At 71.3% G+C, this 227,480-nt stretch carries 200 protein-coding genes, 4 tRNA genes, 10 pseudogenes and 1 riboswitch (2 of these 215 cut by a window edge); of the genes and pseudogenes, 125 read left to right on the forward strand and 89 right to left on the reverse strand.

The genetic code is table 11. The annotated features are described in order from the left end of the window. Positions 1–541, reverse strand: partial view of an SDR family oxidoreductase gene (locus tag ACZ4UV_RS35400; RefSeq protein ID WP_467843573.1) — the 5' portion only. The gene continues 395 nt to the left of window position 1, outside the view; 541 of the gene's 936 nt are visible here — the first part of the coding sequence; its start codon is at positions 539–541; its stop codon lies beyond the left edge, outside the window. Positions 542–632: 91 nt separating this feature from the next. Further along, a complete protein-coding gene (locus ACZ4UV_RS35405; RefSeq protein WP_467843576.1) occupies positions 633–1,265 on the reverse strand; it encodes an NADPH-dependent F420 reductase in 633 nt (210 codons plus the stop codon). Between the two features lie 180 nt (positions 1,266–1,445). Between ACZ4UV_RS35405 and ACZ4UV_RS35410 the strand changes: the two genes are divergently transcribed. Beyond that, complete coding sequence (locus tag ACZ4UV_RS35410) at positions 1,446–2,357, forward strand: LysR family transcriptional regulator (protein WP_451021147.1); 912 nt, start codon at positions 1,446–1,448, stop codon at positions 2,355–2,357. A gap of 743 nt (positions 2,358–3,100) precedes the next feature. Here the strand turns inward: ACZ4UV_RS35410 and ACZ4UV_RS35415 are convergent. After that, on the reverse strand, positions 3,101–3,712 hold the full coding sequence (locus ACZ4UV_RS35415; RefSeq protein ID WP_467843580.1) for a TetR/AcrR family transcriptional regulator: 612 nt from the start codon (positions 3,710–3,712) through the stop codon (positions 3,101–3,103). Positions 3,713–3,857: 145 nt separating this feature from the next. Here ACZ4UV_RS35415 and ACZ4UV_RS35420 point away from each other — a divergent pair, with 145 nt between their 5' ends. From ACZ4UV_RS35420 to ACZ4UV_RS35430, 3 genes and pseudogenes are all read left to right on the forward strand, one after another. Further along, complete coding sequence (locus ACZ4UV_RS35420) at positions 3,858–4,592, forward strand: SDR family NAD(P)-dependent oxidoreductase (protein WP_451021606.1); 735 nt, start codon at positions 3,858–3,860, stop codon at positions 4,590–4,592. A gap of 33 nt (positions 4,593–4,625) precedes the next feature. Beyond that, complete coding sequence (locus ACZ4UV_RS35425; protein ID WP_451021607.1) at positions 4,626–5,249, forward strand: NADPH-dependent F420 reductase; 624 nt, start codon at positions 4,626–4,628, stop codon at positions 5,247–5,249. 139 nt (positions 5,250–5,388) lie between these two features. Then, positions 5,389–5,496: pseudogene (locus ACZ4UV_RS35430) on the forward strand (IS5/IS1182 family transposase); the annotation flags it as partial. Positions 5,497–5,788: 292 nt separating this feature from the next. Here ACZ4UV_RS35430 and fmdA read toward each other — a convergent pair. The 3 genes from fmdA to ACZ4UV_RS35445 all read right to left on the reverse strand — a co-directional run bounded on the left by fmdA (position 5,789) and on the right by ACZ4UV_RS35445 (position 8,166). Next, a complete protein-coding gene (fmdA, locus tag ACZ4UV_RS35435) occupies positions 5,789–7,039 on the reverse strand; it encodes a formamidase (RefSeq protein WP_451021608.1) in 1,251 nt (416 codons plus the stop codon). Between the two features lie 24 nt (positions 7,040–7,063). Next, entirely contained in the window at positions 7,064–7,702 is a 639-nt protein-coding gene (locus tag ACZ4UV_RS35440; RefSeq protein ID WP_390048983.1) for an AmiS/UreI family transporter, read from the reverse strand. Positions 7,703–7,893: 191 nt separating this feature from the next. Continuing rightward, the gene (locus tag ACZ4UV_RS35445; RefSeq protein ID WP_390048981.1) at positions 7,894–8,166 is read right to left on the reverse strand and encodes an FmdB family zinc ribbon protein; all 273 of its coding nucleotides are present in this window, start codon (positions 8,164–8,166) and stop codon (positions 7,894–7,896) included. Positions 8,167–8,531: 365 nt separating this feature from the next. Between ACZ4UV_RS35445 and ACZ4UV_RS35450 the strand changes: the two genes are divergently transcribed. The 4 genes and pseudogenes from ACZ4UV_RS35450 to ACZ4UV_RS35465 all read left to right on the forward strand — a co-directional run bounded on the left by ACZ4UV_RS35450 (position 8,532) and on the right by ACZ4UV_RS35465 (position 11,467). Then, positions 8,532–9,695, forward strand: a complete 1,164-nt coding sequence (locus ACZ4UV_RS35450; protein ID WP_451021609.1) for an NAD-dependent formate dehydrogenase — start codon at positions 8,532–8,534, stop codon at positions 9,693–9,695. Positions 9,696–9,918: 223 nt separating this feature from the next. Continuing rightward, entirely contained in the window at positions 9,919–10,341 is a 423-nt protein-coding gene (locus ACZ4UV_RS35455) for a hypothetical protein (protein WP_467843895.1), read from the forward strand. Between the two features lie 218 nt (positions 10,342–10,559). Then, a pseudogene (locus ACZ4UV_RS35460) lies at positions 10,560–11,101 on the forward strand (transposase); the annotation flags it as partial. Between the two features lie 33 nt (positions 11,102–11,134). Beyond that, a complete protein-coding gene (locus ACZ4UV_RS35465) occupies positions 11,135–11,467 on the forward strand; it encodes a transposase (RefSeq protein ID WP_451021614.1) in 333 nt (110 codons plus the stop codon). A 184-nt stretch (positions 11,468–11,651) separates the two neighbouring features. On the opposite strand, the gene ACZ4UV_RS35470 is transcribed toward ACZ4UV_RS35465, so the two are convergent. The 3 genes and pseudogenes from ACZ4UV_RS35470 to ACZ4UV_RS35480 form a co-directional block, all read right to left on the reverse strand. Then, positions 11,652–12,518 carry a peptidoglycan-binding domain-containing protein gene (locus tag ACZ4UV_RS35470; RefSeq protein WP_467843587.1) on the reverse strand — a complete coding sequence of 289 codons (867 nt, stop codon included), beginning with the start codon at positions 12,516–12,518 and terminating at the stop codon, positions 11,652–11,654. Between the two features lie 162 nt (positions 12,519–12,680). Next, the gene (locus ACZ4UV_RS35475) at positions 12,681–12,911 is read right to left on the reverse strand and encodes a hypothetical protein (RefSeq protein WP_467843590.1); all 231 of its coding nucleotides are present in this window, start codon (positions 12,909–12,911) and stop codon (positions 12,681–12,683) included. Positions 12,912–13,146: 235 nt separating this feature from the next. Then, positions 13,147–14,247: pseudogene (locus ACZ4UV_RS35480) on the reverse strand (IS630 family transposase). A 4-nt stretch (positions 14,248–14,251) separates the two neighbouring features. Here ACZ4UV_RS35480 and ACZ4UV_RS35485 point away from each other — a divergent pair. From ACZ4UV_RS35485 to ACZ4UV_RS35515, 7 genes and pseudogenes are all read left to right on the forward strand, one after another. Then, a complete protein-coding gene (locus ACZ4UV_RS35485) occupies positions 14,252–14,407 on the forward strand; it encodes a hypothetical protein (protein ID WP_467843593.1) in 156 nt (51 codons plus the stop codon). Positions 14,408–14,500: 93 nt separating this feature from the next. After that, complete coding sequence (locus ACZ4UV_RS35490; protein ID WP_451021613.1) at positions 14,501–14,674, forward strand: hypothetical protein; 174 nt, start codon at positions 14,501–14,503, stop codon at positions 14,672–14,674. Between the two features lie 1,171 nt (positions 14,675–15,845). Further along, positions 15,846–16,004: pseudogene (locus ACZ4UV_RS35495) on the forward strand (IS110 family transposase); the annotation flags it as partial. A 66-nt stretch (positions 16,005–16,070) separates the two neighbouring features. Next, positions 16,071–16,319, forward strand: coding sequence for a SpdD protein (locus ACZ4UV_RS35500; protein ID WP_451022723.1), 249 nt, complete (start codon positions 16,071–16,073; stop codon positions 16,317–16,319). A 353-nt stretch (positions 16,320–16,672) separates the two neighbouring features. Further along, positions 16,673–17,755: pseudogene (locus ACZ4UV_RS35505) on the forward strand (replication initiator). Then, on the forward strand, positions 17,748–17,930 hold the full coding sequence (locus ACZ4UV_RS35510; RefSeq protein ID WP_467843596.1) for a helix-turn-helix domain-containing protein: 183 nt from the start codon (positions 17,748–17,750) through the stop codon (positions 17,928–17,930). Before ACZ4UV_RS35505 ends, ACZ4UV_RS35510 begins: the two are co-directional and overlap by 8 nt. Then, positions 17,894–18,127, forward strand: a pseudogene (locus ACZ4UV_RS35515) (hypothetical protein); the annotation flags it as partial. The gene ACZ4UV_RS35510 and the pseudogene ACZ4UV_RS35515, both read left to right, overlap by 37 nt. Before the next feature lie 68 nt (positions 18,128–18,195). Here ACZ4UV_RS35515 and ACZ4UV_RS35520 read toward each other — a convergent pair. The 3 genes from ACZ4UV_RS35520 to ACZ4UV_RS35530 all read right to left on the reverse strand — a co-directional run bounded on the left by ACZ4UV_RS35520 (position 18,196) and on the right by ACZ4UV_RS35530 (position 19,874). Continuing rightward, positions 18,196–18,271: transfer RNA gene (locus ACZ4UV_RS35520), tRNA-Arg, on the reverse strand. A gap of 80 nt (positions 18,272–18,351) precedes the next feature. Then, complete coding sequence (locus ACZ4UV_RS35525; protein WP_451020538.1) at positions 18,352–19,224, reverse strand: LmeA family phospholipid-binding protein; 873 nt, start codon at positions 19,222–19,224, stop codon at positions 18,352–18,354. 32 nt (positions 19,225–19,256) lie between these two features. Further along, on the reverse strand, positions 19,257–19,874 hold the full coding sequence (locus tag ACZ4UV_RS35530; RefSeq protein ID WP_467843601.1) for a TetR/AcrR family transcriptional regulator: 618 nt from the start codon (positions 19,872–19,874) through the stop codon (positions 19,257–19,259). 128 nt (positions 19,875–20,002) lie between these two features. Between ACZ4UV_RS35530 and ACZ4UV_RS35535 the strand changes: the two genes are divergently transcribed. After that, positions 20,003–21,610: an MFS transporter gene (locus ACZ4UV_RS35535; RefSeq protein WP_467843604.1), complete on the forward strand. Its 1,608-nt coding sequence runs from the start codon at positions 20,003–20,005 to the stop codon at positions 21,608–21,610. A gap of 104 nt (positions 21,611–21,714) precedes the next feature. Here ACZ4UV_RS35535 and ACZ4UV_RS35540 read toward each other — a convergent pair whose 3' ends face one another. Beyond that, entirely contained in the window at positions 21,715–23,298 is a 1,584-nt protein-coding gene (locus tag ACZ4UV_RS35540) for an IclR family transcriptional regulator domain-containing protein (protein ID WP_467843607.1), read from the reverse strand. A 180-nt stretch (positions 23,299–23,478) separates the two neighbouring features. Next, on the reverse strand, positions 23,479–24,705 hold the full coding sequence (locus tag ACZ4UV_RS35545) for a M6 family metalloprotease domain-containing protein (RefSeq protein WP_451022091.1): 1,227 nt from the start codon (positions 24,703–24,705) through the stop codon (positions 23,479–23,481). 500 nt (positions 24,706–25,205) lie between these two features. Here ACZ4UV_RS35545 and ACZ4UV_RS35550 point away from each other — a divergent pair, with 500 nt between their 5' ends. Both ACZ4UV_RS35550 and ACZ4UV_RS35555 read left to right on the forward strand, forming a co-directional pair. Next, positions 25,206–25,856, forward strand: a complete 651-nt coding sequence (locus tag ACZ4UV_RS35550) for a TetR/AcrR family transcriptional regulator (protein ID WP_390046822.1) — start codon at positions 25,206–25,208, stop codon at positions 25,854–25,856. Between the two features lie 251 nt (positions 25,857–26,107). Further along, positions 26,108–27,646 (forward strand): MFS transporter, encoded by a 1,539-nt coding sequence (locus ACZ4UV_RS35555; protein WP_390046824.1) that lies wholly within the window; start codon positions 26,108–26,110, stop codon positions 27,644–27,646. 55 nt (positions 27,647–27,701) lie between these two features. Here the strand turns inward: ACZ4UV_RS35555 and ACZ4UV_RS35560 are convergent, their stop codons facing one another. After that, positions 27,702–28,214, reverse strand: a complete 513-nt coding sequence (locus tag ACZ4UV_RS35560) for a MarR family winged helix-turn-helix transcriptional regulator (RefSeq protein ID WP_351502629.1) — start codon at positions 28,212–28,214, stop codon at positions 27,702–27,704. A 151-nt stretch (positions 28,215–28,365) separates the two neighbouring features. Here ACZ4UV_RS35560 and ACZ4UV_RS35565 point away from each other — a divergent pair, with 151 nt between their 5' ends. Continuing rightward, on the forward strand, positions 28,366–29,157 hold the full coding sequence (locus tag ACZ4UV_RS35565) for a dioxygenase family protein (protein WP_467843613.1): 792 nt from the start codon (positions 28,366–28,368) through the stop codon (positions 29,155–29,157). Between the two features lie 19 nt (positions 29,158–29,176). Here ACZ4UV_RS35565 and ACZ4UV_RS35570 read toward each other — a convergent pair whose 3' ends face one another. Beyond that, entirely contained in the window at positions 29,177–29,695 is a 519-nt protein-coding gene (locus tag ACZ4UV_RS35570) for a GNAT family N-acetyltransferase (RefSeq protein ID WP_451022089.1), read from the reverse strand. Between the two features lie 238 nt (positions 29,696–29,933). Between ACZ4UV_RS35570 and ACZ4UV_RS35575 the strand changes: the two genes are divergently transcribed. Then, the gene (locus ACZ4UV_RS35575) at positions 29,934–30,950 is read left to right on the forward strand and encodes a sigma-70 family RNA polymerase sigma factor (protein WP_390046829.1); all 1,017 of its coding nucleotides are present in this window, start codon (positions 29,934–29,936) and stop codon (positions 30,948–30,950) included. Between the two features lie 663 nt (positions 30,951–31,613). Beyond that, on the forward strand, positions 31,614–32,213 hold the full coding sequence (locus ACZ4UV_RS35580; RefSeq protein ID WP_390047128.1) for a TetR/AcrR family transcriptional regulator: 600 nt from the start codon (positions 31,614–31,616) through the stop codon (positions 32,211–32,213). A gap of 96 nt (positions 32,214–32,309) precedes the next feature. Here ACZ4UV_RS35580 and ACZ4UV_RS35585 read toward each other — a convergent pair whose 3' ends face one another. Further along, complete coding sequence (locus ACZ4UV_RS35585) at positions 32,310–33,281, reverse strand: helix-turn-helix transcriptional regulator (protein WP_467843618.1); 972 nt, start codon at positions 33,279–33,281, stop codon at positions 32,310–32,312. 62 nt (positions 33,282–33,343) lie between these two features. Here ACZ4UV_RS35585 and ACZ4UV_RS35590 point away from each other — a divergent pair, with 62 nt between their 5' ends. The 5 genes from ACZ4UV_RS35590 to ACZ4UV_RS35610 all read left to right on the forward strand — a co-directional run bounded on the left by ACZ4UV_RS35590 (position 33,344) and on the right by ACZ4UV_RS35610 (position 39,654). Further along, positions 33,344–34,960, forward strand: coding sequence for an MFS transporter (locus ACZ4UV_RS35590; protein WP_451022850.1), 1,617 nt, complete (start codon positions 33,344–33,346; stop codon positions 34,958–34,960). A gap of 267 nt (positions 34,961–35,227) precedes the next feature. Continuing rightward, positions 35,228–35,989 (forward strand): DeoR/GlpR family DNA-binding transcription regulator, encoded by a 762-nt coding sequence (locus ACZ4UV_RS35595; protein WP_351488291.1) that lies wholly within the window; start codon positions 35,228–35,230, stop codon positions 35,987–35,989. Positions 35,990–36,018: 29 nt separating this feature from the next. After that, positions 36,019–36,966 (forward strand): 1-phosphofructokinase, encoded by a 948-nt coding sequence (gene pfkB / locus ACZ4UV_RS35600; RefSeq protein ID WP_467843899.1) that lies wholly within the window; start codon positions 36,019–36,021, stop codon positions 36,964–36,966. Between the two features lie 253 nt (positions 36,967–37,219). Continuing rightward, a complete protein-coding gene (locus ACZ4UV_RS35605) occupies positions 37,220–39,286 on the forward strand; it encodes a PTS fructose transporter subunit IIABC (RefSeq protein ID WP_467843621.1) in 2,067 nt (688 codons plus the stop codon). Positions 39,287–39,402: 116 nt separating this feature from the next. Next, positions 39,403–39,654 (forward strand): hypothetical protein, encoded by a 252-nt coding sequence (locus ACZ4UV_RS35610; RefSeq protein WP_451016258.1) that lies wholly within the window; start codon positions 39,403–39,405, stop codon positions 39,652–39,654. A gap of 21 nt (positions 39,655–39,675) precedes the next feature. Here the strand turns inward: ACZ4UV_RS35610 and ACZ4UV_RS35615 are convergent, their stop codons facing one another. From ACZ4UV_RS35615 to ACZ4UV_RS35630, 4 genes are all read right to left on the reverse strand, one after another. Further along, on the reverse strand, positions 39,676–40,422 hold the full coding sequence (locus tag ACZ4UV_RS35615; protein WP_467843624.1) for a DUF6227 family protein: 747 nt from the start codon (positions 40,420–40,422) through the stop codon (positions 39,676–39,678). 157 nt (positions 40,423–40,579) lie between these two features. Beyond that, positions 40,580–41,809: a L,D-transpeptidase gene (locus ACZ4UV_RS35620; protein ID WP_451016257.1), complete on the reverse strand. Its 1,230-nt coding sequence runs from the start codon at positions 41,807–41,809 to the stop codon at positions 40,580–40,582. A 175-nt stretch (positions 41,810–41,984) separates the two neighbouring features. Then, the gene (locus ACZ4UV_RS35625; RefSeq protein WP_451016256.1) at positions 41,985–43,010 is read right to left on the reverse strand and encodes a P1 family peptidase; all 1,026 of its coding nucleotides are present in this window, start codon (positions 43,008–43,010) and stop codon (positions 41,985–41,987) included. Positions 43,011–43,081: 71 nt separating this feature from the next. After that, positions 43,082–44,320 (reverse strand): low temperature requirement protein A, encoded by a 1,239-nt coding sequence (locus ACZ4UV_RS35630; RefSeq protein ID WP_467843629.1) that lies wholly within the window; start codon positions 44,318–44,320, stop codon positions 43,082–43,084. A 149-nt stretch (positions 44,321–44,469) separates the two neighbouring features. On the opposite strand from ACZ4UV_RS35630, the gene ACZ4UV_RS35635 reads away from it, so the two are divergent. Then, positions 44,470–44,646: a hypothetical protein gene (locus tag ACZ4UV_RS35635; RefSeq protein ID WP_390046844.1), complete on the forward strand. Its 177-nt coding sequence runs from the start codon at positions 44,470–44,472 to the stop codon at positions 44,644–44,646. A gap of 40 nt (positions 44,647–44,686) precedes the next feature. Here the strand turns inward: ACZ4UV_RS35635 and mscL are convergent, their stop codons facing one another. The 6 genes from mscL to ACZ4UV_RS35665 all read right to left on the reverse strand — a co-directional run bounded on the left by mscL (position 44,687) and on the right by ACZ4UV_RS35665 (position 50,528). After that, positions 44,687–45,163, reverse strand: coding sequence for a large conductance mechanosensitive channel protein MscL (gene mscL / locus ACZ4UV_RS35640; protein ID WP_390046846.1), 477 nt, complete (start codon positions 45,161–45,163; stop codon positions 44,687–44,689). 138 nt (positions 45,164–45,301) lie between these two features. After that, on the reverse strand, positions 45,302–45,880 hold the full coding sequence (locus tag ACZ4UV_RS35645) for a hypothetical protein (protein WP_467843631.1): 579 nt from the start codon (positions 45,878–45,880) through the stop codon (positions 45,302–45,304). Between the two features lie 169 nt (positions 45,881–46,049). Beyond that, positions 46,050–46,883 carry an S-methyl-5'-thioadenosine phosphorylase gene (locus ACZ4UV_RS35650; RefSeq protein WP_451016254.1) on the reverse strand — a complete coding sequence of 278 codons (834 nt, stop codon included), beginning with the start codon at positions 46,881–46,883 and terminating at the stop codon, positions 46,050–46,052. 109 nt (positions 46,884–46,992) lie between these two features. After that, positions 46,993–47,322: an FmdB family zinc ribbon protein gene (locus ACZ4UV_RS35655; protein ID WP_351488264.1), complete on the reverse strand. Its 330-nt coding sequence runs from the start codon at positions 47,320–47,322 to the stop codon at positions 46,993–46,995. 67 nt (positions 47,323–47,389) lie between these two features. Then, positions 47,390–48,682, reverse strand: a complete 1,293-nt coding sequence (locus tag ACZ4UV_RS35660) for an MFS transporter (protein WP_451016253.1) — start codon at positions 48,680–48,682, stop codon at positions 47,390–47,392. A gap of 268 nt (positions 48,683–48,950) precedes the next feature. After that, the gene (locus ACZ4UV_RS35665) at positions 48,951–50,528 is read right to left on the reverse strand and encodes a potassium/proton antiporter (RefSeq protein ID WP_451016252.1); all 1,578 of its coding nucleotides are present in this window, start codon (positions 50,526–50,528) and stop codon (positions 48,951–48,953) included. A gap of 186 nt (positions 50,529–50,714) precedes the next feature. Between ACZ4UV_RS35665 and ACZ4UV_RS35670 the strand changes: the two genes are divergently transcribed. Further along, positions 50,715–53,477 (forward strand): penicillin acylase family protein, encoded by a 2,763-nt coding sequence (locus ACZ4UV_RS35670; RefSeq protein WP_467843638.1) that lies wholly within the window; start codon positions 50,715–50,717, stop codon positions 53,475–53,477. A gap of 88 nt (positions 53,478–53,565) precedes the next feature. Here the strand turns inward: ACZ4UV_RS35670 and ACZ4UV_RS35675 are convergent, their stop codons facing one another. Further along, positions 53,566–54,111, reverse strand: a complete 546-nt coding sequence (locus ACZ4UV_RS35675; protein ID WP_451016250.1) for a 5-formyltetrahydrofolate cyclo-ligase — start codon at positions 54,109–54,111, stop codon at positions 53,566–53,568. A 170-nt stretch (positions 54,112–54,281) separates the two neighbouring features. On the opposite strand from ACZ4UV_RS35675, the gene galU reads away from it, so the two are divergent. The 7 genes from galU (at position 54,282) to ACZ4UV_RS35710 (ending at position 60,062) form a co-directional block, all read left to right on the forward strand. Beyond that, positions 54,282–55,193 carry a UTP--glucose-1-phosphate uridylyltransferase GalU gene (gene galU, locus ACZ4UV_RS35680; protein WP_351488252.1) on the forward strand — a complete coding sequence of 304 codons (912 nt, stop codon included), beginning with the start codon at positions 54,282–54,284 and terminating at the stop codon, positions 55,191–55,193. After that, the gene (gene glp, locus ACZ4UV_RS35685) at positions 55,190–56,512 is read left to right on the forward strand and encodes a molybdotransferase-like divisome protein Glp (protein ID WP_467843641.1); all 1,323 of its coding nucleotides are present in this window, start codon (positions 55,190–55,192) and stop codon (positions 56,510–56,512) included. Before galU ends, glp begins: the two co-directional genes overlap by 4 nt. 129 nt (positions 56,513–56,641) lie before the next feature. Next, positions 56,642–57,154 (forward strand): cyclic pyranopterin monophosphate synthase MoaC, encoded by a 513-nt coding sequence (gene moaC, locus ACZ4UV_RS35690; protein ID WP_366356731.1) that lies wholly within the window; start codon positions 56,642–56,644, stop codon positions 57,152–57,154. Next, entirely contained in the window at positions 57,151–57,687 is a 537-nt protein-coding gene (locus ACZ4UV_RS35695) for a MogA/MoaB family molybdenum cofactor biosynthesis protein (protein ID WP_351488245.1), read from the forward strand. The genes moaC and ACZ4UV_RS35695 overlap by 4 nt, the downstream gene beginning before the upstream one ends. A 20-nt stretch (positions 57,688–57,707) precedes the next feature. After that, a complete protein-coding gene (locus ACZ4UV_RS35700) occupies positions 57,708–58,388 on the forward strand; it encodes a GNAT family N-acetyltransferase (RefSeq protein WP_390046864.1) in 681 nt (226 codons plus the stop codon). A 185-nt stretch (positions 58,389–58,573) separates the two neighbouring features. Continuing rightward, positions 58,574–59,884, forward strand: coding sequence for a divisome protein SepX/GlpR (sepX, locus tag ACZ4UV_RS35705; protein ID WP_451016249.1), 1,311 nt, complete (start codon positions 58,574–58,576; stop codon positions 59,882–59,884). A 104-nt stretch (positions 59,885–59,988) separates the two neighbouring features. Then, a tRNA-Ala gene (locus ACZ4UV_RS35710) sits at positions 59,989–60,062 on the forward strand. Between the two features lie 100 nt (positions 60,063–60,162). On the opposite strand, the gene ACZ4UV_RS35715 is transcribed toward ACZ4UV_RS35710, so the two are convergent. Next, positions 60,163–61,149, reverse strand: a complete 987-nt coding sequence (locus ACZ4UV_RS35715; RefSeq protein ID WP_451016248.1) for a LysR family transcriptional regulator — start codon at positions 61,147–61,149, stop codon at positions 60,163–60,165. Between the two features lie 132 nt (positions 61,150–61,281). Between ACZ4UV_RS35715 and ACZ4UV_RS35720 the strand changes: the two are divergent. Next, positions 61,282–61,629 (forward strand): annotated as a pseudogene (locus tag ACZ4UV_RS35720) (nuclear transport factor 2 family protein); the annotation flags it as partial. A 14-nt stretch (positions 61,630–61,643) separates the two neighbouring features. On the opposite strand, the gene ACZ4UV_RS35725 reads toward ACZ4UV_RS35720, so the two are convergent. Beyond that, the gene (locus ACZ4UV_RS35725; RefSeq protein ID WP_451016247.1) at positions 61,644–62,144 is read right to left on the reverse strand and encodes a GNAT family N-acetyltransferase; all 501 of its coding nucleotides are present in this window, start codon (positions 62,142–62,144) and stop codon (positions 61,644–61,646) included. A 79-nt stretch (positions 62,145–62,223) separates the two neighbouring features. Between ACZ4UV_RS35725 and ACZ4UV_RS35730 the strand changes: the two genes are divergently transcribed. Continuing rightward, on the forward strand, positions 62,224–63,027 hold the full coding sequence (locus tag ACZ4UV_RS35730; RefSeq protein ID WP_451016246.1) for an exodeoxyribonuclease III: 804 nt from the start codon (positions 62,224–62,226) through the stop codon (positions 63,025–63,027). A gap of 10 nt (positions 63,028–63,037) precedes the next feature. Here the strand turns inward: ACZ4UV_RS35730 and ACZ4UV_RS35735 are convergent, their stop codons facing one another. Continuing rightward, a complete protein-coding gene (locus ACZ4UV_RS35735; protein WP_451016260.1) occupies positions 63,038–63,658 on the reverse strand; it encodes a MerR family transcriptional regulator in 621 nt (206 codons plus the stop codon). Positions 63,659–63,879: 221 nt separating this feature from the next. Between ACZ4UV_RS35735 and ACZ4UV_RS35740 the strand changes: the two genes are divergently transcribed. From ACZ4UV_RS35740 to ACZ4UV_RS35755, 4 genes are all read left to right on the forward strand, one after another. Next, on the forward strand, positions 63,880–65,412 hold the full coding sequence (locus ACZ4UV_RS35740) for a flavin-containing monooxygenase (protein ID WP_451016245.1): 1,533 nt from the start codon (positions 63,880–63,882) through the stop codon (positions 65,410–65,412). Next, a complete protein-coding gene (locus tag ACZ4UV_RS35745) occupies positions 65,409–66,365 on the forward strand; it encodes an alpha/beta fold hydrolase (protein ID WP_467843650.1) in 957 nt (318 codons plus the stop codon). Before ACZ4UV_RS35740 ends, ACZ4UV_RS35745 begins: the two co-directional genes overlap by 4 nt. Beyond that, entirely contained in the window at positions 66,362–67,246 is an 885-nt protein-coding gene (locus tag ACZ4UV_RS35750) for an SDR family oxidoreductase (protein ID WP_451016243.1), read from the forward strand. Before ACZ4UV_RS35745 ends, ACZ4UV_RS35750 begins: the two co-directional genes overlap by 4 nt. A gap of 88 nt (positions 67,247–67,334) precedes the next feature. Further along, entirely contained in the window at positions 67,335–67,562 is a 228-nt protein-coding gene (locus tag ACZ4UV_RS35755; protein WP_467843652.1) for a hypothetical protein, read from the forward strand. 161 nt (positions 67,563–67,723) lie between these two features. On the opposite strand, the gene ACZ4UV_RS35760 is transcribed toward ACZ4UV_RS35755, so the two are convergent. Then, the gene (locus ACZ4UV_RS35760; protein ID WP_467843654.1) at positions 67,724–71,161 is read right to left on the reverse strand and encodes a S41 family peptidase; all 3,438 of its coding nucleotides are present in this window, start codon (positions 71,159–71,161) and stop codon (positions 67,724–67,726) included. A 167-nt stretch (positions 71,162–71,328) separates the two neighbouring features. On the opposite strand from ACZ4UV_RS35760, the gene ACZ4UV_RS35765 reads away from it, so the two are divergent. From ACZ4UV_RS35765 to ACZ4UV_RS35805, 9 genes are all read left to right on the forward strand, one after another. Then, positions 71,329–71,931, forward strand: coding sequence for a TetR/AcrR family transcriptional regulator (locus ACZ4UV_RS35765; RefSeq protein ID WP_451016241.1), 603 nt, complete (start codon positions 71,329–71,331; stop codon positions 71,929–71,931). Positions 71,932–72,055: 124 nt separating this feature from the next. Continuing rightward, positions 72,056–74,275 carry an MMPL family transporter gene (locus tag ACZ4UV_RS35770; protein WP_451016240.1) on the forward strand — a complete coding sequence of 740 codons (2,220 nt, stop codon included), beginning with the start codon at positions 72,056–72,058 and terminating at the stop codon, positions 74,273–74,275. A 122-nt stretch (positions 74,276–74,397) separates the two neighbouring features. Further along, a complete protein-coding gene (locus ACZ4UV_RS35775; RefSeq protein ID WP_451016239.1) occupies positions 74,398–74,916 on the forward strand; it encodes a YbaK/EbsC family protein in 519 nt (172 codons plus the stop codon). Further along, positions 74,913–75,758: an EamA family transporter gene (locus ACZ4UV_RS35780; protein WP_451016238.1), complete on the forward strand. Its 846-nt coding sequence runs from the start codon at positions 74,913–74,915 to the stop codon at positions 75,756–75,758. The genes ACZ4UV_RS35775 and ACZ4UV_RS35780 overlap by 4 nt, the downstream gene beginning before the upstream one ends. 198 nt (positions 75,759–75,956) lie before the next feature. Then, positions 75,957–76,913, forward strand: a complete 957-nt coding sequence (locus ACZ4UV_RS35785; RefSeq protein ID WP_467843902.1) for an ABC transporter ATP-binding protein — start codon at positions 75,957–75,959, stop codon at positions 76,911–76,913. Continuing rightward, positions 76,910–78,283 carry an ABC transporter permease gene (locus ACZ4UV_RS35790; RefSeq protein WP_451016236.1) on the forward strand — a complete coding sequence of 458 codons (1,374 nt, stop codon included), beginning with the start codon at positions 76,910–76,912 and terminating at the stop codon, positions 78,281–78,283. The genes ACZ4UV_RS35785 and ACZ4UV_RS35790 overlap by 4 nt, the downstream gene beginning before the upstream one ends. 14 nt (positions 78,284–78,297) lie before the next feature. Beyond that, complete coding sequence (locus ACZ4UV_RS35795) at positions 78,298–81,051, forward strand: alkaline phosphatase family protein (protein WP_451016235.1); 2,754 nt, start codon at positions 78,298–78,300, stop codon at positions 81,049–81,051. A gap of 150 nt (positions 81,052–81,201) precedes the next feature. Next, positions 81,202–82,083, forward strand: a complete 882-nt coding sequence (locus ACZ4UV_RS35800; protein ID WP_467843661.1) for an NAD(P)-dependent oxidoreductase — start codon at positions 81,202–81,204, stop codon at positions 82,081–82,083. 105 nt (positions 82,084–82,188) lie between these two features. Further along, a complete protein-coding gene (locus ACZ4UV_RS35805; RefSeq protein WP_089102439.1) occupies positions 82,189–82,464 on the forward strand; it encodes a DUF1876 domain-containing protein in 276 nt (91 codons plus the stop codon). Between the two features lie 34 nt (positions 82,465–82,498). On the opposite strand, the gene ACZ4UV_RS35810 is transcribed toward ACZ4UV_RS35805, so the two are convergent. From ACZ4UV_RS35810 to ACZ4UV_RS35835, 6 genes are all read right to left on the reverse strand, one after another. After that, positions 82,499–83,668 carry a serine hydrolase domain-containing protein gene (locus ACZ4UV_RS35810; protein ID WP_451016233.1) on the reverse strand — a complete coding sequence of 390 codons (1,170 nt, stop codon included), beginning with the start codon at positions 83,666–83,668 and terminating at the stop codon, positions 82,499–82,501. A gap of 100 nt (positions 83,669–83,768) precedes the next feature. Beyond that, a complete protein-coding gene (locus ACZ4UV_RS35815; protein ID WP_293997707.1) occupies positions 83,769–84,173 on the reverse strand; it encodes an organic hydroperoxide resistance protein in 405 nt (134 codons plus the stop codon). A 175-nt stretch (positions 84,174–84,348) separates the two neighbouring features. Next, positions 84,349–84,822 (reverse strand): MarR family winged helix-turn-helix transcriptional regulator, encoded by a 474-nt coding sequence (locus tag ACZ4UV_RS35820; RefSeq protein WP_451016232.1) that lies wholly within the window; start codon positions 84,820–84,822, stop codon positions 84,349–84,351. A gap of 10 nt (positions 84,823–84,832) precedes the next feature. Next, positions 84,833–85,588 carry an energy-coupling factor ABC transporter ATP-binding protein gene (locus tag ACZ4UV_RS35825; RefSeq protein WP_451016231.1) on the reverse strand — a complete coding sequence of 252 codons (756 nt, stop codon included), beginning with the start codon at positions 85,586–85,588 and terminating at the stop codon, positions 84,833–84,835. Continuing rightward, positions 85,585–86,346, reverse strand: a complete 762-nt coding sequence (gene cbiQ / locus ACZ4UV_RS35830; protein WP_451016230.1) for a cobalt ECF transporter T component CbiQ — start codon at positions 86,344–86,346, stop codon at positions 85,585–85,587. The genes ACZ4UV_RS35825 and cbiQ overlap by 4 nt, the downstream gene beginning before the upstream one ends. A gap of 1 nt (position 86,347) precedes the next feature. Beyond that, positions 86,348–87,382 (reverse strand): energy-coupling factor ABC transporter permease, encoded by a 1,035-nt coding sequence (locus tag ACZ4UV_RS35835; RefSeq protein ID WP_451016229.1) that lies wholly within the window; start codon positions 87,380–87,382, stop codon positions 86,348–86,350. Positions 87,383–87,557: 175 nt separating this feature from the next. On the opposite strand from ACZ4UV_RS35835, the gene ACZ4UV_RS35840 reads away from it, so the two are divergent. After that, positions 87,558–87,905 carry an SsgA family sporulation/cell division regulator gene (locus ACZ4UV_RS35840; RefSeq protein WP_293997421.1) on the forward strand — a complete coding sequence of 116 codons (348 nt, stop codon included), beginning with the start codon at positions 87,558–87,560 and terminating at the stop codon, positions 87,903–87,905. Between the two features lie 152 nt (positions 87,906–88,057). Here the strand turns inward: ACZ4UV_RS35840 and ACZ4UV_RS35845 are convergent, their stop codons facing one another. The 3 genes from ACZ4UV_RS35845 to ACZ4UV_RS35855 all read right to left on the reverse strand — a co-directional run bounded on the left by ACZ4UV_RS35845 (position 88,058) and on the right by ACZ4UV_RS35855 (position 93,388). Then, the gene (locus tag ACZ4UV_RS35845) at positions 88,058–89,728 is read right to left on the reverse strand and encodes a penicillin-binding transpeptidase domain-containing protein (RefSeq protein ID WP_467843668.1); all 1,671 of its coding nucleotides are present in this window, start codon (positions 89,726–89,728) and stop codon (positions 88,058–88,060) included. A 102-nt stretch (positions 89,729–89,830) separates the two neighbouring features. Beyond that, positions 89,831–91,441, reverse strand: a complete 1,611-nt coding sequence (locus tag ACZ4UV_RS35850; RefSeq protein ID WP_451022697.1) for a penicillin-binding transpeptidase domain-containing protein — start codon at positions 91,439–91,441, stop codon at positions 89,831–89,833. A 156-nt stretch (positions 91,442–91,597) separates the two neighbouring features. Next, the gene (locus ACZ4UV_RS35855; RefSeq protein ID WP_451022698.1) at positions 91,598–93,388 is read right to left on the reverse strand and encodes a dolichyl-phosphate-mannose--protein mannosyltransferase; all 1,791 of its coding nucleotides are present in this window, start codon (positions 93,386–93,388) and stop codon (positions 91,598–91,600) included. A gap of 129 nt (positions 93,389–93,517) precedes the next feature. On the opposite strand from ACZ4UV_RS35855, the gene rsmI reads away from it, so the two are divergent. The 11 genes from rsmI to ACZ4UV_RS35910 all read left to right on the forward strand — a co-directional run bounded on the left by rsmI (position 93,518) and on the right by ACZ4UV_RS35910 (position 107,689). Next, positions 93,518–94,366: a 16S rRNA (cytidine(1402)-2'-O)-methyltransferase gene (gene rsmI, locus ACZ4UV_RS35860; protein WP_390046910.1), complete on the forward strand. Its 849-nt coding sequence runs from the start codon at positions 93,518–93,520 to the stop codon at positions 94,364–94,366. A gap of 462 nt (positions 94,367–94,828) precedes the next feature. Then, positions 94,829–95,263: a hypothetical protein gene (locus tag ACZ4UV_RS35865; protein ID WP_467843672.1), complete on the forward strand. Its 435-nt coding sequence runs from the start codon at positions 94,829–94,831 to the stop codon at positions 95,261–95,263. 53 nt (positions 95,264–95,316) lie between these two features. Then, positions 95,317–96,249, forward strand: coding sequence for a TatD family hydrolase (locus ACZ4UV_RS35870; RefSeq protein ID WP_467843675.1), 933 nt, complete (start codon positions 95,317–95,319; stop codon positions 96,247–96,249). 157 nt (positions 96,250–96,406) lie between these two features. Continuing rightward, on the forward strand, positions 96,407–97,816 hold the full coding sequence (locus ACZ4UV_RS35875) for a ubiquitin-like domain-containing protein (RefSeq protein WP_451023036.1): 1,410 nt from the start codon (positions 96,407–96,409) through the stop codon (positions 97,814–97,816). 64 nt (positions 97,817–97,880) lie between these two features. Beyond that, positions 97,881–98,750 (forward strand): 16S rRNA (adenine(1518)-N(6)/adenine(1519)-N(6))-dimethyltransferase RsmA, encoded by an 870-nt coding sequence (gene rsmA, locus ACZ4UV_RS35880; protein WP_467843679.1) that lies wholly within the window; start codon positions 97,881–97,883, stop codon positions 98,748–98,750. After that, complete coding sequence (locus ACZ4UV_RS35885) at positions 98,747–99,658, forward strand: 4-(cytidine 5'-diphospho)-2-C-methyl-D-erythritol kinase (protein ID WP_467843682.1); 912 nt, start codon at positions 98,747–98,749, stop codon at positions 99,656–99,658. Before rsmA ends, ACZ4UV_RS35885 begins: the two co-directional genes overlap by 4 nt. A gap of 220 nt (positions 99,659–99,878) precedes the next feature. Next, complete coding sequence (locus ACZ4UV_RS35890) at positions 99,879–101,177, forward strand: hypothetical protein (protein ID WP_467843685.1); 1,299 nt, start codon at positions 99,879–99,881, stop codon at positions 101,175–101,177. A gap of 49 nt (positions 101,178–101,226) precedes the next feature. Beyond that, positions 101,227–103,035 carry an ABC-F family ATP-binding cassette domain-containing protein gene (locus ACZ4UV_RS35895; protein ID WP_451021963.1) on the forward strand — a complete coding sequence of 603 codons (1,809 nt, stop codon included), beginning with the start codon at positions 101,227–101,229 and terminating at the stop codon, positions 103,033–103,035. 262 nt (positions 103,036–103,297) lie between these two features. Beyond that, the gene (locus ACZ4UV_RS35900) at positions 103,298–105,037 is read left to right on the forward strand and encodes an outer membrane protein assembly factor BamB family protein (RefSeq protein ID WP_467843688.1); all 1,740 of its coding nucleotides are present in this window, start codon (positions 103,298–103,300) and stop codon (positions 105,035–105,037) included. A gap of 88 nt (positions 105,038–105,125) precedes the next feature. Continuing rightward, positions 105,126–106,793, forward strand: a complete 1,668-nt coding sequence (locus ACZ4UV_RS35905) for an outer membrane protein assembly factor BamB family protein (protein ID WP_467843691.1) — start codon at positions 105,126–105,128, stop codon at positions 106,791–106,793. 203 nt (positions 106,794–106,996) lie between these two features. Then, positions 106,997–107,689 carry a helix-turn-helix transcriptional regulator gene (locus ACZ4UV_RS35910; protein ID WP_351488141.1) on the forward strand — a complete coding sequence of 231 codons (693 nt, stop codon included), beginning with the start codon at positions 106,997–106,999 and terminating at the stop codon, positions 107,687–107,689. Positions 107,690–107,774: 85 nt separating this feature from the next. Here ACZ4UV_RS35910 and ACZ4UV_RS35915 read toward each other — a convergent pair whose 3' ends face one another. Next, positions 107,775–108,098, reverse strand: coding sequence for a hypothetical protein (locus ACZ4UV_RS35915; protein ID WP_451022503.1), 324 nt, complete (start codon positions 108,096–108,098; stop codon positions 107,775–107,777). A 27-nt stretch (positions 108,099–108,125) separates the two neighbouring features. After that, positions 108,126–109,850: a sodium:solute symporter family protein gene (locus tag ACZ4UV_RS35920; protein WP_451022504.1), complete on the reverse strand. Its 1,725-nt coding sequence runs from the start codon at positions 109,848–109,850 to the stop codon at positions 108,126–108,128. Positions 109,851–109,975: 125 nt separating this feature from the next. Between ACZ4UV_RS35920 and galT the strand changes: the two genes are divergently transcribed. Genes galT through galK form a run of 3 tightly spaced genes read left to right on the forward strand, consistent with a single transcriptional unit; the run spans position 109,976 to position 113,160 of the window. Continuing rightward, the gene (galT, locus tag ACZ4UV_RS35925) at positions 109,976–111,034 is read left to right on the forward strand and encodes a galactose-1-phosphate uridylyltransferase (protein ID WP_451022505.1); all 1,059 of its coding nucleotides are present in this window, start codon (positions 109,976–109,978) and stop codon (positions 111,032–111,034) included. Continuing rightward, positions 111,034–112,002 carry a UDP-glucose 4-epimerase GalE gene (gene galE / locus ACZ4UV_RS35930; RefSeq protein WP_351488134.1) on the forward strand — a complete coding sequence of 323 codons (969 nt, stop codon included), beginning with the start codon at positions 111,034–111,036 and terminating at the stop codon, positions 112,000–112,002. Before galT ends, galE begins: the two co-directional genes overlap by 1 nt. Continuing rightward, positions 112,003–113,160 carry a galactokinase gene (gene galK, locus ACZ4UV_RS35935; RefSeq protein ID WP_467843697.1) on the forward strand — a complete coding sequence of 386 codons (1,158 nt, stop codon included), beginning with the start codon at positions 112,003–112,005 and terminating at the stop codon, positions 113,158–113,160. It begins immediately after the preceding gene. A gap of 3 nt (positions 113,161–113,163) precedes the next feature. Here galK and ACZ4UV_RS35940 read toward each other — a convergent pair whose 3' ends face one another. After that, a complete protein-coding gene (locus ACZ4UV_RS35940) occupies positions 113,164–113,622 on the reverse strand; it encodes a GNAT family N-acetyltransferase (protein ID WP_451022508.1) in 459 nt (152 codons plus the stop codon). 261 nt (positions 113,623–113,883) lie between these two features. On the opposite strand from ACZ4UV_RS35940, the gene ACZ4UV_RS35945 reads away from it, so the two are divergent. Beyond that, positions 113,884–114,657: a LuxR C-terminal-related transcriptional regulator gene (locus ACZ4UV_RS35945; RefSeq protein ID WP_388922806.1), complete on the forward strand. Its 774-nt coding sequence runs from the start codon at positions 113,884–113,886 to the stop codon at positions 114,655–114,657. Between the two features lie 134 nt (positions 114,658–114,791). Here ACZ4UV_RS35945 and ACZ4UV_RS35950 read toward each other — a convergent pair whose 3' ends face one another. Then, positions 114,792–115,289 (reverse strand): MarR family winged helix-turn-helix transcriptional regulator, encoded by a 498-nt coding sequence (locus ACZ4UV_RS35950; RefSeq protein WP_351957293.1) that lies wholly within the window; start codon positions 115,287–115,289, stop codon positions 114,792–114,794. Positions 115,290–115,378: 89 nt separating this feature from the next. Here ACZ4UV_RS35950 and ACZ4UV_RS35955 point away from each other — a divergent pair, with 89 nt between their 5' ends. The 3 genes from ACZ4UV_RS35955 to ACZ4UV_RS35965 all read left to right on the forward strand — a co-directional run bounded on the left by ACZ4UV_RS35955 (position 115,379) and on the right by ACZ4UV_RS35965 (position 116,809). Next, the gene (locus ACZ4UV_RS35955) at positions 115,379–116,194 is read left to right on the forward strand and encodes a trans-aconitate 2-methyltransferase (RefSeq protein WP_451021655.1); all 816 of its coding nucleotides are present in this window, start codon (positions 115,379–115,381) and stop codon (positions 116,192–116,194) included. Further along, the gene (locus ACZ4UV_RS35960; protein ID WP_351488121.1) at positions 116,194–116,556 is read left to right on the forward strand and encodes a VOC family protein; all 363 of its coding nucleotides are present in this window, start codon (positions 116,194–116,196) and stop codon (positions 116,554–116,556) included. Before ACZ4UV_RS35955 ends, ACZ4UV_RS35960 begins: the two co-directional genes overlap by 1 nt. Positions 116,557–116,635: 79 nt before the next feature. Further along, positions 116,636–116,809 (forward strand): CsbD family protein, encoded by a 174-nt coding sequence (locus ACZ4UV_RS35965; RefSeq protein ID WP_451021656.1) that lies wholly within the window; start codon positions 116,636–116,638, stop codon positions 116,807–116,809. 27 nt (positions 116,810–116,836) lie between these two features. On the opposite strand, the gene ACZ4UV_RS35970 is transcribed toward ACZ4UV_RS35965, so the two are convergent. Together ACZ4UV_RS35970 and ACZ4UV_RS35975 are read right to left on the reverse strand one after the other, a co-directional pair. Then, positions 116,837–117,511 (reverse strand): TetR/AcrR family transcriptional regulator, encoded by a 675-nt coding sequence (locus ACZ4UV_RS35970; protein ID WP_351488117.1) that lies wholly within the window; start codon positions 117,509–117,511, stop codon positions 116,837–116,839. After that, the gene (locus ACZ4UV_RS35975) at positions 117,508–118,518 is read right to left on the reverse strand and encodes an acyl-CoA desaturase (RefSeq protein WP_451021657.1); all 1,011 of its coding nucleotides are present in this window, start codon (positions 118,516–118,518) and stop codon (positions 117,508–117,510) included. Before ACZ4UV_RS35975 ends, ACZ4UV_RS35970 begins: the two co-directional genes overlap by 4 nt. 307 nt (positions 118,519–118,825) lie before the next feature. Here ACZ4UV_RS35975 and ppc point away from each other — a divergent pair, with 307 nt between their 5' ends. After that, a complete protein-coding gene (gene ppc, locus ACZ4UV_RS35980; RefSeq protein ID WP_451021658.1) occupies positions 118,826–121,558 on the forward strand; it encodes a phosphoenolpyruvate carboxylase in 2,733 nt (910 codons plus the stop codon). 66 nt (positions 121,559–121,624) lie between these two features. On the opposite strand, the gene ACZ4UV_RS35985 is transcribed toward ppc, so the two are convergent. From ACZ4UV_RS35985 to ACZ4UV_RS36010, 6 genes are all read right to left on the reverse strand, one after another. Continuing rightward, a complete protein-coding gene (locus tag ACZ4UV_RS35985; RefSeq protein ID WP_390046947.1) occupies positions 121,625–122,125 on the reverse strand; it encodes a hypothetical protein in 501 nt (166 codons plus the stop codon). A 42-nt stretch (positions 122,126–122,167) separates the two neighbouring features. After that, positions 122,168–122,770 carry an aminoacyl-tRNA hydrolase gene (gene pth, locus ACZ4UV_RS35990; protein WP_467843705.1) on the reverse strand — a complete coding sequence of 201 codons (603 nt, stop codon included), beginning with the start codon at positions 122,768–122,770 and terminating at the stop codon, positions 122,168–122,170. A 231-nt stretch (positions 122,771–123,001) separates the two neighbouring features. Beyond that, positions 123,002–123,595: a 50S ribosomal protein L25/general stress protein Ctc gene (locus ACZ4UV_RS35995; RefSeq protein WP_451021660.1), complete on the reverse strand. Its 594-nt coding sequence runs from the start codon at positions 123,593–123,595 to the stop codon at positions 123,002–123,004. A 196-nt stretch (positions 123,596–123,791) separates the two neighbouring features. After that, positions 123,792–124,772 carry a ribose-phosphate diphosphokinase gene (locus ACZ4UV_RS36000; RefSeq protein ID WP_451021661.1) on the reverse strand — a complete coding sequence of 327 codons (981 nt, stop codon included), beginning with the start codon at positions 124,770–124,772 and terminating at the stop codon, positions 123,792–123,794. 141 nt (positions 124,773–124,913) lie between these two features. Continuing rightward, positions 124,914–126,362, reverse strand: coding sequence for a bifunctional UDP-N-acetylglucosamine diphosphorylase/glucosamine-1-phosphate N-acetyltransferase GlmU (gene glmU / locus ACZ4UV_RS36005; RefSeq protein ID WP_467843709.1), 1,449 nt, complete (start codon positions 126,360–126,362; stop codon positions 124,914–124,916). Between the two features lie 115 nt (positions 126,363–126,477). Beyond that, a tRNA-Gln gene (locus ACZ4UV_RS36010) sits at positions 126,478–126,552 on the reverse strand. A gap of 287 nt (positions 126,553–126,839) precedes the next feature. Here ACZ4UV_RS36010 and ACZ4UV_RS36015 point away from each other — a divergent pair. Continuing rightward, a complete protein-coding gene (locus ACZ4UV_RS36015; RefSeq protein WP_467843712.1) occupies positions 126,840–128,174 on the forward strand; it encodes a sensor histidine kinase in 1,335 nt (444 codons plus the stop codon). Positions 128,175–128,184: 10 nt separating this feature from the next. Here ACZ4UV_RS36015 and ACZ4UV_RS36020 read toward each other — a convergent pair whose 3' ends face one another. Further along, a complete protein-coding gene (locus ACZ4UV_RS36020; RefSeq protein WP_451020290.1) occupies positions 128,185–128,682 on the reverse strand; it encodes an SUKH-3 domain-containing protein in 498 nt (165 codons plus the stop codon). A gap of 76 nt (positions 128,683–128,758) precedes the next feature. Further along, a complete protein-coding gene (locus ACZ4UV_RS36025) occupies positions 128,759–129,298 on the reverse strand; it encodes a YwqJ-related putative deaminase (RefSeq protein WP_451020291.1) in 540 nt (179 codons plus the stop codon). A 299-nt stretch (positions 129,299–129,597) separates the two neighbouring features. On the opposite strand from ACZ4UV_RS36025, the gene ACZ4UV_RS36030 reads away from it, so the two are divergent. Beyond that, a complete protein-coding gene (locus tag ACZ4UV_RS36030) occupies positions 129,598–130,593 on the forward strand; it encodes an SMI1/KNR4 family protein (protein ID WP_451020292.1) in 996 nt (331 codons plus the stop codon). 8 nt (positions 130,594–130,601) lie between these two features. Continuing rightward, a complete protein-coding gene (locus ACZ4UV_RS36035) occupies positions 130,602–133,265 on the forward strand; it encodes an SUKH-4 family immunity protein (RefSeq protein WP_467843716.1) in 2,664 nt (887 codons plus the stop codon). Between the two features lie 59 nt (positions 133,266–133,324). Here the strand turns inward: ACZ4UV_RS36035 and ACZ4UV_RS36040 are convergent. Next, a pseudogene (locus ACZ4UV_RS36040) lies at positions 133,325–134,545 on the reverse strand (RNA-guided endonuclease InsQ/TnpB family protein). Between the two features lie 364 nt (positions 134,546–134,909). Here ACZ4UV_RS36040 and ACZ4UV_RS36045 point away from each other — a divergent pair. Next, positions 134,910–135,797, forward strand: coding sequence for a coiled-coil domain-containing protein (locus tag ACZ4UV_RS36045; RefSeq protein WP_451020294.1), 888 nt, complete (start codon positions 134,910–134,912; stop codon positions 135,795–135,797). A gap of 28 nt (positions 135,798–135,825) precedes the next feature. Here the strand turns inward: ACZ4UV_RS36045 and ACZ4UV_RS36050 are convergent, their stop codons facing one another. After that, entirely contained in the window at positions 135,826–137,472 is a 1,647-nt protein-coding gene (locus tag ACZ4UV_RS36050) for a sodium/solute symporter (protein ID WP_467843719.1), read from the reverse strand. Continuing rightward, positions 137,469–137,879: a DUF485 domain-containing protein gene (locus ACZ4UV_RS36055; RefSeq protein WP_451020296.1), complete on the reverse strand. Its 411-nt coding sequence runs from the start codon at positions 137,877–137,879 to the stop codon at positions 137,469–137,471. Before ACZ4UV_RS36055 ends, ACZ4UV_RS36050 begins: the two co-directional genes overlap by 4 nt. A 334-nt stretch (positions 137,880–138,213) precedes the next feature. On the opposite strand from ACZ4UV_RS36055, the gene ACZ4UV_RS36060 reads away from it, so the two are divergent. Next, positions 138,214–139,353 carry a hypothetical protein gene (locus ACZ4UV_RS36060; RefSeq protein ID WP_467843723.1) on the forward strand — a complete coding sequence of 380 codons (1,140 nt, stop codon included), beginning with the start codon at positions 138,214–138,216 and terminating at the stop codon, positions 139,351–139,353. Positions 139,354–139,403: 50 nt separating this feature from the next. Here ACZ4UV_RS36060 and ACZ4UV_RS36065 read toward each other — a convergent pair whose 3' ends face one another. Then, on the reverse strand, positions 139,404–140,900 hold the full coding sequence (locus tag ACZ4UV_RS36065) for an MFS transporter (protein WP_451020298.1): 1,497 nt from the start codon (positions 140,898–140,900) through the stop codon (positions 139,404–139,406). A gap of 475 nt (positions 140,901–141,375) precedes the next feature. Between ACZ4UV_RS36065 and ACZ4UV_RS36070 the strand changes: the two genes are divergently transcribed. The 5 genes and pseudogenes from ACZ4UV_RS36070 to ACZ4UV_RS36090 all read left to right on the forward strand — a co-directional run bounded on the left by ACZ4UV_RS36070 (position 141,376) and on the right by ACZ4UV_RS36090 (position 150,256). Next, the gene (locus ACZ4UV_RS36070) at positions 141,376–142,164 is read left to right on the forward strand and encodes an ABC transporter ATP-binding protein (protein WP_451020299.1); all 789 of its coding nucleotides are present in this window, start codon (positions 141,376–141,378) and stop codon (positions 142,162–142,164) included. After that, positions 142,161–144,740 (forward strand): ABC transporter permease, encoded by a 2,580-nt coding sequence (locus tag ACZ4UV_RS36075; RefSeq protein WP_467843727.1) that lies wholly within the window; start codon positions 142,161–142,163, stop codon positions 144,738–144,740. Before ACZ4UV_RS36070 ends, ACZ4UV_RS36075 begins: the two co-directional genes overlap by 4 nt. 529 nt (positions 144,741–145,269) lie before the next feature. Next, positions 145,270–148,803 (forward strand): transcription-repair coupling factor, encoded by a 3,534-nt coding sequence (gene mfd, locus ACZ4UV_RS36080; protein WP_467843729.1) that lies wholly within the window; start codon positions 145,270–145,272, stop codon positions 148,801–148,803. A 378-nt stretch (positions 148,804–149,181) separates the two neighbouring features. After that, positions 149,182–149,391, forward strand: a pseudogene (locus ACZ4UV_RS36085) (hypothetical protein); the annotation flags it as partial. Positions 149,392–149,473: 82 nt separating this feature from the next. Then, the gene (locus ACZ4UV_RS36090) at positions 149,474–150,256 is read left to right on the forward strand and encodes an HNH endonuclease family protein (RefSeq protein ID WP_467843732.1); all 783 of its coding nucleotides are present in this window, start codon (positions 149,474–149,476) and stop codon (positions 150,254–150,256) included. A 21-nt stretch (positions 150,257–150,277) separates the two neighbouring features. Here the strand turns inward: ACZ4UV_RS36090 and ACZ4UV_RS36095 are convergent, their stop codons facing one another. Beyond that, on the reverse strand, positions 150,278–150,904 hold the full coding sequence (locus ACZ4UV_RS36095; RefSeq protein WP_451019004.1) for a nucleotidyltransferase family protein: 627 nt from the start codon (positions 150,902–150,904) through the stop codon (positions 150,278–150,280). Between the two features lie 153 nt (positions 150,905–151,057). Then, complete coding sequence (locus tag ACZ4UV_RS36100) at positions 151,058–151,324, reverse strand: hypothetical protein (protein WP_467843735.1); 267 nt, start codon at positions 151,322–151,324, stop codon at positions 151,058–151,060. A gap of 44 nt (positions 151,325–151,368) precedes the next feature. Here ACZ4UV_RS36100 and ACZ4UV_RS36105 point away from each other — a divergent pair. Then, a pseudogene (locus ACZ4UV_RS36105) lies at positions 151,369–151,638 on the forward strand (HNH endonuclease family protein); the annotation flags it as partial. Between the two features lie 24 nt (positions 151,639–151,662). On the opposite strand, the gene ACZ4UV_RS36110 reads toward ACZ4UV_RS36105, so the two are convergent. From ACZ4UV_RS36110 to ACZ4UV_RS36120, 3 genes are read right to left on the reverse strand one after another with little or no spacing between them, the layout of a single operon-like run. Further along, positions 151,663–152,787, reverse strand: coding sequence for a hypothetical protein (locus ACZ4UV_RS36110; RefSeq protein ID WP_451019006.1), 1,125 nt, complete (start codon positions 152,785–152,787; stop codon positions 151,663–151,665). After that, positions 152,784–154,727, reverse strand: a complete 1,944-nt coding sequence (locus ACZ4UV_RS36115) for a M48 family metalloprotease (protein WP_467843739.1) — start codon at positions 154,725–154,727, stop codon at positions 152,784–152,786. The genes ACZ4UV_RS36110 and ACZ4UV_RS36115 overlap by 4 nt, the downstream gene beginning before the upstream one ends. A 41-nt stretch (positions 154,728–154,768) precedes the next feature. Continuing rightward, entirely contained in the window at positions 154,769–155,479 is a 711-nt protein-coding gene (locus tag ACZ4UV_RS36120) for a hypothetical protein (RefSeq protein WP_451019008.1), read from the reverse strand. 164 nt (positions 155,480–155,643) lie between these two features. Between ACZ4UV_RS36120 and ACZ4UV_RS36125 the strand changes: the two genes are divergently transcribed. The 15 genes from ACZ4UV_RS36125 (at position 155,644) to ACZ4UV_RS36195 (ending at position 173,747) form a co-directional block, all read left to right on the forward strand. Continuing rightward, positions 155,644–157,845, forward strand: a complete 2,202-nt coding sequence (locus ACZ4UV_RS36125; RefSeq protein ID WP_451019009.1) for an N-6 DNA methylase — start codon at positions 155,644–155,646, stop codon at positions 157,843–157,845. Positions 157,846–158,031: 186 nt separating this feature from the next. After that, positions 158,032–158,643 carry a hypothetical protein gene (locus ACZ4UV_RS36130; RefSeq protein WP_451019010.1) on the forward strand — a complete coding sequence of 204 codons (612 nt, stop codon included), beginning with the start codon at positions 158,032–158,034 and terminating at the stop codon, positions 158,641–158,643. Positions 158,644–158,681: 38 nt separating this feature from the next. Continuing rightward, the gene (locus ACZ4UV_RS36135; protein ID WP_351489345.1) at positions 158,682–160,169 is read left to right on the forward strand and encodes a serine/threonine-protein kinase; all 1,488 of its coding nucleotides are present in this window, start codon (positions 158,682–158,684) and stop codon (positions 160,167–160,169) included. Positions 160,170–160,248: 79 nt separating this feature from the next. Further along, on the forward strand, positions 160,249–161,073 hold the full coding sequence (locus ACZ4UV_RS36140; RefSeq protein WP_451019011.1) for a glycoside hydrolase domain-containing protein: 825 nt from the start codon (positions 160,249–160,251) through the stop codon (positions 161,071–161,073). 170 nt (positions 161,074–161,243) lie between these two features. Further along, positions 161,244–161,891: a SurA N-terminal domain-containing protein gene (locus ACZ4UV_RS36145; protein ID WP_467843744.1), complete on the forward strand. Its 648-nt coding sequence runs from the start codon at positions 161,244–161,246 to the stop codon at positions 161,889–161,891. Between the two features lie 109 nt (positions 161,892–162,000). Next, positions 162,001–163,011, forward strand: coding sequence for a nucleoside triphosphate pyrophosphohydrolase (locus tag ACZ4UV_RS36150; RefSeq protein ID WP_451019013.1), 1,011 nt, complete (start codon positions 162,001–162,003; stop codon positions 163,009–163,011). Next, positions 163,008–164,264, forward strand: coding sequence for a cytochrome P450 family protein (locus tag ACZ4UV_RS36155; protein WP_451019014.1), 1,257 nt, complete (start codon positions 163,008–163,010; stop codon positions 164,262–164,264). Before ACZ4UV_RS36150 ends, ACZ4UV_RS36155 begins: the two co-directional genes overlap by 4 nt. A gap of 200 nt (positions 164,265–164,464) precedes the next feature. Beyond that, entirely contained in the window at positions 164,465–165,475 is a 1,011-nt protein-coding gene (locus ACZ4UV_RS36160; protein WP_451019015.1) for a transglycosylase family protein, read from the forward strand. Between the two features lie 182 nt (positions 165,476–165,657). Continuing rightward, positions 165,658–165,831: riboswitch (cyclic di-AMP (ydaO/yuaA leader) on the forward strand. Positions 165,832–165,835: 4 nt separating this feature from the next. Beyond that, positions 165,836–166,525 carry a transglycosylase family protein gene (locus ACZ4UV_RS36165; RefSeq protein ID WP_451019016.1) on the forward strand — a complete coding sequence of 230 codons (690 nt, stop codon included), beginning with the start codon at positions 165,836–165,838 and terminating at the stop codon, positions 166,523–166,525. A 403-nt stretch (positions 166,526–166,928) separates the two neighbouring features. Continuing rightward, positions 166,929–168,215 carry a phosphopyruvate hydratase gene (gene eno, locus ACZ4UV_RS36170; protein ID WP_351957329.1) on the forward strand — a complete coding sequence of 429 codons (1,287 nt, stop codon included), beginning with the start codon at positions 166,929–166,931 and terminating at the stop codon, positions 168,213–168,215. A 108-nt stretch (positions 168,216–168,323) separates the two neighbouring features. Further along, positions 168,324–168,800, forward strand: a complete 477-nt coding sequence (locus ACZ4UV_RS36175) for an FtsB family cell division protein (protein ID WP_351489216.1) — start codon at positions 168,324–168,326, stop codon at positions 168,798–168,800. A 29-nt stretch (positions 168,801–168,829) separates the two neighbouring features. Then, positions 168,830–169,348, forward strand: coding sequence for a DUF501 domain-containing protein (locus tag ACZ4UV_RS36180; protein ID WP_384489793.1), 519 nt, complete (start codon positions 168,830–168,832; stop codon positions 169,346–169,348). A 138-nt stretch (positions 169,349–169,486) separates the two neighbouring features. Next, on the forward strand, positions 169,487–170,428 hold the full coding sequence (locus ACZ4UV_RS36185; protein WP_467843750.1) for a Ppx/GppA phosphatase family protein: 942 nt from the start codon (positions 169,487–169,489) through the stop codon (positions 170,426–170,428). 441 nt (positions 170,429–170,869) lie between these two features. Further along, positions 170,870–172,249 carry an NAD(P)/FAD-dependent oxidoreductase gene (locus ACZ4UV_RS36190; RefSeq protein ID WP_093502015.1) on the forward strand — a complete coding sequence of 460 codons (1,380 nt, stop codon included), beginning with the start codon at positions 170,870–170,872 and terminating at the stop codon, positions 172,247–172,249. A gap of 208 nt (positions 172,250–172,457) precedes the next feature. Continuing rightward, positions 172,458–173,747, forward strand: a complete 1,290-nt coding sequence (locus tag ACZ4UV_RS36195) for a class I SAM-dependent methyltransferase (protein WP_451021925.1) — start codon at positions 172,458–172,460, stop codon at positions 173,745–173,747. A 100-nt stretch (positions 173,748–173,847) separates the two neighbouring features. Here the strand turns inward: ACZ4UV_RS36195 and ACZ4UV_RS36200 are convergent, their stop codons facing one another. Next, positions 173,848–176,376 (reverse strand): ABC transporter permease, encoded by a 2,529-nt coding sequence (locus tag ACZ4UV_RS36200; protein WP_451021924.1) that lies wholly within the window; start codon positions 176,374–176,376, stop codon positions 173,848–173,850. Further along, on the reverse strand, positions 176,376–177,140 hold the full coding sequence (locus ACZ4UV_RS36205) for an ABC transporter ATP-binding protein (protein ID WP_451021926.1): 765 nt from the start codon (positions 177,138–177,140) through the stop codon (positions 176,376–176,378). Before ACZ4UV_RS36205 ends, ACZ4UV_RS36200 begins: the two co-directional genes overlap by 1 nt. Before the next feature lie 447 nt (positions 177,141–177,587). Here ACZ4UV_RS36205 and ACZ4UV_RS36210 point away from each other — a divergent pair. After that, positions 177,588–177,670: transfer RNA gene (locus tag ACZ4UV_RS36210), tRNA-Leu, on the forward strand. Positions 177,671–177,750: 80 nt separating this feature from the next. Here the strand turns inward: ACZ4UV_RS36210 and ACZ4UV_RS36215 are convergent. Continuing rightward, positions 177,751–178,011: a hypothetical protein gene (locus tag ACZ4UV_RS36215; RefSeq protein WP_390047008.1), complete on the reverse strand. Its 261-nt coding sequence runs from the start codon at positions 178,009–178,011 to the stop codon at positions 177,751–177,753. A 146-nt stretch (positions 178,012–178,157) separates the two neighbouring features. Continuing rightward, complete coding sequence (locus ACZ4UV_RS36220; protein WP_390047010.1) at positions 178,158–178,559, reverse strand: helix-turn-helix domain-containing protein; 402 nt, start codon at positions 178,557–178,559, stop codon at positions 178,158–178,160. Between the two features lie 231 nt (positions 178,560–178,790). On the opposite strand from ACZ4UV_RS36220, the gene ACZ4UV_RS36225 reads away from it, so the two are divergent. The 6 genes from ACZ4UV_RS36225 (at position 178,791) to ACZ4UV_RS36250 (ending at position 184,599) form a co-directional block, all read left to right on the forward strand. Next, a complete protein-coding gene (locus tag ACZ4UV_RS36225; protein WP_351489231.1) occupies positions 178,791–179,006 on the forward strand; it encodes a hypothetical protein in 216 nt (71 codons plus the stop codon). Positions 179,007–179,081: 75 nt separating this feature from the next. Continuing rightward, a complete protein-coding gene (locus ACZ4UV_RS36230; protein ID WP_351489233.1) occupies positions 179,082–179,300 on the forward strand; it encodes a hypothetical protein in 219 nt (72 codons plus the stop codon). Between the two features lie 88 nt (positions 179,301–179,388). Continuing rightward, positions 179,389–181,299 (forward strand): zinc metalloprotease, encoded by a 1,911-nt coding sequence (locus tag ACZ4UV_RS36235; RefSeq protein ID WP_451021923.1) that lies wholly within the window; start codon positions 179,389–179,391, stop codon positions 181,297–181,299. 156 nt (positions 181,300–181,455) lie between these two features. Further along, entirely contained in the window at positions 181,456–182,130 is a 675-nt protein-coding gene (locus ACZ4UV_RS36240) for a glycoside hydrolase family 18 protein (protein WP_351489237.1), read from the forward strand. A gap of 213 nt (positions 182,131–182,343) precedes the next feature. Then, positions 182,344–183,522, forward strand: a complete 1,179-nt coding sequence (locus tag ACZ4UV_RS36245) for a 4-hydroxybenzoate 3-monooxygenase (RefSeq protein WP_451021505.1) — start codon at positions 182,344–182,346, stop codon at positions 183,520–183,522. Positions 183,523–183,717: 195 nt separating this feature from the next. Next, a complete protein-coding gene (locus tag ACZ4UV_RS36250) occupies positions 183,718–184,599 on the forward strand; it encodes a Bax inhibitor-1/YccA family protein (protein WP_467843759.1) in 882 nt (293 codons plus the stop codon). Between the two features lie 73 nt (positions 184,600–184,672). On the opposite strand, the gene ACZ4UV_RS36255 is transcribed toward ACZ4UV_RS36250, so the two are convergent. Next, positions 184,673–184,903, reverse strand: a complete 231-nt coding sequence (locus ACZ4UV_RS36255) for a DUF4287 domain-containing protein (RefSeq protein ID WP_093502087.1) — start codon at positions 184,901–184,903, stop codon at positions 184,673–184,675. Between the two features lie 137 nt (positions 184,904–185,040). Between ACZ4UV_RS36255 and ACZ4UV_RS36260 the strand changes: the two genes are divergently transcribed. Next, complete coding sequence (locus tag ACZ4UV_RS36260) at positions 185,041–185,352, forward strand: hypothetical protein (protein ID WP_293994137.1); 312 nt, start codon at positions 185,041–185,043, stop codon at positions 185,350–185,352. A 145-nt stretch (positions 185,353–185,497) separates the two neighbouring features. Here ACZ4UV_RS36260 and ACZ4UV_RS36265 read toward each other — a convergent pair whose 3' ends face one another. The 3 genes from ACZ4UV_RS36265 to ACZ4UV_RS36275 form a co-directional block, all read right to left on the reverse strand. Next, a complete protein-coding gene (locus ACZ4UV_RS36265; RefSeq protein WP_390047020.1) occupies positions 185,498–186,280 on the reverse strand; it encodes a hypothetical protein in 783 nt (260 codons plus the stop codon). Between the two features lie 296 nt (positions 186,281–186,576). Beyond that, positions 186,577–187,797 (reverse strand): acetyl-CoA C-acetyltransferase, encoded by a 1,221-nt coding sequence (locus ACZ4UV_RS36270; protein WP_390047022.1) that lies wholly within the window; start codon positions 187,795–187,797, stop codon positions 186,577–186,579. Between the two features lie 239 nt (positions 187,798–188,036). Next, positions 188,037–189,116 (reverse strand): SGNH/GDSL hydrolase family protein, encoded by a 1,080-nt coding sequence (locus tag ACZ4UV_RS36275; protein ID WP_467843765.1) that lies wholly within the window; start codon positions 189,114–189,116, stop codon positions 188,037–188,039. A 150-nt stretch (positions 189,117–189,266) separates the two neighbouring features. Between ACZ4UV_RS36275 and ACZ4UV_RS36280 the strand changes: the two genes are divergently transcribed. Then, positions 189,267–190,658 (forward strand): cystathionine beta-synthase, encoded by a 1,392-nt coding sequence (locus tag ACZ4UV_RS36280; protein ID WP_351489255.1) that lies wholly within the window; start codon positions 189,267–189,269, stop codon positions 190,656–190,658. Positions 190,659–191,001: 343 nt separating this feature from the next. Here ACZ4UV_RS36280 and ACZ4UV_RS36285 read toward each other — a convergent pair whose 3' ends face one another. Beyond that, complete coding sequence (locus ACZ4UV_RS36285) at positions 191,002–191,856, reverse strand: helix-turn-helix transcriptional regulator (RefSeq protein ID WP_467843768.1); 855 nt, start codon at positions 191,854–191,856, stop codon at positions 191,002–191,004. Positions 191,857–192,002: 146 nt separating this feature from the next. On the opposite strand from ACZ4UV_RS36285, the gene ACZ4UV_RS36290 reads away from it, so the two are divergent. Then, the gene (locus ACZ4UV_RS36290) at positions 192,003–192,764 is read left to right on the forward strand and encodes an SDR family oxidoreductase (protein WP_451016167.1); all 762 of its coding nucleotides are present in this window, start codon (positions 192,003–192,005) and stop codon (positions 192,762–192,764) included. Positions 192,765–192,817: 53 nt separating this feature from the next. Here ACZ4UV_RS36290 and ACZ4UV_RS36295 read toward each other — a convergent pair whose 3' ends face one another. The 6 genes from ACZ4UV_RS36295 to ACZ4UV_RS36320 all read right to left on the reverse strand — a co-directional run bounded on the left by ACZ4UV_RS36295 (position 192,818) and on the right by ACZ4UV_RS36320 (position 197,353). Beyond that, a complete protein-coding gene (locus ACZ4UV_RS36295; protein ID WP_351489262.1) occupies positions 192,818–193,231 on the reverse strand; it encodes a hypothetical protein in 414 nt (137 codons plus the stop codon). A gap of 72 nt (positions 193,232–193,303) precedes the next feature. After that, a complete protein-coding gene (locus ACZ4UV_RS36300) occupies positions 193,304–193,927 on the reverse strand; it encodes a carbonic anhydrase (protein ID WP_451016166.1) in 624 nt (207 codons plus the stop codon). Positions 193,928–194,072: 145 nt separating this feature from the next. After that, complete coding sequence (locus ACZ4UV_RS36305) at positions 194,073–195,002, reverse strand: ABC transporter substrate-binding protein (RefSeq protein ID WP_388922637.1); 930 nt, start codon at positions 195,000–195,002, stop codon at positions 194,073–194,075. 11 nt (positions 195,003–195,013) lie between these two features. Then, positions 195,014–195,676, reverse strand: a complete 663-nt coding sequence (locus tag ACZ4UV_RS36310; protein ID WP_390047031.1) for an ABC transporter permease — start codon at positions 195,674–195,676, stop codon at positions 195,014–195,016. Position 195,677: 1 nt separating this feature from the next. Continuing rightward, complete coding sequence (locus ACZ4UV_RS36315) at positions 195,678–196,319, reverse strand: ABC transporter permease (protein ID WP_351716871.1); 642 nt, start codon at positions 196,317–196,319, stop codon at positions 195,678–195,680. Beyond that, positions 196,316–197,353: an ABC transporter ATP-binding protein gene (locus tag ACZ4UV_RS36320; protein ID WP_451016165.1), complete on the reverse strand. Its 1,038-nt coding sequence runs from the start codon at positions 197,351–197,353 to the stop codon at positions 196,316–196,318. The genes ACZ4UV_RS36315 and ACZ4UV_RS36320 overlap by 4 nt, the downstream gene beginning before the upstream one ends. A 141-nt stretch (positions 197,354–197,494) precedes the next feature. Between ACZ4UV_RS36320 and ACZ4UV_RS36325 the strand changes: the two genes are divergently transcribed. From ACZ4UV_RS36325 to ACZ4UV_RS36335, 3 genes are all read left to right on the forward strand, one after another. Continuing rightward, positions 197,495–199,003 (forward strand): aromatic amino acid ammonia-lyase, encoded by a 1,509-nt coding sequence (locus tag ACZ4UV_RS36325; RefSeq protein ID WP_467843775.1) that lies wholly within the window; start codon positions 197,495–197,497, stop codon positions 199,001–199,003. Further along, positions 199,000–199,842, forward strand: a complete 843-nt coding sequence (locus ACZ4UV_RS36330) for a MurR/RpiR family transcriptional regulator (protein ID WP_451016163.1) — start codon at positions 199,000–199,002, stop codon at positions 199,840–199,842. The genes ACZ4UV_RS36325 and ACZ4UV_RS36330 overlap by 4 nt, the downstream gene beginning before the upstream one ends. Positions 199,843–199,937: 95 nt before the next feature. Further along, positions 199,938–200,540 (forward strand): hypothetical protein, encoded by a 603-nt coding sequence (locus ACZ4UV_RS36335; RefSeq protein ID WP_467843779.1) that lies wholly within the window; start codon positions 199,938–199,940, stop codon positions 200,538–200,540. A gap of 7 nt (positions 200,541–200,547) precedes the next feature. On the opposite strand, the gene ACZ4UV_RS36340 is transcribed toward ACZ4UV_RS36335, so the two are convergent. The 5 genes from ACZ4UV_RS36340 to ACZ4UV_RS36360 all read right to left on the reverse strand — a co-directional run bounded on the left by ACZ4UV_RS36340 (position 200,548) and on the right by ACZ4UV_RS36360 (position 204,199). Then, complete coding sequence (locus tag ACZ4UV_RS36340; protein WP_181802458.1) at positions 200,548–200,922, reverse strand: roadblock/LC7 domain-containing protein; 375 nt, start codon at positions 200,920–200,922, stop codon at positions 200,548–200,550. A 16-nt stretch (positions 200,923–200,938) separates the two neighbouring features. After that, positions 200,939–201,439, reverse strand: coding sequence for a roadblock/LC7 domain-containing protein (locus ACZ4UV_RS36345; RefSeq protein ID WP_351489283.1), 501 nt, complete (start codon positions 201,437–201,439; stop codon positions 200,939–200,941). Positions 201,440–201,470: 31 nt separating this feature from the next. Then, a complete protein-coding gene (locus ACZ4UV_RS36350) occupies positions 201,471–202,259 on the reverse strand; it encodes a transcriptional regulator (protein WP_451016162.1) in 789 nt (262 codons plus the stop codon). Next, complete coding sequence (locus ACZ4UV_RS36355; RefSeq protein WP_451016161.1) at positions 202,256–202,645, reverse strand: hypothetical protein; 390 nt, start codon at positions 202,643–202,645, stop codon at positions 202,256–202,258. Before ACZ4UV_RS36355 ends, ACZ4UV_RS36350 begins: the two co-directional genes overlap by 4 nt. 171 nt (positions 202,646–202,816) lie before the next feature. Beyond that, a complete protein-coding gene (locus tag ACZ4UV_RS36360; protein ID WP_467843784.1) occupies positions 202,817–204,199 on the reverse strand; it encodes a type III PLP-dependent enzyme domain-containing protein in 1,383 nt (460 codons plus the stop codon). A gap of 164 nt (positions 204,200–204,363) precedes the next feature. Between ACZ4UV_RS36360 and hutU the strand changes: the two genes are divergently transcribed. The 4 genes from hutU to hutI all read left to right on the forward strand — a co-directional run bounded on the left by hutU (position 204,364) and on the right by hutI (position 210,015). Continuing rightward, positions 204,364–206,028 carry a urocanate hydratase gene (hutU, locus tag ACZ4UV_RS36365; RefSeq protein WP_451016159.1) on the forward strand — a complete coding sequence of 555 codons (1,665 nt, stop codon included), beginning with the start codon at positions 204,364–204,366 and terminating at the stop codon, positions 206,026–206,028. A 233-nt stretch (positions 206,029–206,261) separates the two neighbouring features. Further along, complete coding sequence (locus ACZ4UV_RS36370; protein WP_467843908.1) at positions 206,262–207,464, forward strand: allantoate amidohydrolase; 1,203 nt, start codon at positions 206,262–206,264, stop codon at positions 207,462–207,464. Next, positions 207,461–208,801 carry a formimidoylglutamate deiminase gene (locus ACZ4UV_RS36375; protein WP_451016158.1) on the forward strand — a complete coding sequence of 447 codons (1,341 nt, stop codon included), beginning with the start codon at positions 207,461–207,463 and terminating at the stop codon, positions 208,799–208,801. The genes ACZ4UV_RS36370 and ACZ4UV_RS36375 overlap by 4 nt, the downstream gene beginning before the upstream one ends. A 35-nt stretch (positions 208,802–208,836) precedes the next feature. Then, the gene (gene hutI, locus ACZ4UV_RS36380; RefSeq protein ID WP_451016157.1) at positions 208,837–210,015 is read left to right on the forward strand and encodes an imidazolonepropionase; all 1,179 of its coding nucleotides are present in this window, start codon (positions 208,837–208,839) and stop codon (positions 210,013–210,015) included. Between the two features lies 1 nt (position 210,016). Here the strand turns inward: hutI and ACZ4UV_RS36385 are convergent, their stop codons facing one another. Continuing rightward, complete coding sequence (locus ACZ4UV_RS36385; protein ID WP_451016156.1) at positions 210,017–211,522, reverse strand: RICIN domain-containing protein; 1,506 nt, start codon at positions 211,520–211,522, stop codon at positions 210,017–210,019. A gap of 159 nt (positions 211,523–211,681) precedes the next feature. Further along, entirely contained in the window at positions 211,682–212,575 is an 894-nt protein-coding gene (locus ACZ4UV_RS36390; protein ID WP_390047049.1) for an RNA polymerase sigma factor SigF, read from the reverse strand. A gap of 305 nt (positions 212,576–212,880) precedes the next feature. Between ACZ4UV_RS36390 and ACZ4UV_RS36395 the strand changes: the two genes are divergently transcribed. The 6 genes from ACZ4UV_RS36395 (at position 212,881) to ACZ4UV_RS36420 (ending at position 218,196) form a co-directional block, all read left to right on the forward strand. After that, complete coding sequence (locus tag ACZ4UV_RS36395) at positions 212,881–213,294, forward strand: STAS domain-containing protein (RefSeq protein WP_451016155.1); 414 nt, start codon at positions 212,881–212,883, stop codon at positions 213,292–213,294. 184 nt (positions 213,295–213,478) lie between these two features. Then, positions 213,479–213,997, forward strand: a complete 519-nt coding sequence (locus tag ACZ4UV_RS36400; RefSeq protein ID WP_390047052.1) for an ATP-binding protein — start codon at positions 213,479–213,481, stop codon at positions 213,995–213,997. Positions 213,998–214,204: 207 nt separating this feature from the next. Then, positions 214,205–214,915 carry an LPXTG cell wall anchor domain-containing protein gene (locus ACZ4UV_RS36405; protein WP_451016154.1) on the forward strand — a complete coding sequence of 237 codons (711 nt, stop codon included), beginning with the start codon at positions 214,205–214,207 and terminating at the stop codon, positions 214,913–214,915. A 28-nt stretch (positions 214,916–214,943) separates the two neighbouring features. Beyond that, entirely contained in the window at positions 214,944–215,819 is an 876-nt protein-coding gene (locus tag ACZ4UV_RS36410; protein ID WP_467843791.1) for a hypothetical protein, read from the forward strand. A gap of 17 nt (positions 215,820–215,836) precedes the next feature. After that, the gene (locus ACZ4UV_RS36415) at positions 215,837–216,889 is read left to right on the forward strand and encodes a hypothetical protein (RefSeq protein WP_451016170.1); all 1,053 of its coding nucleotides are present in this window, start codon (positions 215,837–215,839) and stop codon (positions 216,887–216,889) included. 2 nt (positions 216,890–216,891) lie between these two features. Further along, a complete protein-coding gene (locus ACZ4UV_RS36420; protein ID WP_451016152.1) occupies positions 216,892–218,196 on the forward strand; it encodes a hypothetical protein in 1,305 nt (434 codons plus the stop codon). 135 nt (positions 218,197–218,331) lie between these two features. On the opposite strand, the gene ACZ4UV_RS36425 is transcribed toward ACZ4UV_RS36420, so the two are convergent. Continuing rightward, entirely contained in the window at positions 218,332–219,828 is a 1,497-nt protein-coding gene (locus tag ACZ4UV_RS36425; RefSeq protein WP_390047059.1) for an oligopeptide:H+ symporter, read from the reverse strand. Between the two features lie 491 nt (positions 219,829–220,319). On the opposite strand from ACZ4UV_RS36425, the gene ACZ4UV_RS36430 reads away from it, so the two are divergent. Together ACZ4UV_RS36430 and ACZ4UV_RS36435 are read left to right on the forward strand one after the other, a co-directional pair. Then, on the forward strand, positions 220,320–220,997 hold the full coding sequence (locus tag ACZ4UV_RS36430) for a response regulator transcription factor (protein WP_016436346.1): 678 nt from the start codon (positions 220,320–220,322) through the stop codon (positions 220,995–220,997). 152 nt (positions 220,998–221,149) lie between these two features. Next, positions 221,150–222,421: an ATP-binding protein gene (locus ACZ4UV_RS36435; RefSeq protein WP_451016151.1), complete on the forward strand. Its 1,272-nt coding sequence runs from the start codon at positions 221,150–221,152 to the stop codon at positions 222,419–222,421. A gap of 34 nt (positions 222,422–222,455) precedes the next feature. Here ACZ4UV_RS36435 and ACZ4UV_RS36440 read toward each other — a convergent pair whose 3' ends face one another. After that, on the reverse strand, positions 222,456–222,959 hold the full coding sequence (locus ACZ4UV_RS36440; RefSeq protein ID WP_451016150.1) for a GtrA family protein: 504 nt from the start codon (positions 222,957–222,959) through the stop codon (positions 222,456–222,458). 217 nt (positions 222,960–223,176) lie between these two features. Here ACZ4UV_RS36440 and ACZ4UV_RS36445 point away from each other — a divergent pair, with 217 nt between their 5' ends. The 4 genes from ACZ4UV_RS36445 (at position 223,177) to ACZ4UV_RS36460 (ending at position 227,272) form a co-directional block, all read left to right on the forward strand. Continuing rightward, positions 223,177–224,316, forward strand: coding sequence for a 5-(carboxyamino)imidazole ribonucleotide synthase (locus ACZ4UV_RS36445; RefSeq protein WP_390047067.1), 1,140 nt, complete (start codon positions 223,177–223,179; stop codon positions 224,314–224,316). Next, positions 224,313–224,834, forward strand: a complete 522-nt coding sequence (gene purE / locus ACZ4UV_RS36450) for a 5-(carboxyamino)imidazole ribonucleotide mutase (RefSeq protein ID WP_451016149.1) — start codon at positions 224,313–224,315, stop codon at positions 224,832–224,834. Before ACZ4UV_RS36445 ends, purE begins: the two co-directional genes overlap by 4 nt. A 21-nt stretch (positions 224,835–224,855) precedes the next feature. Further along, a complete protein-coding gene (locus ACZ4UV_RS36455; RefSeq protein WP_451016148.1) occupies positions 224,856–226,034 on the forward strand; it encodes a dipeptidase in 1,179 nt (392 codons plus the stop codon). Between the two features lie 134 nt (positions 226,035–226,168). Beyond that, entirely contained in the window at positions 226,169–227,272 is a 1,104-nt protein-coding gene (locus ACZ4UV_RS36460) for a dipeptidase (protein WP_390047072.1), read from the forward strand. A gap of 39 nt (positions 227,273–227,311) precedes the next feature. Here ACZ4UV_RS36460 and ACZ4UV_RS36465 read toward each other — a convergent pair whose 3' ends face one another. After that, positions 227,312–227,480, reverse strand: the 3' end of a protein-coding gene (locus ACZ4UV_RS36465; RefSeq protein ID WP_351489330.1) for a VOC family protein. The gene runs 221 nt beyond the window's last position; only the last 169 of its 390 coding nucleotides appear in the window; its start codon lies beyond the right edge, outside the window; the stop codon is at positions 227,312–227,314.

Here is a 227,480-nt window from a genome sequence, read left to right on the forward strand (position 1 = left end):
GGAGGAAGCCGGCACGATCGGTCGTGCTGTGCGCGATGTTGGCGATCCGCACAACCGAAGACCGCACCCCCTGCTCGGCGAGGTCGACAACGGCCCTTTCCACGACGTTGCGGACCCGCAGGGTGCCCTTGTGCTCCTCGCCGGCGGGGAGGGCCGGGTCCTCCTCGGTGGCCGGCCGCTCCAGGTTCCCGGGCGAGCCTATGCTTCCCGCCGTGACCAGCGGTTTTCCGGTTCCCGCGAGTGCCTCGCCGTACGCGAGCATGATTGGGAGCTCCGCGGCGGCCACGGCGTCGAGCCCGCCGGAGGGCAGCAGATCCTGCCTGTGGGCGACGTGGATGACGCCGTCGGAGTCCGCGGCTGCCTCCTTGAGCCCGTCGAGATCCTGGAGGTCGCCGCGACGCACCTTCGCGCCGAGCGCGGACAGGGCCGCCGCGGAAGCGTCCGACCGGGCCAGGCCGGTGACCTCGTGCCCGGCGGCGATGAGCTCGGGGATGATGTACGAACCGGAATGGCCGGTCCCTCCAGCGACGAATACGCGCATTTGACTGTCCTTGTGAGGGTAGGTGCAGGGTCTTTTCGTGCCGCAGGTGAACTGGCGTAATGCGGCACGAGAGGTAGTGGTAGGGGTGCGCTCAACCGAGAAGGGAAATGCCGAGGGAGAAATTGGCGTGCTTGACGGAGTGGTTCATGAGGCCCAGCTCCAGCAGGCCGACGTTCTCCAATGCCCGCGCCATGAACAGTTCCCCGGTGTCCCAGGGGCGCAGCCCCAGGCTCTCGACGAACGCCGCCACGCGTGCCTTCGCCTGCGCGTCGTCGCCGGCGATGAACACGTCCAGAGGGCGGTCCTGGGCCGGGCCGGCCGCCAGAACGTGGGAGAACACAGCGTTGAAAGCCTTGACGACATGCGCGTCGTCGGGAGCCGCCTTGGCGATCTCCTGTGCGCCGGAACTGTCCTGGGGGACGACGAAGCCCTGCAGGTCGGGGGCCACGGGGTTGGTGATGTCGACGATGATCCTGCCGCGCAGCGCGTCCCCGTACTCCCTCACCACCGCCGTCGCGCCGGCGTACGGCGCGGCGAGGATCACGATGTCCCCGGTCGGGGCGGCCCCGGCCGTCCCGACCGGGGCGCCGCCGAGCGTGGCGGCCAATTCCTTGGCCTTGGCCTGGTCGCGGCCGATGATCTCGACGGCGTTACCGCCGGCGAGCGCCCGGCCGGCCAGAGCCCGGGCCATGTTTCCCAGTCTGATAATACTGATGCTGCTCACCGGTGTTCCTGCTTTCCGGGCTTTGGTCCTGCCGTCACATTCGGTGTCGAATTCTTGTGTCGAATTCACTTCGACGCTCTTGAGTGCCTGTTTTTCATGCTGCCATCGGGTCTGAGTGGGTGTCCAAGACCTTTTGAAGTTGTGGTGATACCCTGGAGGTATCACCGGGCTGGGGGTTTTATGGATCTGGATCTGCGCAAACTGCGTTACTTCGTCACCGTGGCCGACCGACTGCATTTCGGCCGCGCCGCCGATGAGCTTCACATCGCACAGCCGGTGCTCAGCCGGCAGATCCGCGCGCTCGAGCAGGATCTCGGCGCCTCGCTGTTCACCAGGGATCGCCACGGCGTGGAGCTGACAGATGCGGGCCGGCAACTGCTGGCCGACGCCGGTCCGCTGCTGGCCTCAACCCACGCGGTCCGCCGCCGGGTGTCCGCGGCCGCCAGCGGCAAGCGGCGGCTGATGGTCGGTTTCCGGGCCGGTATTGCGGTCACCCCGGCGGCCCGTGCGTTTGAGGACCGGCATCCGGACGTGGTCGTGGACGTGCAGCGGATCGAAGGGGACGACCAGGCTGCGATGCTGCTCGACGGCCGCGTCGACGTCGGCTATGTGCGGCTGCCCATCGACGAGGCCGGACTGCGCGTCACCCCGCTGTACACCGAGCCGCGGGTAGCGGTACTGCCCGCCGGACACCGGCTTGCCGGCGAAGAGGAGGTCACCGAGGCCGACCTGGCCGGTGAACCGCTGGTCTGGCACGGTGACCCGAGCACGCAGCCCACCAAGCGCCCGCTTCGCAATGCCGGGTACCCCGTGCGCGGGGTGGACGAGACACTCGAGCATGTCGCGGCCGGACGGGGCATCTCCTTCCTGGCCCGTTCGGCGTCCGTGTTCTACTCGCATCCGGACGTCGTCTATGTGCCCATCCCGGATCTGGCGCCCGACCAGGTGTGCCTCGCGGTGGCGGCATCGCACACCTCGCCGGTAGTGGATGACTTCGTCACTGCGGCTCAGTCGACGGCCCAGATCACGGCAGAATGTGGGAACTATGAGATGTGGCAGCTTGGCGGCGATGTCGTCTCAAGGCACGCTTGAGTAGTTCGATTGCCCCCCGTACATCATGCGCTGGCGAGTGCAAGGGCCTGACGGAGTGGTGCTGTTGCGGCTGACCTCTGAGCCGGCTCCGCTTTTCGGCCAGCAGTTGCCTGAGGGGCCCCGAAGCACCTGAGACCGGCTGGAAGTACGTGCCGCGGACACGGCTCAAGTCGGCTGATCGCCGGCGGTCTGCCGTTCGTGGTGTCGGGAGTCGGCCCGTTCGTGGTGTCGGGAGTCGGCCCGTGGGATCCAGAACCTGACGGCGGGTTTCAGCCGGACGTGCCGGCTGCCCGCCTGTTGGCCTTCGTTTCGGGTTGGCGTGGCCCGGATGGGCCGCTCACTGATGATCAGCGTGAATAGTTCAGCCGGCTCGGTCCAGAAGTCAACGCCGTGCCGCCCCGCGAGGAGAGCGCCGCGGCGGAGTGGATGAGCGGGCCGGCAAGTCTCAACCTCCCAGCTGTGTACGAGTTCTTCATGCACCACCGCACACGGACTTATGCGATCAGCCGTCTGTTCGAACAGGCGGCGCGTCAGCGCCCTGGGCCGGGGAGACGGCCTCGAACTCCTGAAGCCTTCGGGGGCGCCGGTCTCCCCGGCGGCTTCTGCTGCAATCTTCAGCAGGCGGGCGGCCAGTTCCGTAAAAGCCGGCGGGTCCGGGCCGGCTGCCGGGCGGCTGGTGTCGCGTGCCGGCGGGTGCAGCCGCGCGACCGGCAGCGCGTACGGCCCGGCCGCGGAGTGCCGCGTCAGCTTGGCACTTCCTCCCGTCGCTGGTCGTCGCCGGCTGTGGCGGGGATGGCGTTGTCGATGAGGACGGCGGCGATGGCGGCGGCGGTGGGGAAGGCGTCGGCGTTGAGGACCCGGGTGCGGGCCGCGGCGCCGTCGATGAGCAGCGCGAGCTGTTCGCCGAGCTGTTCAGGGTCGGCGGCACCGGCTTCGCGGGCGGTGTCGGCGAGCCGCGCGGCGACGGCTTTCTTGTAGTCGCGCGCGTACTGGGATGCGGGGTGCTCGGGGTCGTTCAGTTCCACGGCGGCGCCGATGTAGGGGCACAGGGGGGTGGTGGGGGGGATGTCGAAGGCGGCGAGGAGCCGTTCGCGGGGCGTGAGGTCGGTGCGGTCGAACACGCCGGACAGCACGGAGGGGTCGAACCGGCGCAGGTACTCGGCGACGAGTTCGTCCTTGCCGGTGAAGTGCTGGTAGGCCGTGCGCTTGGACACCTCGGCCGCCGCGCAGAGCTGGTCCATGCCGGTGCGGTTGATGCCCTGCTCGCGGAACAGCTGCTGGGACGCGCTGAGGATGCGCTCGCGGGCGCCCCGGCCGCGGCGGCGGCCCGTGGGGCCCTTCTCCAACTCCGTCATGGGTCCATGGTAACCGAGCTGGGTAACGACCGGTGTACATAGTTTGCGTTCCCGCCCGCCCGCCCCGTAACGTAAGCACACAGGGCGGTGTACATAACGCCGTCACCCCAGGTGCACACGGCACCACCGACCCAAGGGAATGGCTATGGGAAAGCTCGACGGCAAGGTCGCGGTCATCACCGGCGGCACCACCGGCATGGCGCTGGCCGGCGCGAAGCTGTTCGTCGACGAGGGAGCGCACGTCTTCATCACCGGCCGCCGCCAGGACGCCCTGGACGAGGCCGTGAAGCAGATCGGCCGTAACGTCACCGGCGTCCAGGGCGACGCCGCCGACCTGGACGACCTGGACCGCCTGTACGACACCGTCAAGCGGGAGAAGGGCAGCCTCGACGTACTGTGGGCCAGCGCAGGCGGCGGCGAGCCCGCCCCGCTCGGCGAGATCACCGAGGCCCAGTTCGACACCTGGTTCGGGCTCAACGCCCGCGGCACCCTGTTCACCGTCCAGAAGGCCCTCCCGCTCCTCAACGACGGCGGCTCCATCCTCATGACCGGCTCCAACGCCTCCCTCGGCGCCTTCCCCGGCTGGAGCGTCTACGCCGGCAGCAAGGCCGTCCAGCAGGCATGGGCCCGCGTCTGGCTCAACGAGCTCAAGGACCGCCGCATCCGCGTCAACGTCCTGACCCCCGGCCAGGTCGCCACCGCCAAGCAGGAAGAACTCTTCGACGAGGCCACCAAGCGCCAGTTCGAGTCCCTCATCCCCCGCGGCCAGATGGGCCGCCCCGACGAAATCGCCACCGCCGCCCTCTTCCTCGCCTCCGACGACTCCAGCTACGTCAACGGCATGGAACTCGTCGCCGACGGCGGCACCACCGCCCTCTGAACCGGACAGCACACAACCAGGGCAGGACATCTCATGAGCAACATCAGCATCATCGGCACCGGCAACATGGCCCGCACCATCGGCGCGCGGGCGATAGCGGGCGGCAACACCGTCGAGGTCATGGGCCGTGATCGGTCCAAGGCCGCTGACCTTGCCAGGGTTCTCGGCGGCGGCACCACGACGGGTGAATGGGGCACCGCCCCGGCCGGGGACATCGTCATCGTGGCCCTGTTGTACGACGGTGTCGTGCCGACGGTCGCCCGGTACGGAGACGCCCTCGCGGGCAAGGTCATCGTCGACATCAGCAACCCCTTCAACTCCACGTTCGACGGGCTGGCCCACCGCGAGGAGACCTCGATCGCGCAGGAGGTCGCCAAGGCGGCCCCGGCCGGCGCCGGCGTGGTGAAGGCGTTCAACACCGTCTTCCGGCAGGTCCTGGAGAAGGGTCGGCCCGACGTCTTCATCGCCGGCGACAGCGCGCAGGCCAAGGCACGTGTGGAGGCGTTCATCGAGAGCCTCGGGATGCGCCCGCTGGACGTCGGCGGCCTGAAAATGGCGCACTGGCTGGAAGGAGCGGGCGTGGTCACGGTGGGCCTCGCCAACCACGGTGTGGGGAACCTGGACTTCGCCCTCGGCGTCACCGAACTTCCCGTCTGAGCAAGCGATTGACGGAGCCCTTCGGAGCGGCTATCGATCGGGGGCGGAGCCGGCGTGAGGGCGGGGTGCGCAACGGACAGGGCTCCCGTGCCGTTGAGGGAGGTGTTCGACGCCTCAACTCGCGGGCGCGGGAGCCTCGTTGGTTCCACATCCTGCCGCACTCGACCTTCCGCATGCGCTGGTCGAGTGGGTCACCATGCTCATCGTCACCCGTGAGGGCGACCGCAGCTGCAAGCTCCCGCCGCACGCAGGCGTCAATCGCCCGAGCCGTCCTCACCCTGGAACGGCACCGCTGAAAATGCTCACTCATGACGGGCCGAGCAGCGGCGGGTGGTGTACCGAACGTCCCCTCGTACGGACGAAGAGCCCGGCTTGGAGCGGTCGGCCGGCGGGCGAGAACGACGAGTTCATCTGCTCCCCGGACACGAGGCCGCACACGCCCGTCACACGGGAACTCGGCGAGTGGCTGCTGGACCGGCTGCCCGGCCGATGCTCCGCGACCCGTGCGCCGGGACCGCGGAGCCGCAGCCGGGATCGGGTCAGGCGGTGGCCACCGCGCACCGGCCTCGCTCGGCCTTCGCCGGTCCGGCGGCGCTGGGACGGACCTCGAAGTCGAACATGGCGGTAGGCACGTACAACGAGCAGCAGGCATTGGGGATGTCGACGATGCCGCTGATACGTCCCTCTATGGGGGAGGAGCCGAGCAGCAGGTAGGCCTGCTCTCCGCTGTAGCCGAACCTCTTGAAGTACTCGACGGCGTTGAGGCAGGCCCGGCGGTAGGCCAGCGTCGCGTCGAGGTAGTAGTTCGTGTCCGTGTCGTGGTCGACGGAGACCCCGATGAAGGTGAGGTACTCCGTGTACCTCGGCTCGACGTTGCCTGGAATGAACACGGGGTTGGTGGAGATGCCGTACGTCTCCATGCCGCCCTTGATCAGGTCGACGTGGAGGTCGACGAAGCCGCCCATCTCGATCGCACCGCAGAAGGTGATCTCTCCGTCGCCCTGGCTGAAGTGCAGGTCGCCTCCGGAGAGCTTGGCGTCCTTGACGTGCACGGGGAAGAAGACCCGCGAACCACGCGTGAAGTTCTTGATGTCCTGGTTGCCTCCGTTCTCGCGGGCCGGCACCGTGCGCGCGCCTTCCGCGGCGATGCGCTTGGCGAGGTCTCCGGTGGCCGTGCCCGCCAGTGCGTTGGTGGTGTCCGGCGGTACGGCGAGGGGCGGTACCCGGTTGGGGTCGGTGTCGATCAGCGCCTGCTCGCGAGCGTTCCAGCGGGCGAGCATCTCGGCGGACGGGGCGGTTCCGAACAGCCCGGGATGGGTGATCCCGGTGAAGCGGATCCCGGGAAGGTGGCGGGAGGTGGCCTGCTGTCCGTGGAAGTCCCATATCGCCTTGTAGGCGTCCGGGAAGTAGTCGGTCAGGAAGCCTCCGCCGTTGGCCTTGGCGAAGATGCCGGTGTAGCCCCAGCCCTGTCCCGCCGCGTCCCCGGTCTGCTGCGGCACGGGACCGAGGTCGAGGAGGTCGACGACGAGCAGGTCGCCGGGTTCGGCGCCCTCCACCCCTATCGGGCCGCTGAGCATGTGGGGGATGGTCAGGTCGATGTCGCGTACGTCGTTGGCGGTGTCGTTGTTGCCGACCTGGCAGTCGGTCCAGTCGCGGCACTCCATGCGGAACTCCGCTCCCGGCTTCACCATGGCGACGGTGGGGACGTCCGGGTGCCACCTGTTGTGGCCGGGCACGGCCTGGTCACGCATCGACTTGCTGTGGTCCACGCTGAAGAGAATTTCAGGCATGAGAACTCCTAGATTCTGGTCCGGTCACGTCGGCGCGCCCGCACCTCCGACCCGCGGAGCCGCGGAAGTCGGCCGGGGTGTTCTGTGGGTGCGCGGCCACAGCCCCGCGAACACCACGACGCCGAAGACCGCCAGTGCGATGGCGATCTCGGTGGGGTGCTTCCAGTACCCGGAAAGCAGCAGCCCGGCGGGGATCACACCGGTGACCCAGCCTTCGATCGCCGTGACCCAGCCGGTATAGATCTTGAGGTCGTCCTTCTTGAGGCCGAGCAGCAGGAAGAACAGGAACCACAAGTAGGCCCAGTAGAGCCAGATGACCCCGAAGGGGTAATCCTTCAAGAGCCGGAAATTGACGAACGAATACCCCAGGGCGACTATTGCCACAAACAGCGAGTAGTAGCCGACGCCGGTGCTGTCGAGATCGGCGAGCAGGCTGACACCTACATAGAGGTAGGTGAACCCGAAGAGGTAGATGCCGGATGCCGTCAGGATCTTCAAGGGGTCGTCGTTGGCGGTGAAGATGAGGTAAGTAGGCGTCAGTACCTGCAGTGCGCCTATGAAAAGGTTGAACACCGCTCCGGCTCGGGTATCGACCTTTCCGAGCAGTAGCAGTCCGTTCATGAAGAGCACCGCACCGACGAAGAGCAGTCCCACGTTTCCCACGGGGACGCACCTCCTCAGTTCGCGTGAGGAGTCGAATCGCGTGGTGCCGGAACCGCCGATGAGCTGCCGAGGACACGGCGCGGCTCCCGGCCCGCGTTGCGTGACTCCGCATTCCGCACACCGCTACGGGAACGACGTCGTGTTCCGATGCCGGACCCGCATGAGACGTTCTGCCTTGCTGACCACCGCCTTCAGGGACGCGGCAGCCGCGAGAGTGCGGGGTGCGGGCGCACCCTTCCGCGTGGCGGCGGTTCAGGGACCACTGCCGGGGCCTCACGCGCCTGCTCCTCCCGGACACGGAGGGCGGCGACCGCTTTCGAGGTCAGCGTGAGTCCGGGCGAGGAGTACACACGTCTCGCAGCGCCTGCACAGACAGGGCAGCCGTATGTCCTGGGCGCCGTCCCGATCGCCAACCTCACGTCGAACGGCCCGCATCGGCTGCACAGATATTCGTAGGCCGCCATCAGCAGCCTCCGGATGCCGGTGGACGCTGACAAACCCGAGTGCGTGCGCGCACCCGCGACGAGCGCACGCCGCAGCACATTTCCTACCTCCAAGGAGACGTCTCGTGAATCCCGGTGTCAAGTACCGGACGACCGGGCATGGGCCTTTTCGCGGGGACCTCATAGCGACGTACGGCAGGGTGATCACCGTACCCACCGGCCGTACAAGGCCGAGGAAGAGGCTCCCGAACTCCCGTCATGGGCCTCGTCGAATGAGCCACGTCGCTGTCCGCCGGAACGCCTCCCCGTTATTCCGGGGCATTGCAGTGGCGACGCGCACTCGACTAAAATTCAAGATCATCGGTGTTTCGCCGATGGAGGACGTCATGGCAAAAATCATTGCGGTGCTCTATCCGGATCCCGTGGGCGGTTATCCTCCCGACTACGCCCGCGACGAGATTCCCGTCATCAGCGGCTATCCGGGCGGTCAGACCGCACCGACCCCGCAGGCCGTCGATTTCACCCCGGGGCACCTCCTCGGCTGCGTCTCAGGGGAACTGGGACTGCGCCGGTTCCTGGAGGACCGGGGGCACACCCTTGTCGTCACGAGCGACAAAGAAGGGGAGGACTCCACCCTGGACCGCGAGCTTCCCGACGCCGACGTGGTCATCTCGCAGCCGTTCTGGCCCGCCTATCTCACCGCCGAACGCATCGCCGCGGCTCCCCGGCTCAGGCTCGCGATCACCGCGGGGATCGGGTCGGACCACGTCGACCTGACGAGCGCCATCGCCCACGGCATGACCGTGGCCGAGGTGACGTTCAGCAACAGCATCAGTGTGTCGGAGCACGCCGTGATGCAGATTCTCACCCTGGTGCACAACTACATGCCGGCTCACGAGTGGGTGACCGCCAGGAAGGGCTGGAACATCGCCGACAGCGTCTCGCGCGCCTACGACCTCGAAGGCATGGACGTCGGTGTCCTCGGCTCCGGCCGCATCGGCCAGGCGGTGCTGCGCCGCCTCAAGCCGTTCGACGTCAGGCTGCACTACTTCGACGTGCGCCGGCTGGCCAAGGAGGTCGAGGAGGAACTGGAGCTGACCTGGCACCCCGACGCCCGTTCGCTGGCCTCCTCGGTCGACGTGCTCTCGATCCACACCCCGCTGCATCCGCAGACGCAGAACCTCTTCGACGCCGAGCTGATCGGGGCCATGCGGCGCGGCTCGTACATCGTCAACACCGCACGGGCGCTCATCGTCGACCGGGACGCCGTGGTGCGGGCTCTCGACAGCGGCCGGCTGGCCGGTTACGCCGGGGACGTCTGGTATCCGCAGCCACCACCGCCCGACCACCCGTGGCGCACCATGCCCCACGAGGCGATGACGCCGCACGTGTCCGGGTCGACCCTCTCGGCGCAGGCACGCTACGCGGCCGGTACGCGGGAGATCCTGGAGTGCTGGCTCGACGGTCGCCCCATCCGCCCGGAGTATCTGATCGTCGAAGGGGGTGCGCTCGCGGGGACGGGGGCGAGTTCCTACACGGTCGCCGGATGACTGACACGGGCGAGCGACGTCCGGCGGACAAGAAAAAACTGCAGATTGAATAGAAGATCCACCACCCGGCTGTGAGCCGATTCACTCACGATTCACTGGACGGGCCCGGGTGAAACCCTTAGCGTCCGTAAATATATTGCTTTTCATTATGCGGAGACAGTGGCACCGCGCCTAATCTCTCATGAGAAAGCCAGGCGAACGCCGGGAAGGTGGATCAGTGAGCATGGACGCAGTGTGGGTCCGGGGTGTGACCGGCATCCAGATGCACCACGTGACCGACCTTCAGGACGCCGGCAGGTTTCTTGGCAACGCGGCGATGGCACTGCGGGCCGCGCACGTGAGAACCGGCGCCGACCGGTACTCCGGGATCGCCGCCGAGCTCAAGGCTCTGGTGGAGCGAGTGCGTGAGCTGGAGGACCAGGCACGGTCGAGCATGCACGAGCTGCACGCCACCGACCCCGAACGGTTCGTCCGCTGCCGGGACGGCCACGAGCCGTGGCCCGGCGAGATCCCGGCAGGATTCATCCCGCGCCACACCTGCAAGGACGAGTGCCTTTACCACGACCGCCAGGTCCTCGACGCCATCATGCAGTGCACCTGCGGGCGACCGCCCTGCCGTGCCTGCGAGATCGGCGGGAAGCTCTGACGAGCCCCGGCGCTTCCCTGGCACTTCCCTGACCGAACCGGATCGGGACACGCACCGGGGCCCTGGCCTCCGCGTTTCGCTTGCGGTGGCGTCCGGATTTTGAGCGGAAACGCGAAAGTGCCTTCTGAGCTGGGATGATGAGGCTTGTCTAGGGCTTCTGTCACCACAGCAGGAAGGCACTTTCTGCGTGCACTACCGGGTCGCGTCCCAAGCTCGTTGTGTCAGCCGACGGTCGCGGGGTGGTCAGTCATGCCGGGTCCCGGCTGCTGGCCGATCTCGCCGATGCCACTGGCCTGACCACGGCCTTCACGAGCGCGCTGCGCCATCTGCGACCGCGCGGCACCGGTCACGCTCCCGGCCGGATCGCCGTGGACTTGGCGGTGATGCCGGCCGACGGCGGGGAGGCGATCACCGACCTGGCCCTGCTGCGGGACCAGGTCGAGGTGTTCGGCCCGGTCGCGTCCGATCTCACCGCATGGCGACTGCTGGCGGGCATCGATCCGGCCGCACTCGGCGGTCTGCGCGCGGCCCGTGCCACCGCGCGCGAGGTCGCCTGGCTGCAAGCCGGCGAGAGGCGGGAGGCAATACCGGCCTCCGCGCAGGCGGCCGCGAACTGCCAGGTCTGGACCTGGACATCGACGCCACCCTGGTCACCTGCCACTCCGAGAAGGAGCACGCGGCGCCGACCTACAAACACGGCTTCGGCTACCACCCGCTGCTGCTGTGCTTCCTCGACAACACCGGCGAGGCCCTGGCCGGCCGTCGCGGCGGCCGGGTCAATATCGCCGGTGCGGTGTGCTTCAAGTCCGGCCACCGGCCACGGATGTTCTTCAAGCTGCACGTCCACCGCGGCCGCAAGGGTGAGCCGAAGACCTTCGCCTGGGGTGACTACCGGGACTTCATCCGCATGGTGCACCTGCAGCTCGGCACCCCCGTGGTGTGGGTCTGGGACAACCTCAGCGTGCACCTGCAGCAGGAACTCTTCGACTTCGAGGCGGAGCACAAGGACTGGCTGGTCATCTTCCACCTCCCGCCGTACGCACCGGAAATCAACCCGCAGGAGTCATCTGGAGCCTGCTCAAACGGGCCCTGGCCGACTTCGCCGCCGCCGACCTCGCACACCTGACCCGCGTCATCAAACGGAAGCTGAAGAAGATCCAGTACCGGCCGCACCTGATCACAGGCTGCCTGCCGCCCACCGGCCTGGACCTTCACGGCCTACTGTAAAATCGAAGACCCCGGAAAGCACCACATCACCACGCGCCCGACCAGACATACAACAAGTCTGAGCGAATTAACGATTCAGGACACTAACAGCCATTCCGCTGGAGGCAATCAACGACGTCTGCCTGCGCCGCGACGATCTGCTCCAGAAGACGGGCGAGTTGGAACTGCAACTGTTTCATCGCGTCGGGGTCATTGTCATTGGCAGGCATCCTGTCCAGCAGTTCGTTGATCTTCTGCTGCAGGTCCTTGACCTTGTTGATCTCGTTCGCACATAGCTCGGCACATCGCGTGCCGCCAATAACACCCTCGATGGCGTCGACTATTTCTTGAACGGCATCACGGATCTTCTGCGACAACAATCGCATGCGATCCTTGAGACCCTTCAGCGTCTCCCTGGCTGCTCGCTGCCAGATCGGGTTAGAGGTGATGATGATGAGCAACGCCAGGATGAAGATCAGAACAATGATCAAGGGAACCACTTGCACCGCCCCGAGCAGGGTCAAGCGGATGCGGTCGACCGGGGCGATGAGGTTCGGAACCGGGTTGACAAAGCGACTGGCGCCTGTAACGCGTTCAGCGGGAGCAAGTGCGGAGAAATCGCTGCGAATGTCATCGAAAACGGCAGCCACGTGGCTTGGCGTCCCAGGAGGCGTCGGCGCAGCCAGAATGGGGAAGCCCTGCTCCTGTGCGATCGTCGCGTAGAGACTGCTGCCGACTTCATCTAGCCGGGTGAAGGTCGGCCCTGTCGGGTCAATCCTGCCATCGACCGGGAGACCGGGATTCTGCTGCTGGAAGCCCGAGATTGCCGCGATGGTCTTGGGGCCGACCAGCCCGTCAACGTCAAGCGGAACGTGCCCTGCCGCGATCTGCAGATCGCTGAGCAGACGCTGGACCGCCATGACGTCGTCTGGACGGTTGTCACCGCCTTGTCCGACGGATCCACTGATCACAGCGACCTCCCGAGTGCGGGATGCAAGGAATTCCATTGTTGGCCGCGAAAGACCACTGGCTCGTACCTATCCGCTATCAAGATCCCGCCAGCACCGCGTCACGTCGACACGAGTTGGCGACCTTCCTTCGGGCCCAGGGAGTGGCCGGGCTCGCGACCTCCATCATTCGGGCTGCCATTGGCCAAGCGTGTCGCGCGCCGCGGCGACATCACCAGCGGCCAGTGCAGTTATTACGTCTCGTACCTCAGGCGGAATGCCGTGCCGGATGAACTCGTCGAGGAACCGCGGCAACGCACTTGGATCGAGACTGAAGTAGCTCATCGCTATCAGGGCGCACGCGAGCACCATGCCCAAGGCGTAGAAATCATCCTCAGGCGCGAGCGTTTCACGCATGTCGCGGGCCGGGTGCTTGAATCCTGACGTGGCCCACATTGCCGCGAACCGCTTCTGTTCAGAATAGCAAGGGCACGAGATCTCCTACGCCTGAGGTATATCGCACTGCGAAGTACCTACCAAACTCATTCTGCACTTACCCCACATCATTCGCATCTGGGGGGACGGCATCCCAACTCGGTCCTGTCTGAACCCCGTGTGCGCATCTCGGTGGAAGTTCTCAGGGCGGCTTTACTCAGGGTGAACTCGTGGAGTCCGGTGATCCGGTCGCGCCGTAGTCCATGATCAGGCCGGTCGGCGGGAGACAGCCGTCGATCAGGTGAGGCCGGTACTGGATCTTCTTCAGCTTCCGCCTGATCACACGGGTCAGGTGGGCGAGGTCGGCGGCGGCGAAGTCGGCCAGGTGCCGCTTGAGGAGCGACCAGATCCCCTCGGCCGGGTTCAACTCCGGAGCGTAGGAGGGCATCTGCAAGATGCGTAACCAGTCCTTGTGCTCCTCGGCGAAGTCGGCCAGCTCCTTGACCAGGTGCACGTTGAGATTGTCCCAGCACCACACCAACGGGATACCGAGCTGCACGTGGGTCATGACGATCAGGTCGCGGTACTGGCGCCAGGAGAACGCCTTCGGCTCGCCCCGGCGGCCGTGCCAGATGTGCAGCTTGAAGAAGAAACGCGGCCGGTGCCCGGCGCGGTGGCAGACCACCCCGGCGACGTTGACCCGTCCGCGGTTGCGGCCGCGCACCCGCACTACCGGCCGGGCTCCGCGCGGGGCCCAGGTGCGGCCCTTCGGCGGCCTCAGCCCCTGACCGGTCTCGTCCTCGAAGCAGATGTGGGCGCCCAGGTGGGCCGCGGTTCTTTTACCTGCGGCCGCATCTCCGTCTTCCACACCTCGATGGCCTCCTCATCGCGCTCCAGGGCCCGCCGCACGGGGACCTGGGCACTCCAGCCATGCCGGCGCAGCAGCTTCCACACACCCTGGAGGGTGTAGCCGACGTGGAACATTCGCCCGATCAGCAGCTTGACCCGCTTCAGCGTCCAGCCCTGGAACTCGTCGTCGAAGCCGTGCGCGAGCGGACCACGCCGTAACTCCCGTTCCAGCCGCTCCCACTGCGCAGGGCTCAGCCGTTCCACCGAGGCCGGCCCTGCCGAGCGCAACGCGTCCGCGCCGCCCTGCTCCCAAGCCCGCCGCCAGCGCCGCACCGACCGCGACGTCACCCGAAGCTCCCTCGCGACGGCCTCGGCCTTCATCCCCCGAGCGAACCGCTCGGCCGCCTGAAGCCGCACCCGCTCCCGCTTCTTCCCTGGGCGTCAGCCCGCCCCCATGCGCGTACCGCATGACGATGTCGTACCGCAACGATCAAGAGCCGTCACGGCTCGACGGACTCCACGAGTTCAACCTGAGTAAGTGCCGCCGCGACGAAGGCGTCGAGGTGATCATTCAGGCGGAAGCGGAACTGGGACCCAAATCGACGGGCGTCTCCCCGCCGGGCCTGTGAGACCCCGGCCGTCCGTTACCAACACATCCACAGAGGTTTTTCCCCTTTGTTCCGATGGGCACATAGTCAGTGAGACCCCACGGAGGTACCGAGATGAGCGCCGGAGAACGGGCCAAGGCAAAGGCCGAACAGATCGTCGGAAAGACCGTGCGGAAGGCGGCCCACGCGGCGCACAAAGAAACCCTCGCAGCAAAAGGCGCCGCTCTCGAAACACGGGGCAAGATGCGGGGCGCGAAAGAGCAGGCCAGGGGCTCCTTCAAGCGCTGAGCGCGCTACCCGTCCCCGGGACGACCGAAGGCCCAGGGAGAGGAAAACAACCTCTCACCTGGTCCTTCGCCGTTCAGAGCGGGCGGCGGGAATCGAACTCGCGTAGCTAAGGGCTGTCCCGTAATCCCCGGCGGGCGCACGACGACAGCTACGGCACCTCGCAGCGTTGTCGGGCTCGCCCGAATACGCCCAGTATGAGGACGACCCTCCGCCTTGCGATGCACCGCATCTGACGCCGCGCGCTGATCCACCAGGGATTACGGGACAGCCCTTAGTTCGGAAGATCGCGTAACCGGATCTGGGCCGACCTGGTGAGACGCTGACCTCGGCGTTCCCGGGTCGTTAGCCGACGTTCCCCGTTGGTCCCCGCCTAGTGCTGCTCGATCGGGCACGTAAGGGGCACGTGTGGCCCTCTCCCGCCCTTCTAGGGTGAGTCAGACCCGGCCCCGGGCCTAGTTGGCGGTCACGCGGCCGTGTGGGACTGCCTCGCTGATGCTGTGCTGACTGCGGAGCCGGAAACGAGGACCGCCGACAGTGCGATCAAGTTGGTCAGAACGTCTTGGACCTGCGTGGCGGGAAGATAGATGACCACGATGATGACGAGAACAGTGGCCCAGTCGCGAGGGCGGGTGATTGACAGTGGGTTGGTTGGGGTCACACTCATAGCAGTACCTCCTGGGTGCTCGCCTACCGATTGCTGCTCTCGCCGGGAAGCCTGTGCAGCAGTCGGTGGGCTTTTGCGTTAGTCCACTGTGATGTGGGTCTCCCCGGTGTGACAACGGTCGATAAGCGTGACCTAACCCAAAGCCGGTGCACGGGGGGCGCACGGAACGTGTGGTTCCGGCTGCTGCTTCCCGTGCGGGCGGCGGAGTCTCAATGATCGAGTCAAGCCGACGGGGTGCCGTTCATCGGTTGAGAACGGCGCCCCGTCCGGCGCTTGCCTTAGGTTGCCCATCCATGCGAACTACGGGCGGGGAGGTCGCTGAGGTCTCCTGGGCCGGTCAGCCGGTTGCGTAGACCCGGTGGCGGTCGGCCGTGGTCACAGTGGTTGCTGTACTTCGCTGCTGTACAGCCGATGATTCAGCTAACTGGATCTTCAGTTTCGCTGCGTGGATCTTCGCTGGGTTCCGACTGCGGGTTCCAACCAGCACTGTTGATCCTTCTGGTGACCCACTACCGCAGGCGGCGCGACGACCACGGAGACTGGCATGCCGCCGCACAGCGCAACCTTTTCAACCGCATGATCGGCCAGCTCTACCACTGCCTCCAGAACCACACACTGTTCGATGAGAGTACGGCCTTCCCCACCGAACTCCCGGTCGCCGCTTGACCTGCTAATCGCCTGAGGCGTCTATGCGGTCAGAGGACTAGACGAGTAGATAGGGAGATCCTGGTCGTGTTCCTGCCCAAGTACCCCGACAGCCCCACCCCGCCGCCCGCACACGCCCACACCCCGACCGACCCGGCCCCCGCCCGGCGTTCCGCGCTTCCGGCCGTCTCCGTCAGCACCGGCGCCGTCGTCGCCGTGCTCACGGGCGGTGTGGTCCTCACCGCGCTCCTGGCCGCCGTCGCCGTGTCGGTCATCACCGTGGCCGTCGCCGCCGTGGTCCTGCGCTCCCTGCTGCGCGACCACAACCGGCGCTGATCCACACCGACCCCTGGGGCGGCCGCGACACCGCCAAGCATCCGGCCGCCCCGGGGCCCGTCACTCCTGACCGAGCCAGCCAGAAGGAGCCAGCCATCTTCACCCGCACCACCCCGCTCCCGCTCCGCGAACTCATCAACCTCGCCGCAGGCGGCACCCTGCCCGGTATCCTCCGCCAACTCTCCGGCCTCGGCGGCTGCACGAACCCCATGCGCCTCGACGGCCAACGCACCGAATACGACCTCGACACCACGACGGGCGAGATCGGCCGCATCCTCCAGCACCTCGACTCCACCGGCCTGCCCGCCGACTAACTCATCGTCCGCTGCAACAACCGCCGCACCACCCGCTGCGTGGCCTGCGCCGAGGTCTACCGCCGCGGCACCTTCCACCTGATCACCGCCGGACTCCGGGGCGGCAAGGGCACCCCGGGACACGTCGCCACCCACCCTCGCGTCTTCGCCACCTTCACCACACCCGGCTTCGGCCCCGTCCACAACCGCCGCACCGACAAACGCCCCTGCCGCTGCGGCACCCATCACGACCAGACGACGACGCCCTCGGCACTCCGCTCGACCCGGATACATACGACTACGACGCGGCCGTGCTCTGGAACGCCCACGCTGGTGCCCTCTGGCGGCGCTTCTCGATCTATCTCCGCCGGGAGGTCGCCAAGCGCGCGGGCCTGTCACAGCGCCGCCTCCGCGACCACGCCCGCGTCTCCTTCGCCAAGGTCGCCGAGTACCAGAAGCGCGGTGCCGTCCACTTTCACGCGGTCATCCGCCTCGGCGGCCCCGCTGGCGGCGACTCCCCGCCCCCACCGTGGCACCGCCGAACTCCTCAACGACGCCATCCAAGCCGCCACCTCCAAGGTCCGGGTCGAGGGCCCGACCCTCGACGGCCGCACCCACACCTTCACCTTCGGTGGCCAACTCGACATCCGCACCATCCGATCCGCCGACTTCAACGACGGCCAGGAGCTGACCGAAAGGGCCGTTGCTTCGTACATCGCGAAGTACGCCACCAAGGGTGCCGAGACCGCCACGGGAGCTCTCGACCGGCCGCTGAAGTTCGCCGCCGAACTCGTCCAACTCGACCTCAGCGACCACGCCCGCCGCCTCATCCGAACTACCTGGACCCTCGGCGCCCGCAAGGACCTCGAACACCTCCGCCTGCGGGCCTGGGCCCACATGCTCGGCTTCCGCGGCCACTTCTCCACCAAATCCCGCCGCTACTCCACCACCCTCGGCGCCCTTCGCGACGCCCGCGCCGAGTGGCACCGTGCACAAGCAGTAGCCGCCAATCCTCAGCCGGACACGACGTACGTCCTCGCCCACTGGGTCTTCGCCGGCACCGGCCTCAGTGCCACCGAGACCTGGCTCGCCGCATCCCTCGAACCCGCCCCCGGAACGGAAGGAGAGCCCACACATGGCTGACGAAGAGCTGCTGACGGTCCCGGACGTCATGGCCCGGCTGAAGCTCGGCCGCTCCACGGTCTACGACCTGATCCGCTCCCGGCGCCTGCCGTCGCTCACCATCGGCCGGTGCCGCCGCATCCCGGCGCGAGCGGTTCGCGCCTACATCACCAACGAACTGGAGGCGGCCGCCTGATGGCCCAGCAGCGCAAGCGCAACCCGAACGGCGCCGGCACCATCGCGCCCCGCGTCGTGATGGAGATCCTCGGGCACTCCCAGATCAGCATCACCATGGACGTGTACACGCACGTCGTGCAGGACACCCAGCGGGAAGCCATGAGCCACATGGACCGGCTGCTGAGGAACAGGAAGAAGCGGCCCAGTCGCGGCTGACCGCCCCCGTTGATGTCAAAAGTAGATGTCAAAGGCCCCGGACCATGATCGGTCCGGGGCCTTTTGCCTGGTGCCCCCGGCAGGATTCGAACCTGCGACACCCGCTTTAGGAGAGCGGTGCTCTATCCCCTGAGCTACGAAGGCGGGGTGTGACCGTCATCGACGGCGGTCCATGACAGCCTAGCGGATCAGCGAACCGCGGTGGGGTGAGCCGGGTGCTCGCCTCATGTGGGCAGGCGGGATGAGTTGTCCTCTGTTGTTGTGTTCTGCGTGGTGTCGGCGGCGTGGAACGTGACCGATGTGCCCGAGAAGTGGGCGGTGAGGCCGTTCTCCGTGGCGGTGACGGAGCGCAGGTGCAGGCCGTCGGGGATGTTCTGGAGCTGGATCGGCTGGTCGAAGGCCTTGTCAAGGATGGTTTCCGCGGCCCCGGACAGGAGGCCGCCTGTGAGCTTGAAGTTTCTGAAGGCGATGCGGTTGTCAGAGGTTGCGGAGAAGGTGGTCGTCGTGGTGACGCTGTTGCCGAGGGGGAGGGCGATGGTCGCCTTGAGCTGGTCGGGTCGGCTGCCCTGGGAGATCTCCAGGCCGAGGGCGTGGGAGATGTCCGTATAGGTGAGGTGGGCGGTCGCCCGGGCCGAGCGGGCCTGGGCCTGTCGGTCGTCGTCGGACTTCGTCAATCCCGCAAGGTGCAGGGAGAGTTCGCTGACCGGCAGAAGGCTGGTCGTGTCGTCGGCGGGGATGTCGTGGGCGGTGATGTCCACGTCCCGCAGGGTGCCGGCCGCGATCTGGGTCAGGACCGGGAAGCCGTGCACGTGGACCTCTGGTGGCAGGGGGGTGTGCATGCCCTGCTGGAAGGCCTTGGCCGCGCGTGACTCCACCTGTGCGGCCATGAAGCGGTCGATGGCGACCGGGACCAGGACGAGGAGGAGCAGGGCGGCGGCGACGGCGATGACAACCGGGCGTCCTCGGTTCTTGTCGCGGGGGGTGGCGGGCGGCTCGTACGCGGTGCGCATCTCGTAGGGCTCATACGGCTCATACGGCTCATACGGCTCGTAGGGCTGGTACGGCTGGTACGGCTCGTACGGGTGGGGCTGTTGCATCGCGGTTCCTTCAGTGGGGGAGCGGGTCCGGTTCAGGTCGTTGTGTGCAGGCGGCGGACCGTGCTGGTGGCGCGGGCGTTGGTGACGCCGGCGGCGATCAGGGCGGTGGTGGCGGCGGTGGGGCCGTCGTCGGTCCAGGTGTTCGGGTCGGCGGTCTCCAGGAGGGACAGCAGGTAGGCCTCCAGGGCCCGGCTGAGCGGGCCGGGTGGGACGGTGGTGTGGAAGACGCCCTGTTGCTGGCCCTGAGTGAGGATCCCGGCGACCGCGGTGCGGGCCGGTGCGAGTACCTCGGCGACGCGGTGGGCGCCCAGGTCCTGGCGGGCGAGGTTCACGAGCGCGCGGTAGCGGTCGGCCGCAGGCCACAGTGTGAGGACGAAGCGGGCCAGGGCGGTCGCCGCATCGAGGGACGGGACGCGGGTGGCCTCGCTCGCGAGCCGGACCGCCTCGGCGGCGTCCGCGGCGAGCCCCTCGACGAGTGCGGCCCGGCCCGTGAAGTGGACGTAGACGGTCCGCCGGGCCACCCCCGCGGCCTCGGCGATGTCGGCGAGGGTGCAGTCGGGGTCGCGGCCCAGTTCGCGCCGGGCCGCTTCCAGGATGCGGGCGCGGGTGTGGGTACGGGGGCGAGTTCGGATGCGCGTGGGAGTGGTCACGTCGGTCGGTACCTCGGAGCCGGGCGGGCGGGCTCTCGATAGTTGCACACCAACGAGCAATAAACTAGCGTGCACATCGATGGGCAATTAAGTGGGCCCTCGCCCCCCACGTCCCCTGGGAGACTCCCGTGCCGTTTCTTGCCAACAGCCCCGTCGAGAAGATGAGCGAGCCGTATCCACGGCGCTGGTGGGCCCTGATCGTGCTGTGTCTGAGCCTGCTGATCGTCGTCATGGCGAACACGTCGCTGATCGTGGCGGCGCCGGACATGACCACGGACCTGGGCCTGAGCAGCAGCGATCTGCAGTGGGTGATCGACGGGTACACCGTCCCCTACGCCGCACTGATGCTCGTGCTCGGCTCGATCGGCGACAAGTACAGCCGCCGCGGCGCCCTGATCCTGGGCCTGCTGGTCTTCGCCGGCGGGTCGGTCATGGGCAGCCAGGTGCACCACACCGACCTGGTCGTCACCGCCCGCGCGATCATGGGCGTGGGGGCGGCTGTCGTCATGCCGGCCACGTTGTCGCTGCTCGTCGCGATCTTCCCGAGGCGTGAGCGGGCCAGGGCCATCACCGCGTGGACCGCGACGTCGGGGCTGGCCATCGCGGTCGGGCCGCTGGTCGCCGGGTGGCTGCTGGAGGACCACGCCTGGGGATCGACGTTCCTGATCAACGTTCCGATCGCCGTCGTCGCCGTCTTCGGCGCGCTCGCGCTCGTGCCGCCGTCCAGGGCGGAGAAGCTCGGCCGGATCGACTACGTCGGCGGGCTGCTGTCGATCGTGTCGGTGGGCAGTCTGGTCTACGCGACCATCGAGGGCCCGCACTTCGGCTGGGGGAAGGGCCCGGTCGCCGCGGCCGTCGTCGCCGGCCTGGGCCTGGTGGCGTTCGTGGGCTGGGAGCTGCGGCATCCGCACCCGATGCTGAACGTGCGGAAGTTCGGCCGGCGCCCGTTCTCCGGGTCGATGCTCGCGGTGCTGTTCTTCTTCTTCGGCACGTTCGGCGCAATCTATTACGCCACCCAGTTCCTGCAGTTCGTCCTCGGCTACACCGCGCTGGAGACCGGCGTACGGCTGCTGCCGCTGGCCGGGGCCGTCTTCGCCGGCGCCGCGATCACCGGGCGGCTCACGCCGAAGGTGGGCATGAAGCCGATGGTGGTGGCAGGGATGGTGATCGGCACGGTCGCCGTCTTCCTGCTCACGCGGGTCGACAAGGGCTCCGTCTACACCGACTTCCTGCCGACGATGATGATGCTCGGCTTCGCGATCGGCCTCAGCGTCTCCCCGGCGACCGACACCATCATGGGCTCCTTCCCCGAGTCGGAGCTGGGGGTGGGCGGCGGCGCCAACGACACCGCCCTCGAACTCGGCGGTTCGCTCGGCATCGCGATCCTGGGCTCGCTGCTCGGCACCGCCTACCGGGACAAGCTGACCGGCCTGGTCGGCGGCCACCTCCCGGCCACCGCGCTGGACACCGCCAAGGACTCGGTCGGCGGCGGGATCGCGGTGGCCCGGCAGGTGGCGCAGAACCCGACCGCCGGCGGACCCCAGCAGGCCCAGGCCCTGCTCGACGCCGTGCACGAGGCCTTCGCCCACGGCGTCGCCCGGACCAGTCTGATCGGCGGGATCATCATGGCCGCCGGGACGATGATCGTCCTCGCCGTACTGCCCGGAATCCGGGGCGAGGCCAGGCCCGAGCAGAACGCCGAACCGCAGGAGAAGGAGCGGGCGGGCGTCGCCTGAGCCGCGTACACCCGCGCGTCGCCTGAGCCGCGCACCCCCGGGCGTCGCCTGAGCCGCGCACCCCCGGGCGTCGCCTGAGCCGCGCGCCCCCGGGCTGAGGCGGCTCAGGCCGGCGGGACGTGCGTGAAGCGGGACGCGATGTGCAGGTCGTCCTGGACCTGGGCCGCCGTGGCGTGCAGGGCGGGCAGCACCTCGCTCACGCATTCCGCCAGGGTGCGGCGGGCCGCATGGGTGGCCACGTTCACGGCGGCGACCGGGCGGCCCGCCCGGTCCCGTACCGGTACCGCGATCGAGCGCAGGCCCGACTCCAGCTCCTCGTCCGCCAGGGCGTAGCCGCCCGGCTCGGCGAGGCCGAGCAGGGCCCGGCCGAGCGCCGTACGGCTCGCCGGCAGGCGGGTGCCCACGGTGATGTCCACCGTCAGGACCCGGCGGGCGGCCGCCACCGCGGTGTACTGGATCTCCGCCGGATCGGTCCCCGGGACCAGGACCGCCAGCGCCGTCGGCTCGTCGAGCCGGTCCGCGAGGGCGCGCAGCCGGGGGGCCGCGAGGCGGGAGAGGGTGGTGCGGGACAGCGGGGGGTAGCCCAGGGACAGCACCCGGGGGGTGAGGGCGAAATCGCGGCCGTCCGCGGTCACCAGGCCCAGGTGCTCGTACGTGATCAGGGCCCGCCGGGCCGTCGCCCGGGCCAGGCCCGTCGCCTTCGCCACGTCCGTCAGGGTCAGCGCCGAGCGGCCCTCGCCGAAGGCGGTGAGGACCGTCAGGCCCCGGGCCAGTGATTCCACGAAGTCGCGGCCGAGTTCGTGCTTCGAGGCGGTGGTCCAGACGGCGAGGCCGGAGGGTGGCGGCCCCGGCTCCGCGGGCCGGGCCCCGGCCTCGCGCAGCTCCGCCTCCATCGCCGTGACCGCCGTACGCAGCCGGGGGAGCAGGGTCTCGCGCAGGTCCGCCGCCGTGTGGCGGCTGGTGTGGCTGACGACGCTCGCCACGCACGCGATCCGCCCGGCGCCCGGCTCGCGCACAGGGACGGACACCGCGACCAGGCCCGGTTCGACCAGCTGGTCGTCCAGAGCCCAGCCGCTGTGCCGGGTCTCCTCGGTCCGCGCCTCGAAGTCGTCGGCGGCGGCCGGGTTCCGGGGCGGTACGGCGGGGAAGCCCGCGTCGGTCGGGTCCGCGGCGCGCCTCGCCCGCCAGTCCGCCCACTCCCGCTCCGTCCACTCGGCTGCGAACAGCGCGCCGGGGGCGGTGCGTTCGGCCGGCAGCAGGTCGCCGATGCGGAAGCTGACGGACATCGCGCGGCGCCGGGTCGCCTGGTGGATGAACCGGATGCCGTCCCGGTCGGCGACCGCCAGGGACACCGACTCGTCCAGTTCGTCGGCGACCGCGTCGGCGTGCCCGTCCAGCAGCGCGGGCAGGCGCAGGGCGGCCAGGTAGGCGTTGCCCAGCTCCATCACGCGGGGGGTGAGCACCGCGTCCCGGCCGTCCGGGCGGACGTACCCCATGCGGGAGAGGGTCGCGGTGATCCGGTCCACCGTGGAACGGGCGAGGCCGGTACGCCGTTCCAGCGCGCTCGCGCTCAGCGTCCCGCCCGCCTCGGTCAGCGCCGCCAGCACCGCCACCCCCCGGATCAACGGTGTCACCGCCTCGGCAGGCGGCTGCTCCGCCACGGACGACGAGGACAAGGGGGCGGTCATCGACTCTCCGGTTCCGATACGACGGGTTCCGCGATCTCTGTGATCTCTGCGATCTCCGCGATCTCCGCGATCACTGCGATCTCCGGTACGGCACGACCTTCGCACGGCGATCAGCGCGATCTCAGAGATCCGAGCAGCGCACGCCTACCGTAAACCGTGGCCGCTACCCCCACTTCCCCCTTACCCCCGAGTCACCCGCACCCGGTAGTTCCCCTCCCCGTCCACCCCCGTCACCAGCACCTCGATCCCGTGCGCGGGATCCTTGAAACTCTCGCCCGGGCCGAACGGGGCGTCGGAGAGTTCCGCCTGGACGTTGGGGCTGCGGGTGCAGCCGCCGGTGTCGCGGTGGGCGTCGTACACCTTGATCGGTCCGCGGCCGGTGTCGACGTTCGCGTCGACCTTGTAGATGAGGACGCCGGCGCGGCAGACCTCCTCGTCGTTGCCGCCCGTGGTGCGGACCTCGAGGGCGTAGCCGGTACGGGCGTCGACGGGGACGAAGACCAGTTTCCGGCCCCCGGGGCGGGAGAGGGGGGTCAGCGTGTACTCGGTGCCGCCGCGGGCCGCCGCGCAGCTGACCTGGTCGGGGTCCAGCCAGCCCAGCTTCCACTTGTGCCAGGCGAGGAGGTCGTTGTCGGCGCCCCAGTCCTCGCTCATGATGTCCCAGTGCCCGACCGCACCCCCGCCCTCCTGGGTGTAGAGGTCGGGCAGGCCGAAGACGTGGCCGTTCTCGTGGGGGAGGACCCGGTAGCCGGTGCGGGCGTACGAGCCGGAGCCGTCGTCCTGGCGGGAGTAGACGAAGGAGGCGTTGGCGACCGGCGTGCCGTCGGCGACCGGGGCGTCGCCGTTGCCGGCGAACGTCACCGACAGCACGGTGTCCAGGGCGGAGGGGCCGGCGTTCGGGGTGACCAGGACGTTGAGGAGGTCGTACGACCGGAAGTCCACGTCCGGGTCGGCGGCGGCCACGATGTCCTGGACCAGCTGCCGGTAGCCGGGGTCGAAGGGCGCGCCGCGCTCTATGCCGTACGCGCTGAACGGCTTCGGCATCCGCAGCCAGTGGTCGATCGGGGCCTCGGGCCGGTAGTCGAGCTTGCCGTAGGAGGCGGTGCGGAACCAGTCCTGGGTCTGCGGGAAGAACTCGTGGTAGCGGTCGAGCGCGCTGCCCTGGCCGGGCGCGTCGGGGAAGTCGACCATCAGGGTGAGGGCGTGCACGGTGCCGGTGGAGCGGGAGTAGCCGCCCGGGGTGGGGACGCCCTCGGTCATCTGGACGTCGCGGGCGCCGCTGATCATGCAGGGGCCGTAGACGGAGGAGCGGGCCAGCGCGATCGGACCGGCGCCGGCCGGTGCGGTGCCCGCCGTGAGGTGCCCGGTGCCCGCCGAGGTGCCGACCGCGAGGATCAGCGCGGCCACGGCGGCGAGGCAGATCGCACGGCGGGGGCGTATGCGGCGGCCCGGCGGTATCCCGCGACCGCGGGTCGGGGCCGAACGGCGGGACGACGGCGTACGACGGCGCGGCGAGGCGCGGCGGTGCGGGCGGTCCGTGAGGTCCGTGAGGTCCGTGAGGCTCGCGGGCTTGCGAAGTCGAGCGGGTATACGAAGGCGAGCGGCTGTACGAAGGCGAGCGGGTATACGGCGGCTGGGCTGCGGCTGCATGCACGGACCTTTCGCGCCACGGCAGCCGCCGGTCTCCGACTGCACCCTTTGGATCACCCTGTGTCGGCGGGGCGGCGGGCGCGCGCTGGAGGGGCCGATCGTGGGATTCGCCGGAGCGGGAGAGTGTGACTCAGGTCACGTGAAATTCGGAGAAGGCGTGGAAATAACCGGGGACCGTCTCCCCGTTTAGACCTGTGTCCGCGCGAAACGGGGAGCGCCTCCCCGGATCGCGGAAGCCAACAGACCAGGAGTACGCCGTGCAGACCGCGACCGCCCTCCCCGCCGTGCGCAAGGCACCCCGGCCCCGCGCCGACGCCCTGCGCAACCGGGAGCGGATCGTCACCGCCGCCCGCGAGATGTTCACCGAGTACGGCCCCGACGTGCCGCTCGACGACATCGCCCGCCGGGCCGGCGTCGGCAACGCCACGGTGTACCGCAACTTCCCCGACCGCGACGCGCTCGTCCGTGAGGTCGTCTGCTCCGTGATGGACCGGACGTCGGAGGCGGCCGAGCTGGCGCTCGCGGAGACCGGGGACGCCTTCGAGGCGCTGGAGCGCTTCGTGCACACCGCCGCCGACGAGCGGGTGAGCGCCCTGTGCCCGATGGTCTCCAGCACCTTCGACCAGAACCACTCCGACCTCGAAGCGGCGCGTGAGCGGTGCGAGCAGCTCATCGGGCAGCTCATGGACCGTGCCAAGGCGGCCGGACAGCTCCGTCCGGACGTGGGCGTCGGCGATGTGATGATCGTCGTGGCCCAGCTCAGCCGGCCCCCGTTCGGCACCGACTGCCTGGTCAGTGACCGCTTCGTCCACCGTCATCTGCAGCTGTTCCTGGACGGGCTGCGGGCCCCGGCCCGCTCAGCCCTGCCGGGCACGGCCGTGACCATGGAGGACCTGCGCCAGGCCTGAACGACCGAGAGCGACAGCACAGTCCCTTAGGGGCCGATCAGTTCCGGACCGAGTACCGGTCTGACTTCACACGGCCCCTGTTCCGCACCGAACACGCGGTCCTTGTCCCGCGCTGATCACGCGGCGCTGGTTCCGCACCGATCACGCGGTCCTTGTTCTCCGCGCCAACCACACCGCCTGCGCTTCACCGATCCGTTTTTCCGTCACGAACCATCGACTTTCCGTCACGAAGTCACGAAGTGGGTACCCCCATGTCTGAAACAGCCGCCAAGGCTCCCGGCGCACCGGCACAGTCCGGTGATGCCAACCGCTGGAAAGCGCTCGTCTTCATCGCGCTCGCCCAGCTGATGGTCGTCCTCGACGCCACCATCGTGAACATCGCGCTGCCCTCCGCCCAGTCCGACCTGGGCATCTCCGACGGCAACCGGCAGTGGGTCGTCACGGCCTACGCCCTCGCCTTCGGCGGTCTCCTCCTCTTCGGCGGCCGTATCGCCGACCTGTGGGGCCGCAAGCGGGCCTTCGTCATAGGCCTGACCGGCTTCGCCGCGGCCTCCGCGCTCGGCGGCGCCGCGACCAGCGGCGCGATGATGTTCGGCGCCCGTGCCCTCCAGGGCGTCTTCGGCGCCATGCTGGCCCCGGCCGCGCTCTCCCTGCTCGCCGTGATGTTCACGGACGCCAAGGAGCGCGCCAAGGCGTTCGGCATCTACGGTGCGATCGCCGGTGGCGGCGGCGCCGTCGGCTTCATCCTCGGCGGCGTGCTCACCGAGTACCTGGACTGGCGCTGGACGTTCTTCGTGAACATCCCGTTCGCCATCGTCGCCGCGCTCGGCGCGTACTTCGTCATCCGTGAGCCGGAGGGCGGCCGCAACCGCAACCCGCTCGACATCCCCGGCGTCCTCCTGTCCACCCTGGGCCTGGTCTCACTGGTGTACGGCTTCACCCGCGCCGAGTCCGACGGCTGGGGCGACGCCACCACCGTGGGCCTGTTCGTCGCCTCCGCGGTGCTGCTGATCGCGTTCGTCGTCACCGAGACCCGGGTCAAGGCCCCGCTGCTGCCGCTGCGCGTGGTCCTCGACCGCAATCGCGGCGGTATCTACCTCTCCCTCGGCGTCGCGATCATCGCGATGTTCGGCACCTTCCTCTTCCTGACCTACTACCTCCAGGTCATCAAGGGCTTCTCGCCGATCAAGACCGGCTTCGCCTTCCTGCCGATGATCGCGGGCATGATGGTCGGCTCGACCCAGATCGGCACCCGGCTGATGACCCGGGTTCCGGCCCGGGCGCTGATGGGCCCCGGCTTCCTGGTCGCCGCGGCCGGCATGCTGGTCATGACCCAGATCGAGATCGGTTCCTCGTACGCCTCGACGATCCTGCCCGCGATGGTGCTGCTCGGTCTCGGCATGGGTACGGCGTTCATGCCGGCCATGTCCCTGGCCACGCTCGGCGTCGAGCCCCGGGACGCCGGTGTCGCCTCCGCGATGGTCAACACCTCGCAGCAGGTGGGCGGCGCCATCGGTACGGCCCTGCTGAACACGATCGCCGCGTCCGCGACGACGTCGTACATCAAGGACCACATCGCGACCGCGACCTCCAAGTCCCAGCAGCAGCTGGTCCAGATGCAGGGCGCGGTGCACGGCTACGCCAACGCGATCTGGGTCGCCGTCGGCATGCTGGTGCTGGCCTCGGTGATCGTGGTCAGCCTCGTCAACGCCGGCAAGCCGGAAGCCACGCCGGTGGCCTCCGGAGACGGCGCCGAGGACGAGGTGGCGGTCCCGGTGATCGCCCACTGAGCCTCTGAGCGACCGACCGTAGGGGTACCCGCACGCGGACCTGTCCCTGAGCTCCTCAGCGGAGCCAGGGCAGGTCCGCGCCCGCTTCGTTGGGCTGCAGGCCCTCGGCGACGATCTCCATGATCTCGCCGAGGGCCTGCTGCTGTTCCGGCGTCAGCCGCTCGAACAGCGCCTGCCGTACGGCGGCCACGTGGCCGGGCGCGGTGCGCCGCAGCACCTCGGTGCCCTCGGCGGTCAGGACGGCGAACTGGCCCCGCTTGTCGGAGGGACAGTCCTCCCGCCGTACCCAGCCGTTCTTCTCCAGGCGGGCGATGGCGTGCGAGAGCCGGGACCTGGTGATCTTCGCCTGCATCGCCAGCTCGGTCATCCGCAGCCGCCCCCCGGGTGCCTCGGCGAGCCCGACGAGCAGGCCGTAGTAGATGTGCGGCATCCCCGCGTCACGCTGGAGCTGACGGTCCAGATGGTCCTCCAGCAGGGTCGTGGCGTGCAGGTACGAGCGCCAGACGCGCTGTTCGTGGTCGGTGAGCCAGCGGCTCTGCGTGGTGGCGGATCCGGATGCCGTATTCATGTATCCCACTGTACGAGGCCTCTCCTTGAAACTTAAACAAGTGGGGCGTAAGCTGATGCCCAGAAAGCTTGAGAGTTAAAACAGTCATAGCCTGGAGAGTCGAAGGATGGGAGCCGGGAAGGCAGCCCGGCGCCCGGAGGGAGCCGCCGCCATGTCCGCCGCCGCACCGGAGCGCATGCCCGCCCTCTATCTGAGTCACGGCGCGCCGCCGCTCGCCGACGACCCCGTCTGGCCCGGCGAACTCGCCGACTGGAGCGCCGGCCTCCCCCGTCCCAAGGCGATCCTGATGGTCTCCGCCCACTGGGAGGAGGCCCCCCTCGCCCTCGGTGCCGTACAGACCGTCCCCCTCGTCTACGACTTCTGGGGCTTCCCGGAGCACTACTACCAGGTGCGGTACCCGGCCCCCGGCGCGCCCGAGCTGGCCGAGTCCGTGCGCAAGCTGCTGCGCGCCGCCGGCACCCCCGTGCAGGACATCCCGGACCGCGGTCTCGACCACGGCGCCTACGTGCCCCTGGTGGAGATGTTCCCGGCCGCGGACATCCCTGTCCTGCAGATCTCCATGCCCACCCTCGACCCGGTCCGCCTGATGGAGATCGGCCGCCGGCTCGCCCCGCTGCGCGACGAGGGCGTGCTGATCGTCGGCTCCGGCTTCTTCACCCACAACCTGGCCGCCCTGCGCCACACCGGAGGCGGGGTGCCCACCTGGTCCTCCGAGTTCGACGACTGGGGACACCGGGCCCTGGAGAACCGCGACTGGGACGCCCTCCTCGACTTCCTCGACAAGGCCCCGGCCGGCCGCTACGCCCACCCGCGCACCGAGCACTTCGCCCCGCTCTTCGTCACCATGGGCGCGGCGGAGGCGGGCGGCGAGCTGGACGCGCAGAAGTCGGTGATCGACGGGTTCTGGATGGGAATGGCGAAGCGGTCCGTGCAGTTCGGGTGAGCGGGGCGGGAGGGCCCGGTCAGAGGTCCTTCTCGTACCAGGCCACGTCCCAGTAGCGGCCGAACTTGCGGCCCACTTCGCGGTACGTGCCGACGTACCGGAAGCCGAAGCGTTCGTGCAGCCGGGTGGAGGCCTCGTTCGGCTGCGCGATGCCCGCGTAGGCGCGGTGCACGTCCTCGCCCGCGAGCGCCTCGAAGAGGGCCTTGTAGAGGAGCGTGCCGATACGGCGACGCCCGGCGTCCGGGGCGACGTACACGGTGGTCTCCACCGACGTCGCGTAGGCCGGTTTCGCTCGGTAGGGGCTGGATGTGGCGTACCCGAGAATCTCCTGTGAGTCCGCTGACGTGGCAACCATCAGGCGGTACGGGCCGTCTTCCGGGTGGGAGAGCAGCCACGGACGACGCTCTTCCGGTGTGAAGGCCACCGTGTCGAATGTGATGGACGTCTCACGAACGTAGTGATTGTAGATCTCCGTGAGGGTTACGAGGTCCCCCTCGGCTCCCGGTCTGACCTGCACCTCTGTACGTTCTGACGGCACCGCGCCTCCTCACGTGGTCGCACAGGGTACTGCATGATCAGAAAAATCGGGGGGCAGCATGGGAATTCTGTCCGGATTCCAGTCGTTGTTTCCATCAGATGCCGGGCACTCGACGACAGTCCGAGGAGTTCCAGAAGTGGAGTTCCGGAGCGCTGGAGTCCGAGCACCGGGCATTCCGTGAAGGACCGAGAAGAACCGACAGGACCACCCGCCCGCCCACCATCGCAAGGGAGCACGCATGGCAACCCGTGCCGTCGCCCGTCGTCAGTCCGCCGCCACCGGCGAGACGGCCGACTCGGCAAGCAGTGTTCGCGCCCATGGCGTTCGCGGCCATGGCGGCGAGATCGCCGACCGCGATCTGGTCGGCATGTACCTCGACGAGATCGCGCGCACACCGCTCCTCGACGCCGCCAAGGAAGTCGAGCTGTCCCAGACCATAGAGGCGGGTGTGTTCGCACAGCAGGTCCTCGACGGCGAGGAGGAGTCCGCGTCCGACGCCACCCGCGAGGAGCTGGAGGCGCTCGTCGCCGCCGGTGAGCGGGCGAAGGACGTCTTCATCCGCTCCAACCTCCGCCTGGTCGTGGCCGTCGCCCGGCGCTACCCGCGCAGCGGTCTGCCTCTCCTGGACCTGATCCAGGAGGGCAACGCCGGCCTGGTGCGTGCCGTCGAGAAGTTCGACTACCGCAAGGGCTTCAAGTTCTCGACGTACGCCACCTGGTGGATCCGCCAGGCGATCACCCGATCCATCGCCGACCAGTCCCGGACCATCCGGCTCCCCGTCCACCTGGTGGAGGAGCTCGGCCGGATCCGCCGCGTCCAGCGCGAGTTCAACCGGGAGAACGGCCGCGACCCGGAGCCCGCGGAGATCGCCGCCGAGCTCGGCTCCACGCCGGAGCGTGTGGTCGACGTGCTGGACTGGGCCCGTGACCCGGTCTCGCTGAACATGTCGGTGGACGACGAGGGCGAGACCCAGTTCGGTGACCTCCTGGAGGACACGTCGGCGGTCAGCCCCGAGCAGTCCGTCCTGACCCTCCTGCGCAGCGAGGAACTGGACGACCTGATCGGCCGTCTGGACCAGCGCACGGCCTCGATCATCAAGATGCGGTACGGCATCGAGGACGGCCGCGAGCGCACGCTGACCGAGGTCGGCAAGGAGCACGGCCTGACCCGTGAGCGCATCCGCCAGATCGAGAAGCACGCGCTGCTCGAGCTGAAGAAGCTGGCCCGCTCGACCGGGTTCGAGCCGGCGGCGTAAGGGGGTTGCGCGGGGGCAGGGGGTTCGCAGGAGTGGGGCTCGCGTGACCAGTGCGCGCGAGTCTCCACTCACGCCGGGGCGCGTGCGCCGGGTGGCGCAAGACGGCGCAAACATGGCGCGGTACCGCCGCTTCGGGGCTTCGCCTGTAGGGAACAACCATCCAGGGCCGGGGAGTCGGGGTCCAGGGCGGACCAATTCCCGCGGGGCCGACGACTCCTGACGGGGCGGCAGGCGCCGAGGGGCCGCGACAACCCCGACGTCCGTCTCCACCCTGACGCCCGCCTCGTCCACAAGCCACGTCCCGACGCATCATCCCCCCGGCGCCGGGACTCTCCCAGAGCCGGGCTCCGGCGCCCATCCCCCCGGGTGCCGGAGCCCGGCTCCACCTCCGTTCGGGGCTTCCCGCAGGGGTTCTCGGCGGGGGCTCGTTGCGGGGGGCTCTCCGCCGGGCGGCGGGCCCGCGTTTGCCCTGACTTGGCGCTGCCGGGCATGCTGAAACGGTGGTTCACCCCGTACCTGAACCACGGGGTGAACCACCGGATGGCAGATTCTGTCACATGGGCATAGCCTGCCGAGGTGAGCACCCCCAGCACCGCCGGCAGCACCCCCACGCAGGACCCCGCCCACCTTTCCCTCATGGAACGGCGCAAGGCGGAGACCCGCATGGAGATCGCCCGGGCGGCCGCGGGCCTCTTCGTACGGCGGGGCCTGCGGGCCACGCGCGCCGAGGACATCGCACATGCCGCGGGCATCGCGCCCCGCACGTTCTACCGCTACTTCGCCACGAAGGAGGAGGCGGTGGCCCCGCTCTACGCGGCGGGTGCGCGCCGCTGGGCGGAGGCGGTACGGGCGGCCCCCGCCTCCCTCTCCGTCCCCGAGGCCCTCGAACACGCCGTCCAGCACACCCTGATCCCCGGCGCAGGGGTCTCCGCGGCCTCCTGGGAATGGGTCCGCACCCTGATCCACCTGGCCGACACGAGCCCGGCCCTGCGCAAGGTGTGGGCCGAGGTGTGCCAGTCCTCGGACCAGCTCCTGACGTCGATCCTGGCGGAACGCACGTCCACCTCCCTCGACAACGTTGCCCCGCCCGCTCATCTCCGCTTCGCCGCGGCGGTGGCCGGCGCGGCGGTGAGAGTGGCGGTCGAATCCTGGGCGGCGGGCACGGCCGCCGCCACCGGGCCGGAGGGCCCGGCGGCCCTGGCCATGCAGAACCTGGCGGCGCTGCGGGGGTTCGCGTGGGAGGGGCCGGGATCGCCCGGCTAGCCGGGGGGCCGGTCGTCGGCCGCGGGCCGGTGGGTGAGGCACCCGGCCGGCGCCGGTAAGCGCCCCCCGCCCCAGCCCCCACCCGCCCGCACCCCCTCACGCACCCCCGGCCCGGCTCAACCGGCCCCCCAACTCCCGTACGCACTGCACCAGTTCCGCAGGCTCCCGCACCACGAACTCGCACCCCACCATCGCCAACCGCACCGCCAGCCACTCCACCGGATCCCCGGTGTCCCCCCGCACCACGCACCAGCCGCCGCCCTCTTCCTCCTCCACCGGCGTCCCCAGCCACCCCGGCAGCCGGGCCCCCACCTCCGCCGCCGACCCGGCGAACGCGACGGCGAACCCGTACGTCTCCTGCCGCCGTTGGATGGACCGCCGCAGGTATTCCGCCGCACTCCCCGTCGGCATCTCCCGCGGAGCGAACCGCGCGCCGGTGGCGAACGGCTCGCTCACCCGGTCGACCCGGAAGGTCCGCCAGTCGTCGCGATCGAGGTCGTACGCCACGAGGTACCACCGCCGCCCCGTGGACACCAGCCGGTACGGCTCCGCCTGCCGCCGGGTCTCGCTCCCGTCCGCCGCCCGGTACGCGAACCGCAACCGCTCCCGCCCCGCGACCGCCGACGCCATCACGGTCAGTGTCTCGGGCGCGATACTCGCCCCGTCCCCGCTGGTCAGCAGCGTGGTTGCGGCCTGGAGCGTGGTCACCCGGTGCCGCAGCCGGGCCGGCAGCACCTGCTCCAGCTTCGCCAGCGCCCGCACCGACGCCTCGTCCACCCCCGCCACGGCATGCCCCGCACCGGCCCGCAGCCCGACCGCGATGGCGACGGCCTCCTCGTCGTCGAGCAGCAGCGGCGGCATCGCCTTCCCGGCGACCAGCCGGTACCCCCCGTCGGCCCCCTTGCTGGCCTCGACGGGGTACCCCAGCTCCCGCAGCCGGTCGATGTCGCGCCGCACGGTACGCCGCGACACCCCGAGCCGGTCGGCGAGCTCACCGCCGGGCCATTCGCGGGGCGTCTGGAGCAGAGACAGCAACTGGAGCAGCCGGGCCGGAGTGTCCGTCGTCATGCAGACGAGGATGCCGTACGACTAGGCCAGGATCTGACCTAGTGCGGCCCTACGGTACGAACATGACTTCCACGGCCACAGGCGCCCTGAAGGGGCGCGGGACTGTACCGATCAGCGGCTCCGCCGCGGCGCGCGATCAGCCACAACGAACCGGCACGGACACCGCCACACCGACACCGACGGCGCTCGAATCGTCGGCCTCCCCCGGTGCACCGCACCGCTGGCTGGCCCTGGCCATCGTCATGACCGCCGCTTTCATGGACCTCGTCGACGTCACGATCGTCAACATCGCCATCCCCTCCATCCAGCGGGACGCCGGTGCCTCCTTCAGCCAGATCCAGTGGATAACCGCCGGCTACGCACTCGCCTTCGCCGCCGGCCTGATCACCGGCGGCCGTCTCGGCGACATCCACGGCCGCAAACGGCTGTTCCTGATCGGCGTCGCGGGATTCACCCTCGCCTCGGCCCTCTGCGGCTTCGCCGCGAACCCGGAGATGCTGGTCGCCTCCCGCATCCTGCAGGGCGGCATGGCCGCGATGATGGTCCCGCAGGTCCTCTCGATCGTGCACGCCACCTTCCCGGCCCACGAACGCGGCAAGGTCTTCGGCCTGTTCGGCGCGATCGTCGGCCTGGGCGCGGTCTCCGGCCCGCTGCTCGGCGCGCTCCTCACCGAGTGGAACCTCCTCGGCCTCGAATGGCGCCCGATCTTCCTGATCAACCTCCCGGTCGGCGTCGCCGCCCTCCTCCTCGGCCGCCGTTACATCAGTGAATCCAGGGCCCCGCGCGCGCTGCGGCTGGACCTCGTCGGCGTCGCCCTGGTCACCGTCGGCCTGCTGATGCTGCTCTACCCGCTGACCCGCGGCCGCGAGCTGGGCTGGCCGCTGTGGGGGTACGTGTCGATGGCCGGCGCGCTCGTCGTCTTCGCCGTGCTGGTCGCGTACGAACGCCGCAAGGCGGCCCGCGACGGCTCTCCGCTCATCGAACCGTCCCTCTTCGCGGTGAAGAGCTTCGCCGCCGGCATCGCCGTGCAGACCGTCTTCGGTGTCGCGCTCGGCATCTTCTTCCTGGTCTGGACGCTGTACATGCAGGTCGGCCTCGGCTGGAGCCCGCTGCACGCCGGCCTGACCGGGGTGCCGTTCTCGATCTCCGTGTCGGTCGCGGCCGGCCTGTCCGTGCAGAAACTGGTCCCGCGCTTCGGCCGCAAGGTGCTCCAGGCCGGCGCCCTGCTGATGGGCCTCGGGGTCCTGCTCTACGTCTGGGAGTCGCACCGCTACGGCCTCGCCATCGCCTCCTGGCAGATGGCCCTGCCGCTGGTCGTGATGGGCGCGGGCATGGGCCTGATCGTCGCCCCGCTGACGGACGCGGTGCTCTCGGAGGTGCCGCGCGAGCACGCCGGTTCCGCCTCCGGCCTGATCAACACCGTGCAGCAGATGGGCAACGCGCTCGGCCTCGGCCTGGTCTCGGTGGTCTTCTACGGCGTCATCGACGACCGCGTGACCTCCTCCGGGGTCGGCCCGGCCTTCGCGGACGCCTTCCGGCACGCCCTGCTCTGGGTGGCCGCCGTCATGGCCGTGATCTTCCTGCTGATGTCCGCCCTGCCGAAGCGCCCGGCACAGCACCTGGAGGCCGGCGGCGAGGAGGAGGCACTCCCGGCGGCGGAGCGCGAGCTCGTCCACTGACCACCGTCAGGCACAGGGCCCGGCGCCGGAAGGCGCCGGGCCCTTCCGCATGGGCATACGGCCGCTTCTGAGCCGCCCTGAACAGGCCGAAAGCCCGATCATGTCCGTTTGTAGCCCGAACCTGTTTACTTTCCGGAAATCCCGGCGTAGCCTCCTCGCGAAACCACAAGTTCGGGCACGAGTCGGACACAGTCGGACACGAGCCAGGCGTGAGTCGGACATGAACCGGACGTCGGTGGGACGTATCTCGGAGCGGAGGCGCAGGGCATGTACGCACCGGAGCGGCAGCAGGAGATCCTCCGGCTCGCCCGTGACGGCGGCCGGGTGGACGTCGTGTCGCTCGCCGAGGAGTTCCAGGTCACGCAGGAGACGATCCGCCGCGACCTGAAGGCCCTCGACCGCGCAGGACTCGTCCGCCGGGTGCACGGCGGTGCCATCCCGGCCGGACGCCTCGACTTCGAGCCGGACCTCGCCGAACGCGAGTCCACCTCGGCCGACGAGAAGGACCGCATCGCCAAGGCCGCCGTACCGGAACTGCCCACCGAGGGCACCCTGATCCTCGACGCCGGTTCCACGGTCGCCCGCCTGGCCGCGGCCATCCCGCTGGAGGCGTCCCTCACCGTCGTCACCCACAGCCTCCCGATCGCGGCCCGCCTCGCCGACCACCCCGGCATCCAGCTCCACCTCGTCGGGGGGCGCGTACGGCACCGTACGCGCGCCGCCGTGGACGCCTGGGCGCTGCGCGCGTACGGCGAGATCCGGGCCGACGTCCTCTTCGTCGCCGCCAACGGCTTCTCCGCCGACCAGGGCCTGACCACCCCCGACCTCGCCGAGGCCGCGGTCAAGCGGGCGGCCGTCGCCGCGGCCCGCCGGGTGGTCCTGCTCGCCGACTCCGCCAAGCACGGCCAGGAGCACTTCGCCCGCTTCGGCGACATGGGCGACGTGGACCTGCTGATCACCGACAGCGGACTGAGCCCCGAGGACGCCGCCGCCATCGAGCGCGGCGGCACGGAAGTAGTACGAGCATGAGCACCACGAGCACCACGATCGGTACGGGCATGATCCTCACCGTCACCCCCAACCCCTCCCTCGACCGGACCTACGAGGTCCCCGCCCTGGAGCGCGGCGAGGTCAACCGCGCCTCCGGCGAGCGCATGGACCCCGGCGGCAAGGGCGTCAACGTCTCCCGCGCGGTCGCCGCCGCCGGCCGCCGCACGGTCGCCGTCCTGCCTCTGGGCGGAGCGCCGGGCGCCCTGATCGCCGACCTGCTCGACGCCCAGGGCATCGAGGTCGCGCCGGTCCCGGTCGCCGGAGCCACCCGCTCCAACGTCGCCCTCGCGGAGTCCGACGGGGTGCTCACCAAGATCAACGCGCCGGGCCCGGAACTCTCGGCCGAGGAGCAGGAACTGCTCCTGGAGACCGTGCGCGAGCAGTCCCGCGACGCCGACTGGATCGCCTGCTGCGGCAGCCTGCCGCGCGGGCTCGCGCCCTCCTGGTACGCCGATGTCGTCGCCCGGGCACACGCCGGGGGCGCACGCATCGCGCTCGACACCTCGGGGCGCGCGCTGCTCGAAGCGCTGCGCGCGCAGCCCGACGTGGTGAAGCCGAACGCGGAGGAGCTCGCGGAGGCCGTCGGGCGCCCCCTGGCGACGGTGGGCGACGCGCTGAAGGCGGCCGAGGAGCTGCGCGGCATGGGTGCCCGCGCCGTCCTCGCCAGCCTGGGCGCCGACGGCCAGCTGCTCGTGGAGGACGAGGGCGCCTGGTTCGCGAGCGCCCGCGTGGACGCCGTCCGCAGCAACGTCGGCGCCGGCGACTCCTCCCTCGCCGGTTTCCTCATCGCCGGCGGCAGCGGCCCCAAGGCCCTCGCCTCCGCCGTCGCGCACGGCGCCGCCGCCGTCCAGCTGCCCGGCAGCGTGATGCCCACCCCGGCCGATCTGGACCCGACGGCGGTCACCGTCACCGACGTCGTCCCCGTCGACCGCGAACTGACGGAGCCGGTGTCATGAAGACCCAGACCCGTACGACCGCTCACCCCGCCGCGCCCCTCCCCGGCGCCGGCCGCCGACAACCGGCCCAGGAGCGGCAAGGCGTCTCGTTACTCGCCACGCCGCCGGGCCGTCGGGGCACCCTGAGCCGCCCCGCCGTCCCCGGGAGGCGGGGCTTCCCCGGCCCCGCCTCCCGACCCGCCCCCCACGGCACCCCCGTCCCCACCCCCGCCCACCCCACACTCCGGGCGATACGCGTGCATAGGAGCCCGCGATGAGCGACATGATCACCGCGGACCTGGTCGATCTCGACCTGTCCGCCGACACGAAGGAAGCGGCGGCGCGCGCCCTCGCCGAGCGCATGGTGGCCCTGGGCCGGGTGACCGACCTGGAGGGCTTCCTCGCCGACGTGGCCGCCCGCGAGGCCCAGATGCCGACCGGCCTCGACGGCGGCATCGGCATCCCGCACTGCCGCAGCGCCCACGTCACCGAGCCGACGCTCGCCTTCGGGCGCAGCGCCGCCGGCATCGACTTCGGCGCCCTCGACGGACCGGCCGACCTGATCTTCCTGATCGCGGCCCCCGCCGGCGCCGACGACGCCCACCTCACGATCCTCTCCTCGCTGGCCCGCCAGCTGATGAACAGCGAGTTCACGGACGCGCTGCGGTCGGCGGGCGACGCGGAGACGGCGGCGGCGCTGATCCGCGGCGACGAGACGCCCGCGGCCACGGCGGGCGCCGCAGCGGCTGCGAGCGCCTCTCAGAACACCGCTGCGGCGCCGGTGGCGGCCTCCGCCGGCACCGCAGCGGCCACCAAGGACGCAGACCCGGCGGCCGACGAGCGCCCGTTCCGCATCGTCGCCGTCACCTCCTGCCCCACCGGCATCGCCCACACCTACATGGCGGCCGAGTCGCTGGAGAACGCGGGCCGCGAGGCGGGCGTCGAGCTCGTCGTCGAGACGCAGGGCTCGGCCGGCTTCACCCGGCTCGCCCCCGAGGTCATCGCGGCGGCGGACGGCGTGATCTTCGCGCACGACGTGCCCGTCCGCGACAAGGACCGCTTCGCCGGCAAGCCGACCGTCGACGTCGGCGTGAAGGCGGGCATCAACCGCCCCGCCGACCTGATCGGCGAGGTCCGCGCGAAGGCGGCCCGCGGCGAGGTCACGTCCGGCTCCGCACCGGCCACCCCGGTGGAGCGCGCGGGCGAGGCCGGCGAGGGCTACGGCACCAAGCTGCGCAAGTGGCTGATGTCCGGCGTGAGCTACATGGTCCCGTTCGTCGCGGCCGGCGGTCTGCTGATCGCCCTCGGCTTCGCGATCGGCGGCTACGAGATCAAGTCGGCGCCGTCGGTGCTCAACCACTTCGTGTGGACGCAGACCGACAGCTGGGCCGCCCTGATGTTCCAGATCGGCGCCGTCGCCTTCGGCTTCCTGGTGCCGGTCCTGGCCGGCTACATCGCCTACGGCATGGCCGACCGGCCCGGCCTGGTCCCCGGTTTCGTGGGCGGCATGATCGCCTCCACGATCAACGCCGGCTTCCTCGGCGGCCTCGTCGCCGGTCTGCTGGCCGGTGGCGTGGTGATGGCGATCCAGAAGATCGACATCCCGAAGGTGCTGCGCGGCATCATGCCGGTGGTGGTGATCCCGCTGATCTCCACGGCGATCGTCGGGTTCCTGATGTTCGTCGTGGTCGGCAAGCCCATCGCCTCCGCCCAGAAGGGCATGACCGACTGGCTGAACGGCCTCTCCGGCTCCAACGCCATCCTGCTCGGCGCCCTGCTCGGCCTGATGATGTGCTTCGACCTCGGCGGCCCCGTCAACAAGGTCGCGTACACCTTCGCCACCGCCGGTATCGCGGTCTCCAACCCCAGTGACTCCGCGATGAAGATCATGGCGGCGGTCATGGCGGCCGGCATGGTCCCGCCGCTGGCGATGGCCCTGGCCACCACCGTGCGCGGCAAGCTCTTCACCGAGACCGAGCGCGAGAACGGCAAGGCCGCCTGGGTCCTGGGCGCCTCCTTCATCTCCGAGGGCGCGATCCCGTTCGCGGCCGCCGACCCGCTGCGCGTCATCCCGTCCTCGATGGTGGGCGGCGCCATCACCGGCGCCCTGTCGATGGCCTTCGGCGCCACCCTGCGCGCTCCGCACGGCGGCATCTTCGTGGTCCCGCTGATCGGCAACCCGTTCCTCTACCTGATCGCCATCGCCGCCGGTGTCTGCGTCACCACGGCCCTGGTCGTCCTCCTCAAGGGCCTGCGCAAGCCGGCCCAGCAGGCCTCGGCGGGCGGCTCCGCCGGGACGGCCGCCACCGCGAAGGAGGCGAAGCAGCCGGTCGCGGCCTGATCCCCGCACCGCGTTGCCGTCTTGTCCCTTTGATTCGCTGTGAGTTGTTCACGGCACCTGCGAGATACGTCACGGTCCGGGACCAAAGTCCCGGACCGTGGTGTGTACTGGGGCCTATGCCCGCGCACGTCTCGACTCTCCAGCTGATCGGCATGGCCGCGCTCACCCTGGCGACCGTCGCCTGGGCGGCCGTCGTGACGCGCCTGCTGCGCCGCAACCGCCGCGAAGCCCTCGCCTGGCACGCCGCGCGCACCCTTCCCGCCTTCCCGCACCAGCACGAGGCCGCCCCGCCCCGCGAGGCCGTCGAACTGACCCCCGCCGAACAGGACGCCTTCGCCGGCCTGGTACGACGCCTCGGCGGCCGCTGAGCCTCCCGGGACGGGGGCGGGCTACCTCTGCCGCGCCGCCCGCCGCTCCATCGCGTCCCTGGCGGCGACCTCCGACGGGTACACCTCGCACATGTGCCGGCCGTCCGGTGTCGCCGTGTGCTCGACCTCCCACAGGGCCAGCTCCCGGCCGTCCCGCAGCAGGAACGCGTGCTCGTAGAGCGAGAAGGTCAGCCCCGGCCTGCCCGTCCGCCCGGGCCGTCCGAACGCCTGGGTGATCTGGTGCGCGAACGCCGCCGACAGCGCCTCCGCCGTCTCCGCGCCCGGCCGGTCCGGGTTCTCCGCACGGCGCAGCAGCCGGCGCGCGTGGTCCGCCGAGTCGTCCGGCACGTACACGTGCCGCGGCTCCGGGACCGGCGCCAGCGTCACCAGCACGGGCAGCTCGAAGTCCGGGGCGTCCGCCGGCAACGGCAGCCGCGCGGTCGCGGCCCGCAGCTCCTCCTCGTCGACGTACACCTCGTGCTGCGGGTCGCCGCCCGGCACGGTGTTGTGCACGAGCTCCCACAGCGTGACCGCGGAGCCGTCGGCCAGCAGCCAGGTGTGCCGGTACGTCTCCCGGTGCAGCCCCGCGCTGTGGTGCGCGGAGTGCAGCGAACTGTCGTGCGCCAGCGCGCAGTCCAGCTGCCTTATGGCCTCGTCCGGCAACTCGAAGGAGTTCAGGGCACGGCCGAGGAGCCGCGCGAGGTGCTCCTCCGGAGACTCGGGCGACTCGGCTGGTTCGTACGCTGCCGTCTCGTACGGAACGCTCAAGGTTTCTCCCGGCGTTGCTGCATGTCACCTTGTGGGTGCATACCGTAGCCCCTCGGTCGGACATCATGTCCGGGAACCGAGAAAACGTACGCCGGGAAAACGCGCGGGCCGCGCGAAAAGTTCCCGCGCGGCCCGGCGAACAGTCAAAAGGTGCCGGTCAGACGGCGCTTCCCGCGGTCCACTCGCTCCACGACAGGTTCCACCCGTTGAGCCCGTTGTCCGGCTGCACGGTCTTGTCGGGGGAATTCTTCACGATCACGACGTCCCCGATGAGCGAGTTGTCGTAGAACCACTTGGCCGTCGTGTCCCCCTGCGCGCCCTGGACGTCCGCGAGCCCCACGCAGCCGTGGCTGGTGCCCTGCTGCCCGAACGGCGGGTTGGACTTGTTGTACCAGTAGTTGCCGTGGATGAACGTCCCCGACGTCGTCAGCCGCATCGCGTGCGGCACGTCCGGGATGTCGTACTCCCCGCCGAGGCCCACCGTCTGGCTGTTCATCCGGGTCTGGGTGAACTTCTCGGAGATCACCATCTGCCCGTTGTACGTCGTGTGCTCGGGGCTGCCCGTGGACACCGGCACCGACTTGAGGACCTTGCCGTCCCGCACCACCGTCATGGTCTGCGTGTTCGCGTCCACCGTGGAGACCTGCGAACGGCCGACGGTGAACGACACCGTCTTCTTCTGCACGCCGTAGACGCCGTTCGCGCCCTCGACGCCGTCCAGGTCGATCTTCATCGTGACCTTGGAGCCGGCCTTCCAGTAGTCCTGCGGCCGGAAGTCCAGCCGCTGCGCCCCGAACCAGTGGCCCACCACCTGCTGGCCGCTGCTGGACGTGACCGTGATGTGCGACTGCACGGCCTTCTTGTCGGTGATGACCTTGTCGAAGTTGAACGACACCGGCATCCCCACGCCGACCGTCGTCCCGTTGTCCGGCGTGTACGTGCCGATGTAGCTGTTCGCCGAGTTGACGGTGGTGAAGATGGAGTTGGCCGCCGCCGTGAGCCCCTTGGAGTCCTTGGCGGTCGCCGATATCTCGTACTTCGTGCCGCGCTCCAGCTGCTCCTTCGGCTTCCAGCTGCCGCCGTCCGCCGAGAGGGTGCCGTCCACGGCCTGCCCCGACCCCGCCACGGTCATCTTGACGTCGGTCAGCTTCCCGTCGCTGACCTGCACGCCGGTCGTGTTGATGGACGCGCCGGTCGAACCGTCCTTCGCCGAGATCACGATCTTCGCGGTCGACGTCTTCGCGGCGGTGTCCTGCCCGCCCTTGGCGCCGTCGCTCTTGTCGTTGGCGTTGGCGTTGCCGCCGCAGGCGGTGAGGGTGAGGGCGCCGATCATCAGGGCGGCACAGGCCCCCAGTGCGCGCCGCGCTGCAATGTCCGGCGATGTCACGGGCTGCTCCAGGTTCATGTGAGTTCTTGTGATGTGCGTGATCCGCTCCAGTGCGTGGAGAAAGAGGCCGGAGGCCCCCCTCGGGGTTCCCTCCGGCGCCCGCGAACGCCATCACGTGACAGAACCAGGACAATCGACAGCTACGCGCAAGGTTCCGGACGCGCCCCGGCCGTGGTCAGCGCGCCCCGTACAACTCGCTGTACGACGGCCACACCCCGCCCGGCCCGTCCACCGACTCGGCGGCCTTTACCGCCCGCACGATCGCGCGGGTCACCAGGTCCGCGCCGGCCGCGAGGATCTCGTTGAGCGCGAGCGGGTGCTTGTCCAGCGGCCGCCCCCCCGTCGCCAGCGCGAACACCGTGTCCCCGTCATTGAGCAGGTGCACCGGCCGGACGGCGCGCGCGATCCCGTCGTGCGCCGTCCCGGCCAGCTTCTGCGCCTGCGCCTTGGAGAGTCCGGCATCGGTCGCGACCACCGCGAGCGTGGTGTTGAGCGGCGGCAGCCCGTTCCGGGCGGCGGTCTCGGCGAGCCGCCGGCGCGCGGCCTCGTGCACCCGCTCCTCGGGATACTCCACCCGCCCCTCGAACAACTCCCCGTACAACGCCCCCGTTTCCGGATCGAGGACCGCGCCGGCCGCGTTGGCCACCACCAGCGCGGCCACCGTGATCCCCGAGTCCAGCACGGTGCTCGCGCTGCCCACCCCGCCCTTCAGCGCCCCGGCCACGGCGCCCGTACCCGCGCCCACGCACCCCTGTGGCACCCGGGCTCCCGGCTCGCTCGCCGCGGCCGCCTCGACCGCCGCCCGCCCGGTCGCCGCGTCCGGCCGGGCCCGGAAGTCCCCGCCCCGACCCAGATCGAAGACACAGGCGGCGGGCACCACCGGCACCACATGCGCCGGATCCGGCCCCACCCGCATCCCGCGTCCCCGCTCCTCCAGCCAGGCCATCACCCCGGACGCCGCGTCGAGCCCGTACGCGCTGCCGCCCGTGAGCACGATCGCCTCCACCCGTTCCACCAGGTTGCGCGGATCGAGCGCGTCCGTCTCCTTGGTGCCCGGGCCCCCGCCCCGCACGTCCACGGCGGCCACCGCGCCGCCCTCGGGGGCCAGGACGACCGTGGTGCCGGTGAGCAGGCCCTCGCCGGTGCGGGTGGCGTGTCCCACCCGCAGCCCGGGCACGTCCGTCAATGCGTCAACTGTCATGACGGTCAGTCTGGCCCAGCCCAGCCCAGCCCAGCCCAGCCCAGCCCGCTCCCGGCCCGCTCCCGGACCGGTCAGGAGGCGGCCGTGGCGGCCTGCGCGGGGCGCTCGCGGCCGGCCGTGCGCGCCGTCAGGGTCGTGCCGGTCGCCACCGCCAGCGCGGAGACGACGCCCGCCGCCGGCACCGCCCAGTCGCCGAGGAACGTGCAGCAGACCACCAGCAGCGCCGTCACCGGCAGCACCAGCTGCTGGGCGAGACCCACCTTGAAGTGCCGCGAGTGCAGCGCCCACACGGTCAGCAGGTACAGCGCCGTCGGCACGGTCACGGCCGTCGACGCGGCCGTCGTGGAGATGTGCGCCTTGCCGACCGCCTCCTCGACGGCCACCTCGATGCCGGCGCCGATCGAGGCCGCCGACGCGAAGATCAGGTAGTGGCCGTAACCCCACAGGAAGGACTGTCTGTTGGAGCGCAGATGGCCGTGGATCGGCACCACGAAGTAGATCCACCACGCCGAGAAGACGATCAGCAGGCCGCCCGCCGCGATCGGCAGCAGCTCCGCGAGCGCGTCGTGCTCGGCCACGGCCGACTTCACGGCGACCGTCGCCGCCGAGATCGTCTCGCCGAGCACGATGATCGTGAACAGCCCGAAGCGCTCGGCGATGTGGTGCGGGTGCCAGGAGGTGCTGTGCTCCTTCTCGGCGTACACGGGCACGCACAGCTCGGCGATCGCCATCACCAGGAACACCCAGGGGCGCCCGTGCGGCGGCAGCACCACGAGACCGACCCAGCCGACCTGGCACAGCAGCACCCCGCCCGCGTACCGGAGCGCCATGGTCCGCTCCGCCCCCTCGGCCTCCCGCGCGGCCCGCAGCCACTGCGAGGCCAGCGCCAGCCGCATGATCACGTAGCCGATCAGGACCAGTGCGAAGTCGTGGTCCGCGAAGGCCCGCGAGACACCGGCCGCCAGCACCAGCACGCCCGCGATCTGGACCAGGGTGACGACCCGGTAGAGGGCGTCGTCGTTGTCGTAGGCCGAAGCGAACCAGGTGAAGTTCATCCAGGCCCACCAGATGGCGAAGAACAGCATCGCGTAGTTCAGGACGCCCTCGCCCGCGTGGCCCGTGGCGACCGAGTGCACCAGTCCCTCGCCCGCCTGGGCGATGGCCACCACGAAGCACAGGTCGAAGAAGAGCTCGAGTGGTGAGGAGACCCGGTGGGACTCCTCGCGTCCGCGCGCGGTGAGGCGGCGCAGCGGCCGGAGGGGCTGGGGTGCGTGCTGTGGGGCGGGAGCCTGAGGAGAACTCGACGTCATGCGTCCAGCACAGCAGAAAAGGGCACCGGCTTGCGAACGGAGCCGCAGGCGGGCGGGCGACCCGGTGGGCGGCAGGACCGCGGGCGGGGCCGCCGGGCGGCCCCGCCCGCCCGGGCGGACCCGAGCCGCGGGCGCCGTAGTCTTGGGACATGACCACCGCCCCCGAGCCCGCGCCGCGCGACCCGAAGCCCGCGCTGATCTTCGACGACCCGCTCGACCGGCAGTCCTCGGACGACACCGACCGCGGCTGGGGCGACCGCCCGGAGGGCGACTCCACGGCCGACCTCAGGCGTTTCCTCGACGAGAAGCCGCCCCACCACCTCTGAGCCCTCCGCGCGACCGCCCGGAGCCTCCGCGGCAGCGCCGCTAACGCTGGATGTGACCGTTTCCGCGCTGCGCCACCAGGGCGTCGCGTATCTCCTTCAGCACCTCCAGCTCGGTCACCTCGACCACCTCGTGCGTGCCCTCCCGCGCCTTCCGGCGGGCCTCCACACGGGCCAGGTACTTCGCCATCGGCAGCACCATCAGGAAGTACACGACCGCCGCGGTGATCACGAAGGAGAGCGTGGCGCCCAGGACCGAGCCCCACATGATCGGGATACCGCTCTTCACCGTGCCGTCGGCGTTGAGCACGCAGGGGTCCTTCAGGCACGAGCTGTAGCTGTCGAGGTTCTTCGTGCCGATCGCGCCGACCAGCGGGTTGATGAGCCCCTTCACCACCGAGTTGACGATGTTCGTGAAGGCGGCGCCGATGACCACCGCGACTGCCAGATCGACGACGTTGCCGCGCATCAGGAAGGCCTTGAAGCCCTGCCAGATACTCGGTTCCTTCTTCGCGCTCACCTCGGGGACTCTCCTCACATGCACAGGGTGTGGAACAAAACGCTCCGCAACCTACGGCACGGTGCGGCCATTGCGCCCAATCCCGGAGCTCGAACGAGCGACTTGACACAGAGCGTCCCGAAAATTGCCCCAGGCTGTTCAACACAGGGTCACCGCCAGCCGTGCCGTGGCGCTCGCGCCGACCAGTTGTGCGGCGGTGGTCCGCGGGACCGAGAGCACGACCAGCGCCCCGCTCTCCGCGGCCGCGTCGACCGGCTCCGGCAGCTTCGTCACGCGCGCCCCGCGTGCGATCACCCGGGCCTCCCCGCCGGCCGCGGGATCCCCGGCCGCGATCACGTCCACCCGGTCGCCGGGGCGCAGCAGCCGGACGGTGGCCGCGTCGGCGATCCGCACCGGTGCCGTCACCATGTCCACGGGCGGGGCGTGCCGTCGTACCGGCTGGGTGACGGCCGGGTGGCCCCGGGGCCGCTCGGCCCGCAGGGGGTCGAGGGCGGTACGCGGTCCCGCCGCGACGAGCGCCGCCGCCGTGACCGCGAGGCCCGCCGCGAGGGCCCGGCCGCGGTGCCGCAGCAGCCGGTCCAGCCGATACCGCCCGCCGCGCACCCGCACCGGTTCGAAGTACGGGACCTCGCAGGTGGCGGGGGCGTCCGTGCCCAGCGGGCGCGGGACGCGGAGGGGAGGGGGGAAGACGGGGGAAGGAGAGGGGGGAACGGACACGGAAATCACCACCTGCGACGAGGAACCGGCTTGCGAGACCACGATGAGGTCTCGTGCCGAAACCCGCCGGAGGCGGTGGGCTACCGACCGGTTGTGGACAACTCGGCCACCCGAACGAGGAGTTCCGCCCGTGTCCGCCCCGCGGAAAGCCCTCGCGTCACGGCCCGCGTCAGGGCAGCTCGAACCCCGGGTCCATGCCGCCGAGCGCGTTCGTGCACAGGCAGTCCCGTGCCGCGTTCTCCGGCAGGGCCGCCACCGCGTCGAACAGCACGCCGCGCAGCCGGTCCACGTTGGCCGCGAACACCTGCAGCACCTCGTCGTGCGAGACGCCCTCGCCGGTCTCGGCGCCCGCGTCCAGGTCCGTGACCAGCGTCAACGACGCGTAGCAGAGCTCCAGTTCACGGGCGAGCGCCGCCTCGGGATGACCGGTCATGCCCACCACCGACCAGCCCTGCGCCTGGTGCCACAGCGATTCGGCGCGGGTCGAGAAGCGCGGCCCCTCGACCACCACCAGCGTGCCCCCGTCCACCGGCTCCCACTCCCGGCCCCGCGCCGCCTTCAGGGCCGCCGCCCGGCCGGTGGGGCAGTAGGGGTCGGCCAGCGAGACGTGGACCACGTTCGGCACGGCGCCGTCGGGCAGCGGCAGTCCGTCGAAGTACGACTGCGCCCGGGACTTCGTACGGTCCACCAGCTGGTCCGGTACCAGCAGCGTGCCCGGGCCGTACTCGGGGCGCAGACCGCCCACCGCGCACGGGCCGAGCACCTGGCGCACGCCGACGGAGCGCAGCGCCCAGAGGTTGGCCCGGTAGTTGATGCGGTGCGGCGGCAGATGGTGGCCGCGTCCGTGGCGGGGCAGGAAGGCGACCCGGCGGCCGGCGATCTCGCCGAGGAAGAGGGAGTCGCTGGGCGGCCCGTAGGGCGTGTCGACCTGGATCTCGGTCACGTCGTCGAGGAACGAGTAGAAGCCGGAACCGCCGATTACGCCGATCTCTGCGTTCACCATGCGCAGCACACTAGCCGCCCGCCCGAACCGGCCGCCCGGGCAGGTGCCGGGGTCCGGGAACGCCTCGGATCCCGCTGTCGCACGACGGCGGGATCCGAGGGGTGAGGTCTCAGGCGGCGGAGCTGCTGGCCGAGCCCGTCGAGGAAGACGTCGAGGACGACGACTTCGAGTCGGAGGTCTTCGAGTCGGACGACTTCGACTCCGACGACGTGCTCGACGACGCCGAGCCCGACTTCGACGCGGGGCTGCTGCTCGACGAGGAGCCGCGGCTGTCGTTGCGGTAGAAGCCCGAGCCCTTGAAGACAATGCCTACCGCGGAGAACACCTTCTTCAGGCGGCCACCGCAGTTGGGGCACTCGGTCAGGGCGTCGTCGGTGAACTTCTGCACCGCCTCGAGGCCCTCGCCGCACTCGGTGCACTGGTACTGGTAGGTCGGCACTGTCTTCCTCCTGGCACTCTCACTCAGTGAGTGCTAACGACGGTCCATAGTGACGTATTCCTGAGGATCAGTCCACCGTCAGCGGTACTCGGTGACCGACGCCACGTGCGACGGTACGGTTCCGGGGGCGGGTGATCAGCCGCGAACGCAGCGCCAGGAGGGTCACCAGGGCGAGCAGGGTGCCGGCCATCGGCACCAGGAACCCGGCGCCGCCCCACAGGCGGTCCTCCAGCTGTCCGGCGACCGTGACCGCGGCCGCCTGGCCGAGCGCCACCGCGCCGGTCAGCCACGTGAACGCCTCCGTGCGGGCGCCGGCCGGGACCAGGCCCTCGACCAGCGTGTAGCCGGTGATCAGGGCGGGCGCGATGCACATGCCGACCAGCAGGCCGAGACCGGCCAGGACGAGCACCGAGTGGGACGTCCACAGCGCCGACGCGGTCAGCGCGAGCGCCGCGTAGCCGACCACCAGGCGCCGGTGCGGGGCGGCCTTCCAGGCGAGCGCGCCGCACACGATGCCGGAGAGCATGTTCCCCGCGGCGAAGGTGCCGTACAGGACGCCGTTCAGGCCGGGCTCGCCGATCGACTCGGTGAACGCCGCGAGGGAGACCTGCATGCCGCCGAAGACGGAACCGATGCCGAGGAAGGCGACGACCAGCACGCGTACGCCGGGGACGCGGAGCGCCGAGGCGTGCCGCACGCGCGTGTGGCCGGTGCCGGTCACCTGGGGCTGGGTGCTCTTGCGGGCGGCGAACAGCAGACCGCCGGCCAGGGTGAGCGCGGCTTCCGTGACCAGGCCGGCGGCCGGGGCGACGGTGGTGCACAGGGCGGTCGCGAGCAGCGGGCCGAAGACGAAGGTGAGCTCGTCGGTGACGGACTCGAAGGCGGCCGCGGTGGACATCAGAGGGGAGTCCTGGAGCTTCACGCCCCAGCGGGCTCGCACCATGGGGCCGATCTGCGGCACCGAGGCGCCGGTCGGCACGGCCGCCGCGAACAGTGCCCACAGGGGCGCGTGCGCCAGCGCGAGCGCCGTCAGGACGAGGCCGGACACGGTGTGCAGGAGCACGCCGGGGACCAGCACCGCGCGCTGCCCGTAGCGGTCGGCCAGGCGGCCGCTGTAGGGCGCGAACAGCGCCATGGAGACACCGGTGACGGCCGCGGCGGCGCCCGCGGCGCCGTAGGAGCCGGTGGTGTGCTGCACGAGCAGCACGATGGAGATGGTGAGCATCGCGAACGGCTGGCGCGCCGCGAAAGCGGGGAGCAGGAACGTCCAGGCGCCGCGGGTGCGCAGCAGCTGTCCGTATCCCGGGCGGGACGGCGCCGCCGGGTTCTCCGACGGCTCGGTGGTGACCGTGGATGCCACGGCCCGTGCCTTTCTGCCGCCTGGTAGCGCGCCCGTGCGGGGGCGCCGAGAGCTGTCCTCTTGCGCGGAACTGCGGTAGATACCGGCATCCACTGCGAAGAGCGTTCCGGCCGCCATACGGTCGCGCCAGCTCTGCGTCAGGCAGAGTTGGTTCGATCAAGGTGCTTTCATCGTACAGGGGGGAGGGCGCGGTACACCTGTGAAAATGAGCACCGTGGCCCCCGTTCACCTGGGATTGCCTGAGGTGTGAAGTACCCGAAACACGTCCTTAACGCACGCCCGCCGCCCCGTTCGTGCCCAGCCAGCCCGCCAGCTTGCCCCCGGCGCCGACCGCGCGCAGCCGCCGTTCCGCGGCGTCCCGCACCGGGTCGGTGGCGACCACGAGGAGTTCGTCCCCGCGTCGCAGCACCGTCGCGGGCAGCGGAACAAACGATTTTCCTTCGCGGACGACCAGGGTGACGGCGGCCCCGGCGGGCAGCCGCAGCTCGTTGATCTCCACGCCGTGCATCAGCGATCCCTCGGGGATCGAGACTGACAGCAGGTGCCCGCGCAGCCGCTCCAGGGGCGCGGACTCGATGCCGAGGTCGGCGGCCTCCGGGCCCTCGCCCAGCCGCAGCTTCCGGGCCAGCCAGGGCAGGGTCGGCCCCTGGACGAGGGTGTAGACGACGACCAGGACGAAGACGATGTTGAAGATCCGGTGGCTGGTGTCGACGCCGTTCACCATGGGGATCGTCGCCAGGATGATGGGCACGGCTCCGCGCAGCCCGGCCCAGGACATCAGGGTCTGCTCCGCCCAGGGCACCCGGAACGGCGCGAGGCTGACGATCACGCTCACCGGCCGCGCCACCATGGTGAGCACCAGCCCGATGACGAGGGCGGGCATGATGTCGTCGCCGAGCTCGTGCGGGGTGACCAGCAGGCCGAGCAGGACGAACATGCCGATCTGGGCGATCCAGCCGAGCCCCTCGGCGAATCCGCGGGTGGCCGGCCAGTGCGGCAGCTTGGCGTTGCCGAGCACCATGGAGGCCAGGTAGACCGCGAGGAAGCCGCTGCCGTGCGCCAGTGCGCCGGCCGCGTACGCGGTGACCGCGATGGCCATCACGGCGATCGGGTAGAGGCCGGAGGCGGGCAGCGCGACGTGCCGGAGGCCCCAGGAGCCGAGCCAGCCGACCGCGAGGCCTATGCCCGCGCCGATGGCCAGTTCCATGGCTATCTCGCCCACCAGGACGTACCAGTGCTCGACCGGGCCCGCGGTGGACAGGGCGACGACCAGGATGACCACCGGGGCGTCGTTGAAGCCGGACTCCGCCTCCAGGGTGCCCGTCACGCGCGCGGGCAGCGGAATGCGCCGGAGCACGGAGAACACCGCCGCCGCGTCCGTGGAGGACACCACCGCACCGATGACGAGCGCCTGCCGCCACTCCAGTCCGACCAGGTAGTGCGCGCCCGCGGCGGTGACGCCGACGCTCACCCCGACCCCGACCAGGGCCAGCATGGAGGCGGACGCCAGGACGGGTTCGACCTCCTTCCACTTCGTGCCGAGTCCGCCCTCGGCCAGGATCACGACCAGGGCCGCGTATCCGATGACCTGGGTCAGTTCGGCGTTGGCGAAGTGGATGCCGCCGATGCCGTCCTGGCCCATGAGGACGCCGATCCCCAGGTACACGAGCAGGCTGGGGAGCCCGCTGCGCGAGGAGATCCGGACGGCCGCGACGGCGACGAGCAGGACCACGGAGCAGACGAGCAGAAGCTGGTTGAGGTGGTGGACAGTCAGCGGCGGTTCCCTTCCTTGGCTCGCGCGCGGGCGACGCGGAAGCTCACGTACACAGGACCGAGAGTGCGGCACTCCGCACCCAAGTACTTCGTTACCTTACCTAACTCTTGACGCTTTCTTGACGCTTCCCCAGGCAAGATCGAACGCCCGTGCCCGCCGGATCCCTACTCCGCGTCAAGTGGCGTAGGGCCCTGCGCCTATGGTTGCTCCAGCACTCCAGGACCGCCTGCCGCTCGCGTTAGGACAGCAAGGACAGCGATGCCCCCCAACACCACCGCCACAACGGGTGACAAGCCTGGCAAGTCCGGCAGGAAGAAGGGGCGCAGAGCCCGACTGATCGTGCTCGTGCTCGTCCTTGCCGTCATCGGTGGCGTCTTCTACGGGGCGTACTGGTCGGTCAGCACGGTCCGCGCGTCCTTCCCGCAGACCAAGGGTTCGATCACGCTCGAAGGCCTCTCCGGGCCCGTGACCGTGAAGCGGGACGGCTACGGCATCCCGCAGATATACGCCTCGACCGACGAGGACCTGTTCATGGCGCAGGGCTACGTCCAGGCGCAGGACCGGTTCTACGAGATGGACGTGCGCCGTCACATGACGTCCGGGCGCCTGTCGGAGATGTTCGGCAAGGGCCAGGTGAAGAACGACGAGTTCCTGCGCACCATGGGCTGGGACCGGGTCGCGAAGGAGGAGTACGACACCAAGCTGTCGGCCTCCACGAAGAAGTACCTCCAGGCCTACTCCAAGGGGGTCAACGCCTACCTCCAGGGCAAGAGCGGCAAGGACATCTCCCTGGAGTACGCGGCCCTCGGGTTCGTCAACGACTACACGCCCGAGCAGTGGACCCCCGTCGACTCGGTCTCCTGGCTGAAGGCGATGGCCTGGGACCTGCGCGGCAACATGGACGACGAGATCGACCGCGCCCTGATGACCAGCCGTCTCGGGCCGCAGCAGATCAAGGACCTCTACCCGGACTACCCGTACAGCCGCAACCAGCCGATCGTCCAGCAGGGCCAGTACGACGAGGTCACCAAGACGTTCGAGCAGAGCGACTCCACGAGCGGCTCCGGGACCTCGGCGGGCACGAGCGGCACCACGACCTCGTCGTCCACCGGTTCGGCGCTCACGAGCCAGCTGGAGAGCCTCTACAACGTCCTGGACGACGTCCCCACGGCCGTCGGCGTGAACGGCCAGGGCATCGGGTCCAACTCCTGGGTCGTCGGCGGCCAGTACACCATCACCGGCAAGCCGCTGCTCGCCAACGACCCGCACCTGTCGGCGTCGCTGCCGTCCGTCTGGTACCAGATGGGCCTGCACTGCACCACGGTCTCCAGCAAGTGCCAGTACGACGTCACCGGCTACACCTTCGCCGGCATGCCCGGCGTGATCATCGGCCACAACGCCGACATCGCCTGGGGCATGACCAACTCCGGGGTCGACGTCACCGACCTCTACCTGGAGAAGCTCTCCGGCGACGGCTACCTGTACGACGGCAAGACCAAGCCCTTCACGACCCGCACGGAGACCATCAAGGTCGCCGGGGGCGCGTCCAAGAAGATCGTCGTACGCCAGACCGCCGACGGCATGCCGCTGCTGTCCGACCGCGACGACGAACTCGTCGAGGTCGGCAAGAAGGCCTCCGTGGACACCGCCGCACCCGACCGCGGCGACGGCTACGGCATCGCCCTGAGGTGGACCGCCCTGGACCCGGGCACCACCATGGACGCCGTCTTCGCCCTCGACAAGGCGTCCGACTGGGCCTCCTTCCGGGACGCGGCGGCCCAGTTCGACGTGCCCTCGCAGAACCTGATCTACGCCGACACCAAGAACAACATCGGCTACACCCTGCCGGGCAAGATCCCCACGCGCTCGTCGGCGGACGACGGCTCCATCCCGGCGCCGGGATGGGACTCCACGTACAAGTGGACCGGCTTCATCAAGCAGGACGAGCTGCCCTACGAGTACGACCCGAAGCGCGGCTACATCGTCACCGCCAACCAGGCCGTGATCGACAAGGACAAGTATCCCTACACGCTCACCACGGACTGGGGATACGGCACCCGCAGCCAGCGCATCACCGACCTGATCGAGTCGAAGATCAAGGACGGCGGCAAGATCTCCACCGACGACATGCGCCAGATGCAGACGGACAACAGCAGCGAGATCGCCAAGCTGCTGGTGCCCAAGCTGCTGAAGATCAACCTCGACGACAAGGACGTCCGCGAGGCGCAGAAGCTCCTCGAGGGCTGGGACTACACCCAGGACGCCGACTCCGCGGCCGCGGCCTACTTCAACGCTGTGTGGCGCAACATCCTCAAGCTCGCCTTCGGCAACAAGCTGCCCAAGGAGCTGCGGGTCAAGGGCCAGTGCCTGTGGGTCGACAAGATCGACAGCACCGGTCCGGTGGATGACGACACCAAGGTGCGCGAGTGCGGCGAGCGTGACGCCGACCAGGCCCAGCCGGACGGCGGCGACCGCTGGTTCGAGGTGGTCCGCAACCTCATGAACAAGCCGGACAGCGACTGGTGGAAGACGCCGGCCGGAGCGGGCGACCGCCCCAAGGCCGACAACATGGACGAGCTCTTCAAGCGCGCCATGATCGACGCCCGCTGGGAGCTGACCGCCAAGCTCGGCAAGGACATCGACACCTGGAGCTGGGGCCGGCTGCACCGCCTGTTCCTGAAGAACCAGACCCTGGGCACCGACGGCCCGGCCGTCGTCCAGTACATCCTCAACCGCGGCCCCTGGAAGCTCAGCGGCGGCGAGGCCACGGTCGACGCGACCGGCTGGAACGCCGCCGGCGGCTACGGCGTCGTCTGGGTGCCCTCCATGCGGATGGTCGTCAACCTCGACGACCTGGACAAATCCAAGTGGATCAACCTCACCGGAGCCTCCGGTCACGCCTTCAGCGCCCACTACACCGACCAGACGGGCAAGTGGGCCGACGGCGAACTGCTCCCGTGGTCGTTCTCGGACAAGGCGGTCGACGACAGCACCAGCGACACCCTCGTCCTCAAGCCCTGAGCCGGACGGCCTGAGCCCGACGCCACCCGCCACTGAAACGGCCCTCCACGCGCGCGTGGAGGGCCGTTTTCGCACCAGCGCGGCTCTCTCAGGGGCTCGCGAACCGGCGCACCCCCGACGGCGTCACCACCACCTGCACCGGCCGGTCGTGCGCCTGGGCGGGCACCCGCCCGACGACCTCCGTGTCGTACAGCAGCACCACGAGTGCCGGGCGCGCGCCCGCGCGCTCCAGACGCGCCAGCACCCGGTCGTACGACCCGCCGCCGCGCCCCAGGCGCATCCCGCGCGCGTCCACCGCGAGCCCCGGCAGCAGCACGACGTCCGCGGCGAGCACGGCGTCCGGCCCCAGGCGTTCACCGGAGGGTTCGAACAGTGCCATCTTCCCGCCGTGTTGGACGCGGGCGAGGGAGCCCTCCCCGGCGTACGCGCCCCAGTCCAGGTCGTGGTCCGGCAGGAGCACGGGGAGCAGCACGCGCACCCCCCGCGTGACCAGCGCGTCCAGCAGCGTGAGCGTGCCGGGCTCGCTCCCGACCGAGACGTACGCCGCCACCGTGCGCGCATGCGCCAACTCGGGCAGTTCCAGCGCGTGCCCGGCCAGCGCGTCGGCCGCTTCCCTGACGACATCCGTCGTCAACCTGTTCCTCACCCCGAGGAATTCTCGGCGCAACGTTCGCTTGTCACTGTCGGCTTCAGGTCCACCGTGTTCCACAGGTCGTTCCCGCACCCTTCCCTAATCGGCTCATATGAGCACCAATTGTCCGTAGCCTCGGATTCTTCGCAAAGGCACCGGATAAGGTTGCGGACATGACTCAGTCGCACCCCAGGATCAGCAAGGCTGTCATTCCCGCGGCAGGCCTCGGCACCCGGTTCCTGCCGGCCACCAAGGCCACTCCCAAGGAGATGCTGCCGGTCGTCGACAAGCCGGCGATCCAGTACGTGGTCGAGGAGGCCGTGTCGGCGGGGCTCGACGACGTCCTCATGATCACCGGACGCAACAAGCGTCCCCTGGAAGACCACTTCGACCGCAACTACGAGCTGGAATCGGCGCTCCAGAAGAAGGGCGACGCCGGCCGGCTCGCCAAGGTGCAGGAGTCCAGCGACCTGGCCACCATGCACTACGTCCGCCAGGGCGACCCCAAGGGCCTCGGCCACGCCGTGCTGTGCGCCGCCCCGCACGTGGGCCGCGAGCCCTTCGCCGTCCTGCTCGGCGACGACCTGATCGACCCGCGCGACCCCCTGCTCCAGCGCATGATCCAGGTCCAGGAGCAGCACGGCGGCAGCGTGATCGCTCTCATGGAGGTCGACCCCGAGCAGATCCACCTCTACGGCTCCGCGGCCGTGGAGGCCACCGCCGACAGCGACGTCGTCAAGGTGACCGGCCTGGTCGAGAAGCCTGACGCCGCGGACGCCCCGTCCAGCTACGCGGTGATCGGCCGCTACGTCCTCGACCCGCACGTCTTCGACATACTGCGGCGCACCGAGCCGGGTCGCGGCGGCGAGATCCAGCTGACCGACGCCCTCCAGCAGCTCGCGCAGGACGAGAAGGTCGGCGGCCCCGTGCACGGCGTCGTCTTCAAGGGCCGCCGCTATGACACCGGCGACCGCGGGGACTATCTGCGTGCCATTGTCCGGCTCGCGTGCGAACGTGAAGACCTGGGCCCGGACTTCCGGACCTGGCTTCGCAGTTACGTAGCCGAGGAGATGCAGCAGAGTTGAGCAGCACCGCGACCCGCCCCGCCGGCCCGGACCACCTGTGGTCGGTGGACGAGCACCTGGAGGACATCCTCACCGCCGTCCGCCCCCTGGAACCCATCGAGCTGCAACTCCTCGACGCCCAGGGCTGCGTCCTGGTCGACGACGTCACGGTGCCTCTCTCACTGCCGCCGTTCGACAACAGCTCCATGGACGGGTACGCGGTACGGGTCGCGGACGTGGCGGGCGCGAGCGAGGAGTTCCCGGCCGTCCTGGAGGTCGTCGGGGACGTCGCGGCGGGCGCGGCCGAGCTGACCCCGGTCGGCCCCGGCCAGGCGGTCCGCATCATGACCGGCGCCCCGCTGCCGCCCGGCGCCGAGGCCGTCGTCCCCGTGGAGTGGACCGACGGCGGACTCGGCGAGGGACCGGTCGCCGGGATGCGGGCGCGCAGCCTCGCGCCCGAGGGCGCCGAGGGGCACGTGCGCGTGCACCGGCCGGCCGAGGCACGCGCGCACGTACGCGCGCGGGGCAGCGACGTGAAGGCCGGCGACCTCGCCCTGGCGGCCGGCACCGTCCTCGGCCCGCCGCAGATCGCGCTGCTCGCCGCGATCGGCCGCGGCACGGCACGCGTGCGCCCGCGCCCGCGCGTGGTCGTCGTCTCCACCGGCAGCGAACTCGTCCAGCCCGACGAGGCGCTCGGCAGCGGCCAGATCTACGACTCCAACAGCTTCGCCCTCACCGCCGCCGCCCGGGACGCGGGTGCCATCGCCTACCGGGTGGGCGCCGTCGTCGACGACGCCGAGACGCTGCGCGCCACCATCGAGGACCAGCTCGTCCGCGCGGACCTGCTGGTCACCACCGGCGGTGTCAGCGTGGGCGCGTACGACGTCGTCAAGGAGGCCCTCGCGCACGTCGGCGACGAGGACGAGCCGGGCAGCGGCATCGACTTCCGCAAGCTCGCCATGCAGCCCGGCAAGCCCCAGGGCTTCGGCACCATCGGCCCCGACCACACGCCCCTGCTGGCGCTTCCGGGCAACCCCGTGTCGTCGTACGTCTCCTTCGAGCTGTTCGTGCGGCCCGCCATCCGCACGCTGATGGGCCTCGACGACGTCCACCGGCCCCGCACCACGGCGACCCTCAGGGCCGGCAAGGCGCTGGGCTCGCCCAGGGGGCGCAGGCAGTTCCTGCGCGGGGCGTACGCCGGCGGCGAGGTGACCGCCGTGGGCGGCGCCGGTTCGCACCTGGTCGCGGCTCTGGCACACGCCGACGCACTGATCGTCGTACCCGAGGACGTGGAGTCCGTGGAGCCCGGCACCGACGTCGAGGTCGTCCTGCTCGGCTGAGCCACCCACGCGTACCAGTCCGCCGGGCGGTCCTGCCCGCTGGTGCGGGCCGTCTTGGCGGTACCGTGTCGCGCACAGCAGGCCCGACCGCCGCACCGCGACGGGCCAGGACCGGGAGCGCCACACAGCATGACTGAGCCCTTCCGGGGGGACACCCCCGGCCCCTCTGTGCCAGACCGACTGACGCACCTCGACGACGCGGGCGCCGCCCGCATGGTCGACGTGTCCGGCAAGGACGTGACCGCGCGCACCGCCCGCGCCAGCGGACGGGTCCTCGTCTCGCCCCGCGTGGTCGAGTTGCTGCGCGGCGAGGGCGTTCCGAAGGGCGACGCCCTCGCCACCGCGCGCATCGCCGGGATCATGGGGGCCAAACGCACCCCGGACCTGATCCCGCTGTGTCACCCCTTGGCCCTCTCCGGTGTGAAACTGGACCTGGCGGTCGCGGACGACGCGGTGGAGATCCTGGCCACGGTGCGGACGACGGACCGCACGGGTGTCGAGATGGAGGCGCTCACGGCGGTCTCCGTCGCGGCGCTCACCGTGATCGACATGGTCAAGGCGGTCGACAAGGGAGCGGTCATCACGGACGTACGCGTGGAGGAGAAGACGGGCGGAAAGTCGGGCGACTGGAGCCGGGCGTGAACGCCGGGCCGTCCGCCGACGGTGCGCCGCGCGCGCCGTATCGCGCGCTGGTCGTGACCGCCTCCAACCGGGCCGCAGCCGGTGTCTACGAGGACAAGGGCGGACCGCTGCTCGCGGCGGGCCTGGCGGGCCTCGGGTTCGGCGTGGACGGGCCGCGGGTGGTGCCCGACGGGGAACCCGTGGCGGCCGCGCTGCGCGCGGGGGTCGAGGCGGGGTACGACGTCGTCGTCACCACCGGCGGCACCGGCATCTCGCCCACCGACCGCACGCCGGAGGCGACCCGCGCGGTGCTCGACTACGAGGTGCCGGGCATCGCCGAGGCCGTCAGGGCGTTCGGGCGGGAGAAGGTGCCCACCGCCGCGCTCTCCCGGGGCCTGGCCGGGGTGGCGGGCCGGACACTGATCGTCAACCTTCCCGGGTCCACCGGCGGGGTGCGGGACGGCCTCGCCGTCCTGGAACCCCTGCTGGCGCACGCCGTCGACCAGATCCGCGGCGGGGACCACCCGGCACCCAGCAGTGGGGGTGCGAGCTGAACACCCCATCCTGGCCCGTCGTGCTGGTGGACGGCGATGTCGTCCTCCGGCCCATAAGGGTGCGTGACCAGCGGGCCTGGCGCGAGGTCAACCGGCGCAACCGGGACTGGCTGCGCCCCTGGGAGGCCACCATCCCGCCGCCCACGCCCAGCGGGCCGATAGTGCACCGGCCGACCTACCGGCAGATGGTCCGGCACCTGCGGTCCGAGGCGAACGCGGGGCGCATGCTGCCGTTCGTCATCGAGTACCAGGGGCGCCTGGTCGGGCAGTTGACCGTCGCCGGGATCACCTGGGGGTCGATGTGCTCGGGGCACGTCGGCTACTGGGTGGACCAGTCGGTGGCCGGCCGCGGGGTGATGCCGACGGCCGTCGCGCTCGTGGTGGACCACTGTTTCCGCACCGTTGGTCTGCACCGCATCGAGGTCTGCATTCGCCCCGAGAACCGGCCCAGCCGCCGGGTCGTGGAGAAACTCGGATTCCGTGAGGAGGGGCTGCGGCCGCGTTATCTGCACATCGACGGCGCCTGGCGCGACCACCTCGTCTTCGCCCTCACCGCGGAGGAGGTGCCCGAGGGGTTGCTCGGCCGCTGGCAGCGGGCACGCTCCCAGGGCGCGTCCGCGAAGGCACCGGGCCCGACGGGCACGGGCACTTCTCCGCACGTGCCCCGCAATCCGCAGAACACTCCAGGGAATCCCGGCTAGTCGAACAAATTGAATGCGTGTTCGAAATTGATCGGTTCTTGACCATCTCGAGGCGTTGAATTCGCGGCTCCGACGGCCTACTGATCGCATCGGTCACAAAAAAAGCTCGAAATATCAGCCGGATCGTGCGACACACCGACGCAATTGGCAGATGGCCCCACGCAAACCCCTCTACCGTGTGAGGCGTGAGCAGCAGCGGCCTCATCTACGCAGTCATTGTCGGGGCCTGGGCCGCCTACTTGGTGCCGATGTGGCTCCGTAGGCAGGACGAGCTGAACGAGGCCCGTCCGACGGAACGCTTCAGCACCGCCATCCGGCTGCTGTCCGGACGGGCGGGGATGGAGCGTCGGTACGCCAGGGACCTGCGGGCGCGCTCCGCCTCGGAGGGGGAGCAGGACGCCGGTGAACCGGACGCCGCCACCGACTCGGTGGACGTCCGGGCCTTCGCCATGCCCCCGACCCGCCGTCAGGTCCGGGCCGAGGTGGGGCCGGAGACGGCCGGACGCCAGGAACCGGCGCGCGACCAGGCCGCCGCGCCGGCGGCCAAGTCCGGGTCCGCGCCGCCCCGTCAGGCGGGCACCGCATCCGTACCGGCCCCGGCTTCCGCCTCCACGTCCGCGCCCAAGTCGGGCTCCACGCCCGCCCGCAGGCAGATTCCGGCCCCCCGGCGCGCACCCTCCGCACAGGCGGCCGCGGAACGCGCCCGGCGCTCGAAGGCGCTCGCCCGCCGTCGGCGCACCACCGTCATGCTCTTCGTCGCCTTCACGCTGGGCGCGATCGTCGCGGCCGTCGGGGGGCTCGCGTTCCTGTGGGCGCCGGGCGTGCCCGCCGTCATGCTCAGTGCCTACATCGCCTACCTGCGCGCACAGGAGCGCCGGCGCTTCGCCTACCAGATGGACCGGCGTCAGGCCGAGGCCGCCGCACAGCGGTTGCGGGAGCGTCAGCCGCGCCGGCGCGCGCCCCTCGACCCGGCGGGCGTCGGCGCGGACGAACCGGAGGAGGGACCAGAGCCCGGGACCGATCCCGGCCTGTCCGCACTCGCCGCCGACCGGCGCGCCCTCGTCGAGCAGACCGACCACGCCGAGTGGGTCGACCAGCAGCGCGAGCGGCAGCGGCGGCCCGGACACGGGGACAGCTGGGACCCGGTGCCGGTGCCCCTGCCGACGTACGTGACCGCACCGGTCGCGCCGCGCGCCACCTCCGACGTGGACCTGGGGGCGCCGGACGCGTGGAGCTCGGCGCGGTCCAGCGCCGTCGTGCCGGAGCAGGAGACCAGGCCGGCGGCGCCCGAGGCCGAGGCGGAGGAGGCGGAGCCCGCCGCCGACGACAGGGCTGCGCCGGACGACGGCCGGACCGACGCCCTCCCCCACGCTCGACGGCGCTCGCGTGGGGGGACCTCCATCGCGGCCTCCGCCCGCAGGGCACGCGAACGCGGCCGCACGCCCCTCTTCGACCAGTACGAGGAAGGCGACCGCCCTCGCGCGGCCAACGAATGACCTGACGGCGAGGGCGCGGGGCGCCTCGGCACCCCGCGCCTGACCAGTCAGGGAACGGATTTCCAAGCACCCCGACGGGGATGCTAGAGTTTCACTCGTTGCAAGGGCCTGTGGCGCAGTCCGGTAGCGCACCTCGTTCGCATCGAGGGGGCCAGGGGTTCAAATCCCCTCAGGTCCACTGCACGGTGAGACCCCGCATGATCGTGAAGATCGTGCGGGGTCTTCGTCGTTGTCAGGGGAACCGCCGTGTGTCCGTATCGCATCGGTCACACCCGGACTCAGGTGCCCCGTCGGCTTTCCCGTGGAGCGCGATCGGCTGACGCTCCGTCCGCCACCGCCGTGTCCGACTCGACCGGCCGGCGCGCGGCTTGGGCCGGACGGAGCGCGGCGAAGGCCGCGGCGAGATGGTCGAGCAGCGGCACTGCGAAGGGGTGGGGGTCGCGGCGCGGTGTGATCGCGTAGATCCCACGGGTCGGGGGATCGACGAGGGGCACGGTGGTGACGTCGGTCCGCAGCGCGCCCGTCAGCACACCGGGTATCAGCGCGATGGCATGACCCGTAGCGACCAGGGCCAGCTTGCCGGGCAGATCGGCCGCCGTGAGATCGATGCAGGCGTCGACCCCGGCGCGGGCGGCATGCAGGCGCAGGAGCGCCGCCGACCCGTCGTTGTCCTCGACCCAGATCTGGTCGGCCAGCGTCCCCATGCGCACGGGCCCGCGTCCGGCCCGCGGGTGGCCGACGGGCAGTACGACGACCATGTCGTCCAGCCCGAGAAACCGGTGCTCGACCCGCTGGTCGTGGGGCAGCCCGGGCGGAGCGTCGGTGACCACGGCGATGTCGAGATCGCCCGCGACCACGCGGTCGTGCAGCTGCGCGCTGAGGCCGGGCAGCAGGCTCCAGCGGACGGATCCGGATCGCTGGAGCAGGACCCGGACGGCCTCGGGGACCATCCCCGCGGCCAGAGAGGGCGTCGCGCCGACCGCCAGAGGCCGCTCGAACGCCCCGTCACGGGCATCCCGTACGGCGCGCACCGCGCGGTCGGCCTCGCCGAGCGTGGCCAGGGCATGGCGCCGGAACACCTCGCCGGCCGGTGTCGCACGCACGCCACGCGCATGGCGCTCCAGCAGCTCCGCGCCGAGCTGCCGCTCCAGTCCGGCGATCTGCCGGGAGACGGCCGACTGCGTGTGGTTCAGCTCGGCGGCCGCCGCCGACAGCGACCCGAGCCGGCACACGGTCACGAAGGTCCGCCACACCGTCAGCTCCATGACCCCAGTATCCAGCTGGTATGCGGCCCACGCGGAGCCGATCTGCGAGATCTGCGCTTGTCGCAGCCCTCACGGTGCTCCACCGTGGCGCGTATGACCACACCACCTCACACGATCACCCCGGCCCCAGCCGCCGATGCCGTGCTCGAACCGCTGCACGCCTACATCCGCGGACACGCCACCGGCGACCCCGCCCACTTCCGCTCCGCGTTCCTGCCCACCGCGCACATCGAGGGGATCCGGGACGGCGCATTCGTCTCGTGGTCCCTCGACCGGTACTGCGCGCTCTTCCCGGGCCGACCCGCCCCGGACGAACCGGCGCGCTCCCGTCGCATCGACACCGTCGCCGTCCACGGCACCGTCGCCACCGCGGCCATGACGCTCTTCCACGGCGCGGACACGTTCACCGACATCTTCCTGCTGGTCCGCGGCGGCGACGGCTGGCGCATCGCCAACAAGGCCTACCACCGGCACTCTTGAGCGCGCGACGAGCCCTACAGATCCGCCCGCGAGCCCGTCCCCAGGGCCTTCGCGAAGCAGCGGCTGGACTCGTAGTGGCGGTAGTAGCCGAACTTGCCGCACGGTTCGTAGCCGCTGGAGGTGTACAGGGCGATGGCCTCCGGCTGCTTGGTGCCGGTCTCCAGGACCATGCGGAGGCGGCCGGCCGTGCGGGCGTCGGCCTCCAGGGCCGCGAGCATCCGGCGGGCGAGGCCCCGGCCGCGCATCGCCTCGATGACGAACATGCGCTTGAGCTCGGCGTCGCCGTCCTCGTTGCCCTCGCCGTTCGCGTCCTGGCTGCGCCAGCCGCCGGTGGCCACCGGGCGGCCGGACTCGTCGTACGCGATCAGGTAGACGCCGTTCGGCGGCTCGAAGTCGGCCGTGTCGAGGACGGTGGCGTCGCCGCCGTCGCCGTAGCGCAGCTGGTACTCGGCCTGGACCTCGTCGTTCAGCTTGACGGCGTCGGGGTGGTCGAAGGCAACCGGGCGTATATTCATGTTAGGCATCGTATATTCGTGCAGGCGGCGAACGCGGTGGACATCGGGACTCCGTCCAGTGTGCCGGTATCGTTCCCGCGTGCTGACTGTGACCTCGGTGAATGTGAACGGACTGCGGGCCGCCGCGAAGAAGGGCCTCATAGAGTGGCTCGCGGAGACCTCCGCGGACGTGCTCTGCCTCCAGGAGGTGCGCGCCGAGCCGCAACAGCTCCCGGAAGAGGTGCGCGCGCCCGGCGGCTGGCACGTGGTGCACGCCCCAGCGGTCGCCAAGGGGCGCGCGGGCGTCTCCCTCTACACCCGGCGTGAGCCGGACCGCGTGCGCGTCGGCTTCGGGTCGGACGAGTTCGACGCGAGCGGCCGCTACGTCGAGGCCGACCTGCCCGGGGTCACCGTGGCCTCCCTCTATCTCCCCTCCGGGGAGGTGGGCACCGAGCGGCAGGACGAGAAGTACCGCTTCATGGGCGAGTTCCTCGTCTATCTGAAGGAGCTGCGCGAGCGGGCCGCCGCCGACGGGCGCGAGGTCGTCGTCTGCGGCGACTGGAACATCGCCCACCGCCAGGCCGACCTGAAGAACTGGCGCGGCAACACCAAGAACTCCGGCTTCCTCCCGGAGGAACGCGAGTGGCTCGCCAGCGTCCTGGACCCGGCCGACGGCGGGTACGTCGACGTCGTACGCGCGCTGCACCCGGAGATCGAGGGGCCGTACACCTGGTGGTCGTACCGGGGGCGGGCTTTCGACAACGATTCCGGATGGCGCATCGACTACCAGATGACCACGCCCGGGCTGGCCGGCAAGGCGGTCAAGGGGTTCGTGGAGCGGGCGGCCACGCACGGCGAACGGTGGTCCGACCACGCGCCGGTCACCGTCGTGTACGACCTCTGACCGGCCCTTTTCAGGGGTTCATGCGCAGCCTGCGGTCCAGCGCCAGTGACACCTCCGCCTCCACCACGCTGCGGGCCAGCGGGCGCAGGCGTTCCATGTCCTCCTCGGGGCCGTGGCGCAGGACGAGGTCGGCGAAGAGTTCGGCGAGGGCGTCGGCGTGTTCGCGGACGCTGCGGCCGGCCGCCAGGACCTCGGCGAGCGGGAAGCCCTCGCGGACCAGGGCCTCGGAGGCGTCCAGCAGGCGGCGGCTGATGTGGACGATGTCGTCGCCGTCGGTGCCGAGGTAGCCGAGGTCCATGGCGGCGGCGAGGTTCTCCGGGGTGACCTCGCCCTCGAAGCGGGCGGCGAGTTCCTCGGGGGTCAGGCGGACCGGCTCCTCCTCGGTGGGGGTGTCGACGCCGAGCAGTTCGGCGACGTCCTTGCCGTGGTCGAGGGCCTCCGCCAGCTCGGCGATGCCGTTCAGGGTGTGGCCGCGTTCCAGGAGCGCCGAGATCGTGCGCAGCCGGGCCAGGTGATGGTCGTCGTACCAGGCGATACGGCCCTCGCGGCGGGGCGGCCGGATCAGCTTGCGCTCGCGGTAGAAGCGCAGGGTGCGCACGGTGATGCCGGCCAGTGCGGCCAGTTCCTCCATGCGGTACTCGCGCCCGCCGCCCGGGGCGGAGGCCGTGGAGGGTGTTCGTCCGCCGTCGTCCGTCACGTGCGCAGCCTATGTTGTACCGCCGGTACCCGCGGCGGAGCCGCTGATGTGAACGTCCTCCGTCCGGGGCCTACCCATCAGTACGGAGCTGCTCTACAGTCCAACCGTGCCAGTGTTCACTGGCGTAATCGCGGGCGAGGTGTGGAGGCTCCGGGATGGCCCAGCACGAGCATGTACGGGTGGCGGTGATCGGGTCCGGGTTCGGCGGGCTGGGCGCGGCCGTGCGGTTGCGCAGGGAGGGGATCACCGACTTCGTCGTCCTGGAACGGGCCGGCAGCGTCGGCGGTACCTGGCGGGACAACAGCTATCCGGGGTGCGCCTGCGACGTGCCCTCCCACCTGTACTCCTTCTCCTTCGCACCCAACCCCGACTGGCCGCGCACCTTCTCCGGGCAGGAGCACATCCGCGCCTATCTGGAGCACGTCACCGACGTGTTCGGGCTCCGGCCCCACCTCCGCTTCGACGCCGAGGTCAAGCGGATGGCCTGGGACGCGGAGGCGCTGCGCTGGGAGATCGAGACCGCCGCCGGCGCCTTCTCCGCCGACGTCGTCGTCTCCGCCACCGGGCCGCTGTCCGACCCGAAGATCCCCGAGATCCCGGGGCTGGAGTCGTTCCCCGGCAAGGTCTTCCACTCGGCCCGCTGGGACCACGACTACGACCTGCGCGGCAAGCGGGTCGCCATGGTCGGCACCGGCGCCTCCGCGATCCAGATCGTGCCCGCCGTCCAGCCCGAGGTCGCCCACCTCACCCTCTTCCAGCGCACCCCGCCGTGGGTGATGCCCCGCGTCGACCGGGCCATCAGCGCCGCCGAGCGCCGGCTGCACCGCGCGCTGCCCTTCACCACCCAGGCCAGGCGCGGCCTCCTGTGGGGCATCCGGGAACTCCAGGTCCAGGCGTTCACCAAGCACCCCGACGAACTCGGCCTGGTGGAGAGCCTCGCCAAGCGCAACATGGCCCGCGCGATCAAGGACCCGGCGCTGCGCGCCAAGCTCACCCCGGACTACCGCATCGGCTGCAAGCGGATCCTGCTCTCCAGCACCTACTATCCGGCGCTGGCCCGGCGGAACGTGGACGTGGTGGCGAGCGGGCTCAGCGAGATCCGCGGGTCGACGGTCGTCGCCGCCGACGGCAGCAGCGCCGAGGTCGACGCGATCATCTTCGGCACCGGCTTCCACGTCACCGACATGCCCATCGCCGAACGGGTCGTCGGCGCCGACGGACGGACCCTCGCGGAGACCTGGAAGGGCGGCATGGAGGCGCTGCGCGGTGCCTCGGCCGCCGGGTTCCCCAACTGGATGACGATCATCGGGCCCAACACCGGCCTCGGGAACTCCTCCATGATCCTCATGATCGAGTCCCAGCTGAACTACATGGCCGACTACCTGCGCCAGCTCCGCGTCCTCGGCGGACGTGCGGCCCTGGACGCGCGCCCCGGTGCCGTGGCCGCGTGGAACCACAAGGTCCAGGAGCGCATGAAGCGCACCGTCTGGAACACCGGCGGCTGCACCAGCTGGTACCTGGACCCGAGCGGCCGCAACACCACCATCTGGCCCGGTACGACCACGGAGTTCCGGCGTGCGACCCAGCGGGTGGACCTCGCGGAGTACGACGTGATCCGCCCGCCCCTGCCGAGCGGCACGGGCGGCATCGGCGGCGAACGGGCCGCGGACGCGGAGGTGGGCGCGTGAGCCGGCTCACCCAGGTGACCTCCGGGCCGTACGCGCCGCCCGCCCCTGCCCGCGAACTCACCGTCGTCTCCGCCGACGGCGCCCGCCTGCACGTCGAGGTGCACGGTCCCGAGGACGCGCCCCCCGTCGTCCTCGCCCACGGCTGGACCTGCTCGACCGCCTTCTGGGCGGCGCAGACGCGCGAACTGGCCGTCGACCACCGGGTCATCGCGTACGACCAGAGGGGGCACGGGCGCAGTCCCGCGAGCCCCGCGTGCACCACCGAGGCGCTGGCGGACGACCTCGAAGCGGTGCTCGCGCAGACCCTCGCCCGCGGGGAACGTGCCGTGATCGTCGGCCATTCCATGGGCGGCATGACCGTCATGGCGGCCGCCGCGCGCCCCCGTTTCCGCGAGCACGCCGCCGCCGTCCTGCTGTGCAGCACCGGCAGTTCGCGGCTGGTCGCGGAGGCGCTCGTCCTGCCGTTGCGCGCCGGCGGCCTGCGCACCTGGCTGACGGCGCGGGTCCTGGCCTCGCGCGCCCCGCTCGGACCCGTCACGCCCCTCGCGCGGCGCATCCTCAAGTACGCGACCATGGGCCCGGGTTCCGCCCCGCACATGGTCGAGGCATGCGCACGGATCGTGCATGCCTGCCCGCGCGCCGTGCGCCACACCTGGGCGCGTGTCCTCGCGCGGCTCGACCTCGACCACGGTGTACGGGAGTTGAGTGCGCCCACCGCGGTCGTCACCGGCACGGCCGACCGGCTCACGCCCCCGGTGCACGCCCGCGCGCTGATCGCTGCGCTGCCGCACCCCCTCGGCCTCACGGAACTGCCGGGCATGGGCCACATGACTCCGGTCGAGGCACCGGAGCTGGTCAACGGAAAGATCCGGGAGCTGGTCACCGCGTACGTGACCGGCGCCCCTGAGGAAGCCGGCGCCGACGGGCCCGAGCGGATCAAGGAGAGCTCATGAGCAGGGTCGGTCTCGAAGGACAGGTCGCCGTCGTCACCGGAGCGGCGCGCGGTGTAGGGGAGTTGCTCGCCCGCAAGCTCTCCGCGCGCGGGGCGACGGTCGCGCTGGTCGGGCTGGAGGAGGAGGCCCTCAAGGAGGTCTCCGGCAGGCTGCACGGCGACAGCGCGTACTGGTACGCCGACGTCACCGACCACGAGGCGATGAGCCGGGTCGCGCGGGAGGTCAAGGAGCGGTTCGGGAAGGTCGACATCGTGGTGGCCAACGCCGGGGTGGCGAACGGCGGTCCGTTCGCCGACTCGGATCCGGTGGCCTGGCGGCGGGTGATCGAGGTCAACCTGATCGGCTCGGCGGTGACGGCGCGCGCGTTCCTGCCGGTGCTCACGGAGAGCCGCGGCTATCTGCTGCAGATCGCGTCGCTGGCCGCGATCACGCCGGCGCCGATGATGACGGCGTACTGCGCGTCCAAGGCGGGCGTGGAGGCGTACGCGCACAGCCTGCGCGCCGAGGTCGGCCACCAGGGTGTGCGGGTCGGGGTCGGGTACCTGTCCTGGACGGACACCGACATGGTGCGCGGCGCCGACCAGGACGAGGTCATGCGGGAGTTGCGGCAGCGGCTGCCGTGGCCGGCGAACAAGACCTACCCGCTGGGTCCGGCCGTGGACCGGATCGTGGCCGGCATCGAGCGGCGCTCGGCGCACGTGTACGGGCAGCGGTGGCTGCGGGGGATGCAGGGCGTGCGCGGGTACCTGCCGGCGTTGATCGGCACGGTCGGGCAGCGGGAGATGAAGCGGTTCGCGCCCCGGTTGCAGGGCATGCGTACGGGGCTCGTCGGTGCAGGTGGGGCGGCCGACGAGGAGGTGCGTGCTACGCACCGTAACTGATCGAAGTGCGCGCGTAGTCGGCCCGTGTGAATCTGGTCGAGGCCCCACTGAGGGCCGATCCCCTCACCCTCCACGGGAGTGAACCCACATGGGTATGAAGGACAAGGCCGGCAAGACGCAGGGACAGGCCAAGCAGAAGATGCAGGAAGGCCAGCAGCAGGCGCAGCAGCGCGGCCAGCAGGGCGCCCAGCACACCCAGCAGCGGGGCCAGCAGGCGCAGGAGCGAGGCCGGCAGGCGACTGAGCGCGGTCGTCAGAACCTGGACGACACCGAGCAGGAGATGCAGGACCGGTTCGACCAGGACTACGACGCCTAGTCGTTGCACTCGGCTTGGCCGATGAGCGTGGGGCGCCCTTCTTTTTGGAGGGTGCCCTGCGTTTGGTTTTGGGGGTGGTGGCGGTTGGGGGGTGGGTGCGGGGCGGTGGGGGCTTGTCGCGCAGTTCCCCGCGCCCCTTGGTAAGGATGCTCCCCGGCGTCTCAAGTGGCCGTCGGCCTGGGGGGAAGCTTCGGGCGGGAGCGGTTGGGGATTTCGCTGTGGTCGGGGGGGACCGCTGCGGGGTGGTCGGTGAGGAGGTCCAGGGCCAGTTGGATGGCGTCGTCCATCTCGACGTGGCGGCCCTCGGCCCAGTCCAGGGGGGTGCGCAGGACCTCCAGGTCGGGAGCGACGCCGTGGTTCTCGACGGACCAGCCGTAGTCCTCGAACCAGGCCGCGTTCATCGGCACCGTGATCACCGTGCCGTCGCCCAGGCGGTGGCGGCCGGTCATGCCGACCACTCCGCCCCAGGTGCGCTGCCCGACGACCGGGCCGAGCTTCAGCAGTTTGATCGCGGCCGTGATCATGTCGCCGTCGGAGGAGGTGGCCTCGTCGGCGAGCGCGACGATCGGGCCGCGCGGGGCGTTGGAGGCGTACGACACCGGCTGGGCGTTCCTCGTCAGGTCCCAGCCGAGGATGGTCCGGCTGAGTTGCTCCACGACGAGTTCGCTGATGTGGCCGCCCGCGTTGCCGCGCACGTCGACGATGAGCGCCGGCCGGGAGACCTCCATCCGCAGGTCGCGGTTGAACTGGGCCCAGCCCGAGCCGCCCATGTCCGGGATGTGCAGGTAGCCGCACTTGCCGCCGCTCATCTCCCGCACCACCTCACGGCGTTTGGCCACCCAGTCCTGGTAGCGCAGCGGCCGTTCGTCGATCAGCGGGAGGACGGCGACCCGGCGCGGCGGCCCCGACTCGCCCTCGCCCGGGACGAACGTCAGCTCCACCGTCGTGGCCCCCGCGCCCGCGAGCAGCGGGAACGGCCCGGTCACCGGGTCCACCGGTCTGCCGTCGATGTGGGTGAGGACCGCGCCCTCCCGGATGCCGGTGCCGGCGAGCGGGGAACGCGCCTTGGAGTCGGAGGAGTCGCCGGGCAGGATCCGCTTGACCGTCCAGCCGCCGTCCCGGCGTACGAGGTTGGCGCCGAGCAGGCCCTGGAAGCGCTGGTAGTGCGGCGGGCCCTCGTTGCGGCGGGCCGGGGTGACATAGGCGTGCGAGGTGCCCAGCTCGCCGAGGACCTCGCGGAGGAGGTCCGCGAAGTCGTCGGGGGAGGCGACCCGTTCGAGCAGCGGGCGGTACTGGTCGAGCACCCCGTCCCAGTCGATGCCGCACATCCCGGGGTCCCAGAAGTAGTCCCGGATGAGGCGGCCGGCCTCGGCGTACGACTGGCGCCACTCTGCGGGCGGGTCGACCTCGTGGAGGATACGGCGCAGGTCGAGCCAGACGGTGGTGTCGCCGTCGCCGGACTCGGTCGACGGCACGGCCCGCAGCTCGCCCTCGTCGACCACGACCAGCCGGCTGCCGTCGCCGCTGACCGTGAACCAGTCCAGGTGGTCCACGAGTTCGGACTTTTTCGCCTTGCTGATGTTGAAGTACTCCAGGGTCGGCCGCCCGCTGGTGTCGGCCGGGTTGACGAAGGTCTCGCCCAGCGCGCCCGAGATCGGCCAGCGCAGCCAGACCAGTCCGCCGCCCGCGACCGGGTACATCGCCGAGTACTTGGAGGCGGTGACCGGGAACGGGGTCACGCGGCTCTCCAGCCCTTCCACCTCGACCGTCACCGCGCCGCCCTCACCGGGCTCCTCGTCCTCGACGGGGTCCAGGCCCCCGGCGGCCGGCCGTCCGTCCGGGTTGAGCGCGAACGGGGAGGGGGTCGCCGAGGAGAGCGGGACCAGGTAGGGGCGGCAGCCGAGCGGGAAGGACAGGTCGCCGGTGTGCACGTCGTACACCGGGTCGAAGCCGCGCCAGGACAGGAACGCGAGGTAGCGGCCGTCTCGGGTGAAGACCGGGTTCTCGTCCTCGAAGCGGCCGTTGGTGACGTCGATGACGAGCCGGTCGCTGATGCGGGCCATCTTGATCTGCCGCAGCGAACGGCCGATGCCCGGATGTGACCAGGTCAGCCATGACCCGTCCGGTGAGAAGGCCAGGTCACGGACCGGTCCGTTGACCGACTGGATCAACTCGGTGACCGCGTCACCGGAACCCGCACCGTCAGCAGAGTCAACGTCGGCAGGCTCTTCGCCGTCAACCTGGTCAATGTCGTCAAGAGAATCAACGGAGTCGGCAGGATCAACGGAATCGGCAGGATCAACGGAATCGGCAGGATCGACGGGGACGGCAGAATCAACCGGGACGGCAGAATCAACGGAGTCGGCGGAGGTTTCGACGACCTCGACCTCCTCGGCCACGTCGATGAGCAGCAGCCGGCCGTCGTGTGCGGCCACCGCCAGTCGTTCGCCCAGCGGGTCCGAGACCAGTTCGAGCACCCGGCCCAGCTTCCCGCAGGCCAGCCGGCGCGGTGGGCGGGCGCCGGTCGCCCGGGGCAGGTGGGCGATCTCGACGGCGTCCTCGCCGCCGGCGTCGGTGACGTAGGCGATCTGTCCGGTCGAGCCGAGCATCTCCGGGAGCCGTACCCGTACCCCGGGGGTGTCGGCGATGGTGCGGGCCGGGCCGTCGCGGTGGGTGAGCCAGTGCAGGCTGCCGCGTACGACGACGGCGCTGGCCCGGCCCGTCTCGTCGACGGAGACGCCGTCGACGTGCTGGGCGGCCGGCACCTGGTAGGGGCGGCGCCCGGCCCGGGGCCCGGACAGCCGTACGTCGAGCCTGCGCGGTGCCGCGGCCGGGCCGAGGTCGTCGACGAGCCAGAGGTCGCCCGCGCACTGGTAGACCACGCGCGTGCCGTCGCTGGAGGCGTGCCGGGCGTAGAAGGCGTCGTGGTCGGTGTGCCGGCGCAGGTCGGAGCCGTCGTAGGCGCAGGAGTAGAGGTTGCCGACGCCCTCGTGGTCGGAGAGGAAGGCGATCCGGCCGCCGACGAACATGGGTGAGTGCAGATGGCCGCCGATGCCGTCCAGCAGCCGCTGCCCGTGCAGCCACAGCCGGCCCATGGCGCCGCCCCGGTAGCGCTTCCAGCCGGCCGGCTCGTGCGGCGGGGTACCGGTGAGCAGCAGGGTCCTGCGTTCGTCGGCGATGTCGGCGACCTGGATGTCGGCGACCGGCCCCCAGGGCAGCTTGCGGCCCGGGTCGCCGTCGGTGGAGACCTTGTAGGCCCAGGTGAAATAGGAGAAGGGCTGCCCGTGCGAGGCGACCGCCAGGATGTCCCCCTCCGGAGTCCAGCCGCACACCTGGGTGTCGGCGCTGCCCCAGTACGTCAGCTGCCGGCCGGGGCCGCCGTCGACGTCGACCAGGTGGATCTCGGGGACCAGGCTGCGCCAGCTCGTGTACGCGATCCGGCGGCCGTCCGGCGAGAAGCGCGGGTGGCCGGACTTGGTGCGGTCGACGGTGAGCCGCCAGGCGCGGCCCGGGGCGTCGAGCGAGGTCAGCCAGAGGTCGTCCTCGGCCACGAAGCACAACAGGTCGCCGCTGAGATGCGGCAGGCGCAGATAGCTCACCTCCCCATGCTTTTCCGGGCGCGGAGGGCCAGCAACTCGTGGGAACTCACGGATTTCTCAGTCACGTGAGACAGCACACGTACGAAACGGTTTCGTTTCTGTAGATCGCGGGGTATCTTCGAGATGCAAGCACGAAGGTGACGAGGGAGCAGTGGAGGGTGAGTGGCATGACTGAGGTCGCAACGGCGCGTCGCAGTCGGATCACGCCCGAGCGCGAGGCCGAGCTGTACGAGGCCGTGCTCGACCTGCTCCGCGAGGTCGGTTACGACGCCCTCACCATGGACGCCGTCGCCGCCCGCACCAAGTCCAGCAAGGCCACCCTCTACCGCCAGTGGGGCGGGAAGGCCGAGCTGGTGGCCAGGGCGGTCCGGTACCAGAAGCCGGGGGGCGCACTCGGCGAGATCGACACCGGGTCGCTCCGGGGCGATCTGCACACCCTCACGATGCGTTCGGACGACTGCGAGATGGAGCAGAACTCCGCGCTGATGCGCGGGCTCGCCATGGCGGTCCACGGCAACCCGGACCTCCTGCAGGCGTTCAAGGAGCATCTGATCGAGCCCGAGATGGCCCAGTTCCGCCAGGTGCTGCAACGGGCGATCGACCGGGGCGAGGTCCGTGCGGACAACCCTGCGATCGACTTCGTGATGCACATGATGATCGGTGGATTCGCCGCCCGTTCGCTGATCGACGAGCAGCCGCCCACCCAGGCCTTCCTGCTGTCGTACATCGACGCCGTGGTGCTTCCCGCCCTCGGCGCACCCACCTGCTGACCCTTCCCCGCAGCCAGCCCACCTGACGTCTCCGCTCACGTCGTCGGGCCGATCAGCCCTGCCACCCACCGGGCCGATCACCCCTGCCCCGAAAACCCCACGACCTGACCGGGAGTACGCCCTCGTGGCCACGTTCCTCTACAAACTGGGCCGTCTCGCCTTTCGGCGACGGCACTACGTCGCGCTCCTGTGGGTGGCGCTGCTGACCCTCGCAGGCGTCGCCGCCGCCTCCGCCCCCGCGGCCGGCTCCAGCTCCTTCTCGATCCCCGGCACCGAGGCCCAGAAGGCCTTCGACCTGCTGGACCAGCGCTTCCCCGGCTCCAGCTCCGACGGCGCCACCGCGCGGGTGGTCTTCAAAGCACCGGCCGGCGAGAAGATGACGGACAAGCTCAACAAGGCCACCGTCAAGAAGACCGTGAAGGAGCTGGCCGACGGCTCGGAGGTCACCTCCGTCACCGACCCGTACAAGCAGCACGCCGTCAGCAAGGACGGCACCGTCGCCTACGCCTCGGTGCGCTACGACGTCTCCGGCACGGAGCTCAAGGACTCCTCCCGCGACGCGCTGGAGGCGGCCGGGCACGACGCCCAGAAGGCCGGGCTGACCGTCGAGGTCGGCGGGGACGCGCTCCAGTCCGGGGCCGACGCGGGAGGCGCCGGAGAGGCCATCGGTCTCGCCATCGCCGCCGTCGTCCTCGTCATCACCCTGGGCTCACTGGTCGCGGCCGGACTGCCGCTGCTGACGGCGATCATCGGCGTCGGCATCGGCGTCTCCACCATCACCGCCCTCGCCAAGGCGCTCGACCTCGGTGACACCACGTCCACACTGGCGCTGATGATCGGTCTCGCGGTCGGCATCGACTACGCGCTGTTCATCGTCTCCCGCTACCGCAGCGAGCTGGCCGAGGGCCGCGACCGCGAGGAGGCGGTCGGCCGCGCCGCCGGTACGGCGGGCTCGGCGGTGGTCTTCGCGGGCCTCACGGTCGTGATCGCGCTCGCGGGTCTCTCGGTCGTCGGCGTGCCGATGCTGACGAAGATGGGCCTCGCGGCGGCTGGCACGGTCGTGGTCTCCGTCCTCATCGCGCTGACCATGATCCCGGCGATGCTCGGCTACGCGGGCCGGCGGGTCAGGGCCGCGGGCGAGAAGCGCCGGACACGCGCCCGTGCCGTCCAGCAGGACAAGCCCGGCCTGGGCGCCCGCTGGGCGAGCTTCGTGGTCCGCCGCCCGGCAGCCGTGCTGCTGCTCGGCGTGGCCGCACTGGGCGCGATCGCCCTCCCCGCCACCCAGCTCGAACTGGGCCTGCCCGACGACGGCTCGCAGCCCACGTCCACGACCCAGCGCCGGGCCTACGACCTGCTGTCCGAGGGCTTCGGTCCCGGCTTCAACGGGCCCCTGATGATCGTGGTCGACGCCAAGGACAGTGACACCCCCAAGGCCGCGGCCACCAAGGTGGCCGACGACATCAAGGGCCTCAAGGACGTCGTGACGGTGACCCCGGCGGCGTTCAACGAGGCCGGCGACACCGCGACGATCACGGTGATCCCGGACTCCAAGCCCTCCTCGGTGCAGACCGAGGACCTGGTGCACGCCATCCGCGACCAGGGCGCCGACGTCAAGGCCGACACCGGCGCGCGGGTCCTGGTCACCGGCACCACCGCCATGAACATCGACTTCTCGCAGAAGCTCAACGACGCGCTGGTCCCGTACCTGGCGCTGGTGGTCGGCCTCGCCTTCCTCCTGCTGATCGCGGTCTTCCGCTCCATCCTGGTCCCGCTCAAGGCGGCCCTCGGCTTCCTGCTCAGCGTGCTCGCCGCGCTCGGCGCCGTCGTCGCGGTCTTCCAGTGGGGCTGGCTCGGCGGCCTGCTCGGCGTCGAGCAGACCGGCCCGATCATGTCGATGATGCCGATCTTCATGGTGGGCGTGGTCTTCGGTCTCGCCATGGACTACGAGGTGTTCCTCGTGACCCGGATGCGGGAGGCGTACGTCCACGGCGAGACGCCCGGCCAGGCCGTGGTGACCGGCTTCCGGCACAGCGCGCGGGTCGTGGCCGCCGCCGCGATCATCATGATCTCCGTCTTCAGCGGCTTCATCACCGCCGGCGAGTCCATGATCAAGATGATCGGCTTCGGCCTCGCCATCGCCGTCTTCTTCGACGCGTTCGTGGTCCGCATGGCGATCGTCCCGGCGGTGCTCGCCCTGCTCGGCAAGCGCGCCTGGTGGCTGCCGAAGTGGCTGGACCGGGTGCTGCCCAACGTCGACGTCGAGGGCGAGGGCCTGCGCGCCCTGTCCGACAAGGATGCCGGGACCGGCCAGGACGACGAGGACCGGGAGCTCGTACGCGTCTGACGTACGGCTCGTGACAGACCGCCGGTGAGGGTCCGTGGGGACGGGGCGCCCTCACCGGCTTCCTCGTGTACCCCGCACTTAACCACTCGCCGCGCCTTCCCCCGCCCCGTTAGCGTGCCCCCATGACGACAGCCGCCACTGACGCCGATGCCGGGGGCCTCGGAGCCCATCCTCGTTTCGCCGCCGCCCTGGAGGAGTTGGGGCTGGGGGAGCTGGCCTCCCGGGTCCGGCGGTTCCCGGACGCCACCCGTACCGCCGCCGAGGCCGCCGCCGCGGTCGGGTGCGAGCTGAGCGAGATCTGCAAGTCGCTGATCTTCGCGGCCGACGGAGTGCCGGTGCTGGTGCTGATGGACGGCGCCTCCCGTGTCGACGTGGAACTGGTCCGCAAGGAACTCGGCGCCGCGAAGGTGACCCGGGCCAAGGCGGACGTCGTACGCGAGACGACCGGGTACGCCATCGGCGGCGTACCGCCCTTCGGGCACCGCACGCGCACGCGCGTGCTCGCCGACCGGGCGCTGCTGCGCCACGACGTGGTGTGGGCCGCCGCCGGCAACCCCCACGCCGTCTTCCCGATCGCGCCCGCCGCCCTGGTGGAGCACGCCGGCGCCACGGTCGTGGACGTGCGCGAGCCCTCCGCGTGACCCCACTGGTCACCGCGGCCGTCCTGTTCGCCGCGGTCACGCACGCCAGTTGGAACGCCATCGCCCACCAGATCAGCGACAAACTCGTCGGCTCCTCGCTGATCGCCGCCGGGAGCGTGCTGATCGGGTCGCTGCTGATGCCGTTCGCCGCCCTGCCGGCGGCCGGCGCATGGCCGTACCTGATCGCCTCCGCGGTCGTCCATGTCGCCTACTTCGCGCTGCTGATGCTCTCCTTCCGGCTCGGGGACTTCGGACAGGCGTACCCGATCGCGCGCGGCACCGCGCCGCTCCTCGTCACCCTGTTCGCCGCCGTGTTCGCGCACGAGGTGCCCGACGCCCCCGCGGCCGCGGGCATCGCCGTCTCCTGCGCCGGGCTCACCGGGGTCGCCCTGTGGGGACTGCGCGGCCGCCGCCCCGACTGGACGGCGATCGGCGCCGCCCTCGCCACCGGCCTGACGATCGCCGCGTACACCGTCCTGGATGGCCTCGGGGTGCGCGCCTCGGGATCCTCCGTGGGCTACATCGCCTGGTTGATCGCCCTCCAGGGTCTCGCGATCCCGGCCTACGCCCTGTACCGCAGACGCGGCGAACTGCTCACCGCGGCCCGTCCGTTCGCGGCCCTGGGGCTCTTCGGCGCCCTGCTGTCCGTCTTCGCCTACGGGCTGGTCCTGTGGGCCCAGACCCGCGCCGAACTCGCTCCGGTCGCCGCGCTGCGCGAGTCGTCGATCATCGTCGGTGCCGCCATCGGGGCGCTCTTCTTCAAGGAGCGGTTCGGGGCGCCCAGGATCGCGGCGGCCGGGCTGGTGGTCCTCGGGATCGGGCTGATGCTGCACGCGGGGTAGCCGACGGATCGAAACATGGCGAACGTACGTAAAACGCCCGCCTGTTGTTCGCGTCGGTAGGAAGTCAGGGGCGGGTCAAGCGGACTTGCCGTTGCCTTGACGAACCGTTCCACGGCCGTTCAGCCGAGCGTCTGTGCCTGGGGTGTGTGTTCTCCATAAAGTCCCTGCGGATTGCGGAAGAAGGGACGCATGGGACTCATGGACACACTCCACGCAGTCCGGGCCCGCGGGATCACCAAGTGCTTCGGCGACGTCGTCGCGCTGGACGCCGTGGACCTGGACGTGACGCAAGGTCAGATCCACGGACTGGTCGGGCCGAACGGCGCCGGCAAGACGACCCTGCTCGGCCTCCTCCTGGGGCTGGCCGCGGCCGACGGCGGCCGGCTGGAGATCCTGGGGACGCCGGTCGAGCGGGCGCTCACCGCTCCCGACGGCGTCGCCGGCTTCGTGGACGCGCCCGGTCTCTACCCCTCGCTCACCGCCCGGCAGAACCTCGCCGCGCTGGCCACGCTCCGCGGACTCGACACCGGGACCGGGGGGACGGCGGGTATCGACGACGTGCTCGCCGAGGTCGGGCTCACCGATGTCGCCGACGACAAGACCCGCGGCTTCTCCCTCGGCATGCGCCAGCGGCTCGGGCTCGCCGCCGCCCTGCTCACCCGGCCCCGGCTGCTCGTCCTCGACGAGCCGTCCAACGGCCTCGACCCGGCCGGCAAGAGGCACGTGCACGGCGTCCTCTCCCGGCTCGCCGCCGACGGCACCGCGGTGGTGCTCTCCAGCCACCGGATGGACGACCTGGAGGCGCTGTGCTCCGAGGTGACCATCCTCGCCACCGGCCGCGTCGTCTTCTCCGGCCCGCTGGCCAAGCTGGCCGCCGAGAACCGTGAACTCGACTACCGGCTGCGTACCTCCGACGCCGAGGCCGCGCGCCGGCTCGCCGCTGACGTGACCGGTGTCCGGATCGTCGACGACACCGGCCCCGGCCTGCGGAAGGACCCCGACGTGCTCGTCGTACGCGCCCTGGTGCCCGCCCTCGACGAACTCGTCACCGAGGCCGTGCGGTCGGGTGTCGCGGTACGCGAACTCGCCCCCGTCGTCTCGCCCCTCGAAGCCGCGTTCCTCGCCCTCACCGAGCACCAGGAGTCCGGCCGATGACCACGACCAGCGCGACCACCGCGCCCGCCGCGACCGTCGCCGAAGCCGCCGTCGCCCGCCGGGTCCCGGTGTCCCGCGGCTACCGCTTCGAGCTGGTGAAGCTGGTCTCGCAGTGGCGGATCCGGCTGCTGGTGCTCGCCTGCTGGATCGTGCCGGGTCTGTTCGTCGCGGGGGTCGGCCAGCAGAGCACGCTGCCCGCCGACACGCTGTTCGGACGCTGGATGCACGCCACCGGCTGGGCCGGGCCGCTGGTGATGCTCGGCTTCGCGGGCACCTGGGCGCTGCCGCTGCTGACGTCGGTGGTCGCCGGTGACGTGTTCGCCGCCGAGGACCGGCTCGGCACCTGGCGCCATCTGCTGGTGGCGGTCCGCTCGCCCGCGCGGATCTTCGTGGCGAAGTCACTGGCCAGCCTCACCGTCATCCTGCTGCTGGTGGCCGGACTGGCCGCCTCCAGCACGCTCGGCGGTCTTGCGTCGGTCGGCGACCAGCCGCTGGTCGGCCTCGACGGCCACCTGCTGTCGCCCGGCGACGCGGCCGGCCGGGTCCTGCTCGCCTGGCTCGCGGCCCTCGCCCCGACCCTCTCCCTCGCCGCGATCGGCCTGCTCGGTTCGGTCGCCCTCGGCCGCTCCCCGATGGGCCTGCTGCTGCCCCCGATCGTCGCGCTCGCGATGTCGGTCGCCCAGATGCTGCCGCTGCCCGTCGCCGTGCGCCTCGCCCTGCCCGGCTACGCCTTCATCTCCTGGAACGGGCTGTTCACCAGCCCCGCGCAGCTCGCCCCGCTCCTCATCGCCGTCGCGGTGAGCCTGGCGTGGGCGGTGCTCGCCACGGTCCTCGCCTATGTGCTGTTCGTACGGCGGGACTTCACCAACCCGGCCTACGACGGCTCCGGGCGCCGCGCGCTCACCCTCGGCGTGCTGCCGCTGGCCGCGCTGACCGCCGTCACCGTCGGGGCGGTCGCCGTGGCCACCCCGTCGACGGGCTCCGGGATCCGCCAGGACAAGGTGCAGAAGTCCCTCGCCACGGTCTTCGGCCACCTCTACCGGCTGCAGACCGAGCAGCTGCACCGGCCCGCCGTCACCGAGGCCCAGCTGAAGGCCACGGCGGCATGCACCAAGAGCGACGGCCAGTCCGCCCAGGAGGGCGCGGGCAACGACTGGCGTTGCGTCGTCAGCTGGCACCTCCCCGGCGTCACGGCGGTCACGGGGACGGCGGTCTACCAGCTCGACATCACCTCGGACGGGCGGTTCGTGGCCGACGGCGACGGTCCCAAGGAAGTCAACGGCTACTTCCTGGTACGGACCTCGACCGGCGACGCCCCGAATCCGCTGTGGCAGTTCGACGGCAACGTCGACCTGCTCGACACCCACTGAAGGGAAACAGTTCCGTGCAGGTAACCCGCCAGCGCCGGATCAACGAGAAGAAGCAGTTCCACCTCTTCGGCAGACACATCGGCCGCCGGACCCTGCTGGTGACGTCCGGCATCGCCGTCGCCCTCGGCGTCACGGGCACCGCGGTCGCCTCGACGTACCAGTTCGGCACCCAGCAGGTCGGCCAGACCACCGCCAACGGCCAGGTCGTCTCCGCCGACCAGTACATCAACCCCTACGGCACCCGCAGCGTCATCAACGACGGCAAGATCATGTCGTCCGTCGTCAGCCCGGACGGCACCCACCTCGCCGCCTCGGTCGCCGACGGCGACGCGTCCCTGGTCGTCGTGGACCTGGCGACCGGTCAGGTCAAGCAGAAGGTCGGCACCAACGCCGCCGACGACCTGCGCATCAGCAGCGGCGCGGTCGGCCAGGAGGGCCCGACCTACTCGCCCGACGGCAAGCAGCTGTGGCTGGGCCAGGCGAACGGCTACACCAAGTTCACCGTCAACGCCGACGGCACCCTCGCCAACCCCACGGCCGTCACCATCGCGGCCGACGGCTCCAAGCAGGCGCTGGTGGGCGCGGCCGTGTTCTCCGCCGACGGCTCCACCGTGTACTCCGCGGTCAACGGCCAGAACAAGGTGGTCGCCATAGACGCGGCGACCGGAACGATCAAGCAGACCTGGGCGGTCGGCAACGCCCCGCGCGGTCTCGCCCTGGTCGGCGGCAAGCTCTACGTCAGCAACGAGGGCGGGCGCCCGGCCAAGGCCGGCGACACCACCATCAACTCCTACGGCACCAATGTCGTGGCGAACCCGAAGACCGGTGCCAGCACCACCGGCACGGTCAGCGTCATCGACACCGCGGACCCGTCCGCCGCCGTCGGCACCGTCGACGTCGGCCTGCACCCGACCGCCGTGTACGCGAGCAAGGGCGCGGTGTTCGTCACCAACACCGCCGACAACAGCGTCTCGGTCATCGACAGCGGCAAGGACAAGGTCGTCCAGACGATCTCCACCCAGCCGTGGCCCGAGGCCTCCGTCGGCTACGAGCCGAACGCGGTCACCCTCACCGACGACGGCCGCCTCCTGGTGACCCTCGGCCGCGCCAACGCCGTCGCCGTCTACCGGTACAGCTCCCCGCAGCAGCCGGCCCGCTACGTCGGCCTGCTGCCCACCGACTACTACCCGTCCGGGGTCACCGCCCTCGGCAAGAAGATCGTCGTCGCCAACACCCGCGGCATCGACGCGCTCCGTCCCGACGCCGCCGGGCACAACACGCACGACACCACGTCGAGTCTCACCCAGTTCACGATGCCGAGCGACCAGGTCGTCAGGTCCGAGACGAACAAGGTGTTCAAGCAGAACGGCTGGACGTCCAACTCGGTCAGGACCGCCAAGGCCAACAGCCACAAGAAGGCCGTCCCGGTCCCGAAGCGGATCGGCGACCCGTCGACGATCAAGCACGTCTTCCTGCTCGTCAAGGAGAACCGCACCTACGACCAGGTCTTCGGCGACCTCCCGCAGGGCAACGGAAACTCCTCGCTCACCCAGTTCGGCGAGAACGTCACGCCGAACCAGCACGCGCTGGCCGAGCAGTTCGGCCTGTACGACAACTTCTACGACATCGGCACCAACTCCGCCGAGGGCCACAACTGGCTGATGCAGTCGGACAACCCGGAGTACACCGAGTCGTCGGCCGGCGAGTACACCCGCAGCTACGACACCGAGGACGACGTCCTCGGCCACCAGAAGACCGGGTTCATCTGGACCGGCGCGCAGGCGGCCGGGCAGACCGTCAAGGACTTCGGCGAGTTCCAGTCGTACGAGAGCAAGCCGGCCGGCGCGACCTGGCAGAACCTGTACTGCGACAGCAAGAACATGGCCGCGACCGGCGCGCAGACCGCCTACCCCATCAAGACGGGCTCGGCGATCCCCTCGCTCAACGACGTCTCGGTGCAGGGCTTCCCGCTGTTCGACCTCAACGTCCCGGACATCTACAAAGAGCAGATCTGGAAGCAGGACTTCGAGAAGAACGGTCCGGCGAACCTGAACATGTTCTGGTTCTCCAACGACCACACCGGCGGCCCCGCCAACGCGGCCGCCGAGGTCGCCGACAACGACCTCGCGGTCGGCCGCATGGTCGACGAGATCACCCACAGCAAGTACTGGAAGGACTCGGCGATCTTCGTCGTCGAGGACGACTCCCAGGCCGGCCTCGACCACGTCGACGGCCACCGCGCCCCGGTCCAGGTCATCAGCCCGTACGCGCAGCACGGCAAGGTCGACGACCACTACTACTCGCAGATCACCATGGTCCGCACCATCGAGCAGATCCTCGGCGTGCACCCGATGAACCAGCTCGACAGCGCAGCCACCCCGATGTACGGGGCGTTCACGAGCAAGGCGGACGACACGCCGTTCACGGCGGTCCCGAACCGGACCTCGCTGACCCTCGGCGTGAGCCCGCAGCCGAGCTGTGGCTCGGACACCCCGGCGGCCCAGGACGCCAAGGCGGCGGCCGCGCCGACGTCGGTGTCCGTCCCGGCGGCCGAGGCCAAGGTCGCGGCGCAGTGGCAGACGTGGGCCTCGCACCAGCGGCTGACCGGCAAGAACGCGGTGCCGGACTACGCGAACCCCACCCAGATGAACCGTTACACCTGGTACCAGACCCACAACTGGACCAAGCCCTACCCCGGCGACAAGAAGATCTACTCGCCGAACGACGTGCCCGGCGCCTACCTCCCGTCGGCGGAGAACGACGGCTGAGTCCGGCCCGCTCACGCGCAGGGACCCCGGCCGCGAGGGCCGGGGTCCCCGGCGTTTTCCGGCGCGCCGCCGGGATACCTGGATGCCGCGCGCCGGCCGGCCCGCGGTACGTCAAGCTGGCTGCGCACCGTACGGAGACAGGGAGACGTCATGACCGACAAGCCGACCGTGGGCATGCTGGGCACCGGCATCATGGGCGCCGCGATGGCCCGCAACCTCCTGAGGGCCGGGCACACCGTCCGGGTGTGGAACCGCACCCGCGCCAAGGCGGAGCCCCTCGCGGCCGACGGCGCCCAGGTCACCGGCACACCGGCCGAGGCCGTCGAGGGCGCCGACGTCGTCCTGACCATGCTGTACGACGGCGCGACCGCTCTGGAGACCCTGCGGGAGGCGGCCGGGTCGCTGCGGCCCGGAGCCGTCTGGGTCCAGTCGACCACCGCGGGCCTCGACCAGATCCCCGCACTGGCCGCGTTCGCCGCCGAGCACGGCCTGGTCTTCTACGACGCCCCGGTCCTCGGCACCCGCCAGCCCGCCGAGGCCGGACAGCTCACCGTCCTGGCCGCGGGGCCGGAGCGGGACCGGGAGAAGGTCACGCCCGTCTTCGACGCGATCGGCGCCCGCACGGTGTGGACCGGCGACGACGGGTCGACGGCCGCCGCGACCCGGCTGAAGCTGGTCGCCAACAGCTGGGTCCTCGCGGCCACCGCGGCGACCGGCGAGGTGGTCGCGCTGGCCCAGGGGCTCGGCGTGGACCCGCAGCGCTTCTTCGACCTGATCGCGGGCGGCCCCCTCGACATGGGCTACCTGCGGGCCAAGGCCGGGCTGATCCTCGACGGCGGGCTGACCCCGCCGTCGTTCGCGGTGGACACGGCCGGGAAGGACGCCCGGCTGATCGTCGACGCCGGCGAGAGCCACGGCGTGCGCCTGGACGTCGCCCGGGCGGCCGCCGAACGCTTCGCCCGCGCCGCCGCCCAGGGGCACGCCGACGAGGACATGGCCGCCGCGTACTTCGCCAGCTTCGAGGACAAGTAGCCCGGGTCTTCGGCAGCAGGCCTCGGGGCCCGGGCCGACGTGACGGGCCGGGCCCCGAGGGAGCACCCTGGAAGCAGTGATTCCGGAGGTGGTCCCGTGATGAACATGATGAAAACCGCTGTGGGATGGCATGTCGAGATGGAGTTCCTGGAGGACGACACGCACACGCGCGCGGTGGCCCTGGTACGCCTGCCCGACGGCACCGAGGTACGGGCGCACGGCCACGCGAGCCGGCACGAGTCCGACAGCAACCAGCCCAGAGTCGGCGAGGAGATCGCCGGCGCCCGCGCCCTGAACGAACTGGCCATGCAGTTGCTGTCCAAGGCGCACGGCGAGATCGACGCACTGTCGGGGCGGCACTCGCACCCGATCAACGTGTGAGCGGCAGGCGCGGGAGCGCGGGTGCGTGCGGTGGTTACGACAGCGCCGTGCGCACCGCGCGCACCAGCGCCTGCGCCCGCGGGTCCGCCGTCACGCTCTTGCGGAAGCCGTTGGTGACGTAGCCGAAGGCGATGCCCGACTCGGGGTCCGCGAAGGCGAGCGCGCCGCCGCGGCCCGGGTGGCCGAAGGAGCCGGGGGAGAGCAGCGGGGACGCGCTGCCGTGCAGCATGTAGCCGAGCCCGAAGCGGGTGGCGACCACCAGCACCCGGTCGGGACCGGCGGACTGCTCGGCTCGGGCCAGCTCCACGGTCTCCGGCGTGAACAGCCGCCTGCCGCCGTCGACCTCGCCGATCAGGGAGGCGTAGAAGCGGGCCAGGCCGTCGGCGGTGGCGATGCCGTTGGAGGCGGGCAGGGCGGCCGCGCGGTAGGCGGGGTCGTTCTCGTCCGGGAGCGGGCTGATCGCGCCGAACGCCCGGCGGGTCAGCGAGCCGGGGTCGGCGTACGCCTCGGAGACGGCCCGCTTGGGCCGGGTCCGCAGCGCGCCCGCGGTCTCCGGCGCCGGTACCGGCCCGACGCGCCCCACGCGCGCCCGCTCCGCATCGGGCAGCCCGAGCCACAGCCCGGCGCCGATCGGTCCGGCGATCTCGTCCGCGATCCACTCGCCGACGGTCCGCCCGGTCACCCGCCGCACCAGCTCGCCGGTCAGCCAGCTGTACGTCTGCGCGTGGTAGCCGTGGTCGGTGCCCGGCTCCCACACCGGCGCCTGCGCCGCCACGGCGGCCGCGCCGAGGTCGGGGTCGGCGGCCTCCGCGGGCGTGAGCGGCCGGTCCAGCACCGGCACGCCCGCGCGGTGCGCGAGCAGCTGCCGCACCAGCGTCCGCTCCTTGCCAGCCGCCTTGTACTCCGGCCAGTGGTCACCCACCGGCGCGTCCAGGTCCAGCTCCCCGCGCTGGTGCAGGAGCAGCAGCACGGCGGCGGCGACGCCCTTGGTCGCCGAGCGCACGACCTGGGCGGTGCCGTGCTCCCACGGCGCCTCGCCGGCGTCCCCGTCGAAGTCCCGGGCACCGCCCCACAGGTCGACGATCCGGTGCCCGTCCCGGTACACGGCCACCGCCGCGCCCCGGTCCCCGAGCCGCTCGAAGTTGCCCGCGAACGCGTCCCTGACCGGCTCGAAGCCCGCCGCCACAGTGCCGTGCACGTCCACGCCCGGATCCCTCCACCCACTCGCCGGTGACAGTGAGTGGAACATGGCCGCGGGGCCCCGGATTCCTCGGTACGACGTGGTCTGCGGCACGTGCCCGGGGTCAGCCGAGCACGATCGTCACCTCGATGTTCCCGCGCGTGGCGTTCGAGTACGGGCAGACCTCGTGGGCGGCGTCCACCAGCTTCGCCGCGATGTCCGCGTCCAGCACCGGGAGCGAGACGCTGAGCGCGACCGCGAGGCCGTAGCCGCGCTGCTTGTTGGGGCCGATGCCCACCTTCGCGGCGACCGTGGAGCCGGTCAGGTCGTAGCCCGCGCGGTTGCCGACGAGGATCAGCGCGTTGTGGAAGCAGGCGCTGTAGCCCGCCGCGAACAGCTGTTCCGGGTTGGTGCCGTTGCCGTCCCCGCCCAGCTCCGGCGGCATCGCGACCTTGAGGTCGATCTGGCCGTCCTGACTGCTCACATACCCGTTCCGGCCGCCGTGCGCGGTCGCCTCGGCGACATACATGATCTTCGTCGGACGAGAGTCGACGGTGGCGCCTTCGATCACGGCGGGACCTCCCCCAGGGCGGAAACGGTGGTGGGCAACACAGAAGTGTGCAAGCACATCGTGCACAAGGTACCGACCGGTAGGAAGCCCTGCGGCCACCAGGGGGGTGGAAACCGTGGGTAACAGCCGACGGCTATAACGGCCGCACGGCCGCCCGGCCCGCCCGCTCCGCGAGGTCCCGCAACTCCTCGCGCAACCGGGCCACGTCGGCCCCGCCGAGTCCCGTCGTCGTGAGCAGGGCGCCGGGGATGCTCGCCGCGCGCTCCCGTAGTTCCTCCGCGCGCCCGGTGCACGCGACGAGCACCGAGCGCTCGTCCCGCTCCGAGCGCTCCCTGCGCACCAGCCCCGCCCCCTCCAGCCGCTTCAGCAGCGGCGACACCGTGCCGTAGTCGAGCCGGAGCGCCTCCGCCAGTTCCTTCACCGTGGTCTCGCCCCGCTCCCACAGGACGAGCAGTACGAGGTACTGCGGGTAGGTGAGCCCGAGTTCGTCGAGGAGCGGGCGGTAGGCGGCGGTCACGGCGCGCTGCGCGGCGTACAGCGCGAAGCACAGCTGGTCGTCCAGCCGCGGCGGCCCCACAGGGGTCCCGGCGTCCTCTTGATGCGTCACGCCCCCATTGTCACGGACGCGGGACGAACCCGAAGGGCAGTTCAAGGCGGTGGGCGCGCATCAGTTCCTCGTCGGCCAGGAGTTCGGCGGTGGGCCCGTCGGCGGCGATCGTGCCGTCGCTGAGCACCAGGGAGCGCGGGCACAGCTCCAGGGCGTACGGGAGGTCGTGGGTGACCATCAGGACCGTCACGTCCAAGGAGCGCAGGATGTCGGCGAGTTCGCGCCGGGAGGCCGGGTCGAGGTTGGAGGAGGGCTCGTCCAGGACGAGGATCTCCGGTTCCATGGCGAGGACGGTCGCCACCGCCACCCGGCGGCGCTGCCCGAAGGACAGGTGGTGCGGCGGGCGTTCGGCGAAGCCGGCCATGCCGACCCGGTCCAGGGCGGTACGCACGCGTGCCTCCAGCTCCGCGCCCTTCAGCCCGGCCGCCGCCGGCCCGAACGCCACGTCCTCGCGGACCGTCGGCATGAACAGCTGGTCGTCCGGGTCCTGGAAGACGATGCCGACCCGGCGCCTGATCTCCGCCATGTGCCGCCTGCCGACGGGCAGTCCGGCCACCGTCACCGTGCCCGTGCCGCCGCCCAGGATGCCGTTGAGGTGCAGCACGAGGGTGGTCTTCCCGGCGCCGTTCGGCCCGAGCAGCGCGACCCGTTCGCCGCGTGCGACGGAGAAGTCCACGCCGAACAGCGCCTGGTGCCCGTCGGGGTAGGCGTAGGCGAGGCCGGAGACCTCCAGGGAGGCGGGAGCGGAGGCGGGAACAGCGGTCACAGGGCCCGTCCCAACAGGCAGACGACAAGGGCGGACAGCGGCAGCGCGAGGGCGTACGACCACTCGGCCCGGGACGCGGTCACCTCGTCGACGACCGGCATCGAACCGGAGTACCCCCGGCTCACCATGGCCAGGTGGACGCGCTCCCCGCGTTCGTAGGAGCGGATGAACAGCGCGCCCGCGGACTTCGCGAGCACGCCCCAGTGGCGTACGCCCCGCGCCTCGAAGCCGCGCGACCGACGGGCGATCCGCATCCGGCGCATCTCGTCGGTGATGACGTCGCCGTAGCGGATCATGAAGGAGGCGATCTGGACGAGCAGCGGCGGCAGCTTCAGCCGCTCCAGGCCGAGGAGCAGCTCGCGCAGCTCCGTGGTGGCCGCCAGGAGGACGGAGGCGGCGACGCCCAGCGTCCCTTTCACCAGTACGTTCCAGGCGCCCCACAGGCCGTTCACGCTGAGCGAGAGGCCCAGCACGCCGACCTGCCGGCCCTCCGCGACGAACGGCATCAGGACCGCGAAGGCGACGAACGGCACCTCGATCAGCAGCCGCTTCAGCAGGAAGCCGGCGGGCACGCGCGCGTGGCGCGCGACGACCGCGATCAGCACGGCGTACAGCGCGAACGCCCACATCGCCGTGCGCGGGGTCGAGACCACGACGACCACGAAGGCGAGGGCGGCGGCGAGCTTGGTGTGCGGCGGGAGGGCGTGCACGCGCGAGTGGGCGTGCCGGTAGAGCCGGTGCACGTGCCCGGCACCCACGTCAGCGCACCTCCGCAGGGGCGCCGGTACGGCGCCTGCGCACCGCCCAGAACACGGCGCTGCCCGCGATCACGGTCGTACCGACCCCGATGACGCCCGCGAGGCCGCCGGAGAGCCGGGCGTCCGAGACGTCCTCGACGCCGTAGTCGGCGAGCGGGGAGCCGGCCGAGGCGTGCTCCTTCGTCTTCGTGTCGATGCCGTGGTCGTGGGCGACCTTCTCCAGGCCGTCGGGGCTGGCGGACGCGTAGTGGCTGACGAACCCGGCGAGCACCAGGGAGGCCGCCAGGCCGCTGATCCACAGTGCGCGGCGGGAGGTGCGCGCCGCCACGGGCGCGGTCGGCTCCGGCGCGTCCACCAGGACGCCGTTCACGCGCAGCTTCAGCCCCTGCCGCAGCCCGCGCGCCCCGTACACCAGGTCGGGGCGTACGGCGATGACCGCGCCGACCGTGAGCGCGGTGATCGCGGCCTCGCCGACGCCGATGAGGACGTGCACGCCGATCATGGCGCCGGCCACCTTGCCGATGGCGACGTCGGTGGTGCCGCCGACCGCGTAGAGGAGCGTGAAGGCGACGGCGGCGGCGGGCACGGAGAGCAGGGCGGCGACGAATGCGGCGCCGGTGACCGAGCGCCGGCTGCGGGGCAGGACCTTCACCAGGCCGCGGAAGACGGCGTAGGCGACCACCGTCGTGACGACCGCCATGTCGGTGATGTTGACGCCGAGCGCGGTCAGCCCGCCGTCCGCGAACAGGATGCCCTGCATGAGGAGGACCACGGACACGCACAGGACGCCCGTGTAGGGGCCGACGAGTATCGCGGCGAGCGCCCCGCCCAGCAGATGGCCGCTTGTTCCGGCCGCGACGGGGAAGTTGAGCATCTGTACGGCAAAGATGAACGCCGCCACGAGGCCGGCCAGCGGCGCGGTGCGCTCGTCGAGCTCACGGCGGGCCCCGCGCAGGCCGACCGCGAGGGCACCGGCCGCGATCCCGGCCGTGACCGCGGAGGTGGGGGCGTCGATGAATCCGTCAGGTACATGCACGGTTCGATTTTAGGGTCCTATTGCGAAGCTTTTGCAAGAGCGAGAAGGTCGTCACATCCGGAATCGCGCGCGAGTGCGGCGACCCCGTCAAGCACAAAACGGAAAATGTGCGACATTGGATAAGAAAGCGGATGCACGGCTTTCGCGCGGATCACGGAGCGTAAAGGGCAGTCCGATGTCTGTAGTCGAGCAGTATGCGCGAGCCCACATCGTCACGGACGAGGACGCGCGGGACGAGCCTCCCGCGGTCCCCGTCGTCCTGCGCTACGACCCCGACGCCGACCCGCGGTCGGTACAGGTCGGCCTGCCCGGCACGGACGAGTGGACGTTCTCGCGCTCGCTGCTGGAACAAGGCCTCAGGGCGCCCGCGGAGAGCGGCGACGTACGCGTGTGGCCGCTCGGGCGGGTCCAGGCCGTGGTGGAGTTCCACTCCGACCACGGCACGTCGGTGGTGCAGTTCGAGTCGAAGGCGCTGTTGCGGTTCCTCCGGCGGACGTACATGGCCACTCCCGTGGCCGGATGAAGCGACCCTGCGGCGCTGAGCGCTGCGCTGGATGTGCCGCGATAGCCGTCTGCCGACTGCGCCGCCGTCGTGGCTGGTCGCGCGGTTCCTCCCCCCGCCTTCGGCCGGGGGTACCCCCAGCGCCCCCGAAGGGGCGCTGCCGTCGGACCCGCTTAGAGAGACGCTCCGAGCTTCAGCAGTGCCGCCACGATCGGTCCGGCCGTGTCGCCGCCGTGCCCGCCCGCCTGGACCACGCCCGCCGCGGCGAAGTCCCCGCAGTACGCGGTGAACCAGCCGTTCGGCTTCTTCTGGCCGTCGACCTCGGCCGAGCCGGTCTTGGCGCCGCAACTCGAACTCAGTCCCGACATCGCCTTGGCCGCCGTACCGTACGCCGCCGTGTACTGCATGACCTCCTTCAGCTGCGACTGCGTCTTCGACGACATCGTGCGCGAGGCCTTCGCGATTGTCCGGTTGTCGACGCTCGGGGCGACCAGGTAAGGCTGATGGAAGGAGCCGGTGTCCACCGTGGCCGACACCGACGCCATGTTCAGCGGGTTCATGCGCACCCCGCCCTGCCCGATCAGCGAGGCGCCCATCTGCGCGCCGCTCTGCACCGGGACCGAACCGTCGAAGGTCGGGACGCCGATGGCCCAGTTGTTCATGCCGAGGCCGTAGACCTGCTGGGCCTCGGTGGTCAGGTCGCTGTTGGAGAGCTTGGGCGCGAAGTCGATGAAGGCGTTGTTGCAGGAGGCGCCGAAGCTCAGCTTGAACGTGCCCTTCTTGATCTCGGAGTCGTCGTCGTTGTGGAACGTCCACCCGGCGAGCTTGTACGTCTTCGGGCAGGGGTGCGAGGCGTCCGGGGTGATGAGCCCCTTCTCGAACAGCATGGTCGACGTGATGATCTTCATCGTGGAGCCGGGCGCCAGGGAGCCCTGGAAGGCCACGTTGAAGCCGTGGCTGGAGTTGGCGACGGCGAGGACCTCGCCGGTCGACGGGCGCATCATCACGACCGAGGCGTTCTTCTGCGTCATGACCTGCTTCTCGGCGGCCGCCTGCAGGGTCGGGCTGAGCGTGGTCTTCACGGTGCCCGGCGTGCCCTTGCTGAGCTCCAGGAGCGTCTTGTCGGACAGCTTGGCCTTCTCGGACGCCGCGCCGCGCACCACGCGAAGTTCGACGCCCGCCTTGCCGCCGGCCTTCTTGCCGAACTTCTCCCGCAGCCCGTCGAGGACCGAGCCCAGCGACGGGTACTTGGCGGTGGTGATCTCCCCGCCGTCGCGGTCCAGGGCCTTGATCGGCGGGGTGCCGGACTCGCCGGTGACCAGGGTGTCGCCGTCCGCGAGGTCCGGGTGGACGACCGCGGCGTGCCAGTTCACCACCGGCTTGCCGTCGATGGTCCGGCGGATCACGGTGAACGCGGAGTCGTACGACAGGGGCTTGCTGACGCCCTTGTACGACACGGTCGCCTTGACGGAGAACGGGACCTTGTCGCCGGTGCGGGTGCCCTCGGTGAGGGTGACGCCCGTGACGTGGGCGTCCTTGGCATAGCCGGTGAGGAGCTTGATGCAGGCCTTGCTGTCGTCCGTGACGGCGGCGGCCTGCGTGACCTTGCCCTGCTGCCAGGACGACAGGAAGGTGCGCGCCGTCGTCTGCACCTCGGTGGCGGACAGCGGGCCGGTCTTGACGGGCTTGTGGTCGGCCGTCTTCGCCGTCGACGCGTCGGCGGCCCCGCCGTCGTAGAGCGCGTAGAGGCCGAAGCCCACGCCGCCGACGACGACGGCGATCACCCCGCCGATGACGGCGGGTCTGTGCTTCCGTCGCTCGGCGACGCGCCTTCTCTTGCCCACTGGTCAGTTCCTCCGCGCATTCCCCAGGGTCCCCGCCGCCCCGTAGCCCTCACGCTCCCCAACGACGACACCAGCCTAGAGTCCCGGCCTGTGGGGGTGACGTCAGCCTCCGATCCGTAGCACGCTTGCGACAATCGGACCGGCCGCGTCGATGCCGTGGCCGCCGTCCTGGGTCATGGCCGCGGCCGCGACGTCGTTGCGGTAGCCGGCGAACCAGCTGTTCGACTTGGTCTGGCCGTCGACCTCCGCCGAACCCGTCTTGGCGCCGATGCTGCCGCTCAGCCCGCGCATCACACCGGCGGCGGTGCCGCTGGTCGCGGTGCGGTTCATCATCGCGCGCAGCTGGCCGACCGTGGCGGGCGACAGACCCTTCGCGGTGGCCAGTTCACGGCCGTCCAGCTTCTGCGAGACGAGCACCGGCTGCCGGAAGGTACCGGTCATCGCGGTCGCCGCCACCGACGCCATGTTCAGCGGGGACATCTGCACCTGGCCCTGGCCGATCAGGTTGGCCGCGGTGTCCGGGCCGCCGGAGGCGGGGACCCGGCCGTCGAAACTCGGGATGCCCACCTTCCAGTTGTTCTTCCCGAGCCCGAACCGGTCCTCGGCCTCCTTGGTCAGCGAGTCGACCTGGACGGAGTCCGCGTACTTCACGAACGCCGTGTTGCAGGAGCGCGCGAAGCTGTCCGAGAGGGTGGCCTTCTCGTCCGGCTGGAGTCCCTTGAGGTTGCTGAAGGTCTGGCTCTGCCAGGTCGCGGTCGGCGGGCAGGGCGCCGGGCCGGTCGCCGTGGTCAGGCCGGTGTCGATGAGGGTGGCCGCGCTGATGATCTTCATGGTGGAGCCGGGCGCCAGCTCGCCGAGGAAGGCCGCGTTGAAGCCGTCCTCGCGGTGGTTGGCGACCGCCAGCACCTCGCCGGTGCTGGGCTTGACGGCCACCACCGAGGACTCGGCGTACTTCGTCACCGCGGTCTCGGCGGCGGCCTGCACGCGCGCGTCGAGCGTCGTCCGCAGCTTGCCCGCCCTGCCCTCCTCGAGGGTCAGCAGGGTGGTGTCGGCGGACTCCTGGGACGCGTGCTGGATGACCAGCTCCACGCCCGGGGTGCCGCCCGCCTTGTCGCCGTACCGGCTGCGCAGCTCGTCCAGGATCGGGCCCAGGGACGGGTACTTGTCCTTCGTGAGGACCGTGCCGTTGCGGTCCACGGCCTCGATGGGCGGGCTGGCCGCCTCGCCGGTGGACAGGGTGTCGCCGCGCTTCAGCTCCGGGTGGACCACCGACGGGTCCCAGTCGACCAGCGCGCGGTGCGTGGTCTCGCCGCGCACGATCGTCAGGCGGCTCTTGTAGGCGAGCGGCTTCGACTGCCCGCCGTAGGACACGGTCGCCTTCACGCTGTACGGGACGGTGGCGCCGGTCGCCTTGCCGGGCGTGATGTGCACGTCCTTGATGTGCGCCACGTCGCTGAACGAGGTGAGTACCGGTTCGGCGTCGGCGGAGTCGTTCGTGAGCGACGCCGCGGTCGCCGACTGGCCCTTCTCCCAGGCCGTGAAGAACTTCTGCGACGCGTCCTCGACCTCGTCCTTCGTCGGCGGCCCGGTCCGCACGGCCGGTGTGCCGTCACCGTGCAATGCCGACAGGACGTTGTAGGCGCCGTACCCGCCCCCGCCCAGCACGGCTGCGCAGACGCCGCCGATCAGGGCGCCCTTGACCCCCTTGCGCATGGTGCGAAAGTCCCTCCCCGTGAGCTTTTGCCGCATTTTGTGAACGCGTTCAAAAGCTGGTTGTGGGTCGCACTCTAGGTCGTTGTGGGGACCCTGTGACAGGTGTTGACCGATTGTTGGCCGAACTGTTGGCCCAACAGAGATCAGGGATGTGGCTCACACCCAGGTGTCGAGCCACATACGTGAACGCCACGAGTCGATGGGGATCGCCGTGCCCGTGTACAGCGGCCAGAAGTAGATGAAGTTCCACGCGATCAGCAACACCAGGACGCCCGCGCTCGACGCGCCGACCAGGCGGCGGGTGTCACTGGAGCCCGGCGGGCCGATGATCGCGCCGATCATCATGGCCACCGCGAGACACAGGAACGGCACGAAGACGACGGCGTAGAAGAGGAAGATCGTGCGCTCCTGGTACATGAACCAGGGCAGGTAACCGGCCGCGATGCCGCACGCGATGGCACCGGCCCGCCAGTCGCGGCGGAACGCCCACCGCCACAGGATGTAGGCGATCGCGAAGCAGGCCGCCCACCACAGCAGCGGGGTGCCGATCGCGAGCACTTCGCGGGCGCACTTCTGGCCGGCGTCCGACGGGCAGCCGTCCACGCCCGGGGACGGCGACTCGTAGTAGTACGACACCGGGCGGCCCAGCACCAGCCAGGACCACGGGTTCGACATGTACGTGTGCGGCGACGACAGGCCGACGTGGAACAGGTACACCTCGTGCTCGTAGTGCCACAGGCTGCGCAGCCAGTCCGGCAGGAACGTCCAGCTTCCGCCCTTGCCGTCGGTGGCCGCCCAGTTGCGGAAGTAGCCGCCGGTGCCGTCGGTGGGGGAGAGGATCCAGCCGATCCAGGAGGCCAGGTAGACGGCGATCGCCACCGGGACCGTCGCCAGGAACGTGATCCCCGTGTCGTGCGCCAGGACCGCCTTGTACGGGTGCCGGGCACCGGCCACCTTGCGGGCGCCGACGTCCCACAACAGCGCCATCAGGCAGAACGCGGCCAGGATGTAGAGGCCGTTCCACTTGGTGCCGATCGCGAGGCCCAGCAGCACGCCCGCGGCCCAGCGCCAGGGCCGCCACCCGAAGCGGAAGCCGTCGGCCACGCGCGCGTCCGGGCGGACCCGGCCGTCCGCGTCCGGCGGCAGTGCGGCCGCCAGCTTCGCCCGCGACCTGTCGCGGTCGATGACCAGGCAGCCGAACGCGGCCAGCACGAAGAACATCAGCACCCCGTCGAGCAGCGAGGTGCGGCTCATCACGAAGTGCAGCCCGTCCACCGCCATCAGCCCGCCCGCCAGGCAGCCCAGGAACGTGGACCGGAACATCCGGCGCCCGATCCGGCACAGCAGCAGCACGCTCAGCGTGCCGAGCAGCGCGGTCATGAACCGCCAGCCGAACGGGTTGAAGCCGAAGATCAGCTCCCCGAGCCCGATGACGTACTTGCCGACCGGCGGGTGCACGACGTACGCCGCGTCCACCGGGATGCCGACGTGACCGGCCTTCTGCAGGATCAGGTCGTTGGCGTTCTTGTCCCAGTTGACCTCGAAACCGCGGTGGACGAGCGCCCACGCGTCCTTCGCGTAGTACGTCTCGTCGAATATCACCGCCTTGGGACTGCCCAGGTTCCAGAACCGCAGCAGGCCCGCCATCAGCGTCACCAACAGCGGACCGCCCCAGCCCGACCAGCGCGTGATCCGCTCGGCGAGCACCGGGGGCACCCCCAGGGCGAGCCACAGCCGGGAGCCGGGCTCCGCGTACGGCGGCACCAGGCGGTCGACGACATCGGTGGGCGCGCCGGACCCGGCGGCGCCTCTGTCACCGGGGCCGTGCGCCGTGTGCGCCGGGCTCGCCGTGTAGCCGAACCGGCGCAGCCGCTGCTGCCACGTCGGCCGCTCGTCGAGCGCTGCCTGGCCCTGCCGGGTGTCCGTGGAGGACGCGGTACTGGTCACCGCGCCATCGTAGGGAACCGTTCTGTGTGAGTCCCGTGCAATGGGGCTTCGCGGTGGGTTCCTTTGCGTGCACCGCCCCGGGTGTCCGCCGGGGACGGCGCTGTCGGTGGCGGCTGCGAGGATGGAGGCGTGACTGGAACCCTTGTCCTCGCAGGCACCCCCATCGGCGACGTCGCGGACGCGCCGCCCCGGCTCGCCGCGGAGCTGGCCGGCGCCGACGTGATCGCGGCCGAGGACACGCGGCGGCTGCGGTGGCTCACCCAGGCGCTGGGCGTGACGCCCAAGGGGCGCGTGGTGTCGTACTTCGAGGGCAACGAGGCCGCCCGCACACCGGAGCTGGTCGAGGAACTCGTCGGCGGCGCGCGCGTGCTGCTCGTGACCGACGCCGGGATGCCGTCCGTCTCCGACCCCGGCTACCGGCTGGTCGCGGCCGCCGTGGAGAAGGAGATCCGGGTCACGGCCGTGCCGGGGCCGTCCGCCGTGCTCACCGCGCTCGCGCTGTCCGGGCTGCCCGTCGACCGGTTCTGCTTCGAGGGGTTCCTGCCGCGCAAGGCGGGCGAGCGCCGCTCGCGCCTCCAGGAGGTCGCCGAGGAGCGTCGCACCCTCGTGTACTTCGAGGCCCCGCACCGCCTCGACGACACCCTCGCCGCCATGGCCGAGGTCTTCGGCGCCGATCGGCGGGCCGCCGTCTGCCGTGAGCTGACCAAGACGTACGAGGAGGTGCGGCGCGGTCCGCTGGCCGAGCTGGCGGTGTGGGCCGCCGAGGGGGTGCGCGGCGAGATCACCGTCGTCGTCGAGGGCGCGCCCGAGCGGGGGCCGGAGGAACTCGACGCGGAGGAACTGGTGCGGCGCGTGCGGGTGCGGGAGGAGGCGGGGGAGCGCCGCAAGGAGGCGATCGCGGCGGTGGCGGTGGACGCGGGGATTCCCAAGCGAGTTGTTTTCGACGCCGTCGTTGCCGCGAAGCGCTCCGCTGAGTGAGAGCAGGTGTTCTCCGGGAGCGCCGTTGTGGTTGCTCCTGCGTAGCGGTCCGCGGCTCGTGGACGGCTGGTCGCGCAGTTCCCCGCACCCCTTACGGGGCGCCTCGGGGCCGGGGTTTCGAAGGGAGTGCTCCTTGATCTCTGAGCGAGCCGCTTCTCGGCTGAGCGTGCGCCCCTGACTTGCGGTGATGTGTCCTCTGAGCGGGGTGCTTCTCCTCTGAGCGCGCGCCCCACGGGACGGTAAAGCAAGGGCGGGAAACGCAAAGCCCAGCCCACTGCGGCGAGGCCCCTTTGGCAAGCCGGATCCAAATCGCCTCCAACACTCGGCAGGCCTGTCGCATTCGCGCCGGTGAAGGCGTCCACTGGTCAGCAGGGACGCACCCGTCCCTCACCCCCATGGGATTCCGGGGGGAATCCCCGCGCCGGGGGTGCGTGCTTGTCCAAGCGGACAAGAGGAGCTGGCATGAGTGAGATCGCAGGGCAGACCGGCCTCCGCGGTGCGGCCACAGCCGTCGTCCACGAGTCGTATTCCTTCGCCTGCATGCGATGCGGGCACGGCTGGGAGCAGTCGTACGAGATACAGCACCACACCGACGCCGACAACCACGAGTTCATCCGGTACGTGGCGAACGGCCGGGTCGTCCCGTCACCGCTGAGCAGGCCCTCGTGCCAGAACTGCGACGGGCAGGTCCTGCGGATCATGCGCGCGGGACAGGTGTCGTCGGTGCGGAACGCCGCGCAGCGGTCGCACCAGCCGTCGGCGCAGGACCGTCCCGCCGGGCAGGCCGGTGCGGAGACCGGGCCGGTCGAGGCGACGGAGGCCTCCGCAGAGGTCAGGCAGCCGCACCACTGGCACCTGTCGGATCTCCTGCATCCCTTCCAGCGCAAGGCGAGCTGATACGGGCCCTGGGCGTGGGTCCGGCGGGCATGCCCCTTTCGTAGGATCGGGGCATGCCTTCGAACGCCCCTGGTAGGGCCTCCCGTACGGCCGACAAGAACGCGGCGCCGCCGCTTCCGGAACCCCTCCGGGTGCCCGTCGCCGACTCCCACACGCACCTCGACATGCAGTCCGGCACGGTCGAGGAGGGTCTCGCGAAGGCCGCGTCGGTGGGGGTCGCGACCGTCGTCCAGGTCGGCTGCGACATCAAGGGCTCGCGGTGGGCGGCCGACACCGCCGCCGTGCACGCGAACCTCCATGCGACCGTCGCGCTGCATCCCAACGAGGCCCCGCGGATCGTCCACGGGGATCCTGGGGGCACCTCCCAGCCCCCTGGGGCTGGGGGAGGCTGGTCCCGCCAGGGGGCGCGGGTGCCCGGCGGCGACGCCGCGCTCGACGAGGCGCTCACCGAGATCGACCGGCTGGCCGGGCTGCCTCAGGTGAAGGGCGTCGGCGAGACCGGGCTCGACTACTTCCGCACCGGGCCCGAGGGCAAGGCGGCCCAGGAGCGCTCCTTCCGCGCCCACATCGAGATCGCCAAGCGGCACGGCAAGGCCCTCGTCATCCACGACCGGGACGCCCACGCCGACGTCCTGCGCGTCCTCAAGGAGGAGGGCGCCCCCGAGCGGACGGTGTTCCACTGCTACTCCGGGGACGCGGAGATGGCCGAGGAGTGCGCCCGCGAGGGCTACTTCATGTCCTTCGCCGGCAACGTCACCTTCAAGAACGCCCAGAACCTGCGCGACGCGGTGGCGGTGGCCCCCCTGGAACTGCTGCTCGTGGAGACCGACGCGCCCTTCCTGACCCCGGCGCCGTACCGCGGACGGCCCAACGCCCCGTATCTCATTCCGGTCACGGTGCGCGCGATGGCCGCCGTGCGCGGCATCGACGAGGACGCGCTGGCGACGGCCCTGGGCGCGAACACGGCCCGCGCCTTCGATTACTGAGAGTGCATCGATCATAACTGGCGCATAACGTTCACGAGGGCGCACCTTCGGTCTGGTCGCGACCGTGGGTAGTCGTGCCGCTTTGGAGAGTGACGACAGCTCCGCTAGGTTCTGGGGGCCCGATCCGGACCCCTCTGGCCCTCTGGAGCGTGTCGGCGTGAGCACATCGCAGTACGAGACGTCTGGGGCGTACGAGCCCTACGGCGCGCCCGGAGTGCACGGCGCGCAGGAGATGTACGGCGTGCACGACGCCGAGACGCTTGCCTACGGCCCGGCGTACGGGGACGACACGTACCAGCCGGCCTACGAGGCCGCGGCGCAGGCGGCGCAGACGGCGCGGTCGTACGTCGGTGAGCAGGTGCCGCCGCGGCAGGACGAGCGCGGGGCGGCGGAGGAGGCGCGGGACGCGGGTGCGCATGCCGGCGCGGGGCGCCGCGCCGCACGCCGGCGCAAGGCGCGGAACTCCCGGCGCCCCGAGTCCGCCGTGCGCCGCCTGCTGCCGCAGGCCCTCGTCGTCGCGTTCCTCGCGGGCGGCACCACCGCGTTCCTCGCCAAGGACAAGGCGATCGAGTTGACCGTCGACGGCAGACCGCGCACCTTGCACACGTTCGCGGACGACGTGACCGGCCTGCTGGCCGAGGAGGGCGTACCGCTCGGGGCGCACGACGTGGTCGCGCCCGCCCCCGGTACGGCCCTGGCCAGCGGCGACGAGGTCGCGGTGCGCTACGGCCGTCCCGTACGGCTCACGCTGGACGGCGAGCGGCGCGAGGTGTGGACGACGGCGCGCACGGTGGACGGGGCGCTCAGGCAACTCGGGGTACGTGCCGAGGGCGCATACCTGTCGGCCTCGCGCTCCCAGAGCATCGGACGCGCCGGACTCGCGCTCGACGTACGCACCGAGCGCACGGTCACGATCCTGGCGGACGGCCGGACCCGGACCATCCGCACCAACGCCGCGACCGTCGGCGAGGCCGTCGAGGAGGCCGGGATCACCCTGCACGGCCAGGACACCACCTCCGTGTCCCAGTCCGGCTTCCCGCGCGACGGGCAGACGGTGACCGTGCTGCGCGTCACGGGCAGCAAGGAGGTGCGCGAGGAGACCATCCCGTTCCAGGTGCGGCGGACGGCGGACCCGACGCTGTTCAACGGCACCGAGGTGGTGGAGCAGGCCGGGCGGCCGGGGCTGCGCCGTGTGACCTATTACCTGCGGTCCGTCAACGGAGTCCGGCAGAAGGCGCGCCGCGAGACGTCCGAGGTGGTCCGCCGGCCGCGCACCCAGCTGATCAAGGTGGGGACCAAGCCGCACCCCGACTCCGTGACCGGCGCCGACGGCCTGAACTGGCACGGTCTCGCCGTCTGCGAGTCCGGCGGCCGCGCGCACGCGGTGGACCCCTCCGGGACGTACGGCGGGCTGTACCAGTTCGACACCCACACCTGGCACAGCCTCGGCGGCAACGGCCGCCCGCAGGACGCCTCGGCGGAGGAGCAGACGTTCCGCGCGAAGAAGCTCTACGTGAGCCGCGGCTCCACGCCCTGGCCGCACTGCGGGGCGCGGCTGCACAAGTGACCGGGGGAAGCGGCCGCACGGGTGACCGGCCGGAGGCGTCCCCCGGGGCCCGTACCCTTGTCCCGTGAGCAGCCCCACCCCCGACGCCCTCCTCGGCCCCGCCGACATCCGTGAGCTGGCGGCAGCGCTCGGTGTCCGCCCCACCAAGCAGCGCGGCCAGAACTTCGTGATCGACGCCAACACGGTCCGCCGTATCGTCCGCACCGCCGAGGTCCGCCCGGACGACGTCGTCGTGGAGGTCGGCCCGGGGCTCGGGTCCCTCACGCTCGCGCTCCTGGAGGTCGCCGACCGGGTCACCGCCGTCGAGATCGACGACGTGCTGGCCGGCGCCCTGCCCGCGACGATCACGGCGCGCATGCCGGCGCGCGCGGACCGGTTCGCGCTGGTCCACTCCGATGCGATGCACGTCACCGAGCTGCCGGGACCGCCGCCGACCGCCCTCGTCGCGAACCTTCCCTACAACGTCGCCGTCCCCGTCCTCCTCCACATGCTCGACACCTTCCCGAGCATCGAGCGGACGCTGGTGATGGTGCAGTCCGAGGTCGCCGACCGGCTCGCCGCCGGACCCGGCAACAAGGTGTACGGCGTGCCGTCCGTCAAGGCCAACTGGTACGCCGAGGTGAAGCGCGCCGGTGCCATCGGGCGCAACGTCTTCTGGCCCGCGCCCAACGTCGACAGCGGGCTCGTCTCCCTCGTCCGGCGCGCGGAGCCGCTGAAGACGACGGCCTCGAAGCGCGAGGTCTTCGCGGTCGTCGACGCGGCGTTCGCGCAGCGCCGCAAGACCCTGCGGGCGGCGCTCGCCGGGTGGGCCGGGTCCGCGGCGGCGGCCGAGGCGGCGCTGGTCGCCGCCGGGGTCTCCCCGCAGGCCCGTGGCGAGGCGCTGACCGTGGAAGAGTTCGCGAGGATCGCCGAGCACAAGGAGTCCGGTAAGTGAGCGTCACGGTACGCGTCCCCGCCAAGGTCAACGTCCAGCTCGCGGTGGGCGCCGCACGCCCCGACGGCTTCCACGACCTGGCCAACGTCTTCCTCGCCGTCGGCCTCTACGACGAGGTCACGGTCACGCCCGCCGACGAGCTGACCGTCACCTGCGAGGGCCCGGACGCCGCCGAGGTCCCCCTCGACCGCACGAACCTCGCGGCGCGCGCCGCGCTCGCGCTCGCCGAACGCCGGGGCATCGAAGCCGCCGTGCACATCCACATCGCCAAGGACATCCCCGTCGCCGGCGGCATGGCCGGGGGGAGCGCGGACGGGGCGGGCGCGCTGCTCGCCTGCAACGAGCTCTGGCGCGCGGGCGCCTCCCGCGCCGAACTCCTCGCCATCTGCGCCGAACTGGGCAGCGACGTGCCGTTCAGCCTGGTCGGCGGGGCGGCTCTCGGCATCGGACGGGGCGAGCAGCTGACCGTGCTGGAGACCGGCGGCACCTTCCACTGGGTGTTCGCGATGGCGGAGCGGGGGCTGTCGACGCCGGCGGTCTTCCGCGAGTTCGACCGGCTGGTGCAGGGGCGGGACATCCCGGAGCCGGTGGCCTCGGCGGAGCTGCTCCAGGCGCTGGCGAAGGGGGACGCGGACGCGCTGGCCACCGCCGTCTCCAACGACCTCCAGCCCGCTGCCCTGTCCCTCTTCCCGGAGCTCGCGGACACCCTCGACGCGGGACGCGGGGCCGGAGCGCTCGCCGCCCTCGTCTCGGGCTCGGGCCCCACGACGGCCTTCCTCGCGCGCGATCCGGAAGCGGCCACGAAGATCGCCGACGCCCTACGAGCCTCCAACACCTGCCGCACGATCCGCACAGCAACGGCCCCCGCACCGGGCGCCACGGTGACCCGCCCCGCCACAGCGCCGTAACAGGGCCGCGCGGTCGGCGAAGGCCCTGTCGGCTGGTCCGTCGAAGCTACGGCTCGCAGCGCCCCGAAGGGGTGCGGGGCCGTATCCGATATGCGGCTGCCGCCGCGCGGGCGCGACCAGCCACGACGGCGCAGCAGCCGACACACGGCATGTCGTGGCACTCCCAGCGGAGCGCATAGGCTCCGCTTCCGACGTGGGCGGGCGGGGAGGGAGCGCACACATGGGCACGGGGGACGCGGTCGCGGACCGGCTCGTCGCGGCCGTACGGCGCGGGGACGCCGAGCAGGTCCGGGAACTGCTGGACGCCGGCGCCGACCCGGACACCGACGACGGGAGCACGGGTCTGCCGGTGCTGTGCCGGGCGATCTCGGCGGACGACCAGCCGGTCGCCGAGGCCCTGGTGCAGGGCGGAGCCGACCCGCTGCGGCGGCTGCCCGACGGCACCACCCCGCTGCTGCGGGCGATGGAAGACGGATCGCCGGGCCTGACCCGCGCCGTCCTCCCCGAGGTGGCCCTCTACCCCGGGCCGCCGCGCGAGGAACTGCTGGGCCACGCCCGCCGTCTGGCGGGCCTCGACCCGGAGGCCGAACTGCGGCGCCGGACCGGCCTGCCGGGCCCCGTCGGGCGGACCCGGCGGCTGGACGACATCGGCTGCCGGTACGAGCGGCTCACCCTCGGCGGGCTGACGCTGGGCGACGGGCACGCGGCCTTCCTCACCGCCCTGGAGGCGAAGCTGCGGCTGCGCATGCCCTTCGCCGAACTGCTCGCGCGCGCCCTGACCCGCCCGGACCGCGACCACGCGGTGTGGACGGCATCGGTGCTGGCGCTGGGCGCGCGGCTGGACGACGAGACCTGGGCCGAGGCCACCCGGCTCGGCCGCGACCCCGATCCGCTGCACCGGCTCTTCGCCGCGGACGTGCTGCTGAGCACGATCATCGCGGACGCCCAGCGCCGCGAGCCCGCCCTTCAGGACCGGGCCCTCGCCTTCCGCCCCTGGGCCGAGCGGGAGCCGGACACGGACGTGCTCGCCGTCCTGCTCAACGGGCTGACGTGGACGAGCGGCCCGGAGACCGAAGCCATCGGCCTGGCGTACCTCACGCACCCCGACCCTCTGATCCGCGGCTGGGTGCCCAGCCTGCTGGACAGCGACGAGGGCGTGCTGCGCCCGGAGGGCCTGGCCGCGGTGCTCGCCCTGGCCCGCGACCCGGACCCCGAGGTACGCGAGCGGACCTGTTTCTGGCTGTGGCACTACAAAGGCCCCGAGCCGGAGATCGGGGACCTGCTGGTGGAGCTCACGCACGACGAGCGGCAGCCCACGCGCGCGTACGCGGTCGCGGCGCTCGCCCTCCGCGACGACCCGCGCTGCGTGGCGGCCGAGCACCGCATCGGACCCCTGGAGCCCGGCATGGCCCCCGACACCCTGCCGCTGACCGCGGTGTGGTGGTACCAGCGGCGTCATGGGGAGCAGAAGGAGGAGCAGGAGGAGGAGCCGAAGGAGGAGCAGAAAGGCGACGGCTGACGTCCGACTACCCTGGATGGGCGATCCATCCCCCGTGCGCAGGAGTGAAATGGCCGTCAACCTGGTCAATGTCGAGAACGTCAGCAAGGTCTACGGCACCCGTGCCCTGCTGGACGGCGTCTCGCTCGGCGTCTCGGAGGGCGACCGCATCGGCGTGGTGGGCCGCAACGGCGACGGCAAGACCACCCTCATCCGGATGCTCGCCAAGCTGGAGGAGGCCGACACCGGCCGCGTCACCCACTCCGGCGGGCTGCGCCTCGGCGTCCTCACCCAGCACGACTCCCTCGACCCGGCCGCCACCGTCCGGCACGAGGTCATCGGCGACATGGCCGACCACGAGTGGGCCGGCAACGCCAAGGTCCGCGACGTCCTGACCGGTCTCTTCGGCGGCCTGGACCTGCCGGGCTTCCCGAAGGGCCTGGACACCGTCATCGGGCCGCTCTCCGGTGGTGAACGACGCCGTATCGCGCTCGCCAAGCTGCTCATCGAGGAGCAGGACCTCCTCGTCCTCGACGAGCCGACGAACCACCTCGACGTCGAGGGCATCGCCTGGCTCGCCCGGCACCTGCGCGAGCGCCGCTCGGCGCTGGTCTGCGTCACCCACGACCGCTGGTTCCTCGACCAGGTCTGCACCCGCATGTGGGACGTGCAGCGCGGTGCCGTCTACGAGTACGAGGGCGGCTACTCCGACTACGTCTTCGCCCGCGCGGAGCGCGAGCGGATCGCGGCCACCGAGGAGACCAAGCGGCAGAACCTGGTCCGCAAGGAACTCGCCTGGCTGCGCCGCGGCGCCCCCGCCCGTACCTCCAAGCCGCGCTTCCGGGTCGAGGCGGCCAACGAGCTGATCAAGGACGTGCCGCCGCCGCGCGACACCTCCGAGCTGATGAAGTTCGCCTCGTCGCGGCTCGGCAAGACCGTGTTCGACCTGGAGGACGTGACCGTACAGGCCGGGCCCAAGGTGCTGCTCAAGCACGTCACCTGGCAGCTCGGTCCCGGCGACCGCATCGGCCTGGTCGGCGTCAACGGCGCCGGCAAGACCTCGCTGCTGCGCGCCATGGCCGAGGCCGCCCGGACGGAGGGCGAGGCACAGCCGGCGGGCGGCCGGGTCGCCGTCGGCAAGACGGTGAAGCTGGCCTACCTCTCCCAGGAGGTCGCCGAACTGAACCCGAACACGCGGGTCCTGGAGGCGGTCCAGCAGGTACGCGAGCGCGTCGACCTCGGCAAGGGGCGCGAGATGACGGCCGGGCAGCTGTGCGAGACGTTCGGCTTCAACAAGGAGAAGCAGTGGACGCCGGTCGGCGACCTGTCCGGCGGTGAGCGCCGCCGGCTGCAGCTGCTGCGCCTGCTCATGGACGAGCCGAACGTCCTCTTCCTCGACGAGCCCACCAACGACCTCGACATCGAGACCCTCACCCAGCTGGAGGACGTCCTCGACGGCTGGCCCGGCTCGATGATCGTGATCTCCCACGACCGGTTCTTCGTCGAGCGCACCACCGACCGCGTCTTCGCCCTCCTCGGCGACGCCACGCTGCGGATGCTGCCGCGGGGCATCGACGAGTACCTGGAGCGCCGACAGCGCATGGAGGAGGCGGTCGCCGCCACCGCCGGCGCCGCGGCCGCCAAGCCCGCCACGACCGAGCGGAGCGCCGCCGACCAGCGGGCGGCCAAGAAGGAACTCCAGAAGATCGAGCGGCAGTTGGACCGTATCTCCGAGAAGGAGACCAAGCTGCACGACCAGATCGCCGCGAACGCCACGGACTTCGCGAAGGTCGCCGAACTCGACGCGCAGCTCCGCGACCTCGCCGGGGAGCGCGAGGAACTGGAGATGCGCTGGCTGGAGTTGGCCGAGGACGCGTGACGGGTGCCCCGACCGGCGTGAATCAGCCCTCTGCGGGCCCGCGCGCAACCCCCTTGCGCGGGCCCGGTGAAGGGGGCGTGAAGGCGCGTAACGGTGGCATCACGGGGCGGTTCTCCCTTGGGAACAGCGGCAGATGCGCGCCCGTGGGCTGTCGGTGGCGGGTGGTAGAAAGGTCAGTCTGAGAACTGCCTGAGTGCGACCGCGGGTCCGTCACCAGCCTCGGGCATGGCTCGAAATCAGTGAACGAGGGGGAAGAACGCTGATGACCCAGCCGCCCGGCCAGCCGCCGCAGGGCGCTTTCGGAGCGCCGCAGGACCAGCCGCCGCCGGGCGGCGGATTCGGCGCCCCGCAACAGCCGCCCGTACAGGGAGCTTTCGGCGCGCCCCAGGGCACGCCCCCGCTCCCGCCCCAGCCGCCCCACCAGCCCCAGCCGGGGTACGGCTACCCGCAGCAGCCCGCCCCCGGCCCCTACGGCACACCGGGTCCGTACGGGCCGCAGCCCGGGTACGGGTACCCCCAGCAGCAGCCGCAGTACCCCGGCGGACCGGGGATGCCCCCGCCTCCCGGCGGCGGAGGCGGCCGCGGGCCGTTCAGGGGGAAGCCCGCGCTGATCGTCGCGGCGGCGGTGGCCGGGCTGCTGGTCGTCGGAGGCACGGTGTACGCCCTGACCGGCAGCGGGGGCGGCGGCAGGAAGCCGGTCGCCGGGCAGTCCGACGACCCGAAGGCCTCCGGTACCCCGGTCGACCCGGGTGACGGCAGCGGCGGCGGTGCGGACCCGGAGAACCTCAACGCGGGCCGCAAGTCCGGCGAGGCCAAGGTGCTCTGGTACAAGTCGGCACCCGACGCACCCGCCTCCGGCGCCGACGCGCCCGGCATGTGGATCACCGGGAAGACGGCGGTGAAGGCGGCGTACAAGCAGGTCTTCGCCTACAAGGTGGGCAACGGCGACCCGGCCTGGGCCCCGATCACGTTCCCGCAGAAGATCTGCGCGGTCACCTCGCAGAAGTCGGCGGACGACAAGGTCGTCGTGGCCTACATGAACGGCACCAGCGACCGCGCCAAGTGCAACCAGCTGCAGGAGATCGACCTCGACACGGGCCAAAAGGGCTGGACCGCGACCGTCGCCGACGGCGGGCTGTTCGACAGCGTGCTCAGCATCGAGCTGACGATCAGCGGGAAGACGCTGATGGTGGGCCGTTCCGAGTCCGGCACGGCGTACGACCTCGGCAGCGGCGACAAGCTGTACGACAAGGAGAAGTACGGTGCGTCCTGCTTCCCGACGGCGTTCGCGGGCGGCACGGACCGGCTGGTCGAGGTGGCCTCCTGCGGTGCCGGCGGCAGCGCCGAGCACAACGAGATCTCGCAACTCGACCCCGCCACCGGCAAGGTCGAGTGGACCCAGCCGGTCAAGAAGGGCTGGCAGGTCGAGCGCACCTACTCCGTCGACCCGCTCGTGGTCTACATGACCAACGAGGACAAGAAGGCCTGGAACATCTCGGTCCTGGACGGCAAGGGCGCGTTCCGTTCCGAGGTCAAGGTCGACGAGAAGTTCGCGCCCCAGTGCGGCTGGGCACTCCTCGTCCGTGACCTGCAGGGCTGCCAGGGCGTGGCCGCCGACGCGAACACCCTCTACCTGCCGACGGACGTGAGCGGCAGCGCCAACGAGATCGTCGCGATCAGCCTCACCGACGGCAAGGCGAAGTGGCGTGTGAAGTCCCCGACGGACGAGTCGATGTACCCGGTCAAGGCCGAGGGCGGCAAGCTCGTCGCCTACGTACGGCCGTCGTACGACGCGGGCGGCCAGGTCGTGTCGATCCCGACCACCGGCTCCGCCCACTCCACCACCCGGCTGCTGCAGAACCCGCAGCACACCGCCGACATCGAGGGCGGCTTCTACGACGGCGCGGTCGACTGGGTCGACGGCCGCCTCTACCTCTCCTCCACACGGCTGACCGGCAGCGACGAGGCGAAGGAGAAGCTGATGATGGCCTTCGGCAGCTGAGCGGGGCTCATCCCGAGCCGTCCCGCGCCGCCCCGCACTCCGCGCCGTCCCCAGCCGTCTCACGCGCCGTCCCCGAGGTACTTCCGCCATGACCCAGCCGCCCCCGTCCAACCAGCCTCCCAACCCGTACGGCCCGCAACCCGGCTACGGCTACCCGCAACAGCCCCCGCAGCCCGGTCACGGCTACCCCCAGCAACCCTCGGCCCCGAACCCGTACGCCCAGCAGCCCGGCTACGGCTACCCGAACCAGCCGCCCCAGCCCGGCTACGGCCACCCGGGCGGCCGACCGGGCGGCCCCGGCCCCGCTCCGGGCCCCGGCCGCAACAACGCCGCGCTGCTCATCGTCGTCGCCGCGGTCGTCGCCATCGCGCTGATCGTCGGCGGCGGCATCTGGTACGCCAAGTCCTCCGGCGGAGACGCCAGGAAGGACGACACGGCGAACTCCAGCGGCGGCGCCGGCGGCCAGGACGCGGACGGTGGCAAGAACGGCAAGGGGACCGAGAAGGTGCCCGCGGACACCACCTCCAAGGTCCTCTTCCAGGTCCCGCTGCCCACGGCGAAGGACACCACCGTCACCGCCGGTTCCTGGCTCACCGACAAGGTGTACGCGAAGACCGGCATCGCCCAGATCACCGGTTACGACCCCGACTCGGGCGCCAGGTCGTGGACGGTCCCGCTGCCCGGTCCGGTCTGCCGCGCCACCGGGCACGTCAGCGCCGACGGCCGGACCGCGGTCGTCTTCCAGCCGAAGATGCCGGCGAAGGGCTCCACGGCCGGCTGCACCCAGGTCGCCGCGATCGACCTGAACACCGGCAGGAAGCTGTGGACCCGGACGGTCAAGTCCGGTGATGTCCCGGTCACCTTCGACAACGTGACGGTCGCCCAGCAGACCGTAGCGGTCGGCGGCTCCAGCGGTGGCGCCGCCTTCGACCTCGCTTCCGGCACGGTCCGCTGGCAGCCGAAGGCGGCCGACAGCTGCCACGACGCCGGCTACGGCGGCGGCGCCAAGCTGGTCGCGGTCCGCAGGTGCGGCAGCGGCGACGCCGGCCAGCTGCGCATCCAGACCCTCGACCCGGTCACCGGCAAGGTGCTCTCGGAGTACAAGATGACCTCGGGCATCGACTACGCGAGCGTCGTGTCGACCGACCCGCTGGTGGTGGCCGCCGACGTCAACGACAGCGCGGGCGACGGCAGCGGCTTCTCGGACGTCTTCTCCATCGACGACAGGACCGGCGCGCTGCGCACCCGTATCTCCACGCCGGGCAGCTCCTACGCGGCCCGCTGCGACGGCATCTACGACCTGGAGAAGTGCACGGGAGCGGTGGTCGGCAACGACAGGCTGTACCTGGCGACCGAACAGCACGACGGCGACGGGGACTACACGAAGACCAACGAGATCGTCGCCTTCGACCTGGGCACCGGCAAGCAGACCGGCCAGCGAGCCGACGCCGGGAACAACTACACGATCACGCCCCTGCGCATGGACGGCCCCGATGTGATCGCCTACAAGAACGCGCCGTACGACAAGGGCGCTCAGGTCGTCAGCATCGACGGCGGTTCGTTCAAGGAGACCAAGCTCCTGGAGAACCCGGTGACCACGGCGGTCAAGGCCGTGGAGACCACCATGTCGCCCGACTACGCCGAAGTCCGCTACTCCCAGGGGCACCTCTACCTGTCCGCCGCGTACGCCCACGCCGCCGCCTCGTCGTCGTCGGCCAAGGAGTACCTGGTGACCGCCTTCGGTGCGGGTGGCTGATACGCGCTCTCCACCCGCGAATGCGAGAAAACCCAGAGATTCCTCCGATCCGGGGCACTTCTCATCAGTAGGGGCAGCGCAACGTCGAACAAGCGTGTAGCTTCCGGGGGCATGAAGGACGGGGTGCCGGGGGGCCCTCTGTCCATGCGGACCAGTGGGCATCCATAGTGGGGCATCCATTGGGGGGACTGGGGGGTTGCTCTATGGGAGTGCGGCTCATGGTGGTCGACGACCACCGGTTGCTCGCGGAGGCGCTGGCCTCGGCGCTGAAACTGCGCGGCCACCGGGTGCTCGCGGCGGCGGCACCCGCGGCGGGCGCGGCCGAGCTGGTGATCACACGGGCACCCGAGGTGTGCCTGCTCGGTACGGCGACACCGGCCGAGCCGGGGATCTTCGACCCGGTGGTGAAGATCAAGCGGGAGCGGCCGCAGGTCGCCGTCCTGGTCCTGGGCCCGGTGCCGTCCCCGCGGGGCATCGCGGCGGCCTTCGCGGCCGGCGCCTCCGGGTACGTACGGCACGACGAGCGGATAGAGGGCGTCGAGCGGGCGATCATGAAGGCCCGGGCCGGGGAGGCCGCCGTGGCACCCGCCCTGCTCCAGGGCGCCTTCGGCGAACTCCTCAACCCGGCCGCCCAGCCCGACGACGAGGGCCAGCGCCTCCTCCAGATGCTCACCCCGAGGGAGGTGGAGGTCCTGGTCCGCGTCGCCGACGGCGAGGACACCCGCCTCATCGCCGCCGGCATGGGCATCGCCCCCAGCACGGCCCGCACCCATGTCCAGCGGGTCCTGATGAAACTGGGGGTGGGGTCGCGCCTGGAAGCGGCCGCGCTGGCAGCACGTACCGGCCTGCTGGATCGGGCGGGACCTCTGAACGGCGGCACAGAAGCGCCCCTTTAGGGGCCCTGGGGGTACCCCCGGCCGAAGGCTGGGGGAGGAACTGCGCGACCAGCCCCCACGCACGCGCGGCCAAAGCACAACCGAGTCAGTCATCGGCCTCTTCCGCCGGAGGCGCTGGCGGGGTAGGCCGAAGCCACAGCCACACCAGGAAGAACACCCCCAGCAACAGCATCCCGATCCCGGTCCACAGGTTGATGTTGATTCCCTGTGCCTTGTCGATCTCGGCCTGCGAGTCCGTGATCCCGGTGATCGTGACGATGATCCCGTACAGCACGAACAACCCGCCGATGATCCGCCGCAGGTCGAAGATCCGCGCGGCGGTCGCGGACCGCCCCTCCAGCTCGGTGACCTCGCGCTGGACGTCCTGCTCGGAGTAGTGGAACCCGGAGTGCCCGGAGTCGTCGGTCATGGTCTCTCCATCCTCCCGCGACCGGGACTAGAACGAGAACGGGATGTAGCAGGCGGCGGCCAGGATCACCGCGCCCCAGCCCAGCAGCGCCGGCCGCCGGTACCAGGCCTCGTCGCCGGGTGCGGGCGCCTCGGTCATGCCGGGGGAGGTCGTGCCGTAGACGAGCCCGGCCAGCTCCGCCTCCGGCTTGGGCGCGGTGAACAGGGACACGATCACCATCACCACCGCGCCGGCGACGAACCCGGCGATCGCGGAGACGAAGTTGGCGCCCTGGTCGGAGGGGATGCCGATGATGTCCTTCTTGTAGAGGACGAAGTAGTTGATCATCGCGGTCACGGTGCCCGCGAGCAGCCCCCAGAAGCCGGATTTCGCCGAGGCCCGCTTCCAGAACATGCCGACGATGAAGACGACGAACATCGGCACGTTGAAGAAGGAGAACAGCGTCTGGAGGTAGCTCATGATGTTCGAGAACGACGACGCCAGGAACGCCGTACCGATCGACGCGCACACGCCGATCGCCGTGATGAGCCGTCCGAAGCGCACGTAGTAGCCGTCCTCCCGGCCTCTCACCACGTACTTCGCCCAGATGTCGTTGGTGAACACGGTGTTGAAGGACGACACGTTGGCCGCCATGCCGGCCATGAAGGCGGCCAGCAGCCCGGTGACCGCGATGCCGAGGACACCGTTCGGCAGCAGCTGTGACATCAGGTAGGGGATGGCGTCGTTGTACTGGAGGCCGGACTTCGCGGTTCCGAAGTTCGGCACGAGCGCGGCGGCCACCAGGCCCGGGATCATCACCAGGAAGACGATGAAGATCTTCGGGTACGCGGCGATCAGCGGGGTGCGCTGGGCGGCGGAGAGGTTCTTCGCCGACAGGGCCCGCTGCACCTCGGCGAAGTTCGTCGTCCAGTAGCCGAAGGAGAGCACGAAGCCGAGGCCGAGGACGATGGTCAGCCAGTTCGCGCCGAGCGGGTTGACGGAGCCGATGCCGGTGCCGCCCCAGGCGGTGGTGAAGTTGCGGCCGTGGGTGGCGGTGAGCTTGTCGACCAGGCCGTCCCAGCCGCCGACCTTCTTCAGGCCGAGCACGGACAGCGGGATGAGGGCGGCCAGGATCACGAAGAACTGCAGCACCTCGTTGTAGATGGCCGAGGAGAGCCCGCCGAGGGTGATGTACGCCAGCACGAACGCGCCGGCCACCACGATCGCCACCCACTGCGGCCAGCCCAGCAGCGCCTCCACGACGATCGCCAGGGCGTAGAGGTTCACACCGGCGATCAGAATGGCCGCGAAGGCGAACAGGATCGAACTGAGCAGGTGTGCGGCTCTGTCGAAGCGGAGCAACAGCATCTCGGGGACCGAGCGGACCTTGCTGCCGTAGTAGAAGGGCATCATCACCAGGCCCAGGAAGACCATGGCCGGAATGGCGCCGATCCAGTACCAGTGCACGGTGTAGGCGCCGTACTGCGCGCTGTTGGCGGCCATGCCGAGGATCTCGGTGGCGGCCAGGTTCGCCGAGATGAAGGCGAGACCGGTGATCCAGGCGGGCAGCGACCGTCCGGAGAGGAAGAAGTCGAGGCTGGTCCTCACCGAGCGGCGGGCCGCGAAGCCGATGCCCAGGACGACGGCGAAGTAGATCGCCAGGATCGTGTAGTCCAGGCCGTTGGTCGGGAGCCGCAGTCCCGCCGCGAGGTCCGTGGTGAGGTCTGTCGCGAGGTATGTGGGGGATACGGGGGCATCTGTGGGGTTCTGCACCCAGTAATTCAACACTTTCGTTGTCTCACCTTGATTGATTGCGATGTTGACTGGGGTGGTGAGTTGTGTTTTGGTGTGTTCGGTTCTGTTTGATGGTTGGCTGGCTCGATCAACGGGAGTCCGCAGTGAAGAAGACCTCGACCCGGCTGGCCGACGGTCGCGAACTCATCTACTACGACCTGCGCGACGACACCGTGCGGGACGCGGTGGACCGCCGCCCGCTGGAGCGGACGCACACCACCTCCGAGGTCCGCCGGGACGCGCTGCTCGGCGACCAGGTCGCGATCGCCTCGCACCGGCAGGGCCGCACCTACCACCCGCCGGCCGACCAGTGCCCGCTGTGCCCGACCAAGGGCGACCGGCTGAGCGAGATCCCGGACTCGTCGTACGACGTCGTGGTCTTCGAGAACCGTTTCCCCTCGCTGGCCGGCGACTCCGGCCGCTGCGAGGTGGTCTGCTTCACCTCGGACCACGACGCCTCCTTCGCGAGCCTCACCGAGGAGCAGGCACGGCTTGTCCTCGACGCGTGGACCGACCGGACCTCGGAACTGTCGCATCTCCCCTCCGTCGAGCAGGTGTTCTGCTTCGAGAACCGCGGCGAGGAGATCGGCGTGACGCTCGGTCACCCGCACGGGCAGATCTACGCCTACCCCTTCACCACCCCGCGCACCGCCCTGATGCTGCGTTCCCTCGCGGCCCACAAGGAGGCCACCGGCGGGGAGAACCTCTTCGACGCCGTGCTCACGCGTGAACTCGCCGACGAACGGGTCGTCCTTGAGGGTGAACACTGGGTCGCCTTCGTGCCGTACGCCGCACACTGGCCCTACGAGGTCCACCTGTACCCGAAGCGCCGCGTCCCCGACCTGCTCGGCCTTGACGAGGCGGCACGCTCAGAGTTCCCCCAGGTTTATCTGGAACTCTTGAGGCGCTTCGACCGTATCTTCGGTGAGGGTGAGCCTCCCACGCCCTACATCGCCGCCTGGCACCAGGCGCCGTTCGGGACGCTGGAGGAGTTCGACGGTGTCACGCGCGACGACTTCGCGCTGCACCTGGAGCTTTTCACCATCCGCCGAACGTCCGGCAAGCTGAAGTTCCTCGCGGGTTCCGAGTCGGGCATGAGCGTGTTCATCAACGACGTGCCGCCGGAGCGCGCGGCCGAGCGACTGCGAGAGGTAGCGAGTTGATGAAGTACCTGGTGACGGGCGGGGCGGGATACGTCGGCAGCGTGGTCGCCCAGCACCTGCTGGAGGCGGGCCACGAGGTCACCGTCCTGGACAACCTGTCCACGGGCTTCCGCGAGGGCGTCCCGGCGGGCGCCGCCTTCGTCGAGGGCGACATCCGCGACGCCGCCAAGTGGCTGGACCCGTCCTACGACGCGGTGCTGCACTTCGCCGCGTTCTCCCAGGTCGGCGAGTCGGTCGTGAAGCCCGAGAAGTACTGGGACAACAACGTCGGCGGCACCATGGCGCTGCTCTCCGCGATGCGCGAGGCCGGCGTCCGCAAGCTCGTCTTCTCCTCCACGGCGGCCACCTACGGCGAGCCCGTCCACACCCCGATCACCGAGACCGACCCGACCGCCCCCACCTCCCCCTACGGCGCCACCAAGCTCGCCGTGGACCACATGATCACCGGGGAGGCGGCCGCCCACGGCCTGGGCGCGGTCTCCCTGCGCTACTTCAACGTGGCCGGGGCGTACGGCGCGCAGGGCGAGCGGCACAACCCCGAGTCGCACCTGATCCCGCTGGTTCTCCAGGTCGCCCAGGGCAGGCGCGAGGCCATCTCGGTCTTCGGTGACGACTACCCGACGCCCGACGGTACCTGCATCCGCGACTACATCCACGTTGCCGACCTCGCCGACGCCCACCTGCTGGCCCTGACGGCCGCGCGGCCCGGCGAGCACCTGATCTGCAACCTCGGCAACGGCGAGGGCTTCTCGGTCCGCCAGGTCATCGAGACCGTCCGCCAGGTCACCGGCCACCCGATCCCCGAGGTCGTGGCCCCGCGCCGGGGCGGCGACCCGGCCGTCCTGGTCGCCTCGGCGGCCACCGCCCGCGAGAAGCTGGGCTGGAACCCGACCCGCGCGGACCTCGCGGGGATCGTCGCGGACGCCTGGGAGTTCGCGCAGCGCACCAGCACACCAAGGGAGCAGTAAGTGGGGGCAGCACAGCAGGTCAGAGACGCCTTCGAGGAGCTGTACGGCTCGGCTCCCGACGGCGTCTGGGCGGCGCCCGGCCGGGTCAACCTGATCGGCGAGCACACCGACTACAACGACGGCTTCGTGATGCCGTTCGCGCTGCCGCACGCGTCGACGGCGGCCGTCGCCCGCCGCACCGACGGCGTGCTGCGGCTGCACTCCTCGGACGTCGAGGGCGGGGTCGTCGAGCTCTCCCTGGACGCCCTGGATCCCGGCACCGACCAGGAGTGGACGGCGTACCCGGCGGGCGTGGTCTGGGCGCTGCGCGCGGCCGGTCACCCGGTCACCGGCGCCGACGTGCACCTCGCCTCCACCGTCCCGACCGGCGCGGGCCTGTCCTCCTCCGCGGCCCTGGAGGTGGTGATCGCCCTCGCGCTCAACGACCTCTACGAACTGGGCCTGCAGCGCTGGCAGCTGGCCCGCCTGTGCCAGCGCGCGGAGAACGTCTACGTCGGGGCGCCGACCGGCATCATGGACCAGACGGCGTCCGCCTGCTGCGAGCAGGGCCACGCCCTGTTCCTGGACACCCGCGACCTCTCGCAGCGGCAGATCCCCTTCGACCTCGCGGCCGAGGGCATGCGCCTGCTGGTCGTCGACACCCAGGTCAAGCACGCCCACAGTGGCGGCGAGTACGGCAAGCGCCGGGCCGGCTGCGAGAAGGGCGCGGCCCTGCTGGGCGTGGACGCGCTGCGGGACATCGCCTACGACGACCTCGACGCGTCGCTCGAACGCCTCGGCGACGAGGCGGAGGTACGGCGCCTGGTCCGGCACGTCGTCACCGAGGACCACCGCGTCGAGCGCGTCGTGGCCCTCCTCGAAGCGGGCGACACCCGTGCCATCGGCCCGGTCCTCACCGAGGGCCACGCCTCGCTGCGCGACGACTTCCAGGTCTCCTGCCCCGAGCTGGACCTGGTCGTGGAGGCGGCGAACGCGGCTGGCGCGCTGGGTGCCCGGATGACCGGCGGCGGCTTCGGCGGCTCGGCGATCGTCCTCGCCGAGGCGGCGGACGTCGACACGATCGCCAAGGCGGTCGAGGAGGCCTTCGCGGCGGCCGGCTTCAAGGCCCCGCGGGTCTTCGAGGCGGTGCCGTCGGCGGGCGCCCGCCGGGAGGGCTGAGGCTCAGCCCAGCCGCTTCGTCAGCGTGTACTCCGTGATCCCCGGCGGGTAGTCGGGGATCACGCACACCACGTCGTACCCCTGCTTCCGGTAGAACTCCGGGGCCTGGAAGTCCCAGGTCTCCAGGCGTACGGCGGTGCAGCCGCGGTCCTCGCGGGCGATGCGCTCGGCCTCCGCGAGCAGCCCGCCGCCGAGGCCCGTGCCGCGGTGGCGGGCGTCCACCCAGAGGTAGGTGACGTGCAGCCAGGACGTCCAGGTGTGTCCGACCAGCCCGCCCGCAAGGCCGCCCGAGCGCTCGTCCATCGCCCAGACGTGCAGCGGCACTTGGCGTTCACCGGGAGTACCGCGCAGGGCCGCGAGGACGGGGGACGCCGCGGTGTTGGTGTCCCGCAGCCGCGCGTGGAGCAGTTCGCGTCGTTCCTTGTCGACTTCCGCCTCAATACGAAACATGCGGCACACCATAAACGCGTCGGCCGGGCAGTTCTGCAAATTGCCTTCCGCTCACGGCGACCGGTCGTACTCTGATGAGCAGTGCCGGTGGGGGCCGGCGCTGATCAGGGGGCGAGACAAGTCGGATACGACGCCCGCGGTGGGGGTAGCAGTTCAGGCACGGCGGCGGCCGTGCGGTTCAGCCCTCCCGCGGGTGTCGTGTCCGCACGGTTCGTCGTTCTCCGGACCTTGGGGTATCCCCGGCTCGTGAAGAGCACTGGGGAAGGGGGTTTCGTGGTTCGCATCCGAGTCCTGGTCGTCGACGACCACCGCATCTTCGCCGAGTCGCTGGCCGCCGCACTGGCCGCCGAGCCCGACGTCGACGTCTCCGCGGCCGGCAGCGGTCCGGCCGCGCTGCGCTGCCTGGAGCGCGCGGTCGCCGAGGGCCGCCGCTACGACGTGCTGCTCGTCGACGCCGACCTGGGCGGTCAACTGCCGGGCGGCCGGGCGGCCGTGCCGGTGCAGGAGGCCAACGCGGAGGGGCTGGTCGACGGCATATCGCTGGTCGCCGGTGTCCGCTCGGCCCATCCGGCCGTCCGGGTCGTCGTCCTCGCCGAGAAGGACGACCCGCGGCGCGCGGCCCTGGCCCTGCAGGCCGGCGCCTGCGGCTGGGTCGCCAAGGACTGCTCGCTGTCCCGGCTGCTGAACGTCATCCGGGGCGTGCTGCGCGACGAGACGCATCTGCCGCCCGCCCTGCTCACGGGCGTCCTGCGGGAGCTGACGGCGGCCCGCAAGCACCGCACCGAGAGCGAGCGCCTGGTGGAGTCCCTCACGCCGAGGGAGCGCGAAGTGCTCCGGTGCATGGTGGCGGGCCTGGGGCGCAAGGCCGTCGCCGAGCGCCTCTTCCTGTCCCCGCACACCGTCCGCACCCACATGCAGAACGTCCTCGGCAAGCTGGGCGTCCACTCCACGCTGGCCGCGGTGGCGCTGGCGCGCAGGGCTGGGGTGGGGCCGGTGGACCTAGGGCCCAGCGGACGGATCGTCCCTGAGGAGAGCAGCAGCGCCTGACCGGCGCCAAGCGGGCAGCGCCCCGAAGGGGCGTTGGGGTACCCCCGGCCGAAGGCTGGGGGAGGAACTGCGCGACCAGCCACGACGACGCCGCAGACGACAGACGGCATATCGCGGCACTGTCAGCGGAGCGCCTAGCCGGGGATGTTGTCGAACGGCGCCGTCAACTGGCGTAGCAGCCCGGCGAGTTCGGACCGCTGGGTGGGGGAGAGCTCGCCGAGGATCGCCCGCTCCTGGTCGAGGAGGCCCGCCAGGGCCTGGTCCGCGCGGTCCTGGCCCTCGGTGGTCAGCCGGACCAGCACGCCACGCCGGTCGCTCGGGTCCGGCAGCCGCTCGACCAGGCCCTTCTTGGCCAGCCGGTCGATGCGGTTGGTCATCGTCCCCGAGGTGACCAGGGTCTGGGTCAGCAGCTGCCCGGGGGAGAGCTGGTACGGCGTGCCCGCGCGCCTGAGCGCGGTCAGCACGTCGAACTCCCAGGGCTCCAGGCTGTGCTCGGCGAAGGCCAGCCGACGTGCCCGGTCCAGGTGCCGCGCCAGTCGGCTCACCCGGCTGAGCACCTCGAGCGGTTCCACGTCGAGGTCCGGGCGCTCCCGGCGCCACGCAGCGACCAGCCGATCGACCTCGTCCTCCATGGCGATCAGTGTAGTGGTTCTGTCGACATGAAGTCTCTTGATATCGAGTCTCTTGACATCGAGATATCTCTACGGGGAAGGTGGAGGACATGACGACTCCTGCCTGGGACCCCGCCCAGTACCTCCGTCACTCCGGCCACCGCGCCCGCGCCTTCACCGACCTCCTCGCCCACGTCCCCGCCCTCCCCGGCGACCCCCCGGCCATCGCCGACCTCGGCTGCGGCCCCGGCAACGTCACCGCCGTCCTCGCCGACCGCTGGCCCACCGCGCACATCACCGGTTACGACAACTCGGCCGCGATGCTCGACAGGGCCGAGGTCGACCACGCCGGACCCACCCCCGGCGGCGGCCGCCTCGACTTCGCCCACGCCGACCTGCGCACCTGGGCGCCCGAACGGCCGTACGACCTGATCGTGTCCAACGCGGCGCTCCAGTGGGTCCCCGGCCACCTCGGCCGCTTCGCCGACTGGCTCGACGCGCTCGCTCCCGGCGGCACCTTCGCCTTCCAGGTGCCGAACAACATCGACGCACCCCTGCACGCCCTGATGCGCGAGCTCGCCGCCACACCCCGCTGGAAGGTCCGGCTCGCCGACGTGCTGCGCCACGAGGACTCCGTCCACCCGCCGGCCGCCTACCTCGACCGGCTCGCCCGCCTCGGCTGCGCCACCGACGTCTGGGAGACCACCTACCTCCACGTCCTGGCGGGCGAGGACCCCGTCCTGGACTGGGTCAAGGGCACCGGGCTGCGCCCCGCCCTCACCGCCCTCGGCGACGACCCCGAGGCCCGGGACGCCTTCGTCGCCGAGTACCGCGAGTTGCTGCGGGAGGCCTATCCGAGCGCCCCCTACGGCACGGTCCTGCCCTTCCGCCGCCTGTTCGCCGTCGCCCGCAAGGAGGACGCCTGATGCTCACCGCCCTCGACCACGTCCAGCTCGCCGTACCGCCGGGCTCGGAGGATCTGCTGCGCGCCTACTACGTCGATCTCCTCGGCATGACCGAGATCCCCAAGCCGCCCGTGCTCGCGGCGCGCGGCGGCTGCTGGTTCCGGGCCGGGACCGTGCACCTGCACCTGGGAGTGGAGGCGGCCTTCCGCCCCGCTCTGCAGGCCCATCCGGGACTGCGGGTCACGGACATCGAGGCCTGTGCCGAACGGCTCGAAGCCGGCGGCGCCCCCGTCACCTGGGACGACGACCTCCCCGGACACCGCCGCTTCTACTCCCAGGACCCCGTCGGCAACCGCCTGGAGTTCCTGGAACCGGTGCGCTGAGCCACCGTTTGCCGCGGCCCGCTCCTGGTTACCCGGAGCAATGACCCCACGTACCTATCCGCTTCAGGAGGGATCGACGGTGTCAGGACATCAGAAGGCCAAGGGCAAGAAGGAACAGATCAAGGGCAAGGTCAAGGAGGTCGGCGGGCGCGCGACGCGTGACGCGCCCATGGAGGCCGAAGGACGCCTGGAGCAGTCGAAGGGCGACGCCCGCCAGGCCAAGGAGAAGATGAAGGACATCTTCAAGCACTGAGTGAACGCTGAGGCCTGAGCACAGGGCTCAGGCCTTGCGGTGCCCTATCAGCCGTGGCTTCTGCTCCAGGCCGTCCAGGCCGTGCCAGGCCAGGTTCACCAGGTGGGCGGCGACCTCCGCCTTCTTCGGGCGGCGCACGTCCAGCCACCACTGGCCGGTCAGCGCGACCATGCCCACCAGCGCCTGCGCGTACAGCGGGGCCAGCTTGGGGTCGAAGCCGCGGCTCTTGAACTCGCGGCCCAGGATGTCCTCCACCTGGGTCGCGATGTCCGAGATGAGAGAGGCGAAGGAACCCGTCGACTGCGGGATGGGGGAGTCCCGGACCAGGATCCGGAACCCGTCCGTGTACTCCTCGATGTAGTCGAGCAGCGCGAACGCGGCCTGCTCGCACAGCTCCCGCGGATGGCCGGCCGTGAGGGAGCCGGTCACCATGTCCAGCAGGCGCCGCATCTCCCGGTCGACCACCACCGCGTACAGCCCCTCCTTGCCGCCGAAGTGCTCGTACACCACCGGCTTGGAGACCCCGGCCTTCGCGGCGATCTCCTCCACCGACGTGCCCTCGAAGCCCTTCGCCGCGAAGAGGGTGCGACCGATCTCCAACAGCTGCTGGCGGCGCTCCGCACCGGTCATACGGGTACGACGCGCCCGCCGCTGCTTCTCGGGACTGGGGGTGCTGGAGTCGGTCGCCACGGCGTCAATCATGCCGCCTTCGCGGCCTCCGCCCCCTGCGGGGAGCCGCCTTCTCCGGTGTTACGGCGCGAATCGATACGTGAGCGTGACGGCCAGCGCACGTCGTAGGCCCAGCCCAGCTGCTCGCACCAGCGGATGATCCGCGCCGACGAGTCGATCTGGCCGCGCTCCACCCCGTGCCGCGCGGAGGTCGGGTCGGCGTGGTGCAGGTTGTGCCAGGACTCGCCGCAGGACAGGACCGCCAGCCACCACACGTTGCCCGACCGGTCCCGCGATTTGAACGGCCGCTTGCCCACCGCGTGGCAGATCGAGTTGATCGACCACGTCACATGGTGGAGCAGCGCCACCCGGACGAGTGATCCCCAGAAGAACGCGGTGAACGCGCCCCACCAGGACATCGTCACCAGCCCGCCGATCAGCGGCGGCAGCGCGAGGGAGACCACCGTCCAGTAGATGAACTGGCGGGAGATCGTCCGGATGGCAGGGTCCTTGACCAGATCCGGCGCGTACTTGTCCTGCGGGGTCCGCTCCTCGTCGAACATCCAGGCGATGTGCGCCCACCACAGGCCCTTGATCAGCGCCGGCACGGTCTCGCCGTACCGCCACGGCGAATGCGGGTCGCCCTCCGCGTCGGAGAACTTGTGGTGCTTGCGGTGGTCGGCCACCCAGCGCACCAGCGGCCCCTCCACCGCCATCGACCCCGCGACGGCCAGCGCGATCCTGAGCGGCCGCTTCGCCTTGAAGGAACCGTGGGTGAAGTAACGGTGGTAACCGATCGTCACGCCGTGACAGCCCAGGTAGTAGAAGAACACCATCAGGCCCAGGTCGAGCCAGCTCGCGCCCCATCCCCACGCCAGCGGCACCGCCGCCAGCAGCGCGAGGAACGGCACGACGATGAACAGCAGCAGGGTGATCTGCTCCAGCGAACCCTTCCGCTCACCGCCCAGGGTGGCGGACTGGAGCGCGGTGTCGGCCGCCTTCCGGGGGTCTTCGATCACATCGGAACTAGACGAGGTCATGCGCGTCCCCTGTGGGGTCGAGGGTTGAGAGATGCGCCGATCCGCGGCGACCGAACGGGACGAAAAGGAGCTTCCCTACGGTTCCGTAACCTACGGCGACGTAAGTATGGCAGCGGGGCGTCTCACGGCAAGAGCCCCAGAACCTGCGCGTCCTCATGGACACCTATCCTTGGAGTCGGTCGGACAGCGCGGTCCGTTCTGTTTCCTTCCCTGATGTCCGGCCGCTATGCGGACAGGCCCCGCCTGCTGCCCGGCCGCCTGACGGGTTCCCTCCAGACGAGCTTCAACACTGCAAGGAGCCGCACCTGTGAGCAGTGCCGACGACCAGACCACCACGACCAGCAGTGAGCTGCGCGCCGACATCCGCCGGCTGGGTGACCTCCTCGGCGAGACCCTCGTCCGCCAGGAGGGTCCCGAGCTGCTGGAGCTCGTCGAGAAGGTCCGCCGCCTGACCCGCGAGGACGGCGAGGCCGCTGCCGAACTGCTGCGCGGCACCGAACTGGAGACCGCCGCCAAGCTGGTCCGTGCCTTCTCCACCTACTTCCACCTGGCCAACGTCACCGAGCAGGTGCACCGCGGCCGTGAGCTGCGCGCCCGCCGTGCCGCCGAGGGCGGCCTCCTCGCCCGCACCGCCGACCGGCTCAAGGACGCCGACCCCGAGCACCTGCGCGAGACCGTGCAGAACCTCAACGTCCGCCCGGTGTTCACGGCGCACCCCACCGAGGCGGCGCGCCGTTCGGTCCTCAACAAGCTCCGGCGCATCGCCGCGCTCCTGGACACGCCGGTCATCGAGTCCGACCGCCGCCGCACCGACATCCGCCTCGCCGAGAACATCGACCTCGTCTGGCAGACCGACGAGCTGCGCGTCGTACGCCCGGAGCCCGCCGACGAGGCCCGCAACGCCATCTACTACCTGGACGAGCTGCACGCCGACGCGGTCGGCGACGTCCTGGAGGACCTGACGGCGGAGCTGGAGCGGGTCGGCGTCAAGCTCCCCGACGACACCCGTCCGCTGACCTTCGGCACCTGGATCGGCGGCGACCGCGACGGCAACCCCAACGTCACCCCCCAGGTCACCTGGGACGTCCTCATCCTCCAGCACGAGCACGGCATCAACGACGCCCTGGAGATGATCGACGAGCTCCGTGGCTTCCTCTCCAACTCCATCCGCTACACGGGCGCCACCGAGGAACTCCTCGAGTCCCTGCGGGCCGACCTGGAGCTGCTGCCCGAGATCAGCCCCCGCTACAAGCGCCTCAACGCCGAGGAGCCCTACCGCCTCAAGGCGACCTGCATCCGGCAGAAGCTGACCAACACCAAGCAGCGCCTGGCCACCGGCACCCCGCACGAGCCCGGCCGCGACTACCTCGGCACCGCCGAGCTCCTCGGCGACCTGCGCCTGATCCAGACCTCCCTGCGCGAACACCGCGGCGGCCTGTTCGCCGACGGCCGCCTGGCCCGTACGATCCGCACGCTGGCCGCGTTCGGCCTCCAGCTCGCCACCATGGACGTCCGCGAGCACGCCGACGCCCACCACCACGCCCTCGGCCAGCTCTTCGACCGCCTCGGCGAGGAGTCCTGGCGCTACGCCGACATGCCCCGCGAGTACCGCGCCAAGCTCCTCGCCAAGGAGCTCCGCTCGCGTCGGCCGCTCGCCCCCACCCCGGCACCCGTCGACGCGGCCGGCGCCAAGACCCTCGGCGTCTTCGAGACCGTGAAGAAGGCCCTGGAGATCTTCGGCCCCGAGGTCGTCGAGTCGTACATCATCTCCATGTGCCAGGGCGCCGACGACGTCTTCGCCGCCGCCGTCCTCGCCCGTGAGGCCGGCCTGGTGGACCTGCACGCCGGCTGGGCCAAGGTCGGCATCGTGCCGCTGCTGGAGACCACCGACGAGCTCAAGGCCGCCGACACCATCCTGGAGGACATGCTCTCCGACCCGTCGTACCGCCGACTGGTGGCACTGCGCGGGGACGTCCAGGAGGTCATGCTCGGCTACTCCGACTCCTCCAAGTTCGGCGGCATCACCACCTCCCAGTGGGAGATCCACCGCGCCCAGCGCCGGCTGCGCGACGTCGCCCACCGCTACGGGGTCCGGCTGCGCCTCTTCCACGGCCGCGGCGGCACCGTCGGCCGCGGCGGCGGCCCCTCCCACGACGCGATCCTCGCCCAGCCCTGGGGCACCCTGGAGGGCGAGATCAAGGTGACCGAGCAGGGCGAGGTCATCTCCGACAAGTACCTGATCCCCTCCCTCGCCCGGGAGAACCTGGAACTGACGGTCGCGGCCACCCTCCAGGCCTCCGCCCTGCACACCGCCCCCCGTCAGTCCGTGGAGGCCCTGGCGCGCTGGGACGCCGCCATGGACGTCGTCTCCGACGCCGCCCACGCGGCCTACCGCCGCCTGGTGGAGGACCCGGACCTGCCGACGTACTTCCTCGCGTCGACGCCGGTGGACCAGCTCGCCGACCTGCACCTGGGCTCCCGGCCCTCCCGCCGCCCCGGCTCCGGCGTCTCGCTCGACGGCCTGCGCGCCATCCCCTGGGTGTTCGGCTGGACCCAGTCCCGGCAGATCGTCCCCGGCTGGTTCGGCGTCGGCTCCGGCCTCAAGGCACTGCGCGAGGCGGGCCTGGACACCGTCCTGGACGAGATGCACGAACAGTGGCACTTCTTCCGCAACTTCGTCTCCAACGTCGAGATGACCCTCGCCAAGACGGACCTGCGGATCGCCCAGCACTACGTCGACACCCTCGTCCCGGACGAGCTCAAGCACGTGTTCGACACGATCCGCGAAGAGCACGCCCTGACCGTCGCGGAGGTCCTGAAGGTCACCGGTGAGGCCGAACTCCTCGACGCCACCCCGGTCCTCAAGCAGACCTTCTCCATCCGTGACGCCTACCTGGACCCGATCTCCTACCTCCAGGTCACCCTGCTCAAGCGCCAGCGCGAGGAGGCGGCAGCGGGAGAACCGGCCGACCCGCTCCTCGCCCGCGCCCTGCTCCTCACCGTCAACGGCGTGGCGGCGGGCCTGCGCAACACCGGCTGACCGCTGTCAGGCATGACGGTGCCCCGGGGTCGTACACCCCGGGGCACCGGTCGTTCTCGGCACAGCTCACTGCAACGCGGCGAACGCCGCGGTCAGCAGCGCGATCCCCGAACCCCCCAGCACCCACGCCACCCGCCTCAGCCGCAGCCCCCCGGCGACCACCACCGACGCCAGCAGCAACGCACCGCCCAGCGGCACCCAGGCGTACAGGACGCCGGCCGGCCCCGACCGGACCACGTCCCCGGTGCCGGGCCTCACGATCACGTCGTACGTCTGCCCCTTGCGCACCCCGACCGACTTGTCGAGGACGACGGTGGAGCGCGCCGACGCACCCGTCGACACCGGAGTGAACGGCCCCGTGCAGGTGTCCGCACCGCACACCGTCACCTTGACCGTGCCCCGCTCCTTGCCCTTCGTCAGCATCACGTCCTGCGCGGTGCCCCAGGACCCCCACACCCCGGCGACCAGGATCAGCACGGCGACCGCACCCATCGACACGACACGCAGCGCGTCGACCGGAGCCGTACGGGAGGAGGCGGCGGAGGCAGCAGGCATGGCCGGGATCATTGGCCATGTCCCTACGGCCGGTCAACTGCCGTGGGGGACAAGTCAGGAGTTGTACGAGCTTTGCGCCCGCTCCAGCCCCTCGGTGACCAGCGCCTCCACCGCGTCGGCGGCCCGGTCCACGAAGTAGTCCAGTTCCTTGCGCTCGGTCGAGGAGAAGTCCTTCAGCACGAAGTCGGCGACCTGCATACGGCCCGGAGGACGCCCGATCCCGAACCGCACCCGGTGGTAGTCCGCGCCCATCGCCTTCGTCATCGACTTCAGCCCGTTGTGCCCGTTGTCGCCACCGCCCAGCTTGAGGCGGAGCACGCCGTAGTCGATGTCCAGCTCGTCGTGGATCGCGACGATGTTGGCGACCGGCACCTTGTAGAAGTCGCGCAGCGCGTTGACCGGGCCGCCGGAGAGGTTCATGTACGACATCGGCTTGGCCAGGACCACCCGCCGGCTGCCCGGCCCCGGCGCCCCGAGCCGCCCCTCCACGACCTGCGCCTGGGCCTTCCCGGCCCGCTTGAACTTCCCGCCGATCCGCCCGGCGAGCAGGTCCGCGACCATGAACCCGACGTTGTGCCGGTTCATCGCGTACTCGGGCCCGGGGTTCCCGAGCCCGACGATCAGCCAGGGGGCGCCTGCGGGGGTGGTCACGTCCATGTCTCCTTGATACGCGCCAGCCGCCGCTCCCGGGGGGAACGGCGGCTGACCGTTGCTCAACCGCTTGCTGCTTGCCGCTTGCGCGGACCGCTTGCGGCTTACCGCTGTGGGGCGGGCGCCCACCGGGTAGCTACCGCTGTGGGCAATCGTTCCGCAGGGCGGAACGGGTGGGTACAGCCACCAGCGCCGGGCGCCTGCTCAGCAGACGGCACCTGCACCTGAACCGACGGCTCAGGCCTCGGCGGCTTCCTCGGCCTCGGTCTCGCCCTCAGCCGCTTCCTCCGCCTGCGCGGCCAGCACCTGGAGGACGACCGCGTCCTCGTCGACGGCCAGCGTCACACCGGACGGCAGGGTGATGTCCTTGGCGAGGACGGAGGCGCCGGCCTCCAGGCCCTCGACGGAGACGGTGACGGCCTCGGGGATGTGGGTGGCCTCGGCCTCGACCGGCAGCGCGTTGAGCACGTGCTCCAGCAGGTTGCCGCCCGGGGCCAGCTCGCCCTCGGCGTGCACCGGGATCTCGACCGTGACCTTCTCGCCACGCTTGACCAGCAGCAGGTCGACGTGCTCCAGGAAGCCCTTGATCGGGTCGCGCACCACGGACTTCGGGATCGCCAGCTCGTTCGACTTGCCGTCGATGTCGAGGGAGATCAGGACGTTCGGCGTACGCAGCGCGAGCAGCAGGTCGTGGCCCGGCAGGGTCAGGTGGATCGGGTCCGAACCGTGGCCGTACAGGACACCGGGAACCTTGCTGTCACGGCGGATACGGCGCGCGGCACCCTTGCCGAACTCGGTGCGCGTCGCCGCGGTGATCTTCACCTCGGACATGGTGATCACTCCTCGTAGAGGTAGATACGGACGTGGTCACCCGGCCACGAACGGCCTGCTACGAAGAGCGCGTCGATAACGGAGGCGTGGCCTCCCTCGCCGAGCAACTGGAGAAGTCTACTCGGCGCGAGAGGCCACAGAGAAATCGATCAGCGCCCGCCGGGCGCAAGTGATCATGCAGAAGCGTTTTTACAGCTCACTGCTCGTCGAACAGGCTCGTCACCGAACCGTCCTCGAACACCTCACGCACCGCACTCGCGATCGTCGGCGCGATCGACAGCACCGTGATCTTGTCCAGATCCCGGCTCAGCTCACCCGGCGTGGGCAGCGTGTTCGTCAGCACGAACTCGCTCACCCGCGAGTTCTTCAGCCGGTCCGCCGCCGGACCCGACAGCACACCGTGCGTGGCCGTCACGATGACGTCCTCCGCACCGTGCGCGAACAGCGCGTCCGCCGCCGCGCAGATCGTGCCACCCGTGTCGATCATGTCGTCGACCAGGACGCACACCCGGCCCTCGACCTCACCCACGACCTCGTGGACGGTCACCTGGTTCGCCACGTCCTTGTCGCGCCGCTTGTGCACGATGGCCAGGGGCGCCCCGAGCCGGTCGCACCACCGGTCCGCCACCCGCACCCGGCCGGCGTCCGGGGACACGATCGTCAGCTTGTCCTTGTCCACCTTCGTGCCCACGTAGTCCGCGAGCAGCGGAAGCGCGAACAGGTGGTCCACCGGACCGTCGAAGAAGCCCTGGATCTGGTCCGTGTGCAGATCCACGGTCAGGAGCCGGTCCGCACCCGCCGTCTTCATCAGGTCGGCGATCAGCCGCGCCGAGATCGGTTCACGGCCCCGGTGCTTCTTGTCCTGCCGCGCGTAACCGTAGAACGGCACAATCACCGTGATGGACCGCGCCGACGCACGCTTCAGCGCGTCGATCATGATCAACTGCTCCATGATCCACTGGTTGATCGGAGCCGTGTGGCTCTGGATCACGAAGCAGTCGGCACCACGCGCCGACTCCTGGTAACGCACGTAGATCTCGCCGTTCGCGAAGTCGAAGGCCTTCGTCGGGACGACCCCGACACCCAGCTGGTGGGCGACCTCCTCGGCAAGCTCGGGGTGGGCGCGGCCGGAGAAGAACATCATCTTCTTCTCGCCGGTCGTCTTGATCCCGGTCACAGCACTGTCTCCTCAGAGGTGTCTCAGCCGTACAGCTGGATCTTCCGCGCCCCGAGTGCCTGGTGCGGAAGGGCGAAACAGCTGGTTAGGTGCGGGTGTGCACTTATCACGGTACGACGTCTTCGGCGCACCTGTTTCCGGTCAGTCCTCGCTCGCGTCCCGCCGGGAAGCCGCCTCGGCAGCCTTCGCCGCCGAGCTCCCCGGACGCTTCCGGGCCACCCAACCCTCGATATTCCGCTGCTGACCGCGGGCCACGGCCAGCGAACCGGGCGGCACATCCTTCGTGATCACGGACCCGGCAGCGGTGTACGCACCGTCCCCGATCGTGACAGGCGCCACAAACATGTTGTCCGAACCCGTCTTGCAGTGCGACCCGACGGTGGTGTGGTGCTTGCTCTCGCCGTCGTAGTTCACGAACACACTCGCCGCGCCGATGTTCGAGTACTCGCCGATCGTCGCGTCACCGACGTACGAGAGATGCGGAACCTTCGTCCCCTCCCCGATCGAGGCGTTCTTCGTCTCCACGTAGGTGCCGATCTTGCCCTTCGCCCCGAGCCGGGTCCCCGGCCGCAGATAGGCATACGGTCCCACGCTCGCCTCCGCACCGATATGAGCGGAATCGGACACCGTGTTGCTCACCCGCGCTCCGGCGCCGACCCGGGTGTCCTTCAGCCGGCTGTTCGGCCCGACCTCGGCGCCCCGTGCGAGGTGCGTCGAACCGAGCAGCTGCGTCCCCGGGTGCACGACGGCGTCCTGTTCGAACGTCACGGTCACGTCCACCCACGTCGTCGCCGGGTCCACGACCGTCACGCCGTCCAGCATCGCCCGTTCCAGCAGGCGGTCGTTGAGGATCCGCCGCGCCTCCGCCAGCTGCACGCGGTTGTTGATCCCGGCGATCTCGCGGTGGTCGTCCGCCACCGAGGCCCCCACCCGGTGCCCGGCCTCCCGCAGGATCCCCAGCACATCGGTCAGGTACTCCTCACCCTGGCTGTTGTCCGTCCGCACCTTCCCCAGCGCGTCCGCCAGCAGCCGGCCGTCGAACGCGAACACCCCGGAGTTGATCTCCCGGATGGCCCGCTGCTCGTCGGAGGCGTCCTTGTGCTCCACGATGGCCGTCACGGCCCCCGAGGCGGAGTCGCGCACGATACGGCCGTAACCGGTCGCGTCCGGCACCTCCGCCGTCAGCACGGTCACCGCGTTGCCGTCGCCGTGATGCGTCCCGGCGAGCCGCTTCAGCGTCTCCCCGGTCAGCAGCGGAGTGTCCCCGCACACCACGACCACGGTCCCGTCGACCGCCCCGCCCAGCTCCTCCAGCGCCATCCGCACGGCGTGCCCGGTGCCGTTCTGCTGCTCCTGCACGGCGGTACGGACACCGGCGTCGACCTCGCCGAGGTGCGCGGCGACCTGCTCGCGCGCGTGCCCGACGACGACGACCAGGTTCTCGGGGTCCAACTCGCGGGAGGCGGCGAGCACATGACCCACCAGGGAACGGCCGCAGATGTCGTGCAGGACCTTGGGTGTGGCCGACTTCATACGGGTGCCCTCACCCGCTGCGAGAACGACGACGGCTGCCGGGCGAATGGCGCTCACGGAGTTGCCCTTCGGCTTTTTGGACGGGTGGGGGTGACATCCGCAGGATACCGGGGCGTTTCGAGGGGGACATGAGAGCGGGCCCTGACGGAGCTGTCAGGGCCCGAACCGAGCATGGCTCCCCCGCCAGGACTCGAACCCGGACAGATGGCACCAAAAGCCACAGTGCTGCCAATTACACCACGGGGGAACAATATCGACAGAACCGGACATTTAGTCAGGTCGTCGAGTGGCGCCTCCTACTATGCCGTACCGGGCGCCTTCGACGCGACGGTACAAGTCGGCTCCCTCCCGGACCCCGTGGGGCGGCCGTCGGCCCCGAGGTTCCCCGAAGTCCCGAACCCGCCGGATGGATGTGACATACCGTCCGGGCGGAATGATTGGCACATTTCGGTGTTGTTCGGTTACGCAGTGTGGTGGGGGCGAGTAGACGAAACTCACCGGAAAAGCCCACCCCCGCGCCCGTAGGCTGGAGGCATGACCACGACGGGGGCAGACCACGCGACGGCCTTGAGAGGGCCGTGGTGGTGGTCACGGTGGCGTAGTGCGGTGCTGGACGTGGGGCTCGCGCTGGTGTCGGCGCTGGAGTGCGCCGCGGAGGGGATTCCGTTCGCGCGGGACGCGGGGATCCCGGTGTCGGCGGGGATCGTGTTCGGTTTGCTGGCCGGTTCCGTGCTGGTGCTGCGCCGGAAGTGGCCGATCGCCGTGGTGCTGGTCGCCATCGCGATCACGCCGGCCCAGATGGGCTTCCTGATGGGCATCGTCGGCCTGTACACGCTGGCCGCGGCGGAGCTGCCGCGGCGGATCATCGCGGCGCTGGCGGGGATGACGTTCCTGGGGACGCTGATCGTGACCTTCGTGCGGGTGCGGCAGAGCATGGCGCGGGGGGATCTGACGCTGGGGGACTGGTTCGTTCCGTTCGCGTCGCTGGCGACCTCGCTGGGGCTGACGGCTCCGCCGGTGCTGCTGGGGCTGTACGTGGGCGCGCGGCGGCGGTTGATGGAGAGCCTGCGGGAGCGGGCGGACAGCCTGGAGCGGGAGCTCCAGCTGCTCGCGGAGCGGGCGGAGGAGCGTGCGGAGTGGGCGCGGGGTGAGGAGCGGACGCGGATCGCGCGCGAGATGCACGACGTGGTGGCGCACCGGGTGTCGTTGATGGTGGTGCACGCGGCGGCGTTGCAGGCGGTGGCGCGGAAGGACCCGGAGAAGGCGGTGAAGAACGCGGCGCTGGTGGGGGACATGGGGCGCCAGGCGTTGACGGAGTTGCGGGAGATGCTCGGGGTGCTGCGTTCCGGGGAGGCGGCTCAGCGGCGTACGACTGCGGCCTCGGCCTCGGCCTCGGCGTCGGTTTCGGTGCCGTTGGCGGCGGTGGGGGTGGCGGCCGCGGCGGCGGCTTCGCGGGTGGCGGCCGAGGACGAGGGGCCGTGGCTGTCGGAGCTGGAGGTGCTGGTCGGGCAGTCGGCGGCGGCGGGGATGGTGGTGGACCTGTCCGTCGAGGGGGACGTGCGGTCGTATGCGGCGGTGATCGAGCAGACGGCGTTCCGGGTGGTGCAGGAGGCGCTGACGAACGTGCACAAGCACGCGGCGGGTGCGAAGACGCACGTGCGGCTGGCGCACCGGGTGGCGGAGATCGCGATGCAGGTCGAGAACGAGCCGCCACCGGAGCCGGCGTCGGCCGCGGCCGCGCGGCTGCCGTCGGGCGGGAACGGCCTGGTGGGGATGCGTGAGCGGGTGCTCGGGCTGGGCGGGGTGTTCGTGTCGGGACCGACGGATGCCGGGGGTTTCCGGGTGTCGGCGGTGATTCCGGCGGCCTGACGGGCAGCCCCTAGGCCTGGGTGGTGAGGCGTTGGGGTTCGACGCCTGCGATGAGGGTGGTCAGGGCCTGGTCGATGTCGGGGCCGACGTACCAGTCGCCGGTGTGGTCGAGGGTGTAGATGCGGCCTTCGGCGTCGATGGCGAGAACGGAGTGGGTGTCGGTCTCCGCGCCGAGGGGGCAGACCTCGGTGCCGAGGGCGCGGCCGAGGTCGCCGAGGGTGCGGGCGAGGTGGAGGCCGTGCAGGGGGTCGAGGTGGAGGGTGGCGGGGGCGATCTGGCGGCCGCTGCCGGTGGGGCTGATGTGCAGGCCGCCGAACTCGGCCCAGGCCTCCACCGCTGCGGGGAAGACGGCGTGCCGGTGTCCGGCGGGTGAGGCGTGGTCGCGCAGGGCGTCGGCCCAGACCTCGGCCTGTTTTATGTCCCAGCGTCCGGGTTGCCAGCCGGCGGCGCGCAGGGCTGCGTCGACGGGCACGGAGAAGCGCGTGGAGGAGGTGCGGTCGGCGTGCATCTGCCCTTCGATCGTCCTGGTCGGTGTGCGGGTGCGGGTGCGGGTGTGCGGCGTGTGGGGTGTGGGGGTGTGTGCGTCAGGCGTCGGCGGTGGTGGGGTCGACGACGCGGACGCCGAAGTGGGCGGTGAGGGCGGCGCAGGCCCGGCAGGGGGCGGCGAAGCTGCCGTGCAGGGGGTCGCCGTCCTCGCGTATGCGGCGGGCGGTGAGTTTGGCCTGCTTGAGGGATTTGCGGGCTTCGCCGTTGGTCATGGGTTTGCGGGCGGCGCGTTTGCTGCGGGCGCTGTCGGCTGTGCTGATGTGCCGGGAGATGAGGATGGCCTCGGCGCAGCGGCCGGTGAAGCGGTCGCGCTGTCCGCTGGGGAGGGTGTCGAGGAACTCCTGGACCAGCGGGTGCAGCGGGGGCGGCTGGTCGCCGCGGGCGGCGGTGCCGGTGAGGGTGGCGCCGCGGACGGAGAGGGCGGCGGCGACGGTGGGCAGGATGCCGTCGCGGCGGTGCTGGAGGGTGGGCACGGGAGGTATTTCGCTGCTGCTCCAGCCGATGCGGGGGTCGCCGTTGGTGGCGCCGTGGACGGCGCCGGACATGGCGGTGTGTGGTCCCGTCTGTGTGGTGTTCATGATCGTCTTCCCCTCCCGGGCATCCCCCCGAAAGTCACAGACTGCCAAATCCTGTGGCGGGTGCGGTAGCTGGGGCGGTGCGACACGCCCGGGTTTGGGCAGGCTGTCACGGCGGGGTGACGGCTGGTCACGGAACCGGAGGGCCGGTGACCGGGGTTCGTGTACCGCATAGGCTGTCGGCAACCGCGATGGGCGCGGTCGACGCGTCTGGGACGTGGGAGAGACAGCCGGATACGGGCCGTGGCGCGCCGCAGGGGTGTGATGCCGGTTCGTACAGAGTGCCGCAGGGGGCAACCGTCATGACGACAGGTCGGCTCGGGCAGCAGGCCGCGCCGCCGAACGCGGCCTATGCCGGGCAGGTCGTGCATTTCCCGGATCCGGTTCGGGCGGCACGTCACCCGAGAGGGGTACGGATCGACGAGCGCGGTTACCCCGACTTCTCGCCCTACGCGCGTGCGGCGGCGGAGATCGCCGATCCGCCGGAGGGGTTCGGTGTCGACGAGTTGCGGCTGACGGACTTCGTGTCCGCGAACGCGGTGCTGGCGGCTTCGGGCCATGAACTGTGGGACACGGTGCCCGCAGTGGCGACGCCGCACGGCTGGACGTGGCATCACGTGGCGGGGTCGCGGCGGCTGGAGCTGGTCCCGGTCGAGGTGAAGGCGTTGCTGCGGCACCACGGCGGGGTGGCGACGGCACGGGTGGACCACGACAAGCGGGGGACGCGGCCGTTGCAGGAGACGCGGCCGGCGCACTTCGGGCTGCCGAAGTCCGGTGTGGCGGTGTCGGAGTCGCAGGTGCAGGGGGTCGAGGAGGACCTCGGGTACCGCTTGCCGGGTGCGTACCGCTCGTTCCTGAAGGCGGCGGGCGGCTGCGCGCCGGTGGGCACGGCCCTCGACGCGGGCCTCGGACTGCTGGTGGACCAGCCCTTCTTCACCGTCCGCGACGAGGCGGCGGTGAACGACCTCGTGTACGTCAACAAGTGCCTGCGCGACCACCTCACCAAGGACTACCTGGGCGTCGGCTTCGTGCAGGGCGGTCTGCTGGCGGTGAAGGTCAAGGGCGACCGGCTGGGTTCGGTGTGGTTCTGCGCGTACGACGACGCGCGTGACGTGGATCCGGGGTGGCCGCCGGCGGAGCGGGTGGAGCGTCTGCTGCTGCCGTGCGGTGAGGACTTCGACGTGTTCCTGTCGCGGCTGGCGGGGTCCCCGCCGGAGTTGGAGACGGTGGCGAACCTGATGGTCGACGGTGGTTTCGCGCGTGCCGTGCCGGTGTCCTCGCCCGGCTCGGGGGAGTGAGGTCCGGCATGGTGACGTTCGCGCAGGCGCAGGAGCGCGCGGAAGAGTGGATCAACGGTGACGTCCCGGCGTACCAGCACCGTGAGGTGCGGGTGCGGGAGTTCGGTCTCGGCTTCGTGGTGTGGGGCGAGGACCGTGCGGAGGGTCCGCGGTCGGACGCGGGCGGGCAGCGGGTGGTCATCGCCCGCGACAGCGGTGAGGCCACGCTGTGGCCCGCGCTGCCGGTGGGCGAGGTGATCCGCCGGTACGAGGAGGAGTACGGCCGTGAGGCAGAGGTCGCCGACGCGGTGCCGGCGCCCGCGGCTCGGGTGGACCTGAACCAGACGTCGTTCCTGTTGAGTCCGCCGGAGTGGCTCCAGGAGGCGGCGGACAAGCTCGGTATTCCGGACCGGCGGTCGGGGAGTGACGGGGCGCCGGCCGGTGCCGGTGCCGGTGCCGGTGGCGCTTCTTGGCCGGCGGCAGGTGCGGGCGCCGGAGCCGGGGCGGGGGCGCAGGGCGCGTCGAGTGCGCCCGGTGCGCCGGGCGTGCCCAACGTGCCCGCCGGCGCGACTCCCTGGGCCGGCACCGACACCAACGCCGATGCCGGTGAGGACCGTTCCGTGCCGTTGCCCGCGACGGTGTTCGCACCGCCGCTGAGCGATGCCGACGACGGTGCCCTGGGAGAGGCCGAGACGGCGCTGATGGCGGGGGGCAGCCAACTGCCCCGCACGGCGGTGTCTCCGGCGCTCGACGAGGCGGGGGCGCCGGGCGGGCCGGGTGCGCGGGGCGGCACGCCCCCGCCGCCTCCGCAGGGCGCCCCGTCGTACGGCTACCCGCAGGGACCGGCGGCTCCCGGCACGCCCCCGCCGGGCGCGCCCGGCCGTCCGCAGGCGCCCGCGACGCCGCCCGCGCCCTCGTACGGCTACCCGCAGGCGCCGGCCGCCCCGGGCTACGGCTATCCGCAGACGCCGGCCGGTGCTCCGGGCGCGCCCCAGCCCCCGGCGGGTCCGGCGGGCCCGGCCGCTCCGGGGCGGCCCCTCGCGCCGAACGCCAGTGACATAGCGGACGCCGCGACGAGCAGGGCCGCGCCTCCTCCGCGCCGGGCGCGTGGCGGGGCCGGCGCGCCGCCTCCGCCGCCGGGAGTCCCGGGGGCGCCGGGAGCACCGGGCGCCCACCCGGCGGCCGCGCCTCAGCCGCCCGCGGGCGGGTATGCGCCGACGCAGATGGTGTCGGCGCCGGGCCCCAAGGGGCCTCAGGGTCCGGCGCAGGTGCCGGGCGCGCAGACCCCGCCGGGTGCCCCCGAGGCGCCCGGTGCGCCGGGTGCTCCGGGTGGCCAGCCGCCGGGTGATGTGCATCGTGCGGCCACGATGCTGGCCGACCCGGGTGGGACGGGCGGGGGCGCGCAGCAGCCTCCGGCTGCCCCTGGCGCACCTTTCGCCCCCGGCGTATCGCAGCCTCCGGGCGCCCCTGGCACGCCTCCGGCGCCTCCCGCGCAGGGCTCTGCCGGTGGTGCGGGCGGGGCGGCGGCGGTTCATCACGCGGAGACGGTGCTTTCCGCGCCTCCGGTGGGTGCTCCGCCCGCCCCGGGTATGCCGCCGGGCGCCCCGCAGATGCCGCCGCCGATGCCGGCCGCTGCGATGCCGTCGCCCGGTCAGCCCGTTCCCGGTCAGCCCGTGCCGGGGCAGCAGCCCCCGGCGTACGGCTACCCGCAGCAGGGGCAGCCGACGGTGGGCCCCGGCTACCAGGCGGTGCTGCGCTACCGGGCGCAGGACGGTTCGGAGCAGCAGCTGATCCGGCGTTCGGCGCCGGGCACGCCGCACCCGGAGTGGCAGATCTTCCACGAGCTGCGGGCCATGAACGTGCCGCCGGACCAGGTGCTGGAGCTGCACACGGAGCTGGAGTCGTGCGAGCTGCCGGGTGCGTACTGTGCGCGGATGATCCGGGAGCAGTGGCCGCAGGCGCGGCTGGCGAGCATCGCGCCGTACGGGACGGACCACGCGAGCCGGCAGCAGGGGATGCGCCAGTTGCTGGCGCATCAGGGCGAGTTGCACCAGGTGGCGGCGGGTCCCGCGCGGCCCGCGCCGGTGCGGGCGCCGTTGCCGCAGGTGCAGGCGGCGCCGCCGATCCCGCCGGAGGCGATCGCGCAGGAGCTGGCGGCGGCGTTCGGTCCTGGCGTGTTCCGGTTCGAGCAGGCGGCGGTGTCGCGCCAGGGCGTGCCCCCGATCGTGGCGCACACGCTGGTGGCGGCTGGGCTGCCGCTGGACATGGGGCCGTTCTTCTGGGCGCAGGCGCAGCCGGGCCGGCCGGTGCCGACGCTGGCGGAGCTGGCGCAGGAGCGCGGCCTGCAGCCGGCGTCGGACGCGGCGTCGTACCTCGTCATGGGGACCGACTTCGGCAAGGCGGTCTGCGTGCAGTACGGCACCGCGAACATCGTCGCCGTGCCCGTGGAGGCGGGGCCGGGCGGGGCGTCCGTGCCGCCGCAGTTCGTGAACACGGGGCTGCCGGAGTTCGCCCGCTGCCTGGCGCTGCTGGGCCGGATGTGGCGGCTCAGGTTCGGCCTGAACCAGGAGCAGGCGGGCCGCTGGACCGTCGACTTCCAGGCCCAGCTGGCCTCCCTGGACCCGGCGGCGCTCGGATCGCCGGAGAGCTGGTGGTCGGTGCTGCTCGAGCAGATGTGGGACGGACTGCTTTGACATGCTCCTCGTCCTGAAGGGCGAGGGGATTCTGGTCCTCCCGACCGGTTTCTGTGCCGCTACTCAGCACAGAAACCGGTCGGGAATCCGTGGCTTCCTGTTTCTTCGCGCTGTGCCGGGATTAATCCTGGTCTTACCGGCGCTCCGCAGGCCGAAACCGCCAGTCCGGCGGCCGTCTTCACGTCGATGGCGGCGTTGGTGTCCCGGTCGTGGACGGTGCCGCAGGCGGTACAGGTCCATTCCCTGACGTTCAGGGGTTTGGGTCCGTCCTTGACGCCGCAGGTGGAGCAGGTCTGGGAGGTCGGTTCGAACCGGCCGATCTTGACCAGGGTGCGTCCGTACCGTTCTGCCATGTACTCCAGCATGCTGATGAACGCGGACCATCCCGCGTCGTGCACCGACGTGGCCAGTTTCGTGCGGGCCGGTCCCGCCACCGACAAATCCTCCACGGCGATCCCTTGGTTCTCGGAGATCAGCTTCGTGGAGAGCCGGTGGTGGAACTCTCGGCGTGCGTCAGTAACTCTGGCGTGGGCGTGGGCGACTTTGAGACGGGCCTTGGCGCGGTTCTTCGATCCCTTCTGCTTGCGGGACAGCTTCTTCTGGGCCTTCTTCAGTTTTTTCTCCGCGCGGCGCAGAAAACGCGGGGAGCTGATCTTTGCCGTCGGAGAGGACCGCGAAGTGGGTGAGGCCGGGATCGATTCCGATCGTGCGGTCGGTCTCGGGCATCCTCGCCTGGTCGGTGCCGGGGTCGGTGTCGATGACGAAGGAGGCGAAGTACCGTCCGGCCGCGTCCTTGACGACGGTGACGGAGGTGGGAGCGGCGGGCAGTGTGCGGGACCATCTCACCTTTACCGCGCCGATCTTCGGCAGGTTCAGACGGCCGCTGTCGGTGATGGTCCAACGGGCGTTGGCGGTGAACCGGATCGACTGCTCGGCGTCCTTGCGGGACTTCAAGCGGGGCGGACCCATCCCGGGGCCCTTGCGGACGCATTTGAGCGAGGCGAAGAAGTTCCTATAGGCGGCCTCGGCGTCCCGCAGGGACTGCTGGAGGGCGACAGCGGACACCTCGCCCAGCCACGAGCGTGCCGCTATCCGCTTCGCTTCGGTGACCAGCTTCCGGGACAGCTCCCCGGCGTCGGGAACCGCTGCCCGGTTCGGCGGGCGTCCTCGCGGGCGCGGACCGCGTCGTTGAAGACCACCCGGGCGCATCCGAAAGCCCTGGCCAGCGCGGCGCGCTGACCGGCATTCGGGTAGAGCCTGAACGCGTGACGGAGCTGCATGGGGATCACGCTAGAAGCTCGGACACCCGCTGCTGCCGGGAACATGTGCGCGAGATGTCACCGGCGTCTGCACTCCCGGCTCCTGGAAGCACCACCGCCTCGCTCTGGGCCGCCACCACGAGATTCGCTGCACCTGTCCGTGGAGCGCCGTCAGGTGAGCGCGTTTGTGGTGCGACAGTGCCGGCGCTACCGAAGGGCGCGCGGCTGAGCTTTCACGCCCCCTGACGCGCTTCCCTCTCCCGGTGCGGCGTGCGGTGTTTCCAGCGCAGCATGCGGAGTGTCGCGTTATGAACACTTACGTCCGATCCATCAAGATATCCGCGAAATCATCATTTCGTGCGGGTCCGGCGGAGAGGGGTTCCAGGTGAGCAGCGCATCGATGCCGCCGTACGAGTTCGTGACCGTCCGGGGGCGTGGCTACCGCCCCGACGAGGTCGACACGTTCCTGGTGGCGCTCTGCGAGGACCGGGACGCGGCGTGGGAGCGTGCCGCGCGGCTCACCGTGCTCGCCAAGGAGATGGAGGCGGAGGCCGAGCGGTTGCGTGCCGTGGTCGAGCAGCTCCCTCCGCAGACGTACGAGGCGCTCGGGGACCGCGCGCACCGGGTGTTCCGGCTCGTGGTGGAAGAGGCGAAGACCCTGCGCGAGGGTGCCCGGCGTGAGCTGACGGAGGGGGTCGTGGAGGCCGCGGCCCGCGCCGACAGCGAGTGCGATGCGGTGCGGGAGCAGGCCGACGCGCTCCGAGCGGACACCGAGGAACGCGCCCGCCAGCTGCTCCTCGCCGCGAGCGCCGAGGCGGACGACATCCGCATCGGCGCCCGCCTGGAGGTCAAGGAGCAGCGGGGCGAGGCTCTTGCGGCCCTGCGCGAGGTGCGGCAGCGCACCACCGGGATGCTCGCCGAACAGGCCAAGGAGCACGCCGAACGCTGGGCCGAGGAGGAGCGCGAGGAGGCCGCGCGCGCCGCCGCGGTCGACGCGCACAACGCCGAACGCATCGCGCGCGCCGAGGCCGCCCTGGCGGAGGCGGAGCAGGCCCTGGAAGAGGCCGGGGAGTCGGCGCGCCGCTCCGAGGTGGAGGCGGACGAGCGTGCCCGCGAGATCCTCGCGGAGGCCAAGGTCCACGAGGAGCGCATCGCGCGGGAGACCGAGCGGGTGCTGCGCGAGCACGGCGAGACCTGGGACGACGTGCAGGCGCACATGGACCACATGCGGGACAGTCTCGTGACCCTGACGGGGCGCGCGGCGGCGGAATAGCGCCCCGCGCCTCCTCGGACCCGAGGCTTCACGCCGCCTCGACCCCGCGCCGCCTCGCGTCCTCCTGACTCCCTCTCCGTACCGCCCCCGCGAGGATCCACCCCTCCACCGCCTCGTACTGCCTGCGCTGTTCCGCGGCCCTGCGCCGGCCGGAGGCCACGGTCCCCAGCCAGCCCAGGAAGAATCCGGCCGGGATGGAGACGAGGCCGGTGGTGGTGAAGGGGAACCAGTTGAGGTCGGCGTGCGGGAAGGCGGCGCCCGGCGAGCCCGAGACCAGGTTCGTGCCGGGCATCAGGAGCAGCACGGTGAGGGTGCCGCCGAGCAGGGTGCAGAGCAGGCCGGTGCGGGTGTAGCGGCGCCAGAAGAGGCCGTAGACCAGGGCGGGGGCGAGGGCCGAGGCGCCCACGCAGAAGGAGAGGATGATCAGGGGCTGCAGGCTGTGGTGCTGCACCAGGACCGCCAGCAGGATCGTGGGGACCCCTATGGCGAGCGCGGAGACCCGGGCCAGGGCCATCTCGCGGCGGGCCGGCATCTCCTGGCCGCGGGTCGCGAAGACGTCGTGCGCGAGGGAGTTGGCGCAGGCGAGGATCATGCCGGCGACGGAGGCGAGCAGGGTCAGGAAGACCGCCGCGGTGACCGTGGTGAAGAGCAGGGTCTCCGCCGTCGACACGTCGGCCCCGAACGCGGCACGGGAGCCCAGCAGGTAGGCCGTGTTGCCCTGCGGGTCGGCGGCGGCCACGGCGGCGCGGCCGACCAGGGCGGTGGCGCCGAAGCCGACGACGCTGACGATCAGCACGAACAGGGCCACACACGACACCGCCCAGGACATCGAGCGGCGGACCTGGCGGGCGCTGGAGGCGGTGTACATGCGCATGGTGATGTGCGGCAGGCAGGCGCCGCCCAGGACGACGGTCAGCTCCGAGCTGATCATGTCCAGGCGGGGGGCGGGACCGCCGGTGAACTGGAGGCCGGAGTTCAGGTACGCGGTTCCGGCGCCGCTGCCCCGGGCCGCGGCGGCGAGCAGGGCGCCCGGGTCCCAGTCGAAGCGGTGCAGGACCAGCAGGGCGACCACGGTGCCGGAGGCGAGCAGCATCACGATCTTCAGGATCTGGATGAGGGCGGTGCCCTTCATGCCGCCGATGGCCGCGTAGCTGATCATCAGGGCGCCGAGGCCGATGACGCAGCCGGTCTGCACGGTCTCGTTGGAGAAGCCGAGGACGAAGGCCATCAGCTGGCCGGCGCCGGCGAGCTGGACCAGCATCAGCGGCAGCAGGGCGGCGATGGTCACCGCGCAGGCGGCGATCCGTACGCTGCGGCCGGGCATCCGGCGGGCCAGCGCGTCGCCCATGGTGAACCGGCCCGCGTTGCGCAGCGGTTCGGCCAGCAGGAACATCAGCAGCATCAGCGACAGGGCCGTGCTGAGGGCGAGGACGACGCCGTCGTAGCCGCACAGGGCGATCACGCCGGCCGTGGCGAGTACGCCGGCCCCGGAGATGTAGTCGCCCGCGATCGCCAGGCCGTTGCGGAGCGGGGAGAGGGAGCCGTAGCCGGTGTAGAACTCGTCGAGGTCGTCGCGGTCCGGGCCCGTCATCACGCACAGCAGGAGGGTGAGTGTCGCGACGACGGTGAAGGCGACCAGCGACATGGACTGCGCGGAGCCGCTGAAGCCGGTCACCGCACGGCCCCGCGCCTGGCGTCCAGTTCCGCGGTCCGGCGGATGCGGTCGGCGAGCGGGTCGACGTGGCGGCGCGCGGTGTGCTCGTAGAGGGCGATCGCCAGCCAGGTGACCGGGAGTTGCAGGAGTGCGAGGAGCAGTCCCGCGGGTACGCCGTCGGCGACCGTGCTCGTCATCACGCCCGGGGCGAACGCCGACAGCACCAGGAACAGGGTGAAGTAGCCGAGCGCGGTGAGGGTCGCGGCGCGCCGCTGGAGGCGGTAGGCGCCGCGCAGCACCCGCAGGTCGCTGTGGTGGCCGACCGGCTCCCGGTGCGGCACGTGGCGGGGACCCGGCGGCTCGGGCGGCACCGGCTGCCAGGGGTAGGTCAGCCGGTTCGGGTCGGGTGGGCAGGGGTCGTGGGACATCCCGGTGCTCCTTGCGTGGCTCGGGTCCGTGGCGGCGGACCGCAGGGAGAGGAGGGAGCGGGGGACGCACGTTACTCGCAGGTATGCGGGGTGTGCGGCCTTTTCCTTCAACTGGCCGGCCGGTATGCGCTTACTGCGCGGCAACGCGCCTGACCTCGGGTGTTACCCGCGTTAACCCATATTTTCCTCGCGCCCGGATCCGCGGCGGCCCGGGACGTACGTCCGCCCTTCGCGGGCCGCTACAACTGTTCGACGGCGACGGGAGTCCTGATGGGCGGGGCACGCCTTGACCCGCCGTTCGCCCGTCCGTCGCCGACGCTTCATGTGGGGGCTCATGTTCCAGACCTCTTCCGGACTTCGTGTCCTCGGGCGGACCGTCGGCGCGCTCGGTGCCCTCGCCCTGGTCACGCTGGGTGCCACGCCCGCCGCGGCCGGCGATCCGGCGGCCGGGGTGGTCCTGGGTGAGATCGCCCCGATCGACGGGGCCGAGCCGGGCGGCACCGTCCGGGTGCCCACCAGCTTCACCGACACGGGCACCAAGGCGCTCGGCAAGGTCTGGCTGACGTACACGCTCAGCCATGGACTGGCCCATCCGGAACCGGCCGGACTCCCGGCCAACTGTGCGTACTCGACGATCGCCGCGGGGGACGGGGAGCCGGACAGGACCGAGGTCATCTGCGAGTTCGGCCAGACGGTGCGGCCCGGTGTCGTCTACGCGCCCGGGAGACAGCTGACCTTCCCCGTGCGCGACAGCGCGTTGTACGAGGTGATCGAGGTGAAGGCCGAGACCGCCGGGTACCCCTACCCGGGGGACAACTTCTCGCGGGAGGTGCGCGGAGCCGCGCCCGCGGTCGAGCTGGTCGAACAGCCCGATGCCGTCGCTGCACCCGCCGGCGGCGCGAGGAACAGCCGCTGGGACGAGGCCGACGTGCCGGTGACCGCCGTGAACACGGCCGACTTCAAGGTCACCGGGGCGCGGTTGCAGGGGGACGTCGGGGACACCGTCCCCCTGACCGTGAGCTTCGCCGACGCCGGACCGGCCTGGGTGCAGCGGCGTGACCGGGCCGATGCCGCCCGGATCGTGGTCAGGATGCCCGCCGGTACGTCGGTGGCCAGGACCGACCCCTACTGCCGCAGGACGGGATCCGGTGAGTACGTCTGCGGCATCGACTTTCCCTGGGTCGAGGAAGGCTACGAGCGGAGCTACACCTTCCGCCTGAAGATCGACAAGGCGGTGTCGGGGGCCCGGGGATCGATCGGACTGACCGGCGCGTCCCGGCCGTTCGACACCGACGCGGGGAACGACAAGGCCGGCATCCGGCTCGACGTCACCGGCGGTGACGGGGCGTCCGGCGGCGACACGGAGAACACCGGTGCCGGTACGGCCCTCCCGTTCGTGGGCGCCGTCGCGGCGGCCGCCGTCGTCGCCGCGGGCGCGGTCCTGGTGGCGCGCCACCGCGCGAACAGGCGCTAGCGGGGCGGGGTTTCGGGCAGCGGCGACGGCTCGTGGGAGAGGGGCCGCCCTCACCGCTCCGTCAGTACCGGAAACCGCCGGGGCGCCAGTACCAGGAGCACCGCGAACGCCAGTGCCGACGCGCACGCCGCCCCGAAGTACACCGCGTGGACCGCGTCCGCGATGGCGTGCCGGGTGGACTCGGGGGCCGTTCCGTCGTCCAGCGCGCGCGTGACGGAGTCGAGGTCGCCCGCGCCGCCCAGCCGGGCGGCCAGCACCCCGTTGGCGACCGCGCCGAACACTGACGCCCCGATCGTCTGGCCGGTCTGCCGGCAGAACAGCACCGACGCGGTCGTCGTGCCCCGCTCCGCCCAGCCCACCGTCGACTGCACGCCCACGATCAGCGGCAGTTGGAACAGGCCCAGCGCGGCGCCCAGCAGGAGCATGAGCAGCGTCGGCTGCCAGGCCGACCCCGGGTAGGGCAGGAACGGGAACGCGAACAGGATCAGCGCGGCCGCGCCGATGCCGAGCAGCGCGGTGTCGCGGAAGCCGATCCGCCGGTACACGTGCTGGCTGAGGGCGGCGGAGACCGGCCAGCTCAGCGTCCACACCGACAGCACGAACCCGGCGGCCACCGGCGCGAGCCCGAGCACCGACTGCGCGTACGTCGGCAGGAACACCGTCGGCGCCACCATCAGCAGGCCGAGCGCGCCGAGCGCGAGGTTGACGGCCGCGATCGTACGGCGCCGCCACACCCACCCCGGGATGATCGGCTCGGCCGCCCGGCGCTCGATCCACACCACGAGCCCCGCCAGCGCGAGCCCGGTGGCGAACAGCGCGCACGACGGCGCGGACCACCACGCCCACGCCACTCCGCCCTGCACGAGCGCCGTCAGCAGCACGCCCCCGCACGCGAAGACCGCCAGCGCGCCCGCCCAGTCCACCCGCGGGTGCGTGCGCGGCGCGCGCTCCGGCTCGTGGAGGTGACGCACTATCAACCAGAGCGCCGCCGCGCCGATCGGCAGGTTGACCAGGAAGATCCACCGCCAGTCCGCGTAGGCGGCCAGCACCCCGCCGAGCCCCGGCCCGGCGACCGCCGAGACCGCCCACACCGTGGACAGCTTCGACTGGATCTTCGGGCGCTCCTCGAGCGGGTAGAGGTCGGCCGCGAGGGTCTGCACGGTGCCCTGCAGCGCCCCGCCGCCGAGGCCCTGCACGATCCGGAACGCGATCAGCGCGGCCATGTTCCAGGCGGTCGCGCACAGCAGCGACCCCAGCAGGAACACCGCGGCGCCCGCGACCAGCACCGGCTTGCGGCCGAAGGTGTCGGAGAGCTTGCCGTACACCGGCAGCGTCACGGTGACGGCGAGCAGGTAGCCGGAGAAGAGCCAGGAGAAGACCGAGAAGCCGCCGAGGTCGCCGACGATCTGGGGTACCGCGGTGGAGACGACGGTGGAGTCGAGCGCCGCCAGTGCCATGGCGAGCATCAGGGCGGCCACCACGGCCCCCCGCCGGCCCGTCCCGGCCTCGCGCCCCACCGCGCGTATCGCGGGTCTCGTGTTCTCCACGCCGGATCCCCTCCCCGTGCGGCCACCATGTATCTATGTCGCGCACAACAGCTTCCCATCCGCCCCGGCGCGGTGGGAGTGTGCGTCCACCTGGTGGGAACGCGCGGGACCGCGCCCACTTGATCCTCACGCGACGAGAGGGTGGACGCTGTCTGGGGCGGTGGGTGGAAGCCGACCCCGAGAAGGACTCCACCCGGCGGTGGACGTCCCCTAGGGGGTTCTCCGTACTACGGCTCGGGGAGGGTTCGTACCGCCGGAGGACGAGGCGGCACCCCGTCCGTCCTTAACCTGGCTTTACGCCGCCGGGGGGCGGTTGACCGAACCGGCGGGGGTGGGGTTTTCCCCCGGGCAAGACGGGGCTTCGCACCAGCGCGGAGCAACCCCGCCGACCGCGAGACTCGTCGTCGTACCGACCACCGCACAGCAAGGCACGGCACCACGCCGTGCATTCGCTGACCGACTTAGGAGACATACCGTGACATCGGCTGTGACCATTCCCAGGCACGGGGGTACTGGAGGGCGTACGGCCGTTGCCGCGCGAGCGCGGCAGGTCGTCAAGGCGTACGGGGCCGGAGAGACCCGGGTCGTCGCTCTCGACCACGTCGACGTGGACATCGCGCGGGGGCAGTTCACCGCGATCATGGGCCCCTCGGGGTCCGGGAAGTCCACCCTGATGCACTGCCTCGCCGGGCTCGACACCGTGACGAGCGGCCAGATCCACCTGGACGAGACCGAGATCACCGGCCTGAAGGACAAGAGGCTCACGAAGCTGCGCCGGGACCGGATCGGGTTCATCTTCCAGGCGTTCAACCTGCTGCCGACGTTGAACGCGCTGGAGAACATCACGCTCCCCATGGACATCGCCGGGCGCAAGCCCGACAAGGAGTGGCTGCGGCGCGTGGTCGACACCGTGGGGCTCGCGGACCGGCTCAAGCACCGCCCCACCCAGCTCTCGGGAGGCCAGCAGCAGCGCGTGGCCGTGGCGCGCGCCCTCGCCGCCCGTCCCGAGATCATCTTCGGCGACGAGCCGACCGGAAACCTCGACTCCCGCGCCGGCGCGGAGGTCCTCGGCTTCCTGCGCAGCTCCGTCGACGACCTGGGCCAGACCATCGTGATGGTCACGCACGACCCGGTCGCCGCCTCCTACGCGGACCGCGTGCTCTACCTCGCCGACGGCCGGATCGTCGACGAGATGTTCAAGCCGACCGCGGACACCGTCCTGGACCGCATGAAGGACTTCGACGCGCGGGGGCGTACGTCATGACCGTCCTGAAGACCTCGATGCGCAACTTCTTCGCGCACAAGGGGCGGATGGCCCTGTCGGCGGTCGCCGTCCTGCTGTCGGTGGCGTTCGTGTGCGGCACGCTGGTGTTCACCGACACCATGAACACGACGTTCGACAAGCTGTTCGCGGCGACCTCGTCCGACGTGACGGTCAGTGCCAAGGGCGCCTCCGACACCGGCCAGACCACCTCCGACAACGGCAGGCCGCCCGTCCTGCCGGCCGCGGTGGTGGCCGAGGTCCGCGCGGCGAACGGCGTCAAGGCGGCGGAGGGGACGGTCTTCTCGACGTCCGTGACCGTCGTCGACGCCAAGAAGGACAGCCTGTCGCCGTCCAGCGGCGCGCCGACCATCGTCGGCAGCTGGAACTCCAACGACGCCCGCACCATGAAGATCACCTCCGGTACGGCGCCGAAGAACTCCGGCCAGGTCATGGTGGACGCCGACACCGCCGACAAGCACCACCTGAAACTGGGTGACGAGATCGGCGTGATCAGCGCGGTCGGCACGCACACCGCGAAGATCTCCGGCATCGCCGACTTCACCGTCACCAATCCCGGTGCCGCGATCTTCTACCTGGACACGAAGACCGCCCAGCGCACGCTCGTCGGGCAGACCGGCGTCTTCACGAACATCAACGTGACGGCCACGCCGGGCGTGACGGACGCCCAGCTGAAGAAGAACGTCGTCGGCGAACTCGGTACCGCCTACAAGGTGCAGACCGCCAAGGAGACCGCCGACGCCAACCAGAAGGACGTCGAGAGCTTTCTGGACGTCATGAAGTACGCGATGCTCGGCTTCGCCGGCATCGCCTTCCTGGTCGGCATCTTCCTGATCATCAACACCTTCTCGATGCTGGTCGCCCAGCGCACCCGCGAGATCGGCCTGATGCGGGCCATCGGCTCCAGCCGCCGCCAGGTCAACCAGTCCGTGCTCGTCGAGGCCCTGCTGCTCGGCGTGGTCGGCTCGGTCCTGGGAGTGGGCGCGGGCGTCGGCATCGCCGTCGGCCTGATGAAGCTCATGGGCTCCATGGGCATGCACCTGTCGACCAGTGACCTGACGGTCGCCTGGACGACCCCGGTGCTCGGCCTGATCCTCGGCGTCGTCGTCACCGTCCTCGCCGCCTACCTCCCCGCGCGCCGCGCCGGCAAGGTCTCCCCGATGGCCGCGCTGCGCGACGCGGGCGCCCCCGCCGACGCCCGGGCGGGCCGCATACGCGCCCTGGTCGGCCTCGTGCTGACCGGCGCCGGCGGCTACAGCCTCTACCTGGCCTCGGCCACCGACCAGGCCAAGCAGGGCTCGGCCTGGCTCGGCATCGGCATCGTCCTGTCGCTCATCGGGTTCGTCGTCATCGGCCCGCTGCTCGCGGGCGGTGTCGTACGGGTCCTGGGCGCCGTCCTGCTGCGGATGTTCGGCCCGGTCGGGCGCATGGCCGAGCGCAACGCGCTGCGCAACCCGCGCCGCACCGGCGCCACCGGCGCCGCCCTGATGATCGGACTGGCGCTGGTCGCCTGCCTCTCGGTGGTCGGCTCCTCCATGGTCGCCTCCGCCTCCGACCAGCTCGACAAGACCGTCGGCACGGACTTCATCATCCAGTCCGACAGCGGCCAGCGGATCACCCCGCAGGCGGTCAAGGCCGTCAAGGAGGTCCCCGGACTCGCCCGCGTCACCGAGTACCGCACCACCACCGCCGACTACACCACGCCCGACGGCAAGACGCTCAAGGACACCGACATCACGGCGGCCGACCCGACGTACGCGACCGACCTGCGCACCAAGACCGTCGCCGGCGACCTCAAGGACGCCTACCTGCCCGACTCGATGTCCGTGCACGACAAGTTCGCCAAGGCGCACGACATCCACCTCGGCTCGAAGATCGCCGTGAAGTTCAAGGACGGCCGCACGGCACACCTGACGGTCCGGGCGATCACCAGCAGCGACGGCCTCATCGACGCCGGCTCGAAGTACACGAACATCACCACGCTCGCCAAGTACGTGCCGGCCGCCAAGATGCCGCTCGACGACCTGGTCTTCGCCACCGCCAGGGACGGGCAGCAGGACGCCGCGTACAAGTCGCTCAAGTCCGCGCTGCACGACTACCCGCAGTACACCGTGCGCGACCAGACCGACTACAAGAAGGCGCTCAAGGACCAGATCGGCCAGCTGCTGAACCTGATCTACGGCCTGCTCGCCCTCGCGATCATCGTCGCGGTCCTCGGTGTCGTGAACACCCTGGCCCTGTCGGTGGTCGAGCGGACCCGCGAGATCGGCCTCATGCGGGCCATCGGCCTCTCCCGCCGCCAGCTGCGCCGCATGATCCGCATGGAGTCCGTGGTGATCGCCCTCTTCGGCGCCCTGCTGGGCCTCGGCCTGGGCATGGGCTGGGGCGCCACGGCCCAGAAGCTGCTCGCCCTGCAGGGTCTGAAGGTCCTGGAGATCCCCTGGCCGACGATCATCGGCGTCTTCGTCGGCTCGGCCTTCGTGGGCCTGTTCGCCGCCCTGATCCCGGCGTTCCGCGCGGGCCGCATGAACGTCCTGAACGCGATCGCGACGGACTGAGTCAATTCGGAAGACCACCGCATACGGGGGTTGCGGGGGAACGCCCGGCGCCGGAGAGTCTTGGGGGACTCTCCGGCGCCGGGCACATGCACGTCCTCCGATCCCGGCGTCCCGACCGAGCCGAGCCGGGCTTTTCGGCCGACCGAGACGGGCCCGGCTTCCCGGACTCCGCCTGTCGACCGGCCGAGCCGAGCGTGCCTCTCAACCGGCCGAGCCGAGCCCGCTGCCCGCTCGGTCGTCCGGGTCGAGCGCGCCGCCTGATCGACCGAGTACGGCGGCGGGCCCGTCTTTGCTTTTCGAGCTGTGCCTTTCGATCGACCGAGTCGGGTGGCGGGTGGGCATAGGCTCCGGGGGTCCAGGGGGCGGAGCCCCCTGGGACGGCCACCGCGGCGCAGGGCGCCTCACAGGGCGACGGACGTTATCCACAGCCCCGGCACCCGCGCCCGCGTAGTCGTACGCTGGATACCCCCCCGGTCGCAGCCCGCGCCGGGTACTTCGTGTTGCCCACCCCCCGACGAAAGCCGCCTGAATGAGCCTGCACGGTCTGCTCGACGCCGTCGTCAAGGACCCCGCCCTCGCGGAAGCGATCAAGGCGGCCGCGGACGGCAACCGCATGCACGTCGACCTGGTCGGCCCCCCCGCGGCCCGCCCCCTTGCGGTCGCCGCCCTGGCCCGCGAGGCCGGCCGCCCCGTCCTCGCCGTCACCGCCACCGGCCGCGAGGCCGAGGACCTGGCCTCGGCGCTGCGCACCCTGCTGCCCTCCGAGGGCGTCGCGGAGTACCCCTCCTGGGAGACGCTCCCGCACGAGCGCCTCAGCCCCCGCAGCGACACCGTCGGCCGCCGCCTCGCGGTCCTGCGCCGCCTCGCCCACCCCAGCCCCGACGACCCCGAGACCGGCCCGGTCTCGGTCATCGTCGCGCCCGTACGATCCGTGCTCCAGCCGCAGGTCAAGGGCCTCGGCGACCTGGAGCCGGTGGCGCTGCGCACCGGCCAGAGCGCCGACCTGAACGAGGTCGTGGAAGCCCTCGCCGCGGCCGCCTACGCGCGCGTGGAGCTCGTCGAGAAGCGCGGCGAGTTCGCCGTACGCGGCGGCATCCTGGACGTCTTCCCGCCCACCGAGGAACACCCCCTGCGCGTCGAGTTCTGGGGCGACGACGTCGAGGAGATCCGTTACTTCAAGGTCGCCGACCAGCGCTCCCTGGAGGTCGCCGAGCACGGCCTGTGGGCACCGCCCTGCCGCGAGCTGCTGCTCACCGATGACGTCCGCGCACGCGCGCGTGCCCTCGCCGAGGAGCACCCGGAGCTCGGCGAACTGCTGAACAAGATCGCCGAGGGGATCGCGGTGGAGGGCATGGAGTCCCTCGCCCCGGTCCTGGTCGACGACATGGAACTGCTCCTCGACGTGCTGCCCAAGGGCGCGATGGCCGTCGTCTGCGACCCGGAGCGGGTGCGGACGCGCGCCGCCGACCTGGTGGCCACGAGCCAGGAGTTCCTGCAGGCCTCCTGGGCGGCCACCGCGGGCGGCGGCGAGGCGCCCATCGACGTCGGCGCGGCCTCCCTGTGGTCCATCGCGGACGTCCGCGACCGCGCCCGCGAGCTGGACATGATGTGGTGGTCGGTGTCGCCGTTCGCCGCCGACGAGGAGCTTGCGGCCGACACCCTCAAGCTGGGCATGCACGCCACGGAGACCTACCGCGGCGACACCGCGAAGGCCCTCGCCGACACCAAGGGCTGGCTGGCCGACGGCTGGCACACGGTCTACGTCACCGAGGGCCACGGCACCGCCTCCCGCACCGTCGAGGTGCTCGGCGGCGAGGGCATCGCCGCCCGCCTCGACGTCGACCTGGGCGAGCTCAGCCCCTCGGTCGTGCACGTGTCGTGCGGCTCGATCGACTACGGCTTCGTCGACCCGGCGCTCAGACTCGCCGTCCTCACCGAGACCGACCTGTCCGGCCAGAAGGCGGCCGGCAAGGACGGCGCCCGGATGCCGGCCCGCCGCCGCAAGACCATCGACCCGCTCACCCTGGAGCCGGGCGACTACATCGTCCACGAGCAGCACGGCGTCGGCCGCTACATCGAGATGGTGCAGCGCACCGTCCAGGGCGCCACCCGCGAGTACCTGGTCGTGGAGTACGCCCCCGCCAAGCGCGGCCAGCCCGGCGACCGGCTGTACATCCCGACCGACCAGCTGGAGCAGATCACCAAGTACGTCGGCGGCGAGGCCCCCACCCTGCACCGCCTCGGCGGCGCGGACTGGACGAAGACCAAGGCGCGCGCCAAGAAGGCCGTCAAGGAGATCGCCGCCGACCTGATCAAGCTCTACAGCGCCCGCATGGCCGCCCCCGGGCACGCGTTCGGCACGGACACGCCGTGGCAGCGTGAGCTGGAGGACGCGTTCCCGTACGCGGAGACCCCCGACCAGCTGACCACCATCGCCGAGGTCAAGGACGACATGGAGAAGTCGGTCCCGATGGACCGCCTGATCTGCGGCGACGTCGGCTACGGCAAGACCGAGATCGCCGTCCGCGCGGCCTTCAAGGCGGTCCAGGACGGCAAGCAGGTGGCCGTCCTCGTGCCCACCACGCTGCTGGTGCAGCAGCACTTCGGCACGTTCTCCGAGCGGTACTCGCAGTTCCCGGTGAGCGTGAAGGCGCTCTCCCGGTTCCAGACCGACACCGAGGCGAAGGGGACCCTGGAGGGCCTGCGCGAGGGCGCGGTGGACGTCGTCATCGGCACCCACCGGCTGTTCTCCTCGGAGACCAAGTTCAAGGACCTCGGCCTGGTCATCGTCGACGAGGAGCAGCGGTTCGGCGTCGAGCACAAGGAGCAGCTGAAGAAGCTCCGCGCCAACGTCGACGTGCTCACCATGTCGGCCACGCCCATCCCCCGCACCCTGGAGATGGCGGTCACCGGCATCCGCGAGATGTCCACGATCACCACGCCCCCGGAGGAGCGCCACCCGGTGCTCACCTTCGTCGGGCCGTACGAGGAGAAGCAGATCGGCGCCGCCATCCGCCGGGAACTGCTGCGCGAGGGCCAGGTCTTCTACATCCACAACCGGGTCGAGTCGATCGACCGGGCGGCGGCCAGACTCCGCGAGATCGTCCCCGAGGCCCGCATCGCGACCGCCCACGGCCAGATGTCGGAATCGGCCCTCGAACAGGTCGTCGTCGACTTCTGGGAGAAGAAGTTCGACGTCCTCGTCTCGACCACGATCGTCGAGTCCGGCATCGACATCTCCAACGCCAACACACTCATCGTCGAACGCGGCGACACCTTCGGCCTGTCCCAGCTGCACCAGCTGCGCGGCCGGGTCGGCCGGGGCCGCGAGCGCGGGTACGCGTACTTCCTGTACCCGCCGGAGAAGCCGCTGACCGAGACCGCCCACGAGCGCCTCGCGACCATCGCCCAGCACACCGAGATGGGCGCCGGCATGTACGTCGCGATGAAGGACCTGGAGATCCGCGGCGCCGGCAACCTGCTCGGCGGCGAGCAGTCCGGGCACATCGCGGGCGTCGGCTTCGACCTCTACGTCCGCATGGTCGGCGAGGCGGTCGCGGACTACCGGCGGCAGCTGGAGACCGGCGAGATCGAGGAGGAGCCGCCGCTGGAGGTCAAGATCGAGCTGCCCGTCGACGCGCACGTCCCGCACGACTACGCGCCCGGCGAGCGGCTGCGCCTCCAGGCGTACCGTTCCATCGCCTCCGCCAACTCGGAGGACGACATCCGGGCGGTCCGCGAGGAACTCACCGACCGCTACGGCAAGTTGCCCGAGCCGGTGGAGAACCTGCTGCTCGTCGCCGGGCTGCGGATGCTCGCCCGCGCGTGCGGGGTCGGCGAGATCGTCCTCCAGGGCACCAACATCCGCTTCGCACCGGTTGAGTTGCGCGAGTCGCAGGAGCTGCGCGTCAAGCGCCTCTACCCCGGAACGGTCATCAAGCCGGCCGTCCACCAGCTGCTGGTGCCCCGCCCCAAGACCGCGAAGGTGGGCGGCAAGCCGCTGGTCGGCCGGGAACTGCTGAGCTGGGTCGGGGAGTTCCTGGCGTCGATCCTGGGGTCGTAGAAGGGCCCGGTACGGCGCCACGGAAGGACCCCGGCACGAAGCGGGGCGCGGCCCTCGCCGGTCTCCCGGCACCGGCCGCGCCCCGCCCTTCGTCACAGGCCTGGGAGGCGTGCGCGCACGACAAGGTGTGAGGCGCGCCTTCGGGGGCATTCGTTCGCGGCGGGGAGTGAGCGCGCGCGAAGGCGTACGGTCCGGGCTTCGGCCCGGCTGCCAACCGGTCGCCGACAAATGCGAGTTGCGGTTATATGGGAGTTTTTGCCCCATCTGGGGGGAACCGTGCAGCAGTCACCGTAGGACCAGCGGAAATCAGCCCGTGCGGCGGCGGACAGGGGTAAGGGAGAGGGGGCGTACGTGGCGCGTCTGAGGGGCGGGGCGGTCATGGCGGTCGTCATGGTCTTCGCCGTGGCCGGCTGCAAGGACCTGCAGGACAACGGCGCTTCGGGTGCCCAGGGCACGGCGGGCGGGGGAGCGGCCCTGGCGGCCGCCGACTCGCTGACCGTCAAGGGACGGGCGCCGAAGACCGGTTACTCCCGGGAGAAGTTCGGCTCCGCCTGGGCGGACACCGACTCCAACTCCTGTGACACCCGGGTTATCTCTATGCTGCGCGGCGTGATCGCATGCTTTTCGCAGCTCGTTCTGGGGGTGGTGGGCCATGCGTACTGAGAGGCACATGAGGTACAGCGCTGTGGGTCGGCGTGTTGTTGTGGCATCCGCCGTACTGGCGGCCACCGGAATCCTGATCACAGGCTGCAAGGACATTGCTCCACCTGAGGGCAGTGGATCCTCCGGTTCCGCCGTCTCGGCCGCCGGTGACGGCCGGGCCGTGAACCCGCTGGACAATCCTGACGGCACGAAGCCGGGGCTGGGGGCGATCACCTCCACAGCGGACAGGGCGAAGGCGCGGTCGCTGATCGAAAAAGTGGCGACGAAGGGACGCGGGCCGAAGACGGGGTACGAGAGGGACAAGTTCGGCTACGCCTGGATGGACTCGGCTCCAGGCGCCATACCCTTTGCTCACAACGGCTGTGACTCGCGAAACGATCTCTTGAAACGCGATGGCGAGAAGGTCCGGTTCCGGGCCGGATCCGACTGCGTCGTCGCCTCCATGACACTGCACGATCCGTACACCGGTAAGACCATCGAATGGACCAAGCCTCACGCCACGACGGTGCAGATAGACCACGTCATGCCGCTGTCGTACGACTGGCAGATGGGTGCGTCCCGTTGGACGAAGGACAAGCGGGAGGACATCGCCAACGACCCGCTCAACCTGATCCCCGTGGACGGCCCCACCAACGGCGCCAAGAGCGACTCGGGGCCCGCGACCTGGCTGCCCCCCAACAAGCAGATCCGCTGCTCCTACGTGGTGCGCTTCGCCCAGGTGTCGCTCAAGTACGACCTTCCGGTGACGGCCGCGGACAAGCGGATGATGCTGACGCAGTGCGGCAGCTGACAAAGGCCGACGCGGTCGGTATCAGCCGCGGGCCGCGGGAGCCGTGCTGTTCGTGGAGGGCCATTCCAGGACGGTCAGCTCAGGCCATTGCTCACGCCACCGTGCCGCCTTGGCCTCGTAGACCGACTGCGGGGCGAGCACTGGGTTCGGTCGGACGATGAGGTTGAACACGTCCGACAGCCCGTGGGGCGCATATACCCGCCACCTGCTGTCGGCCTCGGTGCGCACCCCGAGACAGCATGTGGTTGCGGCAAAGCTGTCGATCGCCGCCTCGGTGGACTCGTACGGAGGACACGCCACCCCGAACTTGTCCTCGTACCAGAGGTGCACCCGCGCCTCGTTCCGGATCTCAACCTCTGCGGCCAGGCCGGAGAAGACCTTCTGTCCGGCCTTGATAGCAGCGTCCTCCGCCTCCCAGGACAGATCGCCGGCGTCGAAGTAGAAGACGTCATAGTCCTTGATGCCGCTGGTCGGCGGTCTGTCCGTGACCACGTTCCATACGGTCTGGAACAGGCACCCGGCCGTCACGTACCACCCGGGCAGGCCCAACGTCGCGGTGCGTGCCAGTACCTCCGTCAACACCTCGTTTCGCGACAGCGTCTCACGCAGGCAATCAAGTTGCTGGTCAAGGGGGAGGCGGCCGATCACGAACCCTGCCTACCACAACATGGTCTGCGGCGGGCCTGATACCGGTTCCCGCCACTGGTCACTTCGAAGGCACCGCCCGCATCGCGCGACGAGGACCTGCCCTGGCGGCGGTGAGGTCGTCTTCCGCCTCCTGCAGGCGTCGTTCTGAATCGGTCAGGCGGTCGCCGGCCTCCGACGCCTCAGCTCCGTGTTCTGCTGTTCCAGCTGCCGGATCCGCTCGACCAGCTGACCGCGGCCCACATCGTCCAGTTCCGCGCCCAGAGAGAGCCGTACGCGTTCCCGGAGGCGGTCCCGCTCCTTCTTCAGGTCCTTGATCTCTTCCCGGGCCAGGGCGAGTTCGGTCTGCAGGCCGGCGGGTGTGACCTGACCCGAACTTGGCCCGGTCGTGATCCGGCGTCCGTGCTGACGCTGTTCGTGCATGGCGGCCTGCACGGCATCCCGCACCTGCGGCTGGTTGTAGACGAACGGCCAACGACCCGCTCAACCTCCTGGCCGTCGACGCGAGCGCCAACCGCGGCAAGGGTGACGGCGACACCGCCACCTGGCTGCCGCCCGACACGTCCTACCGTTGCACCTACGTCGCCGCGCAGGTCGCCGTGAAGAAGAAGTACGGCCTGTGGGTCACCGCCGCCGAGAAGACCGCGATGAAGAAGGTCCTCACGACCTGCCCGGGGCAGAAACTCCCCTCGGGCGGCAACCCGACCAAGGCGCCGTCCCGCTTCAAGGCGCGCTGAACCGGTCCGTCCCCGCCGCGGGTGTCATGGCCCCTGGAGGCGGCCGCGCGGCGGAGGGGCCGGGCAGCCTGCCTTCTCCCAGGCCACGAAGGTGTTGGTGCGGGCGAAGACGAACGCCTTGACCGGGTTCGCGGAGTACGACCACGGCGGGCTGCCGACGTATCCGCCGACCGCCCGGAACTGCTCGACGGCCTCCGCGTACCGTTTCGTCTGGAACAGGGTGTCCGCCAGCAGGTGCCGCACCGTCGGCAGCCGGTGGTGCCCGGCCGGCGCACGGTCCACGGCGTCCAGGGTGGCGTCCACGGCCGCCTGCACGAACGGCTGGTTGTACACGGGCGCCTTCGGCTCCCGGAACGCGTGCTCCATCAGTGCGTCCAGGCGCAGCACGGGCAGCAGGCTGCCCTGCGGCGCGGCGGTCGCGGCCTGCTCGGCGAACGCGTACATCAGCTCGTGCGAACCCCGCCACTTGGCGCACCAGTACTGCAACGCTCGCGCGTGCGCTCCGAAGTGGTACGGATCGCGTGCGGTGATCTCGGCCCACAGCGCCCGGAAGTCGTCGTGCGACCAGCCGAGCCCCAGCGCGATGGAGATCTGCGCGATCCAGGGGGAGGGGTCCTCGGGCGCCATCCAGGCGGCCTCCTGGCAGGCGGGCAGCGCCTCGGCGAGCAGCCGGTGGAAGCCCTCGAACTGCTCGGCCGTGGTGTGCTTCGCCAGCTTGGCGCCGCGGACCCTGCCCGCGAGCACGACCAGCGCGTCGGCGTGCACGAGGGCGGCGGACGGGTCGCCGGGGTACTCGGTCCGCCACGCCTTGAGCCAGGCGTCGTCCTCGGCGGCGGCGTGGACCAGGATGCCGAGCCGGTACCAGCGCAGGTCCCAGTCGCGGCCCGCTGCGGCCAGGTAGGCGGCGGCCCGCCGCCAGTCACCGGCGAGGGCGGCCGCCGCGACCGCGTCGGCCTCGGGATCGGGGCCCGCGTAACGGCTGTCGAGCTGGGCGGCGGGCACCAGCCCGTACTTGGCGGGGTCGATGTTGACCGGCGCCTTGGCCTTCGCCTCCGCCCGGAGGGCGCGCCCCTTGCGGATATTGCGCGGGAGAGTGACGACCGCGTAGACGAGAATGCCGGCACCGGCTATGTCGATCAGGACGTTCATACCGGGTCTTTCGGGTAGAAGCCGCCGAAGGGGGAGGTTGAGGAGGCGGCTGACGAGATGGTCGCGGATGTTGCCGCAGGGGTGGTCGCAGGGGCTGTCGCAGGGGTGGTCGGAGCGTGGCCGCCGCCGGACAGCAGCAGGGCCCGCAGCGGAGCCGTGCCGGGCGGCTCGGCGACCACGTGGTCCAGGGCCTGCTCCAGCGCCTCGGCGAACCGCTCGGGGGCCACCACCCGCACCGCGGGCCCCGACCAGCACAGCTCCCACCGGCACAGCCCGGTGTCCAGTGCGGTGAGCAGGGCGAGTCGGCGCAGGGCCGACCGGAAGGCCGTCCTGCCGAACTCGCGTGCCACCCGCCCGCTGCTCCGGCCGGCCTGCTCCGATCTGGGCAGCCGGCCGGCCACGTCGTGCAGCAGGCCGTGGTCGACCAGGTCCAGGAGGCAGCCGAGGTGCGTCACTCCGGATGCCCCGGATGCCCCGGATGCTCCGGATGCCCCGGACGCGCCGACGCCTCTCGCGTCGGCCACCTGGGCCATGGCCTCCAGCAGCGGCCCCGCGTCGCGCGCCCAGCTCTCGCGCCGGGCCCGCGCGGGCAGTTCGGCCCAGGGCACCCGCCGCCAGGACAGCGCCTCCGGGGGCAGTACGGCTCGCTCCAGGGCGGTGAAGAGGCGGTCCGGCTCGCGGATCAGCGCGAGGGCGGGAGGCCGGGGGCGCGTGGTGGCGTGTCCGTCGCCGGGGAACTCGGGGAACTCGGGGAACTCGGGGAACTCGGAGAGCTCGGGGAGCTCGCGGAGCGCCTCCAGCGCCGCGACGCGGTCGGCGGTGGGCGGGTGGCTGTCGTACGGGGAGCGCTCCTCGGGGATCACCTCCGGGAGCGGTTCGCGGGCCCACGCTTCCAGTCCCGTCCGGCGTGCGGGGTCCGCCAGCAGGAGCGCGAGCCCGCCGTGGAACTGCCCTTCCGGCGGCAGCAGGCCTGCGTCGCGGCCCAGCAGGGCGTACTCGCTCAGATAGAGGTCGTCGGCGGCTTCGAGCACGTGGATGCGGCGCAGCGCGGCGGCCGTGGTGCCCGGTCCGGCGACCCGGGCGGCCACCAGGTCGGCCGCGTACTCCTGCCGGCGGCTGACGGCCTCGGTCAGGCGCAGACACCACCGCGCGTAGGTGGAGAAGACGAGGTTCAGGTAGTGGTCGGGGCCCCGCGCAGGCTCCCGCTCCAGCGGTGGCGGCTTGCCGGCCGACCGGCGCCGGGCGGCCCGTGCGGCGGTCCTCGCCTTCTCCTCGGCCTCCTCACGCACGGCCCGCTGCCGCAAGGTGTGCGTGGTGTGCAGCAGCCTGCCGTGCAGTGCCAGGAGCAGGCCGCCCAGCCGGGTGTCGTCGTACGCGTAGTGGCCCAGTTCGTGCCCGAGCACGGCGAGCAGTTCGTCCTCCGGCAGGCCGATCAGCAGCGCCGTGCCGAGGAAGAGCCGCCGTTCGCCCGCGACCAGCCCGAGCCACCGGGCATCCTCCCGCACCATGGCGTTGGCCCCCGGGATCACCCGGATCTCCGTGGGCGGCCGGGTGCCCACCCGATCGGCGAGCTCCCGCACCCGCCGCCACAGCTCCGGCTGCTCACGCGGCGTCAGCGGGACACCGGGCAGCTCGTCCCGCCCGTCCCCGGGGCCGCGGGTGAGCAGGACGACCCGCACCACGCACCAGGCGATCGCCAGCGAGCCGAGCCAGCCCTCGACGGCCATGACCGTGAGGCCCGGGCCCCGGGCCAGGAAGACGTCCAGGACCGCGAGCGCGACGAGGACGAGCAGGGCCAGCAGGTAGAACCCGAGGAGCAGGCCGAGAACGAGCACGGCACGCAGCGGCGCTCCGGGCACGCCGCGTCCGCGTACGGCGCGCGCTCGTCCGGCGGCTCCCCCGGCGGCCGCCCGGTCGACGGAACGGGACCTCAGACGCATCGGCATCCTTCACGGAAACGGAACGGAAGCTGCTGCTTCAGCTACTTCAGCGCCGAAAGGATCGTCGTCGTCACCTTCTTCGCGGACGCGGCACCGTTGTCGCCGCCAGCCGTGGACAGCACGGTGACCACCGAGCCGCCGGAGCGGGCCGCGATCAGCGTGGTGCCGTTCTCCCAGGAGCCGCTCGTCAGCGTCATCGTGTAGGCCTCGTCGCCGAGTCCGGCCGTGGCGCTGCCGGTGAGTTTCACCTTGGCGTGCGCGTCGGTGTCCGTGAACGTGGCGCACTCGGCGGCCACGCTCCGCAGGGCCTTCATCACGGCTGCCGCCGTGGTGCCCTGAAAGGCGTCGATCTCCTGGTCCACTTCCTCGGTCTTGCTCGCGTAGCCGTTCTGCGCGAACGACACCCCGCCCTTGTAGCCGGACACCTGGATCCAGGACGTGCTCTCCAGCCTGGTGCAGTCCGGCTTCCCCGCCTTCCGGCCGGCCGGGGAGAGGAACTGGCCGCCGCTGTCCGCGGAGCCGTCGGATTCAAGGGTGAGCCCGGCAGGGAAGGCCGAGGCGGGCGCCAGTGCCTTCGTCAGCCGGGTCCCCGTGAGCAGGCCGGAGTGGGGGTCCTTCGCTTTGGCCGGCTCGGCGCTCGTGCCGGTACCGGAGTCGGAGCCGGAACCGGTGGATCCGGCGGAGCAGGCGGTCAGGGCCAGCGGGAGGGCCGCGGCGGCTATCAGCATCACGGCGCGGGACGGGAGACGCATCGGGAGTCCTTCGGGAGTCGTTGAAGCGGTGGGTCAATAACAGCAGAGGCTGTGAACCGAGTCAACATGACTTACGTGGAGCGATGTGTACACGTCCGTGAAGGGGGGGATCTTGTGTGCGTCGGTATGCTCGGTGCACACATGGGACAAGGGAGCGAGGCCGCGTGCAGGACAACGCCACAGAGGTGACCGCGGCCGGCATCGCACGGCTCGCCGGGGTGGGCCGCGCCGCCGTCAGTAACTGGCGGCGCCGGCACGCCGACTTCCCCAAGCCGGTCGGCGGCACCGAGACCAGCCCGTCCTTCGCACTCGCCGAGGTCGAGTCCTGGCTGCGCAGGCAGGGCAAACTCGCCGAGGTCCCGCTGCGGGAGCGGGTCTGGCAGCAACTCGCCGGGCACCCCGACGGCGCGCTGACGGCGCTCGTGCACGCCGGCTGCGCGCTGCTGCTGATCCACGAGCGCCCCACCGTCTGGCTCCAGGTGAGCGCCGGCTCGGACGAGCGCCTGGCCGCGATGCTGCCGGCCGCGCTGGACGAGGTGTTGACCGCGCGCCTCCGCGGCTCGGCGGAGCCCACGGTTCACAGCGGCCGGGCCTCGGACGCCGCAGAAGCTGTGAACAGGTCAGGTGGCGCGGCCGGTGTGAACAAGTCACGCGGCGCGGCCGGTGTGAACAGGTCCGGCGGTACGGAAGGTGTGAGCACCGCACCCCCCGCTGCCGCTGCCGCTGCCGCCCTCGCCACTCCCGCCGTCCGTACCCCCACCGGCCCCCAACTCCTCCCCTCCACCCCCCTCCTGCGCGGCGCGGCCGAACTGGCCGCCGAGGCCGGGGCCCGGCAGGCCTTCGAGTTCCTGCTGGGGCGGCACCTGGACGCCAACCCACGCCAGTACACGCTCACACCGTCCGAACTCGCCGGTCTCATGGCCGACCTGGCCGGCCCCGCCCGCACCGTGCTGGACCCGGCCTGCGGAACCGGCGCCCTGCTGCGGGCCGTCGACGTCCGCCCCCACCAGCAGCTGTACGCCCAGGACAGCGCCCCCGAACTCGCCGCGCTGACCGCGCTGCGGCTCGCGCTGCACTCCCGGGCGGGGGTGCACGGCGCCGCCGGCGACACCCTGCGCGCCGACGCCTACCCGGAGCTGCGCGCGGACGCGGTGCTGTGCCACCCGCCGTTCAACGAGCGCAACTGGGGCCACGACGAACTGGCGTACGACGCCCGCTGGGAGTACGGCTTCCCCGCGCGCACCGAGTCCGAACTGGCCTGGGTGCAGCACGCCCTGGCCCGGCTCGCCGACGGCGGCACCGCGGTCCTGCTGATGCCGCCGGCCGTCGCGTCCCGCCGTTCCGGGCGCCGGATCCGCGCCGACCTGCTGCGCCGGGGCGCGCTCAGGGCACTGGTCGCGCTGCCGGCCGGGGCGGCGCCGCCGTACAGCATTCCGCTGCACCTGTGGGTGCTGCGCCGGCCCGACCGGACGCCGGCCACGCCCGAGGTGCTGCTCGTGGACACCGGGAAGTTCGCCGGGGAGGGGCGGGGCGGCCCCGACTGGGCGGCGGTACGGGACGCCGTCCTGGACGCCTGGCGTGCCTTCGAGCGCGACGGGGGACCGGTGGAACGGCCGGGGCTGGCCCGTGCGGTGCCGGTCATCGAACTCCTCGACGACGACGTGGACCTCGCCCCCGCCCGCCATCTGCCCCCGGCCGCCGCGGCCGACGGCGCGGCAGAGCTCACGGCGGTCCGCGAGCGGCTCGGCGCGACCCTGCGCCTGACCGTCGACCTCACCCCGCCGCCGGCCGACCAGGCGCTGCCCGCGCGGTGGCCGCTCACCACCGTCGGTGAACTCGCGCGCGCGGGCGCGCTGGTGCTGCGCACCGGCGGGAACGGCGGCCACGCGCGCGTGCCCGTACTCACCGACCACGACGTCCTCGCCGCGACGGCTCCCTCGGGCACGCTCCCCGAGAGCGACGAGGAGGCCGTGCTGACCGAGCCGGGCGATGTCGTCGTACCGGTCCTCGGCGGCGGCTCGGTGGCGCGGGTGATCGACGACGCGACGGCGGGCGCGGCCCTGGGGCGCAACCTGGTGCTGCTGCGCCCCGACCGCACCGCCCTCGACCCGTGGTTCCTCGCCGGCTTCCTGCGCGGCACCGCCAACAACCGGCAGGCCAGCAGCTACGCCTCCACGGCGACCCGGCTGGACGTGCGCCGGCTGCAGCTGCCCCGGCTCCCCCTGGACGAACAGCGGCGCTACGGTGCCCGTTTCCGCGCGCTCGACGAGTTCGAGCGGGCGCTGCGCCACGCGAGCCGACTCGGGGAGCACCTCGTGCGCGGGATGTACGACGGCCTCACCGACGGGACCGTCGCGCCCGACTGATCGCCGACCGGGGTCCGCAGACAGTCGGTCCGACAACGGTTCGGTACAACCCGAACCGGTTGTCCGCGCCTGGCCATATGCTCGATCCGACCATCGCACGACCGGTGCCGTCCGCGGGCGGACAGCGCCGGACGGGCACGTACGCCCTTTTCACGTACGCCCTTCACCAGGCACACAGGAGCGATCATGCAAGGCCAGGGCCATGCGCAGCCGGTGCAGCGGCCGCCGCACGACGCGGTACTGGTCCTGCTGCGTGTGGTGTTCGTGGCGCTCGGGGTGTTCAGTGCCGGCTTCCTGGCGTGGGCGATGCTGCTGCGGCTGGCCGTCGTGACCCGCAGACCGGTCGACATCGGCGTGATGGTGGCGGCCGTGGCGGCCGACGTCCTCAGCATCGTGCTGCTGGGCAGCGAACCCGGCGACGACGTGCACACCGCCGGCGGCTACCTGGGGATCACGCTTCTGTTCGGCACCCTCCTGGGCGCCGTCGTCTACTACCTGGTGGCCGACGTACGCCACTTCCAGCGGCAGCGCGAGGCGTACGCGGCGCAGAGGTACGCCTACGCGCCCCCCGTCTCGCCGTACACCACGGGGACGATGCCCCCGCACACCCCTGCCCCGCCCGCGCACTCCGTTCCCCCGGTGCCCGGGCCGCCGCTCGCGCAGCCACCGATACCCGCGCCGCCCCAGCGCCCGGCGCCCGCCCGGATCGAGCAGGTGCGCGCCGAACTCGACGAGCTCAGTGACTACCTGCGCAAGCACGACGGGCACCGCGAGGGCGACCACGAGGGCGGACGGTGACCGTGGCGACAGGACGCGTCGTCGCCGGGCGCTACGAGCTGTCCACGCTCATCGGACAGGGCGGCATGGGCCAGGTGTGGACGGCGTACGACCAACGGCTCGACCGACGGGTGGCGGTGAAGCTGCTGCGCCCCGACAAGGTGGCGGGCGCGGAGGCGGAGGAGCTGCGCCGCCGGTTCCTGCGGGAGTGCCGGGTCACCGCGCAGGTCGACCACCCGGGCCTGGTCACCGTGCACGACGCGGGCAGTGAGGGCGAGGAGCTCTTCCTCGTCATGCAGTACGTGGACGGCGCCGACCTCTCCGACCACCTGGCGGAGCACGACCCGTACCCGTGGCAGTGGGCGGTGGCGGTGGCCGCGCAGCTGTGCGCGGTCCTCAGCGCCGTGCACGCCGTGCCGATCGTCCACCGCGACCTCAAGCCGCGCAACGTGATGGTGAAGCAGGACGGCACGGTCACCGTCCTCGACCTGGGCGTCGCCTCCGTCATGGACACGGACACCACCCGCCTCACCCACACCGGGTCCCCGATCGGCTCGCCCGCCTACATGGCGCCCGAGCAGGCGATGGGCGGCGCCGTGGGCCCGTACACCGACCTGTACGCGCTCGGCGTGCTGCTGCACGAACTGCTCAGCGGAGAGGTCCCGTTCGCGGGTTCCACGGCGCTCGGGGTGCTGCACCGTCACCTGTACGAGCCGCCGGCTCCGGTACGCCGGACCCGCCCCGAGGTCCCGGAGGCGCTGGAGAGCCTCGTGCTGCGCCTGCTCGCCAAGGACCCGCAGCACCGCCCGGCGTCCGCGCAGGAGGTCTACGAGGACCTGGCCTCGCTTCTGCCCGCGCGCGGGACGCCGTCCGGGGCTCCCCTGGACCCCACGCGCCCCTTCCTGCGCCCGCACGCCCCCTGGCCGGACCGGGCGCGCACGCCCGCACCCCAGCCCGCCGCCCCCGCGGCCGCCGTACCGGACAGACCGGATGTCGCCGCGGCCGTCGACGAGGTCAAGCGGCTGCTCGGGGAGGGACGCATCACCCAGGCCGTCGACATCCTGGGCGCGATCCTGCCCGTCGCCGCCGACCAGCACGGCGAGCGCTCCACGGTCGTACGCACCCTCCGCAAGCAGTACGCGGCCACGCTGATGGACGACGGGCAGTACCGGCGCGCGCTGCCCGAACTGCGCCGCCTCGCCGACGAACGCGCCGCCGAGGCGGGCCAGGCCGACCCGCAGGCCCTGCGTTTCCGCTACGAGACCGCCCAGTGCCTGGAACAGCTCGGCGAACCGGCGGCGGCGCTCGCGGAGTACCGCGCGCTGCTGCCGTACTACGAGAACCAGTACGTGGCCGGCGACCCGCAGCTCGCCCACGAGGTGCGTCGCCGGATCGGCCATCTGCTGCTCGCCCTCGGCGACCGGCCGGCCGCCCACGACACGCTCACCCGGCTGCTGTTCGACGTGGAACGGCTGCACGGGCCCGGCCATCCCCTGGCCGGCGAGGTGCGGCGGACGCTGCACTGGCTGGGGCAGATGCGCGGCTAGTCCCCGTGCGGTGCATACTGCACCTACTTTTCGCACAACTTGCCGCACGGCAAAGACACAACAGGGGTGGGGTTCGGGCATGTCCAGCCATCGGCAGTCGAAGAAGCGCAGATACATCACCTGGGGCGTCGCGGGCGCCGCGGTCGTCGCGGGGGCCGGGATCGCCGCGCAGACCTCCATGGCGGCCACCACCTGGCCCGCCCAGAGGACGTTCACCGGCCGCGCCTTCGACACCTGCGCCGCGCCCTCCGCCACCGTGATGAAGGCCTGGAACACCGGCTTCTACGGCGCCGCCGCCGTCTACATCGGCGGCAAGAACCGCGGCTGCGCCCAGCCCAACCTCACCGCTTCCTGGGTCAAGTCGGTCTCCGCGACGGGCTGGAAGCTCATCCCGCTCTACGTCGGTGCCCAGCCGTCCTGCGGATCCGGCGGCTCGGTGAAGATCAGCGCCTCCACCGCCGCCTCCGTCGGCAAGTCCGAGGCGGACGACGCCGTGGCCAAGGCCGCCGCGCTCGGGATGAAGGCCGGCAGCCCGATCTACCTCGACATGGAGGCGTACGACACGACGAACACGTCGTGCAACAACGCCGTGCTGACGTACGTCCGCGCCTTCGACAAGGAACTGCGGGCGAAGACGTACCGCGCCGGCTTCTACGGCTTCACCAGCTCCAGCGCCAAGGCGATCGCGAACGCCACCGACAAGACGGACCTGCCGGGCAACCTCTGGTACGCGCTGTGGGACAAGAGCAACACCACGACCACGGACTGGCCGTTCGGCTCGACCCAGTACACCGGGCACAGCCGGGCCCACCAGTACATGGTGAACAGCAAGGAGACGCGCGGCGGTTACACGGTCACTGTGGACCGTGACGCGTGGGACGCCCCGGTGGCGATCACGGGCTGAGCGGGGTCCGCACGGGATCCGTACCGCAAACCCTTGCGGAGGGTGGTGCGGCGGTGCCGGACGCGCGTGTGAATCGTTGGTCGAATGGGTTGGCCAGAGCTTGCCCACTGCCTACCATCGATCACCGCAAGACTTTGTGCACCGTCGCACAATCTCCTCGGGAGGCACCCTTGCACCGCCGCCGTCGCACCGCGCTCCTCCTCTCCGCCGCGATCGCCGCCGCGGCCCCCTTCCTGACCGCCTGCGGAAGCGACGCGCACCCGGGCGCGGCGGCCGTCGTGGGCGGCCAGCGGATCACCGTCTCGCAGCTGGAGAACCGCGTGAACGAGGTGCGCCGGGCCCAGCGCGCCGCGGTGCCGGACCAGACGCAGTACCAGCAGGTCCTCGCCTCCACCAGCAGCCTCACCCGGGACACCCTGTACAACATGGTGCTCGACAAGGTGCTGCACCGGGCCGCCCGGACCGCGGGTGTCACCGTCACCCGGGCGGAGGTCGAGCAGATGCGCACCGGCCTCGAACGGCAGGCCGGCGGTTCCGCGGCGCTGCAGACGGCCTGGCTGCAGAAGTACGGCATCGCCCCCCAGCGGCTGGACGACAACCTCCGCTTCCAGGTGGAGGCCAAGAAGCTCGCCGAGGTGCTCGGCACCGACACCTCGCAGCCCGCCTTCTGGAAGGCCCTGGCGAGCGCCTCCAAGGAACTCCACGTCGACCTGAACCCGCGCTACGGCGCCTGGGATGTCCAGAAGAGCAGCCGGGTGGACGCCAAGACGCCGTGGGTACGGGAGGTCACCTCGGCCGGGACGCAGGTGTCCGCGTAGGGCGGGCCGCCGGGGTGGCCATCTCCATTGCGGTCATACGATCACTTGATCGCCCTCACCCTGTGGACAAACTGCGAGGTGGGCGGCGGCGGTGCGTTACGTTCGGAGCGTGAACACCACCAGGCCCGAACCCACCCCGGACCCCTCCGCCACGCCTGCGGCCGCCGACCCCGGCCGGATCGTCCTGCTCACCACCAGCCACCGGGTCGCCCCCGGCCTGCTGTCCTGGCCCGCCTGGCAGGCGCTGCGCGCGGCGGACCGCGTGCTGTGCGCGGACGGCGCGCATCCGCAGCTGCCGTATCTGCGGGAGGCCGGGACCGCCGTGGACGAGGCCGCCCCCACCGCCGAGGAGCTGGTCGACGCCTGCGCCGGCGGCCGGACCGTGGTGGTCGTCGCGACGGGTGAGGGCGAACCCGCCCTCACCGACGGCCTGGCCCGCCTGGCCGGCTCCGGCCGCGTCCGGATGCCCGAGCTGGAGCTCCTCCCCGCCTCCTACGACCTGCCCGGCGCCCGCCTCCTCGACCTCGTCCAGGTCATGGACCGGATCCGCGAGGAGTGCCCCTGGTCGTCCCGGCAGACCCACCAGGGCCTCGCGAAGTACGGCATCGAGGAGGCGTACGAACTCGTCGAGGCGATCGAGGAGGGCGACCGCGACGAACTGCGGGAGGAACTGGGCGACGTGCTCCTCCAGGTCGTCTTCCACGCGCGGATCGCGGAGGAGGACCCGGACGCCCCCTTCTCGATCGACGACGTCGCGGGAGGCATCGTCGCCAAGCTCATCCACCGCCACCCGCACGTCTTCGGCGACGAGACCGCGTCGACGCCGGAGGAGGTCAAGGAGCACTGGCTGCGCACGAAGGCGGTGGAGAAGCGGCGCGCGTCCGTGACGGACGGGATACCCCTCGCCCAGCCGGGTCTCGCCCTGGCGGCGAAGCTGGCCTCCCGGGTGCGGACGGCCGGCCTCGAGGTGCCGCTGCCGCAGGCTCCGGGCATCGGGTACGAGCTGCTCGCCCTGGCGGCCCGCGCGGAGGCCGACGGCACCGACCCGGAGGCGGCCCTGCGTGCGGCGGCCCGGGCCTACCGGGACGCGGTGCGGGCGACGGAGGGAGTGGAGAAGTGACCCCGGTCGCCCCCGACCTCTTCACCTGGGAGTTCGCCGCGGACCCCTACCCCGCCTACGCCTGGCTGCGGGAGCACGAGCCCGTGCGGCGGACCCGGCTGCCCAGCGGGGTGGAGGCCTGGCTGGTCACGCGGTACGGGGACGCCAAGCAGGCCCTCGCCGACCCCCGTCTGTCCAAGAACCCGGCGCATCACGACGAGCCCGCGCACGCCAAGGGGAAGACCGGCATCCCCGGGGAGCGCAAGGCCGAGTTGATGACGCACCTGCTCAACATCGACCCGCCGGACCACACCCGGCTGCGGCGGCTGGTGAGCAAGGCGTTCACCCCGCGCCGGGTGGCCGAGTTCGCGCCGCGGGTCCGGGAGCTGACCGACCGGCTCATCGACGGGTTCGCGGAGCGGGGCGAGGCCGACCTCATCCACGAGTTCGCCTTCCCGCTCCCCATCTACGCCATCTGCGACCTGCTCGGCGTCCCGCCCGAGGACCAGGACGACTTCCGGGACTGGGCGGGGATGATGATCCGGCACGGGGGCGGGCCGCGGGGCGGGGTCGCGCGGTCGGTGAAGAAGATGCGCGGGTACCTGGCCGAGCTGATCCACCGGAAGCGGGAGGCGCTGCCCGCCGAGGCCGGTCCCGGCGAGGACCTCATCTCCGGGCTCATCCGGGCCTCGGACCACGGCGAGCACCTCACCGAGAACGAGGCCGCGGCCATGGCCTTCATCCTGTTGTTCGCGGGTTTCGAGACCACCGTCAACCTGATCGGCAACGGGACGTACGCGCTGCTCACCCACCCCGGGCAGCGGACACGTCTGCAGGAGTCCCTGGCCGCCGGTGAGCGCGGGCTGTTGGAGACCGGCGTCGAGGAACTGCTGCGCTACGACGGGCCGGTGGAGCTGGCCACCTGGCGGTTCGCCACCGAGCCGGTCGACATCGGCGGGCAGCGCATCGCGCCCGGCGACCCGGTCCTGGTCGTCCTGGCCGCGGCCGACCGGGACCCGGATCGGTTCGCCGAGCCGGACACCCTCGACCTCGCCCGGCGGGACAACCAGCACCTCGGCTACGGCCACGGCATCCACTACTGCCTCGGGGCCCCGCTCGCCCGCCTGGAGGGGCAGACCGCGCTCGCCGGCCTCCTCACCCGCCTCCCCGACCTGCGACTCGCGGTGGACGAGAGCGAGTTGCGGTGGCGCGGCGGGCTCATCATGCGCGGACTGCGCACCCTGCCCGTGGAGTTCACGCCGGCCGGTCGCTGAAGCCCCCCGCAGGCCCTCGCCGAGGCTTGTACCGGCCCGTGGGGGTAAAAGGTGACCGACGTTCAAGTCTGTGATCTTCACGTGATCTACGCGGCATTAACTTGTGACAAGTGATCGTCTGCCGATACGTTCACCCATCAGCGCGGCGCCCCTGCGGGAACCGTCGCGCCGGTCACCGCTGTCGCTCGAAAGGTTTCCGCATGCTCTCCGGGAACGGTCGTCACCGTCGCCCCCGCCAGGCTCCGGCACTCCTCGTCGCGGCCGGGGTGACCGGCTCCGCCATCGCCATCCCGCTCCTAGGCGCGGTGAACGCCAGCGCGGCCGACGGCTCGACCTGGGACCAGGTGGCCGAGTGCGAGAGCGGCGGCTCCTGGAGCGCCGACAACGGCACGGGCTACTACGGCGGCCTCCAGATGTCCCTGGACGACTGGAGCAAGTACGGGGGGCTGGAGTACGCCGGCACGCCGGACCAGGCGAGCCGTTCGCAGCAGATCGCGGTCGCCGAGAAGATACTCGCCGACCAGGGCACCAAGCCCTGGCGGACCTGCGCCCTGCTCGCCGGCCTCTCGTCCGACGACGCCTCGGTGAACGTCGACACGGGACTCGGCGACTCGGGCGATTCATCCGGTTCCTCCGACTCGTCTGACTCGTCCTCCGGACTGTCGGACTCGTCCTCCTCTTCCGGCTCCGACTCGTCTTCGGGCGCCACGGACTCCGGGAACGACTCCGCCGCCCCCTCTCCGAGTGCGAGTGCCGACGACGGCTCCAAGGGGGACAGTTCCAGCAAGTCCAACAAGACGGACAAGTCGGAATCCTCCGACTCCGACGCAGGCTCCGGCGCCTCGAAGGCGAGCGAGAGTCCCGTCACCTCCGGGATCGACGACTCGGACAATTCATGGCAGACCGGCGGCTCTTGGAGCCTGGTCGACACGGGAGCCGTCAGCAGCGGCGGCAAGCACCGCGGCGGCTCGGCGGACGAAAGCGTGACAAACGGTCAGAGTGTCACCTCCTCCGGCCGCCACGCCTCCCGCGATGCCGGCACCTACACCGTCCGCGACGGCGACACCCTTGCCTCCATCGCCGACTCCCTTGACCTCGACGGTGGATGGCGTGCGCTCTACGCCGCGAACAAGGCCGACATCGGCACCGACCCGAACGCCATCACCCCCGGTCAGACCCTGAAACTCGGCAGCGAATCGGACGAAAAGTAGCGGGAGTTGACGTCCCGCTTCGAGTTGAATGTCCGTTTTGGTGAAAGTGTGGGATGAGTCTCAGAAGCCCTGATCATCTTTGAAATTCACCTGATGGCCTGTTTACGGTCAAGGCCGCTCGTCACCACGAGCCCCGGCCGTCGCAACGCCGAGTCCTGCCAGCGGCCGCCCGGGAACAGTCGTCGCGTCATGCGCCGTAGGCAGGAGCGGGGGACCCAAGGTAAGTGCCGGGGCCGGTAGTTGAGGCTGCCGATCCGGCTCGGGGTGAAGCCGCGCACCGACACACGGTGTGCGGCCGGGCAACTCAACCGGCCCGAACCCGACAGCTCACCTCGCAGGCGTCGGTGAGGGGATCGATCCATGCTGTTCTCCGGCAAGGGCAAGCACCGTCGTCCGTCCAAGGCCGTCCGCGCCATCGCTGTCGCCGGTGTCACCGGCGTCGCCGTCGCCGCCCCGCTGATGGCGGCCGGCAGCGCCTCCGCCGCCACCGCCTCCGAGTGGGACGCCGTCGCCCAGTGCGAGTCCGGCGGCAACTGGGCCATCAACACCGGCAACGGCTACTACGGTGGTCTGCAGTTCTCCGCCTCCACCTGGGCCGCGTACGGCGGCACGCAGTACGCCGCGCAGGCCAACCAGGCCACCAAGGCGCAGCAGATCCAGATCGCCGAGAAGGTCCTCGCCGCCCAGGGCAAGGGGGCCTGGCCGGTCTGCGGCACGGGCCTGTCCAGCGCCACCTACACCGGCGGCAGCTCCAGCAGCTCCTCCGGCTCCAGCTCGTCGAGCAGCAGCACCAGCACCCGCTCGACCGACACCCAGGCCGCCTCCCGCTCCGCCGAGCGCCCGGCCGCCAAGAAGACCGTCACCACCCCGACCGGCAAGAAGGTCAAGAAGGGCGACGGCGAGTACAAGGTCGTCAAGGGCGACACCCTCAGCTCGATCGCCGAGAAGCACAAGGTCAAGGGCGGCTGGCAGGCGCTGTTCAAGCTGAACAAGGACATCGTCGACGACGCCGACTTCATCTACCCGGGCCAGCAGCTGCACCTGAAGTAGGGCACCTGACGCAGCGCGCGGCGCGGCCGCCGAAAGTATTGAGCGGCGCCCAGCTGAACCACAGCTCCCACACAGCCGTGGTCCCCATAGTGGAGACCACGTGAGGGTCACCCCCCGTCCCCCACAGGCCCCCGCTCCGGTGCGTTTTCCCCCGTACGCACCGGGGCGGGGTTTCTCTTTGCCGCCCCTTCCCGGCGCGCTTCTTGGCCCGCTCTTCTTCCGTTCTTCATCGGGACCCCCTTTGTTCCGCGCATGAACAATGAGTACCGTCTGTGTGTCCACGGGCCGGTCGGTCGTGCCGGCCGACGGCCCTCGGACGGTTAGGCTCTAGTCGCAAGGCTGAGCAAGGGCCGACGAGGCCCACGTGCGCCCCGCACAACCAGCGTCACATCCCAAGAAGGAGATGCTCGTGCCGTCCATCGACGTCGTCGTAGCCCGGGAAATCCTGGACTCCCGAGGCAACCCCACGGTCGAGGTCGAGGTCGGCCTCGACGACGGCAGCACGGGTCGTGCCGCCGTTCCGTCCGGCGCCTCCACCGGTGCCTTCGAGGCCATCGAGCTCCGTGACGGCGACCCCAACCGCTACCAGGGCAAGGGCGTCGAGAAGGCCGTCCTCGCCGTCATCGAGCAGATCGGCCCGGAGCTCGTCGGCTACGACGCCACCGAGCAGCGCCTGATCGACCAGGCCATGTTCGACCTGGACGCCACCGACAACAAGGGCTCGCTCGGCGCCAACGCCATCCTCGGTGTCTCCCTCGCCGTCGCGCACGCCGCCTCCGAGGCGTCCGACCTGCCGCTGTTCCGCTACCTCGGTGGCCCGAACGCGCACCTGCTGCCCGTCCCGATGATGAACATCCTCAACGGCGGCTCGCACGCGGACTCCAACGTCGACATCCAGGAGTTCATGATCGCCCCGATCGGCGCGGAGTCCTTCTCCGAGGCGCTGCGCTGGGGTGCCGAGGTCTACCACACCCTGAAGAAGGTCCTGAAGGGCAAGGGTCTGGCCACCGGCCTCGGCGACGAGGGCGGCTTCGCCCCGAACCTGGAGTCGAACCGCGCCGCGCTCGACCTCATCCTGGAGGCCATCAAGCAGGCCGGTTACGTCCCCGGCGAGCAGATCGCGCTCGCGCTCGACGTCGCCGCGTCCGAGTTCTACAAGGACGGCAAGTACGAGTTCGAGGGCAAGTCCCGCTCGGCCGCCGAGATGACCGAGTACTACGAGGAGCTCGTCGCCTCCTACCCGCTGGTCTCCATCGAGGACCCGCTGTTCGAGGACGACTGGGCGGGCTGGAAGGTCCTCACCGACAAGCTCGGCGACAAGGTGCAGATCGTCGGCGACGACCTGTTCGTCACCAACCCGGAGCGCCTGGCCCGCGGCATCGAGGAGGGCACCGCCAACGCCCTGCTGGTGAAGGTGAACCAGATCGGTTCGCTCACCGAGACCCTGGACGCCGTCGAGCTCGCCCAGCGCAACGGCTTCAAGTGCATGATGTCGCACCGCTCCGGCGAGACCGAGGACGTCACCATCGCCGACCTCGCCGTCGCCACCAACTGCGGCCAGATCAAGACCGGCGCCCCGGCCCGCTCCGAGCGCGTCGCCAAGTACAACCAGCTGCTGCGCATCGAGGAGATCCTCGACGACGCGGCGGTGTACGCGGGCCGCAGCGCGTTCCCCCGCTTCAAGGGCTGAGCCCGCTAGAGGGTAAGGCTTAGCCAGTCGTACGTACGTCCCCGTACCCGGTCCCGTACCGTGTCCGGGGACGTACGCACGTATCAGGGCGACCAGGGAGGCGGGGACATGGCCGTGAAGGACCGGGACCGGTTCTCCACCGCGACCAGGCTCAAGCTGCTCGGCGAGCAGACGGCTGCCCGGGTCTACCGTTCCCAGACCAGGCGCCAGGCCCGGCGCTCCCGGCTCACCGGCCGCGCCGCGCTGCTCGCGATCGTGCTGTGCACGATGGTCGTCGCGCTCGCCTATCCGATGCGGCAGTACGTCTCCCAGCGCGCCGAGATCTCCGACCTCGAACGGCAGCAGGAGCAGGCCCGGCAGCGGGTCGAGCAGCTGCGGGACCTCAAGGCGCGGTGGCAGGACGACGCGTACGCCGAGCAGCAGATCCGCGAGCGGCTGCACTACGTGATGCCGGGGGAGACCGGGTTCGTCGTGATCGACCCCGGTGCCGCCAAGCAGGCGCACGCCTACCTCGGGGCGGCCGACCGGCCCTGGTACGCGAACGTCTGGGACGGCGTCGACAAGTCCGACGCGTCCGACCAGTGAACCGACAGAAAGCCACGCAGAACACAGTCATGCAAACGCCTCCGCCCTCCACCCCGCGCACCGAGCCGACCGACGCGGACGTCGAGGCCTTCAAGCAGCAGCTCGGGCGGCCGCCGCGCGGGCTGCGGGCCATCGCGCACCGGTGCCCGTGCGGGCAGCCGGACGTCGTGGAGACCGCGCCGCGGCTGCCGGACGGGACGCCGTTCCCGACGCTGTACTACCTGACGTGCCCGAAGGCCGCGTCCGCCATCGGGACCCTCGAGGCCAACGGCGTGATGAAGGAGATGACGGCGCGGCTGGAGAGCGATCCGGAGCTGGCGGCGGCGTACCGGGCCGCCCACGAGGACTACATCCGGCGCCGGGACGAGATCGAGGAGCTGACGGGCTTTCCCAGCGCCGGGGGGATGCCGGACCGGGTGAAGTGCCTCCACGTCCTGGTGGCCCACTCGCTGGCCGCCGGCCCCGGCGTGAACCCGCTCGGCGACGAGGCGATCGCCATGCTGCCGGAGTGGTGGGCCAAGGGTGCCTGCGTGGTCACGGGCGAGTGACGTGCCGTCCAGGGGCCCCGCCCCCTGGACCCCCGAGGCCTTCGCCCACCCACCACCCGACTCGGTCCGCCGAGAAGGTGCCGCCCCGGCTCGGCTCGGTCCGCCGAGAAGTCACGAACAGAGAAGGAACCCACTGCCATGACCCGCGTCGCCGCCATCGATTGCGGAACCAACTCCATCCGGCTGCTCGTCGCCGACGCGAACCCGGAGACGGGGGAGCTCGTCGATCTGGACCGGCGGATGGTGATCGTGCGGCTCGGGCAGGGGGTGGACCGGACCGGGCGGCTGGCGCCGGAGGCACTGCAGCGGACGTTCGCGGCCTGCCGGGAGTACGCGGCGGTCATCAAGGAGTACGGGGCGGAGCGGCTGCGGTTCGTGGCCACCTCCGCCTCCCGTGACGCCGAGAACCGGGACGAGTTCGTGCGCGGCGTGCTCGACATCCTCGGCGTCGAGCCGGAGGTCATCAGCGGCGACCAGGAGGCCGAGTTCTCCTTCACGGGCGCGACGAGGGAGCTGGCGGGGCGCGACGACCTCGCCAAGCCGTTCCTCGTCGTGGACATCGGCGGCGGGTCGACGGAGTTCGTCGTGGGCGACGCACACGTGCGGGCCGCCCGGTCCGTGGACGTCGGGTGCGTGCGGATGACCGAGCGGCACCTCGTGCACGAGGGGCACGTCAGCGACCCGCCCACCGAGGCCGAGACCGCCTCGATGTGGGCCGACATCGAGCGCGCCCTCGACCTCGCCGAGGAGACCGTACCGCTGCGCGAGGCGCGCACCCTGGTCGGTCTCGCCGGCTCGGTCACCACGCTCTCCGCGATCCACCAGGACCTGCCGGAGTACGACTCCGCCGCCATCCACCACTCCCGCATCCCCTACGCCCGGGTCCGGGAGATCACCGAGTCGCTGCTGCGCTCGACCCACGCCGAGCGGGCGGCCGTGCCCTCCATGCACCCCGGTCGTGTCGACGTCATCGGGGCCGGCGCCCTCGTCCTCCAGTCGATCATGGAACGGGTGGGTGCCGAGGAGGTCGTGGTGAGTGAGCACGACATTCTGGACGGCATCGCCTGGTCCGTCGCCTGACCCGCAGATCGGCGTGATCCATCCTCGGATGAGCATGCGAATCGACGGGTGAGCGCCCCGAACGGCCTGTGACACGCCGTGCCACGACACCCCGACGGAAAACTTCGTGAAGTTCTTCACAAGGAATTCGGTGCAGGTGGGGGGTCCGGCGGGGTCTCTTGGTCCGTTCGGGGGCTCAACAGGCCCGAGCGCGTGCTCAGGAGAGCGTTTCGAGGGTGTTCCGGGAGGTGCTCGTGAGGGTGGCATCGGGTGCCCTCACGGTGCCCCCGGAAGCCTGGAGAGGCAGCTCACGCGGCATTGACAACGGGTCGTATCGGAAGTGGGTTCCCGCGGTCGACCATGACCTGTGTCACGTGGGCGGCGGAGTGTAGCACGACCCTCGTGGAAGCTTGTGAAGGGGCGCACGAGCGGCCCCCTCGGGGCGGGTGGATACTCGATGCCATGAGCACCACGGAGCGTCCCAGGATCCTCGTAGTAGGCGGTGGGTACGTAGGCCTGTACGCAGCTCGGCGCATTCTCAAGAAGATGCGCTACGGCGAGGCGACCGTCACGGTCGTCGACCCCCGGTCGTACATGACCTACCAGCCCTTCCTCCCCGAAGCCGCCGCCGGCAGCATCTCCCCTCGGCACGTCGTCGTCCCGCTGCGACGCGTGCTGCCGAAGGCGGAGGTCCTCACCGGCCGGGTCACCACCATCGACCAGGACCGCAAGGTCGCCACGATCGCGCCGCTCGTCGGCGAGGCGTACGAGCTGCCTTTCGACTACCTCGTCATCGCACTCGGCGCGGTCTCCCGCACCTTCCCGATCCCCGGCCTCGCCGAGCAGGGCATCGGCATGAAGGGCATCGAGGAGTCCATCGGCCTGCGCAACCATGTCCTCGAGCAGCTGGACAAGGCCGACTCGACGACCGACGAGGAGATCCGCCGCAAGGCGCTCACCTTCGTCTTCATCGGCGGTGGCTTCGCGGGCGCGGAGACCATCGGCGAGGTCGAGGACATGGCCCGCGACGCCGCCAAGTACTACAAGAACGTGTCCCGTGAGGACATGCGCTTCGTCCTCGTGGACGCCGCCGACAAGATCCTTCCCGAGGTCGGCCCCAAGCTCGGCCTCTACGGCAAGGAGCACCTGGAGAGCCGTGGCGTGGAGATCTACCTCTCCACCTCGATGGACTCCTGCGTCGACGGCCACGTGGTGCTGAAGAACGGCCTCGAGGTCGACTCCAACACGATCGTGTGGACGGCCGGCGTCAAGCCGAACCCGGCGCTGGCCCGCTTCGGCCTGCCGCTCGGTCCCCGCGGTCACGTCGACACCGCGCCGACCCTCCAGGTGCAGGGCACCGACTACATCTGGGCCGCGGGCGACAACGCCCAGGTGCCGGACGTCGCCGCCCGCAAGGCCGGCGTCGAGAACGCCTGGTGCCCGCCGAACGCGCAGCACGCGCTGCGGCAGGCCAAGGTCCTCGGCGACAACGTGGTCTCCGGCATGCGGGGCTTCCCGCAGAAGGAGTACAGCCACGCCAACAAGGGCGCGGTCGCCGGTCTGGGTCTGCACAAGGGCGTCGCGATGATCGTCCTGGGCAAGACCAAGATCAAGGTCAAGGGCCGTCTCGCCTGGTACATGCACCGTGGCTACCACGGTCTGGCGATGCCGACCTGGAACCGCAAGATCCGCATCTTCGCCGACTGGACGCTCGGCATGTTCCTCAAGCGCGAGGTCGTGTCCCTGGGTGCCATGGAGAACCCCCGCGAGGAGTTCTACGAGGCCGCCAAGCCCGCTCCGGTCGCCGCCCCGAAGGCCGAGGAGAAGGCCAAGGCCTCCTGACCCCGGTCACCGGTCGCTGAACCGTCCGAAGGGCCTCCCGCCATCCGTGGTGCGGGAGGCCCTTCGGCGTGCCCGGGGAGCCGGCGCGATTACATGCTGGCTACATCTGTTTTGCCCAGTCGTAACTCCTTTGCGGGACTGCGCAGCTGCCCTCACGGTGTTTACGTGGTAACCGGCATCCGGGATCGATGTCTTGGAGGTGTGCGCCATGGCCGACGCCGCGTCGCGGCTGAGGAGTGTTGCCGAGCAGGTGCTGGGAGTCCCGCTCCCGGTACGGCTGCGGGTCTGGGACGGATCGGAGGCCGGGCCGCCGGGTGCGCCGACGCTCGTCGTGCGCAACCGCCGCGCCCTGCGCCGCATGTTGTTCAAGCCGGGCGAACTGGGCCTGGCCCGCGCCTGGGTCGCCGGGGACCTGGACATCGAGGGCGACCTCTACGGCGCCCTCGCGGTGATGTCCGGACTGATCTGGGAGCGCGGGGAGGACGACCGCACCCTCGCGCAGGCGCTCCGCGACCCGCGTGTGCGGGCCGCCGTCCGGGAGCTGGTGAGGCTCGCCGGGCCGCCCGTCCCGCCCGCCCCGCCCCGCGAGGAGGTGCGCAGACGGAGCCATCTGCACACCCGCCGCAGCGACAGACAGGCCATCAGCCACCACTACGACGTGGGGAACGACTTCTACGGGATCGTCCTCGGGCCGTCGATGGTGTACTCGTGCGCCTACTGGGAGGACGGCGGTACGTTGGAGACCGCCCAGCGCGACAAGCTCGAACTCGTCAGCGCCAAGCTCGGCCTGAGGCCCGGTCAGCGGCTGCTCGACGTCGGCTGCGGCTGGGGGTCGATGGCGATCCACGCGGCCCGCGAGCACGGCGTGAGCGTCGTCGGGGTCACCCTCTCCCAGGAGCAGGCCGCGTTCGCCCGTAAACGGGTCGCTGACGAGGGTCTGACGGACCGGGTGGAGATCAGGGTCCAGGACTACCGGGACGTCAGGGACGGGCCGTACGACGCGATCTCGTCGATCGGGATGGCGGAGCACGTGGGGGCCGAGCGCTACCTGGAGTACGCGCGGGAACTGCACAGGCTCCTCAAGCCCGGCGGACGGCTGCTCAACCACCAGATCGCGCGGCGCCCGCAGCGTGACGAGTCGGCGTACCACGTCGACGAGTTCATCGACGCCTACGTCTTCCCGGACGGCGAACTCGCCCCGATCGGCACCACCGTCACCCAGCTGGAGCGGGCCGGGTTCGAGGTGCGGGACGTGGAGTCGATCCGCGAGCACTACGCCCGCACCCTGCGCCGTTGGGTGGCCAACCTGGAGGCCGACTGGCCGCGGGCCATGCGGCTGACCAGCCCCGGCCGGGCCCGTGTCTGGCGGCTCTACATGGCCGCCTCCGCCCTCGCCTTCGAACACAACCGCATCGGCGTCAACCAGGTGCTGGCCGTCCGGACCCCGGACTCCGGTGCCTCCGGGCTGCCCCTGCGCACCCGCGTCTGGCAGAACTGAGCCCACGCACGGACCGGCCCACACCCGGACCGGCCCGCGCACCGACGAAAGGGGCCCCGCGTCACCCGCGTGGGCCCCTTCGCCGTACGTCCGCTGCCTGCTACTCGGCCTTGATCGCAGCCAGCACGTTCAGCTTCGCCGCGCGGCGGGCCGGCCACAGGGCCGCCAGGACGCCGACCGTGCCGGCCAGGAGCAGGAAGACCGCCATCCTCGCCCAGGGCAGCACCAGTTCGTACGTCGGCATCCGGGAGCCGACCAGCTGACCGGCCGCCCAGCCGAAGAACACGCCCAGGCCGAGGCCCAGCACCCCGCCGAAGAGCGAGATGACCAGGGACTCCAGGCGGACCATGCGCTTGACCGCCTTGCGGTCCAGGCCGATCGCGCGGAGCATGCCGATCTCCTGGGAGCGTTCGAACACCGACATGGCCAGGGTGTTGATGACACCCAGGACCGCGACGATCACCGCCATCGCGAGGAGCCCGTAGACCATGTTCAGGATCAGCGTGAACGCCTGTGCGATGGAGTCGGACAGGTCCTGCTTGTCCTGGACCTTGATCGCCGGGTTGGAGCCGAGGGCCTTCTCCAGCCTGTCCTTGGCCGCGCTCGACGCGCCGTTCGCCGTCTTGACCATGATCTGCATGTCGGCGGGGTCGGTCTCGTGCGGGGTGAGGGTGGTGCTGTCGAGCATGATCCCGCGGATCACCGCGTTGCCCTCGTAGACCCCGGCGACCGTCAGCCGCTGCGCCTTCCCGTCCTCGTAGTGAACGGTGAAGACGGAACCGGCCTTCCAGCCGTGCGACGTGGCGGTGTCGTCGTCCACGGCGACGTCCGATCCGCCGACCTTGAAGGAGCCGCTGTCCACCGTGAGGTCGGTGAGCCTGCCGATCGACGAGCCGTCGACGCCGGTCAGGAACTCGGTCTCGCCGTCGATGCGGGAGGCCGCGTTGCTGAGCGGGCTGGAGGCGGTCACGCCGTCGGTGGCCGCGACCTTCTTCGCCACGTCGGGGGAGAGCGCGTTGCCGTTGGCCATCGAGACGATGTAGTCCGCGCGGATCGCCGAGCTCGCCATCTTGTCGATGGACTTCTGCAGGCTGCCCGCCATCACCGTCATGCCGGTGATCAGGGTCAGGCCGATCATCAGCGCGGAGGCGGTGGCGGCGGTACGGCGCGGGTTGCGCACCGAGTTCTGCCGCGCGAGCTTGCCGGAGACCCCGAACCCGCGCAGCAGCGGGGCCGCCGCCGCGATCAGCGGTCGGGACAGCAGCGGGGTCAGCACGAAGACGCCGATGATGAGCAGGACCGCGCCGAAGCCCATCGGGGCCTGGCCGTCGCTGCCGCTCATCGTCGTCGCCGCCAGGATCACCACCACGCCCGCCGCCGAGAACAGGGCGCCGATCGTGTTGCGCAGCACCAGCGACTTGGTGGTCGGGGCGGCGTGCAGGGCGCTCATCGCGGCCACCGGCGGGATCTTCGCGGCGCGGCGGCCGGGCAGCCAGGCGGCCAGCATGGTGATGACGATGCCGACCGCGAGGGCGGCGGCCACCGTGCCGGGGCTGACGACCAGCGGGCCGTCCGGGACGGTCGCGCCGAACGAGCCCAGCAGCGAGCGCAGTCCGGCGCCGATGCCGATACCGGCGACCAGACCGGTCACCCCGGCCACCGCGCCGACCACGAACGCCTCGATCAGCACCGACCGGGTGACCTGGCGGCGGGAGGCGCCCACCGCGCGCAGCAGGGCAAGCTCCTTGGTGCGCTGGGCGACCAGCATGGTGAAGGTGTTGGCGATGATGAACGTGCCGACGAACAGCGCGATGCCGGCGAAGACGAGCAGACCCGAGCGCAGGCCGCTCATGCTGCTGGAGATCTGCTCCGCCTGGTCGTCGGCGAGCTTCTGCCCCGTGGTGGTCTCCACGAGCTTCTTCGGAAGGGCCGCGTCCAGCTGGGACTTGAGGGCGGCCTGGCCGGTGCCCAACTTCGCGGTCACGTCGATCTCGTCGTACGCGCCCTTGTTGCCGAACAGCTGCTGCGCGGTCGCCGTGTCGAACAGGGCGAGGCTGCCGCCGGCCGCGACGTTGCCGTCGTCGGTGGTGAAGATGCCGGCGACCGTGGGGGTGAGGACCGGGCCGTCGACGGAGATGCGCACGGTGTCGCCGACCTTGTAGCCGGCCCGCTCGGCGGTCCTGGAGTCGATCAGGACCTCGTCCTTGCCGCTCGGTGCGTGGCCGCTGACCAGCGGGTAACGGGCGTCCTTGGTGCCCCAGTAGTTGCCGCCCTCCGACTGCCAGCCGCCGCCGATCAGCTTGCCGTCCTTGTCGGCGATCGCGGTGAAGCCGGAGACGACTCCGGTGGCGGAGGCGGCCCCGGGAACCTTCGCTGCCTTGTCGAGCACGGCCTGGGTGAGGTCGGGCGTCTTGCCGACCTTGTCGCCCTTGGAGTCCTGGTACTTGGCGGTGACGGCGACGTCGACGCCCTTGAAGCCCTTGGCCGAGCTGTTCTGGTAGGCGTCCGAGATGGTGTTGGTGAAGACCAGGGTGCCGGAGACGAACGCGACGCCGAGCATGACGGCGAGCACGGTCATCAGCAGCCGGGCCTTGTGTGCGAGGACGTTGCGCAGGGCGGTGCGGAACATCAGCTGGTGCGGCCCTTCGCGTCGAACTGCTTCATGAAGTCCAGGACCGTCTCGGCGGTCGGGCGGTACATCTCGTCGACGATCCGGCCGTCGGCCAGGAAGACCACGCGGTCGGCGTACGCGGCCGCCACCGGGTCGTGGGTGACCATGACGACGGTCTGGCCCAGCTCCCGCACCGAGTTGCGCAGGAAGCCCAGCACCTCGGCGCCGGAGCGGGAGTCGAGGTTTCCGGTCGGCTCGTCACCGAAGATGATCTCCGGCCGGGAGGCGAGGGCACGGGCCACGGCGACGCGCTGCTGCTGGCCGCCGGAGAGCTGCGAGGGACGGTGGCCGAGGCGGTCCCGGAGGCCGACCATCCGGATCACGTCGTCCAACCACTGCTTGTCCGGTTTCCGACCCGCGATGTCCATCGGGAGGGTGATGTTCTCCAGCGCGGTCAGCGTCGGCAGCAGGTTGAACGCCTGGAAGATGAACCCGATCTTGTCCCGGCGCAGCTTGGTCAGCTGCTTGTCCTTCAGGGAGCCCAGCTCGGTGTCGCCGATCCGCACGGAACCGGAGGAGAAGGTGTCGAGGCCGGCCACGCAGTGCATCAGCGTGGACTTGCCGGAGCCGGACGGCCCCATGATCGCGGTGAACTCGGCCTGCCGGAACTCGACGGTGACCCGGTCCAGGGCGACCACCTGGGTCTCGCCCTGGCCGTAGATCTTCGAGAGGTCCGTGGCGCGTGCGGCCACGGAAGTGGTCCGCCGGTCGGCTGGGGGCACCCCCGGACGAAGTTTGGGGGAGGGTGTGGTGGACACGGAAGGGTGCTCCTGTCGGGACGACGGCGTTCACGGGGACCGCACCATCGTCTCGGCCGAACCGGTCCGTGTAGTCAGCCGCAGTTCCGGTTCCGGGGGGCGACCGAGGGGGGACCGGCGGGGCGCCGAGTCATACCTGGGGATGACTCGGAACCCCGAGACCCGATCCGGAACAGGGCGCTCCCGGTCGTCGAGAACAGGTGGAGCCCCCTTGTTCGGACGGTGAAATTCCGTCATTCCGTGTACGTGTGCACCCACCGCGCGTAACGCTATTGGCAAGTGCGGATGGCTCGTTCCGGGTGCTGATGCTCCCTCAGACGTCAATAAAATAAGACAACATCGGGTCGCCCGTCCGCTGTTCGGGGGATGCCTCCCGATAGGGTCGGAGCCTCGTAGCGGAGCCCATGGCCTGCCCGGATGGTGGAATGCAGACACGGCGAGCTTAAACCTCGCTGCCCCTCGCGGGCGTACCGGTTCAAGTCCGGTTCCGGGCACTTCCCGCACCTCTCGTGGGTGGCGCCACTCGCCTTCGGCGTCGGCTCACCCTCGGCGCCGACTCACTCCCGGCGCCGGCTCACCCCTCGTAGACGGTCAGCACGGCGCCGTCGACCTGGATGCGGCGGCCCGCGCGCATGCCGTTGCGGCGCAGGGTGCGCAGGCATTCCTCGAAGAGGGCGAGTTCGGCCGGGTCCAGGATGGCGGCGGCCAGGTCCAGCAGCTCGGTGACCGAGGCGTCGGTCAGCACCTCGGGCAGTTCGCCGGACAGCAGGACGACGGACTCGCCGTCGGGTTTGCGGACCACGGCCGTCGCCGGTCCGCCGTGCACGAACAACACATGTCCCCCTGAGAGCCCGTGGTCGTGCGGCTCTCGCGTTCCCGGGCAGTGAGGCAGAGACTAGCGGCGGATCTTGACGCTTTCGTGCGGAGTTGGATTCTTTTTCCGACTTGACGGAAGAGTGTCCGGCTGCGGTCCGGCGGCGCTCACTTCTCCCGGGGTGCGCGGTCCAGCAGCGATTCGACGAGCGCGGTGACGTGCCGGCGGTCGTCGGCCGACAGTTTCTGGACGCTGGCGATGAGCAGCGCGACCTCGGGATCGGCGGTGCCGGCGTCGGCGGCGCCGTGCGGCTCCGCGGCCGGTGAGGTGCCGTACACGTGGATCCCGCAGGCCTCGGCGGCGGCGCGGCGCACCGCCTCCAGGGGGAGCTCCAGCCCCTTGGCCAGGCCCTCCAGGGTGGTCGCCTGGGGCATACGGACCACGCGGTCGGTGGTGGCCAGGTGGTGCACGGTGGAGCGGGGGATGCCGCCGCGCCGTGCCACGTCGCCGTAGGACCAGCCCTTGCGGTCGAGGTGCTCACGGATCAACTGCTGCAGTGCGTTGGCCACTGACCGTCACTTCCTGCTCGCCGCCTGCGGGGTCCTGCCATGTCGCGGCCGATTCTACGGGCGGGTAGGCGATCGGCCGAGAGGGTGATTTTCCGAAGGGGTTGCGCGACGGGTTCCCGAGCCCGTAGTGTCCAATCTCGTTGGACAGCACGTCCGACCAGATTGGACAGAGTCCGGGGGGAACCTGACTCGATCCGATCGGAAATGTCTATCCCTGAGGGGGAAAAGATCATGATGGATGCCCATGAGCTCGAGGCCGAGTCCGCGGAGCTGCTGCCGGGCCGTGAGGCCCTGGGCCGGCTGAAGTTCGGCTTCGGCAAGACGGTCAACGTCACCAAGCACATCGCGAACATCGACGCGTCCAACCAGTCCGCCGCGCTGAACGACCACTCGGCGTGGTCGGTGGCCGACTCCGGCGCCGGTCAGACCATCAGCGTCCACCAGTAGTACCGCCCTGGCGCACGGCGCCGGCACCGAGTTCGACCTCAACCTCACCGCACACGAAACGAAGGGACATCCGTCATGAGCATGGACATGAACGAGCTGGAGAACGAGTCCGCCGAGCTGCTCCCGGGCCGCGAGGCCCTCGGGCGTCTGAAGTTCAGCTTCGGCAAGACGGTCAACGTCACCAAGCACATCGCCAACATCGAGGCGTCCAACCAGTCCGCCGCGCTGAACGACCACTCCGCCTGGTCGGCCGCCGAGTCGTCGGCCTCGCAGACGATCAGCGTCACCCAGTAGTCCCCAGGAGCGCCACCGCCGTCGCCCCGGCGGTGGCGCTCCCGGCAGTTCGGGGGGAACACATCGGGGATCCGGGGGGAGACCACACATGACGGTGCTCGGGGACGGGGCTGCCGCACTCTACGACACGGGCCCGGTGCCCGGACCCGGCGGCTGGCCGGTGACCTACGAGCAGGTGGCGACGGGCAACCTGCCGGTGGTCGACCCGCCGTCGCCGGTCCCGAGGCTCAGCGCGGGGCTGCAGCTGCACGGTGAGTACCAGGGGTCGGGATTCACCGAGCCCAAGTACATCGCCCGTCGGGGGGACGGGCAGGTCGTGCAGCTGTCCAGACTGCTGTACCTGGTGGCGTCGTCGGTCGACGGCGTCCGCGATGCCGAGGCCATCGCCCACCGGGTCAGCGCCCGCTTCGGACGCGAGGTCAGCGGGGAGAACATCCGCTACCTCGTCGAGAAGAAGCTGGAACCGCTGGGCGTGACGGTCCCGGAGGGCCAGGAGGACGACGAGGTCGAGGCCCCGCGCTCCGACCTGCTGCTCGCCCTCAAGGGCCACCGGGTGATCTTCAACGAGCGGCGTACGGCGAAGATCGCGCGTTCGCTGGCGTGGCTGCACCGGCCGGCCGTGGTCGCGCTGGTGCTGGGCTCGGCCGTCGCCATGGACGTCTGGCTGTTCGGGTTCTTCGGAGCGATCGAGCCCGTCCTGGAGGTGCTCGACCAGCCGGTCCTGATCCTCGTCGTCTTCGTGCTCACCGTGGCCTCCCTCGTCTTCCACGAGTTCGGACACGCCTCCGCGTGCAGATACGGAGGAGCCCGCCCCGGCTGCATCGGGTGCGGGCTCTTCCTCATCTGGCCCTCGATGTACACCGACGTCACCGACGTCTACCGGATCGGACGGGGCGGCCGGCTCCGCACCGACCTGGGCGGCGTCTACTTCAACGTCGTCTTCATGCTGGCCATGGCCGGCGCCTACTTCGCCACCGGGGCCCAGTTCTTCCTGGCCGCGGTGTATCTCGGGCACTTCGAGATCATGGAACAGCTGATGCCGGCCGTGCGGCTGGACGGCTACTACATCCTCGGCGACCTGGCCGGGGTCCCGGACCTGTACGGCAAGATCAAGCCGATCCTGCTGGGCCTGGTGCCGGGGCCGAGGGGGGACCGGGCCCGTGAGGAGGTCGCCGGGCTGAAGAAGTCGGCGCGGGCCATCGTCGCCACCTGGGTGCTGACGATGGTCCCGCTGATCATCGGCGAACTCGGGTACGCGCTGTGGAACCTGCCGCGCATCCTCACCACGATGACCCGCTCGCTGACCGAGCAACTCCTCGGCACCGGCGGCGCGTTCGTGCACGGTCAGGTGGTCGAGGGGCTGGTCGGGACGATCGGCTGCGTGATGCTGCTGTGCCCGATGGCCGGTGTCGTCTACCTGTCCGTGAAGATCGGCGGCCGGATCTTCCGGGCCGCGCAGCGCTCCACGGCGGGCCGGCCGAAGCTCCGGCTGGCGATCTGCGCCCTCGCCCTCGCCGGGCTCACCGGGCTCAGCTACGCCTGGATGTCCGGGGTGACCCCGAAGCCGCTGCCCAAGCAGCCGCCGATCGCCCCGATCCTCCAGCCGGGGGTGCCGACCGAGGAACCGCCGCCGGCACGGCAGGCCTCGACCCCGGACCGGCCGGCGGACTCCGGTGCCCCCTCGGACACCGTGCCCGGCGGGCCGTCCGGCTCGGCCGGAGCGAGCGCCGGGCCCTCGGCAGGGGAGACGTCGCGCGGCGCGTCCGCCTCCGCGTCGCCCTCCGCCTCGGTGCCGGGCAGCCCCGGGAAGGGCGGACCCACCAGGTCGCAGGCGCCGGCCAGCGGGGGACCGGTCACCGAACCGGTGTCCTCGCCGCCGGAGAGCGTGCCGGCCTCGCCGACACCCACTCCGTCGGAGAGCGTCCCGGCCTCCCCGACCCCCAGCCCGTCCCCGCCGCCGGCCACCGACTCGGCGACCCCGGCCCCGGCCACGTCCTGACGCCAGGCCACGTCCTGACGGCGGGCCCCGGCTGACACCGGGCCCCGGCCTGACCGCAGGCCCCGGCCACGCCCGGCCGCCAGGCTGACCGGCCACGTCCTGACGAGCGGCCCCAGAACCACCTTCCGCAGCAGTACAGGAGCACAGGAGCACTCCATGAGCAGTCACCGAAAAACCCGTACCACCCCAGGTCCGCTCACCCGGCGGGCCGTCCGGATCGGCCTGTTCGCCGCCGGGGTCGCCGGGGCGGCCACCGCCGTACCCGCGCAGGCGGCCACCGCGGCCCCGCACGCCGCGGTCGTCTCCGACCACGTCTTCAGCCACGCCGACCGCGGGCACCACACCCAGATCAGGGACTCCTTCACGATCCGCCAGTTCGGCACGGTGAACGCCGCCGCCGTCCGCAACCAGGCCAACGCCGTCTCGGCCGGCTGCTCGGCGGACGACCACTGCCGCTCGGTGGCCCTCTCCTTCCAGATCGTCACGATCGGCGGGGAGCACACCCACCTGAACGCCGTGAACCTCAGCGACGCCGCCAACAAGGAGTGCACGGGCTGTCAGACCCTCGCCGGGGCCTACCAGTTCGTGGTCTCCACGCCGACCGCGCTGCGCTTCGACAGGGCCACCCAGGACAGGCTCGCCGACATCCACCGCCGGCTCGACGCGCTGACCCGCTCCACGCTGCCCGCCGACGAACTGCGCTCGAAGGCCGACGGGCTCGCCGCCGAGGTCACCGCCGTCCTGCACGACGCGGTCGCGAACGCCCCGAAGGGCGACCCGCAGAAGGACGTCACGCTCCACCGTCACCTGGACGGCTGGCCGGGTCGCTGACCCGTCCCGCAGTCCCGCACACCGGCCGCCGGGCCCGCGACCGCCTTCCGCGGGCCCGGCGGCCGGCCGCGTTCCGGGACCCGCTTCCCGCCATTGACAGGGGACACCACCGGACGGAGACTCGGGATCGGAAGGTGAAGGAAATTTCACCAGACGAACAATCTACTCTCGGAACCCCGGGCGACGACGCCCGTCCACGGAAGGGAACGACCGATGCGCACCACCGTCGGCATCATCGGAGCCGGACCCGCCGGGCTCCTCCTCGCGCGGCTGCTGCACAACGCGGGCATCGACTCGGTCGTCCTGGAGAGCCGCGACCGCTCCTACGTCGAGCACCGCCAGCGCGCCGGGATCCTGGAGCAGGGCACGGTGGACGTGCTGCGCGCGGCCGGCGCCGGGGAGCGCATGGACCGCGAGGGCCTGCGCCACGACGGCATCGAGCTGCGGTTCGCGAAGCAGCGCCACCGCGTCGACTTCCCCGGCCTCACCGGCGGCCGGTCCGTGATGGTCTACGCCCAGACCGAGGTCTGCAAGGACCTCATCGCCCTCCAGCTCAAGGAGGGCGGCCCGCTGCTCTTCGAGGCGGAGGCGCTGGCGGTGGAGGACGCCGAGAGCGAGCGGCCGCGGATCCGGTTCCGGCACGAGGGCCGCGAGGACGTCCTGGAGTGCGACTACGTCATCGGGTGCGACGGCTTCTGGGGGGTCGCCCGCACCGCGTTCCCCGAGTCCCTCTCCCGGGTCTTCGAACGGACCTACCCCTACGCCTGGCTGGGCATCCTCGCCGACGTCGCCCCCTCCCACGACGAACTGGTCTACGCCCGCCACGACCGGGGCTTCGCCCTCCTCTCCATGCGCTCCCCGTCCGTCTCCCGCCTCTACCTCCAGGTCCCGGCCGGCACCGACGCCGGGGAGTGGACCGACGAGGCGATCTGGGACGAGCTGGAGCGGCGCTTCGAGACCGACGACGACTGGCGCCTGGAGCGCGGCCCGATCACCCAGAAGTCGGTCACGCCCATGCGGTCGTACGTCCATGAGCCCATGCGGCACGGCCGGGTTCTCCTCGCCGGGGACGCCGCCCACATCGTGCCCCCGACCGGCGCCAAGGGGCTGAACCTGGCGGTGGGCGACGTCGTGACCCTCGCCCACGCCCTGGTCCACGAGCGGGACACGGGCTCGCCCGACCTGCTCGACGCCTACTCGGCGACCTGCCTGCGCCGCGTCTGGCAGGCCGAGCGGTTCTCCTACGACATGACGAGCATGCTCCACCCCGGCCCCGGCGACACCCCCTTCGACGCCCGGCTCCAGCTGGCCCGGCTCGGCCGGATCGCCTCCTCCCGGGCGGCCGAGACCGACCTGGCGGAGGCCTACACCGGCTTCCCGCTGGACGCCTGAGGGATCTCCGGCCGATTCCGGTCGTGTTCCGGCTTCGTCATGGAATGAAGCCCTCCGTGGCCGGGAATCAGGGCTCCGCGTAGCGTGTTGCGCAGCACGGTGAGGGAAAGATCCTCCGCAGGTAGTAGGGTCAGTCTTTTGCCAATCCATTACTCTTGACGCCAAGGCCACGCAGGGTGGCCATGGAGGAGTGAAATGAGGAGCAGCAACCCGGTCTTCTCGCGACGGGGGTTCAGCCGCGACAACGGCTACGCGGGCTTCAACACCGCGCCGCAGGCCGGGTACGCACAGGGCAACCCGTACGCGCAGGGCGGCAACCCGTACGCGCAGAACCCGTACGCGAACAACCCGTACGCCCAGCAGGACCTCCAGCAGGGTGCCCCGCCGCAGGCCCCGGCCACCACCGGCCGGATGACGATGGACGACGTCGTCATGCGCTCGGGCATGACGCTCGGCACGGTCGCCGTCGGCGCCGTCCTCGCCTGGGCGCTGCTGCCGATCTCGGCCACCAGCTACGGCCTGGCCATCGGCTCCGCGATCATCGCGTTCGTCCTGGCCATGATCCAGAGCTTCAAGCGCACCCCGGTGCCCGCGCTGATCCTGGGATACGCCGCCTTCGAGGGTGTCTTCCTCGGCGTCATCAGCGAGATGTACAACAGCCAGTGGAGCGGCGCCCCGTTCCAGGCGGTGCTCGGCACCCTGGCGGTCTCGGCCGCGACACTGCTGGTCTACAAGGCCGGCTGGATCCGCGTCACCGCCCGCTACGCCCGCATCGGCATGGCCATCGCCATCGCCTTCGTGCTGGTCATGGCGGTCAACCTGCTGCTGGTCGCGTTCGGCGTCGCCGACAACGGCGGACTGCGCAGCTTCGGCCCGCTCGGCGCGATCGTCGGCATCATCGCGATCCTGCTCGGCGCGTTCTTCCTGACCCTCGACTTCAAGCAGATCGAGGACGGCATCGCCTACGGCGCCCCGAAGAACGAGGCCTGGCTGGCCGCGTTGGGCCTCACCATGACGCTGGTGTGGATCTACGTCGAGATGCTGCGCCTGGTGGCGATCTTCAGCAGTAACGACTAGCCGCGCGAGACGAGCTGAGAAGGGCCCCGGGGTCGTCACCCCGGGGCCCTTCGCCGTCTGTGTGCGTGCGCGCCTAGAGAAGTTTGCGCGCGGCCCTCCTCAGGTCGTACTCGTGGATCAACGCCTTCGCGTGGCCGTACGCGAGGTTGTGCTCGTGGCGGAGCCAGCTGACCTTTTCCTCGAAGCGGAAGAGGGCCGGGCCTTCGTCGACGGTACGCAGCCAGTCGGACACTTCACGACCGGTGCAGTGGGGGATGCGGGCGAGCATGTTGCGATGGGTCTCCTCGGAGAAGACTTGGGACATCGGCGCCTCCGGTGCGCAAAGGGGGTTGTAGCCGGTCCTTCACGTCACCGTGCCTGAGTGTTGGCGTGTTGGCAACAGTCGTGACAGGACAGCCGGGTCCTGCCGGGAGAGCCGACGGGAGGCGTTACGCTCGCGGCGTGGTTGATACGACGCCTCTTACCCGTGCAGTGGAGCATTTCGCCGACAAGCTGAGGGCGGCACCGCAGAGCCGGTTGCAGAGGGGGGCCGCCGCGGAGGCGCTGGGGCTGGCGCGGGAGTTGGCCCGGTGGGCGCAGGCCGTCGAGGAGCCGGGCGCCGAGAGCCGGGAGATGCCGGACGCCGGGATGTTCGCGGTGGCCGACCAGATCACGGTGGCCGGTAACGACTTGGCGGTGGTGCTGAAGAACGAGGCCGAGGTGGGGGATGCGGTGCGGCTGGTGGAGGAGGCGCAGAAGAGGGCGGGGGTGTGAGGCGCCGTGCGTTGCCGGGTGCGGGTGCGTGGGGCTTCTCGCGCAGTTCCCCGCGCCCCTGAAGGGGCGCTCACGCTGACGCCCGTCTTTGGGGCGCGGGGAACTGCGCGAGAAGCCACGACGGCGCCGCACCCGACAACGCACCTCAGAGCGACGCGATGACCCGGTCCGCCAGGATGTACACGTTCTCCTCGCCGCACGCGAACGTCAGCGTGTAGGCGCCGGAGATCCCCGACCCGCCCAGCAGGTACGGCGTCTCACCGGCGCCCAGGGCGGCAGCCAACCGCTCCGCCGTCTCCCGGTGCCCCGGCGTCATGCACAGGGTCGTGCCGTCGGCGAAGACGTAGACGTCCAGCGTGCCCAGCGGGCCCGGGCGGACGTCGGAGAGCTCGACCTGGGACTCGGCCAGCTGCTCCAGCGTCGCGACCGTGCGCTCATGGTCGTTCACCACCGGCGACTGCACCGGTACGAAGTCCGGGTGGGACGGGTGACGGCGGCGGGCCGCCGCCAGTTCCGCGGACTCCCCGGTGAACTCGTCGGCCTCCGCCGTCGGCTCGGCGACCGGCTCCAGCCCCACGAAGTCCGTCTGCCGGGGCAGGAACGGCTCGCCGTCCGCCAGGCCCAGCAGCGACGGCGCGTCGGAGGCGTCACGCGCCTCCTGCGCGGCCCAGAAGGCCCGTGCCTCGGCCAGCTCCCGCTCCCGCTCCTCGGCCAGCGCCTCCGCCACGGCGGCGCGTATCTCCTCGGCGTCGGCATGGCTGCGAGCCGCCGGCATGAGGGCGCGCAGGGTCGCGGCCTGGTTCTGGGCAAGCTGGGTGTGCAGCTCGGCGACCTGACGGCGCAGCTTCAGTACGGTGCGCAGGACGGCGACGCCCACGGCGCCCGTGGCGGCCGTGGTGAGCAGCAAGGCGATCGGCATGGCGCTCACTGACGTACTCCCGGTTCAAAGTCGACCCCCCGACTTCCTACATCAGCTTGAAGGGTGGACTATCAAGCTGTCAGTGCGTAACGTCACGAAACGGACAGGACTTTGACCCTGGGGTTTGCTTCGGCGGCCACGCTGACCTGCGGTGATATCCCCTCCGAGGGAGATACGTCACATCCTGGGGGAGATTGGATCACAAATCGGCCCGGCGTTCGGGGTTTTCTCGAACACCGGGCCGCGGTGTCACGGTGGGTCCCGTGACGGTCACTCAGGGGTGACCGGGGGTCGTGCGGTGGGGCTCAGCTGAGGCGCTCGATGACCATCGCCATGCCCTGGCCGCCGCCGACGCACATCGTCTCCAGACCGAACTGCTTGTCGTGGAACTGGAGCGAGTTGATGAGCGTGCCGGTGATGCGGGCGCCGGTCATGCCGAAGGGGTGGCCGACGGCGATGGCGCCGCCGTTCACGTTCAGCTTCTCCAGCGGGATGTTCAGGTCGCGGTAGGAGGGGATCACCTGCGCGGCGAACGCCTCGTTGATCTCGACCAGGTCGATGTCGTCGATGGTCAGGCCGGCGCGCTGCAGCGCCTGCTTGCTCGCCTCCACCGGGCCGAGGCCCATGATCTCGGGGGAGAGGCCGGTGACGCCGGTCGACACGATGCGGGCGAGCGGGGTCAGGCCCAGCTCGCGGGCCTTGGTGTCGCTCATGATGACGACCGCGGCGGCGCCGTCGTTGAGCGGGCAGCAGTTGCCGGCGGTGACCAGGCCGTCGGGGCGGAAGACCGGCTTCAGGCCCGCGACGCCCTCCAGTGTGACGCCGGCGCGCGGGCCGTCGTCCTTGCTGACGACCGTGCCGTCGGGGAGGGTGACCGGGGTGATCTCGCGCTCCCAGAAGCCGTTCTTGATGGCTTCCTCGGCGAGGTTCTGGGAGCGGACGCCGAACTCGTCCATGTCCTGGCGGGTGACGCCCTTGATGCGGGCCAGGTTCTCGGCGGTCTGGCCCATCGCGATGTACGGGTCGGGGAGCAGGTCGTCCTCGCGCGGGTCGTGCCAGGTGGAGCCGGTCGACGCGGCGGTGGCGGCGGTACGGGCCTGGGCCTCGTCGAAGATCGGGTTCGTGGTGCCCGGGAGGCCGTCGGAGCTGCCCTTGGCGTAACGGGAGACCATCTCGACACCGGCCGAGATGAAGACGTCGCCCTCACCGGCCTTGATCGCGTGCAGCGCCATGCGGCTCGTCTGCAGCGACGAGGAACAGTAACGGGTGATCGTGGTGCCGGGCAGGTAGTCCATGCCCATCTGCACGGCGACGATCCGGCCGAGGTTGTAGCCCTGCTCGCCGCCGGGGAGGCCGCAGCCGAGCATCAGGTCGTCGATGTCCCTGGGGTCCAGCTCGGGGACCTTGGCGAGGGCGGCCTGGATGATCGTCGCGGTGAGGTCGTCGGGGCGCAGGTCCTTGAGGGAGCCCTTGACGGCGCGGCCGATCGGGGAACGGGCGGTCGAGACGATGACGGCTTCGGGCATCTCACGGCTCCATTGGCGTACGGGGGTTGACAGGGGTGCTTGGGAAGTTACCCGTACGTATGTCATCGGTCACCGGTGTCGGGGTGTGACACTGGCCGCACTTTCTAAGCGCTTGCTTTTTGGGGTGCCGAGGGGAAGTGGGGTCCGTGCGGGTGCGTGGGGGTTGCTCGCGCAGTTCCCCGCGCCCCTTACGGGGCGCTGCCCAGCCGCTCCTTTTCAGCGGCACCTTGCGAGCGCCGCTAAGCGCCCCCCGGCCCACCGGCGCCCTGGTCGGTCGTACCCGCCCTGGACCTCGCCTCTTCGGAAGCCTGGTCGGACGGGAGTGGCTCCACCTGCTGGCGCCGGCGGCGTTTGAGCAGGGCCCACGGTCCCCGCGGCCCGGTCGGCATCGCCGCCGTGACCTCCGTGCCGGCCTCGGCCGCCGCCTCCGCCGCGGCCCGGGCGACCGGCAGGAAGCCCTCGCGGCGGGTGACGTCGGGCCGCTCCTCCTCCGCCGGCCAGAGGCCGAGGGCCGCGCAGACCGTCGGCAGCACCGCCATCGCCGCCGTGGCGTAGCCCTCCGCCGAGGGGTGGAAGTTGTCGGGGCCGAACAGCTCGCGCGGGTTGGCCGCGAACTCGGGGCCGAGCAGGTCGCCCAGCGACACCGTGCGGCCGCCCTGCTCCACCGTCCCGATCGTCTGGGCCGCCGCCAGCTGCCGGGACGCCCGCCGGGCCAGCCAGCGCAGCGGCTGTCGTACCGGCTCGATCGTGCCCAGGTCGGGGCAGGTGCCGACCACGACCTCGGCCCCCGCCGTGCGCAGCCGGCGGACGGCCGCCGAGAGGTGACGTACCGAGCGGGTCGGCGGCATGCGGCGGGTGACGTCGTTGGCGCCGATCATGATCACGCAGACGTCGGGGACGGGCGAGGCCGTGCCCAGCACCAGGGCGACCTGGCGGTCCAGGTCGTCGGACTGGGCCCCGGGCAGCGCCACGTTGCTGAGCTGCACCGGGCGTTCCGCGACCGCGGCGAGGCCGGACGCCAGCAGCGCGCCCGGCGTCTGGGCGGCGCGGTGCACACCCTGCCCGGCCGCCGTGGAGTCGCCCAGCATGGTCAGGCGGATGGGCGGCTCACCGCAGGCGTCGTACCCTTCGCCGTAACGGCCGTCCGCCATCGGCACCCGGCCACCGCTGTTGCCGTTGTGCACCGCCGTCCTGGCCATCCGCACCTCGGCCAGCACCAGGCCCACCGCGGCCGCGCCGACCAGCCCGACCCCGCCACCGCCGTACGCCGCCCCGGCTGCGATCCGCCGGGCCACCCGCGCCCTCGACATGTTCGTCATGCGTCGCCGCCACCTCCTCGTTGCCGCTCATCCACTCCTTGCCCCGTACAGCCCGTGCGTCAATCTCAACGGGGAGTGAACCTCCGGAGCGGGGCCGTAGGCTGGCCACACCACTAGGACCACACCTTTTGCAAGCAACCGGAGACAACGGTGCGATTCCACGACTCGATGATCAGCCTCGTCGGCAACACCCCGCTGGTGAGACTCAACAGCGTCACCCAGGGCATCCAGGCCACCGTGCTCGCCAAGGTCGAGTACTTCAACCCGGGCGGTTCCGTGAAGGACCGCATCGCGCTGCGGATGATCGAGGCCGCCGAGAAGAGCGGGGAACTGCAGCCCGGTGGCACCATCGTCGAGCCGACCAGCGGGAACACCGGCGTGGGGCTGGCGATCGTGGCCCAGCAGAAGGGGTACAAGTGCATCTTCGTGTGCCCCGACAAGGTGAGCACCGACAAGATCAACGTGCTGCGGGCGTACGGCGCCGAGGTCGTCGTCTGCCCCACCGCCGTCGACCCGGAGCACCCGGACTCGTACTACAACGTCTCCGACCGGCTGGTCCGCGAGACGCCCGGCGCGTGGAAGCCGGACCAGTACTCCAACCCGAACAACCCCCTTTCGCACTATCACTCGACCGGCCCTGAGCTGTGGGAGCAGACGGAGGGGAAGATCACCCATTTCGTGGCGGGCGTGGGGACCGGCGGCACCATCTCCGGCACCGGGCGCTACCTGAAGGACGTCAGTGACGGCCGCGTGCAGGTCGTCGGCGCCGACCCGGAGGGGTCCGTGTACTCCGGCGGCTCCGGGCGGCCGTACCTCGTCGAGGGTGTCGGCGAGGACTTCTGGCCCACCGCCTACGACCGGACCGTCGCCGACGAGATCGTCGCCGTGTCGGACAAGGACTCCTTCCAGATGACCCGGCGGCTGGCCAAGGAGGAGGGCCTGCTCGTCGGCGGCTCCTGCGGCATGGCCGTCGTGGCCGCGCTCCGGGTGGCCGAGCGGCTCGGCCCGGACGACGTCGTGGTCGTGCTGCTGCCGGACAGCGGCCGCGGCTACCTGAGCAAGATCTTCAACGACGAGTGGATGGCCGACTACGGCTTCCTGGAGGACGAGGGTCCGAGCGCCCGCGTCGGCGACGTGCTCAGCGACAAGGCCGGCGGCTCCATCCCCTCCCTCGTCCACATGCACCCGGACGAAACCGTCGGGCAGGCCATCGAGGTGCTGCGCGAGTACGGCGTCTCGCAGATGCCCGTCGTCAAGCCGGGCGCGGGCCACCCGGACGTGATGGCCGCCGAGGTCGTCGGCTCGGTCGTCGAACGCGAGCTGCTCGACGCGCTGTTCAGCAAGCGCGCCTCCCTGGAGGACCCGCTGGAGAAGCACATGTGCGCCCCGCTGCCCCAGGTCGGCTCCGGCGAGCCGGTCGGGGACCTGATGACGGTGCTGGGCGCGGCCGACGCCGCGATCGTCCTCGTCGAGGGCAAGCCCACCGGTGTGATCAGCCGACAGGACCTGCTGGCCTTTCTCGCCAAGGGCGGCAAGCAGTAGCGAACGTCCGGTGAACGGCCCGTGACCCCGCGGAACTTGCTGTTTCCTGTCCAAGTGGTGGACTTCGCGGAAGTGGTACGAGCGTGTCACGTGCGCGCAGCACCCGCTTAACACGGGTCCGGCAGATTAGTGGGTGTCGGCAGGGCGGGAGCGGCTCCCCGCCTCGGCCGACACCGAACGTCCAAGGACCTCCGGAGCGGCTCCCGGACCTCCATGGACGCCCGGACGTGAGACCCGGCCCTGACCCGGTCCACGTCCCTCGCGGGGACCGCCGTCGTCCCGCCCCCCGTTCACGGGGGTGCGGCGGTCCCCGCGCATTACTTTTCCCGGCTCGCTTCCCGGCTCATGCCGTCGTCGCCCAACTGCCCAGCAGCGCCAGCCGCTCCGCCGTCTCCGAGCCCGGCTCCGGGGTGTACGCCACGATCGTCTGGTCCGGGTCGGTCGGGACCGTGAGGGTCTCGTAGGGGAGGGTCAGCAGGCCCGCCACCGGGTGCTGGATGCGTTTCGTGCCGTACGCGCACTCCTTGACCTCGTGGTCCGCCCACAGCCGGCGGAAGTCCGCGCTCTTGACGGAGAGTTCGCCGACCAGCGCGGCCATGCGGGGGTCGTCGGGGTGTCGGCCCGCGTCGATGCGCAGGTTGGCGACGGTCTGGGCGGCGACGGCGGCCCAGTCCGGGTAGAAGCCCGCGGCCGCCGGATCGAGGAAGACCTGGCGCGGGATGTTCCGCTCGGCCGGGGCCAGGGCGCTGAACCCGTTCACCGCGTCGCCGAGCGCGTTCCAGGCCAGCACGTCCATCCTGCGGCCCAGCACGAACGCGGGCGTCCGTTCCATGCCGTCCAGCAGCAGCTGTACGCCGGGGCGGACCCGGGGGCGGGCCGGGCGTGCGGTGCCGGCCTTCTTGTGCGGCCGGGCGACCGTCAGCAGGTACGCGTGCTCGGTCTCGTCCAGGCGCAGTACCCGGGCGATGGCGTCGAGGACCGCGTCCGAGACTCCCCCAGACTTCGTCCGGGAGGGGCCCCCAGGACCCCTGCCCTGTTCCAGGCGGATGTAGTAGTCGACGCTCACCCCCGCCAGTTGCGCCACCTCCTCGCGGCGCAGGCCCGGTACGCGGCGCCGCCCGTGCGAGGGCAGCCCCACCTCCTCGGGCCGGATGCGGGCGCGGCGCGAGCGCAGGAAGTCTCCGAGTTCCCCGTCCATGGGTTCGATCGTAGGGGAGCGGCGCCCCGCCAACCTGGTTCTGCCAGACCCAGGAAAAGCTCAGCCCTGGGTAGGCCGCCCGGACCCGGCGAGTGTGGAGACACGCCACCGGGGCGGTCCCGGCGGCACTGACCAGGGAGTACCTCATGTCGTACGACAACCTGTCCGGCCGTACCGCCGTCGTCACCGGTGCCGCCAGCGGGATCGGGGCGGCCGTGGCCCTGCGGCTCGCCGAGTCGGGAGCCCGGGTGGCGCTGCTCGCCCGGCGGGCGGACCGGCTGGAGACGGTCGTGGCGAAGATCCGGGCGAACGGCGGGGAGGCCCTCGCCGTCGTCGCCGACGTCACCGACGACGCCTCCGTGCAGGCGGCGGCCGACGCCGTGCAGGCGGCCTACGGGAGCGTCGACCTCGTCGTCAACAACGCCGGCGTCATGCTGCCCAACCCCGTCGACGACGGCCGTATCGACGAGTGGCAGCGCATGCTCGACACCAATGTGACCGGGGTGCTGCGGGTGCTGCGGGCCTTCACCGGGGACCTGGTGGCGGCCGCGGCCGAGGGCCGTACCGCCGATCTCGTCAACGTGTCGTCCATCGGCGCGCACGTCGTCTTCCCCACCTTCGCGGTGTACGGCGCCACCAAGGCTGCCGTCACCTTCCTCTCGCAGGCCCTGCGCGCCGAGTTCGGGCCGCGTGACGTGCGGGTCACCAACGTCGAGCCGGGGCTGACGGACACCGAACTCGGCACGCACATCGACGGCGAGGAGCTGCGCGAGCAGGTGGCGGGCATGTTCGACGGGATGGGCGCACTGGCTGCCGAGGACCTCGCCGACCTGGTCGGCTACGTCGTGAGCCGGCCCCGGAACGTCAACCTGCGGCAGGTCGTGGTCCAGCCGACCCGGCAGGTGTGAGGCGGTCCTGCCCCGGATCCTGCCCCGGATCCTGCCTTGGATCCGGCCCCGGGTCAGTCCTCGTGGTCGCGGTCGGCCCGGTGGAACATGCCGGGGTTGAGGCGGACGGCCTGGGTCATGTTGACGCCGACGATGCCGATCCAGGTGACGATCACGCCCGTCATGCCGCCGAACGCGCCGCTGATCGCCGAGAGCGGGATCGCCAGCACCAGCGACACGATCCCGAAGCCGAAGCGTTCGCCCCAGGAGTCGGTGCCCTTCGGCCTGCGGGCACCACGGGCCGCCTGCATCTGCTGCTCGGCCAGGCCCCGGCGCAGCCGGCGCTCCACCGCGGAGTCGATCCGCTGGTCGATCTTCTCCAGGAAGGAGTCGACCAGTTCCGACTCGTACTCCGGCCCCAGGTCCCTGCGGGCGTGCAGGGTGGCGGCGAGGTCCTTCTTCAGCTCGGTGTCGTGAACGTCCGTCATGGCGTCCACGCTAGGGGCCGCGAGAGCCCGCCGCACTGGGGAAATCCCCCGCATCCGACGGGGGGACCGCCCTCAGGGCAGCAGCGACACCAGCCCGCTGCCGGCGTCGAACCGGGCCGCGACCACCGACGCCCCCGCGAACCCGGAGTCCGCTCGGATCGCGTCCCGCGCCCACACCGTCTGGGCCCGCATGGTGTGCTCGGCCCAGTCGCCGGGCAGCGCCCTGGCGCGGCGGGCGGCCGGTGCGATCTCGTCGACGAGGAGTTCCAGGTGACCGGGGACGGGCGCGCCGGTGCGCAGCCGGGCGAGGGTGGCGGCGACGGCTCCGCAGCCCTCGTGGCCGAGGACCACGACCAGCGGGACGCGCAGTTCCTGCACGCCGTACTGGAGGGAACCGAGCACCGCCTCGTCCAGCACCTGGCCGGCCGTCCTTATGGTGAGCAGGTCGCCGAGGCCCTGGTCGAAGACCAGTTCCGGGGCGGCCGCGGAGTCCACGCAGCCGAGCACCACCGCGAACGGGTGCGGTGCGGCGGCCCGGCGCCGGCGGGCGCGGCCGGTGGCGTACCGCCGGTTGCCCTGGAGCAGTTCGTCGAGGGCCGCGCTCGCCGAGTCGGGGACGACGGCCGCCGGCGAGAGGGCGACGGCCGGCGCGCCGACGGCGGTGGCCGTCGGAAGAGCCCTGGGGTTCGAGGCCATGACGCTTCCTCAGGTGCTGGCGCTGATAGTTCTCATCACTGTACGCGGCGGAAACGTTACGCTCGGTATTGGTTTAATGGCTCTTGGCCTGATCATCGCCCGCACGATACCGACCCGGTCGCGGGTGTCCGGCGGTGTCCGGCGGTCAGGCCAGCCCGTGCTGCTTCGCGTAGGCGGCCGCCACGTCCTCCGGGTCCTTCTTGTCGTTGTCCACCTGGCTGTTGAGCTGGGTGAGCTGCTCGGTGGTGAGGACGTTGCCCAGCCGGGCGAGGGCCTTGCGGACGGTGTCGTCCGCCTTGCGGTCGGCGATCAGCGGGACGATGTGCTGGCTGGGGATCAGGTTCTTCGGGTCGGCCAGCACCACCCAGCCGTTGGCGGCGATGTCGGTGTCGGTGGTGAACAGGTTGGCCACGTCCACGTCGCCCTTCTTCAGTGCGCCCTTGACGAGCGGCCCGTCCGAGTCCAGCGACTTGAACTCCTTGAACTCGACGCCGTACACCTCCTGCAGCCCGACCGCGCCCACCCGGCGCTTCTTCACCTCGGGCGCGGCCCCGATGACCAGCTTGCCGTTCTGCTTGGCGAGGTCGGCGAGGGAGGTCAGGCCGTACTTCTGGGCGGTGGCCCGGGTGACGACGAAGCAGTCGGAGTCGGCGGCCTGCCCGTACGGCAGTACCTGGAGGCCGGCGGGCAGCGCGAGGGTGAGCGCGTTCTGCATGGTGCCCGGCTCGGCGGAGGCGTCCTTGGGTGCGAGGTAGTTGAGGAGGGCGCCCTGGTACTCGGGCAGCAGGTCGATGTCGCCGGCCTTGAGCGCGGGGATCACGATCTCCCGGGTGCCGAGGTTGGGACGGACCTTCACCTTCACGCCGGCCTTCTGGAGCACGGCCGCGTAGAGGTAGCCGAGCACCTGGTTCTCGGTGAAGTTGGCGGTGCCGATGGTGATCCCGCCCTTGCTGGAGCCGCCGCCGGCGGTCGAGCCGCTGCTCTCGTTCAGGGAGGTGATGCCGCTGGAGCAGGCGGCGAGAGCGGGGACGGAGCCGGCGGCGAGCAGGCCACCGAGGAGGGTACGACGGTTCATGGGCGGGTTCCCTAGGCGGTGCGGTGGCGGAAGAGGAAGCGCTGGAGGGTGCTCAGGAGCAGGTCGAGGACGACGGCGACGAGCGCGACCAGTACCGCGCCGCCGAGCACCTGGACGAGGTCGCGCTGGGCGAGCCCGTCGAAGACGTAGCGGCCCAAGCCGCCGAAGGAGACGTAGGCGGCGATGGTGGCCGTGGCCACGACCTGGATGAGCGCGAGGCGCAGGCCCGTCATGATCAGGGGGAGGGCGAGCGGCAACTCGACCTGGAAGAGGACCTGGTGGCCGCGCATGCCCTGGCCTCGGGCCGCGTCGCGGACGTCCGGGTCGACGGCGGTCATGCCGGCGTAGGTGTTGGTGACGATCGCGGGGACCGCGAGGGCGACCAGCGCGACGTACACCGGCAGCATCGACAGGCCGCCCGCGAGGAAGACCAGGACGACCAGGCCGACGGTCGGCAGGGCGCGGCCGAAGGACGCCAGGTTGATGGCGAGGAACGCGCCCTTGCCGGTGTGGCCGATCAGCAGGCCGAGGGGGAGGCCGATCGCGGCCGCGATGAGGGTCGCGAGCAGCGAGTACTGGAGGTGCTCGGCGAGGCGGTGGGCGATGCCGTCCTGCCCGGCCCACTGGGAGCCGCTGGTCAGCCAGGTGCCGAGGTTCTTGAAGAGTTCGAACATGTCAGGCTCGCCTCCGCCGCCACGGGGTCAGTACGTACTGGAGGGCCACCAGCAGGGCGTCCGCGACCACCGCGAGCAGGATCGTGAGGACCACACCCACGATCACCGGGGTCGGGAAGTCGCGTTGGAAGCCGTCGGTGAAGAGCTGGCCGAGGCCGCCGTCGCCGATGTAGGTGGCGACGCTCACCAGCGAGATGGACATGACCGTGGCGATCCGGACACCCGCCATGATCACGGGGAGGGCGAGCGGGAGTTCGACGGTGAGGAGGGTGCGCAGCGGGCGGGTGCCCATCGCCTTCGCCGCCTCCTTGGTCTTCGCGGGGACCGAGTCGAGGCCCTCGACCGTGTTCCGCAGCAGCACGACCAGCGTGTAGACGGTCAGGCCGATGACGGTCGTGGTCCGGGTCAGGCCGCTGACCGGGAGCAGCAGCACGAAGATCGCGATCGAGGGGATCGTGAAGAGTACGTTCGAGAGGCCGAGCAGGAAGCCGCGCAGCGGGCGGACCCGGTGGGCGACCACCGCGAGCGGCAGCGAGATCACCAGGCCGAAGAAGACGGCGGTCATGGCGGCCTGGAGGTGGGAGAGGGTGAGGCTGGTGAGGTCGTCGGTGTGGTCGCCGATCCACGACCAGTCGACGGTCATGCCGCCACCACCCGGGCCGCGCTGTGCGCCTGGCCGGCGTGCACGTGGATGTCGTCGCGGGACGAGACGCCGGTGAGGACCCCTTGGGCGTCCACCCGGGCGACGAGTCCGGTCGGGGAGGCGATCGACTCGTCGAGCGCCGCGAGCAGGGAGTCGTCGTCCGTCAGCGGCCGTACGGGGAGTTCGGCGTCCTTCGAGGCCCAGTGCAGGGGCTTGCCCGCCGGGTCGAGGACGAGGGTCCAGGCGCCGCTCTGGGGTGCCGGGCCCTGCGGGACGTCGGCGAGGGTCTGCAGGGAGAGCAGCTTCAGGCCCCGTTCCGCGCCGAGGAAGTCGGCCACGAAGTCGTCCGCGGGCCGGGCCAGCAGCTCGGCGGGCGGGGCGCACTGGACGAGGTGGCCGCCGGTGCGGAAGATCGCGATCCGGTCGCCGAGCCGGACGGCCTCGTCGACGTCGTGGGTGACGAAGACGATGGTCTTGTTCAACTCCTTCTGGAGCCGGAGCAGTTCGTCCTGGAGCTGGGTGCGCACCACCGGGTCGACCGCGCCGAACGGCTCGTCCATCAGCAGGACCGGCGGGTCGGCGGCGAGGGCGCGGGCCACGCCGACGCGCTGCTGCTGGCCGCCGGAGAGCTGGTGCGGGTAGCGCTTGCCGGCGTCTGCGGCGAGGCCGACGGTCTCCAGGAGTTCGGCGGCGCGGGCGCGGGCCTTCTTCCGGTTCCAGCCGAGCAGCAACGGGACGGTGGCGACGTTGTCCAGCACCGTGCGGTGCGGGAAAAGGCCGGCCTGCTGGATGACGTACCCGATGGACCGGCGCAGTTCGGCGGCGTCCTGCTCGGTGACGTCCTTGCCGTTCACCTTGATCGTGCCGGAGGTCGGCTCGACCATCCGGTTGATCATCCGCAGGGTGGTGGTCTTGCCGCAACCGGAGGAGCCGACCAGGACGGTGACCCCGCCCTCCGGCATCTCCAGGGAGAGATCGTGGACTGCTGTCGTGCCGTTGGGGAAGCGCTTGTGGACCGCATCGAACTGGATCATGAGATGTCCCTTGCCCGGCTGTATAACGTCATGCAGAGTTCTCGGTAGGTGAATAGGTTGTCAACGGTCTCGCGTTAATCCGAGGTAACGGATGACCGGTGGACAAGATCGGGTGTCCGGATTGAGGGAGGTTTGGGCGTGATGTCGTCTCGTATCTTGGACACTCCTGGAATAGCGCATTCCGGCCTGGTGGTCCTCGACGGCATCGGCATGGGCGTCGAGGACGTCGTACGCCTCGCCGACGGCACCGCCCGCCCGGTCCCGGGCACCGAGGCGATGCGCCGCGCGGAGGAGTCCTGGAACGCCGCCCGGCAGATCGCCGCGACCGGCCGCGTCTACGGCCGTTCCACCGGCGTCGGCGCCAACCGGAACGAGGACGTGCCCACCGAGGCCGCCGCCGGGCACGGACTGCGGCTGCTGCGCAGCCACGCCGGGGCGATCGGCGACGAACTGCCTGCCCGCCAGGTCCGCGCGATGCTCGCGGTGCGCGCCAACCAGCTGCTCGCCGGCGGTGCCGGACTGCGGCCGAGCGTGGTCACCGCCCTGTGCGAGGCGCTGGAGGCCGGCGCCCACCCGATCGTCAACGAGTTCGGCTCGGTCGGCACCGGGGACATCGCGGCGCTGGCCCAGATGGGCCTCGCGCTGGCGGGGGAGCACCCCTGGCGGGGCACCGGGGCGCCGGCGGCCCAGCCGCTGGACAACAACGACGCCCTCGCCCTGATCAGCAGCAACGCTCTCACGCTCGGCCAGTCGGCGCTCGCCCTGCACGAGCTGCGCGGGCTGATCGAGGCCACCCAGGTGGTGGCGGCCCTGTCGCTGCTGGCCGTCGACGGCTCCCACGAGGCGTTCGCGGCGCCCGTCCACGCGGCCCGCCCGCACCGGGGCAGTGTCGAGGTCGCCCGCCGGATGCGGGAGCTGATCGGCGCCGCCGACCGGCCGACCCCGCCGCTCGGCCGGATCCAGGACCCCTACGGCTTCCGCTGCCTGCCCCAGATCCACGGCCCGGCCCACGACGCCGCCGACGCCCTGGAGCAGGTCCTCGCCGTCGAGATCAACGCGGCCGCCGAGAACCCCCTGATCTCCGCCGAGGACCTGGCCGCCTACCACCACGGCGGCTTCTACCAGGCCCAGCTCGCCCTCGCCCTGGACCACTTCCGGCTCGCCCTCACCCAGGTCGCGCGCCTGTCCACCTCCCGCCTCTCCTCCCTCAACGAGCCCGCCTTCACCCGCCTGCGCCCCTTCCTCGCCGACCAGGAGCCCGCCTCCTCCGGCGTGATGATCCTGGAGTACGCCGCCGGCGCCGCCCTCGGCGACCTGCGCGCCTTCTCCGCGCCCGCCTCCCTCGGGCACGCTGTACTCTCCCGAGGCGTCGAGGAGCAGGCCAGTTTCGCCTCGCTCGCCGCCCGTCAAACGCTGCGCGCCTGCCGTGCGTACCGTCTGGTGGTCGGCTGCGAACTCGTCGCCGCCGTACGGGCGCTGCGCCAGCGCGAGCTGCGTCCCGACCCCGGGCTCGGGGCCGGGCGGGCGCTGGAGCTCGCCGAGGCGGCGCTGGAGGCGGACCCGGCCGACCGGCCGCTCACGGACGACGTCACCGCGGCGGCCGGGCTGCTCGACCGGTTCACGGACATCTGGAGGGGGAGCACGTCATGAACGTGACCGACAGCCCTGCGACTCGCTTGCAGGCGCTCTTCGAAGGGCACCGGCTCACGCCGACCCAGCGGCGCATCGCGCACAGCATGGTGCGGCGCGCCGCCGACGTGCCCTTCCTGTCCAGCGTGGAGCTGGCCGAACTGGCCGGGGTCAGCCAGCCCTCCGTCACCCGGTTCGCGGTCGCCCTCGGCTTCGACGGCTACCCGGCGCTGCGCAGGCACCTGCGCGAGGTGGTCCCCGCCGAACAGGCGGCCGGCAACGGGTCGTACAACGAGTACCAGCAGGCCGTCGAGGCCGAGATCGAGAACCTGAGGCACCTCGCCGAGGTGCTCGCCGACCCGCGCCCGGTGCAGCAGGCCGGCCGGCTGCTCGCCGCCTCCCGGCCGCTGCCGGTGCTCGGACTGCGCGCCGCCGCCTCGCAGGCGTACGGCTTCGCCTACTTCGCCGCCAAGGTGCATCCGGACGTACGGCTGCTCAACGAGGGCGGCACGATGATCCACGACCGCATCGACGCGGCCGTCCTCGCCGGGGCCTCGGCGCTGCTGTGCTTCGCGCTGCCCCGGCATCCGCGCGAGGTCGTCGACACCCTCGGGTACGCGAAGGAGGCCGGGCTGACCGTCGTGACCGTCGCCGACTCCGCCTTCGCGCCCGTCGCCAAGGTCTCCGACCTGCTGCTGCCGGCCGCCGTCGGCACCGGGCTCGCCTTCGACACCGCGTGTGCGCCGATGCTGCTCGGCCGGGTGCTCCTGGAGGCGATGTGCGACGACCTGCCGGACGCGCAGGCCCGCCTGGAGGAGTTCGACACGCGGGCGGCGGCGCGGGGGCTGTTCGTCGAGTGAACCCGCACCGAGAGGTTCTTTAAGACTCGTCTCACGTTCGCTGGTTAGCGTCCCGCCATACGGACTGGACCGACACCGGCGAGGAGGCTGCGGACATGGCGCGTGCGGGACGAGAGGGGCGCGGCGGACAGGGCCTGGCCCGGGTGGCCGTGGTCGTACGGGCCGGGGCCGCGCCGCTGTGGTGGTCCGGGGTGTTCGCCGCGGGCGTCGGGGTGCTGCCGCCGGGGTTCACCGGCCGTCGCATCGGCGTCATGGCCGGGGCCGCGCTGTTCATCATCGGCGCCGCGGTCGTGGCGCTCACCCGCCGCAAGCGGTACACCGCCCTCGCCCACGGGGCCGCCCGGGCCGGCAAGCACGACGTGCTCCAGGACCGGGCGGTGACCGTGCGGAACTGGCGCCGGGGGCACCGCTGGTGGCTGCTGCTGGCCTTCGCCGTCGCCCTCGGCTCGGCCTTCGTGGTGCCCGCGGCGGGCGGCATGCTGCTCGCCGGGACCGGCACCGGGCTGCGCCTGAAGGCGGCCTGGCTGGGCCGCCGGGAGAAGACCGGCGAACAGCTGCTCTGGCTGCGCGTCGACTGGCTCGACAAGCGCGGCGGCCGCCCGGTCGGCAAGGGCGTCAAGGCCTACCGCGGTACCGGCATCGCGGCGGGCGACGCGGCCCCGGGCGGGGCCCGCCGCCGCACCGCGGCACTGGTCTGAAGGTCGCCTAGACCTCCAGGTCCTCTTCGATCCGCTTCAGCTGGTGGCGGGCCATCGCCAGGTTGGCGCGGGACTGGTCGAGCACCAGGTAGAGGAAGAGGCCGTTGCCGCCCCGGCCCTTGAGCAGCCGGATCAGGTGGTACTGGTTGGAGAGCGTGATCAGGATGTCCTCGATCTCGCCCTTGAGGCCGAGGTGCTCCATCGTGCGCATCTTGGCCCGGATCACGTCGGTGTTGCCGGCCGCGGCCACGTTCAGGTCGAAGGACTTGCTGCCGCCCATCGTGCCCAGCGCCATCCCGCTGGTGTAGTCGACGAGCGCCACGCCGGTGGCGCCCTCGATGGAGGTGAGGCACTCTTTCAGCGCGGTTTCGGTGTTGGCCATGACTTTCTGGTTCCTTTCAACTGTCGGTTGCAGTGCGCGCGTCGGTGGTGGTGCTGGTGCGTGGCGTGCGCGTGGTTCTGGTCCGTGTGGCTGTGCTGCGGGCCGGGCGCAGGGCCTTGGCGGCGGCCTCGGCGGCGTCGACCGTCTCGCCGATCCGGGCGGCTGCCCGGCGGCCCTCCAGGTGGAGCCGGCCGACGTTCACCCGGTCCTCGGCGAGCAGGGTGAGCACGGCGCTGCGGCCGGCGGCGTAGGTGGCGACATAGCCGTCCTCGCCGCGCACCAGCAGCTCCCTGAGCTCGCCCTTGCCGGTGGCGTCGGAGACCCGGACGGCGACACCGAGCTCGGCCGCGGTGAGCGCGGCGAGGCCCTCCGGATCGACGCCCGGGCAGTCGTGGGCGACGACCAGGCCGTCGACACCGGCCGCGAGGGCGCCGGTGAGCTGGGGCATCCGGGTGCGTAACCGGCGCAGTTCGTCGAGGACGGCCTCTCTGTCGGAGCTGCCGGGTTCTGCCGCCATCAGCTGTCTCCTCTCGGCGGGGCGGTGCCGTTCAAAGGGCCTCCAGCGCATCCCTGAGCCTCTTCAGCAGCGCGATGTCGGGGTCGGTGACCGGGGGAAGCGGGGGCGGGACGGGCGCGGTGTTCCTCGGGGCGAGGAGTCCGGCCGCCGCCAGCCGCCGTACGTCCACCAGCGTGTGGAAGGCCGGTCTGCCCAGCTCCCGGGCGATCTGCGGGGCCGTGCGGACGCCGTCCACCCGGGCCAGGACCGCCCGCTGCCGGGGGGTGACCGGCGGTGGTGCGACGGGGTCGGCGCGGATCAGCGGGGCGCCGTCCGCCGACGGGTCGGGCCAGATGCGGTGCAGCAGCTCGCGGCGGCGCAGCGTCTCGCGCTCCAGGTCGGTGACGGGCACGGCACGCAACGGGCCGGCGACGGCGGTGCCGTACCGGAACCGGCCCGGGGTGCTGCTGGGCGCCAGCGCGAAGTACCCGGCGTCGTACAGGGCGCTGAGCCGGCACAGCTCCAGGGCGCCCCTCGGGAGCAGGCCGGCGGTGAGCAGCCGGTGGGTCGCGGCGGGTATGTCGTCGGTCCAGGGCCAGGCCGCCGCGTCGAGCGTGCCGTGGGCCGTGAGGAGCACGTCGAGGCCGGGGGCGAGCGGGCTCTCGGCGTGCACCACGCGGCCCTCGGCCAGGTGCAGGGTGCCGTGCTCGCGGACCAGGACTCCGGTGGCCCGCTCCTCGGCGAGGCGTATCAGCATCGGGGAGAGCGCGCCGGGCACTCTCTCGTGCAGGGCCGTGCGGTCCCGGACCGGCAGCGGCGGCGGTGTCTCGACCACGGTCATCCCAGCACCAGCCGCTCGGCCATCTCGCCGAGCCGGATCCGGGCGAGGGCGAGATTGCCGTCCTCGCGGGTCAGCCACAGGTGCAGGAACACGGTGGCGTCGAAGGACGTGACCACGAACCGCAGCAGGTGGTAGCTGTCCCGGTTGCTGACGATCAGGTCCTCCACCGGAGGACTCACCTCGATGTCGTCCTCGGTGCTGAACGCCCCGTGCTCGGCGGCCAGCCGGGCCAGCTCGGCGGCCTCCGCGGCGGTGGTCTCGTGGTCACCGCCGGGCGCCTCCCCGACCGTGCCCAGGGCCAGTCCGCTGGTCCAGTCGACCAGCGCGGCGCCCCGGGCACCGGGCAGGCGCATCGCTTCGAGTAAGCACTCGTCGATTCCGGGCACCGTGGCTCCCCTCCCGCCGCGTGGCTCTCCGGTTGAGTGACGCAGACACTACGCAACGTGTGCGGGAGGGGTGAGTCCTTTGGCATTTTCCAGTGGAACGTGCTTCCGGCAGGCTAGTGTTGGTCAACTGAGCTGCTTTTCGCACCAGTTGATCCCCCTGTCCGGGGTGTCTCAACGGCTCTCGGTTGCGCGCAGGGTGGTGAGCGCGTCGGCGTGCGCCCCTCCGGATTCGGCCACGACCTCGGCGACCGTCTGCGGCTCCCGTACGACGGCGAACGCCACGCCCCCGTCGCCGTCCGGTACGAAGCCGTAAACCCCTGGCCGGGCAAGGGAGTTGTAGGAGTAGTGGCTGCCGAAGTAGTACGCCCCGGTGTCCAGCGCCGCCGCGAGGTCCCCTTGCTCCAGTGGCGGCAGCACGCGCCCCTCGGCGAGCAGGTCGCCCGCGAAACAGGCCGGCCCCGCCACGTCCTGCACCACCGGCGCCCCCTCCTTGGGCCGCCCCTTCGCGTCGTACGCGGCGATCCGGAGCGGCCACGCCCCCGGCACGTACACCGTCCGCGGCGCCACCTGGACCCCCGCATGGGTCACCGCGATCCGCCGCCCGCCGGAGCTCTTCGCGTACTCCACCCGGGCCACCACCGTGCCGTGCCGGGCCAGCAGCGACCGCCCGAACTCCGTCACCAGCCCGTACCGCCCGCCGAACAGCCCCGGCACCGCCTCCGCCAGCAGCCGCGCGTACTGCGCGTGCGTCGGCTCCGTCACCTCGGAGGCGAAGTTGACCGAAAGCCCGCCCCCGATGTCGAGGGTGTCGACCTGATGCCGCCCGACGCGCGCGTTGATCTCCTCGGCCAGCGCGTACGTCTCCGCCACGCCCCGCGCCAGCAGCGACAGCGAGATCCCTTGCGACCCGGTGTGCGCGTGCAGCCGGGTCAGCCACGGCCGCTCCGTGAACGCCCGGACGACCCACTCCCGGGCCCCTTCGTCCCGCAGCCCCACCCCGAACTTCGAGGTCGCGGTCGCGGTGGAGGTGGCCCCGATGGTCCCGGCCCCGATCTGCGGGTTCACCCGGATCCCGAGCGGCGAACGGGTGGGGCCGGCGTGTCGGAACGCGTCGATCCTGGTGAGCTCCTGCGGGTTGTCCGCGTTCACGGCGACGCCCAGCGCCAGCGCCTCGCGCAGCTCCGCCGACGTCTTCGCGGGCGCGTCGAACACGATCCGCTCCGCCGGCACCCCGGCCGCCCGTGCCAGCGCCAGCTCGCCCGCGCTCGCCACCTCGGCGCCCAGGCCGGCCCCGGCCAGCAGCCGCACCACCGGGACCAGCGGGTTCGCCTTCACCGCGAAGGCGTGCAGGATCGCGGTGCCGGGCGCCGCGACCGCCTCGAAAGCCCGGCGCAGCTCCGCGGCCGACGCGCGGATGCCCGCCACGTCCAGCAGGCCTACGATCGGCGCGTCCGGCCCCAGCAGTCCCTGCTCCACCGCCGCCCGCACGGCGTCGTCCCGCCGCCCGACCCGCTCTCCGTCGTCCCCGTGTCCGTCCACGGCATCCCCCGACATGTCGTCGTGCACACCCTTAAGACCCATAAGTCCAGCCAAACATCCGGAACGCGGCAGCGCTGCCGGTCCCATGTATTGACTAGTTCTATTCAGCGAGCCAGGATGTGAATAACCGCAGGAACACTTCGCTGGCCGTTGATCCCTGATCCGCTAGGAGGCAGACCATGTCAGGACCCCGCCCCGTACGAGCACCGCGCGGTACGGAACTGAGCGCCCTGGGATGGCAGCAGGAAGCCGCCCTGCGGATGCTGCAGAACAACCTGGACCCCGAGGTCGCCGAGCACCCCGACAAGCTCGTCGTCTACGGCGGCACCGGCAAGGCCGCCCGCGACTGGCGCTCCTTCGACGCGATGGTCCGCACGCTGAAGACCCTCAAGCAGGACGAGACCATGCTGGTCCAGTCCGGTCGCCCGGTCGGCGTCATGCAGACCCACGAATGGGCCCCGCGCGTCCTCATCGCCAACTCCAACCTCGTCGGCGACTGGGCCAACTGGGAGGAGTTCCGCCGCCTGGAGGCCCTCGGCCTGACCATGTACGGCCAGATGACCGCCGGCTCCTGGATCTACATCGGCACCCAGGGCATCCTCCAGGGCACCTACGAGACCTTCGCCGCCGTCGCCGCCAAGAAGTTCAACGGCACCCTCGCCGGGACCATCACCCTCACCGCCGGCCTCGGCGGCATGGGCGGCGCCCAGCCCCTCGCGGTCACCATGAACGACGGCGTCGCGATCTGCATCGACTGCGACCCGCGCGCCATCGAGCGCCGCATCGAGCACCGCTACCTCGACGTGAAGGCCGACAGCCTGGAGCACGCCCTCCAGCTGGCCACCGAGGCCCGTGACGCCCGCCGCCCGCTCTCCATCGGCCTGCTGGGCAACGCGGCCGAGCTGCTGCCGCGGATGCTCGCCGAGGGCGCCCCGATCGACATCGTCACCGACCAGACCTCCGCCCACGACCCGCTGTCGTACCTGCCGGTCGGCGTCGCCTTCGAGGACATGGCCGACGCCGCCGCCAAGGACCCGGCCGGCTTCACCACCCGCGCCCGTGAGTCCATGGCCCGCCACGTCGAGGCCATGGTCGGCTTCATGGACGCCGGCGCCGAGGTCTTCGACTACGGCAACTCCATCCGCGGCGAGGCGCAACTGGCCGGATACGACCGGGCGTTCGCCTTCCCCGGCTTCGTCCCCGCCTACATCCGACCGCTCTTCTGCGAGGGCAAGGGCCCCTTCCGGTGGGCGGCCCTGTCCGGCGACCCCGCCGACATCGCCAAGACCGACCGGGCGATCCTCGACCTCTTCCCGGAGAACGAGTCCCTCGCCCGCTGGATCAAGATGGCCGGCGAGCGGGTCCAGTTCCAGGGGCTGCCCGCGCGGATCTGCTGGCTCGGGTACGGCGAGCGGGACAAGGCCGGCGACCGGTTCAACGACATGGTGGCGAGCGGGGAGCTGGCGGCACCGCTGGCCATCGGGCGTGACCACCTCGACGCCGGATCGGTCGCCTCGCCGTACCGCGAGACCGAGGCCATGCTCGACGGCTCCGACGCGATCGCCGACTGGCCGCTGCTGAACGCGATGGTCAACGTGGCGTCGGGTGCGTCCTGGGTCTCCATCCACCACGGCGGCGGGGTCGGCATGGGCCGGTCCATCCACGCGGGCCAGGTGACGGTCGCCGACGGCACGAAGCTGGGCGGCGAGAAGATCCGCCGGGTCCTGACCAACGACCCCGGCATGGGTGTCATCCGGCACGTGGACGCGGGGTACGACATCGCGGAGTCGGTTGCCGAGGAGCGCGGGGTTCGGGTGCCGATGCGCGAGGGTGACGACGCGTGACGAAGGGCGGGGACTCTTCGATGGAGGCCGAGGTCTCGTCGCCGGCTGCGGGTGCGGCTGTGCCCACCCGCCCCCACTCTCAACTTCGTTCGAGCGGGGGGACCCCCATCGCCCTGCGGAACGACTGCCCACAGCCTGTGCGGGGCGAGGGCGCGCAGCCTGAGCAGCCTGTGCGGGGCGAGGGCGTGCAGCCCGGTGCCACGCCGGTCGGCGGTGCGGCCTCCTTCCACGCCATGTGGCGGGAGCTGGTGCCCGTCGGCCGGCACCCCGACTCCCGCGGTTACCGGCGTTTCGCGTGGACCGGGGCCGATGCCGACTGCAGGGCCTGGTTCCGGGAGCAGGCCGAGGGGCGTGGGCTGGCGTACGAGGTCGACCGGAACGGGAACCAGTGGGCCTGGCTCGGGGACCCGTCGGCCGGGGATGCCGTCGTCACCGGGTCGCATCTGGACTCCGTCCCGGACGGCGGGGCCTTCGACGGTCCCCTCGGTGTCGTGTCCTCCTTCGCCGCGCTCGACGAACTCCGGGGGCGAGGGGTGGCGTTCACCCGGCCCCTCGCCGTCGTCAACTTCGGTGACGAGGAGGGCGCCCGGTTCGGGCTCGCCTGTGTCGGGTCCCGGCTGACCGCGGGGCACCTGACCGTCGAGCAGGCCCACCGGCTCACCGACGGCGACGGCATCACGCTGCCGCAGGCCATGGAAGCCGCCGGCTACGATCCCGACGCCATCGGGCCCGACCCCGAGCGGCTCGCGCGCATCGGTGCCTTCGTCGAACTGCACGTCGAACAGGGCCGGGCGCTGGACCTGTCCGGCGACCGGGTCGGCATCGCCAGTGCCATCTGGCCGCACGGCCGCTGGCGGTTCGACTTCCGCGGCGAGGCCAACCACGCGGGCACGACGCGGCTGGTGGACCGGCGCGACCCCATGCTGTCGTACGCCGAGACCGTGCTCGCCGCCCGCCGTGAGGCCGAACTCGCCGGTGCCGTCGCCACCTTCGGCAAGATCGCCGTCGAGCCGAACGGCGTCAACGCCATCCCCTCCCTGGTACGCGGCTGGCTCGACTCCCGCGCCGCCGACCAGGCCACCCTCGACACCGTCGTCGGCGGCATCGAGAAGGCCGCCCGGGAGTACGCGGAGGCGCACGGCATCGACCTGGACGTGGTCCGCGAGTCGTTCACGCCGGTCGTCGAGTTCGACCACGCCCTGCGGGACGAGCTGGGGCGCCTTCTCGGCCGGGACACCGGTCTCACCGTGCCCGTCCTGGGTACCGGTGCCGGACACGACGCCGGGATCCTCTCCGGGAGCATCCCGACCGCCATGCTGTTCGTGCGCAACCCCACCGGCGTCTCGCACTCCCCGGCCGAGTTCGCGGCCGAGGACGACTGCGTGGCCGGGGTGAGCGCGCTCGCCGACGTACTGGAAGGGCTGGCCTGCGGGTGACGACACGGACGACGTACTGGTTGGAGCATGCCTGGCTGGACACGCACGTCGAGCCGGGTGTCGCCGTGGAGGTGGCCGACGGCCGGATCACGGCGGTCCGCACCGAGGTGCCCGTGCCGCCGCCGGGTTCCGAGGTGCTGCGCGGCCTCACCCTCCCCGGCCTGGCGAACGCCCACTCGCACGCCTTCCACCGTGCCCTGCGCGGCACCGTCCAGGTCGGCTCCGGGACCTTCTGGACCTGGCGCGAGCTGATGTACGCCTTCGCCGACCAGCTGACCCCGGAGACCTACCACGCGCTCGCCCGCGCGGTGTACGCCGAGATGGTGCTGGCGGGCGTCTCCTGCGTCGGCGAGTTCCACTACGTCCACCACGCCCCCGGCGGCACCCCGTACGCCGACCCCAACGCCATGGGCGAGGCGCTGATCGCGGCGGCCGCCGACGCCGGGATCCGCATCACCCTCCTCGACACCGCCTACCTGTCCTCGGGCTTCGGCGAGCCGCCCAACACCCACCAGCTGCGCTTCTCCGACGGCAGCGCGGAGGCCTGGGCCGAACGCTGTTCAGTTCTCAAGGAACGGGATCACGCACGGATCGGGGCGGCGATCCACTCCGTACGGGCCGTGCCCGCCGGGCAGTTGGCGACCGTGGCCGGCTGGGCCGAGGAGCGGCGGGCCCCGCTCCATGTGCACCTGTCCGAGCAGACGGCGGAGAACGACGCCTGCCAGGCCGCCCACGGCTGCACACCCACTCGGCTGCTCGCCGACCACGGCGTCCTCGGCCCGCGCACCACGGGCGTCCACAACACCCACCTGACCGACGAGGACATCGCGCTGCTCGGCGGCTCCGGCACCGGCACCTGCATGTGCCCGACCACCGAGCGCGACCTGGCCGACGGCATCGGACCGGCCGTCGCCCTGCAGCGCGCGGGCTCGTCGCTCTCCCTCGGCTCCGACAGCCACGCCGTCATCGACCTGCTCGAAGAGGCCCGCGCGATGGAGCTGAACGAGCGGCTGCGCACCCGCACCCGGGGCCACTGGACCGCTGCCGCCCTGCTGCGCGCCGCCTCCGCCGACGGGCACGCCGCCCTCGGCTGGGACGACGCGGGCGCCATCGAGACCGGCATGCTCGCCGATCTCACCACGATCGCCCTGGACTCGGTCAGAACGGCAGGACCGCTGCCGCGGCTCGGCGCCGAGACGGCCGTATTCGCGGCGACCGCGGCGGACGTACGGCACACGGTCGTCGGAGGCCGTCACGTCGTACGGGACGGCGTGCACACCCTCGTACCCGATGTGCCACAGGCCCTCGCGCGGGCCGTCGAAGCCCTGCGCGCCTGACGACCAGCCCACCCAAGGACTCCGACGAGGACGCCATGAGCAGCAGCACCGCCATCACCAACATCGCCACGCTGGTCACCAACGACCCCTCCCTCGGTGACAACTCCCCTCTCGGTCTGATCCAGGACGCGGCCGTCGTCATCGAGGACGACCGCGTCGTGTGGACCGGTGAGTCAAGCAAAGCACCCGCCACTGACAACCGGGTCGACGCGGGCGGCCGGGCGGTGCTGCCGGGCTTCGTGGACTCCCACTCCCACCTGGTCTTCGCGGGTGACCGCACCCAGGAGTTCAACGCCCGCATGTCCGGCCGCTCCTACACGGCGGGCGGCATCCGGACGACCGTCGCGGCCACCCGCGCCGCCACCGACGAGGAGCTGGAGCGGAACCTCACGCACTACCTCGCCGAGGCCCTCCGCCAGGGCACCACCACCTTCGAGACGAAGTCCGGCTACGGCCTGACGGTCGCCGACGAGTCCCGCGCCCTGCGCATCGCGGCGCGGCACACCGACGAAGTGACGTACCTGGGCGCCCACATCGTCTCGCCCGACCACGCCGACGACCCGGCCGCCTACGTCGACCTCGTCACCGGCGAGATGCTCGACGCCTGCGCCCCCTACGCCCGCTGGATCGACGTCTTCTGCGAGAAGGGCGCCTTCGACGGCGACCAGGCCCGGACGATCCTCACCGCGGGCAAGGCCAAGGGCCTGACCCCGCGCATCCACGCGAACCAGCTCTCCTACGGCCCCGGCGTCCAGCTCGCCGTGGAACTCGACGCGGCCAGCGCCGACCACTGCACCCACCTCACGGCAGCGGACGTGGACGCCCTCGCCAACAGCCGGACCGTCGCCACCCTTCTGCCCGGTGCCGAGTTCTCCACCCGCGCCGAATGGCCCGACGCCCGCCTCCTCCTCGACGCCGGCGCGACGGTCGCCCTCTCCACCGACTGCAACCCCGGCTCGTCCTTCACCTCCTCCGTCCCCTTCTGCATCGCCCTGGCCGTGCGGGACATGCACATGACCCCCGACGAGGCGGTCTGGTCGGCGACGGCGGGCGGCGCGGCGGCCCTGCGCAGGGACGACATCGGCCGCCTGAGTCCCGGCGCCTACGCCGACCTGCTCCTCCTGGACGCCCCGAGCCATGTCCATCTGGCGTACCGGCCGGGGGTGCCGCTGGTCAGCGGGGTGTGGCGGAAGGGCGTACGGGTCGCCGGCTGAGTCAGCCCGCCCCCGCCCGCCAGCGCTGGCCCGTGCCGTCGTTCACCGGGTCCAGGGAGAGCTGGTCGTCGCCGGACGGGGTGAGCGCCGTCTCGAGGGCTATTTCCGGGCGGATCTCGCCGTCGGGGGTCACGGTGAAGCGGAGGTTGTCGCCGTGGTCGCCGTCCACCGAGTCGCAGCTCCAGATGCCGACGCCCTTGTCGACCGAACCCCGGCTGTCCAGGCAGAAGTCGGGGTCCGCGGCGGACTGCAGGACGCCCCGGTCCAGGTCGACCCGCCAGCGCTGGGCGGCGGAGCCGGAGCAGGGGGCCGTGATGACGTCGGTGCCGTTGTCGAAGTCGCCGTCGCGGACGTCCAGGCAGCGGGCGGTGGCGAGGTTCACGACCTGGGCGTAGGACGTTCCCGGCGGTTTGGGTTTGGGTTTGGGGCTGGGGGAGGGGGTGGGGCTTGCGGACGGGGTCGGGGTATGTGACATAGCACTGGCACTGGGCGTGGCGGAGACACCGGACGGCGTCGGCGAGACGGTCGCCGTGGCCGTCACCGTCACCTGGGGGCTCGGTGGCGGCGGGGTCGCGGCGGCCGGGTCGGGGGCATGGCTGTCCCGGTGGGCCAGCAGGACCAGCAGCAGCGGTACCAGGGCCACGCCCAGCGCCGTGGAGGTCAGGAGCAGGCGCCGCGACGGCTGGCGGCGCTGCCGGGGCGAGGCGGGGTCGGCGAGTGGTGCCGGCGGGGCTTCGTGACGTGCGTACGCCGTTCCGGCCCAGGGCAGCAGGCCCTCCGCCAGGGTCTCGCGCGGGGCGTCCCGGAGCGCGGTGAGGTCCTCGAACGCGGCCGTGCAGTGCGGGCAGTGGGCCATGTGCGCGTGCAGGTCCGGGCTGTGGCGGGGGTTCTCCGGGCGGACCGACTCCTCGATCAGGCGGCGGAAGTCCGCGCAGCGCGGGTCGTCGGAGGCGGCCAGGCGGCTGCGGAGGCAGGCCTGGGCCAGGGACTGCAGGGCGGGCGGGGTGTCGTACCGGAGGTCCTCGGGGGTCAGGCCGAGACAGGTGGCGGTCCGCTCGGCGGGCTCCTGGTCCAGCACGCCGTACCAGATCAGGCCCTGGGTGCGGGACGGCAGGGACTGGAACGCCGGGAGCAGAGGCGGGGTCGGGCCGCCGGGGGCACCGGAGGAGTTCAGGACCAGCAGGAGGGTGGGGTCCAGGGCGGCGGAGTGTTCGTCGCCGGACCAGCCTGCGGCCAGCCGGGCGGTGAGCAGGAGCAGGTGGTGGCGGAGGGGTACGACCGGCTCGGCGCCGCGCGCGATGTCGCGGGCGGCGGTGGTGAAGGTCTGCGCGGCGAGCCGGCGGGCCGCCGCGTCGCCGGCCGTGCAGAGGCGGGCGTAGGCGAGCACGGCCGGGTGGTGGCGGGCCCGGAGTTCCTGGAGGGCGGGGTAGGCGGTGGGGGTGGGGGTGCGCAGGAGCTCGGTCAGGCGGGTGTCCGAGGGTGGACCGCCCTGGATGTCCTCGACCATCGTGCACCCCTTCTCGCGGGCCGTCCTTCCTGACGTACCGGCCAGTTTGGGGTGTGACTCGCGGTAGCGGGGGAGCTTTGGCCAAAGACGCGGCGGGCCGGGGCGGGGGCCGGGGTGGGGGATCCCCGTCGCCCCGGCGGCGCAACGGTCCGGCCGGGGTCATTCGTCCAGCGTCAGCGCCCTGCGCAGTTGTACGAGCGTGCGGGACAGCAGCCGGGAGACATGCATCTGGGAGATCCCGAGTTCGTCGCCGATCTCCGACTGGGTCATGCCCGCGACGAAGCGGAGGGAGAGGATGGTGCGGTCCCGGGCCGGGAGCTCGGCGATGAGCGGCTTCAGCGACTCGATGTACTCGATGCCCTCCAGGCCGTGGTCCTCGTAGCCGATGCGGTCCGCCAGGGAGCCCTCGGACTCGTCCTCCTCGGGCTGTGCGTCCAGGGAGGAGGCCGTGTAGGCGTTGGACGCGGCCATGCCCTCGACGACCTCCTCGTTGGAGAGGCCGAGGCGTTCCGCGAGTTCCGCGACGGTGGGGGCGCGGTCCAGTTTCTGGGCCAGTTCGTCGCCCGCCTTGGCGAGGTCGAGGCGGAGCTCCTGGAGGCGGCGCGGGACGCGTACCGACCACGACGTGTCGCGGAAGAACCGCTTGATCTCGCCGATGATGGTCGGCATCGCGAAGGTGGGGAACTCGACTCCGCGGGAGAGCTCGAAGCGGTCGATCGCCTTGATCAGGCCGATGGTGCCGACCTGGATGATGTCCTCCATCGGCTCGCTGCGGGAGCGGAAGCGGGAGGCGGCGAACTTGACCAGCGCGAGGTTCAGCTCGACGAGGGTGTTGCGGACGTACGAATACTCGTGCGTGCCTTCCTCCAGCGACTCCAGCCGCTCGAAGAGGGTCTTGGACAGGGCTCGCGCGTCGACCGCGTCGACCTCGTCGTACGGGGGGATCTCCGGGAGTCCGAGTTCCGCGAAGAATCCCTCGATGGCATCCAGTGGTTCCGGTGGGGGTGTCGACGTCGCCGTCAGGGTGTGCGAGGCGTCGAGCCGGGGTGACATGGTGTCCTCCATCGTTCTCGGCAATAAGGCTGCCGGAGCCGTGCGTGCACTGCGGTGTGCGGCGCCTCCAAAGCCGGCCGTGTCGGTTACGTGTCCCTACTAGCCCTACCCGCTCCGCCGAGCCACTCGCAAGTCCGTTCTATTAGCATTTGTCCTGTTCTGCGAGGTTGTTCGGGTGTCGGGTTGCGTGCAGAAGGCGTAATGTTCGAGGGCGCCGACACGGCGTTCGGCGGACATCGGTGGGCATCGTCAGACATCGGTCAGACGGTGGCAAAAGCGGTCACGACCTCGGGAGAGAGACGGCAATGGACCACGGGACGGTCGGCAGCGCACAGTCGGGCCGGCTGCTGGTGGAGGTGCGGGAAGAAGGCTCCAGCGCCGTCGTGATTCCGGCGGGTGAGCTCGATCACCACACCGCCGACCTGTTGCGCGAGCCGCTCGACGATCTCCTCGACAAGGGGTTCTCACGCCTTGTCGTCGACTGCTCGCGCCTTGAGTTCTGCGACTCCACCGGGCTGAACGTGCTGCTCGGCGCCCGGCTGCGGGCCGAGGCCGCCGGGGGTGGGGTGCACCTCGCCGGGATGCTGCCCGTCGTCGCCCGGGTCTTCGAGATCACCGGCGCCGAGGCGGTGTTCACCGTCCACGACTCCGTAGAGGCGGCACTGGCCGACGAGGGCGGCAGGGGCGGCGGGACCGGCACGACCGGCGGCGAGGGCTGAGCCCCGGCCGGCCCGGCGTCCGGAACCGGGGGGTGTTCCCGTGGATCGCTCGGGCAGGAGAGATCCTGGATCTGCTGTCGCCCGGCCCGGCCCTGTTCGAGTCGGTCGCGCCGGCAGGCCCGTACGAACTGCAGCAACCCGAAATTTTTCATGTGAACCGGTGAATCGGTGAGGTGAAGCGCTGATGAGCACCACCCGGCCTTACCCGCCGGGCGACCGCGGCCCGGAGCCCAGCGGCGCTTCGGGGATGTCCGAGGGGGCGGCGTCCGACGAGCTGCCGGCCTCGACGGGGGGTCGTCAGGTCCGCAGGCTGCGCCTCCACGGCGAGAGCGGGGTCGTACCGCTCGCCCGCGATTTCACCCGCCAGGCGCTGCACGCGTGGGGGTGGTTGCCGGCCGCGACGGCCGACCGCAGGGCCGCCGCCGAGGACGTGCTGCTCGTCGTCTCCGAGCTCGTCACCAACGCGTGCCTGCATGCGGAGGGGCCGGACGAGCTGTTCCTGGCCTGCGACAAGAAGGTGATCCGGGTGGAGGTGTCCGACCGGGGGGCCGGGCAGCCGGCGCCGCGGACGCCGCACCGGGCGGGGCGGCCGGGGGGGCACGGGATGTTCATCGTGCAACGGCTCTGTCTGGACTGGGGGGTTGTGCGGACGGCCGGGGCGGCCGGGAAGACCGTGTGGGCGGAGTTGGGGGCACCTGCGTAAGAGGACGGACGCCGCTCTGTGGGTCGTTTTTCGGCTGACGGCCGGTGGGGGCTGGTCGCGCAGTTCCTCTCGCCCCTGTGGGGCGCCGCAGGCGCTTCGGTATCCCCACACTTCCGCCACGCCCTTTCTCTTCCCTCCTTATGAGCCCCGGCGTACCTTGACGGCCGAATCTGATACCTCGTCAGTAACGAATGGGGTGGACCGACCGTGTCGTCGTACCCGAAACGTACCGCCGTGCTCGCGTCCGCCGCCGCCCTGGCCGGATCGGCGGTGCTGCTCGCCGCCCCCGCGGCGCACGCCACCGTCGTCAACGTCAACTACAAGTGCACGACACCGATCGGTCCGAAGAGCGCTGTCTCTCCGATCGACATCAAGGGCGTCAAGAGCGGCAGCGGCTACAAGATCACGATGTCCTGGCAGAAGGGCGTCTCCTCCAGCCCCGTCGAACTCGGCAAGGGTGCCGTGAACCCGAGCGCCGTCATCAAGATCGGCGGCGCCGACAGCGGCACCCTGAACGTCACCGGCGCCGCCAACCAGGCCGCGATCCCCGCCAACACCCCCATCAAGATCAACGACCTGAGCGGCACGTACACCCCGGAGAAGTCCGGCAAGGTGACGTTCACGGCGGGCACGCTGACCATCAAGGCGCTCGGTACGACGACCACCTGCACCCCCACCAACAACCCCGGCCCGTCCCTGACCCTGGACGTGACCGCGGCGGGGGGCGGTTCGAGCAGTTCCGGCAGTTCCGGCTCGTCGTCGTCCGGCGGCACCGGCACCGACTCCGGAGGGACCCTCCCGAAGACCGGTCCCGAGGACTCGTTCGTCGCCCTCGGCACCCTCGGCGGCACCGTGCTGCTCGCGGGCGCGGCGGGCACGCTCTGGCTGACCCGGCGGAACCAGACCGTACGCCGCTGACCTCCGGGTCCGACCGCTGGAGCCGCCCATGCCGTCCGCCCAGTCCGTCGCCCAGCTGCTGGGGCTGTCCCTGCTGACCCTGTTCGCCGCCGCTCCCCGAGCGGTGGCGGCCGAGGGCTGGTCCCTCGCGCCCGCGGGCGGCGGCCGCCCGTCCTTCTACGCCGAGGGCACCCCCGGGACGGTCCTCCAGGACACCGTGTCGGTGACCAACTCCGGCGGCCACCCCGTCACGGTACGGCTGACCGGCACCGGCACCGGCACCGGCACCGGCACCGGCACCGCCGTCCCCGTCACCTTCGCCGAGCAGAGCGTGCGCGTACCCGCCCGGACCCGCGCCGACGTCCCCTTCACCGTGACCGTCCCGGCGGGCGCGGCCCCCGGCGACCGCACCGGCACGCTCGTGGCGAGGGACACCCACGGCCGCACCGCAACCGCCCGCATCCGTCTGCGCGTCGGCGGACCCGCCCTCTCCGCGCTGACCGTCGAACACCTCGCCGTCCACGGCGACCGCATCACGTACGAGCTGGTCAACAGGGGCACGACCGTGCTCGTACCCAGGCTCGCGGTGCACGCCGACGGAGTCTTCGGCCGGGTCCTCCTGGACCGGTCACCGCGTACCCTCCCCGTCCGTCTCGCCCCGGGCAGCCGTACCCGGCTCAGCGAGCCGTGGCCCGGCCATCCCACCCTGGACGTGGCCGAGCTCCGCCTGACGGCGGCGGCGGGGGGCGCACAGGACACGGCGAGCACGCAGGCCCGGTTCGTGCCCTGGGGCGCGGTGGCGGGGGCCGCGGGCGCGCTGACGGCGGGGGCCGCCGTGACGGCCGTACGACTAAGCAGGCGGCGTGCCCACCGGGCGGCCGAACCCACCTCCACGGAGGTCGAGTTGACAGGAGCGGTGAGGTGAGGGTGCGGGTGTTCCTGATGCTGACGGCGGTGTTCTCGCTGTTCCTGGCGGCACCCATGGCGGCAGCCGTCGACGGGCCGGCCGTCAAGGTCTCCAAGTCCCAGGCCGGCACCGGTGGTTCGGTCACCGTCGGCGGCACCGGCTGGCGGCCGCACACCCTGCTGATGATGCTGGTCTGCGGTCAGTCCAGCCCGTCCCGGGGCGTGATCGGCGGCACCAACTCCTGTGCCAACGCAGACGGACGGGCCGTCACCACCGACGCGAACGGCTCCTTCAGCAAGCAGCTCCCGGTCGCCGAACCGCCGGTTCCCTGCCCCTGCGTGGTGCACGTGGCCACCGTGACCGGCGCCAGTGCCGACGCGGACGCCTCCTTCCAGGTCGCCGGCCACCCCGTCAAGGCGCTGCCCGCCGAGTCCACCGGCGGCCGCCTGTCGATGCTCACCGACACCCGCCTCGACGGCTCCTCGGGCCTGCTGACCTGGTTCGGCGCACCCCCCTCCCGCACCCTCGTCTTCACCATCGGCAACGCGGGATCGAGCACCCTCAAGGACCCGGTCTTCCAAGTCGGCACCGCGCACGGCGTGTTCGCCCCCGAGTGGGACGAGCAGCAGTGGCACGGCACCCTCGCGCCCGGCAAGAAGGCGCAGGTCAAACTGCCCGTCGAACTCTCCGCCGGGGCACACGGCGACTACACCGTCTCCCTCAGGTACGACGGCAAGGTCCTCGCCGAGGAGCCCTGGGGCGTCGGCCGCCCCTGGGGCGTGACCCTCTTCTGGCTCCTGCTCTGCGTGGTCGTACCGGCGGCGGTCTTCCGCATCGGCATGGCGGTGGTGGACCGGGTACGGCCGCCCCGCGCCGGCGGCATCCGGCACCGGGGAGTGCCCCGCCCGGTCTTCCGCGTGCCGCGCCTGCGCCCCGCGGAGCCCGCGCCCCCGGCGGCCCCCACCACCTCGACCCTGCCGTGGTTCACCCCGGACTCCGGTCCGGGCGCGACGGCCGACCGGCTCTCCGCACCGCACGACGACAGTTCCACGAGTCCCACGACTCCGACGACGAAAGGACCGACGTGATCATGCGAAGGAGAGTGACACCGGTACCGGCCAGAGCGGGCGCGGCGGCGGCCGCCCTGGTCCTCGCCGGGGCGGGCGCCCTGCTCGGCGCGGCCGCGGGGACCGCCCAGGCGGCCGAGGTGTCGTACGCCACCCACTGCGTACCGCCCGCCGGGGTCGCCGACCCGATCGACGGGACCACCAAGGTCGAGATCACCGCGCCCGCCACGGCGAAGGTCGGTGACACCGTCGACATCACCTGGAAGTTCGTGCAGGCCGCGTCCAAGAACCCGGACATCATCGACCTGCCCGCGAACACGGTCCAGCCGTCCGGCACGGTCAAGGCGGCCGGCGCCCAGACCGCCGACATCGCCATGCAGGGACCGCGCGAGAACCCGGCGATCCCCAAGGGCGGCGACATGGTGCTGTCCGACATGACGGGCTCGCTCAAACTGACCTCGCCCGGCGAGGTGACGCTCACGCCGGACGCCTACACGGTCAACGCGTACGGGACGAACACCGTGTGCACCCCGACGGGCACGGTGGAGAAGGCCGCCACGATCGAGGTGACCGGAAGCGGTTCGAGCGGCTCGGCGAGCCCGTCGGACACCACCTCGGCGTCGACGTCGCCCTCCGGCTCGGCATCCCCCTCCGACTCGGCGTCGGCCTCCGCGTCCGCATCGGCCTCCGACGGCACGGGGAGCGGCCAGACCGACTTCACGGGCAAGGAGGTCGACATCCCCTACGCCTGCAAGACACCCATCGGCGACAAGAGCGCGACCTCGCCGGTGCAGATCAACGCCAAGAAGGACGGCGGCAGCTTCGACCTCACCGTGCAGTTCAACGGGTCGGTGATGGACAGCCCCGCCGACATCCCGGCGGACTCGGTGAAGCCGTCGATGGAGGTGGTCCTGGGCGGCGCCGACAAGGGCACGGTCCATGTGGAGGGCCCCACCAACTCCTCCGCGATCAAGTCCGGCGACCCGATTGAGATCCCGGACCTCACGGGCACGTACAAGCCGGGGGCGAGCGGCGAGTCGACGCTGTCACCGGGCGTCCTGACGGTCGAGGCCCTCGGTACGACGACCACCTGCACCCCGACGAAGACCGAGGTCTCACTGACCCTGGACACGACGCAGCAGGCGAGCGGGGCATCGGGCAGCACATCTACGTCGGGCGGCTCGTCGAGCAGCGGCAGTAGCGGCGGCCTCGCAGAGACCGGTGACAACAGCAACGGCGCGCTGAAGGCGCTGGGCCTCGTGGCGGGAACGGCCATCCTGCTGGGCGGCGCTGTGTTCACCTTCATGCCTCGAAAGAGGACGCGCTGATTCCCTAGGGGCGCTGGGGGTACCCCCGGCCGAAGGCTGGGGGAGGAACTGCGCGACCAGCCACACACAACGGACAGCCGAAAACGCAAGAGGGCCACCGGAATCCAAAATCCCGGTGGCCCTCTGTCGAAGACGTCAGTGAACGTCGCCCATGAGCTCCCGGACCTTCTTCCGGTACAGCCACACAGCCAGACCGGCGACCACGGCGAGGACCGCCTGGAACGCCACGATCCCCGTCTTGTTCAGGTCGACACCCGCGATGGACAGCAGACCCGTCGTCGCGTCACCCGCGGTGACCGCGAGGAACCACACACCCATCATCTGGGACGCGTACTTCGCGGGCGCCATCTTGGTCGTCACGGACAGCCCCACCGGGGACAGCATCAGCTCACCCACGGTCTGCACGAAGTAGATCCCGACCAGCCACATCGCCGCGGCCTTGTGCCCGCCGTCCGCGATCGACAGCGGCGCGAGGAACAGGAAGAACGACGCACCGATCAGCACCAGACCACCGGCGAACTTCACGGCCGTGCTCGGCTCCTTGCCGCGCCGCGCCATCGCCAGCCACGCCCAGGCGAAGACCGGCGCGAACGCCATGATCATGACCGGGTTGACGGACTGGTACCAGGAGACCGGGAAGTTCCAGCCGAAGATCGTGTTCTTGGCGGACGCGTCGGCGAACAGGGACACGGTCGAGCCGCCCTGGTCGTAGATCATCCAGAAGACGGCGGCGGCCACGAAGAACCAGATGTACGCGCTCATCTTGGACTGCTCGGCGCGGTCCAGGTCCTTGTCCCGCTTGATGCGCGCGATGACGACGACCGGGATCAGCAGACCGGCGATCGTGATCGGCACCAGCAGCCAGTTCAGCGTGTAGACGCCGGAGACACCCACGACGACGTAGAAGACCGCGGCGACGGCGGCCCAGAAGCCGGCCTTCGTCAGCGTCGCCTTCTTCTCCGCGGCGGACAGCGGCGTCGGGACGATGTCCGAACGCGAGCTCAGGTGGCGGGTGCCGAGCAGGAACTGGGCGAGACCCAGCGCCATGCCGACCGCGGCCAGCGCGAAGCCCAGGTGCCAGTTGTAGTTCTCGCCGACCGTGCCGATGACCAGCGGCGCGGCGAACGCGCCCAGGTTGATGCCGATGTAGAAGAGCGTGAAGCCACCGTCACGGCGCGGGTCGTCCGGACCCTCGTACAGGTGGCCGACCATCGTGGAGATGTTGGCCTTCAGCAGACCGGAACCTATGGCGACCAGGCCGAGGCCCGCGAAGAAGGTGCCGGCGCTGGGCAGCGCCAGCGTCAGGTGGCCGAGCATGATGATCGTGCCCGCGACGGCGACCGTCTTGCGGGGGCCGAGGACACGGTCGGCGAACCAGCCGCCCGGCAGGGCGAGCAGGTACACGAGCGACAGGTACACGGAGTAGATCGCCGTCGCCGTCGCCGCGTTCATGTGCAGGCCGCCGGGAGCGACCAGGTACAGCGGGAGCAGGGCCTTCATGCCGTAGTAGGAGAAGCGCTCCCACATCTCGGTCATGAAGAGGGTGGCCAGTCCGCGGGGGTGGCCGAAGAAGGTCTTCTCGGAACCGGGGGTGCCCGGTCGGACCGAGTCCTTCGTCAGGCTGGACGCCATGGTCGTTCCTTGCTGGTCGGAGCGCGCGGTGGGGCTCTGCGCGCCCGTGGGGGGAGCGGCCGGCACCGGCAGGGTCCGCCCGTCCACCCCACGCCCACAGGGATTCCGCCCCGGGTCGCGGGGCGGCGGACGGCGACCACCGGGATCCACGCTCCGTGACGCTGTGTCGCGTCCGGAGCCCGGCCAGAGGTCATTCCTTTCGAGGCTGGCAGGCCAGCCCGCACACAAAAGAGACCTTCAGTGTCAAGATGCCCACCAAAGGTCCCCGGGTGTACTACAGGCGTTCACGTCACTGTACGTCAGGACACTGCCGGATATGGAAGGACTTGAGACAGGGATCACAGGTGTCGGCGGAACCTCGCACCCGGTTTCGAAGGTCCCTCCTACGATCGCACCTCGCGCCCACAGGTTCGTACCACTGTGCCCCAAGGTAAGAATCCCTGGTGCCGATCACACTCCAGTACTGCGCGTAATCGGACTACCATCACCCCATGACCCGTGTACTGCTCGCCGAGGACGATGCGTCCATCTCGGAGCCGCTGGCCCGCGCACTGCGCCGGGAAGGTTACGAGGTCGAGGTGCGCGAGGACGGACCCACCGCGCTCGACGCCGGAATGCAGGGCGGCGTCGACCTGGTCGTGCTGGACCTCGGGCTGCCCGGCATGGACGGCCTGGAGGTGGCGCGCAGGCTGCGTGCCGAGGGCCACGCCGTGCCGATCCTCATCCTGACCGCGCGGGCCGACGAGGTGGACACCGTCGTCGGCCTCGACGCCGGTGCCGACGACTACGTCACCAAGCCGTTCCGCCTCGCCGAACTGCTGGCCCGGGTGCGGGCGCTGCTGCGGCGCGGTGCCGCGGAGCCGGCGCAGCCGCCGGCCACGCACGGTGTGCGGATCGACGTCGAGTCGCACCGGGCGTGGATGGGCGACGAGGAACTCCAGCTCACGGCGAAGGAGTTCGACCTGCTGCGGGTGCTGGTGCGGGATGCGGGGCGGGTCGTCACGCGGGACCAGCTGATGCGGGAGGTCTGGGACACCACGTGGTGGTCGTCGACCAAGACGCTCGACATGCACATCTCGTGGCTGCGCAAGAAGCTCGGCGACGATGCGGCGAACCCGCGGTACATCGCTACCGTGCGTGGTGTCGGGTTCCGTTTCGAAAAGAGCTAGGTCGGCTACGCGCGTTGCGCCGTGGGTGGCTGATGAGGTGTGCGCGACTGGCCGTCGCCGTGGGCTGGTCGCGCCCCGCGGCGGTAGCCGCATATCGATAGCGCCCCGCGCCCCTGAAGGGGCGCTGAAGTGGCCGTTTCCCGGAGAGTGCCGTGCGTCGTCGTCTGATTCAGTCCACCCTCGCCGTCGTACTCGTCGTCATCGCCGTGTTCGGCGTCTCCCTGGTGATCGTCGAGAGTCGGACCATCAGCAACAGTGCCCAGGAACGCGTCGACTCCGAGGCGCTCCGCCTCGCCAGCATCGTCGACAGCCGGATCCTCGGGGACGAGGACGTCACCGCCGAGATACTGCGGAGCCAGGTCGGCAAGGAGCAGTACGCCGTCATCCGGATCCCGGGCAAGCCTCCGATCGAGCTGGGTGTGAAGCCCGAGGGCGATGTCATCCACTACACGGCCGACGGTGAGGAAGGCGAGACGGTCACCGTCCAGGAGCCGCGGTCGACCGTGACCCGGGAGGTCGGCCGTACGCTGCTGATCATCGGGGCCGTCGCGCTGCTCGCCGTGATCGCCGCCGTGCTGCTCGCGATCCGGCAGGCCAACCGGCTGGCCTCCCCGCTCACCGACCTCGCGGAGACCGCCGAGCGGCTGGGGTCCGGCGATCCGCGCCCGCGGCACAAGCGGTACGGCGTACCCGAGCTGGACCGGGTCGCCGACGTGCTGGACTCCTCCGCCGAGCGGATCGGACGGATGCTCACCGCCGAGCGGCGCCTCGCCGCCGACGCCTCCCACCAGCTGCGCACGCCCCTGACCGCGCTGTCCATGCGGCTCGAGGAGATCACCCTCACCGACGACCCGGACATCGTGAAGGAGGAGGCGAACGTGGCGCTCACGCAGGTGGAACGGTTGACGGACGTGGTGGAGCGGCTGCTGACGAACTCCCGCGACCCGCGCACCGGCTCCGCCGTCTCCTTCGACCTGGACGAGGTCATCCAGCAGCAGCTCGCCGAGTGGCGGCCCGCCTACCGCGGCGTGGGCCGGGCGATCGTCAGCTCCGGCAAACGGCACCTGCGCGCGGTCGGCACGCCGGGCGCGGTGGCGCAGGTGCTGGCCGCGCTGATCGAGAACTCCCTGATGCACGGGGGCGGCACCGTCGCCCTGCGGACCAGGGTGACCGGCAACCAGGCGGTGGTCGAGGTGACCGACGAGGGCGCCGGCGTCCCCGCCGACCTGGGCAACCGCATCTTCGAGCGGACCATCAGCGGCCGCAACTCCACCGGGATCGGGCTGGCCGTCGCCCGTGACCTCGCGGAGGCCGACGGCGGCCGCCTGGAGCTGCTCCAGGCCCAGCCGCCGGTGTTCGGCCTGTTCCTGTCCCGGACCCCGCCGCCGCACAAGCGGGACGACGACCTGCCGATGGTCCGCTAGGACCGACGGTCCGCCAGGACCTGCCCGCGGTGCCCTACCGGACCCGCTGCGCGGGCTGCTCGGCGTCGGCGGCCCGCTCCAGGATGGCCTCCGCGTCGGCGACCGCCTCACGCGCCGGCAGCGCCTTGAACACCCACGTGCGGTACGACCAGAAACGGAACAGCGTCGCCACGCCGATGCCGACGAACTTGAAGACGTTGCTCTGCAGCGGGCTGTCCCAGCCGAAGCCGTAGGTGGCCAGGTACAGCAGACCGTTCTCGATGACCAGGCCGACCGCGCTGAACAGCAGGAACAGGGTGAGTTCCTTGGTGCGGCCGCTCTTCTCGCGGTCCCGGTACGTCCAGTAGCGGAAGCCGAGGTAGTTGAAGATGATCGCGACGACCGTCGCTATGACGCTCGCCCGCACCACGGGCAGGTCGGTGACGTGCCGGACCAGGTTGAAGACGCCGAGATTGACGAGAATGCCGGCCCCGCCGACCGCGCCGAATTTGGCGACCTCGCGTACGAGCCGTTGCAGCCCCGAGGAACCACGTTCCATGGTTGTGCGGGCTCCCGTCCGTAGGTATTGCGACTCAGCCACTCTAACGACCCAGTATCTCCGATGCCTGTGGATGGCGACACAGGTCGGGAAAGGCTTGGGAAGAGCTCCGGAAAGGCGCGGGAAAAGCGGGGCAAGAGGCGGCGAAGCGGCAGGTAAGAGCCCTGGTCGCGGGCGCGGAAACCGGCCACCCCGGCGTGGCCGATACCCTAGGGGCGTGACGTTCCCGGTAGTCGGCATGGTCGGCGGGGGTCAGCTCGCGCGTATGACGCACGAGGCAGGCATCCCGCTGGGCATCAGGTTCAAGCTCCTCAGTGACACCCCTCAGGATTCCGCGGCCCAGGTGGTGAGCGATGTCGTCGTCGGCGACTACCGCGACCTGGAGACGCTGCGTGCGTTCGCGCGCGGCTGCGACGTGATCACCTTCGACCACGAGCACGTGCCGACCGAGCACCTGCGGGCCCTGGAGGCGGACGGCATCCCCGTGCGCCCCGGCCCGGACGCGCTGGTGCACGCCCAGGACAAGGGTGTGATGCGGGCGAAGCTCACGGAGATCGGCGTGCCGTGCCCGCGGCACCGGATCGTGGCCGACCAGGAGGACGTGGTCCGGTTCGCGGCCGAGGGCGACGGCTTCCCCGTCGTCCTGAAGACCGTGCGCGGCGGCTACGACGGCAAGGGCGTGTGGGTCGTCGAGACCGCGGAGGAGGCCACCGACCCCTTCCGGGCCGGCGTGCCGGTCCTCGCCGAGGAGAAGGTCGACTACGTCCGTGAGCTCGCCGCCAACGTCGTACGCTCCCCGCACGGCCAGGCCGTCGCCTACCCGGTGGTGGAGTCGCAGCAGGTCAACGGCGTCTGCGACACCGTGATCGCGCCCGCTCCCGACCTGGACGAGACCCTCGCCCTGCAGGCCGAGGAGATGGCCCTGCGGATCGCCAAGGAACTGGGCGTGGTCGGCCACCTGGCCGTCGAGCTGTTCCAGACCCGCGACGGCCGCATCCTCGTCAACGAACTGGCGATGCGCCCGCACAACTCCGGTCACTGGAGCCAGGACGGCGCGATCACCAGCCAGTTCGCCAACCATGTGCGGGCCGTTCTGGACCTGCCCCTGGGCGACCCGCGGCCCCGCGCCAGGTGGACGGTCATGGTCAACGTCCTCGGCGGCGACTACCCGGACATGTACTCCGCGTACCTGCACTGCATGGCCCGCGACCCGAAACTGAAGATCCACATGTACGGCAAGGACGTGAAGCCCGGCCGCAAGGTCGGTCACGTCAACACCTACGGCGACGACCTGGACGACGTTCTCGAGCGCGCACGTCACGCTGCCGGCTACCTGAGAGGCACGATCACCGAATGAGCCCCGTTGTTGGCATCGTCATGGGTTCGGACTCCGACTGGCCCGTGATGGAGGCCGCCGCCAAGGCCCTGGACGAGTTCGAGATCGAGTACGAGGTCGATGTCGTCTCCGCGCACCGGATGCCGCGCGAGATGATCACGTACGGCGAGCAGGCCGCCGAGCGCGGCCTGAGGGTGATCATCGCGGGTGCGGGCGGCGCCGCCCACCTCCCGGGCATGCTCGCCTCCGTCACGCCGCTCCCGGTCATCGGCGTCCCGGTCCCGCTGAAGTACCTGGACGGCATGGACAGCCTGCTCTCCATCGTGCAGATGCCGGCCGGCGTCCCGGTCGCCACCGTCTCCGTCGCCGGCGCCCGCAACGCGGGTCTGCTGGCCGCCCGCATCCTCGCCGCGCACGACGAGGACCTCCTGCACAAGATGCGCGACTTCCAGCAGGACCTCAACGACCAGGCCACCGAGAAGGGCAAGCGGCTGCGTGCCAAGGTCGAGGGGCCGAGCGGCTTCGGCTTCGGCAAGTAGGACTCCGGGAAGCAATACGCAATGACGTCCCTCGATGAAGCCCGGTCCCTGCTGCGCGAGTTCCCGGTCGTCGACGGCCACAACGACCTGCCGTACGCACTGCGCGAGCAGGTCCGCTACGACCTCGACGCCCGTGACATCTCCGCCCACCAGAACGCGCACCTGCACACCGACATCCCGCGCCTGCGCGAGGGCGGGGTGGGCGCGCAGTACTGGTCGGTGTACGTCCGCTCGGACCTGCCGGGCGCGGTCCCGGCGACCCTCGAACAGATCGACTGCGTACGCCAGCTGATCGCCCGTTACCCGGCCGACCTGCGGGCCGCGCTGACCGCCGCCGACATGGAGGCGGCACGCGCCGAGGGCCGTATCGCCTCCCTGATGGGCGCGGAGGGCGGCCACTCCATCGACAACTCGCTGGGCACCCTGCGCGGCCTGTACGAGCTGGGCGTGCGCTACATGACGCTCACCCACAACGACAACAACGACTGGGCGGACTCGGCGACCGACGAGCCGAACGTGGGCGGTCTGTCGGCCTTCGGCCGCGAGGTCGTGCGCGAGATGAACCGCCTGGGCATGCTGGTCGACCTCTCCCACGTGGCGGCCACCACCATGCGCGCCGCCCTGGACACCACCGCCGCCCCGGTGATCTTCTCCCACTCCTCCTCCCGGGCCGTCTGCGACCACCCCCGCAACATCCCGGACGACGTCCTCGAGCGCCTCCCCGGCAACGGCGGCATGGCGATGGTGACGTTCGTACCGAAGTTCGTGCTCCAGGCGGCGGTCGACTGGACGGCGGCGGCCGACGAGAACATGCGCGCCCACGGCTTCCACCACCTCGACACCACCGAGGAGGCGATGAAGGTCCACCGGGCCTTCGAGGAGACCAACCCGCGCCCGATCGCCACCACCGCCACGGTCGCCGACCACCTCGACCACATGCGTGAGGTCGCCGGCATCGACCACCTCGGCATCGGCGGCGACTACGACGGCACGGCCTTCACCCCCGACGGCCTGAACGACGTCTCCGGCTACCCCAACCTCGTCGCCGAGCTGCTGGACCGCGGCTGGTCCAGGCCCGACCTGGCGAAGCTGACCTGGCAGAACGCGGTCCGTGTGCTGGGCGCGGCGGAGGACGTGGCCCGCGGCCTCCAGGAGACGCGGGGGCCGTCCCACGCGACCATCGCCGAGCTGGACGGCTGAGGCCGTCCGCAAGGGCCGGGCGTTCGGGGCGTACCCCCGAACGCCCCGTCCACCAGGAACCCTCCCGGGCGGGCGTGCGACGGTGAGCTACAGCCCCTTCACGACGTAGCTCACGACGACGTACGGAGCCCTTCATGGCCGACCTCCAGCACGACATCCACACCACGACCGAGGTCGGCAGGGAGGACGGCCTCCCGGACGACCCGTTCCGGTTCCCGCTGGAGTCCGGTGCCTCGGTCCTGGAACGGGCCCACGCGCTGCTGGAAGCGCATCCGGTCGCGGACGGCTACTGCGCGCTGCCCCGGGCGCTCGGGCCGTTGCCGTGGTACGACCTGGAGCTGGGCGAGACGGCTGTGGACACGGACGTGCCCCGGCTGCGCGAGGGGCACGTGGGCGCGCTGTTCTGGTCGCTGGACCTGCCGGCGGGGGAACGGGGCGACCGGGCCGTGGGGGCCACCCTGGAGCAGCTGGACCTGGTGCGCCGGGTGGTCGAGACCCACCCGGAGGGGCTCCGGCTGGTGCGCACCGCCGGGCAGGTCATCGACGCCCGCAACTGCGGCCGGGTCGCCGTGGTGCTCGGCCCCGCCTCCGCCGCCGCCCTCGACGACTCCCTCGGCATCCTGCGGGTCCTGCAGTCCCTGGGCCTGCGGGTGCTCTCCCTGGCCGGTGCCGCCTGGGCGGGGGAGGAGGGGCTGACCCGGTTCGGCGAGGAGGTGGTCCGGGAGATGAACCGGCTCGGGGTGCTCGCCGACCTGTCCGGCGCCCCGGAGATCACCCTGGCCCGGGTGCTCGCGCTCTCCAAGACACCGGTCCTGTGCACCCGCTCCGCCGCGGCGGCCGTACGCCCGCACCCCGCCAACCTCTCCGACGAGCTGCTCGGGCAGCTGGGGGAGCACAAGGGCGTGTGCATGGTGCCGCTGGCCGCCGAGCAGACCGGGCCGACCGTCCCGGACGTCGCCGACCACCTCGACCACGTCCGCGTGGTCGCGGGCCCCGAGTGCGTCGCGCTGTCCGGCACCTACGACTCCGGCGCCGCCCACCCCCGCGACCTCGACGACACCTCCCGCTACCCCCACCTGATCGCCGAGCTGCTCCGACGCGGCTGGTCGGAGACCGAGCTGTCCCTGCTGACCTGGGGAAACGTCCAGCGGGCCCTACGCAGCGCCGACTTCACCGCCCGCGCGACCCAACGCCGCAGGGAACCGAACCCGCCCCGCCCGGCAGACACCGAGGCCTGACCAGCCGTTCGGGTCAGTCGTTTCGGTCAGTCGTTTCGGTCAGTCGATCCGGCACAGACAGAACGGATGCCCGGCCGGGTCGGCGAACACCCGGAAGTCCTCCGCCACGGGGTCCTCCTCGCGCCGCAGCAGCCGCGCCCCCAGCGCCAGCACCTTCTTCTCCGCCGCGTCGACGTCCTCCCACGTCGGACCCGCGTCGAAGTCGAGA

Source organism: Streptomyces sp. NPDC028289 (assembly GCF_055565975.1).

Excerpts from the sequence above, each read along its gene's own strand:
- ACZ4UV_RS36055 (WP_451020296.1), bottom strand. The coding sequence starts at position 137,879 with ATGTCCCACGACCCCTGCCCACCCGACCCGAACCGGCTGACCTACCCC.
- ACZ4UV_RS35485 (WP_467843593.1), top strand. The coding sequence starts at position 14,252 with ATGTCGTACCGCAACGATCAAGAGCCGTCACGGCTCGACGGACTCCAC.
- ACZ4UV_RS36160 (WP_451019015.1), top strand. The coding sequence starts at position 164,465 with ATGCTCTCCGGGAACGGTCGTCACCGTCGCCCCCGCCAGGCTCCGGCA.
- ACZ4UV_RS35735 (WP_451016260.1), bottom strand. The coding sequence starts at position 63,658 with ATGGAGGAACTGGCCGCACTGGCCGGCATCACCGTGCGCACCCTGCGC.
- ACZ4UV_RS35410 (WP_451021147.1), top strand. The coding sequence starts at position 1,446 with ATGGATCTGGATCTGCGCAAACTGCGTTACTTCGTCACCGTGGCCGAC.
- ACZ4UV_RS36115 (WP_467843739.1), bottom strand. The coding sequence starts at position 154,727 with ATGCGTCTGAGGTCCCGTTCCGTCGACCGGGCGGCCGCCGGGGGAGCC.
- ACZ4UV_RS35960 (WP_351488121.1), top strand. The coding sequence starts at position 116,194 with ATGCTCACCGCCCTCGACCACGTCCAGCTCGCCGTACCGCCGGGCTCG.
- ACZ4UV_RS35910 (WP_351488141.1), top strand. The coding sequence starts at position 106,997 with ATGGGAGTGCGGCTCATGGTGGTCGACGACCACCGGTTGCTCGCGGAG.
- ACZ4UV_RS35580 (WP_390047128.1), top strand. The coding sequence starts at position 31,614 with ATGGAGATCGCCCGGGCGGCCGCGGGCCTCTTCGTACGGCGGGGCCTG.
- ACZ4UV_RS36325 (WP_467843775.1), top strand. The coding sequence starts at position 197,495 with ATGTCGTCTCGTATCTTGGACACTCCTGGAATAGCGCATTCCGGCCTG.
- ACZ4UV_RS35805 (WP_089102439.1), top strand. The coding sequence starts at position 82,189 with ATGATGAAAACCGCTGTGGGATGGCATGTCGAGATGGAGTTCCTGGAG.
- ACZ4UV_RS36185 (WP_467843750.1), top strand. The coding sequence starts at position 169,487 with ATGACCCGCGTCGCCGCCATCGATTGCGGAACCAACTCCATCCGGCTG.
- ACZ4UV_RS36400 (WP_390047052.1), top strand. The coding sequence starts at position 213,479 with ATGAGCACCACCCGGCCTTACCCGCCGGGCGACCGCGGCCCGGAGCCC.
- ACZ4UV_RS35610 (WP_451016258.1), top strand. The coding sequence starts at position 39,403 with ATGCCCGCGCACGTCTCGACTCTCCAGCTGATCGGCATGGCCGCGCTC.
- ACZ4UV_RS36440 (WP_451016150.1), bottom strand. The coding sequence starts at position 222,959 with ATGGAACGTGGTTCCTCGGGGCTGCAACGGCTCGTACGCGAGGTCGCC.
- ACZ4UV_RS35590 (WP_451022850.1), top strand. The coding sequence starts at position 33,344 with ATGACTTCCACGGCCACAGGCGCCCTGAAGGGGCGCGGGACTGTACCG.
- ACZ4UV_RS35755 (WP_467843652.1), top strand. The coding sequence starts at position 67,335 with ATGGGTATGAAGGACAAGGCCGGCAAGACGCAGGGACAGGCCAAGCAG.
- ACZ4UV_RS36025 (WP_451020291.1), bottom strand. The coding sequence starts at position 129,298 with ATGAACACCACACAGACGGGACCACACACCGCCATGTCCGGCGCCGTC.
- ACZ4UV_RS35455 (WP_467843895.1), top strand. The coding sequence starts at position 9,919 with ATGGACGCAGTGTGGGTCCGGGGTGTGACCGGCATCCAGATGCACCAC.
- ACZ4UV_RS35870 (WP_467843675.1), top strand. The coding sequence starts at position 95,317 with ATGCCTTCGAACGCCCCTGGTAGGGCCTCCCGTACGGCCGACAAGAAC.
- moaC (WP_366356731.1), top strand. The coding sequence starts at position 56,642 with ATGACTGAGCCCTTCCGGGGGGACACCCCCGGCCCCTCTGTGCCAGAC.
- ACZ4UV_RS36165 (WP_451019016.1), top strand. The coding sequence starts at position 165,836 with ATGCTGTTCTCCGGCAAGGGCAAGCACCGTCGTCCGTCCAAGGCCGTC.
- ACZ4UV_RS36330 (WP_451016163.1), top strand. The coding sequence starts at position 199,000 with ATGAACGTGACCGACAGCCCTGCGACTCGCTTGCAGGCGCTCTTCGAA.
- ACZ4UV_RS36035 (WP_467843716.1), top strand. The coding sequence starts at position 130,602 with ATGGTGACGTTCGCGCAGGCGCAGGAGCGCGCGGAAGAGTGGATCAAC.
- mfd (WP_467843729.1), top strand. The coding sequence starts at position 145,270 with ATGAGCCTGCACGGTCTGCTCGACGCCGTCGTCAAGGACCCCGCCCTC.
- eno (WP_351957329.1), top strand. The coding sequence starts at position 166,929 with ATGCTCGTGCCGTCCATCGACGTCGTCGTAGCCCGGGAAATCCTGGAC.
- ACZ4UV_RS35565 (WP_467843613.1), top strand. The coding sequence starts at position 28,366 with ATGTCCGCCGCCGCACCGGAGCGCATGCCCGCCCTCTATCTGAGTCAC.
- ACZ4UV_RS35775 (WP_451016239.1), top strand. The coding sequence starts at position 74,398 with ATGACGACAGCCGCCACTGACGCCGATGCCGGGGGCCTCGGAGCCCAT.
- ACZ4UV_RS36270 (WP_390047022.1), bottom strand. The coding sequence starts at position 187,797 with ATGCCCGAAGCCGTCATCGTCTCGACCGCCCGTTCCCCGATCGGCCGC.
- ACZ4UV_RS36350 (WP_451016162.1), bottom strand. The coding sequence starts at position 202,259 with ATGACCGTGGTCGAGACACCGCCGCCGCTGCCGGTCCGGGACCGCACG.
- ACZ4UV_RS35905 (WP_467843691.1), top strand. The coding sequence starts at position 105,126 with ATGACCCAGCCGCCCCCGTCCAACCAGCCTCCCAACCCGTACGGCCCG.
- ACZ4UV_RS35865 (WP_467843672.1), top strand. The coding sequence starts at position 94,829 with ATGAGTGAGATCGCAGGGCAGACCGGCCTCCGCGGTGCGGCCACAGCC.
- ACZ4UV_RS35540 (WP_467843607.1), bottom strand. The coding sequence starts at position 23,298 with ATGACCGCCCCCTTGTCCTCGTCGTCCGTGGCGGAGCAGCCGCCTGCC.
- ACZ4UV_RS36415 (WP_451016170.1), top strand. The coding sequence starts at position 215,837 with ATGCTGACGGCGGTGTTCTCGCTGTTCCTGGCGGCACCCATGGCGGCA.
- ACZ4UV_RS36230 (WP_351489233.1), top strand. The coding sequence starts at position 179,082 with ATGAGCATGGACATGAACGAGCTGGAGAACGAGTCCGCCGAGCTGCTC.
- ACZ4UV_RS36275 (WP_467843765.1), bottom strand. The coding sequence starts at position 189,116 with ATGACGAACATGTCGAGGGCGCGGGTGGCCCGGCGGATCGCAGCCGGG.
- ACZ4UV_RS36340 (WP_181802458.1), bottom strand. The coding sequence starts at position 200,922 with ATGGCCAACACCGAAACCGCGCTGAAAGAGTGCCTCACCTCCATCGAG.
- ACZ4UV_RS35625 (WP_451016256.1), bottom strand. The coding sequence starts at position 43,010 with ATGACAGTTGACGCATTGACGGACGTGCCCGGGCTGCGGGTGGGACAC.
- ACZ4UV_RS35670 (WP_467843638.1), top strand. The coding sequence starts at position 50,715 with ATGCCCCCCAACACCACCGCCACAACGGGTGACAAGCCTGGCAAGTCC.
- ACZ4UV_RS36190 (WP_093502015.1), top strand. The coding sequence starts at position 170,870 with ATGAGCACCACGGAGCGTCCCAGGATCCTCGTAGTAGGCGGTGGGTAC.
- ACZ4UV_RS36315 (WP_351716871.1), bottom strand. The coding sequence starts at position 196,319 with ATGACCGTCGACTGGTCGTGGATCGGCGACCACACCGACGACCTCACC.
- ACZ4UV_RS36140 (WP_451019011.1), top strand. The coding sequence starts at position 160,249 with ATGTCCAGCCATCGGCAGTCGAAGAAGCGCAGATACATCACCTGGGGC.
- ACZ4UV_RS36310 (WP_390047031.1), bottom strand. The coding sequence starts at position 195,676 with ATGTTCGAACTCTTCAAGAACCTCGGCACCTGGCTGACCAGCGGCTCC.
- ACZ4UV_RS36235 (WP_451021923.1), top strand. The coding sequence starts at position 179,389 with ATGACGGTGCTCGGGGACGGGGCTGCCGCACTCTACGACACGGGCCCG.
- hutI (WP_451016157.1), top strand. The coding sequence starts at position 208,837 with ATGAGCAGCAGCACCGCCATCACCAACATCGCCACGCTGGTCACCAAC.
- ACZ4UV_RS35950 (WP_351957293.1), bottom strand. The coding sequence starts at position 115,289 with ATGGAGGACGAGGTCGATCGGCTGGTCGCTGCGTGGCGCCGGGAGCGC.
- ACZ4UV_RS36425 (WP_390047059.1), bottom strand. The coding sequence starts at position 219,828 with ATGGCGTCCAGCCTGACGAAGGACTCGGTCCGACCGGGCACCCCCGGT.
- ACZ4UV_RS35785 (WP_467843902.1), top strand. The coding sequence starts at position 75,957 with ATGGACACACTCCACGCAGTCCGGGCCCGCGGGATCACCAAGTGCTTC.
- ACZ4UV_RS36245 (WP_451021505.1), top strand. The coding sequence starts at position 182,344 with ATGCGCACCACCGTCGGCATCATCGGAGCCGGACCCGCCGGGCTCCTC.
- ACZ4UV_RS35555 (WP_390046824.1), top strand. The coding sequence starts at position 26,108 with ATGTCTGAAACAGCCGCCAAGGCTCCCGGCGCACCGGCACAGTCCGGT.
- ACZ4UV_RS36060 (WP_467843723.1), top strand. The coding sequence starts at position 138,214 with ATGTTCCAGACCTCTTCCGGACTTCGTGTCCTCGGGCGGACCGTCGGC.
- ACZ4UV_RS35450 (WP_451021609.1), top strand. The coding sequence starts at position 8,532 with ATGGCAAAAATCATTGCGGTGCTCTATCCGGATCCCGTGGGCGGTTAT.
- ACZ4UV_RS35790 (WP_451016236.1), top strand. The coding sequence starts at position 76,910 with ATGACCACGACCAGCGCGACCACCGCGCCCGCCGCGACCGTCGCCGAA.
- ACZ4UV_RS35425 (WP_451021607.1), top strand. The coding sequence starts at position 4,626 with ATGAGCAACATCAGCATCATCGGCACCGGCAACATGGCCCGCACCATC.
- ACZ4UV_RS36360 (WP_467843784.1), bottom strand. The coding sequence starts at position 204,199 with ATGTCGGGGGATGCCGTGGACGGACACGGGGACGACGGAGAGCGGGTC.
- ACZ4UV_RS36100 (WP_467843735.1), bottom strand. The coding sequence starts at position 151,324 with ATGCACGAACAGCGTCAGCACGGACGCCGGATCACGACCGGGCCAAGT.
- ACZ4UV_RS35955 (WP_451021655.1), top strand. The coding sequence starts at position 115,379 with ATGACGACTCCTGCCTGGGACCCCGCCCAGTACCTCCGTCACTCCGGC.
- ACZ4UV_RS35595 (WP_351488291.1), top strand. The coding sequence starts at position 35,228 with ATGTACGCACCGGAGCGGCAGCAGGAGATCCTCCGGCTCGCCCGTGAC.
- ACZ4UV_RS35420 (WP_451021606.1), top strand. The coding sequence starts at position 3,858 with ATGGGAAAGCTCGACGGCAAGGTCGCGGTCATCACCGGCGGCACCACC.
- ACZ4UV_RS36175 (WP_351489216.1), top strand. The coding sequence starts at position 168,324 with ATGGCCGTGAAGGACCGGGACCGGTTCTCCACCGCGACCAGGCTCAAG.
- ACZ4UV_RS35750 (WP_451016243.1), top strand. The coding sequence starts at position 66,362 with ATGAGCAGGGTCGGTCTCGAAGGACAGGTCGCCGTCGTCACCGGAGCG.
- ACZ4UV_RS36195 (WP_451021925.1), top strand. The coding sequence starts at position 172,458 with ATGGCCGACGCCGCGTCGCGGCTGAGGAGTGTTGCCGAGCAGGTGCTG.
- ACZ4UV_RS35740 (WP_451016245.1), top strand. The coding sequence starts at position 63,880 with ATGGCCCAGCACGAGCATGTACGGGTGGCGGTGATCGGGTCCGGGTTC.
- ACZ4UV_RS36290 (WP_451016167.1), top strand. The coding sequence starts at position 192,003 with ATGTCGTACGACAACCTGTCCGGCCGTACCGCCGTCGTCACCGGTGCC.
- ACZ4UV_RS36225 (WP_351489231.1), top strand. The coding sequence starts at position 178,791 with ATGATGGATGCCCATGAGCTCGAGGCCGAGTCCGCGGAGCTGCTGCCG.
- ACZ4UV_RS36390 (WP_390047049.1), bottom strand. The coding sequence starts at position 212,575 with ATGTCACCCCGGCTCGACGCCTCGCACACCCTGACGGCGACGTCGACA.
- ACZ4UV_RS35475 (WP_467843590.1), bottom strand. The coding sequence starts at position 12,911 with ATGCGTGAAACGCTCGCGCCTGAGGATGATTTCTACGCCTTGGGCATG.
- ACZ4UV_RS36410 (WP_467843791.1), top strand. The coding sequence starts at position 214,944 with ATGCCGTCCGCCCAGTCCGTCGCCCAGCTGCTGGGGCTGTCCCTGCTG.
- ACZ4UV_RS35525 (WP_451020538.1), bottom strand. The coding sequence starts at position 19,224 with ATGCAACAGCCCCACCCGTACGAGCCGTACCAGCCGTACCAGCCCTAC.
- ACZ4UV_RS36255 (WP_093502087.1), bottom strand. The coding sequence starts at position 184,903 with ATGTCCCAAGTCTTCTCCGAGGAGACCCATCGCAACATGCTCGCCCGC.
- ACZ4UV_RS36285 (WP_467843768.1), bottom strand. The coding sequence starts at position 191,856 with ATGGACGGGGAACTCGGAGACTTCCTGCGCTCGCGCCGCGCCCGCATC.
- ACZ4UV_RS36020 (WP_451020290.1), bottom strand. The coding sequence starts at position 128,682 with ATGCACGCCGACCGCACCTCCTCCACGCGCTTCTCCGTGCCCGTCGAC.
- ACZ4UV_RS36345 (WP_351489283.1), bottom strand. The coding sequence starts at position 201,439 with ATGGCGGCAGAACCCGGCAGCTCCGACAGAGAGGCCGTCCTCGACGAA.
- galU (WP_351488252.1), top strand. The coding sequence starts at position 54,282 with ATGACTCAGTCGCACCCCAGGATCAGCAAGGCTGTCATTCCCGCGGCA.
- ACZ4UV_RS35995 (WP_451021660.1), bottom strand. The coding sequence starts at position 123,595 with ATGTCCGAGGTGAAGATCACCGCGGCGACGCGCACCGAGTTCGGCAAG.
- pth (WP_467843705.1), bottom strand. The coding sequence starts at position 122,770 with ATGGACGTGACCACCCCCGCAGGCGCCCCCTGGCTGATCGTCGGGCTC.
- ACZ4UV_RS36110 (WP_451019006.1), bottom strand. The coding sequence starts at position 152,787 with ATGAACGTCCTGATCGACATAGCCGGTGCCGGCATTCTCGTCTACGCG.
- ACZ4UV_RS35900 (WP_467843688.1), top strand. The coding sequence starts at position 103,298 with ATGACCCAGCCGCCCGGCCAGCCGCCGCAGGGCGCTTTCGGAGCGCCG.
- ACZ4UV_RS36030 (WP_451020292.1), top strand. The coding sequence starts at position 129,598 with ATGACGACAGGTCGGCTCGGGCAGCAGGCCGCGCCGCCGAACGCGGCC.
- ACZ4UV_RS36015 (WP_467843712.1), top strand. The coding sequence starts at position 126,840 with ATGACCACGACGGGGGCAGACCACGCGACGGCCTTGAGAGGGCCGTGG.
- ACZ4UV_RS36250 (WP_467843759.1), top strand. The coding sequence starts at position 183,718 with ATGAGGAGCAGCAACCCGGTCTTCTCGCGACGGGGGTTCAGCCGCGAC.
- ACZ4UV_RS36130 (WP_451019010.1), top strand. The coding sequence starts at position 158,032 with ATGCAAGGCCAGGGCCATGCGCAGCCGGTGCAGCGGCCGCCGCACGAC.
- ACZ4UV_RS35605 (WP_467843621.1), top strand. The coding sequence starts at position 37,220 with ATGAGCGACATGATCACCGCGGACCTGGTCGATCTCGACCTGTCCGCC.
- ACZ4UV_RS35510 (WP_467843596.1), top strand. The coding sequence starts at position 17,748 with ATGGCTGACGAAGAGCTGCTGACGGTCCCGGACGTCATGGCCCGGCTG.
- pfkB (WP_467843899.1), top strand. The coding sequence starts at position 36,019 with ATGATCCTCACCGTCACCCCCAACCCCTCCCTCGACCGGACCTACGAG.
- ACZ4UV_RS36320 (WP_451016165.1), bottom strand. The coding sequence starts at position 197,353 with ATGATCCAGTTCGATGCGGTCCACAAGCGCTTCCCCAACGGCACGACA.
- ACZ4UV_RS36460 (WP_390047072.1), top strand. The coding sequence starts at position 226,169 with ATGGCCGACCTCCAGCACGACATCCACACCACGACCGAGGTCGGCAGG.
- ACZ4UV_RS35560 (WP_351502629.1), bottom strand. The coding sequence starts at position 28,214 with ATGAATACGGCATCCGGATCCGCCACCACGCAGAGCCGCTGGCTCACC.
- ACZ4UV_RS36455 (WP_451016148.1), top strand. The coding sequence starts at position 224,856 with ATGACGTCCCTCGATGAAGCCCGGTCCCTGCTGCGCGAGTTCCCGGTC.
- ACZ4UV_RS35715 (WP_451016248.1), bottom strand. The coding sequence starts at position 61,149 with ATGGAGCTGACGGTGTGGCGGACCTTCGTGACCGTGTGCCGGCTCGGG.
- ACZ4UV_RS36240 (WP_351489237.1), top strand. The coding sequence starts at position 181,456 with ATGAGCAGTCACCGAAAAACCCGTACCACCCCAGGTCCGCTCACCCGG.
- ACZ4UV_RS36075 (WP_467843727.1), top strand. The coding sequence starts at position 142,161 with ATGACCGTCCTGAAGACCTCGATGCGCAACTTCTTCGCGCACAAGGGG.
- ACZ4UV_RS35815 (WP_293997707.1), bottom strand. The coding sequence starts at position 84,173 with ATGTATGTCGCCGAGGCGACCGCGCACGGCGGCCGGAACGGGTATGTG.
- ACZ4UV_RS35800 (WP_467843661.1), top strand. The coding sequence starts at position 81,202 with ATGACCGACAAGCCGACCGTGGGCATGCTGGGCACCGGCATCATGGGC.
- ACZ4UV_RS36120 (WP_451019008.1), bottom strand. The coding sequence starts at position 155,479 with ATGCGTCTCCCGTCCCGCGCCGTGATGCTGATAGCCGCCGCGGCCCTC.
- ACZ4UV_RS35445 (WP_390048981.1), bottom strand. The coding sequence starts at position 8,166 with ATGGCGGCCTACGAATATCTGTGCAGCCGATGCGGGCCGTTCGACGTG.
- ACZ4UV_RS36180 (WP_384489793.1), top strand. The coding sequence starts at position 168,830 with ATGCAAACGCCTCCGCCCTCCACCCCGCGCACCGAGCCGACCGACGCG.
- ACZ4UV_RS35970 (WP_351488117.1), bottom strand. The coding sequence starts at position 117,511 with ATGATTGACGCCGTGGCGACCGACTCCAGCACCCCCAGTCCCGAGAAG.
- fmdA (WP_451021608.1), bottom strand. The coding sequence starts at position 7,039 with ATGCCTGAAATTCTCTTCAGCGTGGACCACAGCAAGTCGATGCGTGAC.
- ACZ4UV_RS36300 (WP_451016166.1), bottom strand. The coding sequence starts at position 193,927 with ATGGCCTCGAACCCCAGGGCTCTTCCGACGGCCACCGCCGTCGGCGCG.
- ACZ4UV_RS35415 (WP_467843580.1), bottom strand. The coding sequence starts at position 3,712 with ATGACGGAGTTGGAGAAGGGCCCCACGGGCCGCCGCCGCGGCCGGGGC.
- ACZ4UV_RS36335 (WP_467843779.1), top strand. The coding sequence starts at position 199,938 with ATGGCGCGTGCGGGACGAGAGGGGCGCGGCGGACAGGGCCTGGCCCGG.
- ACZ4UV_RS36295 (WP_351489262.1), bottom strand. The coding sequence starts at position 193,231 with ATGACGGACGTTCACGACACCGAGCTGAAGAAGGACCTCGCCGCCACC.
- ACZ4UV_RS35585 (WP_467843618.1), bottom strand. The coding sequence starts at position 33,281 with ATGACGACGGACACTCCGGCCCGGCTGCTCCAGTTGCTGTCTCTGCTC.
- ACZ4UV_RS35650 (WP_451016254.1), bottom strand. The coding sequence starts at position 46,883 with ATGGTGAACGCAGAGATCGGCGTAATCGGCGGTTCCGGCTTCTACTCG.
- ACZ4UV_RS35635 (WP_390046844.1), top strand. The coding sequence starts at position 44,470 with ATGACCACCGCCCCCGAGCCCGCGCCGCGCGACCCGAAGCCCGCGCTG.
- hutU (WP_451016159.1), top strand. The coding sequence starts at position 204,364 with ATGTCAGGACCCCGCCCCGTACGAGCACCGCGCGGTACGGAACTGAGC.
- ACZ4UV_RS35630 (WP_467843629.1), bottom strand. The coding sequence starts at position 44,320 with ATGACGTCGAGTTCTCCTCAGGCTCCCGCCCCACAGCACGCACCCCAG.
- ACZ4UV_RS36420 (WP_451016152.1), top strand. The coding sequence starts at position 216,892 with ATGCGAAGGAGAGTGACACCGGTACCGGCCAGAGCGGGCGCGGCGGCG.
- ACZ4UV_RS35940 (WP_451022508.1), bottom strand. The coding sequence starts at position 113,622 with ATGGTGTGCCGCATGTTTCGTATTGAGGCGGAAGTCGACAAGGAACGA.
- ACZ4UV_RS36395 (WP_451016155.1), top strand. The coding sequence starts at position 212,881 with ATGGACCACGGGACGGTCGGCAGCGCACAGTCGGGCCGGCTGCTGGTG.
- ACZ4UV_RS36385 (WP_451016156.1), bottom strand. The coding sequence starts at position 211,522 with ATGGTCGAGGACATCCAGGGCGGTCCACCCTCGGACACCCGCCTGACC.
- ACZ4UV_RS35765 (WP_451016241.1), top strand. The coding sequence starts at position 71,329 with ATGACTGAGGTCGCAACGGCGCGTCGCAGTCGGATCACGCCCGAGCGC.
- ACZ4UV_RS36200 (WP_451021924.1), bottom strand. The coding sequence starts at position 176,376 with ATGTTCCGCACCGCCCTGCGCAACGTCCTCGCACACAAGGCCCGGCTG.
- ACZ4UV_RS35890 (WP_467843685.1), top strand. The coding sequence starts at position 99,879 with ATGGGCACGGGGGACGCGGTCGCGGACCGGCTCGTCGCGGCCGTACGG.
- ACZ4UV_RS35895 (WP_451021963.1), top strand. The coding sequence starts at position 101,227 with ATGGCCGTCAACCTGGTCAATGTCGAGAACGTCAGCAAGGTCTACGGC.
- ACZ4UV_RS36305 (WP_388922637.1), bottom strand. The coding sequence starts at position 195,002 with ATGAACCGTCGTACCCTCCTCGGTGGCCTGCTCGCCGCCGGCTCCGTC.
- ACZ4UV_RS35985 (WP_390046947.1), bottom strand. The coding sequence starts at position 122,125 with ATGATCCCGGCCATGCCTGCTGCCTCCGCCGCCTCCTCCCGTACGGCT.
- ACZ4UV_RS35575 (WP_390046829.1), top strand. The coding sequence starts at position 29,934 with ATGGCAACCCGTGCCGTCGCCCGTCGTCAGTCCGCCGCCACCGGCGAG.
- ACZ4UV_RS35850 (WP_451022697.1), bottom strand. The coding sequence starts at position 91,441 with ATGCGCAAGGGGGTCAAGGGCGCCCTGATCGGCGGCGTCTGCGCAGCC.
- ACZ4UV_RS35975 (WP_451021657.1), bottom strand. The coding sequence starts at position 118,518 with ATGACCTCGTCTAGTTCCGATGTGATCGAAGACCCCCGGAAGGCGGCC.
- purE (WP_451016149.1), top strand. The coding sequence starts at position 224,313 with ATGAGCCCCGTTGTTGGCATCGTCATGGGTTCGGACTCCGACTGGCCC.
- ACZ4UV_RS36430 (WP_016436346.1), top strand. The coding sequence starts at position 220,320 with ATGACCCGTGTACTGCTCGCCGAGGACGATGCGTCCATCTCGGAGCCG.
- ACZ4UV_RS35840 (WP_293997421.1), top strand. The coding sequence starts at position 87,558 with ATGTCTGTAGTCGAGCAGTATGCGCGAGCCCACATCGTCACGGACGAG.
- galE (WP_351488134.1), top strand. The coding sequence starts at position 111,034 with ATGAAGTACCTGGTGACGGGCGGGGCGGGATACGTCGGCAGCGTGGTC.
- ACZ4UV_RS35915 (WP_451022503.1), bottom strand. The coding sequence starts at position 108,098 with ATGACCGACGACTCCGGGCACTCCGGGTTCCACTACTCCGAGCAGGAC.
- ACZ4UV_RS35490 (WP_451021613.1), top strand. The coding sequence starts at position 14,501 with ATGAGCGCCGGAGAACGGGCCAAGGCAAAGGCCGAACAGATCGTCGGA.
- ACZ4UV_RS36090 (WP_467843732.1), top strand. The coding sequence starts at position 149,474 with ATGAGGTACAGCGCTGTGGGTCGGCGTGTTGTTGTGGCATCCGCCGTA.
- ACZ4UV_RS36370 (WP_467843908.1), top strand. The coding sequence starts at position 206,262 with ATGTGGCGGGAGCTGGTGCCCGTCGGCCGGCACCCCGACTCCCGCGGT.
- ACZ4UV_RS35725 (WP_451016247.1), bottom strand. The coding sequence starts at position 62,144 with ATGAATATACGCCCGGTTGCCTTCGACCACCCCGACGCCGTCAAGCTG.